Genomic DNA, 228723 nt, shown 5'->3' with positions numbered 1-228723 from the left:
GAGTGGCCCCGGGCGACGTCGGGGACGCGCTCAAGGAAAGCTTCGCCGCGGACGGCCCCAACGTCGTCGTGGTTGAAACCCTCCTGAAGATGTTCGGCCCCACGCACTTGGGCGACTGACACTCCAGACGCTTCACACCCCAGCGCGAGCTGGCAGATAATGACCCGTTTTTCGAAAGATGAGGGCATTACCTGCCAGTTCGCGCTTGGTGTTTAACGCACCTCACACATCATTAGTTTCCCAAAGCAATCATTTTGGCGTATAGTTGCTTTAGGCAAACAAAAGTGAGGTGTCTTCCATGGCTGTCGCATCCAGCACAGCAACCGAACTCGTCCATCAGATTTTCGATCTGCAGCGGGTACTGCGTTGCATCGTGACCGCGAACATCGCAAAGGATGCCGACGTCGGATTCGCCCTGCAGGGCGTCATGCGCTTCATCGGCGAAGGGGAGTCCCGGGCCACGAAGCTTGCCTCCCGCCTCGGGGTCAGCCCCCCGGTCCTCAGCAGGCACATCGCCGAACTGGAGGAACTCGGTCTGGTGGTCCGGCGCCCCGATCCCGCCGATGGGCGGGCACAATTGGTGGCCTTGTCCGAAACCGGGATTGAGAAGGTCCGGGACTTCGAAGAACAGCGCAGCCTCAATTTACGCGCCTACCTCGCGGAGTGGAGCGAGGAAGACGCCCTGGAGGCAGGGCAGGTCCTCGAGAAATTGACCACATCACTCAACCACTCAGTCCGGGCAACGGCGGCCGGCTCCCACCACTCGAACCACACAGCTTAGGAGCAGCAGCAATGGCAACCCGAATACAAGAACGTTCGACGGCGGTGCCGGCGTCATCCGCGCCCATGACGCACCGCCAGATCATGGAGGCCTTGACGGGCCTCCTCGCGGCATTCTTCACCGCTATCCTGAGCAGCACCATCGTGGCCAACGCCCTGCCGACCATCATGTCCGATCTCCACGGCACCCAAACAGACTTCGCGTGGGTCATCACGGCCGCGCTTCTGGCCAACGCCGCCACCACGCCCATCTGGGGCAAGCTCGCCGACCTCTTCGACAAGAAGCTCCTGGTCCAGCTGAGCATCGTGATTTTCGTGGCCGGCTCGGTCATGGCCGGCTTCTCCATGAGCATTCCCTTCCTGCTGACCGCCCGCGTCATCCAGGGCATCGCCTTGGGCGGCCTCACCGCTCTGGCCCAAGCGATCATCGGCACCATGATTCCGCCGCGGGACCGTGGCAAGTACTCGGGCTACATGGGCGCAGTCATGGCGGTCGGTACAGCAGGCGGCCCGCTCCTCGGCGGCTTCATCGTTGACAGCCCGCTCGGCTGGCGCTGGACGTTCTTCGTCTGCGTGCCGCTCGCCGTCGTCGCGCTCATCCTGCTCCAGGTGACCCTCAAGATCCAGCACATCAAGCGCCCGGCCAAGATCGACTGGCTCGGCTCCATCCTGCTGACCTCGGGCGTAAGCCTGCTCCTTATCTGGGTTTCCTTCGCCGGCAACCCGGACTACTACGACTGGATCTCCTGGCAGTCCGCCCTCATGGTCGGCGGCGGCGTACTTCTGCTGGCCCTGCTGGTCCTGGTCGAATCCAAAGTGGCCCAGCCCATCATCCCGCTGAAGATCATCTCGCAGCGCACCACCGCTTTGGCGATCCTGGCCTCCGTGGCCGTGGGTATCGCGATGTTCAGCTCCTCCACCTTCCTGGGCCAGTACTTCCAGGTAGCCCGTGGCGCCACGCCCACCGAGGCAGGCCTTCTGACGCTGCCCATGATTGCGGGCAACCTTTTGGGCTCGGTGGCTTCCGGCCAGCTCATCAGCCGCTTCGGCAAGTGGAAGCGCTTCCTCCTGGCGGGTACTGTGCTGCTGGCTGGCGGCCTTGCCTTCACCGGCACCATCGACCACACCACGGCGCTGTGGATCACCTGCTGCTACACCGCCATCTTCGGCCTGGGCCTTGGCTTGCTGATGCAGAACCTGGTCCTCGCGGTCCAGAACACCGTCCGCGCCCAGGACATCGGCACGGCCAGCGCGTCCGTGGCGTTCTTCCGCTCCGTCGGCGGTGCGATCGGCGTTTCGGTGCTCGGTGCCATCATGGCCACGCACGTCAAGGACCTTGCCACCCAGGGCCTCGCGGCTGCCCACATCCCGGTAAGCGGCGGTTCCAGCAACGCGAGCATGGACCTGACGGACTTGCCGGCCCCGATCCGCGACATCATGCGTGCCGCCTATGGCGACGCGACCGCCCAGATCTTCCTGATCTCCGCAGTCATTGCCCTGGTCGCGTTCATCGCCGTGCTGTTCATCAAGGAAGTCCCGCTGCGGAAGACCGTGGATGCATCGCCGGAGAAGGAGCTGTTGGCGAACGCATCCGGCGAGGCCGGCATGACTCTGGACACCTCCGCGCTTCCGGTTGTCGAATCCGCTGAGTTCGCCCAAGCAGCCGACGACGGCGGCACCCCCTTGGGCGCAAGCCGCGCCCGTGCGGCAGCCGAGAAAGAGCACGATGACCTGGACCTGGAGTTTGCCCGGATCCTGACGCAGGAACGTCCTGATCCTGCCGCCGGCCTGCGCGAGGTCCAGGACCAGCTTGCCCGCACCCAACGCTTGCTGGCCGAGCAACAGCTTCAGCTAAGCAGGGCCCAGCGCGAGCTCCAGGTCCGCGTCCACGAACAGCAAGCCACCGCCGTCGAGCAGTCCCGGATCGCCGAGGAGTTGGCCGCGCTGCGCAGGGAACTCAAGCGTGAACGCCGCCGCCAGGAAAGGGCTGCGTTGCTGCTCCTCGCCGGCGACGCCTCGAGGGCAGGGGAAACCGGCCGGCACGCGGGCTAAACGCCCAGCTACGCCGCAAGGATGATATTCGGCTATCGATATTTCGCTGAGGCAACGGATTTCGTAGAGTTGAGGGACTAATACTGTCAGCGCCTGCTGCTATCAATGTATTAATTCATTCGCGCACACTCTCATTAAGGATCCGTGGGCATGCTTGTCACCCTGATACGGCGCTACTCCAAGCCGTATTTGCCGCAGATACTGGCCGTTATCATCTTCCAGTTGGCGTCTACCATTGCCACCCTTTACCTTCCAAGCCTCAACGCAAAAATCATCGATGAAGGGGTATCCCGGGGGGATACCAACTACATCTGGCAAACCGGAGCCCTGATGCTCGCGGTCGCGCTCGGCCAGGTCATTGCGGCCATCGCAGGGGTTTATTTCGGATCCCGCGTGGCCATGGCCATGGGCCGCGACTTGCGCAGGGACGTCTTCCGCAAGGTCAGCAGCTTCTCGGCCAAGGACGTCAACAGCTTCGGCGCACCGACGCTGATCACCCGCGGCACCAATGACGTCCAGCAAGTCCAGATGCTCATGCTGATGGGCCTGAACTTCATGGTGTCCACGCCCATCATGTGCGTTGGCGGCATCATCATGGCCTTGCGCGAGGACCTCAGCCTCTCGTGGCTCGTCTGGGTCTCGGTGCCCGTCCTGGTGGCCGTGGTTGGTTACCTCGTGGTCAGGCTCATGCCGCTCTTCCGCTCCATGCAGAAGAAGATCGACGTCATCAACGGCGTCCTTCGCGAACAGATCATCGGTATTCGCGTGGTCCGTGCCTTCGTTCGTGAACCGTACGAGGCCAAGCGCTTCGGCGACGCCAACAAGGACCTCACCTTGGTTTCGGTCAAGATCGGCAACCTGTTTGTCTTGATGTTCCCGGCCATCGGAATGATTCTGCACCTTTCCACGGCGGCAGTGCTGTGGTTCGGCGGTCAAAGGGTGGACGCGGGCAACATGCAGGTGGGTTCCTTGACTGCCTTCCTGCAATACCTCCTGCAGATCCTCATGGCCGTCATGATGGGTACCTTCATGGCCATGATGATCCCACGCGCCTCCGTGTGTGCGGACCGCATCGGCGAGGTCCTCGACGTCGAACCCTCCATCCACGATCCGAAGGCGCCCGTAGCGCCCGCGGAAAAGAAGGGTCGCGTTGAATTCCGCGATGTCACTTTCAAATACCCTGGCGCTGAAGCTCCCGTGTTGAGCAACATTTCCTTCACCGCGGAGCCGGGCCAGACCCTCGCCATCATCGGCTCCACCGGCGCAGGCAAGACCACCTTGGTGTCGCTCCTGCCGCGCCTGTACGACGTCGCGTCAGGCGATGTATTGCTCGACGGCGTCCCGGTCACCAGCCTGGACCGCGACGAAATCACCAGTCGCGTGGCCACCGTGCCGCAGAAGCCGTATTTGTTCTCCGGAACTATCGAGCACAACCTGCGCTTCGGCAAGACCGACGCGACGGACCAGGAACTCTGGGATGCGCTGGAAACTGCCCAGGCCAAGGACTTCGTCATGGAAAAGTCCTCCGGCCTGAACCGCCGGGTGGCCCAGGGCGGCACCAACGTCTCCGGCGGCCAGAGACAGCGCCTCTGCATCGCCCGGGCCTTGGTGACGCAGCCCACGGTCTACCTCTTTGACGACTCGTTCTCGGCCTTGGATGTGGCCACGGACGCCCGCCTTCGGAGGGCGTTGAAGGAAAAGACGCAGGATGCCACGGTCATCATCGTGGCCCAGCGCGTCTCGACCATTGCGGACGCGGACCAGATCCTGGTCCTGGACAACGGCAGAATCGTTGACCGCGGCACCCATGAAGAACTCTTGGAAACATCACCCACGTACCAGGAGATCGTCGAATCCCAGCTGAGCGCGGAGGAAGTGGCATGAGCGAACAGAATCAGCAAAAGCGCGGCTGGGCCGCGAAAGCCGACGCAGCGAAGGCTGCCCGCGAAGCTGCGGAAGCAAAAGATGCAGCCGCAGCCGGTGCCGTAACAGCCGTGGAAGATGACGACATCGAGGAAACCGAATACACGCCAGGCGAAGCCGACGGCGGCATGTTCGGCAACCTGCCGGCCAAGAAGGCCAAGGCTTTCGGACCGTCGGCCAAGCGGCTCCTCGGGCTGCTCAAGCCGGAGGCTGCCGGGGTGGTCTTCGTCATCGGCCTCGTGGTGGTCTCCGTCGTCCTGAACGTCATCGCCCCGAAGATCCTCGGCAGCGCCATGGACGTCATCTTCGGCGGCGTCATGGGCAAGCAATTGCCTCCCGGAGTGAGCCAAGCGGCCTTCGCCGAAGGACTCCGCCAGGCCGGCCAGAACAACTTCGCGGACATGGTCTCCAAGATGGAGCTCACCAACGGGATCAACTTCTCCAAGCTCACGTTCCTGATCTCGATCGTGCTTGTGATGTACTTCGTGGCCAACATCTTCCTGTGGGCCCAGGGCTACATCCTGAACAAGATCGTCATGAAGGTCATCAACCGGCTCCGCAACGACGTCCAGGCCAAGCTCAACCGCTTGCCCCTGAACTACTTCGACACCCGCCAGCGCGGTGACATCCTCTCCCGCGTGACCAACGACGTCGACAACGTCCAGCAAGGGCTGCAGCAGGCGTTCGCGCAGCTGGTCAGCTCGGTGCTGACGGTCTTCGGCATCACCATCATGATGTTCATCGTTTCCTGGCAACTCGCCCTGATCGCGCTGGTGGCCTTGCCGCTCTCCGGTGTCCTTGCCGGCGTGATCGGCTCGCGCAGCCAGAAGCTCTTCGCCGCCCAGTGGAAGAACACCGGCTCGCTCAACGGCCAGATCGAGGAATCGTTCTCCGGCCACGAGCTCGTCAAGGTCTTCGGGCGTGACGCGGACATGCTGGAGCGTTTCGACGAACGCAACGAAGCCCTCTACAAGGCCTCGTTCGGGGCACAGTTCGTTTCCGGGATCATTTTCCCGGCCATGAACTTCGTCTCCTACCTCAGCTACGTGGGCATCGCCGTCGTCGGTGGTTTGCGTGTGGCTTCCGGTTCCATGAGCCTTGGCGACGCCACGGCGTTCATCCAGTACTCGCGTGAATTCACCCAGCCCCTCGGCCAGATCGCCGGCATGGCCAACATGCTCCAGTCCGGTGTGGCTTCCGCTGAGCGCGTTTTCGAGTTCCTGGATGCCGATGAGGAAATGCCGGAGAACGCGGCCCGTCACCTGCCCCCGCGCACGGACGGCCACGTCGAGTTCGAGAACGTGTCCTTCAGCTATGTTGCCGACAAGGCGCTCATCGAGAGCCTTTCCCTCAGCGCGGAGCCTGGACACACCGTGGCGATTGTCGGACCCACAGGTGCGGGCAAGACCACCCTGGTCAACCTCATCATGCGGTTCTACGAGCTCAATTCGGGGCGTATCACCCTGGACGGGGTGGACATCAAGGAGCTGAGCCGTTCCGAGCTTCGCTCCAAGGTGGGAATGGTGCTTCAGGACGCTTGGCTGTTCGGCGGCACCATTTACGACAACATCAAGTACGGCAACCTCGACGCCACCGAGGAACAGATCATGGAGGCGGCCAAGGCCACGTACGTGGACCGCTTCGTGCGCGCCTTGCCGGATGGGTACCAGACCATCATCGACGAGGAAGGCAACAACGTCAGTGCGGGCGAAAAGCAGCTCATCACCATCGCGCGGGCCTTCGTTTCCGATCCCTCGCTGTTGATCCTGGACGAGGCCACAAGCTCCGTCGACACCCGCACCGAGCTGCTGTTGCAGAAGGCCATGGCTGCCCTCCGCACGGATCGCACCAGCTTTGTCATCGCCCACCGCTTGTCCACCATCCGCGACGCCGACACCATCCTGGTGATGGAAAACGGCAGCATCGTGGAGCAGGGCAACCACAACCAACTGCTCGCATCGCAGGGCGCGTACTACCGCCTCTACATGTCGCAGTTTGCTGGTGAGGATGCCGGGGAAGCCGTTGTGGATGACTCGACGGTGGTGCACAGCTGAGCGCGGATACCGGAATAGCGGCCGGGGAGGATCCGAACGCTACGGAAACTCCGGAGACAGCCCCCGCCCAGCGCATCACGGTGCTGGTGCCAATGCGTTGGGGAGACATGGACGCTTACGGGCACATCAACAACGTCCAGATCGTGCGCATGCTCGAGGAGGCTCGCATCGCAGCCTTCGGTCCGCCCCGCGGTGCCGGACTGCCCGGGGTGGAACCGCCGGTCTCCGTTTTCGACTCCGTTGAAGACGGGGTCATGACCCTTGTGGTGGAGCACAAGGTCCGGTACGTCCGGACCTTGGAATACCGGAACATTCCGGCAGTGGTTGAGATCTGGGTGGGCGCCGTGAAGGGGGCAAGTTTTGACCTCCATTACGTGATCAAGGATCCCGTGACCGGCCAGGACTGCGTCAACGCCAGTACCCATCTGGCATTCGTCGACGAGTCCACGGGCCGCGTCCGCAGGCTCACTCCCGAGCAGAAGGAACAGTTGGCGCCCTATCGGCCCTAGCTCCGGTCCGCTCCTGTCCGCTCGAGATCGTGGGTGCGGGCCGTGGACTGCGTTCCCGAACGCAGCTCGCGGGCCACACCCACGATCTCGGCACTCCCAGTGGCCGTAGAGTTTCCCCATGAAACTCGAGATCGTCGCCGTCGGTGCCCAGGGCGCTGCCGTTGCCGCCGAAGAGGGCGCGGACCGGATTGAACTTTGCAGCGCCTTGGAGCTCGGGGGACTGACCCCGAGCCAAGGGCTGATGGAAGCCGCACAGGAAGCTGCCGACGGACGGCTGGAGATCCACCCATTGATCCGTAGTCGGCCGGGAGATTTCCTGTACTCCGACGCCGATGTGGACACCATGGATCGCGAGATACGGTTCCTCCTCGCCCAAGGGGCTCATGGAGTGGTGATCGGAGTCCTCACGGCCTCCGGTGCTATCGACGTCCGGGTCACTCGGAGGCTCGCAGACACGGCCTTGGAGACCAACCCCGACGCCCAACTGACATTCCACCGGGCCATCGACCAAACCCCGGACCCGGCGGCCGCCGTCGAGCAGCTCGTGGAACTTGGATTCACCCGGGTGCTCAGCTCCGGGGGCGCCGCCACGGTGGGGGCGGGAATCGCGACCCTCGAGCGCATGGTCCAGCGTGCGGCGGGGCGGCTTGAAGTCATGGCAGGCGGCGGACTCGCCCTGGACGATATCCCGGCACTGCACGCGGCAGGACTGAGCGCGGTCCATTTGTCAGCCAAGGCCACGGTTTCCACGCGGAAGAACCGGGCCAATGCCCTCGATTCGCCGGATGCTTCAGACCCGACGGCGTACATGGTCACCAACCGGGATCTTGTCAGGGCCGCGCGCGCCGCCACCCGGTGACATCCCAACTAACTGGCACTTAATGTCGTTATCAGCCCTCATAACGACATTAAGTGCGAGCTAGTTGGGTGGTTCCCTTTACACAGGGGTGACTTGGGTCAAAGATGGGTGAAGCATTGCGATCGAAAATAGCCTCCAGGAGTCATAAAGATGCAAAACCTGAGCCTCTCCACCATCACCCTGAACATGGCGGAGTTGGGCCCCAATAGCCCGTTGCCAGTCGTCACGGCAGAACTGGACCAGCCATACAGAATCGGCGACGGCGTCCCGGAGGAACTGCAGGCTGCGGCCCGCTACGGGCAAGTGCCGAACATGTTCCCGTACTTGATGCAGGATGGTTACTCGCGCGAGCGGACCGCCCACGACGTGCCCGCCGTCGTACTTGAAAACAGCAAACTGCGTGCCGTTGTGCTCCCCACGTTGGGCGGCCGGCTGTGGGAGCTCTTCGACAAGGCGTCGGGAAAGCAACTCCTCCACACCCACGGGACCCTGCAGTTCGCCAACATCGCTCTGCGCAAGGCATGGTTCGCCGGCGGGCTCGAATGGAACATCGGCACCCGCGGGCACTCGCCCACGACTTGCGATCCGGTGCACACAGCCATCGTCAAGACACCCGAGGGCCACGACGTCCTGCGCATGTGGGAGTTCGAACGCCTCCGCGAGGTGGTTTTCCAAGTAGACATGTGGCTTCCGGAGGACTCGGACGTCCTCCTCACGGCGGTCCGGATCCGGAACCCCCATGACCACGAGGTCCCCATTTACTGGTGGAGCAACGCCGCCGTTCCCGAGACGGCGGAAACGCGCGTGATCGCACCCGCCGCGGAGGCTTTCGGCAGCGATTACACCACCGACATCGCCCGCGTCCGGCCCACGGAACACCAAGGCACCGATGCCACATGGCTGGTCAACAGCCCGCACGCGGCGGATTTCTTCTTCGACATCCAGCCTGGGCACCGGCATTGGATCGCTGCGGTAGACCACGACGGCGACGGCCTGGCCATGCTGTCCACCAGCCTCCTGCGCGGGAAGAAGCTGTTCGTCTGGGGCCAGGGCGACGGCGGGAAGCGCTGGCAGGAATGGCTCAGTCCTGGGGCCGGCCCCTACGCGGAGATCCAGGCCGGTCTGGCGCAAACCCAGTTCGAGCACCTGGCCATGCCTGCCGGCGCGGAGTGGAGCTGGGTGGAGGCCTACGGCAACGCGAAGCTGGATCCCGCAACCTCCCACGGCGAGGATTGGGACGCGGCCGTGACCCACGCCAGCGCCCGGCTCGAAGACCTCGTCCCGGACGCGGAGCTCGAAGTCGCCCTCGCCGAAGCCGCGCGGAACTATGCGCTGCCTCCGGACGAGATGCTGGTGCGCGGCAGTTCTTGGGGTGCTTTGGAGAGTGCCCGACGGCGACACTCAGGCCGCGGGTGGCTGGACGAAAGCGGCACTCCCTTCGCCGATGACGCAACCCCTGACGCGATCGAGGAAACAGGCCCCTGGCACAGCCTGCTGGATGGAGCGAGCTTCCTGGGCGCCGGGAGCTTCGTGGCTGGAGCCGATTGGGAAGAGCTGCTGGCAAAGGATGGCGGAGCGGAAGCGCAGTTCCACCTGGCCACGATGAAGCACGCCCGCCAGGACCTCGCCGGTGCGATCGCCGGATACGACGCCGCCTTGATGGCCAACGCCCTCTCGCCACGTTCCAGGGTCCTCGCCCACCGGGGCCGGGCCCTTGCGCTGCTTGCCACCAACAAGGCCGACGAAGGCTTGGCTGGACTTGCCGCAGCGAGCCGGTTGGAGCCCTCCAACCTCCCCTTGCTCAGCGAAGCCATGACCCTCAGCATCCGGCACGGGAACTCCGCCCAAGCACTCGCCTTGGCGAGCGAGGCACCTGCCGGAATGTCCGACGTCGGGCGCGTCCGCTTCCTGACGGCGCTCGCCTTCGCGGGGGTCGGCAGAGGCGAGGAGGCCGCACGGATGTTGCGGGACGGCGTCGAAATACCGGACATCCGGGAAGGTGAGGACGGGATCGCCGCCTTGTGGCAGGAAGTGTGCCCCGGGGAGCCGGTGCCTGCCAGCTACCGCTTCGGAATGCACTGACTTCCGGGGGTTCACCGGCGCGGGGCACATGCGGCGGGAGGCAAGTTGTGGGACGCATGTGGCAGAACGCGTGAGGCGGGACGCATGTGGCGGGGGTGCCGGCTTAGCTGATGCCGGCACCAAGACAAACCATGTAAGTTGGCATGGTGACTCCCTCCACCAAAACCCCACTGACTCGTGCCCCCGGTATCTCCAAGGAGATCGAAGATGCGGCGTGGTTCGTGCTGGGCCCGGGGCTGCAAGGCAAGGCTTCGGCGCTCGACGCCAGTACCCGCACTTGGACGGTGGACGCCGCCGGCGAGCTCCTGGAGCGCCTGGAACGCGGCGTCGGAGACGCCAAGGCGCCCATGATGACCAACCTGCGCCAAAACCTGGAAGGGGCCTCGCGCGAGGCCAAGTTGCTCGCCGTCGAACTCCTCTTCCTGCAGTCCCTGCCCCTGGCACATGAGGTTAAATCGCTCAAAGTGAAGCGCGCCCGCGTTGCCGAAGCCGCGTCCTGGCTTGATCCCGAGCTCGAGCTCCCCAAGGAGCTGTACCAGGGGATGACCGATCACGGCGTCATCCGTGACCGGACCGCGGAATTCAACTGGACCATCTGGGACCACCTGACCTGGTTGTGCCGGTTCGTGGCGCACGTCGACGGCCAGTCCAACGCGAGCATCAACAAGGCCCTCAAAGACCCGCTGAAATTCCACGAACTCGCGGCGGCAACACCCGAGGACCAGCCGGCCATCCGGCGCAGCATCGAATACTTGGCGTGGCCCAGCTACTTCGAGCCCGTGGTCGCCGACGTTGAGCGGCGCGAAATCCGGGACGCTTTCGCTTCGCTCGTTGGCGGCGCCCACGGCGAAACGGAAACCGACATCACCGCGGACGTCCACCGCATCCGGCTGTACTTGGACGAACAGGCCGGCCAGCGCATCGATTGGTACGACCGCCAGCTCGTCAGCCAGTGGCGCAAAGTGGGAGATCCCGGCCGCCGTGCGTGGCTGCTGCGCACGCACCAGGACTCCGCTGAGCTCCTCGCCGCGTGGCGGGACGAGGAAAAGGCAACGCTCGACGTCGAACACCTCCGCGAACTCACCCCCGGCGTGACGGCAGGCCTCGTCCAGCATGCCGTGGACGAGGACTACAAGCACCTCGGCTACGTGGAGCGGGAGGATACCAAAACCGCTGTTTTCGCGTTCCTGACCGTGATGAAGCCCGGCGACCTCGCATTGTTCCAGAACTCGGGAGCCATCAGGATCGGCGTGGTCCTGGGCGAACCGGAACACAACGAGGACAACCGCCGGCTCCGCCGCAAAGTGCGTTGGTTCGATGAGACCCACCCGATTGCCGAGGCGCCGCGGCACGTCCAGCGCCAGCTCTCCACTTCGGGGATCGTCGTGGACGTCACCAGGGTCATCCAGTCGCTGCAGTCCCTCCTGCCCGCCGAAGCCGAATCCGACGGCGAGGAAACCGCCGCCCCGGACGCCGTCGTCGAGCCCGTGATTGAAGGGTTCCGCCCCCTCACTGAAGAGTTCGCCGCTTCCCTCCACATGGAGCTCGAGCCCCTCACCGAGATTGCCGAGCTCCTGGAAGAGAACCGCCAACTGGTGCTCTACGGCCCTCCGGGCACGGGAAAAACCTACCTCGCCAAGCACTTGGCCGCCGAGCTCGCCGGCGACAGCACCGATGAACGCGTCAAGCTGGTGCAGTTCCACCCGTCCTACGCGTACGAGGACTTCTTCGAGGGATACCGGCCGGACAAGACCGACGACGGCCAGGTGTCGTTCAAGCTCGTGGCCGGACCGCTGCGTCGCCTCGCGGAAGAAGCCGCGAAGCCCGGGAACTCCGACAAGCCGTACTTCCTCATCATCGACGAGATGAACCGGGCCAACCTGGCGAAAGTGTTCGGTGAGCTGTACTTCCTGCTGGAATACCGCGACGACCGCATCTACCTCCAGTACAGCCCCAATGAACCGTTCAGCCTGCCGGACAACCTTTACATCATCGGCACCATGAACACGGCGGACCGCTCTATCGCCATGATGGATGCGGCCATCCGCCGCCGCTTTGCGTTCGTGGAACTGCACCCGAAGGTGGAACCGATCCGCGGTTCGCTCCGGCGCTTCCTCACGGCCCGCGGCCTGGACACCCTCAACGCGGACCTGCTTGACGCCCTGAACGACTCCATCGACGACTGGGACCGGGACCTGATGATCGGCCCCTCCTACTTTATGAAGAACGCGGCCCAGAACCCCGACGGGCTGCGCCGGATCTGGAAGTACGAACTCATGCCGCTCCTCGAGGAGCACTACCACGGTCAGTTGAACCGGGCCCAGCTGGAGGAGCGCTTCGGTCTGGACCAGTTGTTGGGTCGACTTGCGGTCCGCTAAGACCGCGCCACCGCGGCCGGCCCGCGCCCCGGGTATCGGCAAGCCTGCAGTCCGCGCTTCCACGAAGGCTCCGGCTGTGCGGCACATCGTCATGGACGAGCTCTCCGGTGGCATCGTGGACAAGCTTGATCCGGACGCCGCGGCCCTCCTCAACTCGAGCGGGCTCGCGAAGGCCTCGCCCATGGGGATGAGCCTCTACCGCATCGAGCCTGTGGGCAAGGTCGGGTCCGTCCGGACGCCGACGGTTCAGTTCGAGGTACGGCCCAAGGACCGCCTGGGCCTGAACCGGCTCCTGTTCCTCCTTAGCTACGCCGGGGACCAGGGATTCCGCGAGGAATCCGTGGCCGCCGTCGAGCACAAGGATTTGTGGAGCGCCTTGGCCGAGTCCCTCGCCCAGTTGTCGGAGCGGGCCCTCAGCAGGGGTCCGCTGCAGGGGTATCTCACCGTGGACGAGTCCCTCCGGACGGTCAAGGGCCGCATCCGGATCTCGGACCAGATCTCACGCCGCCCCGGGATGCTGGTTCCGCTGGAAGTCTCTTATGACGAATTCACCGAGGACATTGCCGAAAACCGTATCCTGCGTGCTGCGCTCGAGCGGATGGGCAAGGTTCCCGGCGTCCGGCAGAACGTCCTGAGCCGCTTGCGGCAGCTCAAGGGAAAGCTCGACGCCGTCACGCGGTTGCAGTCCGGGGCGCCGCTCCCGCGGTGGCAAGCAAATCGGATGAACCTCCGGTACCATCCCGTCCTCCGCTTGGCGGAGCTCATCCTGCGGAATGCTTCTGCCGAAGCGGGAGAGGGTAAGCAGCAGACCGCCTCGTTCGTAGTGGACATGTCCACTGTGTTTGAGGAATTCGTGGGTGTGGCTTTGCGGGCAGCCATGAGGGCACATCCGGGTGAAATGCGGCTCCAATATGGGGCCACCCTCAACGAAGCTGTCCGGGATTCGGACCGGCTCACCGTGCGCCCCGACGCAGTGCATTTCCTGGGTGGCAGGCCCGTCGTAGTGTACGACTCCAAATACGCCGCAGCCACGGATTCCGGGGCATCGCTCAACGCGGACCATTACCAACTCCTGGCGTACTGCACCGCGCTGCAAGTTCCCACGGCATGGCTGGTCTACGCGGGCAAGGGAGAGATGAAGCTGCGTCGGATCCTCAACACGGACATCGATATTGTGGAGTACCCCCTGGACTTGTCTCGGCCACCGATGGAGATCCTTGCCGCAGTCACGGATCTGGCCCAGCAATCCTGGGGAGAAGTGGTACGGCAAGCGCGACTGTGACGCTCCGCAGCAGGGGTCCCTGGCCGAGCGCAGCGAGGTTAGGGAGGCGGTGGCGACCGGTTCCGTCCGGGCGGCAGGCAGACTAGCCTGAGAGAGCAAGTCACCGCAGATGGAGGCATCATGCACGGCAAGAAAAAGAAGAAGTCCTGGAAGGACATGACCCCTGGGCAACGGGTGGGCATGCTCGTGGTGGGTGCGGGACAGTTGGCGCTGCTGGTCGCGGCACAACGCAACATCTCCAAGACCCCCGCGGCCCAGATCAGGGGAAACAAAGCCGTATGGCGGGCCGCGTGCTTCATCAATTTCTTTGGGCCGCTGAGCTACTTCCTGTTCGGCCGCCGTCGAGGAACTGCGTGAGCTGATTCTCCAAAGCCGAACGGTCGCGCAGTTCGCATTCCCACACGGTGAGAACCTCCCAACCTGAGGCTCTCAGCAGTTCGCCCTGTCCGGCGTCGCGCTCCCGAGTGCGATTGCGCTTGGCCGCCCAGAAATCCGCGTTGCCGCTCGGTGCGTGCTGGCCTGTCTTGCAATCGTGGAAGTGCCAGAAGCATCCGTTCACGAAGATCACCTTGCGCCGGCCGGCAAACACGAGATCCGGGCTGCCGGGCAACTTCCCTCCCGCGGCCCGGCCGTGGAGCCGGTACCGGTAGCCCTTGGCATGCAGGAGCCGACGGACCAAGAGCTCGGGCTTGGTGTTCTTGCCCCGGATCTTGGACATGTTCAGGCTGCGTTGCTCAGGCGTCAGCAGGTCCCGGCTCTCGCCCATATCCTCAGTCTACGCAGCGCACCCTTCAACGCTCGCTCACTTATATGGGCCTTTCCCCCGACGCTCGCTCACGTATGGCGCCCAAAACCAAAACCCTCGATCACATGATGTGAGCGGGGTTGGCCGGGGGTGGCTTGTTTGTGAGCGGGGGTTGGCCGGGGGTGGCTTGTTTGTGAGCGGGGGTCAGGCCGGAACGCGGAACGTGAAGGTTGTTCCTTCGCCCGGAACACTCTCGAGGCCAATGGTCCCGCCGTGGGCATCGACGATTGCCTTGCAAATGGAAAGCCCCAAACCGACGCCTTGAATGGCCGTATTGCGGACGTTTCCGGCCCTGAAGTACCGGGTGAAGGCGTCTGCTTGGTCCTGCTTGTCCATGCCCATGCCGGTGTCCTTGACGCGGCACACTACGGTGTTTTCCTCCCGTAGCAGCGTGACGCGGACGTCGCCGCCGTCGGGAGAGTATTTGATGGCGTTGGAGATGAGGTTGTCCAGTACCTGGGAGATACGGTTGGCATCCACATGCGCCTCCAGGCGTTCCGGGGCATCGACGTGAAGCCGCACTCCGCCGTCGTTCGCTTTCGGCTCGGCCGAGGCAACGCTCGACTTGACCAGCTCGGATACGTCCACCGCGTGTGGCTGAACGATCATGTGGCCCGAACGGACTGCCAAGAGGTCGGAGACGAGGGAGAGGAGCCGGTCCGCGTTTCGTTGCACGATCTCAAGTTGCTGCACCACCCAGGTCGGGAGGTTTTCGGCCTCTTCCAGCACAAGGTCCACGTACCCTGCGATGGAGGTCAGCGGGGTGCGGAACTCATGGGAGACGTTCGAGACGAAATCGTCCTTCGCGGCGAGCGCGTCCACGAGGGCCGTGACATCGCCGAAAACGATCACTGAACCCAGGTAGCTGCCGTCGCAGTCCTTCATGGACCGAGCGCTGGTGGTGAAGGCGCGCTGCTCCCTGCCCGTCCCGACCCAGACGAGGTAGTCCGTGAACTCCTGCCTCAACGCAGCACGGCGCATCGGCTGGCGATCCGACGCTGTGGGGGTCACGCGGTCCGCGTCGAAAACCAAAAGCTGTGGCTCGCCGTGGCGATCGGTGTCTCCAGAAGCCTCGAGCACTTGGTTCTCCCGCTGCTTGCGGTTTGCCATCATTTCGCGGCCGTCGGCATCAATAGCCACGACGCCAAGGTGGACGGTTTCAAGAACTGTGTTGAGCAATCGTTCCTTCTGCTGGCTGTCCTCCAAGGCGCGAAGCAGCGCGGCGTCCCTTTCCTCAAGGCGCTTTTGCTGCACGACCATGCTCTGGGTCATCACGCTGATGGAGACGCCGATGCCGAGCATCATGATGGGCAGCAGCAATCCGCGCAGCAGATCCTGCGGCGTGTGCGTTCCATGGAGGAATTGCGGCGTCCAAATCATGGCGAGCGGCCCTAGGAAGGAAACAGCCATGGCAGAGCGTCGATACAACCCCGAGGCGCAGAGCCAAATGACGGGAAAGACGGTCAGGAGGCTGATTCCGATGGGACTGTCTTGTCCTCCCTCACGGCCCAGCCCGATGGACACCATGTCCAGGAGCGGGATGGCCAGGAATGTCGGAGAGGGGAGTCTGTCCCACGGAACGGTGTAGCAGAGGAGCCAGGCAGCAGCTTGGGTAGCCAGGAAGATGACAAAAAGCGGATTGCCGAGGGTTGCGGGGAAATAGAGGGCAACCAGGACCGCGGCGAGGCACACTGTCACGGTCAGCGGCAATTGGCTGAGTGCAACCCGATCCTTGAGTGAGTACTCATGGAAGGCGTGTTGAAAGAACATCATCCGGCCGCTTTTGGCATCCCATTCAAGCGGACGTTTCATAAGGCCAAAATTCGCATTTGTTCAAGGTCACGTCGCATTTCAGAAAGGATACCGGCAGCCCGATATACTTCCACTCGTAGCGGGCTGGGAGGGCTGCAAATGACTGAATTACGGGTTGGGCTTGTCATAGAAGACGATCACGACATCCGGGAATTGGTCCGCGTTGTCCTCAGCCAGGCCGGCTTCGAGGTTCATATGGCGACGAGCGGGGCAGCCGGTATCCGGGCAGCGCGTGATTTGCGGCCACATGTCATCACCTTGGACTTGGGCTTGCCGGATATTGATGGCTTCGAGGTGGCACGCCAGGTCCGGAACTTTTCCGATGCGTATATCGTCATGTTGACGGCCAGGGCCGACGAGCTGGATACCCTCTTGGGCTTGGAATCCGGCGCCGATGACTATTTGACCAAGCCTTTCCGGCCCCGAGAGCTTCGCGCAAGGGTGGCCGCGATGATGCGGCGCCCGCGCTCAGGAGCCACGGCAATCCATCCAAGTGAGGCTCCGTCTTCCCAGCGCACTTTCCGGCACAACGGGCTCGCGTTCAATTACGCCACCCGGACCGTTTCCATCGACGGCCAGGACGTACGGCTGACCCCCACGGAGTTCGACCTGCTGTACACCCTGCTTGAGGCAGGCCGCACGGTCTTGAGCAAAGCGGACCTTGTGCGCCGCCTCCGGAACGAACCTTACGACGTCGGGAACTACACGAGCGACGCCGACGAACGGTCCGTCGAAGTCCACATTGGCAACCTTCGCCGGAAGCTCGGCGACGACGCGCAGAACCCGCGCTGGCTGCAAACAGTGCGCGGGGTCGGCTATCGGTTGGCGCCCGCAAGAACATGAACGCGTTCGGGAATTTGCTGTCAGATGTGAGCGAGCGTTCGGGAATTTGCTGTCAGATGTGAGCGAGCGTTCGGGAATTTGCTGTCAGACGTGAGCGAGCGTTCGGGAATTTGGGGTGCACCGACTTCCTCAAAGCTCGACGCTGACCCTCCGCGGCGCCTGGAAGGACAACAGGCGGAGCCACTCGGGGATCGGCTCTGCCAAACGGATGCCCTGCAGCGCTGCCGCTGTTTCCTGCACGACGACGGCGGCCTCCAGTTCCGCGAGCTTCGCACCAAGGCAACGGTGGATCCCTGAGCCGAAGGCCAGCCCGTACGCCGTGGGACCCTGCTCCGACAACGAGTGGTTCCCTGTGAGCTCCAAGAGGATTTCGGCGCCGGCGGGGATGTGCTCGCCGTCGAGCACCGTGTCCTGCGCGGCAACCCGGCGCCACGTCGGAACGGAAGATTCCGCGGCCAAAACGTGCCGGATGAGATCCCGGGCCGTGGAGCCGGAGGCTGCGTCCTTCCAGGCGAAGGCTGTGGATCCCTCGGCAAGCCGGAATAGTGCCGTGCTGATGAGCTGGGTAGTGGTTTCCTGTCCCGCGATGAGCAGGAAGTAGCCGAGGGAACAGATCTCGGGAGTGCTAAGACCGTGTTCCGCCAAGGAGCTGAAGAGATTCCGCCCGGGCGAGGCCACGGCCTCGAGGACGAGTTCCCGCAGCCAGCCGTAGAACTCTGCCGCGCTGTGTGCCAGTTCCAGTTGCCGCTCGGGATCCGGCCAGCCCCAGAAGAGTTCCAGGGAGTCCAGGCTCCAGGCTTTCAGCTCCGGAAGGTCGCGCACGGGGAGACCCAGAAGCTCCAACATCACGATCGCCGGCGGGTAGGCGGCCACGGCCTGGACCAGATCCACCTGCCCTTCCGCCTTCAGTAGCCCGGCCGCGGTCGCTGCCGCATCCCGCGCGATGCCGCGGATACGTGGCTCGAAAGCACCTACTGTTGCGGGGGTAAAGAACCCTGCCACCACCTTGCGGATGCCCGCATGGGAATCGCTGTGGTTGCTGGCCAGCACGGGCGGCAGGGCGAAGCGGGCACGCTGCAGGACCCGCAAGGACGGTCCGGACATCGGTGTCACAGCGATGAGGGCGTTCGCCGGGCTGAAGTCTTCCGGCCGGTGCAGGACCTCCCGCACTGCACCGGGCTCCCGCAGCACGATGTACGGGCACGTCTGGGCGCTGGTAGAAGCGCCACTCATGACCAGGCCCCGTTCAAGCAGTCCAAACCGCTCAGCCAGTGCACACTCGCCGCCTGGAACGTCACCGGTGGGAGCTCCGCGGCGCGCTCGGGGAGCACTCCAAGGAGCGGCCGCAACGCGCCGAGCGTCGCCCGGTTGCCGTGTTCCAGCACGCCCGGGTCGTCCGGCCAGGTTCCTAGAATCACGCCATGGATGGCCAGGTCCCTGCGTTCCAGGGCCTCGAGTGTCAGCGCCGTGTGGTTCAGGGTTCCCAGTGCGGGGCGGGCGACCACCACAAAGGTGGCATCACTCCCAAGGTGACTGCCCAGATCTGCCAGCGTACCGCCGTCGGGGTCCAACTCCACAAGGAGACCGCCGGAACCCTCCACCAGGACATGGTCATGCGTGCTGGCCAGTTCGCGGACGCGTGCGGCATGCGCCGCCAGCGGCGGCAAGGTGACTCCGTCCAGCGCGGCTGCGGGCACCGGGGCGAGGGGTTCTTGAAGCACGACGCCGGCCTCGGCCGTGAGTGGTCCGGCCAAGCGGGTGATTTCGGTGCAGTCGGAGTCGCCCGCCGCATCGCCGCTCTGGCAAGGCTTGTACACGGCCACCGAGCGGCCCTCAGCCTGCAGCGCGGACGCGAGCGCCGCCGTCGCGACGGTCTTGCCGACGCCGGTGTCCGTTCCGGTGACCAGCACTATGTGTGGCAGTTTCATGGTGTTTCCTCCAGGATGCGGCGCAACGTCGCGCATGCGTAGTCGATGTCGAGGGGCGTCAGGGTGGCGCGGGCCGTCAGCCGCAGGCGCGAGACGCCGTCGGGAACTGATGGCGGGCGGAAGCAGCCGACGCGGATACCCGCCCGGTGTGCCGCCTGACTCGCCGCAAGTGCCGCGGCGGCTGAGGTCATGGGGACGGATTGCACGGCGCCAGCCGTCTGAAACGGCGCGACGACGGGCCCGCCGGCGGCGCCGTGCCGCCGTAGTGTTGGCGCGTGTAGCGCGGGCGCCAGTCCGGCCGTGAGGCTGGCAGCGTTCCGATGGACGGCCGCCGCGCGCCACGGTTCCGCCCGGATGATTCCGACGGCGGCCAGCGCTGCCGCAGCCGAGGACGGCGCGAGCCCGGTGTCGAAAATGAAACTGCGGGCCCTGTTGACGAGGTGTTCGCGGAGCAGGGCACTGCCAAGCACGGCACCACCCTGGCTGCCGAGTGATTTGGAAAGCGTTGCGGTCAACACCACGTTGGGGTGGGCCGCGAGGTCCGTTCCAGCCACCGAGCCGTGACCCTCAACCGCGCCGACGCCCGCAACACCGAGGCTGTGGGCCTCGTCCACGAGGAGCATCGCGTCGTGCTCTTCGGCCAATGCCAGCAGCTGGGGGAGCGGGGCGGCATCGCCGAAGACGCTGTAGATGGACTCGACCGCGATCAAGGCCCGGGGTTCCGCGCGGGTGCGCAGCTGGTGCTCGGTTGCGCCGAGATCGTTGTGCGGGACCGTTTCCACCCTCGAACGGCTCAGCCGGAAACCGTCAATCAGCGAAGCATGGCAATGCTCGTCGGCCACGATGAGGGTTCCGGGGCCGCCGAGCGCCGTCGTGACGCCCAGATTAGCCAAGTATCCGGAAGAGAACACCAACCCGGATTCCATGCCGGTGAGGTCCGCGAGCTCGGATTCGAGCTCCAGGTGAAGCGCCGTGGTTCCGGCAACCAGTCGCGAGGACGTGGCGCCGGTCCCCCAACGGCCGATGGCCTCCCGGGCAGCCTCTGCCAGCCTCGGGTCCGTCGCGAGGCCAAGATAGTCGTTGCTCGCGAGATCCACCTCGGGGTCCCCACCGAGCCGCGTCATGGGCGCGCGGACGAGGCCCCGGCGCTCGCGGACCGCGGCCTGCTGTTCCAACCACACGGTCATGGACCTGCTCATGGGCCGTGTACCTCGGCCACGGCCGCCACCATGCCTTCGGCCATCCGCCGGACCTCCTCGGCGGAACTGATGTAGGCCGGCATCGCGTAAACAAGGTTCCGGAACGGCCGCAGCCAAACGCCGTGCCCGACGGCGGCACTCGTCACTGCGGCGACGTCCACTTCCGTGTTCAACTCGATGACGCCCACGGCACCGATCGTGCGGACCTCTTTGACGGCGTCGAACGCGTTGGCGGCTTCGAGGCCGGCCGCGAGGCCGGAGCCGATCCGGGCCACATCGCTGCGCCAGGCACCGTCGTCGAGAATGCCCAAGCTCGCATTGGCCACTGAACACGCAAGCGGATTGCCCATGAACGTGGGGCCGTGCAGCAAGGCACCCGCACCGCCGCTCGAAACGCGGGCCGCCACATCGCCCGTGCAGAGCATCGCGGCGAGCGTAAGGTAACCGCCGGTGAGGGCTTTGCCGACGCACATGATGTCCGCAACCACGCCGGCATGTTGCGCGGCGAACAACTCACCAGTGCGGCCGAAGCCCGTGGCGATCTCGTCCAGGATCAAAAGGATCCCGTGCCGATCGGCGATGTCGCGGAGGATGCGCAGGCATTCGGCGGCGTAGATGAACATGCCGCCGGCGCCTTGAAGCACGGGCTCCACGATGATCGCGGCCAGTTCATTCGCGTGCTCCGCAGCAAGGTCCTCGACGTGGGCCTGCCACTCCGCGATTTCCCCGGGTGGCGCGCCCACGGCGGGCGGTCTCGCGGCGAACACATTGGCAGCCAGCAGGCCGGGGAACGCCGAATGCATGCCGTCCACGGGGTCGCAGACGCCCATCGCCGCGAAGGTGTCGCCATGGTATCCGCCGCGGATGCTGAGGAAGCGTTGCCTCCTGGGGAACCCCGAAGCTGTTTGGAACTGCACCGCCAGCTTGAGCGCCACCTCCACGGACACCGACCCCGAATCCGCCAGGAAAACCCGCTCCAGCCGTGGCCGATCTGCCGCGGAAGGGGCCACGGCAACCAGGCGTTCGGCCAGTTCGACCGCGGGTTCGTGGGTGAGGCCGCCGAACATCACATGGCTGAATGTGTCTAGTTGGCGCTTCGCCGCGGCGTCCAGGACCGGGTTCCGGTAGCCGTGAATGACCGCCCACCAGGAGGACATGGCGTCGAGCACCTCATGGCGTCGGCCGGTTTCGTCGCGGAGCCGCAACGTCACGCCGTCGGCGTCTTCGACTTCCCACAACGGCAGCGAACCCGACGCCGGAGCGTACGGATGCCAGAGGCTCGCCCGGTCGCGCTGGATGACGCTCATGTTGTCAGCCTTCCGTGGCGAGAGCATTCCGCGGTCCAGCCGAGCGGCGTGACCTGGACTTTCATGCGGCGCCGACAAACAGCGCAATAGCGGGGAGGTTCCATCGCGAGGCGCTGCTGGCAGCTCGGGTGAGCGTCCGACGTCGGGCGCCCGCCGCACAGACCGCAGTAACTATCCGTGACCTTGCTGCTCACAGCGACTTCTGGAGTTCCTTGATGGGCATGTTCAGCTCCACGAGGAGGTTGAGGTCCGCGTCGGCGGGTCGGCCGAGTGTGGTGAGGTAGTTGCCCACGATCACGGCGTTGATGCCGCCCATGAGGCCTTCGCGCGTGCCGAGGTCGCCCAAGGTCAGTTCCCGTCCGCCGGCGTAACGAAGCACGGTCCGCGGCATGGCGAGGCGGAACGCCGCGATAGCGCGGAGGGCGTCCTTGCCGTCCATGATTCCTTGGTTTTCGAGGGGCGTCCCGGGGCGCGGATTGAGGAAGTTCAGCGGGACTTCGTGGGGTTCGAGCGCCGCGAGCTGGCTGGCGAGTTCGGCTCGTTGGGCGGTGGTTTCGCCCATGCCGATCAGGGCTCCGCAGCAAAGTTCCATGCCGGCTGCCTTGACCATGTTGCAGGTGTCGAGGCGTTCCTCGTAGGTGTGGGTGGTGACGACTTCGGGGAAGTAGCTGCGCGCGGTTTCGAGGTTGTGGTTGTAGCGGTGGACGCCCCACTCGGCGAGTTGGTCCACTTGGCGCTGGGTGAGCATGCCCAAGGAACACGCGATGTTGATGTCCACTTCTGCGTTGATGCGGTCGATCGCGAACTTGATCTGGTTCATGAGTTTGATGTCCGGGCCGCGGACGGCCGCGACGATGCAGAACTCCGTGGCCCCGGTGGCAGCGGTTTCCTTGGCGGCCTTCACGAGCTCGGGGATGTCGAGCCAGACGCCCCGGACCGGGCTGTCAAACAGGCCCGATTGGCTGCAGAAGTGGCAGTCCTCAGGGCATCCTCCGGTCTTGATGGAGATGATTCCCTCTACTTCCACGTCCTCGCCGCAATGCTCGAGGCGGACTTCGTGGGCAAGCTGGAGGGCTTCGGGGAGGGCCTCGTCCGGAAGCTCCAGGATCTCAAGCAGCTGGGATTCGCTGAGGCCTTCGCCTTTCGCGAGGACTTGCTCGCGGGCTGTTTCCAGAATCGGATAGGTGGACGTACGCCTTGGGTTTGGCTGGGTGGTCATGATGCTCCTCGGCCGTTACTTGCGGTGATAGTGCGTTCCTTCATGACGGTAGTGGGCTTGTGGGACGGTGATTTTGTTGGACGTCCACAAACCCGAAGCTGCAATCTTGGCGGCAGGCTCGCTGGATAAGTTACAGCCCGGAAACACCGTGGAGACTCCGTGGTTTCATCCCGCCGATAGCGTCAAGGCCATGTTCAGAGGGGAAACATGTCCAGACAAAGAAGGTTGCGGGGATGACTGACGATTCGAAGACAACGCAAGTGCTTGAACCCCCGACGGCGGGCCGCTCACCACAGGCGGTCGCCGTCGTCGAACCTTCCGAGGCGCTAGCCGCCGGGAGCCGCACGGCGGGCAATGCCGATGCGATGAGTGCAGCAAAGGAGAGCCTGGAGGACTACACCCTCAGGTTCGCTCCACGGTCTTACCGCAAGTGGGGTGCGGGTGTAGTGGCGACGAGTGCGCTCGGTGGAATCGCCTATTTGGCTGATTTCTCCATCGGCGCGAATATCGGTATTTCTTATGGCACCGTGAACGCCATTTTTGGAATTGTGGTGGCGGCCGTGGTCATTTTCGCCACCGGATTTCCCTTGGCCTACTACGCGGCCCGCTTCAACATTGACCTTGACCTCATCACCAGGGGCTCCGGATTCGGCTATTACGGCTCGGTGGTCACGAACGTCATTTTCGCGACGTTCACGTTCATCTTCTTCGCGCTCGAGGGTTCCATCATGGCGCAGGGCCTGGAACTCGGGCTGGGGATTCCGCAGTGGCTCGGTTATGCGGCGTCCACCCTTATTGTCATTCCGCTGGTGATTTACGGGATGAAAGCCTTGTCCAAGCTGCAGGTGTGGACCACGCCTTTGTGGCTCCTGCTCATGGTGGTTCCCGTGGGGTATTTGGTGATTTCACACCCGGACAGCATTGGGGAATTCTTCGCGTTCACGGGCAAATCCGGGGCCGAAGGCACCAACATGGCCTCCGTGATGCTCGCCGCAGGTGTCTGTCTTTCACTTATGGCGCAGATCGCGGAACAGATTGATTACTTGCGCTTCATGCCGCCCAAGACCGCCGAAAACAAGGCCGCGTGGTGGCGAGCCGTGATCCTGGCCGGACCGGGCTGGGTGATCTTCGGCGCGATCAAACAGATCGTAGGCATGTTCATTGCCATCTATCTGATCGCGACGCTGGATCCGGCCGCCTCCGTCCACGCCAACGAGCCTGTGCACCAATTCCTTGGCGTCTACCAGGAAATGATGCCTGCGTGGCTGGCGATGACCTTGGCCGTGGTGCTCGTGGTCATTTCGCAAATCAAGATCAACGTGACCAACGCCTACTCCGGCTCGCTCGCGTGGACCAACAGCTTCACACGAATCACCAAGAGCTACCCGGGCCGGATGGTGTTTGTGGTTGTGAACCTGGTGATTGCGCTAGTGCTGATGGAAGCCAACATGTTCGAATTCCTCAATAGCATCCTTGGTTTCTACGCAAATTGCGCCATGGCGTGGGTTGTCACCGTTGCGTCCGATATTGCCATCAACAAATACTTGCTCAAGATTTCGCCGAAGGTTCCCGAGTTCCGCGGGGGCATGCTTTACGCAGTCAACCCGGTCGGCTTCATCTCGATGCTGGTTTCGGCCGTTGCCTCGATTGCGGTGTTCTTCGGCGCTTTCGGTTCGGCTGTCCAGCCATACTCGCCGATCTTCGCCGTCGGGCTGGCGCTTGTGCTGCCGCCGGCGCTGGCCATGTTGACCCGCGGGAAGTACTACCTGCGCCGCTCCGACGACGGAATCGATCTGCCCATGTTCGACGCCGACGGCAACCCGAGCGACGCCAAGCTTATGTGCCACGTGACGGGCCTTGAGTTCGAGCGTCCGGACATGGTCCGCTCGGCCCAGGACGGGCCCGACGGCGAGCCGCAGTTCATCTCTTCGCTCGCCTTGTCGACTGATAAGACGGGGGAGTTGGTCCTGCCGGCTCAACAGTAGGCGGGAGTTCAAAGGCCCCATGGGCCTCGACGACGGATGGGCGGCCTGGCCGCGGTCCCGTCGTCGAGGCCTTTGGTTTGTTCTTGTTGTACTGCGCTGCGCATGTTGTGCTGCGCCGCAGGGTAGTGAAGCGGAGCCTGTGGATAACTTTCCCGCCAAGATGGGGAAGTAAGCTACCATTTTTGGAAACGTTTAGTCTTGAAAACTATTTGGGGATAGCAAACCATGACTCCACGCACCTCGGTTTCAGCTCGCAACCGCCTCTTCGTCATTGTCAGCCTCGCAACGGCGTTGACGCTGACCGCCTGCGAGAACAGTACCCAGCCGCAGGCCGAACAATCTGCCACGCCTACGGGTTCTGCAACTGCCACTGTTACCCCCTCTCCGAGCCCTGCTTACAAACCCGCCGACGCCAAGGGGAAAGCGGAGAACGTGCCCGTTCCGGTTCTACCGGAGGCCGCGAAGGCGAACAGCAAGGAAGGCGTGGAGGCGTTTGCTAGGTACTGGTTCCAAGCGCTTTCATACGCTTATGAGACTGGTGACGCCTCAATAGTCGACCAAATCTCGGGCCCAAATTGTGTTTTGTGTAGGGGATTGAAAGACACCATCAAGCTTGCCTGGGCTGACGGGAAGTGGATCGCCGGCGGGACTCTCCAGACGCCGTCCGTCAGCGCGAAGTTCTCCCCCGGGGCGGAATCGCAGCAGGCCACAGTTCAAGTAATCCACCTGCCTGTCACCATATACAAGATTGATGGGACTCTCTATCAAGAACCCACAAAGGGTTCAAACAGAGCCAGCCAAATGGTTACAAAATTCGACGCAAACGGTTGGACGGCTATAGACCTCGGACTGATTCGCTAATGAAGCGAAGGTTGAGCATCCTTTCGGCTGGACTTTTGGTGTTCTCAGCGACGCTGACTTGCCCGGTTCCGGCGATGGCAAAGGTCGCGGAGAGCCCGATTATCGCCGACTTCGAGGAACACGGCGTGAACGTGGGTTCTGAGAATTGGATCCGTGACCCCCAAACCGGCGAAATCGTCCCCGCCCCTCCAAACTATGTCAGCGACGACCCCAACCAATACAAGGCAGATCTCCAGTGTCAGGTCGACGACAATGCCTTGGATAAGAAGTGCCTACCGGGGCAGGTGCAATGCCCGCCCCGCGAGCCTGGTGGGAAATCTGGAACGCCAGTTATCTGGAAGGTCGCGCCTAAGGCGATTCCGAATCCCACGTGGATTGACTGGAAATCGGGCAACAATGGTCCGTCCTGCCTGTACGACCAAAAGCCAGAGGACGTCCTGCCCAGGATTGCGGCGAGAATTGAGAGCGACTTCCGCAACCTTCCGATCAAGCCCGCAGACCTGACCGCGCAGCCAAGCCCGCACACGCTCAAGGGCGCTGAAACCAACATCTTCGCGGACGCCGTTGAGCAGCAATTCGATGTGACGCTCCTCGGCCAGCGAGTCCACATCGTCGCAACCCCCGTGGAGTACAGCTACGCCTACGGTGATGGCAACAGTCTCGGGCCGACCCCCTTTGCCGGCGGGCCGCTTCCGGAGGCGGAATGGGGCCAAAAGACGAGAACAAGCCACGTGTATCAACAGACTGGTGACTTTCGGGTGTCAGTGACCACCACCTTCCGCGGCACCTACTCCGTGAACGGTGGCCCGAACATGCCGATTCCCGGCACAGGACAGTTCGTGTCGCCGTCACTGAAGGTGAGCGTCTGGAGGTCGATCACGCGCAACTATGCCGACAACTGCATCGTGAATCCGCGGGGCGAGGGCTGCCCGGGCGTCCCCTAGGACAGCTGGGAAGAAATGCGTCGTCCTGTGATCCCCGTCTCAACAGGAATAGTTGCAGGCGCGCGGCAGTTGCCGCCAGTGGACCTGTTCCCGTTTGAAAGGCACTGCCCATGTTGTTTTCCCCTTTGACTCTCGGCGAGATTGAACTGCCCAACCGCTTGGTCATGGCGCCGCTGACCCGTGTCCGATCAGGGGCTGAAGGCATTCCCGGCCCGCTGGTTGTGGAACACTACCGGCAGCGTGCCTCCCTCGGGCTGATCGTCAGCGAGGGCACCTACCCGACGCCGGCAGGCAAGTCCTACCCCGGGCAGCCCGGACTCGTCACGGAGGAACAGATCGCGGGCTGGAAGAAGGTGACCGACGCCGTCCATGCTGAAGGCGGCCGGATGTTCGCCCAGGTCATGCACGGTGGGCGCGTCTCCCACGCGGACATCACCGGCGGGCATGAGATCGTGGCACCCAGTGCCGTGGCCATCGACGGCGAAGTCCGCACACCGAACGGCAAGAAGCCGTACCCGGTGCCCCGCGAACTGAGCACCGATGAACTTCCCTCGGTGATTCAGGAAATCGTCACGGCTTCCAGGAACGCGGTCGAGGCAGGATTCGACGGCGTAGAACTCCACTCGGCGAATGGTTACCTGCTGCACGAATTCCTGGCTCCCAACACCAACGTCCGCACTGACAGCTACGGCGGCTCCCCGGAAAACCGTGCGCGCCTCGTGATCGAGACCGTCAACGCGGTGGTTGAAGCCTTGGGTGCCAACCGGGTCGGCATCCGGATTTCCCCGGAGCACTCGGTCCAGGGGATCGCCGAGACCGACCCCGCCGATGTCCGCGCCACCTATGAAGTCCTGGTGGACACCATCGCCTCGCTCAACCTCGCCTACCTCAGCATTCTTCACCATGATCCCAAGGGTGAGCTTGTCCAGGACCTGCGCGAGCGTTTCAACGGCACGTTCCTGGTGAACACCGGCTTCGGTGAAGTGACCACACTGGATGAAGCCGTGGCACTTGTGGCCGACGGTCACGCCGACGCCGTCGTGGTCGGCCGACCCGCCATCGCCAACCCGGACCTCGCGCGTAGGTGGCGTGAGGGCCTCCCGCTCAACGAGCCGGATCCGTCCACGTTCTACGGTGAAGGCGCCAAGGGGTACACCGACTACCCGTTCTACGCCAACTAGAACCCCCGAACCCCGACGGCGGCACCTGAGAAAGGTGCCGCCGTCGCGGTTTAACCCTCTCGCGGCCACCGTCCTGCCGGATTTCCGTGCCGTGGCGACGGATTCTGCTGGATCATTCGAGGTGGCAGGTTCCGGAGACCCCGGAATCACGGGGAATTTTCCTCGTGTGCAGGGAATGATCCAGCAGAATCCGACGCGCCGACCGTGCGCGAGAGGCTTCAGGGATCCCACAAAGCGTGCCAAGCCGCCACGAAGTGAGCATTCCTATAGGATTTGTCTATGAAACTCGCTTCCTCACGGGACCGCGCCCCCGGCCGACCCGTCAGCCGCCAGGTTCTCGCCGACCACGTCTACGAGGAACTTCTCGCGTGGCTCATGGACGGCCGGCTCGAACCAGGAGCCGCGGTCAGCATCGACGGCACGGCGCGGGAATTGGACGTGTCCCCGACCCCCGTGCGCGAGGCGCTGGCGAGGCTGGAGCACACAGGCATGGTCCGCCGAGTTGCCCTTAAGGGTTACAGGGTGGCCCCGGTTTTCACGCGCGAAGATTTTGCGGAGCTCATGGAAGCCCGGCTAGCGATTGAGCCAGTGAATGCCCGCCTGGCGTGCAGCCGGATCACTCCGGAGGGTTTGGCGGATTTGCGAGGGGCCGTGAAGGACCTGGAGACGGCTCCCCGGGGCCCCTCTTTCATGGAATTCCGGGACTATCTCGATGCCGATGAGCGCTTCCATAAGCTGATCGCCGAGCAGTCCGGCAACCAGTTCATGCTTGCCGCCTACACCGCGCTGGGGGGCCAGGTCCAGCGGTTCCGGCTGTTCGGGGGAGTGGGCATTACCGACGCAGAACAGGCCATCGCGGAACACCAAGCCGTGCTCGAAGCGCTGGCGGGCGGTGACCCGGAACAGGCCGCAGCCGCCATGGCCGACCATGTGCACAAGGTCCGGGCCCGGGCCATTGCCGACGCGCCCGCCGACTGAGCTCCCGTCTGGCACGCGGCGCCCCGGGAGAAACAAAGTTGTCGCCCCTGGGTGGTTCCCGGCGCAGCGTCCGGGTTTAGGGTTTTAGTGAAGTAACAATCCCGAAGCGGTCCCCGGGCCGGGAAGGGGTGGTTGTCATGGCAACAAAGACCCAAATCGTCAGGGGCAAACGCCAGGCCCGCATGGAGCGCGCGATTGCCAGCCCGCACTACAAGTGGACGGTCTTGATCAACGCCACGCTGGGTGTGCTGATGGCGACCATCAATTCCTCCATCATGCTGATTGCCCTGCCTGACATTTTCCGTGGCATCCACGTCGATCCGCTGGCTCCCGGCAACACCAGCATGCTGTTGTGGCTGGTCATGGGCTACATGGTGGTCACGGCGGTGTTGGTGGTTACCTTTGGCCGGCTCGGCGATATGTACGGCAGGGTGAAAATGTACAACGCCGGCTTCGCCATCTTCACCGTGTTCTCCGTGCTGCTGTCCCTCACGTGGCTTTCCGGCACCTCGGGCGTCCTTTGGCTGATCATCATGCGGGTCCTGCAGGGCGTCGGCGGCGCCATGCTGATGGCCAATTCCACGGCCATTATTACCGATGTCTTCGAGGTCGACCAGCGCGGCCTGGCATTGGGCCTGAACCAGGTGGCCGGCATCGCAGGGTCCTTCCTCGGCCTCATCATCGGCGGGCTGCTGGGTCCGCTGGACTGGCGGTTGGTGTTCCTTGTTTCCGTGCCGGTGGGGCTTGCGGGCACCGTCTGGGCGTACCTGAGCCTGCATGACACCGGGATCAAGCAGCCCGCCAAACTGGACTGGTGGGGCAACGCAACCTTCGCGGTGGGTCTGGTCGCAGTGCTGGTAGGCATCACCTATGGGATCCAACCGTACGGCGGCAACACCATGGGCTGGACCAACCCATGGGTGCTCGCCGCGCTGATAGGAGGCGTCGCGGTGCTGGGGGTGTTCTGCTGGGTGGAGATGAGGATAGACGAGCCCATGTTCCATCTGGCGCTGTTCCGTATCCGTGCCTTCACCGCCGGAAACCTGGCCTCCCTGATGTCCGGCATCGGCCGGGGCGGCCTGATGTTCATTCTGATCATCTGGCTGCAAGGGATCTGGCTACCTCAGCACGGTTACAGCTTTGAGACCACTCCGCTCTGGGCCGGGATCTACATGCTGCCCCTTACTGCGGGGTTCTTGATCGCCGGCCCGGTCTCCGGCTGGCTATCCGACCGCCATGGGGCCAGATTGCTGGCCACCTTGGGCATGGTGGTGGCAGCGGCCAGCTTCCTGTGGCTGCTGGTGCTGCCTGTGAACTTCAGCTACGTGCCCTTCTCGCTGGCATTGTTGGTCAACGGCCTAGGCATGGGGTTGTTCGCCGCGCCCAACCGGGCCGGCATCATGAACGCGTTGCCGCCCAACCGCCGCGGTGTGGGCGCAGGCATGAGCACGACGTTCCAAAACTCGGCCATGGTGCTCTCCATCGGTATCTTCTTTTCGCTCATGATCACCGGGCTGGCCAGGACGCTGCCGCAGACACTGACCTCGGGCCTGACGGCGCACGGGGTGGCTGCCGCGGATGCCGCAAAGGTCGCCCAATTGCCCCCGGTGTCTGTGCTGTTCTCCTCCCTACTGGGCTACAACCCCGTGCAGACACTGCTCGGAGCGAAAGTGCTGAGCGCCCTCCCGGCCAAGGACGCGGCGTTCCTGACCGGCCGCTCCTTCTTCCCGAGCCTGATTTCCGGCCCGTTCGCCGACGGGCTGGCCGTGGCGTTCGCCTTTGCCATTGCCGCGTGCTTGGTGGCCGCCTTTGCCTCGGCCCTGCGCGGCGGCAAGTCTCTTTCCTAGGCCACTCAAACTTGCGCTGGAGCGCTGACCCTCTTCACAAACATATGTAAGACATATAGGATCTTCGATGACGCAGGGCAGGGGTGCGGGAAAGTCGGGGCCGGCCAGCGGAAGTCCGAATAAATATGTTGACAGTTTTGCTTAGATAGTAAATCCTATAGGAAACAGGATTCCACGAAGGAGTGAAAACTATGGCCTACACCGCCGAAACCTGGCCCATCACCGCGGCCCTGCTCCAGTTCCCCGGCACTGACGCCACGGGACAGCACATCAACGACGCCGATGCTTCGGCTTGGGCCGAGGTCCTGCAGGAAGTCAAGGACGCAGGATTTGCCAACGCAGACCTCACCGACAGCTGGGTCCGCCCGGGCGACCTCAGCAAGGAACGCCTCACCGAGTTCAAACAGACCGCAGAGCACGTTGGCATTGGCATCCCGGTCATCTCGGCCATCCGCCGCAGCATCATCCACACCCGCGACTGGGCCGAGAACCTGGCGTACAGCCACCGAACCATCGACGCCGCAGCCGAATTGGGCTGCGAGGTTGTCTCCTTCGGACTCCACCAGGCCATCACCGCCGAGCAGCAAAAGCAGCTGTGGTTCTGGACGGTGGAAGGCTACAAGGATCCGGTCGGGGACAAGGAAGCCTGGAGCAACGCGGTCGCACGCTTGCGGGAACTCGGTGAGCACGCCGCGGAAGCCGGCATCCTCCTGTCCCTGGAACTGTACGAGGACACCTACCTCGGCACCGCCGATTCCTCGGTCCAGCTGGTGCAGGACATCGGGCTGGACAACGTTGGCCTCAACCCGGACCTTGGCAATCTCATCCGCCTCCACCGTCCCATCGAGGACTGGCGCGAGATGGTGGCCAAGACCCTGCCGTACTCCAACTACTGGCACATGAAGAACTACATCCGCGACGAAGACGTCGCCCGTGATAGCTACATCACCATGCCCGCGCCGATGGAGAGCGGCCTCATCAACTACCGCGAAGCCTTCAAACTCGCGCTCTCGGTGGGCTTCCAGGGCATCTTGTGCACCGAGCACTACGGCGGCGACGGGCTCAGCGTCACGGCGAGCAACCAGGAATACCTCCGGCGACAGGTCCTTCCGAAGACAGAGAACTACGTCCTCGGCCAGAGCCAGGTCGCCCAGGGCCGGCAGCAGCCCTCCGGCTCCATCCAGCCAGCATCCTCCCAACTGGCTGGCGTCTAGAACCATGACAAGGATTTTCGACAACCCCGCAGATTTCGCGGACGATGCCCTGGACGGATTCGTCGCCGCCAACCGCGGCTACGTTGCCCGGGTGGACGGCGGCGTGGTCCGGTCCACCGAAGTCCCCACCGGGCAGGTCGCCCTGGTGGTGGGCGGCGGCTCGGGACACTACCCTGCTTTCGCTGGACTGGTCGGACCGGGCCTCGCAACGGCCTCGGCGTGCGGCAACATGTTCGCCTCCCCGGCGGCGGGCCAGGTGTACCGGGTGGCCAAGGCAGCCAACGCCGGTGGCGGTGTCCTGCTCAGCTATGGCAACTACGCCGGCGACGTGCTGCACTTCGGCCAGGCACAGTTGCGGCTCAACGCCGAAGGCATCGAGACCCGTACCGTGACTGTTACCGACGACATCGCCAGCGCGCCGTTGGACCAGATCGAAAAGCGGCGGGGGATCGCGGGCGACCTCACGGTCTTCAAGATCGCCGGTGCCGCGGCCGAAGCGGGACTGGACCTCGACGCCGTCGAGCGGTTGGCCATCAAGACGAACTACCGCACACGCTCGCTGGGGGTGGCCTTCGACGGTTGCACCCTTCCGGGCGCCGCGGATCCGCTGTTCCACGTTCCGGCGGGCCAGATGTCCCTCGGCCTGGGCATCCACGGTGAGCCTGGCATCTCCGAACACAAAATGCCCACCGCCTCCGAGCTCGCCGAGCTGCTTGTCTCCAAGCTCCTCAAGGACAAACCGGACGACGCCGGAAACCGAGTGGTGGCCATCGTCAACGGCCTCGGCACCGTCAAATACGACGAACTCTTCCTGCTCTTCGGCAAGATCGAGAAGCTCCTCAGCAAAGCAGGACTCACGGTGGTCGAGCCCGAGTGCGGCGAGCTCGTGACAAGCCTGGACATGTCCGGACTCTCGCTGACACTGCTGTGGCTGGACGAGGAGCTCGAACAGTATTGGGCAGCACCCGCGGACACCCCGGCTTTCCGCAAGGGCAACCTCGCGCCCCGCCCGCTCCGCAAGCAAGGGAGCGTCACCGCGGTGGACGAGTCCGACGTCGAGCAGCCCACCGCGGCTGCTGCCGGACTCGGCCGGCAGGCCGTGGCCGTGCTCGCCCAGGTGCGGGACGTCGTCGTCGAGCATGAAGAAGAACTCGGCAAGCTGGACGCGATTGCCGGCGACGGCGACCACGGCATCGGCATGCGACGCGGCGTGGACGCGGCTTTCACTGCAGCCGAAACGGCAATCGGAGCCTCGGTCGGTCGGATCCTGACGGCGGCGGGGGAGGCCTGGAGCGAACGTGCTGGCGGCACCTCCGGCGCTCTGTGGGGCTCGGCGATCATTGCGGCCGGGCAGGCGCTCGGCAATAAAACGGGCTACTCGGGCGAGGACGCGGCGGCCGCCGTCACTGCGTTCGTTTCGGCGATCACGGAGCTCGGCAAAGCCGAACCCGGCGATAAGACCATGGTGGACGCGCTGCTGCCGTTCCGGGACGCGTTCCTCACAGAGTTCGACGCCGGAGCCCCGGTTGACCGGGCCCTTGCGGTAGCTGCTGCGGCGGCCGAGTCCGCGGCAGCTGAGACGGCGCGTTTGCGTCCGCTCAAGGGCCGGGCCCGTCCGCTCGCGGAGAAGAGCTTGGGCCACCCTGATCCTGGCGCGGTCTCCTTCGGGCTCATCACGGCGAGGATCTCACAACATATCGATTCACAGCTGGCGCCCCCGGCAGGAAACGGAGTTCAATCATGACCACATCAGCGGGCTGGCGGATTGTCGTCGGCAATGACGAAGCGGGCGTCGAATACAAGCAGGCACTCATGGCGCTGCTTGAGGCCGATCCCCGGGTGGCGTCGGTGCAGGACGTGGGCGTCGGCGCCAACGACTCCACCGCCTACCCGCACGTTGCCGTGGACGCGGCGCGCAAAGTTGCCGAGGGCGAAGCAGACCGTACCCTCTTGATCTGCGGCACGGGCCTGGGCGTGGCCATCGCGGCCAACAAAGTCCCCGGAATCCGGGCCGTCACCGCGCACGACAGCTACTCCGTGGAGCGCTCGGTCCTGAGCAACAACGCCCAGGTCCTGACCATGGGACAGCGGGTGATTGGCTTGGAACTGGCCAAGAAACTGGTGGGCGAATGGCTGGGCCACCACTTCGACGAAACATCACCTTCCGCCGCCAAGGTGGACGCCATTTGCTCCTACGAGCCCGATTACACAAAGGCAGTGTGACATGACTGAAACCCGGAAAACCCCCGCGGGCACGACGTCCGCCCGGAAGATCGCCGTCGTCGGCTCCGGTTACATGGGCGGCGGGATCGCGCAGGTCCTGGCCCTCGGCGGGGCACGCGTGGCGTTGGCGGATGTGTCCGCCGAAATCGCGCAGAAGAACTACGACCGCCTGCTGGTGGAGTCGGACGAATTCGTGGCCGCTGGACTCTTTCCTGAAGGTTCCACGGCAATCCTGAAGGCCAATCTGTGGGCCGCCAAGGATATCGAAGAGGCCGTGGCGGACGCCGACTTCATCGAAGAAGCCGTCCCAGAGGTCCTCGACATCAAGCACCAGACCCTGGCCCGCATCAGCGCCGCCGCCCGTCCGGACGCGCTGATCGGCTCCAACACCTCCACGATCTCCATTGCCGCTCTCGCCGAGGCCGTCGCAGCTCCCGAGCGATTCCTGGGCGTCCACTTCTCCAACCCGTCGCCGTTCATTCCCGGCGTCGAGATCATTCCCCACGCCGGCACCACGCCGGAGACTGTGGCTGCTTCCCGCGAACTGGTCCACGCGGCCGGAAAGCAAACCGCCGTCGTCAAGGACGTCACCGGTTTCGTGCTCAACCGGCTGCAGTACGCGCTCTTCCACGAGGCTGCGCAGCTGGTGGAGCAGGGGATCGCAACAGCCGACGACGTCGACACCCTGGTCCGTACGACGTTCGGCTTCCGTTTGCCGTTCTTTGGTCCATTCGCGATCGCGGACATGGCCGGACTGGACGTCTACGACTTCTGCTATAAGTCCCTGCAGACCGGATTCCCGGAACGCTTCGCCACCCCGAAGATCCTGAGCGACCTCGTGGAGGCGGGGAAGCTCGGGACCAAGACCGGGGCAGGCTTCCTCAACGTCCCTGCGGAACGCACGCCCGAACTCATCGCTTACCGGAACAAGGCCTACGTGGCCATGCAGAAGCTCCTCGACGAGCTCGGCCCGGCACCCATCAACTAGTCCCGACATTCACAGGAGAATACCCATGAACACCTTCCCCGCAGAACGCACCGCGATCGTCACCGGCGCCGTCTCCGAGCGCGGCATCGGCCGGGCAACCGTCAACTACCTTGCAGCGCAGGGCTGGAACATCGGCATCATCGACCTCGACGACGCCCTCTGCAAGAGCACCGCCAAGGAAATCGCCGCCGAATATGGCGTGCAGGCCTATGGCGTGGGCGCCAACGTGGCCGATGAAGCATCCGTGCGCTCGGCGATCGACACGCTCGAGGCCGAGTTGCCGCAGATCGTAGCCCTGGCCAACGTTGCCGGCGTCAGTTCACCGATTCCGTACCTGGAACTCGAGCCGGCCGAGTGGAACCGTGTCCTGAGCATCAACCTCAACGGCGTCCACTACGCCACCCGCCGCGTGGCCGAGTCAATGGTCAAGAACCGCATCGGACGCATCGTGAACATCTCCTCGGTTTCCGCGCAGCGCGGCGGCGGGACGTTCTCGAAGACCCCGTACTCGGTGGCCAAGGCCGGCGTCATCGGGCTGACCCGCGCCACCGCCCGCGAACTGGGCGAGTACGACATCACCGTCAACGCCATATCTCCCGGCCCGATCGACACCGACATCATGGGCGGCACCCTCAGCGAGGAACGCAAGGACGAACTCACCAAGGACCTCGTGGTGAACCGCGTGGGCTCCACCCGGGATATCGCCGCCGCCATCGCCTTCCTCATCAGCGAAGACTCCGGCTACATCTCGGGCCAGACGCTGAATGTCGACGGCGGCTTGTACATGCACTAATCCGGAATGCCTGAAACCTGACTACCCAACACTGATTACTCAACTGTCATTACTCAACGAGGAGTTTCGATGTCCCTTGCCACTTCATCCACGAAGGAGATGCTGGATTCGCCGGTCCTGAAATCGGCGATCCGCAAGGCTGCCACCCGGCTCATGCCGATGCTGGTCATCCTCTATGTGGTCTCCTTCCTCGACCGCACCAACGTCGGTTTCGCCGAAGCTGCGCTCGGCGCTGACAAAGGCGTCTCGGCCGGGGCGTTCGCGCTCGGTGCCGGTATTTTCTTCATCGGTTACGCGATCTTTGAAATCCCCAGCAACCTGCTGCTCAAGAAGGTCGGTGCGAAGATCTGGCTTGCCCGTATTGCCATCACCTGGGGCATCGTCTCGGCCTGCTTTGCGTTCGTGCAGGGTGAGACGTCCTTCGTGATCCTGCGGTTCCTGCTCGGCGTGACCGAGGCGGGCCTGTTCCCTGGCGTCATCATGTACCTGGCCGAGTGGTTCCCGAACAAGGTGCGCGTGCAGATGTTCGCGGTCTTCTACCTCGCCCAGCCGTTCTCCCAGATGATCGGCAACCCCCTCTCGGGCTGGCTCATCAATATCGGCGACCAGCTTCCGGGCGTCCGCGGCTGGCAGGTCATGTTCTTCACCGAGGGCATCCTGGCCGTGCTCGCCGGCATTGCGGCGTTCTTCTTCCTGATCAACGGCCCGGAGAAGGCCAAGTTCCTTAACGTCGACGAGAAGTTCGCGCTCAAGGAGATCATGACTCAGGAGGACACTGTCAAGGATGAAACCGGGCCGCGGGGCGTGTTTGCGGCGATGCGCAACGGTCGCGTCTGGTACTTCACCCTCATCTATTTCTGCCTGCAGATCGCCGTTTACGGCGTCACCTTCTTCCTCCCGCAGCAGGTTTCTTCGCTGACGGGCCAAAAGGTGGGGCTCGCTGTCGGCCTGCTGATCGCGGTTCCGTGGTTCTTCGGTATCTTCGCCTGCTACCTGATCGGTCGGGCAGCCAACACCGTCGCCAAGCGCCGCATGTTCGGCACGGTGCTGTTCGTATCGACAGGTCTGTGCATCCTGGGTTCGGCTTGGGCCGGGACCAACCACCAACCGGTGCTGGGGATGGTCTTCATCACCCTCGCGGTATGCAGCTTCCTCGCCGTCGGGCCGGTCGTCTGGGCCTACCCCACGGCATTCCTTGCCGGGTCCGCAGCCGCGGCCGGCATCGGCCTGATCAACTCGCTGGGCAACCTGGGCGGTTTCGTGGCTCCGATCCTGCGGACCGCGGTCAACAGCGCCACGGCAGACCCCACCGGATCGGCCGGGGTTTACGCGCTCGGAATTCTGCCCTTCCTGGCGGCCGCCATGATGTATGGCACCCGGGCATTCAGGAACAAGGCCGACGATCTCCTGGGCAAGTAGCCCGTTGTACATCGGGGTCAGCACCAAGATGTACATGGGCTACCGCCACAGCCTGTCTTGGCTGGAGCAACTGCGAAGTGAAGTGGACGCCCGTCCGGCCCTTGTGGCCGGGCGGGTGGTCCCGTTTGTGATCCCGTCGTTCCCCATATTGCCCGACGCGGTCCGGATTCTGGAAGGTTCTTCGCTTCTCCTGGGCGCGCAGAACTGTGGCTGGGCTGAGGGTCCGTGGACGGGTGAAGTGTCACCGTCCCTGCTGGCCGAGTTGGGTGTGCGGCTCGTGGAGATCGGACACGCGGAACGACGCCGGCACTTCGCCGAGGACGACGCCGTGGTCGCATTGAAGGTCCGGGCCGCGTTGGATGCAGGGTTGACCCCGCTGTTGTGTGTCGGCGAGGAGGCCGTTGCCGATCCGGCGGTGTCGGCGTCGTTCGTGTTCCGGCAGATCTCTGTCGCCGTCCGGGACGACTGGGCGACGGCGGCTCGTTTGGTTATCGCGTACGAACCGGTTTGGGCCATCGGTGCTACCGAGCCAGCCGGCGCGGCTTACGTGTCCGACGTCGTCGCCCGTCTCCGGGACTTGCTCGCCGAACATGGCCTCGCCGGGCTGCCGATCATTTACGGTGGCTCGGCCAAGCCGGGGCTCCTGCCTGAACTGCGGGGTGTGTCCGGACTTTTCCTAGGCCGCTTCGCCCACGACGCAGCGAACTTCGGTGCCGTACTGGATGAAGCGCTGGGGTTGCCCAACTAGCTCGCAGTTGTTGTCGTTTTGGAGCCGCATAACGACAACTAATGCGAGTCAGTTGGGTTGCCACGCTGGCACAGTCCCACAAAACCGCCCAGGTGCTCCAGCCCTTCCGGTTGGGTGGGCAGGTAGTTGGTCAGCTCCGGTGAGCGTACGACGACGGCGCGCCACTGACCGCGCGACACCGCCACATTGATTCGGTTGCGCGAGAGCAGGAACTCCATGCCGCGCGGTACCTCGGCGGCAGCGGACGCAGCCATGGAGACGATCACCACGGGAGCTTCCTGGCCCTGGAACTTGTCCACGGTCCCCACCCGCACGCCGCGAAGTCCAGCCGCTCTCAGTTCGTGCTGGATGAGCTGCACCTGGGCGTTATAGGCAGCCACTACGAGGATGTCCTTTTCAAGCAGCGGCCGCTCCTCGGGTGATTCGCGAGGGTCCAGCCAAGCCGGGCCAAGGTGTGCCCTGACTTGGCGGACTACCTCCGCAGCTTCTTCCGGAGACTGGGTGGAATTTCCGCTGTGCGGGACGTAAACGCACTCGACGCCGGCCCGAACTCCGGAGAGCCGCCGCCCGGAGGCAGCCGGTGCCGAATGCAGCCGACCATCGTAAGACAGTTCAGACACCGCAGCGCACAAATCCGGGTGCATGCGCCACGACGTCGCCAGGAAGTAGCCGAGCTCCGCGGGCAGCGTGTGCAGACCGTGGGCCAGCCAGCCGAGTGCAGACTCATCGACCGGTTCGGGGTGCTTGCCTTGGGTGACTTGGGGAAGTTGCTGGGGGTCGCCGAGGAGCAGGAGTCTCTTTGTTGCCCGGCTCACGGCGAGGGTGTTGGCGAGGGAGAACTGACCGGCTTCGTCGATGACGAGCAAGTCCAGGGATCCGGCGGGCACGGAGCTTCCCGTCATAACCCAGGCAGTGCCGCCGATGAGGCAACCGCCTGGTGCGGCGAGGAGGCGGGCGACGTCCTTGTCCTTGCGCCGGCTCCACGGCACGTCGCCATCGTGCTTCATATCCTTGGCGACAACGTCGGGATTCACCCCGGCCTCAATTGCCGTGCAAAGCATGTTCTCAATCATGGCGTTCGATTGGCCCACTACCCCGACCTTCCAACCTTTCGCCACCAATCGGGCCACGACGCGTGAGCCGACATAGGTCTTCCCCGTGCCGGGAGGGCCTTGGACTGCGACGTAGGAATGGTCGAGGTTGTTGACAGCGGCTGTCACGGCATTGACATACCCATCGTCTCCGGGCTCGACCACGGGCAGGGCCCCAAGGCTTTTCAGCCGGGGCGGGATGCGACGCAGCAGGTCCAAAGCCGGGTCCTTCGGCCATGACGGCAGACTGGAGCGTACCTCGATGGCCAGTTCCGAGAGGGCCGCGCGCTGACCTTTTGTGTTGACGGGAGCATCCGGCGTGAGTGCCATGGGCAGCTGCTGGAAAGGGGACGTTTTGCTGGGCAGGATCTCCCGGACCAGAACTGTATCGCCGGCTTCCTTGGCAGCTTGGTCCTCTCCGGCTCCGTCAGCAGGGCCGTAACCGCCGACCTCCAGGATTTCGGTTCCCCCTGCTCCTGACCTGCCCTGGGCACTAAATGCCTTGCCGTCGAACGCCTCCGGCACGGGTGGACCGTACATCCGGAAGTACGTCTTACCGGATCCGAAGCCTGATCCTTCGGCTGCGCGGCCGAAGAACAGCACATCCCTTGAGGGGTTCCGCTTTCCAGGCAGTATGCCCCAGTCACGCACCACTTCGCCGCCTTCCACGATGAAGCAGTCCCTCGTGTCTTCCCATTCGGAGACGGGCCGGTCCAGGCGGTCGAAGTGTCCCCACCAGAATTGCTTGTCCTCACGCCGGTGAAAGCCGACCGCGGCCGCCACCATGGCCACCGCCCGGTTGTCGTCGGAGCGGAGGGAATCGTCCGGCAAGTCCGCAAGGTAGTCGAGGAGGGCTGTTTCCTCCGGCGCGGCCTCGTACTTGTCCGGCTCAGTCTCCGCGGGTAGCTCGGGTCCCGAAGGAACCGGAAAACCGGGTTCAATGGAGCGTTCCGCTGCCAGGCCCAGCAGCCAATTCCGCAGTTCGAGAGTGGAGAGGCAGTCGTATTCGTTGTAGTCGGAAATACCCGCCAGGATCGTTGCCGCTTCATCCTCGCGGTTCGCGTCCCGGGCCGTGCAGTAGTTGGCGTAGGCAACCACGGAGGCTCCGGCGTCGGTCACTTCGCCCGAACGCAAATGCTTGCCCATATACAGGGGCTCGAGTTTCTTGATGCTGTACGAGTCCTCAGAGATGCGGATGCTGTGCCGCACGGTGTCGTAGAGGTCCACCAGCACGCCTTCGCGGAGGAGGTTGTCCACGGCGGCTTCGCCCACAGTGTGGATGACCGACAGGTTCCGCAGCGCGGTTTTCTCGTAGGCAGCGTAGTGGTAGATCCGCATATCCGGATACTTCATGCGGCGTTCTTCCACGTACTCGAGGAACTCGACGAACGCCTGCCGTTCCTGAGCCCGGGAATGTGCCCAGAACGGTTTGAACACCGGAGATTCGCCCGGCTCGGTCGGATTTTCGATAACCCCGAACAAGTACTCCAGTCCCCAGCGGCCGGTTACGGGGTCTTGCCACAGGGGGTCTCCTTCGAAGTCAAAGAAGATGTCTCCCGCGTCGGGCCGGGGGAGCCGGGCCAGGGAGTTGGACTCCAGAACGGAATAGCTGATGCTCTTCGCTGTGCCCGTCTTGTCGGTGTAATTGACTGTGCCATCGGGTGTGGCTGTTCCGGTTTGCAGTCGGGCTTGTTCCTGCAGACGACGTGTGGCGGAATCCGCGGCGTCGGGCATCTCAGCAAGGGCGTCGATGGTGAAGATACCGTTTTCCATGAGCTTCTTGCGCCGGCTGATTCTCATCCCCGCCACCATCAGCAGATCCCGGTGGAGGCGCACTTGTTCTTTGCAGTAGTCGCAGCGACCGCACGCCGTGACTCCGGGCGCGCCCCATTGGATAGCCTCCAAGCGCGATCGGTGCGCGTCCGTCAATGCGAGGAATCGGTCCCGGCGTTCACGGAACACCGGCAGGACATCGGCGAGCCGGTGGTCGCTGTGCACATAGTCGAAGCCGCCACGGCCGTCCGATCCAGCAAGGTCCCGCTGGATGGTAGCCCCGAGGACAAGGGTCAGATCCGGGGCCGGAGTGATTCCCGCCTTGAGCAGCTGTTCGCCGTAGGCAGCCAGTTGCAACAGCGCAGTGACCTTGGCGTGGCGGGCGAGCTTGGTGTCGTAGACCGCGTAGCTGCCGTCCGGCTGTTTGACGAGGAAATCGGACCGTCCGTGAAACTGACCGTCGAAGAATGCCGCCTGGAAGACCACATCCGCGCCGGATCGCAACGCCTCGATGGATTCCGCATGCTTGGCTTGCAGGGTGGCGCGGTCCATCGCTTTGGCGGGAACGACGTCGAACACGCCAGTGCGCGCCAGCGGATCCCAGGTGCCGAACTCGGCCACGAAACGGTCCAGCACCCCGTGCTCGTGAACGTCGCCCAGCGCGGCGGTCCGTTCCAGCATTTCGTCGACGTCGAAGGCCGGCTTCTGCGAGCGGCCCAGCTTCTCGTCCAACTTGCGCAGCAACTGGTACTCGCACGTGGAGGCCGTCACGAGGTCGCTGGCGGAAAACACCAAATCCTGCGGTTGCCTTGCATCTACTGAATCGAGAAAAAACACCGTGCCCCCAGACCGTTGAGCTGATGAAGCCAAGCTATCAGTGCGCTCCGACAGTAAGGCAGCCTGGCAGAGGGACTCAGCCGCCGAGACGGAGAGTGATCACCAGGCCGATCAGCGCGACCACGCCGGCCAGGAGCATCGCTGCCCTTGGATTGCCGAAGTTGAGGGTCCATCCCAGACCGAAGCGGCGCGGAACCATCAGCGCGTGGTCTTCGCGGTTGACGTAGAACAAGCCGCTCCGCCAGTATTGGTCGTCCTCCCGGTGGGTCAGTCCGGTGTCCTCCTCGCCCTCGTCCCGTGCGCGGTTGTTCCTGGCGAAGACAACGACTGCTACCGCGACGGCGGCCAGGATCGGGAGCGCGACCACGAGCGGCGCCCACGGCGTGACCGTTCCCGTCCACATCAGCAACGATGATCCCAGCATCGCCAGGTCGATCATCGCGAGCAATCCGAGGAGTGCTTTGGCACCCAGCAACATATAGCGGCGGTGCCAGTGCGCGGAGCCTGCCGGGTGCGCCGGGTCGATGTCGGGCCGGCTGCGGAAGAGGATCGCCGCCGCGATACCCACGAGCAGTGCGGTCACGCCGATTTGCACGAATACCAGCGAAAAGGCGGTGCCGATCGATTTGGCGGCCAATCGGTTGGGCATGCCTTTCGCACCGTAGTGCACCGCGAGCACATCGGGCATGGACGGGTAGCTGATCACGCCGATCACAACAGTGGCGATAGTGATGATCAACGCCGGCGCCAGCCAGAGCCAGGGAAAACGCGGTGGATCGGTCCGCAATTCGGTGTCCACCGCGATGACTTGGTGCACGCCCTCATACCAACCTCCGGCGGCCTTGGCGGCCCGGATTTCGTGGTTGGCCAGGAAGAAGCAGCCGTACCAGAAGCCGACGAGCACCAGCACCGAGAGCGGCAGTAGCAACGTTTCGCCTGTCATTCCGTAAATGGCAAGGCAGACCCCGATGGCGACGATCCCGCTCAGGAGAACCCTCCAACGATAGATGCGGGTCTGCCTGACAACGGTCGGGTCGTCGGCACGCTGGGCCGGTACGCGGACCCCGAAGGGAACCGTCGGGCTGTTGATCGCGGGCAGGACCAGCGCGATGGCGAGCACCAGTGCCGCCAACGCGGAGCTCAGGACAATGGCAACGGTCATGGTGTTTCCTCTGGCTGCGTGGTTCCAAATGAATCGAGTATCGACCGGCAGGACTTGAGAACTTCGTCGGCCGATAGTCCCCTCGCGACGGCTTCGGCCAGCAGGGTCCGTGCCCTCCCGGCCCATTCCGCGCCGAACGGCGGGTCCGCGACCATCGGGGTCACCACCGCGCCGGTCTTTCGGTTGAGCTGGATCAGGCCTTGCTGGCGCAACAGGTCATAGGCTTTGTTCACGGTGTGGAAATTGATCCCGAAGTCCGCGGCGAGCGTCCTGGTGGCCGGCAACGAGCTGCCCTCGGCCAGCACGCCGTCGGCGATCGCCTCCACGATCTGGTCCCGCAGCTGCTGGTAGATCGGCACGTCGCTGGCTAGGTCTATGTTGAGGATCATCCCTCACACCTCCGTCTTTATTATATAAGTTATAGAACAAGTAGCGGAAGATCCCCACTACCCGGAAAGCAGGCTCCGAATGACCCCGTCAGACGCCCCAACCTCCCAAGACCCCGCCTTCGAAGCCGCGTACCAGGCAGCCCAAAAGGGCCTTCGCGAAGGCGGCATTCCCATCGGCGCAGCACTCGCGCGTGGTGGCGTGGTGATCGCGAGCGGGCACAACGAACGCGTCCAAAACGGCGATCCCATCGCGCACGGAGAAATGTCGGCTCTCCGCGCAGCGGGCCGGCAGAAGAGCTACCGGGACACAACCCTCTATACGACCCTCGCGCCGTGTGCCATGTGCACGGGCACCATCATCCAGTTCAAAATCCCGCGTGTGGTGGTGGGGGAGGCCCGCACCTTCGACGGCGAATTCGAGCTGCTGCGGTCCAGGGGCGTGGAGGTGGTGGTCCTCGATGACCAGCGGTGCGTGGACATGATGCGCACGTTCCAGGAAGAGAATCCGGAACTGTGGGCCGAGGACATCGCCGAGTAAATCCGGCGGGAGCAAACAGCATCTGGCCACAGCCAAAGCCCAAGCGTAGGCTGACAGCATCGGCGTCGGTGCCGGGGGTCCGCGTCGATACCCAATCGATCAAGGAGGACTCATGAGTGTTGTGCGCGAATTCATGTCCACCAATGCCCAGTGCGTCAAGGAAGAGCAGTCGCTGCGTGACGCGGCTGTCCTGATGCGCGATCTGGACGTCGGTTCGCTGCCGATCTGCGGCAACGATGGAAAACTCAAAGGATTCATCACTGACCGCGACATTGTGGTCAAGTGCGTTGCTGAGGGACTGGATGCTGACCGGCTGACCGCGGCAGATCTCGCCCAGGGCACGCCGATCTGGATCGATGCAGATGCCAGCGTCGATGCCGCCATCGACCTGATGGAAAAGCACCAGATCCGGCGCCTTCCGGTCATCACCGACCACAAGTTGGTGGGCATCATCAGCCAGGGCGACATCGCCCGCAACTACACCGAGGAGCGCGTAGGTGAATTGGTGGAGCACATCTCCGCCAGGACCCCCATGGCGCAACTGGGCTAACCGCAACTTTCGCACCCATCAAGCGTCACGGCCCGCCGGCCGTGGCGCTTCCATATGTGGGTATTCCGCGCCGTCTTTAGCCACGGCGAACCCGTAAGGCAAAATGTCATGGTGACCCATCTTCCCCAAAACCAGTCAGCACAGCACCAGTCAGCAGACGCCGCCATCCATGCACTGATCGCCGAAGAGCTCGGTGTGAAGTCCTGGCAGGTCAAGGCCGCGGTTGACTTGCTCGACGCCGGATCCACCGTCCCGTTTATCGCCCGGTACCGCAAGGAAGTCACCGGGACGCTCGATGACACCCAGCTGCGCGAGCTCGAGGAACGGCTCCGGTACCTGCGCGACCTGGAGGACCGCCGTCGAACGGTCCTTGAGGCGATTGCCGCGCAAGGCAAGCTGACTCCGGAACTGGAGGCCGCCGTCGTCGGGGCCGATACCAAGTCCCGGCTCGAAGACATCTATCTGCCCTTCAAATCAAAGCGTCGCACCAAAGCGCAGATCGCCCGCGAGGCCGGCCTCGAGCCGCTCGCCGATGCGCTTCTCGCGAACCCGCAGCTCGAACCCGAGGGTGAGGCCGCCAAGTACCTGAACGCCGAGCACTCCATCGACGACGCCTCCGCGGCGCTCGCCGGCGCCCGCTCGATCCTCGTGGAGCGGGTATCCCAGGACCCCGATCTCGCCGAAACGCTGCGCGAGCGGTTGTGGACGCAAGGGCGGATGGTTTCGCGCGTGAAAAAGGGCCAGGAAACCGAGGGGCAGAAGTTCAAGGACTACTTCGAGTTCTCCCAGGTGCCTTCCGGCATGCCCGGCCACCGCGTGCTCGCGCTCTTGCGCGGCGAGAACGACGGCGTCCTTGAGCTTGATCTCGCCGAGGCAGAACCAGCCGACGACGACGCCCTGGCCGCCGCGCGCGGCCGGTACGAGAACGCCGTGGCCAAGTGCCTCGGGGTCGCCGAGCGTGGCCGACCCGCCGATTCGTGGCTTGTGCAGACCGCCCAGATCGCCTGGCGCTCGCGCATCCTTGACCGTTTGAGCAATGATCTGCGCGGCCGCATGTTCGCGCAGGCCGAGGATGAAGCCGTCCGGGTGTTCGCCGCCAACCTCCGCGACGTGCTCCTCGCCGCTCCCGCCGGAAACCGCGCCACGCTGGGCCTGGACCCGGGACTGCGCACGGGTGTGAAGGTGGCTGTCGTCGATGGCACCGGCAAGGTCGTGGCCACCGATACCGTCTATCCCCACGCCCCGGCAAAGAAGTGGGACGAGGCCTTGGTGACGCTGGAGCGCCTGGCGCGGCAGCACGGCGTCGAGCTCGTGGCGATCGGCAACGGCACGGCGTCGCGCGAAACGGACAAGCTCGCCGTGCAGCTCATCAAGTCGCTGGCAGCATCCGGCGGGCCGACGCTGCAGAAACTCGTGGTCTCCGAGGCAGGTGCGTCCGTGTACTCGGCGTCTGCGCTCGCGGCCGCGGAACTGCCCGGCATGGACGTGTCCTTGCGCGGGGCAGTTTCGATCGCCCGACGCTTGCAGGATCCGCTGGCTGAATTGGTGAAGATCGAACCGAAGTCGATCGGCGTGGGGCAGTACCAGCACGATGTCACGGCTGCCAAGCTCGACCGTTCGCTGGACGCCGTCGTCGAGGACTGCGTGAACGCGGTGGGCGTGGACGTGAACACGGCGTCGCCCGCGCTGCTGGCCCGGGTGGCCGGCGTCGGGCCGCTCCTGAGCGAAAACATTGTGGCGTACCGCAACGAGAACGGCCCCTTCGCTAAGCGGGCCGACCTCAAGAAGGTGCCGCGGCTGGGTGCCAAGGCTTTTGAGCAGTGCGCGGGCTTCCTGCGGATCACCGGGGGAGCCGAACCGCTCGACGCGTCCAGCGTCCACCCGGAGGCGTATTCGGTGGCTCGGAAGATCGTGGCTGCTGCCCGTGGAGCTGCCATGTCCTCCCTGGATCCGCAAGCGTTCGTGGATGGGACGTTCGGCCTGCCCACCGTGCGCGACATCATGTCCGAGCTCGAAAAGCCGGGCCGTGACCCCCGTCCGGCATTCGCCGCGGCAACGTTCTCCGAAGGCATCGAGAAGATCTCCGACCTCAAGCCCGGCATGATCCTGGAAGGCACTGTCACCAATGTGGCGGCGTTCGGGGCTTTCGTGGATGTCGGAGTGCACCAGGACGGCCTGGTCCACGTGTCCGCGCTGGCCAACAAGTTCGTGTCCGATCCCCGCGAGATCGTGAAATCCGGACAGGTCGTGCGGGTGAAGGTCCTCGAGGCGGATCCGGAGCGGAAGCGGATTTCGCTCACCCTCAGGCTCGACGACGAACCCGGCACCGCGGGCGGGTCCGGTTCGCGAGGCGGCGGGCGTGAGCGAGGCCCGGCAGCGCCGGCTGGACAGCGCGCGAAGGCGGTTCCTGCTAAGGGTGCGCCCGCTCGCAATGCGGTTCCTGCGAAGGCGGTTCCCGCGAAGGCGGCTCCCCAGGCGCCGGTCAACACGGCCATGGCGGAAGCCCTCCGGAGGGCCGGGCTGGGGAAGTAATCGCGCCACTTTTTAGGCATTACGTGGGTGCAGGCCGACAGCTGAGTTCTGGAACGCAGCGAAGGGCCTGCACCCACGATTTCGAGCAAAGCGCTTTGAATAGCACCATGTAGAAGATCAGCAGCGTTAGCTTGTGCCAGGGGGAGCATGGTTCGAATGCGCACGCCGAGCCGTCTTCACCAAAGGGCCTAACCGCCATCTTCGATGAAACTACTCATTCGCCCCAAGCAAGAACACTCATTTTGCCGCCAGACAACACTCAATTCGGCGCTATCAGCACCTAGTCGCAACTTTCGTCTAACAAATGCAACTTACGATTGTCACTCACTCGCTACAACTCAAAGGGGAGAGAAATGGGCATTGGGAAGAAAATACGAAGCGTGCGCCGCCTACGTGTCCTTTTCTCGGCAGGAGGGGTGATCATTTCCTGTGGATAAGGTGAAAACCACGCCTTGGTTGGCCATCATCACGACCCAGTTGGTTGCAGCGCTTGGGCTGCTGGCGTTGCTCGTTCGATTCGACGCCCGCTGGTATGACTACATTTGGGTCGTCGCCTTGGTGGCCTACGAGATCTTGGTTATTCGGGCGCTCGTCCGTCGGCAGAACAAGTAGCCGGAAACGGTTAAACGACGGCGGCACCCGGGTTCCTTTCCTTAGGAACCGGAGCGCCGCCGTCGTTCGCGTCTAGCTCGAGCCGTTACGGTGCCGGGATCGGGAAGAAAGCCCGCGGATCCTGCAACAAGGCCGGGTAGTCGAAGTCCGTGCGGTCGACGATCTTGGTGACCTCGAAGTTGCGACCGAAACGGCCGTCTTCCAGGGTGATCGGCCGGCCGAGGATCTTGCCCAGGGCAAACTTGGCGCCGCCCTCGACGGGGACGAGGACAGGAGTGTTGCCGGGGAGCGTCCGGAACGCCTCGTCCTGGCGCTGGCGGTTGCGCGTGGGCTTCTTCACCAGCTGCTTCGGGGCCTTGCGGGCGGTCTTGCCCGGACGGCGGGATTTCTCTGACTCGTAGACGAACTGGTAGCCGTCGCCGTCGCTGTTGGCGGCCTTGGCCTTGCCTGCTGCCGGCATCCCCACTTTGTCGATCTTCTCAGGTTCAACGTCGCCCACCGGGGCGCGAAGCACCCAGATGAAGTCGTCGTAGGGGTCTTCAGGAATGAACTCGTGGCTTGGCTCAGGCCAGAGGTACTCCAAGTCATTCGGAGTGTCAGGGAAGAGCTCGGCGTAGAAGCGCGGCTCCTTCTGGAGCAGCTTGGAGCGGTGGCTTAGGTGGAAATCGGCGTCGCCCAGCCATGGCGGCATCGGAATCCTGGAAACATAGTCCGGGTGGGCTGCCTGGGGTGCGAACTCGGTGATGCTGGCGCGGGTGTTGTCCGGGTTGCCGCGGGCCACCCATTCGTCCACCATGGCCAGGCCGTAGAGAGTAAGGGCGGGGACGTAGCCCATCCACATGCGGATAGCGGGGTGGGAGGGCCGGCCGAACTCGGGGATCACTAGTGCGCGAAGGATCTGCAGTGCTTCGACACGCTGCTTGCCAAGCCTTGCGGTGTCCAAGACGGCAGCACTTTGCTTGAAATCGGGGAACGGGAGGAAGGTCTGCATCCTTTCAGTTTGGCGGTCGAAGGGCGCAGAACCAAGTTGGGGATGTGTGGTCTTCCCCTCGCTCGTGTTATCGGGGGCCTGATGATCGCCGTTGGACGTCCGGCCCGTTGAGTATTCGTCCTACTCTTGTCGGGTGGAAACTTTTGGCGAATCGACGACGACGGCGGCACCTCCGGTTGCCGAACTGCACCTGCACATCGAGGGGACGCTTCAGCCCGAGCTGATTTTCGCGCTCGCGGAACGGAACGCGATTGAGCTTCCGTACGCGGATTTGGACGAGCTGCGCGCACGGTACGAGTTCACGGATCTGCAGTCATTCCTGGATCTGTACTACGCCAACATGGCCGTGTTGCGCACCGAGCAGGATTTTGCGGACATGACTAGGGCCTATTTGGCACGCGCGGCGGCGGGTGGCGTGCGGCACGTCGAGGTCATGATGGATCCGCAGGCGCACATCTCACGCGGGGTGGCACTGGAGACGTGCGTGAACGGCGTTGCATCTGCGCTCGCGACGTCGGTGGGCGAGTTCGGTGTCTCGACCCTCCTTATTGCCGCGTTCCTGAGGGACATGTCCGAGGAATCTGCGCTGGAGGTTTTGGACCAGCTTCTCGCGATGAAGGCGCCGATTGCGGGCATCGGCCTGGACTCGGCCGAGGTGGGCAATCCGCCGTCGAAGTTCGAACGGCTGTACCGCCGCGCGGCGGAGGCCGGACTGCGACGGATCGCGCACGCCGGCGAGGAAGGCCCCGCTTCGTATGTGTACGAGGCTCTCGATCTGCTCGGTGCCGAGAGGATCGACCACGGCATCCGGTGCATGGAAGATCCGGCCCTCGTGGAGCGGTTGGTGGCCGAGCAGGTTCCCCTCACAGTGTGCCCCCTGTCCAATGTCCGGCTGCGCGCCGTGGACACCTTGGCCGATCACCCTTTGCCTGCGATGTTGGCAGCCGGCCTGAATGTCAGTGTGAACTCGGACGATCCCGCGTATTTTGGCGGCTACGTGGACGACAACTTCGAGCAGCTTGTCGCCGTGCACGGGTTGTCTGTTGGCGACCGGGCACGCCTGGCTGCGAACTCGGTGCGTTCATCGTTCGCGGACGAGGCACGGAAGGCCGAACTGTTGGCCGAGGTTTCGGAGTGGGAGAACGTTTCAGGGGAGTAGGGGGACAAGACAGTACCCCAACCGCGAGCTACCGACCGGTATCCGAGACCCATCCATCACTTGTCGCCGTTTGGCCGTAATAGTGGGACACGACACACGGTGTTTACCAAGAATAGTCGCCAGAATTTACAGAACATTGGCAGACTGCTGAAGGAATGTTCGCCGTTGAAGGAGACCCAGTGGCCAAGTCCACCGTCGAAAAAAGCAGTGCCCGCCTCAAGACCGTCCTGGACGTCTTGGCTGAGGGAACGTGGTCCGAGAAGTCGTTGAATGCCGGCGAGATCCTGGCAGAGGCGATTGTCCGTGTCCCGCTGGATGAGCGCGAGAGTGAGCTGCTCAGTGGAGGCATTCCACGCGGCCACAAGAGCCTGACGACTGAGACCGCCAAGCTCGTCAAGGCCGGCTGGCTGGTCAAGGGCCGTTCGGGCTGGACCATCACCGACGACGGCCTTCGTGCCACGGTCGCTTTCGCCAAGCCGGACGAGTTCGCCAGTGCCTTGGCTGAGGGTACCCCTGTCCCTGCAGATACCCCACTTCCCACGGCCCCCGCCAAGAAGGCCGTTGCCAGGAAGCCCGCGGCCAAGAAGGCTCCCGCTGCGGAAAAGGCACCGGCAGCTAAAGCAGCCGCGGAAAAGGCTCCCGCCGCCAAGGCGGCGCCTAAGAAAGCTGCAGCACCCAAAGCGACTGCCGCCGTCGAGAAACTCGAGCAGCCGTCCGCCGTCGCGATCGCTGGTGACTTCAACACGATTCTCGGCGCGCCGGAGGACTGGGCTCCGCAGTACGACGAGGTGCAGATGAAGTTCAATTCCCGCCGTAAGGTGTGGACCCTCGCGGCCACGCTGCCTGCCGGTTTCTACACCTACAAGATCGCGCTGAACCGCTCGTGGGACGAGAACTACGGTGCGTTCGGCGCTCGTGATGGCGCCAACCACGAGCTGAACCACGACGGCGGCAAGATCACCTTCACGTACGACCACGCCACGCGCGACATCGTCACGGCTTAGCCCTAATTCCCAGGTTTTCTCCAAGTTCAAATCCGGGCTTGGAGAAAACCTGGGAACAAAGCGCCCGGGCTCCGAGGTTAGTGTAGGTCAACAGGACTTAACCGAGGAGCCAGCGATGACCGATGCCACCTTCCGCCACAACGTTGACCGCGAACGCTTTGAAGTGCTCGCTGATGGCCACGTGATCGGTAAGGCCGCGTACAAAGCGTACGACGACGGCGGGTCCCCGCAGCGGATTTTCTACCACACCGTGATCAACGAGGAGTTCGGCGGCCAAGGGCTGGCGGGCAGGCTCGCCGAAGTTGCCTTGGACGAGACTGTGAGCGAGGGACTCGGGATCGTGCCGGTGTGCCCTTTCATCAAGAAGTTCCTCACCAAGCACTCGGAATACGCTGCGAATGTGACTGCCCCGACGCTGGCGCATTTGGAGTACCTCAACGCGGCCCTCGTTCCGGCTTCCAGGGCCTAAAAGCGGCGGGTCGCGCCGCCGTCGAGCCTCACGAATACATCAATGAACCCGGAGTCGTGAGAACCTCGCCGGTCTCCAGCCAGGTCTTGAGGCCGGAGAGGATCATCGGCCAACCGCCGTAGATCTGGTCGTTGCCGCCTTCGCGCAGGTCACTGTGGGTGACGGTCAGGTGGCAGGAGTCGCCTACGGGTTCGATCTCCCAAGTGACGCGTGACGTGCCCTCGGCCTTTACGTCCTCGCCCCAGAGCGCGCGCATGGTCTGGACGAGCCGGCGCGGGGGATCGACCTCCACGTTTTCGCCTTCGCCGAGGACCATTCCGTTGGCCTTGGGATTGTGCATCTCGTAGTGCCCCCCCGGCGTCCAGTCCGCAGTGTGGGTGTTGCCGAACTGGTACTTGCTGCGGGTGTCGCTGTCCGTGATGGCTTCCCAAAGCCGCTCCGGAGTGGTCTTGATGTAGATTTCGAAGATCTTTTCCACGGGAGTTTCCAATCTCGTCTTGAGGTCGCTCAACGCAGCGGCCCACGGTTCTGCATATTTGCTCACCCAACGGTCGTGGACGAGCCTGATGGGTACCGGATTCAGGTAATGGAGCTTTTCGCGACCACGACGGCGGGTCACAACCAGCCCGGCTTCCTCAAGGATCTTGAGGTGCTTCATGATCCCGAAACGGGTCATGTCGAACCGTGCTTCAAGCGCGCTGAGCGTCTGCCCGTCCTCGCGGAAGAGCTCGTCGAGCAGATCCCTGCGGGTGGGGTCGGAGAGTGCCTTGAAGACGGCGTCCATGCATTCAGAATAGGTGACCGTTTGGTCACATGTCAATGGATTCGGGTGGACTTCAACTGGGCAGGCTCATGTCCGGGTGGGTCTGAAGTGGTGGTTGCGTCGGGGTGTTTGGCGGGGGTCGACGTGGGGCGGTGGTTTGAACCATGGCACCCCTGTTTCCATGGTGATGGTCCAGTGTTCTTTGTGGATGACGTGGTGGTGGTGGCTGCATTATGCCGATGTCCGGATTATGCCGACGTTTGCTGTTGTGGCCTGATTTGGCGGGCTTGTCTGGGATTCTTATCGGCATAATCAGAGGGCTTCGAGGAACGCGAGGAGCTTGTCGCCGGGAGCGTAGCGGCCCGGCGGCGTGTTCGTTGGGCGGATCCTTTCGAGGGCTTTCTCTTTCAGCGCGAGGTCGGCGTGGACGTAAATCTGTGTTGTCTCGGCGCTTTCATGTCCGAGCCAGAGCGCGATCACTGAGGTCTCGATACCGGCATGCAGCATCCTCATGGCAGTGGAGTGGCGCAGCACGTGGGGCGTGATGTTCTTTCCGCTCAATGATGGCTCGGTATTCGCTGCGGTGACGGCATGGAGGCTCACTCGCTGGGCAACTGCGTCGGTGCTCATCCGGGCTCCGGTGCGGGTGGGGAACACGGGGTCGTGTTCGGAGGGTCTCTGCTCCAGTCGCAAGGTCGTGAGCGTTTTCACGTTCTCCGGGCTGAGCGGGGTTGCTCGGTTCTTTCGCCCCTTGCCCTGGCAGATGACGTGCGCTCCGGGACCGAGGTGGATGTGTTCCCAGGTCAGTCCGGTCAGCTCTGTGACGCGTAGCCCGGTCGTGATCGCGGTAAGGATAAGAGCGTGATCGCGTCGCCCGGTGCGGGTAGCCCGGTCGGGTGCGGCCAGTAGTGCTTTGATCTGGTCCTCGGTGAGCCAGTCGATATCGCTGCGATCAACTCGTTTTTGCGGGATGGCTAGGACCCGGGCGATCAGCTCGGCGTGCTCTGGGTGCTGGTAGGCGGCGTAGGCGAAGAAGGAGCGGACGGCGGCCAGTCTCGCGTTCCGGGTCCGGGTGCTGTTGCCGCGTTCGTGCTCGAGATGTTTGATGAAGCTGGTGATCCGGGCGCTGTGAAGCATCGTCAGCTCGATTTTGTCCGGGCTGATCGCGGTGGATTCGTGGACGTGGGCCAGCAGCAGCCGCCAGGTGTCGCGGTAAGCGGCGATGGTGTGGGTGCTGGCGCCGAGAGCGCGCATCAGGTGCTCGGCGAAGTACTTCTCCAGCGTCGGCGCGAGCAAAGTCATGATTGCTCCTCCGCCTGAAGCGGGCCCAAGCGTCGTCCGGCCTCGGCGAGAAGCTCGGGGACCGCTTCCAGATACCAGTAAGTGCTTCCCGGGCTCGCATGCCCCAGATAGGTGGAGAGCACGGGAAGTACCTCGGCCGGGACGGCTCCGTCCCGGTAGGCGCCGATCATCGTGGTGACGGCGAAGCTATGCCGCAGATCATGGATCCTCGGCCGGCACTGCTGCGATTTCGGCGTGATGCCGGCCCGGGCGACAAGACGATGGAAAACCCTGTGCACATTCTTGTAAATCAGCCGCGTTCCCGCGCTGGATACCAGCAACGCCTCCGTGGAGACCGGCCCGAGCAGCCGGTGACGGGTGAGCGCATAATCGGCGAGCACCTCCAGGACGCTGGAGTGCAACGGGACCAGCCGGGACTTGCCGAACTTCGTGTCGGCAACGCTCAACACGCCTGCGTCCAGGTCCGAACGATTTGCGTTGATCGCCTCGCTCACCCGCATCCCGGTGCAGGCCAACAGGCCGATCAGCGTGCGGTAAGTGGCCGCGACCATCGGGGAGCGCAACAGCCGGGCCTGTTCCAGCAGCGCCAGGACCTGCTCATCCGAGTAGATGAACGGGACGGCCCGCGGCGAGCGAGCGGGCAGAAGCTGCCGCGGCGGGACCTCGATACTCGAATCGAAGGCGTGCGCCCAGCGAGCGAAGGAACGCGCCACGGAGAGCCTGGCGCCGTGATAGCTGGCAGCGCCGCCCGGAGTTCTCGCCCAGCCAAGAATATTCTCCGTCGTCACCGTTTCCTGGCCGCTTCGCTCGAGGTATCGGAGGTATTCGGTGAGGTAACGCTCGTGGGTCGCGAGCTTGAAACCCAGTCCGCGGCGCAGCCGCAGGTAATCCCCCACCAGCGACTCAAGCGCGCTCATCGGAGCTCACCGCCCGCCTGACCTGCTCCGAGACCCGGCCAGGGCCGGGCCAGACCGGCCAACCGGGTGAGGTCGACCTTCGCGTAGATCGTCGTCGAGGCCAGATGGCGATGCCGCAGCAGCTGGGCCACCTCTTCCAAGGACGCGCCGGCATTGATCGTCGCCGTCCCGGCAGCATGCCGCAACCGGTGAGCACCCACCGGCCCGAGTCCGGCCCGTGCGCCGGCGCACCGGACCACGGCTTTGACGGCTGCGCTGGAGAGCCGACGATACGGAGCCGAGGACGTGAAGAACAACGCCCTGCCCGTCGCGGCAGGATGACGTTCGACCGACAGATGCGCAGCTAACCCCGCACCAACATCGGCGGCCAGCGGCAGCAGATCGCTCTGCCCGCCCTTACCGGGAACTCGCAGCGTTCCCGCCCGCCAATCGACATCGTCCAGGCTCAACGCAGCGACCTCCCCGGCCCGCAACCCGAGCCGGGCAAGTACAAGCACGATCGCGAGATCACGCTTTCCCGTGCGGGATGCCGGATCGACCGCGGCGATCAACGCCTTCACCCGCTCGGGAGTCAGACCTCGTGGCAGGCCGGAATCCCGATACCCCGCCCGGGCCGGCACCACCTGATCCAGCCGATCGCCGATGTGGCCGGCGGCGAACAGGAAACGCAGCAGCGACCGCAGCGCCGTCACTGTCAGCTTCGCCGACCCCACGGGCATTCCCGGAATCTGCGACATGACGAACCCGCTCACCGCCCGAGCATCCAGACCCTCCAGATCCAGCGCCTGGCCGCCTAACCGCGACAGCAGAAACGGACGCGCCAACTCTCGGTAGTACCGGATCGTCGATGTCCTCAGACCACGATCGTCGGCCAGGAACCGGCCCCACCGCTCCAGAACAAGATCCACCGGACCCGGCTCCGGCACGGTCTCGGGTTCCTCCCCTGGAATCACCTCGATCGATCGCAGATACGCGACCAGAGGTGCCAGGCTCCCCGCCGAGGACATGTCCGTGTGCGTCACCCGGCGGCCCACCAGGAACCGTTCGAGTGCGGCAGCATCGCACGCCGCCGGTGAGACCGCTTCCTCGACGAGCCACCGGCTCAGATGCCGCATCAGATTCAACCGCAAACCGATCGAGGTCGGCGCATACCCCAGCCGGCCAAGATACTCAGCGAACCCGACTCCGAAACCGCCCAACGGCCCAGAAACCACGACGTTCAAACCACTATCCATCACGCTCTCCCTTTCCAAAACGAGGAAAGGCAAGCGTGCACCCGTCACCTGATTATGCCGATAAGAATCCCAGACAAGCCCGCCAAATCAGGCCACAACAGCAAACGTCGGCATAATCCGGACATCGGCATAATGCAGCTTATGCCGATGTCGGCATAAGCTGCATAAGAGGGTGCCGTTGTCGGTTCCTGTGGTGCCGCCGTTGGACCAGTAGGTGATGTGGTGGGCTTCGCACCAGGGTGCGGGGATGGTGCAGTCGGGGAAGGCGCAGCCTTGGTCGCGGGCGATGATGGCTTTGCGGATGTGGGTCGGGAAGACCCGGGTGGTGCGGCCGATGTCCAGCACGCGGCTGTCGCTGCCGAGCAGGACGGGGATGATGTCCGCGTCGCAGGCGATCTTGCGGATGACCGAGGGGTGGAGCGGGCCCTGGAACGTGGAGGCGCCGCTGCTGAGGCGGGGGCCGGTGGGCGTTTCGCGGGCGTGGTGTTCGAGGCGCTCGAGCAGGTCTTGGTAGTCGATGGTCACCATCACCTGCGGCCGGAGGCCGCCGTTGGCCGGCAGTTCGCCGGTGGACAGGGCCACTGCGCAGGCGCCGATGAGCCCGTCGAGCAGTTTCTGCGCCCGGGAGCGGCGGTCCAGGTCGGTGCCGGTGCCGCTGCCGGCGGCGTTGCCGGTGCCGGTGCCGGCGGCGTTGGGCTGGAGGCGCGGGTTGGTGGCGGTGTTCATGACGGTGGCGAGGGTTTCGAATTGTTCTGCGGTGGCGAAGATTTCCAGGTGGTGCAGGCCGCGGCGGGGTTTGCGGATGAACGCTCCCTGGCGGTGGCGGAGTTCTTCCTCGCCGGGTTCGGTTCCGTCCTGGTCGATGGCATCGACCCAGCGTTTGGCCATCCGGGAGACGAAGTCGGGATCGCTCTGCACGGCGGTGTGGGTGAGTGATTGCTCCATCTGGTGGGCGGTTTCCGCGTCGGCGAGGTGCCGTACCTGGTCCAGGGCCGTGCTGATCACCGTGGCCGAGCGGGACGGCACGGCTGCCGAGGACAGGGCCGCGGCGAGGACCCCGTGCCGTGCGGGGAGGTCCTGCCCGGCGATCCCGGTCTGCGGGAGCACCCCGGAGGCCAGTGCGAGCCGGCGCCTCGCTTCGCCGATGCTGATCCGCAGCCTGGCGCGCAGGAATTCGGCGGCGTTCCGGTACCCGTCGTCGAGCGCTTCGGCTGCTGCCGTGAGGCCGGCGGCAGAGCCTTCCGGGCCGGCCGCGGCTGCGGTATCGGCTTCAGTTCCCGCGACCGGTGCGGCTGCGGTATCGGCTGCGGTGGGTTCGGTCCAGCCGGTCCTCCATCCCTGTGCCGGGGATGACTGCCGTGCCGCCTGGGCTTCGTGCCGGGTCCGCTCCACGGCCCCGGCTGCGACGAGCTGCAAGAACTCGACCGTCCGGGAGATTTCCTCGATCTTGCCGGCGAAATCCGCGGCGTCGGGGAAAGCCAACACGCCGGCGTCGGAGAGAGCGGTTGAGCGCAGCGCGTCCATCGCCGCAAGTGCCTGATCAAGGTCAGGTGCGGGCGACGGCACGGCGGCCGGGCTTTGCTGCCCGGCATGCCGGGCAGGAACGGGCTTCAGGCGGCGGGACAGACGTCCCAACGACGCGAGCCCGACCTCGGGCGGGGCTGCCCGAGGTGCCACGAGTTGACCGATGCCTTCCATGAATAAACCCTGTCACGGGGGTCTGACATTTTTAGCCCCCGCGCTGCCAATCGACGTCGCGAAAAGCGAAACAAGGAAAACAGGTCTCAAAAATCAGGTGCTGAGGTCCCAATGAACCCGGATCGCCTCAGCGATCGGGCCGGTGATGTCGATCTGGAAGGCAACGGGTGCGGTTCCCGTCTCTTCAATGACGGTGTCGTGGTAAACGCGGCCGCATGACGGACACAAGGTGTAGAGGTCCTCATCGTCGGGCCACGGGGCCAGCCCGGCGGGGACCGGCTCGTTTGCTCCGCTGTACACCGGGACGCCTTGTGAATTGGCCTGAATCAATCCCTCTTTGCTGACGGTGTTTCCGCACAGGCAAGTGATCGTCGTGACATCATGACCGATGACATCAGCGAATTCAGTGTCCATTTGAGCTCCCCGGCGTCGGAAGAGACGTTCTGCTTGTAGTTTATGCCTGCCGATCCGCCGGATGTTTGACCCCGGCGACTTTGCTAACGGTTACCGGTTGTTCCCCGACCTCCGGGGCGGGAAGATGTTCCCATGCTGCCTGAGGAGCGTTTTAACGCGCTGGTCGATGCATTCAGGACCAGCCCTGGTGTGAGCGTGCCGGGAGAGCCGGGGGAGCGCGGATTCGGTTCGAACGCGCTGAAGGTACACGGCTCGATTTTTGCGATGATTTCCGGGGGCAGGCTTGTTGTGAAGCTGCCACACCAGCGGGTCGAGACGCTGATCGGAACCGGAGTTGGAGCGCCGTTTGACGCCGGAAAGGGTCGTGCGATGAGGGAGTGGCTCAAGGTCACTGCCGAAGATGAGGAGTCATGGCTTGCCCTGGCACGTGAGGCCTGGGACTTCGTGAGGTCTCAGCGAAGAACTCAGTGAAGGGACGCGATGAAATCCAACGAACTGCTCCTGGATGCCTTTGGCCGGATCCGTGACATAGTGGCCGCCACTCTTGCGGGGGTCGACGAGGAGTCTTTGGTTCGTCGGCCGGCCGGGAGGGGCAACTCGATTGCGTGGTTGATCTGGCACCTCAGCCGAGTGGAGGACCTGCAGCTCGCCTCCGCCGCCGGCGTCGAGCAGGTGTGGACTTCGCAGGAGTTTGCCGGCCGCTTCAAGCTGCCGCTGCCCGAACGCGACACCGGCTACGGCCACTCGAGCGATAAAGTCGACGCGGTTCAGGCCCCGCCGGAGCTGTTGCTCGAATACTACGACGCCGTCCACAGGCAGACGGTAGCGTTCCTGAAAACTCTCGGCGACGAGGACCTTGATCGCATCGTCGATACTCGCTGGGACCCGCCCGTCACTCTCGGGGTGCGCTTGGTCAGCACTATTGCCGATTGCCTTCAGCACGTGGGGCAGGCCGCCTACGCCAAGGGCTTAGGCGGCCTGTGAGCGCAGCGGTCATACAGTCTTCCGGGGTTTGAAGACCAACCCCAGGACGGCTGCCAGCGCGAGTGCGGAGAGGATGGTTGCCGACCAGAACCCGGCCCGTCCGCCGGTCAGGAAATCGCCGGGGATAGCGAAGGCCGCGTAGATCGAAGCCACGATGGCCAGTCCGACGGCGCCGCCCAGCTGCTGCATTGTCTGGAAAAGTCCGGAGGCGGATCCGGCGTGCTCGGGCTCGACGTTGCGTAGCGCGAGCGTCGTGAGCGGCATGAACGTCATCCCGGCCGAGATTCCAGTGCCCAGAAGTGCAAGCAAAACAACGACGAACGGGGTGTCCGTGTTCAGTTGCGTCAGCGGCAAGAAGGCGACGACGCGAAGGGCGGTGCCGAAGATGACCAGCCGGACGGCCCCGAAGCGCTCGAGTAGCCGCGGGACGATCCGCGACATCGCGAAGATGCTCAGCGGCATCGGCAGGAACGCCAGTCCGGTCACCATTGGCGTGAGGTGCAGATCGTCTTCGAGGTACTGGACCATGAGGAAGAACATCGCCAGCATCCCGCCGTAGGTGGCCGCCATCGCTGCCAGCGCGGCCACTCGGCTTGGGCTGCGCAGCAGTTGCGGGCGGAGCAATGGGTGGGCCACCCTCCGCTCGGTGACGGCGAGTACTGCGATGAGCGCGGCACCGATAACCAGGCCGCCGATCGTGCGCGGGCTGGACCAGCCGACGTCGCCCGCTTGGATGAGACCCCACACGATGGCGACGGCGCCGCCCGTGGCGGTCACCGCTCCGAGGATGTCGAAGCGACCGGGACGCCGGGGAGTTTCCGCGACGAGGCGCGGCACCGCAATGAGGACCACGACGCCGATCGGCACGTTGATGAACAAGGTCCACCGCCAGCTGGTGGTGTCGGTGAGGAGCCCGCCGAGGATGAGCCCAAGCGCGCCACCCATTGAGGCAATGGCGGAGAACAGGGCGAGCGCCCGGTTCCGCGCGCCGTCGTCCTTTGCGCTGGTGGTGATCAGCGCGAGCACGCTCGGGGCGGCGAATGCGGCGCCGAGGCCCTGGAGTGCGCGTGCGATAACGAGGAGGAGGGGCGAGGTGGCCAGGCCGCCAAGCAGTGAGAAGAGCGTGAAGGCCGCGACGCCCACAAGGAAGGTGCGACGGCGGCCGACGACGTCTCCGATCCGTCCGCCGAGCAGCAGGAGGCCGCCGAAGGCGACGGCGTAGCCGTTCAGGACCCAGCTGAGCTCGGCCCGGTCGAAGTGGAGGTCGGTGGCGATGTGGGGGAGCGCGACGTTCACGACGGTCGCGTCGAGGACAAGCATGAGTTGGGCCAGCATGACCAGCCAGAGGCCAATGCTGCCGGCGCGGCTGCCGGATCTTGCGATCCCGGCCGGTGCGCGAGTGGCGATTGTGGGTGTCATGGGAGGTGTCCTGTTCTAGCCGAAGGGGCTGACGTACACTAAGAGGAGAGTTACTCCGCTTAGAACTATACGGAGACACTCTCCGTTTGGCAATGGTGAATCGAAAGGTGTTTCTGTGCGCGCTGACGCTCAACGCAACCGCGATCGGATCGTGGAGGTTGCACGTGCGCTCTTCCGTGTCAAAGGCTTCGAAGCCGTTTCGATGGACGAAGTCGCCAAGGCGGCCGAGGTGGGACCAGGCACGCTCTACCGGCACTTCCCGACCAAAGAGTCGCTGTACGACGCGGTCCTCGAGGCGTGGGCAGAGAAGGTCAACACCGCCGTCGACCGGGCCCTCACCCTCGACGCCCCTGCGCGGGAGCGGTTGCTGAATTGGCTGACCGACTATGCGTCGATGCTGACCGAACACAAGGGTGCGGCTGCGCGGATTACCGCAGCGCTGGGCGACCCGGGTTCACCATTTGCAGCAAAGTGCCAGACCTACCTCGGCGCCAATCGGCGCGTCATCGAAGCGTTGGACTCCGCCTTGCGGCCTGGAGTCGATGCAATGCAGATCAGCCGGCTCGTCGGCGGCGTGGCTGCAGTTGTAGATAACAGTGAACTTCCCGCCGATGCGGCAGCATCGATGCTCGCGGTCGTCGCTGACGGACTTATCGCTTCCTGACGAAGGTTTAGAGAGTGCAGGCATAGGGCGGGTTGCAGAGCGGCCGTCGGCGGGGACCGAATCGGCGGATTACCCATCCTCGGGCGGGCCGATTGTGGGTACGGTTGGCTCATGCAGAAAATCTCGATCGAAGCCTTGGCTCGCCAGCAGCTGGCCGCGGCCGTTGCATCCAGCAATGGCAGGGCCGCTGACACTGTGTACGGAGGGCATGAGAAAGTGCTCCGGCAGACTGTCATGGCGCTCAAGGCCGGCACACGCTTGAGTGATCATCAGAACCCGGGCGACGCCACCGTCTTTGTCCTGCAAGGTAGCCTCCGCCTGCGGTCCGGCGAGAACTCGTGGGAAGGCAATCCAGGAGATCTGCTGATCGTTCCGGACGGCCTGCATAGTCTGGAAGCGGAAGAAGATTCGACATTCCTGTTCACCGTGGCGAAATCCAACAAGAGCCCGAGGCGTGAGACGCCTTGACCGCCTCGGCGGGTAACTTCCGCCGTGGCGCCATCCTCCCTGAACTTTTTTCTTGCCTAGCGCGGCGCTGAGTACTCCAGCATCTGGGCTGTACTCCAAGTGCAATACGCCACTTACTCGCAAAGTCGTTAACCAAGTCCAGTAGGGATCACTCAAGGCTGCCCAGAAGCCCGTCCGTAGGATCCGTAGTGAGCCGAAGATGGCTCACTGCCATTGCTTTTGGGATGCAATGTGCGGCAGTACCAACCCCCGGCAGGGCCCTGAACCATGCCAAGGACGCACATCATGAAAACTGCAAAAATCATGGCCGTCGCTTGCCTTTTGCTTGCTTGGACAGCCACACCAACCTCCCCGGCGAACGCCGCACCCATGGAGGCTTCGGGCATTGTCCTGGGCAGCGACATTTCCTGGCCCCAATGCGGTGGCGGACTTCCTTCCGGCCAAGCGTTCGCGGTCGTCGGCGTGAACGGCGGCCGTCCGGGCACCCCGAATCCCTGTTTCGCCGAGCAGCTGGGCTGGGCCAGCGGCTCGGCGGGCGGGACAAGCCAACCCGCAGCCGCCGTGTACGTCAACACCGCCAATCCCGCGGGGTATGGCGGGTGGTGGCCCGGATCCGATGCGGAGGTGGGCCTGAGCGGTCGCAACCCTTATGGTAGCTGCGACGGGTCAGCTTCGGCGGCGTGCGCCTACCTCTATGGTTACGGAATGGCCTTCGACGCCGTCACCCGGTACGGGGTGCCCGATCCCGCCAAGCGCCTGTGGTGGCTGGACGTGGAGACCGGGAATGCGTGGTCTTCGGACACTGTGGCCAATGCCGCCGACATTGAGGGAATGGCCGCATTTCTTCAAAGCATCGGCGCCCCGGTTGGCATTTATTCAACGTCGTACCAGTTCGGACTCATCGCCGGTCAGCTTCATCCCGACAGCAATCTGAACGGGCTTAAGAGTTGGCTTGCCGGAGCAACGTCACCGGAGACCGCAGTGGAACTCTGCTCGGCCCCGCCACTGACCGCGGGCGGTGTGGTTGTACTCACCCAATTCACCACGGACTTCGACTACAACTACTCCTGCCTTCCGCCCGCACCGCCACCACCGCCGGCACCTGCTCCGGTAGTGGCCCCACCGAAGCCCCCGGTCCCGACGCTGACTACCGACGCCACCGGGAAGCGGAAGCCGGTGCTGTCGATACCGCAGAACTGACGGGCTCATCGCTGAGGTTCCCGGGCTTCAGGGGAGCAAGTTCAAGGAAAAGTCGATAATCTTTGGCTTCATCGGGTTCTTTTTCCTAGGCATCGTCTTCGGCCCCCTGGCGATTTCCAATGCAAGGAAGGCCGAAGCCCTGCACCATTCGGCAACCTTGGGGAAGGTCCTTGGCTGGGTCGACACGATCGCTTCCGCATTGGGGCTTCTTGTCTTCCTTCTCCTTGTCCTTCCGGCGGCGTTCGGCGGCGGGCACTAACGCGGCGGCCCTGACGGGTCCCCACCGAGGTTCGTGACGCGTCGTTTCGTGACCTCAGGCAACGATGGACCAGACTTAGGGACGTGACCAACAAACCCCGCCCCGGCCTAGCGATCGCTGCACTGAGTCTCGGGACGGCGCTGAACCCGCTGAACTCGTCGATGATCGCGGTCGCGCTCGTGGTTCTGCGCCAGGACTTTGCGCTCGACGTCGCCACGGTCACCTGGGTGATCACATCGTTTTACCTCGCCTCGGCGGCCGGCCAGCCGCTCATGGGCCGACTGGCGGACCGCTTCGGTCCGCGGAGATTGTTCACCTTCGGTATGGCGGTTGTTGCCATTTCCTGCGTTCTGGCGCCGTTCTCGCCGAACTTCGCACTGGTCTGCGTGGCCCGCGCGCTCATGGCGGTGGGGACCGCGACGGCGTACCCGTGCGCCGTCGTCATGGTCTCGACGCTCAGCCGGCAGGCCAACATCAGCTCCACCCGACCCCTGGGGCGGATACAGATGGCGAACACCTCGGCCGCTGCCGTGGGGCCCGTTGTCGGCGGCCTTCTGGTGAGCCTGGTCGGCTGGCAAGCGCTGTTTGCGATCAACGTGCCGATCTCGCTCCTGGCCCTGATTGTGGTGCAGCGGGTGGCACCGCCCGACGTCGGACGCGAAAGCGGCAAGCTCTCAGCCCTCCTGCGCGATTCCGACATTCCGGGCATCCTGGCGTTCATCGCTTCGCTGACGCTGGCGATGATGGCGCTGCTCAACGTCATGCCGGCCTACCGCTGGTGGTTCATCGCCGTCGCTGTTGTCCTGGCGGGGCTGTTCGCATGGCGCGAGTTCCGGTTCAGTCCGCCGTTCCTGGACTTGCGGCTGCTCGGCCGGAACCGGCCGCTGCTGCTGTTGTACTTGGGTTTCGCGGTGTTCAGCGCGGTCTATTATTTTGCCTTCTTTGGGCTTCCGCAGTTGCTGCAGCAGGCGGGAAAGTACGACGCCGGCGTGGTCGGCTTGCTGATGCTTCCCCTTGCTGCCATGTCGGTTTTCATGACGCCGGTGACGGTGCGGTTCATTGAGCGGTTCGGCGTGCGGTCCGTGATGATCGCCGGCGTCGTGCTTTTGGCGCTGGCTTCCGGCGCGCTTGGGGCGCTGACGTTGTCCTTCTGGCCGCCGCCCGTGCTGGTGCTGACGGCGCTGATGGGTGTCCCGTATGGCGTGGTCAGTACCGCATCGAACCAGGGCTTGTACGTGTCAGCGCGGCCGGAAGACAGGGGAGTGGCCGCCGGGATTTTTCAGACGTGCAGATACCTCGGGGCCATCACGGCGACGGTGCTCATTGGTGTGCTGTACGGTCCCGGGGTCAACCAAGTGAACTGGGGGCTCATGGTGTTGGTGATGCTGGGGCTGAGCGCGGTGGTATTTGTGCTGGCGCTGGCTTGGCGGAAGCCGGGTGTCGTGGCTTAGGTCCGCCTTCACCACTCATTTTCAGTGCAATTCCCACTCAATGATCATTCTTGGCCGTAGCGTCGGATGTGTTGTCAGGCTAGCGCTTCGGGGCGCTCTCCTCAGATTTGGATGGCCGCTAGGCTCACGCTTCAAAGCCTGGGTGTCTGCGTTAGGAGTTCGGAAGTGTTCGAATCAGCCGCGGTCGTTGACATTGTCCAGACGCGGACTCAGCGGCCGCTGGTGGTGACGATGAACGGTGCATCACTGTACTCAGGGGCTTCCGCGTTCACGCCTGCCCGATGGCCGGAGGCAACGATACGACTCAGTCCCTTCACTACGATCAGATCAACAAACTCCTGGCTCACACGCTCGGGTCGCCGCCGGACGTGGATTTGACCACCGCCGTGCTCATGAAATCCGGAGGCGGTGCCGTCCGTGACCGCGACCACCAACTGCTGAAGATTCTCCTGGACCAATACGAAGCAAATCACCCCCAGGGCCTGACCGCCACATCTCCAGGGCCCTTGGCAAGACCGGAACCACCACGCGCCAGTCCCTTTATGAGCACGCTCGGAACTCCCAAACAATTGACGGATAATTGGACGCCGCCACGGTGAGTGAGTGGTGAATACTCGAAATTGAGTATGCAAAGACCTCAAATTGAGTGGTGCCAAAGTCGGAATTGAGTAGTATCGAAGCCTGCACGAATGCATCAATCAATTCTGGTTTCGACCTTAACATTAGAATCTTTCGCCAGCTATTGATCTTTATATTGATTGCAAATATTGTTGACGAACAAGTTTCGGCTTACCTTTCGCGGATCCGTTATCGTGCTGGCACCTTCAATGCCGATCGCTGGTCGCCCTGGGTTTACCTTCCTGATTCCGTACATCCTCCGAAGTAGAGGTCGCTCCGTGCTATGAGAAATAGAGCCACAAACGGCGGTCAGCTTCTACTTCCTGTCCAAGACGGAAGCTTGGTCGAAGTGCGAGGTCGCCTGTTCACGGGAGCCGACGGACATGCTTATATACGGCCGAGAATGCACCCTGATGAACCGCGGATCGGTTTGCACGAGCAAGCTCAAATGGATACAACGACAAGCCGAATCAGGGTCACAGGCCCTGAAACTGGTGCGCCGCGGCTTGGCGACCTAGAGGGTTCCTGGCACACAATTCGTGGCACTTTATGGGGGATGAGCATCGAAGTTGACGCTGTGCTCGATGCCCCGGCTCAATGGCTTGACTCGTGGGAGGAAGCGGACCCAAGATACCCAGAGGCGAATCCTGATGCTCCGTCAGAGTGGTTCCTTAGTCCCGACCCCCAGGCGCTTCTGGAAGAAATCTTTGCCAGCTTTGAAGAGCACAAGGACTTCTATCCTCATATTTCGTCCGGACTCAACGGCACTTACGAAGGTACCTTCCGCGTCAGCCTGTACATGCTGGCGGTCAACGAAAGTTTCGCATCGTGGGCAGGGAACTACAGTTCCGACGATCTCCTTGTTCGATCGTTCGTGAGGGCGCTGTAGCTTTGGGGGTTGTTATGCGTTGGAGAAGCACTTTCGGCGTAGCCTCTGCGATGCTGCTCTCCGGAGCGGCGTTGACTGCCTGCGACGGAGGCGTCCAACATTATGCCGGCCCGGTAAGAGTTACCGATCCGGTCCAGATTACCGAAGCGGCACCGCAAGACGGGGCGCTGTCGTCAGCGGCAAGCCTTATCACCAAAGAGTTGAGCGGCGACCCCAACTTCGGGTCAGTCGCCCTTGAACAGGGGAAGCTCGTCATCATGTGGCACGGCCCGGAGAATGACCGCATCGCACGCTTGCGCGACCAACTCCCCGGCGTTGACATCTCGATCCGTTCAGCAGCGTGCGTTCCGGGAACTGTCATGGCCCGGGCGAGAACCCTTTTGAAGGAAGATGCAAGAGTCCGGGTAGTCGGGATGTCCAATGACGGATCCCATGTCGTGGTCACGGTTTCAGAGGGAGCAGACAACAGTGCCCTGGCTGCGGCCTACGAAGCGAGGCTCGGCTGCCCGGTCCGCCTCGAAACGGGGGGCGTGGTCCCGGCCACGGGGAAGTGACGAGCGCGGACGTATGCCAGCCCTGACCCGCGGCTTTATTGAGCAGCTGGATGCCCCGAAGTGCTTTTTGGGAGGCTCGCCTTTTAGTTTGGCAGAGCTTGTTGACACCCTCATGAGGCCGGAATATCGTCGGCCGTATCGAGGTTCGTGGTCTCGTTCCAAGTGATTTCGGCGCTGCCTTTGGGGGGAGCTCCGCTAGTCGATTGTGCTAGCGAGGAGAGTCCTCAATGTCTTGGGAAATGTCATGAAAGCCATGCGTGCCACAGCGTTCAGGATGGATCCACGCGAGGCCGGCTTGGTTGCGGTTCTGCTCGTCCTCGCGGCCGTGAGCTGGATCGTTTCTGCGGTGCAAACGTCCGGGATGGATATGGGGCGTTGGACGGATCCGGGACCGCTCGGCTTCTTCCTCACTACTTGGGTAGTGATGCTGGCGGCGATGATGTTTCCGTCCGTGGCGCCCATGGTGGTTGCTTACGCCAGGATCACCCACCACCGTCGGGAGACAGGACGTTATGCCCCGCCGGGTTCGACGGCAGTGTTCGTTGCCGGCTACCTGATCTCGTGGACGATCTTCGGCCTCGCTGCCTATGCGCTCTACGCAACAGTCGCGTCCCTCATCCCCGGTGTGTTTTCCTCCGATCCGGGCGGTCGTTACTTAGCAGCTGGAGTGATTTTTGTGGCGGCCGTATACCAGCTCACGCCGGCCAAGAACGTCTCCCTCATGAAATGCCGGACGCCCATGGACTTCATCCTGCGGCGCATCCGCTACGGACGTTTTGGCGCGCTGCGCCTTGGACTCGAGCACGGCGCATGGTGCGTTGCCTGCTGCTGGGCGCTGATGGTGGCACTCTTCGCGCTCGGCGTGATGAGTGTCGGCTGGATGGCTGTGGTGGGGGCGTTCATCGCCCTGGAGAAGATGCTCCCGTGGAGACGGCTCGCTAAGCGATCGGTGGCAGTCGCACTGGCCCTGATCGCAGTGGCCATCGCCTTTGCGCCCGGGATGACGCCTGGAGTCGGGATGTAGGTGCGGGGGAAATGGAACGGTCTCACTCATAAAGGAGTCGGAAATGACTGATGGCACTGGACTGATCGGGCGTTTTTACAAAGAAATCATCGAGGGTGGAAATCTCGATCTCATTGACGAACTGGCGACGGACGACCTGGTCGATCACGAAGAGGCTCTCCCCGGGCAACCGCCTGGGAAGGAAGGCGTTCGGTTCTTCGTCACCGCCATCCGGGCGGCGTTCCCGGACATCAAGGTCAAGACGATGGAGCCGTGGCTGACTGACGGAAACTTGGAGGCGTGCCACGTGATTCTGACTGGGACGCACCGCGGGGACATGGCGGGCGTTCCGGCGTCGGGCAACAGCGTCGAATTCGGAGGGACTGACATCATCCGCGTCGAGGACGGCAAGGTGGCTGAGCACTGGGGATCCACTGACACAATGAGCCTCATGCAGCAGATCGGTGCGATTCCGCAATAGCGTCTCCCGCCCGCGCTCCTAGCTGCGGGCGGGAGGCATTCGCAGGTGAGCCGGGAAGTCTGGTCGGCAGGTCGATAAGTCTGTCCTAGAACCGGAGATCCCCGTGAAAATTCCGAGCGGAGCGTCCACTGGAGGTGGACTGGGAAGAGGCTTGCGCTCCCGCACCGCTCTGTTGCTGGCGTTTGCCTTCGCGGTCATGGCCGACCCTGTCTCCTCCGTCGCGTACGCGATTGAAGCGGCTCTGCGCGCCCTGAACGGGGATTTGGCTTTGCTGGTCCCGACGATGGTCTTGGTGGTGGCCATCGTCGCGCTGGTCATCGTGAACTACCGCCAACTCGTAGCGCGCTACCCGAGGGGCGGCGGGGCGCCCGCCGCGGTGGGTGAAGCCTTCGGAGACGGCTGGTCTTTCATCCCGATCGGCGCTCTGGTGGTGGATTTCGTGCTCACGATCGCGATCAGTGTCTCGGCGGGGTCCTCGGCGGTGATCGCTTATTTCCCCGCTCTTGCTCCCTGGCGTTTGCTGCTCGGGCTGGGCTTGGTGGTCCTTGTCGGTGCCGCGACCTGGTTCGGACACCTGGGCCGGCTGGTCTTCGCGGCGATGACCGTGGCCTTCATCGTTGTTTCCATCGTCGTCCTTCTCTACGGTCTGGGCGCGGCACCTAAACCGCTCGGCACGATCACGGGCGCTCCACTGCATCCACCGGTCCTTGCCGTGGTGCTTGCTTTCCCCGTCGCCGTGGCCATGGCCACCGGCGTGGAAGCGGCGACCTCGGCGGTTGCCCAGCTCGGTCAGCTCGACAATGACGGGAAGCGCCGTTTCGGGCAGCTCACCCTCTGGCTGACTCTCGCCATCGTCGGCACCATCACGCTGGGCCTCGCCCTGGAGGCCGCACAGCTGCACGTCGGCATCCCTCCGGAAGACAGCACGCAGATCGCCGAGCTCGCCCGTCTCGCTGCCCCGGCGCCCGTGTTCGCCGCGTTCCAGCTTGTGACTGCCCTGCTGCTGCTCTCGGCGGCTTCCTCGGGCTTCCAGGCTGGGCCGGGCCTGCTCAAGGCCCTGGCACGCCACATCAACCGCAACGGTGAGACCGTCGGCATCCTTCCTCCCGCCCTTGACCGGACCAACCGCCACCACACCCCCTATTGGGGCGTTGCCGTGTTCATCGTCCTGGCCGGAGGCGTGACCGCCATCGCCGGCGGCAACGACCAGGAGCTTGTCCTGTTTTACGCCGTCGCGGTCTTCCTCAGTTTCCTCGGCGGTCTGGTCTCCATGGCACTCTTGGCCCGCAAGGAACGCCAACCGGGGTTCCTCGTCCTCAACACCGCCGGAGCCCTCGTTGTGGCCTTCACTCTCGTTGCCAACCTCTCCCGCGGGTTCCCCATCGTCAGCCTCGCCGCCGCCCTCGCCATCGCAGGCCTCCTCTACCGGGCTTGGACCAAAGCAGGACGCCCCCGCGGCATCCGCAATGCAGCCGCGGAAGCAGAAATCGTATGACGCGCGCACCGCGCTAGGTGGCGGCCTCGCTCGTGCCGTCCACGACGTCGAACGCCTTGAGTACCGCCGCCGCCTCCGCGAGAAGGGGTTCGCGATCGGCCGGCTGGGCCACGAGCCGGGCCACGTCGCTCATGAGGATCTCGACGTACTGCCGCACGACGGCGTGGTGGGCCGCGTCGCCGAACCACACGAGATTACGGCACGCGCGCAGCAAGGCCCTGACGACGCGAGGTTCGTTCGCGCCGTACCGCCGCACCTGTCCGAGGGCCAGATCCATGAGATAGGCGAAATCGCGGGCCGGTACGTGCAGTCTTATCGTGCCCTGCGCGTCCGCGACGGCCTGCGGTCCGTGCTGCCGGAGTGAGAGGGCCGCGAGGATCGAGCTGAGATGGTCCACCGCCTGGTTCGCGGTGTAGGGGTCGTTGATGGCAGGCGAGAGAGCCTTTGACGCGACGTCGGCGAGTTGCCGGATCCCGAAGGCGACGTCCTGCTCAAGGGTCCGCTCGTAACCGATCCGCACGCTCTGTGCGAGCGCCCGGCGTAGTTCAGTGCCGCCGTCGGGCACAAGAGGACGTGCGGCCGCGCCGCTGGTGTCCCACACCCAGGCGAGCGGGGACCCCGCGACGACGTGTCGGCCGATCATGGGCACCATCCGGGCAGTGAGGCCCCGGCTCGCGAGCACCGCGACGAACGCCTCGACATGGAAGGCTTGAATATATCCCGACTGCGGAACCAGCAAAGCGGTGGCGCCGGGAGGCGGGTTTGGCATGCGAATTCCGGGATTACCCGGGACGAAGGACCGCTCGATCACCTTGAGCGTGGCCTTCTCGACGCCCTTCATGACTTGGTCCACCTGGATCGAATGGGACAGATGGTGGGCGAAGAAGACGAGCATGACCATGCTCACGAAGAGCAGCAGGAGTGCGCCGCTCACAGCGAGGCGAGGGTATTCCTGGGTGCGCTGTCCGGCGGCGATGCCGACGGTGTAGAGGCCCGCCGTGCTGTATGCGAACGTGGCCACGAAGGCGCTGAGCGTTACCTGGTTGGGGATGTCGCGGAGGAAGTTCCGGAGCAGCCGCGGGCTGAACTGCGTCGACGCGAGCTGCAGTGCCACGACGGTGAGTCCGAGGACGACGGCGATGACCGTGACCATCGTGCTGGCGATCCCGATGAGCAGGTTCCGCGCGTCGTCGGATGTCCCTTGGAAGAGGAGGACGGCGAGGGGAGACGCGGCGTCGAGCTGCACTGCGGAGAGCCCCGCACCCGCGATGATTGCGAGGACGACGGCGCACGTCGGCATCGCCCACAGGGCACTCGCCAGATACTCCCGAACGGCATCACGCCTCACAAGTGTCACTCTCGACTGACGGTGCTCGCCAGTCAAGTCCCTGTGGTCCCGGCTGGAGTCCTTGACTTCATGTTCCGGCTCAACAAGGGTGGAAGGGATCGATCCAAGCGAAGTTCTTTCGAAACAGGAGATCCACAATGACTCTTCCCACAGGTTTGACTCCAGGCACCTGGTTGCTGGACATGTCCCACAGCGAGATCGGCTTCAGCGTCCGGCACGCCGGAATCAGCAAGATCCGCGGCCGTTTCACCGAGGCGAGTGCCGAGGCCCGCGTGCGCGAGTCCCTGGCCGACGCTTCCCTCCATGCAACCGTCAAGACCGCGAGCTTCGACTCCGGCGATGCCAACCGTGACGGCCACGTCCGCGGCGCCGACTTTTTCGACGTCGAGAAGTTCCCGGAGATGACCTTCCGCGCCACGAGCGTAGAGGGCGACGGCGAGGACTACACTCTCACGGGCGACCTGACCATCCGGGGGATCACCAAGCCGGTGGAGCTGGAAGTTGAGTTCACCGGCGTCGCTGTTGATCCTTTCGGCGCGACCCGCGCCGGGTTCTCCGCCGAAACCGAGATCAGCCGAAAGGACTTCGGACTGACGTGGAACGCAGCTTTGGAGACGGGCGGTTTCCTGGTGAGCGACAAGGTGAAGATCAACCTCGAGGCTGCCTTGGTGAAGCAGGGCGAGCCCGCGGCCGAGTAGTTAAGACGAAGCCCGGCCGCTCCCGACTCAACTCACGGTGTAGGAGTTGAGCGGGCGGCCGGTGCTGCCATACGTAAGATCCAGTACGAGAAGACCCTTGCGCTCCAGAACGCTGAGGTAGCGTTGGGCCGTCGGGCGGCTGACACCGAGCTGTCCGGCGATCTCAGCAGCGCTGATGGGACCCCCGGCGGCGCGGACGGCGTCGAGCGCTTTCTGCATAGTGGGCTGCAGACGCGGTGCCGGGGCGGCGGTCCTGACCCCGGCCGAGCGCGCGTTGTAGAGGTTGTCAATGGTTGCCTGGTCGGCAGTTGAAGCGGAATCCAGCTCCTGCCGCCAGATCCGGTACGCCTCCAACTGCGTGCGGAGCCGGTCAAAGCTGAAAGGCTTGACGAGGTAGTAGACCGCGCCGCTCGTCATCGCTGACTTGACCGTTTCCAGGTCCTGGGCCGCGGTGATGATGATGCAATCAACCTGGGTTCCTGCCGCATGCAGGGACCGCAGCATCGAGATCCCGTCTTCGTCCGGAAGATGTACATCCAGCAAGAGCAAGTCCGGGTTGAGGCGCTCGATCGCCTCCCGAGCGGCTGCGGCGCTGTAGACCTGACCGACGCATTCGAAACCGTCAACCCTCGCCACGCGGGCAGCGTGGATTCCGGCGACCCGGAAATCGTCGTCAACCACCAATGTCTTAATCAACGTCTGCTCTCCTGTCCTTGTCCGCGACGCTGCGGGCATTTGCCCAGTTGTTGAAACGACGGCAGAAAACGCACAAAACGTGCACTTTTGCGGCTAAGGCGCACAACTTACTGAAGACTTCTGGCCCGGATGATCCCTTCCTAAGCTTTACATAGTTTCAGTGATCCACATCACGAATTCGTCGGACTCCCAAGGAAGGGATCCGGGTGACAGCGCAAGCTGCCGCTGGATAAACGAACTCATCCGACCGTCTCGATTCCCTGACACACCCCAACGCGGTGTCTCGTAATCGGCGGTCACAAGAACGGAAAGACAGAGAGGTCTTAGCGTTATGAATGCTAACCACCCCAACCGGCCGCCCGGGGCCCCCGAGAGGGCTGAGGACGCCGCGGGCATCGACATCGTCGGGTTGACCAAGCGTTACCTCACTCCCAAGAACGAGACATTCACTGCCATCCGCGATGTGACGCTCAGGGTCGAACCCGGCCAGTTCTGCGCAATCGTCGGACCGACGGGCTGCGGCAAGTCCACCACCCTGGCCCAGGTTTCCGGCCTGGAGCGGCCAAGTGCCGGCTCGGTGAGGGTCCACGACCAGCTCGTTGACGGCATCACCAACGGCGTCAGCTACATGTTCCAAGCGGACGCGCTCTTCCCGTGGAAGACCGTTCTCGGAAACGTCTTGATCGGCCCGGTCCTGCTCGGGACGCCCAAGAAGGAAGCGACCTTGCTCGCAAGGGACTGGCTGCGCCGCGTGGGCCTGGCAGGCTTCGAGGACCGCTATCCGCACCAGTTGTCCGGCGGCATGCGCAAGCGCGTCGCCATGGCGGCGGCGCTGATCAACAACCCGCGGATCCTCTTGATGGATGAGCCGTTCGGCGCCCTCGACGTGCAGACCAAGGCCATCATGCAGAACGAGTTGCTGCAGCTCTGGGAGGAACTGCGCCCCTCTGTCCTGTTCATCACGCACGACCTCGACGAGGCAGTGGCGCTCGCCGACAAGGTGGTCATCATGACCAGCAGCCCGGGCACGATCAAGGATGTCTTCGACATCGATCTGCCCAGGCCGCGTGGAGATGTCCAGAAGATCCGGCACGAGGAGCGATTCCTGGAGCTGCAGGGCCAGATCTGGGAGTCCCTCAAGGACGAAGTCACCCGCGCCTACAAGCAATCAGCGGGTGCAGCAGCATGACAACCACAATCAGTAGAGGTGCTCCCGTGCAAGAGCAAGAGAAAGCGCAAGCGAGTGAGCTTAAGGTTTCCGCCCGGCGTGCCATGAACCGCCGCACCACGTGGGTTTGGGCCGGCCGTGCCATCCTCGCGGTCATCGTGATCGGTGGCTGGCAGTGGTTCACGACGGAGGGCTGGGTCGACAAGTTCTTCTTCGGCCAGCCGACCGAAATCTGGAACAGCCTGGTCGATCTCTTCACCAAGGGCACGGCATTCGGCACCATCTGGGAGAACCTCTGGGTCACGATGCAGGAAGCGATCTACGGCTTCATGCTCGGAACGCTCGTCGGCGTCGTGCTCGGAATCCTTCTTGGCTCGAACAAGTACCTGTCGGAAGTGGTCGGCCCGTACATCCGGATCGTGAACTCCATCCCCAGAATCGTCCTCGGGTCCATCTTCATCGTGGCGTTCGGCCTCGGCGTCTTCCCGAAGGTGCTGCTCGCAGCGGTCCTGGTCTTCTTCGTAGTCTTCTTCAACGCCTTCCAGGGCGTCCGTGAAGTGGATCAGAACCTGGTTGGAAACGTACGCGTCCTGGGAGCATCGCCGCTTCAGGTAGCGATCCACGTGACAATTCCCTCGGCAATGACCTGGATCATCGCAAGCCTCCACACGGCGTTCGGTTTCGCGATCATCGGTGCGCTTGTTGCTGAAGTGCTCGGCGCCCAGCAGGGAATCGGCCTCATCATCAGCCAGGCACAGGGGACCTTCGATCCCAACACGGTCTTCGCCTGCATGGTGATCATCGCAGTCATCACGCTTGGCGCGGAATACCTCATCGCCTTGCTAGAGCACACGCTGCTCAAGTGGCGGCCACCAAACCGTTCCGAAGCCCAGGCGATCTGACGCTCGCCGTCTCCCATTTCCACTTACCCAACGCTCTAATCCTCAAAGTAGAAGGAAAAGCACAACCATGATGAAGAACAAGATCTACGCCGTCGGCGCTGCCGGAGTGATCGCACTGAGCCTTGCTGCCTGCGGCACCAGCACCGCAAGCAGCAACGGCACGGCAAGCGGCGGTGCTTCCGCGGACACCGCCTCGATGCCCACCGTGAAGATGATGGTCGGCGGCATCGACAAGCAGATCTACCTGCCGTACCAGCTCGCAGAGCAGCTTGGCTTCTACCAGAAGTACGGCGTCAAGGTGGAACTTTCCACCGAGTCCCAGGGTGGCGTTGGCGCCGAAGACGCGATGGCATCCGGGCAGGTGGACATGGCCGGTGCGTGGTACGTCCACACCGTTGACTTCCAGTCCAAGGGCAAGAACGTCATCAACCTCGTGCAGCTCTCGAGCGCCCCGGGCGAACGTATCATGTGCAGCCCCAAGGCGAACGTGAAGACGGGCGCAGACCTCAAGGGCAAGACCGTCGGCGTCACCGACCTCGGCTCGGGAACCGATGAGCTCACCCAGTTCATCGCTGCGAAGGCTGGCCTCGCGAAGAGCGATTACCACACGATCGCCGTCGGCGCCGGAGCAACCGCAATCGCGGCGATCCAGCGCGGGTCCGCTGACTGCGTCATGACCACCCAGCCGACCGTTGGCGCCCTCGAGAACAAGAACCTCGCGGTTTCTGCGATCGACCTCGCCACCTCCGACGGAGCCAAGGCAGCGCTTGGCGGCACCCTGCCGTCGGCCGGTCTTCTTGCCCAAGCCGACTGGGTCAAGACCCACGAGGACGCAGCCCAGAAGGTCGTCAACGCCCTTGTGGACACGATGCACTGGATCAGCACCCACTCCGCGCAGGACATCGCCGATAAGCTGCCCCAGACCTTCGTCCAGAACAGCACCATCTCCAAGGATCAGTACGTCGCCGCGCTGAACCAGGACAAGGGTCAGTTCCTCCCGGACGGCATCATGCCTGCAGGTGGCCCCAAGACGATCTTCGACGAGGAGAAGACCATCGGCGTTGACACCTCCAAGGTCAACATCGCCGACACGTTCACCCAGAAGTACGCCCAGGCCGCTCTCAAGCTCGAGGGCTACACCGCCACTAGCACCCCCGCCGGCAACGACGGCTAATCTCATCCTTGTCTAGCTAGCCCCCTGACAATCGGCCTGCGTGGTAATCCACGCAGGCCGATTGTTTGTTTCTGGTGACAGGCGATCATCATCTCGGTTGGGTACCGCGCTTGAATCGTGTTCTGTTGACCGTCCAGACAGTGATCCAGAGCAGAATGACGACGATCAACGTCTCAGTCCCGTTGGGTGCAACACCGAACAGGACCGAGACAACGTATGGAACGACGAACACAAGTAAGCCCGTTGCTACTGCGGCAAATACAACAGCACGAGCAGTCATCTTGCAGACCTCCCTAAGAGCCCTCGATGCTTCCACGCAGGCCGATTGTTTTTGATTCCGGTACTTGTGGAGCCGTGGAGTTAGAGCTGCCGAGTACTGCTTCGATCCCTCTTTTGCCATTCTTCGGACCTGAAGAACTTTTCTAGCTCCGATCCTGCATTCTCCGAAATAAGTGGGTCGTCATCCGTCACGTCAAACAGGGGAAGGTAGCCTTTTTGTTCCGCTATTTCATTCGCTATCACCAAGACCGACTTTTCTTCTGCGGACACTGACTCGCCGCTGATCACTCGCTCCGCAATGTGCTCGCACCCGGAAACTTGCATGATGACCATGAGGTCGAAGTTTCTTAGCTCATGCCCATGCCAGATGCTCTGTAGTTGAAGAGGCCCGAAGGTGGTCCTGTCCCCGGCTCTGCTTTCATGGCTTGTCATGGGACCACGGCTAGAAACAGAATCAATTTCCTTACGAGGCGCATCTTCATCTCCATCGGGAAGGTGGGCATTCAAAAACCGGACGAACGGTCTGTTTAAACTAGGCCACGACGCTTTGGAGGGTCAACCCTTCGCGGGGACTGTTGGACCTAGGTGTCGATGCTGGCCATGTTGGGGTAGCGCGCTCCGGCGGTAGACCCTGCCGGGGCCAGTTCGTCCAGGCGCTTCAGGTCTTCTTCGGAGAGTTCGACGGCGGTGGCCCCCAGGTTCTCTGCCAGGCGTTCGCGCTTCTTTGTGCCCGGGATCGGTACGATGTGCTCTCCCTGTGCCAGCAGCCACGCGAGAGCCAGCTGCCCAGGTGTGCATTGCTTCTGGTCTGCGAGTTCCTTCACCCGGTCCACCAGCTCCAGGTTGCGCTTGAAGTTCTCGCCTTGGAAGCGAGGTGAGTGGCGGCGGAAGTCGTTCTCGGCGAAGTCGGCCTCGCTGCGGATCTGCCCGGTCAGGAAGCCGCGGCCGAGGGGACTGTAGGGAACGAATCCGATGCCCAGCTCTGCCAGGACGGGAAAGACCTTTGTTTCGGGCTCCCGTTCCCAGAGGGAGTACTCGGTCTGCAATGCGGTGATGGGATGTACCGCGTGGGCGCGGCGAATGGTGTCGGGCGCGGCCTCGGACAGTCCAAGGTGCCTGACCTTCCCGGCCTGGACCAGTTCGGCCATGGCGCCCACCGTTTCTTCGATGGGGACTGTCTTGTCCACCCGGTGCTGGTAGTACAGGTCTATATAGTCCACGCCGAGGCGCTGCAGGCTCGCATCGCAGGCGAAGCGGACGTATTCGGGCTTGCCGTTGACACCCACGAACGAGCCGTCGTCGCGCCGTTCGTTCCCGAACTTCGTGGCCAGAACGACGTCGTCACGGCGGCCGGCTATGGCCTTGCCCACGAGCTTCTCGTTGGTGAAAGGCCCATACATATCGGCGGTGTCCAGGAGGCTGCCGCCGGCGTCGAGGAATGCGTTGATGGTCGCGAGGGATTCGCGGTCGTCCCCTTCGCCGTAGAACTCACTCATGCCCATGCAGCCGAGGCCGAGGGCGGAAACGGTCAATGAACCAAGCGTGCGGTTTTCCATGGGGTTCTCTCCTTGTAGGTGGCAGAACGTGCTGGACGGCAGGACGGTGCTCAGAGAGGGGTGCGATGAATGCCACTATAGGCACGTTGGTGGAGGAGGGACAACGGGGGATGGTGGGCGGAGGTCCCGCGTGTGGAGTGCGGCGGGTAGGCCAGGATGATGAGCTCTTTGTCTAGAGTCGAGCCCGTTCTCTTCGTCGCGATCTACAATGGGCGACTCCAAGCTCACAGTCGTAATAAATGCTCCGATCAGCCGGGCGGCCGCCCAAATTAGCGCATTCCCGGTCCGCAGGAATGCGCCTCTGTGCCGACCCCTGGCCGCAGTGCGCACGCCCGATCTCGCCTAAATTCCCCAAAAAGTACGCGCAAAAGTCGTCGATGAAGGACTTGTGGCTGCCTCCATCGACGTTATGGGTACATCAGCGACTTGGGTATGGTGAGGGGTTGGCCGGTTTCGAGCCGGGTCTTCGGACCGGAGAGGATCATCGCCAAGTGCCGCAGAACTGGTCGTTGGCCTGATCACGGAGGTGATCGTGCGAGATCGTGAGGTGGCGGGAATCGCTCACCAGTTTCGATCTCCCACTCGCTCTCAAACTACTCGCAGTGTCAGCTGCCGAGATGCCACGAATAGCTGGCAGCATTCCAGTTGACGGTCGCCGAGAAACGGTAGCCAGAAGATGATCCGTCAGAATTCGTCTTGTTCACTGCTATGCACTCGAACGTACCTGTGATGGAGGTGAGATCGTCCGTTGATCCGCCCCCGAGCGGGGTGCAAGAGGCCAGAGTGATGGGTCCTGTGAGGACCCCTGTGGTCGCCCGCTCCTGCGCGTCTTTAAGCACGGAGTCCTCCAGCGCTTTGACGATGACTTTGCGCTGTGTCCGCGTTGAGTCGTCCGCAGCTTGCTTGGCTTTGGCAGCGGACGCCGATGCTTTTGCCGCTTCAGATTCCCGTGTCTTTGTGGCCTCAGCGGACGCCGCCGCTTCAGATTCCCGTATCTTTGTGGCCTCAGCGGCCGACTCCTGCTCCATGTTCACCTGATTAGTGTGCTGGATATTGACAGCCAGGGCTATGCCGCCGGTCGCTAGGACAAATGCGGCGACAGAGATGAGGATAACCTTCTTGCTAACCTTGATGGGATACCGGGTAGCTTCATAGGCCGCACCGCAATTCGGGCAAAAATTTCCGGCAGCCGAATTCTGCACACTACATTGAGGGCAGACTCTCAATACTGGTAGGGGTTTGTCCCCCGTTTGCGCGCTAGCTCCAGCACCCTGTATATCAGATTCCGGAGGATGAGTGGGTTGCTGGGGCTGCCCTTCGCTTGCTACTCGAGTTCCCTGCTCTGCAAAGCGCTCAGCCTGTGATCGGACGTCATCGTCGGGAATGTTCACGTTAGCTACTCCTTGAAAAGCATCGGTTGCAGGCAGGCGATGTCGGCGGGGACGGTTGGACTGAGTTCCATAGCGTGAAATCCAGAGACGCACCTTGATCAGAAGCTAACTCTCAGTTGGTGATAGTTGAGAGTATGTGATGCAAAACTTGGCTATTGACGAAATATTGCTGCCGCATTTTCACCCGATGTCTAGTTCCCGGGATTCATTCAGGCCTATGCATCCTCGGATAATTGTTGGGGGAGATGCGGACGATTTGCAGGGATCGGACATAGTCGACTACGGCTCCAACAGTGAAACTTTCCTCCAGGGCTTATTGCGCGGTACAGGATTTCAAACAGCGCGCTTTGATATTGTCTCCGAATAAATTCAGTTCCGATGGACGGAGCAGATTTGGTCCGCAGGCAAGCATTGGCGGCCTGTCCAAACAGTTCCGCCCGGCACCCGAAACGGCTGGTACCGGGCGAACAAGCCAGCGCGCCCCATACCAGCCTCGACCGGATTTACTTCTTCCAGGTGTCTCCCGAGCAGAGCGCGTGGGCACCCGCGCCGCTGCCAGTGTTCCTCCCGGCGCTCTTCCCATCGATCAGGATCTCGCAGCTGACTGCAGAGGTCTTGTCGCTGTAACTGCCGCTCACAGTGAGGCTTGTGATGTTGAATTCCTTCGACGTGATGGACTTCTTCCAGTCCGCGGTAACGTCTTCCTGCGACGTCCCCCCAGGGGTCCAGTAGGAGACGGTGGCCGGACCGGAAGTCGTGACGATATATTCCACCGTGTGCTCGGCGTTGATACTTTGGTCGACGGCTTTTGCGGCAACGCCAAGGGCGGCGGTCATCATCCCGGCGACAATGAGGCTGACGATGCCGAGGATGACTCCCGTGATTGCCATGCCCTTCTTCCGGTTCTTAAGGAAGACTGCGATGAGACCGAGGATGATGGCGATCGGGCCAAGGAAGAAGGCGACCATTCCCACCAGAGGGATAAGGCTAAATACTGCTGCGACGATGCCCACGACGAGAGAGGCCACACCGAGTCCGTTTTTGCGCTTTTCCCCGACGACCAGCACGTGGTGAACCTGAGGTTGTTCTCGGGATGCCGCCGGCTCAGTTCCACTCTTAATATCGGACATGTTTTCCCCTATTTTCACTAGTTCGGTGAGCTCCGTGCGGGATGCTAAATCAGTGATTACATGATTTATTGAGTCTGTTTGAAATGATCGGACATCAGTTGCGTTCCGTGGTTCAAGCTGGAGTATATATGAATGCTTCGAACAAAATCTCAAAAAGCCGCAAGAATTCTGTGCGGTCGAAAATCTTCTGGAAAACGGCCCAGAGGCCCATCGATCGGAATCGTCAAATTTGCAGTGCGGGAACCGTGTCCCAAGTGGTCTCGTTCAAATAAATCTCGCTGAAACCGTCCAGCTAATTTTCACTGTGTTAGCCCCGATGTTTCACGAGGCGGGGTTCGGGAGGGTCAGAGTCTACTGGCTGCATGAGGCGTTCAATTTTCGCGTCCACATGGCGTCTCGCCCATGCTATTTGGCGCAGCGGACTTTCTGAGGATGTCGATGAATCGGGCATTCGGTCGCGCGGCCGGCAGCACCCGCCTCAGATCCTCAAGTGCCTCCACGGCAGCGACTCCAGCTACCCGAGCCCCATAAAGAGCAGCCACCGTCGGCGTCCGGGACTCCGCCCGAACACAATGCAGCAGCACCGTTTTGCCCTCAGCCCTGAAAAGTTCGACGGCGGCGGCGGCCTCCCCCAGCACGAAGTCCGGCTGGGCGTTGTCGCCGATGTCAGAAGAATCAACCACCCAGAACGTTGCGTGATCAAAGGCAGGGACATCCGGCACGTCCTCCACACCAAGCCTGCACAGCGACACCACGGCGTCGATTCCGAGCTCGGCAACCCGCGCAAGGGATCCGACCCCGCCCAGCCACACGCCGTCGTCGTGCGGTGCTGGACCAGCACATCGGTGCGGCCCCACATGCTGTAGTCCTGATGCGCGGCGCGCGGCCAGGACGGCTGGCGGCGGCCCTCGCCGCGGGCGAGCTCCATGCCGAGGGTCATGAGGTCGCGGGCGTGCAACCCTGGCCAGCCGTGCAGGTTCCGCCGCCATTCGAAGGGCACCGCGGTGTAACCGTGCGCAGCTCCCAAAAGGCCGCCGGCGATTGCGGCCACGGTGTCCGTGTCGCGCCCGCCACGGACGACCTCTTCGAGGGCTGCTCGCAGGTGCGCCGGACCGGACGCCGACAGGCCAGCAAAGTGGATGGCGCTCCAAACTCCCTGGAGTGCTTCCACCACCCAGCCGTTGTGTTCGAAGTCCCGCGGCCTCGAACGCTCAGCCGTTTCGATCCGCTTAAGCCAGAGCGCCACCCGCTCGGGAGGCAGAAGAGGCAGACCAGCGCGGGAATCGAGCTCGCCGGTCAAGACGGCTTTCCGGATGGCGACGCACCAGAGCCCGCAGGCCTCCTGCGCGTCCGGATCAGCGTGGGTCAGGGCACTGAGCACTGCCGCCTCAGCCATCAAGGAAGCCGGGTCCCGGTCCAGGTAAGCGAGGGCCAGCGGTGCGGTTCGCATGAGGGATCCGTTGCCCGCGCTGCGGCCGGTACGGGAGTGGAAGTCCGCGGCCGCGGCAGTGAAATCGGCGGCGTGGACCTTGCTCCGGCCCGCCGCTGAAGCCAGCCGGCGTGCTGCCGCGATGACCGAGCTGGTCTGTGCGCCCACGTCCTTGGCCTCGGAGGCCCAAGCAGTCCAAGCCCTCACGATCATGGTCAGGGCGGCCGGTGAACTCGAACCGGCAGTGGAAGAAGACTCGAGCAGTGCCTGCGCGATCGGGATGGCCATGGACGTGTCGTCGGTCCACTCCGACGGCGCGAAGCCGAACGGGCCACCGCCCTTCATGGTGACCTCGGCGCCGTCGGGCAGCGGGGCACCGAATTCGTAGCCTGCGCCGAGCGCGTCTCCCGCGGCCATTGCGACGAGGACGCCGGCGGCGCGGTCATTCTGCAGTGGGTTCAGTTTCATGCGATCTCCATCAGGGGGTGCTTAGTGTTCCATCCGGTCAGGTGTGCCAGTTCGGGCTGGCGGTCGGGGAGCGCGACGGCGATACCAGCGCCTTGCAGCGCTCCGGTCCGCCCGCCGACGTTGCGGCTGCGCAGGGAGCCGTGCTGCCGGATCTCGACGGCGGCCAGGCCGTCGTCGAACGTTCCGAAGTTCATGGCCTGCACCGCCGCTGCGAAGTCTCGAGCGCGCTGACCCGGCATGGCCCCGGCGACCAGAAGGTTCAGGGGCAGCAGTTCAACGTCCAAGAGGGCGGATTCGACGAGCTGGCGGTAGTGCCGGCGGAACAGGGTGTGCGTGCCTGCTCCGAGGACGACGTCGCGGGCGCAGGTCCGGTGCTGCTGGCCGCCTTCGAGCAGCTCACCTTCCAGGAGTAGTGCGGGCCTGGGGCCGTTGTTGGTGACAGTCAGCTTGCCCACTTGGGCTCCGCTGGCGAGTTCTGTCACTGCGATGTCGGCATGGGTGCCGGTGCTGACGCCGAGCTGGCCGGGGCCTGCCGTCCAGACGGGAAGGATGGTCAGCGGGCCGAGCGTGCTGCCGACGCCGACGTGAAGCCGTTGAACCCTCATTGGAACCTCCTGATGGTTTATCGCAAATCTGCGCTAAATGAAATCAGTATGCGCCGCTTGTTTCTTTTGCGCAACCCTGCGATAAAGAATCTTGTGAAGGATTCCAAGAACAGCTCCGGACTCTCCCTGCTCGACTACCCCCGGCCGTCGGTTGCGGTGGACGCTGCGGTGCTGACCGTGGCGGACGGCAGTGTTTGTGTGCTCCTTGTCCGGCGCGATCAGGGTCACCGGGTAGGGGAGTGGGCGCTGCCGGGCACCTTCCTTCGCGAGCGCGAGCGGCTGGCCGATGCCGTGCTGCGGTGCCTCCGCGAGAAGGCTGGCATCTCGGGCCGGGTGCCGCGGCAGCTGCACGTCTTCGACGATCCCGCTCGGGATGACCGTGGTTGGGTGCTCTCCGTGGCGCACGTTGATGTGGTTCCTTTGGCGGAGCTGGGGGAGGCGCTAGAGTCCGACGGCGTCAGGCTGGCTTCGGTGACTGGTGAACCTGGGGTCGTGGCCGAGTTGCCGTACGGTCACGCTGACATCGTGGCGAAGGCCGTGGAATGGATGCGGGCCGCTTATGCGGAGATGCCGGATCCGGGTGCATTGTTGGATGAGCCGTTCACGCTGCGTGACTTGCGAACGCTGCATGAAGCGGTGGCGGGGGAGACGTTGATGCGAGACACGTTCCGGCGGTTCATGGAGCCGAAGCTTGTTGGGACCGGGCAGATGTCGGACGGGACGCGGGGAAGGCCTTCGCGGTTGTGGGTGCGGGGTGGGCAGAGGATCTTGACTTCATAGTTCTGACATGGCTCCGCCCTCGGTCGCCAAGCGACGCCAAGCGGCAGATTCGAGCCTCGGAGACGAGTGTCGTAGTCAGGGCGATTGTGCATGAACCGTATTCTGATGAAATGCTCAACGAAACACGCGCACTCCAGTGGTCTGATGACGAACTTGACGCACTTATCGACAGTTACGTAATGATGCTGAAGCTCGAGATTGCGGGTGCAAACTACAACAAGCGGCAAACCAACCTGAAGCTCCAGGAAATCGTAAAGAGGTCGCATGCCTCCATCGAATTCAAGCTGTGTAACTTGAGTGCCGTTCTGGATGGGATGGGTCGGAGGTACATTTTTGGGTACAAACCGCGTCCCCACTTTCAGGCTGCCTTGCAGGACCGCGTTCTTCAGAGGCTGGGCGAATTTCCGCTCCCAGATGGTTCGCATTCCGATGGGGACGCGGCGCTTCCCGAAATTGCAAGGCGCGGTGGCGCAACTCCCCCTGCCACTCTGAAATCTATGACGGTGTCAGGTGATACCTTTGAGCCACGCATTGAAGGGGAGTTCGTGAACGCTGAAGAGAGCGCCTACTGGGATACGCTGGGAGAGTTGTGGGATAGGACAACCGGCGGAAGCGACGTAGCGGCAAAGCCGACGAGCGACGGACTGAGTCTTCTGCCCACGGCGCCTCGGCCCGCGGGAGTTGAGGAGGCTTGCGCGTGGTTCAAGAGCGGTCTAACCAGCGGCGCTCTTCCTCGCTTCCTTTTCCTCGTTGGAGGGCCGGGAGCGGGAAAATCCCACGCCACGGCTGAGATCGTTGCGGGGTTAGATCCGATCGAGGCTCCCCAAGATGGATTGGCTCACCGGAGCTATCGATACAAAGCCGGAAACAGGGAACTTCTACTCATCAACGATGCCACTATCGGTAGTAGCGAACACCGTCGGAACCCGCTTACGAAAGACGTAGATGCGTCCGCGCACTCAGGCAGGCACCTCGTGGCCTGCGTCAATCGAGGGATCCTCGTTGAGGAAGCAGCTTCCACCAATTCCACGCCGGCGTCGCAATACTCCGCAGGTCAGGCCATTGTGCGCTGGCTGGCCGGGGAAGTACCAGGCGAATCAAACTGGAACGTCGAAACCGACTGCGATGAACCGTACCTTCGCGCCGGTCACCTTCTGGATGGGCCCAACATCGTAGCCGGTGTGCTTGTGGTGTTCGTCGACGTCTGCTCCCTGCTCGAACGGCGTCCGGAGGTACATATCACCTCTAGCGACGCTCGTGGCACCGTTTTCGATGCTGAACCGTATCGAATCGTCGACTTTGCGAAGCGGACAGCCATGGACTTCGTCACGCCTGCGGGCGCCTTGTTCAGCAAAGTCATCGACTTCGTATCGACCGGCGCCTCATATGAGGATGTCCAACCCTTAGTCGATCCGATCAGAGCGAATATCGAGTCTCTTCGCTCGAGTCGAATCCGTGCTGGAATCATGACCGTGGTACGCGGAGCCGAGCTTAGTTCCGGGCAGCGTATGACCTTCCGCGAGATATGGGGAGCAATCACCCGTTGCGTCCTCGGTGACGCGCCGGATCGGATTGGTAGGGATGAGCTCTCTGCTCTCGTGACGCGTCTTCAACCAAGCGACGCCGACGCCGTTTTGCGATTCAAGGACCTCCAGTTGCTCGCCGGCCTGCGTTTCTCCCAGGCGATTTTCGGCGGTCGGAATCCGGGGTCGGAGAACTTCGATCCGCTTGGCAACCCGATTACAAAGCTCACCCACTTCGTGGATCCAATGAGGGACGCGATTCCGGGGCGCTACGATCGCAGCTGGGATTCGGGATGGGCGACACCTCTGGCCGATGCTTTCGCCGGCCCCGTAACAAACGGCTCACCGCTCGAAAGTCTAGAGGACGACCTCGATTCTCAGGATCCGTTCTCAGAGGTCCTGACTGACTTTGATAGAACGGTAGACCGGGCATTTGTCAAAGCAATGCACAGCCCGAAGATAGGAGATAAGGATCGCTACGCCTTCATCTCCTGGTACGGGGGATATCTCGGGCGCTTGTACGCCCTTGCCAATGGAATCCCGGCCTTCAGGCCACAGGTCGCCGCATGGACGCAAGCCTGGTATCTAAGTCCTAACCTTCCCGACGAGCTGGGATTTGGGCTTCGCACCCTACTTCGACCGAAACGCAGGCCAGGGGATGTCGAATCTGCTTCGCTGATCCCCATTCTGGCGAGCCGTACTGATCCGATCGTTGGTGTGCAATCCGAGCCGAAGCTTGCACTCAAGACTGGCGACGTCGAAATGAAGACACACAGGGATTCCGAGACACTGTTCCTCATACTGAGCGAACAAGGCAAGGAGATCTCCCGCATGCCATTGGACTTTCCTTTGGTAAGAGAAGCTCTGGCCTGCGGTCATGAGCACGCGGGGGTGACGGAAATGACAGATGTGACGTCCCCCCGTTTGGAGAGGTTTCGAGCTGCCCGTCTAATTCCCGAGCAACTGAATCAGGCCAACTACCGCATCGTGGTGGGTAACTCGGACTTCAGCATGACCGTAACTGGAGGCTATTAATGGTCGCTGCGACCCACATCATTCTTCCTTTGAATCGGCCCCAATACGTGTCGGTGCCGGAAGCTTTCATCTCTTCGCTGGCATGGAAGGTTCACGACCATCGTGCAAAAGAAGTATCCGAAAACGGTATTCCAGTAGGGTACATGTTCAAGTCCGAGACCTCCGGCACGGCGACGCTGAAAGTGAGGTCAACGGCGCCGGAGGGTCCGAAGCTCGTGGCTTACGGAAACCAGCTGGTTGTGCAGGGACTTGCTACGAACGCAAAATACGAGGTCGACCTTGCCTCAGCAGTGCTAAACAGCGTCGCGGGGGTGCAGGCTGAGAAAAGCAAGAGCCAAGCTGCCAGCCCTGTTACGCCCGCGTTTGCATTGCTACAGGATATGCGCGGTTTTCAACGGACGAAAAACCCCCCGGACCTGGGGGGAATCCTTGAAGCCCTGTTCCGGTTGGGCCTCAAAGAGGGCGATGAACCAACTACAGCTGCACGGCTCTGGCTCAATGCTGCTAACAAACGTTGTGAGATAGATCCGCTTTTGTCTGCAATTAATAATGCAACAAAGGCGGTGCTCCTTGACGCGGGATATCCCGAACATCTCCAAGACAATGACTTGGTCAGCGCGCGCGCGCCGCAATATGAACAGGGTGGGTTGTATCTGGGCACGCCGTTCGCTTGGTTTGCCAAGGCCTGGCAAAAGTTGACTGGCGATGACTGGGTTAAAGCCCTGCCTGCGAGGGTTTGGGTTGACTGGGCAACCACCGTACTTCGCCTCGCTCTCGGACAAGGCTTCCTTTGGGAAGCTGCCTGGTACGAGACCGTGGCTCGTCGGATACTGAGCGGCAAACCGGGCAGCTGGAGTGAGATCAGGGAACAGGTGCCGGAAATCCTTCCTTGGAAGTCGAGTCGCTCTTCTGTCGCGGTGAGGGATGTTGCCCCTCTGCTGTCCTGGCGGGTGCATCGTGGCTCAAAGCTCCGGAAGATTTTGGAAGATTGGCTGGAGTCACACCAGGCAGCTCACAAGGACCTTGCTGCTGTTCTAGGTGCAATGTCAGAAGATGGGGAGCTTAGGGGATCCCTCACCTTGGCCTTGGGCAGCGGCGAACGGTCGGCCGCAAATACATGGGAAGCAGTTAAATACGCATTGCTAACGCGTGACGCTAGTGGCCCATTCGCCGACTACTACGGACTTCTCCGGTCCAACGGGCGCTTTCTCACAGTCGAACCCGGGACAGAGTGGATGGCGGTTGTGGCAAGCCTTGCATGTGACGGACCCGGAAAGACCTCAGATGTGGCCACCCTAATGCTGAGTCTCGAGGAGCTCGGCTTGCGGCCAGAGGCTGGCGACCTGATTCAGCTACTCGAAAAGGCAGGACTGGCGCGGGGCAGTGCCGATGCCGATCGCGGCGTCATCATCGAAAGCGCTTTCTAGGAGACATTGTGGAGTTGGAATTGTTTGGTTCAGTACTGGGGCGTTGCCTGTCGTCCCTGGACACGCTGACTGCGGCGTACCTGCCTGAAGGTATAGATGATGCGACCGCGGCGGCCATTGTCCGGCGAGCGAATCAGCTTCGGCCGGCGGCTCCTCCCTACGCGATTCTTGTGTCAGCCGGATGGGAGAGCGACGAAGATCACCTCTGCATAAGGGTCTCCGCGCAAAACGCCATCAAATATCGTCAGGACGACCGACTCGCTGTGGTCGTCGGAAAGCATCCCGATCTAGCCTCTTTCGTTCAGGCCTTCCGCGAAGTTCTCGGTCAGAATTTTCCTGAGGGCGCTGCTCAAGAGGTTTCGCTACAAACTGTCGCGGAAGCTGCTGTCGCCGAGGTAGCCGACGTCACCGAAATCGACGCCACGATCGGTTGGGATCCGAATGCTGCGAGCACCAGACTCGCAGAGTGCCTTTCCCTTTTGGCCGCCGTGCATAAGGAACTACGTCAGGGAACGGAAAGCTGGAACACATACTGGTTTAGGCACGTAGGCGTCGGCCTTACCCGACTCGTCGAGAAGATTCGCGCCACGAAATTGGTGGCGCCGGAATTGTCTATTGACGATGTCTTCGAGCGGTATACCTATGCCGCATTCCGGCTGCCCCATCCGCTTGGAGCCGGTCCAACCAAGTACTCCCCTAAAGAGTTTGTGGACGCCCTGCACTCGTACTGGGCCGACGAGACCACCATCAACGCAACTGCGAGAGCCTTGGGCCAGCTTGCCGGCAGCGAGTCAGGCCACCATGCATTGGAAGACGTTGATTGGTCGGGGATCGACAGTCAAATGGCCGCCGACGACAATCAGGCAGTCGCCCTTGCAAATTATTCACCAGCGGGGTCTGATGTTACCGAGGCGCTCAGTTCCCTGTCGGATCGTGATTTCGTCGAGCCTCTGGGCGAGGACCTAACAAAGGCTAAATTCCAGATCACGGATGCAATGGGTAGGCCTCTCACCGCGGTGGGGCGGAGTGATTCCAGCTCAGTCGCTGTCGCGAGCACTGAAGCCGACGAACAGTCAGCTGGGATTTTGTCCGAAGAAGTCCGTGTCAGGATTCCAATAACGGGCGGACCTTCGGCAGGGGACCTTGAATCCACGGGCCTCACTTTCACGACCAAGTCAACAAAGACATACTGGTCCGGCCGCCTGCAGCTGGACGACTCCGGTGCTCTCTGGGCCGTCGGTCACATTCGCCGAGAGGACGGCAAAGCTCCGTCGCGACCTATGCATTTCGAGCTCAAAGTGCCAGCCGGGGACGTTCTTACCGGCCGAGTGAACACCGCCCTGTCATTTGACGTGTTTCTTGCGCCGTTCGACACTGCGGGATTGCTTTACCTGCCCCTGAAGGTAAAAGGCGCGGCGGGGAAGCCCAAATACGTAGGCTCCGATCCCGACGGAGGGACTTTTGGGGCCACGCTCGACGGAAGTGCCTCCCAGTATCGGTATATCGTCTGTACACCCGGTGACGGGGCTGTGCCCCTCTACGAAGGAACAGAGATGCAGCCGCTGAACGGGCGACCTCGCGTCTTCGCGGTCGATGCGAGCCCCGTGAGCTTGGCGAATATTGTTGTCGGCGACAAGACGTTCGAGATACGGGCCGCGGAAAGTCGAGAGGCCCCTCAATCGCCTATCGTTGCAGCGGTGAGTAGGGACAGGGTAACCAAGGATCGGCCGGACTTGGCAGTCCTACAGTCAATTCGAGGGCTGTACGAATCGTTGCTTACCGAAGATTTGCTCGGCAGCGAGTGGAACGCGTGCATGGGGCACGTGGTCATGCCCTCAGATAGGACGTTCCCGCTTGAAGATCTGGAGGCCCGTGCCGGCCTCCTGATGAACGCCGATATGGCCGCAACCTGGACCAGCATCAGCGACTTCCAGGTACCTGATCACATATTATATTCGGCTGAAGCAGAAGAATTCCGAGCTGCGTTTAAAGAGTTGGACCTCCTACGCGCTATGCAAACTCTGGATGCCGACGGTGCGAAGTACGTCGAATGGCCCTCGAAAACTTCCTGGCGCCACCTTTGGGAAAACCGAGGTGGCGAATTAGAACGGTACCTGACGGCTTATGCAGACCTCGTTGAAAAGGCCCGTTGGATCGGCGATCCAGCTGGAGTTTTCTGGGCCGCTTACCCTTTCAGTATTAGCGTGTGGGAGACGGAACCTGCTGCGAAATGCTCAGCAGTCCTCCTCAGTCCCCTGCATCCTGTGCGACTGTCATGGCTGGCGGGTGTTGAATCGGTCCTGTGGGAATCCGATTGGGCGGGACACCTAGCGGGAACAGTCGAGGGGTGGAATTTCCCCCTTCTCGGCCCGAAAGAAATGTCGAGTGGCCGGATGCTCGCGGTTCCAATGGAAACTGGGGACGATCAGTTGTTCCTCGGATGGTCAATGCTGGTACGTGCGTCGATCGAGGGATCGGAGCCTCTGAAAGCGCCTGACAGAATTGGCGATCGGCCTGCGCCTGGAAGCGCAGCAAGCGGGCTGAACGCGACGGCTGTTGCAGCCGCACTGCGCAGTTATCGTCAGATGAATCCCCATGTTTCAACGCTGACGGTTGACTTGTCTGCGTCTTCAGAGTCAACTCGTCTTCACGAGGTCGACGAGGCTGTATTGAAGGAGATCGAGGCTTGGACTAGGAGGCCCGACGTTCCATTGATCGGTGGGGCCAGGATCTGGGACTCGAATCGCCGATCGGGCGAGCCGCCCCGGGAAAAGATGGCGCGTTTGGTGCGCTCCGCTAAGGGGGTTCCGCTGACTTGGTCGAGATATGCTCCCGACAGCGCGAATATGAAGAGGTGCAACATCCGCATCCTCCAAGACGCCGGCGTTCACCTTGAAGTTCAGTCAGGCCAAGGCCGAAATCTGGGAGTATTGGGTGATGCGCCGCTGCGTCGATTCGAGTCTGTGGCTGGCAACGGCGGATCAAAGTCGTCATCAACTTCGCATCCTACCTTTCGCCCTGAAACAGGTTGGGAGCCACTTTCGAGGGCACTTAGACTTGTCGAAGGCGCTGCAAGCAGCCCCCAGATCATCTCAAAGCTGTTTAAGGCAAATTTGGTTAACGATTCTGCGGACTGGACAGTCTCGGGCGAAGCATTGATGAATCCCAGTGCGATGGCAGAGATCGTTCAGCACTCGAGCGGCGGTAGCCAGATGTTGTGGGAGTGGCGACCGCCATTCCTTGACGCGTCGGCCGATGTTCCTCTCTTGGAACGCCGCCCTTTCGTCTCGGTGGCGAGGGTTCCCGGGAGCTTTCGCGCACAGATTAAGAAGCTGCTCGCAAAGGCTCAAGGCGGAATTGTGACCGACGAGGCGCTGGACGACTTACTTGGCCAGCTAGGGGCCCGCGGCGTGGGTCTGTCCTCGCTGTTGTCAATGGGTGGAACGCACGCGTCAGGCGCTCTTGGCTTTTACTTGGCCTTCGCTCTAATGAACCGCCTCAGTGAGGAGTCCGACAATACCTACGTATTGCCCATCGATGCTTGCGATAACTTTCTGAGAGCTCTCGCTCGCGGTACGAACCATGCCGCACAGATGCGCCGTGCTGACCTTTTGATCGTCCGGATGAATGACGAAGGAGTCACTCTTTCGCCAGTGGAAATTAAGTTCTACGGGCTCGGGTCGGAGGACACTAACGGCAACCTGCCCGGGCCGAGTGATGCGGCCATGAATGAGCCGCTGGAGCAGGTGCTTGCAACGGAAGAATTGTTGATTAGCGTAGCGGAAAGCTCGCGTCACATTGCAGCTAGCGGTTCGTGGGCGGATAAAGCCTTGTGGGCCAACGGGCTTGCGGCGCTCCTTGAAGCCGCAATTCGTTTGCGGCCGGGCGGTAGCGCTGAGCCGGAAGTTTTGGCGAGGCACCTTGAAGACCTGGTCAACGGAAACCTCGAAGTCCGAACTGGTCAGCCGTTGGTGTGCTATTTCAAGCATGATGCATTTACCTCGGAGGGCGAAAACTTTCGAGCGGTGCATTCATTGGAGGTCGATGCCGCATCGCCCGGCTCAGGCTTTGGCCTTCTCGCAGCCAATGCAGGCCACGCCTTCGAGGCAGTCGCGGATCCGGAAAGCAAGTTGGTCAAGGAATGGAATAATCTCGTTCAGTGGGCGCTGCGCAACCCAATCGAGCTTCCCGCCGCGATCCGTTCTGACGAAGACCCGCACGACGATGATGAACCGAAACCGAAACCGAAACCGAAGCCGGAGCCGTTGCGGTCACAGGAGCCCGACGTCGTCGAAGGGAGGCATGAGCCCCAACCTGACAATGAGGAGTGTGCGTTAGAAACGGAGGCGTTCCCGGCGGAAGGGCCGACCATAGAGGATCCCGTGCTTTCTAGCCTGCCGAGCGACCCCCGAAAAGGGGTCCACGACGAGTTGGCTGGCGACGCTTCTTTCGCCGGCGGTATTCGTGGTGCCGGTGTTCGATTCAACGTAGGTCGAGTCCTCGGGACGCTCGGAGCCGCCACGGCAGAATACTGGCCAAGCAACACCGAACTTAACCAGATGAACATCGGCGTCGTCGGTGACCTTGGGACCGGGAAGACCCAACTCCTGAAAGCCCTTGTCTATCAACTCAGGGAGGGAAGCAGAACTAATCAGGAGACACCGCTGTCGATGCTCATTTTCGACTACAAGCGGGACTTCCAATCCTCAGATTTCTTGGAGGCCGTAGACGGTAAAGTCCTGAAACCGTACCGCATCCCGATAAATATCTTCTCCCTCCGCCAGGGATATTCTCCTCTCGCGGCCTACCAGCGCGCCCAGCAGTTCGCCGATGTACTGGACAAGATTTATGGCAATATCGGTCCAGTTCAGACGGATCGGCTTGTCACCTGCATCGTCAACCTCTACAAGGAGAAGCAGGGCGCTCCGCCAACGTTGGCCGAGGTCCTGACATCGTATAGCGACGGTCAAAAACCGGACGCAGTGACATCTATCCTTAAGCCGTTCATTCTCGGCGAAATTTTCAGCGACGATCCTGAGGAGATGATTTCATTCGAAGAAATGATGGAAGACAAAGTTGTCATTGTTGCTCTGAACGACTTCGGCACGGACGACAACGGGAAGAACGCTCTCGTAGTTTTGTTTCTCAACTTGTATTACGACTACATGCTCAACTCCACAAAGTGGCCATTCGTCGGGAGCTCCCCGCAGCTGAGGAGACTAAACTCCTTCTTACTTGTGGATGAGGCGGTGAACATCATGAAGTACAACTTCCCCGTGCTTATGAACCTGATGTTGCAAGGCAGGGAATTCGGCTTCGGCGTTATTCTTGCTTCGCAATACCTCGACCATTTCAAAAAGGACGGCCGAAACTATGGGCAGCCCTTGTTGACCTGGTTCCTCCACAAGGTTCCTTCGGTGACGTTGAAGGAACTTCAGCAACTGGGGTTGCCCCATGTCACGGCAGATATCGCTGGCAAGATTTCGAGCCAGAAGGTGCATCATGCCTTGTACAGCTCGTTGAACTTTTCGGGAAAGTTCATCGAGGAGGTGCCATTCTTCAAGTTGATTGAGCAGGCGCCCCAGATTAGTGACTAATTGGACAGACCCCATGCTCCCGGAGTGCTGCGCTAGGCATCAAATCTCGCTTCGCGACGCGCTCCGATGCGCGGGCAGGATGTCGAAGGCATGGTGTTAGGTGGGGGAGAATAGGAACCTTATGAAATACGTTGACCTGTTTTCCGGCTGCGGGGGCCTCTCCCTGGGCATCGATCGAGCCGGCGGCGAGCTGGTGCTAGCTGTCGAGAAGTCTGATATGGCGGCCCGGACGTTCTACCACAACTTCATTGATGATGCCTCCGATGCCGAGCAATGGGCGAGGTACGTCGCGTCACAGGAAGATAATCAGATCTCGTCGCGCCTTCTTGTGCGCGAACTAAGCTTCCTGCTCGAGAACACTGCGGCAATCGAGAGGCTCCGCTCGAATGCGCTCGACCTCGTGGTTGGTGGACCGCCGTGTCAAGGATTCTCCTTGGCTGGACGGCGCAATCCCGCGGATGTCCGGAACGAGCTTCCATGGCAATATCTGAAATTTGTCGGAGTCACTAGCCCCCGGGCGGTAGTGATTGAAAACGTAGTCGGGATGGATCGAAGCTTTTCGCAAGGGGAGGAATCCTCCTTCCGTCAGCTGCAACAAGCCCTGGCCGAGGCTGGCAATGGATATGTCGTTCAAGGTGTTCACGTTAACGCCGTTCACTACGGCGCCCCGCAGCACCGTCCGCGGCTGATGATCATCGCCCTTAGGGCGGACGTAGCGGCCGATCGCGGCGTAACTGCGACACATGAAACCTGGCGTTCCGATTTCGTCGACCAAATTGGCGGCGACATTCCATCATTGGCGCCACGCCCCACCAAATTGAAATCCGGGATGGAGTCCGTGGGCAATGCTGTAGGTGACCTTATGGCGCGAGGAACCGCAATCACCGACGACTACTCTGCGGCCTATGTGCAATCGTTATCGAAAGATTTTTGGCCGGGACGTAACCCGGTTTCTGCTGAGGTCCCAAACCATGTCCGTCGCAGGCATGGCGAGCGCACGACACAGCGGTTCCGCTTCTATCAGTACCTTTCGCAGAACGGCCTAGACCAGCGACTCTTCAGCCACGCCGCAAGGCTTCCAGAGGATGATGCGAAGCTTCTGTTGAAGCACCGGCTACTCCACGCACCTCTGCCGGCGAAATCGCCGGACGGTGTTCGCCTTGCCGACTCCCTGGACGATCTCGTCGAACTCGCCTACGTGCTTGCTACTAAGAAACACTCCCAAAAGGTGCTCGGCTGGAGGGAACCTGCCAGAACAGTAGTAACGCTCCCTGACGATTATGTCCATCCCATCGAACCGCGGATTTTCACCGTTCGAGAAATGGCCCGCTTCCAGGGATTTCCGGACCACTTCGAATTCCTAGGCAAAGAAACCACGGGCTCCGAACGGCGCCGCTTTGAGGTTCCGCAGTACTCGCAGGTTGGGAATGCTGTCTCGCCCTGGCTGGCGCTCGCGGTGGGAAGAAAGATGAAGGCTCTCCTGACTGACTAGATGGTCGGAAATTCGGGTCGGCGTTCGGCATCGAATTCGGGGTGAGACTGCGGCTCTCGTGTCCTTTTGAGGAGTCGGGCCGGTAAAATTGTTCCATGGCGGACTTCATGACCGCAGCGCAGCGCAGCGCGCACATGGCCAAGATTCGCTCGAAGAACACCAAACCGGAGTTGCAGCTTCGGCGTGTTCTGCATGCGGCCGGATTTCGTTATCGTCTACATGACCCAGCTCTCCCCGGGCGGCCCGACCTAGTGTTCGCCGGTCGGAGAAAAGTCATCTTCGTAAACGGATGCTTCTGGCATGGGCACGACTGTCCCGTGGGTAGGCGCTTGCCCAAATCGAACACCGACTTCTGGGCGGATAAACGGCGGCGAAATCAGGCTCGAGACACCGCCCAGAGGTTACGGCTGACTGAAATGGGGTGGACTTACCTCGATGTTTGGGAGTGTGAAGTGGCTGAAAACGCAAATCTGGTGGTCGATGTTGCAGAATTCCTGGAATGCAAGGCCGTCGAACGGTGATTGGCCTGCGAACTCCAGATCAGTCGATGTAGTCCCGAAGGACGTGGGACCGCGCGGGGTGACTCAGCTTGGACATCGCCTTGGACTCGATCTGGCGGATCCGTTCACGTGTGACGCCGTAGACCTTACCGATTTCCTCCAAGGTCTGCGGCTGTCCGTTGGTCAGACCGAAGCGCAAAGCTACTACGCCGGCTTCGCGAGCGGATAGCGTGTCCAGCATCGAGTGGAGGATTTCCTTTAAGAGCGTGAAGCTCACGGCATCAATGTTCGAGACGGCATCGGAGTCTTCGATCAGGTGCCCAAGAGGTTGCAGGTGCCCGTTCCCATCTGGTACCTCGAGATCGAGCGAGATGGGCTCGCGGCCGTACTTCTGGACTTCAACAACCTTCTCGGGGGTCATGTCCAATTCGAGGGCCAGTTCCTCAGGCGTGGGTTCGCGCCCGAGGTCCTGCAGCATTTGGCGCTGGACGTGTGCCAGCTTGTTGATGACTTCCACCATGTGCACCGGGATGCGGATGGTCCGGGCCTGGTCAGCCATGGCGCGGGTGATGGCCTGGCGGATCCACCAGGTGGCGTAGGTGGAGAACTTGAAGCCCTTCGTGTAGTCGAACTTCTCCACTGCACGGATCAAGCCCAGGTTGCCTTCCTGGATGAGGTCCAGGAACAGCATGCCGCGGCCGGTGTAGCGCTTGGCCAGGGAGACCACGAGGCGCAGGTTGGCCTCGAGGAGGTGGTTCTTGGCCCTCTTACCGTCGTGGATGATGAACTCGAGCTCACGCTTGAGCTTCGGGTCCATGGAACCGTCGTCGGCGTTGATCTTCTCTTCGGCGAAGAGGCCGGCTTCAATGCGGAGTGCAAGGTCGACTTCCTGCTCCGCATTCAGCAGGGCAACCTTGCCGATCTGCTTCAGATAGTCCTTGACGGGGTCGGCCGTGGCGCCGGCAGACAGCGCCAGCTTGGCCGGGGCCTCGTATTCCTCCGCGCCGGAGTACACGAAGCCGGAGCCGGTGGAGGCGGCGCCCGTCTTGCTAGCGGATTCTTCTTCCCTCAGCCAGGACGGATCTGGAGCCAAGTCGTCAAGGTCTCTGTCCAGCTCAACGTCAATGTCATCGGACGGCCGGGGCTTGTCAGCGGCTTCTGCTGCGGCACTGGCACCAGGCTTGGGCCGGCGCTTCATGGGTTCAGGATTGGCGGCTAGAGATGCCGTAGACGCGTCTTCGACAGCTTTCTCGGCCCCAACAATGGAGGGGCCCTTGTCGCTCGTCTCCGCCGGTTTGTCACCTCCGCCTGAACGGTTCCTTTTAGGCAAACTGTGGATGGCACGGGAGGGGGCGGATGGGTGGTCAAGGAACTCCTCCAGACGGTCGATGTCGGTTCCGAAGTCGAAGTAAGCCACTCGTCGTGCATGCTGGAGAAGGCGACCTAGGGACTCGTCCACAGCCAAGCTAGGGTCCTCAATTGTGCCTTTGGCGTACAAAACGGCGAGCCGTCGGTGGCGACCGTCGACTTTCTTTCGGGTCAGGAGCCCGAGTCGCTGAACCACTTGTTTGTGACTGCGGCCCGCCGACAAGAGGATGCTCAGATCTACCCCTAGTACGTCGGTGCCCTCCTCGACGCGTCCAAGAACAGGAAAGACTTGTGTCGCCCCGGTTCGAAGACTGCTTGAATTCTGCAGCAGACGGCCCTCTCCTTGCTCACCAAATGAAGCATCAGCCTGGTCTTGGACACCGCGCAATGCACTCTGTTCCGCTAGTGCAGATTCCTGAGCCTGCGTGAATGCAGGCGCTTCAGAGGATTCAGTGATCATGCAGTTGAGAAAGGTGAGGGCCTCATGCTTGGTATTTATCTGGGTGAGCAGTGCAAGGCGGGATGAGATCGAGTTCATATATTTGCGGGCAAGAACCGTCACCGGTCGTGATTCCGTTTCAGCGGCCAGAGAGGCCACTCGAGCCATGAACGCAGAAGAAGGTTCACCTGGCACATCGGCGTAGCGCTCAAGGTAACGAGCGACCTCCAGCATGTCGTCTGAAAGCTTGTTGTATCGCTGCGTCTCCGAGACTGCTAGGTCCACTCCCACAAGGGCAACGTCGAACGGAGCAATGACGCCGTCTTTCAAAGCCCGGTCGTACAAGAGCGAATACACGACGCCGCCGCAGAAACGCTCCAGCTGCTGCTGATAGGGAGCTTCCGACCGCTCAAACACAGCCGTTAGGCCGAGACGCCAATTACGTTCTCCGGCCTGTACTGCCGTCGCCCACGCTGATTCAGCGTAGGTGTCGCATTCGTCGGCGATAATCAAGCCCACTTGCTGACCCGTCACGAACTTTCGCACGATACTCGAGTGCGCAGTAGCCACAAGCACATCGAGGCTATCGAGCGACTCGAGACCACCTGTCCTCACGTTCGGCAAATGCACGTTCAAATCCTCGAGCCATCGAGTTTGAAGGTGGGAGCTAGGAATCAGAACTAGGACTTTGAGGCCCTGTCGAACTGCTTCTGCGGTGGCCATTATTCCGAGTCCGACCTTGTCTGCCCCTGAGACTATTTCCACAATTCCACGGCGTCCATGCTGGTGCCATGCGTCCAGTGCTTCTTGTTGCCAGGCATAAGAGGCGGCGGATTCAAGCGCTTGCGCGGTGCCATTCCATAGCGCGGCGACTGGTCCCGATCCATCCCGATTGGAGACCGTGGTCGGGCGGAGTGGCTCTGGAACGGTAGGGCCTGGCCCCTTGGGAATTACGAAATATTGGGTCGGCTCGACTTGGAAGTGTTGCTCAATCGTGCTGGTAGGAGCTTCGTTGCTAAGCCGGTGTGCGATCTCGGCCACCGCGGCGATTTCTGCGTGGTTCCGCTCCTGCCGGGCAATCTGGTCCGAAGCACGCATCAAAGGGGCGCTCGGATGATTGGAAGCGTCTGCAATGAGCGTGTCAGTATTGGCGACGGTTGGCGATGACGTCGCCAAATCAACCGGGCTGGCCTGCTCGTCGGCATCGACCCGTCGACCCAGTTTAAGCCGGGATATGGCCCGGCTTATGAAATTTTGCCCCATTGCAATCCTCAAAGTGCGCTTTGTGTCTTTCCTCGTGAGCCTAGCTTCCGGGAGCGACTATTAGGCTCACCGAATGGCGGTGCCTGAAGTGTCCCGCAAACGGAAGTCGCTTCGCCGTTCGGCGCGGGCGTTTACAACGTTGAGTTTCCGCTTGATGTGTCTCAGTATCCGCAAACGCTCTTGCGAGGGTGCAGAAGTCGGCGGATTTAGTACTCGAGGCCAGTGAAGCGCTCCACACGGCGAGCATCTGGCTGCCGTCTTCAAGACGATCCGTTGGGAGGCGCGGGTTCACTGGATTGCCTCATCGCTTTCTGGCGCCGCACTGCATCACGGCTTATGAGAGGACCTTGACGAGGTTCGGCGGCGTCTATTTTGGCGCTGACTCCGCCAGCAAGAGTGGGGGGGCCGAAGACCGGCCCGCACCCTCCACCGCCGTTCTATCCGATCTTTGTCCAAGCGGTGCAGCTGGTCGATTCGAACACCTCGCCATTTGCGAGGGTTACAGTGGCCGCACCCTTGACGATGTTGTTGTCTTTAATGCTGGCGTCGCTGCCAGTGCCCGTTTTCCACGCGTAGTAGCAGCCGACTGAGTTGGTTCCGTCCGGTCCTGTCGTTGTGTACGTGCCTGGCTGCACGTCCCCGCCAACAACATGAAGACCGCTCTTGATCTGGCTGGCGGCCACCTGCTTCTGCGCATCGCTGAGCTTCTGTTCACGGGAGGCCAAGTTTGCTTCTTTGCCAGCTAAGGTCTTCTCCTTGTCGGCCAACTGTTGCTGTAGAGTCTTCACGCCGTCGGCTGCTGCCTGCAGAGTACTGATCTGGGCGTCCTTGTCCGACGCCGCGGCGCGAAGCTTGCTGATGGTTTCGTCTCCGCTCGTGATTTTGGCGGTCAGCTCGTCGTTCAGTGCCGCGTATTCTTTCGTCGAGCTGACGGCCGGCCGGACGGCGAAACCGAGTGCTGCTCCTCCGATTAGACCGGCGATTAGGGTTGCGGGCACCACGATGCGGGCCCACAGAGGAATCTGTTTGAACCCTCCCGGAGAGAAAACCCTTTCGCGACCGGCCGGCGTCGTGTGCTCTGATGGGGTGCCGACCTGCGGCGGCCGCGTCGGCATTTCCGGTGCCACGGCTGGTTCAGGTTCTTCGGGACCAGGGCCCGGTTCAGATGTTGTGTTCATGATCATTCATCCCCATTCATGATTCGTTGAATCAGTGCAAAATACGGAGATCCGGCGCTTCCTGACGCCAGCCAGACGAAGCGCCGGATCCCGCGTTGGAGCTGCTCCTACTTGGAGCTGCTGCCGGTGCAGCTCGCCATGGCAGTGGTTCCAGAGCCGCTGTTCTTTGACACGCTCTGACCGTCGACCAGGATTTCGCAGGTGACATTGGTCGGGCTCGTGTAATCACCGGTGACGATCAAAGAGCTCAGGTTGAAGCCCTTGGCGGTGACATCCTTCTTCCAGTTCGCCGTAATGTCTTCGTTGGAGGTGCCTCCATCGGTCCAGTAGGAGACATGAGCCTTGCCGCTAACTGTGACGACGTACTCGATCTTGTGTTCCTTGTTCACCGAGTCGCTGACGCTCTGAGCCGCAGCGCCGATGATGGCAGTGACGATGATTGCGACGATCACGGACAGAACGCCCAAAATAAGTCCGGCAGCAGAGGTTCCCTTCTTGGAGAACTTACGGGTCAACCCAATGACACCGAAGATGATGGCAAGTGGGCCGAGCAGAAAGGCAACGAAGCCGACGATCGGGATGATCGAGAAGACGATGGCAAGAATACCCAGCACGAGGGCGGCGGTGCCGAAGCCGCTGCCCTTCGAGGGCGCGGGGGCGGCCGGTGCCGGCTGGGCGTACGGTCCGAGTGGTTCGGTCATGATAGGTCCTTCGGGTTGAGCGATTCGGAGACAATGCAGGGCCGCGAGTGCGAAAGCGTTGAAATTACCCCTGCTCTTACTCTCGGCAGCCTGCTGTATTCACGTTAGGATCGGGGTCGGACATTTCAGGCGAGATCCCTGAAAACGCCAGTCAACTCCCTGTTTGCCCACCGAGACGAGCTTTCTCGAACGGAAATACTCAAGCCGTCATTGGGCAAATCTCGAGAGCCTATGGGGCGGTCAGGATTTCGATGAGAGCCAGATCCCAGCGATCAGTGGTGGGGGAGGTGTCGTAGAAGGTCACTACGGTGCCGCTGGTGGTTGTTGGGCCGATTTGGCGCTGCAGCCAATAGGTATCGCCGGCCGGGGGAAGTATTGGTCAACCAGGGTCTGGGCCGCCCCGACGGTTCGGGCCAGCGGAGCGTTCCAGTCAGTTCCAACTCCGCAAACCCATGAGCCAGCGCAGGTGGTGGCGAGGCTGGCGCTTGGCGCTCCGGTGGCGGCGCAGCCTCCGGCTGTGGCACCTTGGGCGGTGTCGGCGTTGTTGAACGCCACCACGGTCATGGCTGACTGCCACGAGCCCGAGTTTTGAGTTGCCGTAATGGTGGCGTTGGTGAGCGGGCCAGGTGCCACTGCCTGCCATATTTCGGCTGTGCCGGCCTGGGTATTAGTGCGCTGGCGGAGCGTCCAGGACAGGCCGGCGCCGCTGACTGATCGTATGGATGCGCTCCCTCCGCTGCCGGGACCGTCAGAGCTGATGAAGGCAAGTATCAGCTGGTTGCTTCCGGTGGTGTGAGACCGGAAACGCTGACTGTGGCGTACCTTCTGGGTGCGGGCGTAGCTTTCGATCGGCAGCGATAGAAACGCGCCATTCGAGCGGTGACGATGCTAGCTGCAGCGGGATGGGAAGCCGTCTACGTGTTTCGGTCTTGAACACGTAGACGCTCCTTTTGTGACACGTAGATGGCGCCTTTATTACACGTAGATTGGCCGTTTTTGCACGTATTTTTCGCTGTCTCACCACTTAGATGGCAAATCCAGCCATAGCCTTTTTACGGCGAACTGGGCGGCCCTTGTGCCACCCAATTGCTGAAATGAAGTGATTGGGACGAGCTGAAGACCAAGACCCGTAACCGGGTGAATCAGGCTATCCTCCATCAGCAGTGGGTCTGCCATGCCTTAGGAAAGTTCATGATCTTCTTCGAGCCGCCACCCAACAATACCTGGGATCTGGAGGGTTGGCGCCGAGTTGTGACCAACCCGGTCGACTTCATCAGGTACCGGTGCAATTGGTAGTACGGAAGTAAGGACGAAATGAGTAACCGAACAGCCCCCATCATCATTGGTGCGCTTGGTCTTGTAGTCTTTTCCGTCGTATCCGTGATGTGGACAGTGCGGACATTTGAGATTGACGCTGCCAATCTGACAGAGGCCACCCCACCACTGCAGGAGGCCATCTGGCTGGGGAGCATCCTGGTGGTTGCCGGATCCATTACTTGGCTCATTGTGCTCAGAAGACGGGCACCTTAGGAGTAGCAGCCACTCGATCATTTCATGAACGAGCGCGGGTTCGCGGCTTTCGATCGCGGCGGCGGCAATGAAGGCGTCGAGCTCGCGCCTCATGCGCTGGCCGAACCCGGGCTCGCCAACGGAGGCAGCTGCAGGGTAAGGCTGGTTGACGAGTTCGGCAGGGAGCTCGCGGTGTCCGGCCCCTTCCACGACAAGGACGCCGTGGCCCGTGGGATCTACAAACTCCGGGAAATTGCAGCGAGCGGGCTCATCGAGGTCCACACGTCCACATTCTGAACGGTTCCAGGATTACAGCGACGAGCCAACGCACTCGCGGGTTTCCTCGGATGGCCCGTGGCCAGCGGTCCCGTTCGCCCGCGATGCCCGGCGCTGGCTGGCTGACAGCACCCCGAGCGAAACGATGGTCAAAGACGCGATCGCCGCTCCGACTGCCGGTGGCCCGGTTTCGCCTGCCGCGGAGCTGAGGGCGAGGCCTGCCGCCCACGAGCCGGCGGCAATGCCGAAGTTGAACGAGGCCGTGGTCAGCGCGGACGCAAGCGTCGGGGCCTTGCCGGCGAACTTGACCGCAAGCGCGAACGCCACGGGATTCACCACGAACCCCGCAAAGCCTGCCAGGGTGATCAGGATGACGACAGGCAGGGCCTGCTCGGAAAACACGCACAATGCGAGCAGGAAAAGCGTGGCCGCGACGGCAGCCGTGATGGTGGTGGCGTACGGCCGGTGGTCTCCGAGCCTGCCTCCCGTGTAGTTGCCGAGGAGCGCGCCCACGCCGAAGCAGCACAGCACCCACGGCAGCATCGCAGCCGGGACGCCGGCACGGTCCGTCAACAAGGGCGCGATATAGCTGTACGTTGCCAGGACGCCTCCCATGATCAAGGCACAGGAGGCCAGGGCCAGCCACAATCGTCCGGACCGGAGCGCCGCGAACTCCGAGCTCAGGGACGGCGTCGCCCCGGTGGGCTCTTCGTGCGGGACGAAGCGGACGATAAACACCGCGGCGGCTGCCGCGAGGATGGCCAAGGCCCAGAAAGGAGCCCGCCAGCCGGCGATCTGCCCCGCGAACGCCCCGAGCGGGACGCCAACCACTGTCGCCAGGCTTCCTCCACCCATGACGACGCCGAGCGCGCGCGATCCGGCCGCGGGGCCCGCCGCGCGGGTCGCCACCACGACGGCGACGGACCAGAAGGCGCCGGTGGCACAGGCTGTGACAAAACGGGCCGCGAAGATGACTTCGAAGCTCGGGCTGACGGCGACCAGGACATGACCGACCGCGAACAGCAGAAGCGAGAGCATCAGGGTGAGCCGGCGCTGGAGGCGCAGGGTCAGGATGATCATCGCCGGCGATCCGATGATCATCCCGACGGCGAAGATGGTGATGAGGAGGCCCGCGTGGGGAACGCTGACCCGGAGGTCGCTGGCGAGTTCGGGTAGCAGACCGGCGATGAAGAACTCGGTTGTCTGCATCAGGAATGTTCCGGCGGTGAGAACGAACACCACCGGCGGCAGTCCGCCGCGTGAGCGCCCGGCGCTTTTCAACCCGGCCGCTTTGAGATCCGTTGATGACATGCTTTGAGGCACCACTTTCTTGGGGACACAGAAGGCAACGCCTTAGGCGTGCTGGGGATGTGGGAGGGTCAAATTCACGGTATCGGAGTAGAAGCGAACACTGAGAGGCCCCCTTAGAACCCCTCACCCGGGTCCAAAAGGGGCCCCGGCAGGGCCTCCCACTGTTGCCGGTCCACGCCCTACCGTGGAAGGTATGAGTTCGAAAGATGAAGTGCGGGCGTTTCTGATGTCCCGCCGCGCCAACATCACCCCGTCCCAGACCGATCTGCAGGACTTCGGCGGGCAGCGCCGCGTACCCGGCCTCCGACGCTCAGAAGTGGCCATGCTTGCAGGGGTTAGCCTCGACTACTACACCCGCCTCGAGCGGGGGAACCTCCGCGGGGCGTCAGAGCATGTACTGAACGCCCTCGCCAATGCCCTGCAACTCAACGAGCTCGAACGGGAATACCTCTTCGGACTCGCCCGCACCGCCACGGCGCCGACAGCCGCCGCTAGGACCGGGCAGAAGAAGCCGGTAGTGCGCGAATCGGTGCAACGGGTTTTGGACAGCATGAGTGTTCCTGCCGTGGTGTGGAACCGTCAACATGACCTCGTCGCCTCGAACCTCATGGGGCGGGCGCTGTACTCGCCGCAGTTTGAATCCGACAGTCCCAACCTCGCGAGGTTTATCTTCCTGGACCCGCGGGCGAAGGACTATTACGTGGACTGGCCGCTGGCCAGGCAGATGACAGCAGCAATGCTTCGCATGGAAGCAGGACGCGATCCGCTGAACGCCGAGCTGACCGCCTTGATCGGGGAGCTTTCCACCCGCAGCCCGGAGTTCCGTTCGAACTGGGCTGAGCGAGACGTGCACGAGCACCGCACCGGCCGGAAGCTGTTCAAGCACCCGGTGGTGGGGGTCGTTGACGTTACCTACGACGTGTTTGAGATGCCGGGGGAGAAGGGGTTGTGGATCGGGATCTATAGCGTCGAGGAGGGTAGCGAATCCGCGGAGAAGTTCGCACTCCTCGCCAGCTGGGCCGCCACCAACGACCAGCTCGCCGCGCGAAGGCTCGCGCCGCCGCCGTCCGGTCACCCCGCCCAGAACCAAACACTCACAGCTAAATCGTCACGAAGCACTGGAGAGCAATGAAGGTCATCGTCATCGGCGGCAGCGGTCACATCGGATCTTTCCTCGTCCCCCGGCTGGTGCGCGCCGGCCATGAAGTCATCAACATCAGCCGTGGCACCCACAAAAGCTATGGCGACGCGCCCGAGTGGCAGCAGGTGCGCCGGGTCATCGCCGACCGGCAGCAAGAAGACCGGGACGGCACGTTCGGTGACAGGGTCGCGGCACTGCAGGCCGACGTCGTCGTCGATCTGGTCTGTTTCACGTTCGAATCGGCGAGCTCGCTCGTCAACCGGCTCCGCGGGGAGGCCGGGCACCTGCTGCATTGCGGCTCGGTGTGGCGGTACGGCCAGAGCCTCAAGCTACCGATCGCCGAGGGTTCCGAATCGGCGGCAGCCCCGTTCGGCGAGTACGGCATCCAGAAGGACCGGATCGCGCGGATGCTGAAAGACGAGACCGACGACGGCGGACTCGTCACCACGTCCGTGCACCCTGGCCACATCGTCGGGCCCGGTTGGCACCCGATCGGTCCGCTCGGGAACCTCGACCCCGCCGTCTGGTACGCCCTCTCTGCCGGCCAGCCGCTGCAAGTTCCTGGAAGCGGCGCCGAACTGATGCACCATGTGCACGCGGACGACGTCGCGCAGGCGTTCGAGAAAGCCATCCAGAACCGCGACGCGGCAGCCGGCGAGGACTTCAACATCGTCGCCCCCACCGCGCTCACCGTCCGCGGATATGCCGACATCGCCCCCGGCTGGTTCGGCCAGTCCGCAACGTTGGAGACGGTCACGTGGGAACACTTCCGCGAATCGACCACACCGGAGTACGCCGAATCGAGCTGGGGCCACCTCTACCGCAGCCATTGCTTCACGATCGAGAAGGCCAAGTCCCTGCTGGGTTACGCTCCCCGGTACCAGCCCGAACAAGCTGTGCTGGAATCCATCACCTGGTTGATCGAACGCGGGCAGCTCCGCGTCGCCAATCCGCTGAGGGTCCTGGCGGGCTGATCGGTCACGTGGACAGTTGTTGATCTCGCTTGCATTTGACCTTGAGCCCCGGCACCAACTCTTCTCACAGGGAGTGGAGGGAGGCCTCGGCGACTTGGTGGAGGATATTCTCGGAACGGGTGCTGCTCCGCGTGTTTGTTCCTGGGCGGAAATAAGGGAATCCCTGGTTGAGGCTGAGGACGAAGATTAGGAACATCACGAGGCTCGCGGCTGTCGCCTGGATTCCAGCCCGGCCGGCCGGACAAACAGGCCGCGAAACTTCTGGAAGAACCCCGCCCGAAGGCCGTGCGGACTCACCATGCCTAAGCGCGTAGCCAACTAACGACTCTGGAGTTGCGCTACCCGCAACCCCTAAAGGGCGCGGCCCTGACCGGCTTTTCTTAACCGGTAACGGTGAATCGCCGGGACACCAAGGAAGATGTACCCAAACGCTATCGCCGGATACCCGGTCCAAAGCGGCCCAAGCAACTCGCGAAGGGGGCTGATGAAAATCATAGCCACGCCCAAGAGTGCTATTGCGAGAGTCAGCAAGCCGCTCCAACCGTGAAGCATCACGTAGCGGGCTTGTTCTGCGGTGATCATTTCACGGCTCCTCATGCCACGGGTTACCTGCACTTTGATCCTGGATTGTTGATACAACCTCTTCGGGATGGGCGGTTGAGACGATCCATCGGCGGGTCTTCGTTTCCAAAGCGACCGCAGGCCCTCCCGCCAACAATCCTCGGGTGCCCTGGCCCATGACCCGGAAACCATATCCGTCAGACAGGGACGTATCCTCGGCCGTCGCTACGGCCAAAACGTCTGAGATCGACACTTCGGTTGAATAGAACGGCGCGCAGCGCAGGACGATTTTCTCCCCAGCTATGGCGATGGAGACGGTCATCCGAACAATCGCCCAGGTGAAAGCCACGATGCCGGCGGCCATGAGGAGCCCGGGCAAAAAGATGCCCGAGACCAGAGCTGACACGACCAACACGATGACTGAAGCGCTGACAATTACCCAGATCAAGACTCTGGAACGTCTTGCCAGCCGGACCTCTGATATCACCATGTCTTCTCCAGTTCCGCGTCTAACTTAGACCTGCCTCTCCAGGATCTTCTGGACGGTCTTCAGACCTCCTGTGCCGCGCTTGTGAGTAGATAATCCACGCAACTGAGCCTGCAAACGGCACCGCAAAGATCCCGACGACAATCGCTACTTTGACTGGAGCGGGAATCCATTTTGACGCCATCAGCGACGCAAGCGCGACGATTACCAACACCAAATAGACGATGCCAAAAACAGGCGTAGCCCAGGCGCCGCTGACGACTGGGTTATCCGGATCAGTTGGGCTCAACACGACCGACCTGCTTTGCTTGCTTCTTATAGACAAACCATGTCGCGAGATTTGCCCCCGATGCGGCTACCGACAGGATCCCCATGATGATCTGTTTGTTAAAGAACGCGATGGTAGCAACGATCAAGAGCATTACGGCCGCGGAGAGGGTCAGGAGCTTCATGACGCAATCATCCAAATCCCCAGGCAAGACAGGCCGCTAAGTTGGTGCCAGTTCATAATCCCCCCAAAGGGTTAGGTCGACATCGTTTGGTTAGGAAAGTGCGGTCAGTTGTTGAGCTGCTGGCGGCCCCGTCCTGAGAGAAAGATAAACCTGCGAAACCCCGTCTCCGTGTGGATTGGTCGAATCTCCGTGCGTTTTGGGCGAATCTCAGTGTGAATTTCGCCAAATTCAGTGGAGACGAGCGGGCGTCTACGTGTTTGGTACCCCTGCCCGCGACGCAGCGCGCCGCCTAGTCCTCAGACTCCGGCCGCTGCTGCGTCCCGGATCCGGGTTCCTTCCTACGGGAGTCACCGTCCGGGCCGAGCTCATCGGAGTAGGGGGCGTGACCTTGCGGGAATTTGTTGATGAGTTCGTTGGCGGCCATGGCCAGGAGGTCACGTTGTAAGACGGGCAGGGAGAGGAGGCCTTGGAGATAGGCTTCCACCTCGTATTCGCCAACTTCGCCGCCCAGGCTGAAGTACTTGAGCCAGAGTTCGCCGACGTTGACTTGTGCTGACTTCATGGCAGCGGCCAGCATGCGCTGCTGTTGTGGTTCATGCGGATCGAAGCCCACGGGCCGGCCTTAGTCCAGGGCCGCCGGAATCCCGGCGACGAGATCGACACTGATCTGACCCAGTGTGCTGTTCTGCCGCCGGGCCCGGCACATCAGTTCGGCAAGGGCCAAGTCAACGGTCAAAGCATGGCGCTGCATCAATATGCCGCAGGCCCGGTTGACGAGGTCGCGGCTATGGAGGGACTCAGCCAAGGCTTCGCTGATGCGATGGGGCGCTTCGCTGGCCTGGATATTCGCAAGCAGCGTTGCAGCCGGGGCGGCAAACAGTTCCAACACTCGGGCCGCGTCCTCGCCGAAACCCCCGGCGACGTCCGAGTAGATCTTCAAAGCGCCGATACATTCTTGCTCGGCGATCAAAGGGGTGCTGACCACCGAAAGGATAGGCATGCCTTTCACAGCACCAGACCATTCGCTCCAGCGCGGATCCGTTGCGACGTCCTGGACGATCACCGTTTCCTCCATGGCCCAGGCTGTCAGACACGGTCCCTGGCCCAATTCATACTGGAGGGCATCCGCAAGGGTGACCACTTCGTCCGTCGAGGCGCTGCTGGTTCGCCTGCCCCTAGAATCCAGAAGAGAGACCCCCGCGCCGGTGGCTCCGGACACTGAATCCTTGATGGCACGGGCAAGCAACCGCACGGCGCGGTCCACCTTCTCTTCCGTCAGCAGCAGGCCCTGGATTCGCGCGATAACGGTCGACAGTTCATCCAGCGGTAGTTTCCGCGCCATAGTCCTCATTCATCTAGGTCGAGTGCATCGAGCCGCAGCCTTCCTGTGAAAGAGAATCCAGTACGGCAGTTGGTGCGCTGTTCCTAGCTTAGTCCGGACCATTCCCCACGCTTTGGCTATTCGTCGAAGTAGGCCTCTGGGTCCGTCTCGCCCGAAACGGAGGCAATGACATTAGCGGCTATGTCCCGGAGTTTGACGTTCCGGCTATTCGAAGCCCGGGTCAAAACCTTGAAGGCGGTGTCGCGTCCGCATCGGCTTTGCGCCATGACAATGCCGACGGCGGTGTCGATGGTCGAGCGGGACTGCATGGCTGCAGTGAGATCGTCCCGGGCGTTACGCAACTGGGAGATCGTCAAAGCCAGACGCAAGGACTTCGCTGCACTCTCGGCGAATTCTTCCGCGGCTGTAATGTCCGGTCCGGAAAACCCGTGCGGGGTGGTCGAATAGAGGCTCATCACGGCCTCGGCTTCACCGGCCAGATCAAGCGGGACCGCCAGGATGGATCCGATGCCGTTCCGCCAAACTGCCTCCATGTAGTCACCCCAACGGCATTCATGGCGGGTATCGAGGACAAGGATCACTGAATTGTGCCGAAGTGCTGTGAGGCAAGGGCCGTCGCCGAAATCAATCTGCAGCTCATCGAGAGCGCGCACTCTCTCATCGCTGCTGGCTGTGGTGATGCCCTTTTTCTTCGTCACAACGGTGACACCGCACGAGACGTCGGTGTAGGCAGTTGTGAGAGCGGCCGCTGCCAGGTTGGCTAAAGCACCAAGGAATTCGGCGACGTCGGCGCTCGCCAAGACAAGATCCTGGAAGGCGATGCCAAGATCCTGATCCGGGTGAGCAGCCAATCCGGCCAACGCAGTGCGGGTTGGCCTCCGCTCCGTACTAGTCATGGTCGGCGCTGGGTGAAGTCCAATCCTGGGGGACTGATTTGTTCAGGATGTCGGCGGCGATGTCATGAAGACGCCGGTTGTTGTTCCGCGCAGCGAGCTGAAGGAGCTCCATGGCGCCGTCCCGTCCACAGCGGTTCTCGACCATGATCAAGGACAGCGCAGCGTCCACTGCGGCGCGCGATTGCAGGGCGGAGCGCAAGTGTTCAGGGTACGGCTCCGGGATATGAAGCCTCAGCGCCAACCTCAGTGTCTTCGAAATTGTTTGGGCATGCTCCAGTACGCGGGAAACGGTGGCCTCGTTGAAGATTCCGGTGGTATAGGCATAGCAGTTCAGGGCTGCGCGTGACGACGAGCCTGTCTGGATAGGCACTGCGAGGACCGAGCGAATACCTTCGCCTTCCACCTGGTGTGCGTACTGTGCCCAGCGGGCATCGGCTTGCAGATCATCAATCAGCACGCGATGTTGGTGACGCAAGGCCGTAAGGCAAGGGCCGTCGTCGAACGCGTATTGCTTTTCGTCCATGCGCTGCGCCGCAGCGGAACTGCTGGCCACCGTTGAGGGGCCGGCATCCCGCTCGACAGTGATAGCGCACAGCAAAGGTTCCCGACCGTCCAACAACGATGCTGAGATGGTGGCCAAACCCAGGAGAAATTCGGTGAAGCCCGGACTTTCAAGCAGGAGGTCCTGCAATTGCTCTGTATTGGTAACTGCGTTATTGCTGGCCATGCGGCCTCGATTCCAAGGGGTGCCCAGGATCCCCAACCCGGACCTGTAGCCGTGCCCGCTCGCGCGCTGCACAGCCCTAATATTCAATCCCCGGACCCGAACGACCATCCCGAAATCTACTAATTCGACACTACGCCCTCGTGGGAACTTTAGACACGAGAGCCCGAACGCCCGCGTTTACCGGTCTGGTTTCTATTGGAAGCAAGCCGAAATTGGTTGATATGACGTGGGTCACTTATGCTGGTAGAGGTCAAGCAGCTGGCTTTCTCGATTTAGTACGAGGAGGCCAGTCATGGCATCTATTCAACCCAGTCAGCCCCACCTCACCTCCAATGGATCTTGGCGGGGCCACCTACCCAGGCATAGCGCGGTTCACCAACTGTTTCGGCGATGGCCATCCGTGCCCTCGCGCGAATTGGAACGCATCCGTCTCGTGCTTCTTCACTGCGGCGAAATAGCCCACACGGCCGCAACCCACCGACTCTCCGAGCCAGCCCAGGCGTTGCTGGATCTCGTTACGAGCGAGCTGAAACGGCGACGCGAATCGGGAAATCATCAACCGCTCAGCGACAGCCCGACTAGCAGGCGTCCCGGGATGCCCAAGCTTGCTTCCGGACGCCGTCGGGGAGAACTTCTCTGATGGCGGGACACTTTGAAGTGTTCACTGACAACGGGGGCAGCTGCAGGGTGAGGCTGGTTGACGAGTTCGGGAAAGAGCTTGCCGTCTCCGTCCCTTTCCATGACAAGGACGCCGCAGCCCGGGGGATCTACGCCTTCCGTGAGATCGCGGCAAGCGGACTGATTGAAGACCACACTTCCCGATTCTGAGCTGCCCCGCTTTGTGCGTGCGGCTGGCGTCGCCGCCGCCGCAGTTACTTCTTCGACGAACGCGGTTTCGCCGCTTTCGGTGGAAGAGTTGCAACGTACTCGAAAGCCTTCTCGACCCATTCCGCGGTTTGTTCTTCGTTGTCGCTCCACGCCTCGGGCAGGCCGACGTAGCCGCCCATCGCACGACCCTCCGGGCCAAATGGAAGTGTTTGGTGGCCGGCCTCCAGCGCCGCGCGGTCGGCGTCGGACAGCTTGACACCTATCATCGGGCCGAACAGGCCTGCGAACATGTTGCCGTTCACGAAGGCACCCAGGTTGCCGAACATCGGCTTGACAACGACATCAGGGTTCTCCGGCACCACCGCGCGGAAGCGGTCCTTGTCGGCGTCGGACGGTTTGGGAATCTGCATGTGCCTGCTCCGGGGTAGGGGATTGAAAGCCTGGGCCTGCCTGAAGCATACGACGGCGGGATGCGGGCTGCCAGCGTCCGGGCACCGTTCTCCTTGTCAAACGAGGACAGTAGGATGGGCCAATGTCGAGTTCACCGGAAAACGAGCCTGCAGGCCAGTTCCAAGGCATTTTGGAACTTCAGTCTGTTCTAGTGGGCGCAGGGAATGCATCTGAATTCCTGACCGGGCTCTCTAGGCTCGCTGCGGCCTCGATTTCTGAGGCTTCCGGCGACGAGATCGAGTGCGCAGTCACCGTCAAAGTCAGGCGCCGGCCCCTCACTGCAGCCGGCAGCAGCGCACGCGCCGTGGAGCTTGACCGGCTTGAGCAGGCTATCGGTGACGGCCCCTGCATCAAGGCACTCCGGGAGATGTCCCCTGTGATCATCGACGACGGTTCGACCGATCTGCGCTGGCCGGAGGTCACCAAAAAATTCGCCGGGATGGGCATTCATAGCTCGTTGGGGATTCCCATGGAAATCAGCGACGACGCCAGCGCCGCGCTGAACTTTTTCGCATCCAAGCCAGGCGCGTTCACCCCGGATGTCTTCGACAAGGCCGTGGGCTTTGCCGCCGCCGCTCGCAACGTACTCCACCTGTCTGTGCGTATCGACTCCGCCCACAACCGGGCGAAAGACCTGGAATCAGCCATGCAAAGCAGGACCGCCATCGACATGGCCTGCGGTGTCATCATGGCGCAAAACCGATGCTCGCAGGCTCAAGCGATGGAAATCCTTACCAAGGTCTCCAGCAACCGCAACCGCAAACTACGGGACGTAGCCACCGAACTGATCGAACAGCTCTCAGGGAGCGGGATCGAAACTCACTTCGAGGGGTAGGAACGGGCTCAGCCGGAGTGCCGTGGCAGTTTGGATGGCCTCGGTAGGACCGCTACTTGTGGATGGGCTTGGTCACCGCGAGGCTGATTGTCTGGCCGGGGGCGAGCTCCCCGGTGGGTAGGTCGGCGAAGGCGTACCAGACGCGGCTGGTGCCGGTGAGCGGTCGGTTCGCCCACTCCAGATCAGGCATTCCGAAACGGAAGGAGATCTGGCGTTCGGTGTCCCCGGGGGCGGTGGTGTACGTGAGTGGGATCCCGTCGGCGTCGGCGGTGGAGGTGCCTTGGGCGCCGTCGATCTTGAGCTCTCCGGGTATGAGGCTCACCTTGGTCCCCGCGGGGATGGGTCGGTCCACGGTCAGGGACGGGTTGTACTGCAGCAACTGCTCGGTGGTGCACCGGAATTTGTAGCCGATGCTGTCGAATGAGTCGCCGTCGACGGTGGTGTAGAAGATGGTCTGCCCGGATGAATTGTTGACGGTTTTTCCTTGACCGGATCTGCTGTCGACGGAAGGCGCCGTAGTCAGTGTTTCCGGGAGGAATAGTCATTACCTTGAGCACTGACAAGGGAATCGTGGAATTGACCGCCACGCCCTCAAGTCTGAACCTGTTCGCTTAGAGATGCTTGGGTTATGGTCCTCAGGGCCCGCCTGCGTCGCAAGAGTAAGTGAGCCTATTGGGGCGCCGGCACTTGGCTTCCCAACCCGAACTGTGCACGGTGAGGGATCCTTCTCGGTCACGTGGCGAAGAGTGCTCACCTGCTGGGCTGCAGGGCTGCTGTGACCGTGCGATACATCAATCCGGAATTCTCGCTGGCGCGGCTGAACCCGAGGCACTGCAATGCCTGTACCTGTACATCTGTGGTCGTAAACACTATCGATGCCCAACCAGGGCTGAGATCCGGTACTAGGGTCCGCAGCGCGGCTTCGAGCTCGTCGGCGGTGGCTTCCGGGTCGTGGACCAGGGCGCTAACGATCCACAGCTGCCTGACTCGATGGCTCCTTTTCCACCTCCGGGCATTCAGCCTGAGACCACGCGAACGGTGGAACCTGAGAGACGGCAAGATGGACGCCATCCAGCCGATGATGATCAACTCGAATGCCACCATCACCCCAAAGCTGTACGAGGCGGGAACGGTCGTGGTCACGAGGGTTCCGAGTGCAATGCCGATGGCTGCCGCGAGCAGAGCCCTGAACACGGCCAACCCGCGGTACTCGCGCTCGGTCCCTGCTTTTGCCGCGACTGGGCCGCGGCCGACAACCATGCCGGCGAGGGAAGCCAGTGTCAGGGAGACGGTGGCGGAAACCACGGTGCTGGCCCTCTGCACACCGCTCCGATCTCCCAACGCCGCATAGCGTCGAGCGGCCTTCCACGCCTGCGTCGGTCCGAGCTCGCCCCATTCGGTGTCTGTTGAATTCGCGCCCATGCCTGCCCCCTGTTAGCGCCTACATTTTGTGATCATTCTCCAAGGACTCGATGAGCCCCCTGAAGTGTATATCTCACGTTGGGTTCCATCGATCTCGGCGCACGGCGGCTCGAAAATCCTGCACTGCCCATGGGGTCGGTGAGCCGGATCCGATGAGGGTTCGGGTTTCGGGGAGTTCTCAGCCCTCGACGACGGACATCGGCAGGGCCGCCCCGTCCACGTTAGGGGCGATGCTGTCGAGCCTGCCGTCCCCAGATGACCGGAACGTCAGTTAGGGTCGCGATGCATTACTCGAAGGAAACTCGACGAATGCAGCCTCCTGCGCACGCTGAGTGCGTGACGCTTGAGGATTCAGGTCGGCGCACCATGCGGGATAGACGCGGAAACCGCGCTTGCCGGGATGAAAGTCGGAGCTGACGTATCCGAGCGAGATCAGGTGCGCCTTGGTGAATTGAAAGACCCCGAACCGTTCCTGCTCCTCTACGAAGACGAGCAGTCCAGACATCGACTCGTCAGCAGTGAAGGGCCTGGTCGATCCGCCTTCGCCGCGCTTCCAGACCGCGACGAAGGCTCCCGGCTTCGTCGACGTGATCCGGGCGGTGCGGATTCGCCACTGCTCCTTCCCGATGCGGGCGACCCCAGATTCGTAGTCGTTGTTCTGTTCTTCAACTTGGATGACAGGCTGTGCATCGGCAGGAGCAGGCGCAAGGTCGATAAAGCGCTTGAACGCGTGGAAATTCACCCTCAAACTGTATTCGCTCAAGAATCCGGCCTGAAACCTGTCCGGTTGACGATCGCTTACCGGGCGCAGCGGGAAAGTAGACCGACGACGTTGTTCGACCGTGTTGGTAAGTCGAACCCGATGCTTGGCGGGCTCTTGGGCACTCAAATGGAGGTTCTATTTCCGTGAGATCGACGCGTTCCGGTCCGCTGGACCCGTGCCGTTGCTGAAGTTCATGGGCGGCAGCTGACGGCGGGGACGTCGGCGGGAGCTACGGGGCGTGAGATCAGGTAGCCCTGGGCCGTGTCGCAGGCCATGCCGCGCAGTGCAGTGAGTTGCGTGGTCCGCTCGACGCCCTCGGCTGTTGTCTTGACTCCTGCGGCTTGCAGGACGTGGATGAGTCCGTTGACGATGGCCGCGGCACGTGCGTCTGTGTCGATGTCGTCGATGAAGGACTTGGCGATTTTGACGGTCGTCAGGGGAAGGGCCCGAAGTAGCGCGAGGGTGGAGTAGGCGGTCCCGTAGTCATCCAGGGCGACCCCGTCACCTGCGTCGATCAGTTGCTGCAGTTGCACCGCCGCCCCGGGCATGTCGGTGATTGCGGTGCCTTCGGTGATTTCGATTTCCAGGAGCCCGGCCGGAACGTCGTGTTTGTCCAGTGCGCCCAGGACGTCGGCGACGAGCGTGCCGGATGCCAGTTGCAGGGGTGAAACGTTGACGGCGACCCTCAGTGGGGTTCCGGCGTCGGACCACAGCCTTGCCTGCGAGCAGGCGCGGTCGATGACCCAGGCGCCGATCCTGAGAATCTCCCCGGTGTGTTCCGCGACGGGAATGAACTCGGCCGGCGGGACCTGGCCCAGTTCAGGATCCATCCAGCGCACGAGCGCCTCGACACCGTGGTCTTCTCCGGTGGCCAGGTCCCGGAGCGGCTCGTATTGCAGGCTCAACGTGCCGTCCGGAAGAGCGCCGGGAAGCCGGCGGCGGATGAGCGCTTCGCGGGCGATCCCTGCCGCATTCACCGCCGTGGAGATTCGACCGACGCGGCGTTTGCCGGCGTGTTTGGCGTTGAGCATCGCATCGTCGGCGTGCCGGAGGACTGCCTCGAGCCGGCTCAAGGCACCTTCGTCGGTGACATCACTCGCCATGGCCAGGCCGAGCGTGGCGGTAACGTCCAGGTGCTGCCCGTCAACGACGAAGTGCTCGTCCATGCATTCCAGCACACGGTCGGCGACGGCTCCGGCTTCGGCTTCGTCCACGCCGACCAGCAGCACAGCGAATTCATCCCCGCCGAGCCGGACCACGGTGTCCCCGTCCCGGACGCACCCTGTGAGGCGTTGGGCAAATTCGGCGAGCACGATGTCCCCGGCCCGGTGCCCGTAGGTGTCGTTGACGCCCTTGAAATCGTCCAGATCGATAAAGAGGATCCCTATCCGTGAGCGGTGGGTGTCCCGGGTCAGGGCCGGTGCTTCCAGCTCGAGCATGCGCCTGTTCGGCAGGCCCGTGAGCGGATCATGCAGGGAGGCATGCCGGAAAACGGCCGACAACCCTTCGAAGACTTCCGAGACCGGCACGATCCGCGGTGTGCCCTCGCCGACAACAAGGAGATCCTGGTAACGGATCGCTTCGGGCCTCTCGAGGATGACCGCGACCGCTTCGGACATCCCGAGCCCGTCCGAAACCGTGAAGTGGGATGCGCCCAGCATGTCCGCAGCCGTCGCCCGGGCATGCAGCGCACGGCCGAACCCCAGACGGCCCGACATCTTGTATTCCAGCTGATCCCGGCTCAACAACGCCGGGCCGGCCGGGGAATCGACCACCACCCCGCGCAGGCTGCTGTCAGCCCTGAAGAGTTCGTCAACTTGTTAGGCGTCGCGTTATTTGACGATGTGGCCGTCACGATCCGTGGCGACGGGCGGGCATGGAAGCGCCCCGCCGGATCGTGACCGGCGGGGCGTTCGTCGTCGTCGTGACGTGGTGATGGTCATCGGTGACGGCGGTTTTTCTTACTCGCTGTTCTCGGTGATCGCGGACTGGGCCGCGGAGACGTCCACGATGGCTTTGTTGCTGGCGTAGGTCGCGATCAGGGCGGAAACGGCGAGGTTGTTCACCGCTCTTGGGTAGCCGCGTGATGCCTGGTGGATCTCGGCGATGGCGTCGTCGGAAAAGAGGGTGTCGGATCTACCGGCGAATTTGAGGTGGTGGCGGATGTAGTCCGCGGTCTCGGGCAGGTCCATTCCGGTGATCGCGAACCTGGTGGAGATCCGTTGGTCCAGTGCGGCCAGGACGGCGAGTTTGAGCCGGCGGCGAAGGGTGGGCTGGCCGACCAGCAGCAGCGCGAAGTGCGAGCCGGTGTCCATCCCGGTGTTTGTGAGCATGCGGAGGGATTCCAGCTCGGTGTTGCCGAGCAGGTGTGCCTCGTCGATTACGACCACGGGCAGGCGGGCGCGTTCGTCCAGTTCCCCGGCGAGCAGGGATGCGGTCTGGTGCGCGAGGACTCCGGAGTAGAACGCCGGGGAGCCGCCCAGGGCGGTCACGATCGCGGTGTGGATCCCGCGCATGCCGATTGTGGGGTCCGAGATGTAGACGACCTGGTGGCGGGATGCTTCGAGCTGGGCCAAGGCTGCCCTGACGGCGACGGTCTTGCCGGCGCCGACTTCCCCGGTGATCACCCCGGTCTGGCGCTGGGCGACGCACCATTGGATGCGGGCGACCGCCTCGCGGTGTCCGGGGTGCGGGTGCAGGGCTTGGACCGGGATGGAGCGGCCGAAGGGCATGGTTGTGAAGCCGTAGTGGGATTGCAGGTTTGAGATGCTCATCGGGGTCCTCCAGTGGTTCCGGTCGCGCCGGCGCCGGCGGCCATTTTTTCGAAGCTGATCGGGGCGCCGGTCATCGCGGTTTTGTGGCGGGTTTCGACCAGGCGCAGGTAGTCGATGCCCGAGGCGGCGTTCTTCGCTCCGGTGTCGGCGTCTTTGGCGGCGTTGACGGCTTTGGGGTGGACGTGCCGGCGGATCTGAAGCAGGACTGCTTTCCCGGCCGGGACGCCGCCGGCGGCGGTCACGGCGACCGGGGCGGTGAGATCGAACGGGTCATAGATGAGCTCGATGCGGGCCCCGGCCAGGGCCGGGTCGACCTGGTAGGTGTTGCCCTGCAGGGACACGGTCCCTGTTTTGGTGACCTTCCGTGTCACGGACCAGCGGAACGCTTCGGCGATCACGTCCGGGTCCTTCCGGTCCGGGCGCCGTTTTTCCCAGCCTGCGTCCCAGCGGGCCAACGGCGTCATCGACGTGGTGGAATGCACGGTGCGGTGATAGACCATCTGGACCCAGGAGGTGAACAAGGCGTTGAGCTCTTGAATCGAGGTGACCGCGGTCCCGGCAGGATCCTCCCCGGTGCCCGGAACAATCGTCTGGACCGGGGCGTCGAGCACGGTGACTTCGGAGAGGAACTGGGAGGTCACGGTGTTGAAGAAACGCTCGATCTTGCCCCTGCCCTGGGGCCTGTAAGGCCTGGAATGGATCAGTTTCATGCCCAGCCGAGCGCAGATCCTGGCCAGGGACGAATCGACAAAAGCACTGCCGTTGTCCACGTAGACGGCGTCGGGGATTCCGTGGGTCTGCAGGGCCGGGCGCAGCGCGGCCGAGAGCCTGACGGCGTCTTCGGCGAACGCCCAGCGGGCCGCAGTGACGAGGCGGGAATGGTCATCCAGGAACGCGAAGAGGTAGGTCTTCCGGCCGCCGATCCGGGGCCCGTGGAGCCCGTCGCCGACCCAGATCTCGTTCGGGCGGCCCGCTTCGAACCGGCCGGTCGCCGCCGCCGCGGTGCCGGTGGGGATCTCCAGGGTGCGGAAGTGGCGCAGCAGTGTCGACTCGGACGGGGCGTCGCCGAGGGTCTCGGTCATGATCCTGCGCACCTGGGCCGCGGTGCGCTGCGGGCGCTCGAGCTTCAGGGTCGCTGCCAGGGACAGTACAGTCTCCGGGGTCGCCGGGCCCGCGGCCCTTTCCCGCGGCTTGAGCCCGTCGAACCCGTCACGATGCCAGGCACTTATCCACCGGTCCAGGGTTTCGCGCGAGTAGCGCACGGGCTGCCCGTCCGGGCCGGTATGCTCGGCGGCGGCAAGTGCCCGGACCATGGGCCCGCGCTGGCGGCCAGTCAGGGTTTTGTCTGCGGCGCCGCGGATCAATTGGTAGCGGAACAGGGCGGTCTTCTCCGCCCGGTCCTTACGGGCCAGGGGCCCGCGCTGCGGTTTGGCGTCTGTCATGGGGACGCAGTCCTTTCAAAAGGCTCACGAAGGGATGGCCCCGGCGGGTTCAGCCGGTGCTTCCTTCACCCTTGCCGCCCCGGATCTCCGGGGTAAGAGCCAATTCGTGTTGCACCCCTCCATGCCACCGTCCGGTGCTGAAGAAGAAAGGACCGGCCGCGGCAAGGCCAGCGCTGTGCCACGGCAGCGCGGCGACGGCGAACCGTTCCGCGAGCACGGACGCGTAGGCGGTGACCGCGGCCAGCGCCCGCCCGGCCGGCGTTGGTTCCGGGGCAGGCCAGAGTCCGGCCGCGTCCGCCCCGTCACGGTGGGCAAGGGCGGTGAACACTTCGGCGATCGGGACGGCGGAAGCCGCGAATGCGCGCAGCCAGCCGCGCACCGTGGACGCAGGCCGGCCCAGCCAGGACGCGATCCTCCGGTGCCCGTGGCCCGCTGCGGTTTTGGCTTCAACGGCCGCGGCGATCACCGCAGCCGTATCGGCCCGGCGCGCAGCCAACCCCGCTTCAAGCAGCACATGGGTAGCAGCGCATCCGGCGCAGCGTCCGCGGCGCGGACGGTGGCGCAACAGGAACCGTCCTGCCCCGGTTCCGTGGCGGATCAGCCGTTCCCGCGCCCAGCCCCACGGACGCAGCCTGCCCCTGCACCCCGGGCACTCCAAGAGACCCCCGGCCAGATCCGACTCGACAGAGACACCATCATGATTTACCGTGAGCATCGGCGCGCCCTTTACGCGTCAGAGCGGCCCGGCGTGAACCTTCGAAACCTCACGCCGGGCCGTTCGTTGTATCCGGTCATCGTCAGCCTGACGCCGCCAACGGCACTAAATCAAGACATCACGCGAAAAACCTGCATCGTCACCGGCAAAGACGCCCCCACCGTCAAACACTGCGACGCGCAACACAACTTCGAGGGCCCGGGTGGAACCTGGCAGAACAATCGCCTCAAACCCAAGCGCTCCCAGCATCAGGGCATTCTGCTGGCTGTACGGCGTCGCAATGCTTTCAGTGTCCCTCACCGACTGTTGATATCACGCCAAGACTCCGAACGGACACCGGTTTCACCGCTTTGGGTTGAACAATGCGTTGCATTCCGGCAACCTGAAACCCGCGGAACAACTTCAGAGGAACTGCCTCCTGTGCCAGGAACGGACCGGTCGTTAGTCCTCAGGCTGGCCGGAGATCCCACAGGCGCCTAACAGCTGGAGAATGTTTCTATGAAGATCGAATTGCTTCATATCAGTGATTGCCCCAACACGGATGAAGCAGACCGGCGCCTGGGTGCGGCTCTGACCGCCTTGGGTCACGGAGGCGCCGCAATCCACATGTGGCTGATGGAATCGTCGGAGGACATGATCGGGACCGCCTTCGCAGGATCACCAACGATCACTGTCGACGGAACCGACATCTTCCCCGGTGGAGCAGCAGCCAACGACCTTACATGCCGGATCTGCCGGACCCCGCGCGGATTGGCGGGGGTGCCGACCATTGATCAAATCAAGGAAGCCCTCACGAACCGCGGGCTCTGAGCGGCAAGCACGAACGCCCGTGCAGCCCGCGCGCGCTCGTCTCCTAGTGGGGCTGCCTTCCGGCCAATTCGGAAGAGAAGCCGCCGGAGAGCCGGATGTCGGTGGCCACCTTCGTGAGGCGTTTCTTGGCGGCGTGTTCAACCAGGACTGGAACATAATCCCGGATCCGCCCACTGCTCAAGCTCGAGTGTTCTTCGGCAACCGCATTTTCGATGACCGAACGTGGTATGTCAGGGAACCGCTCGGTCAAGTGGTTGATGACAGCCGCAAGGGCCCGTGCTTCGTCGTCCCTCGTCATAGGCTCAGTGTCCAATGCTGCTGTGGGGACGTCAACATGACCACAGGTCAGTGCGGGCCTGCCCGGTGAGTTGCAACGGGTGTGCTTGTGATTTGCAGCGATAAGTGGCGGACTTTTCGCAGCGCTAAATGTCACTTGGTGACCGTTAGCCGATCCGGGCCGGTTGATCAGGACGTTTCCCCAGCCGTCACCGGCCCGCCGGAACGTCATTGTCGATCCCGGCCGGGCGTTGGACGCCGAGCTGTCCGGAAAATGGGCGGATTGTCGCCTACCCTCGGATTCCAAACAACGTGAAGATCTGTGGGGATTCCATCGGACGCCATCGGACGAAATTCCAACGGGAGAGAGCAGGACAACAAGCGGTGCCCGCACGCAAAACGGTCGGCCTAAAGAACACGTCGCAGGTCCGGAAGCCGTGAGGTCGGGCGGCGGGGGCGATTTGTTTTTACCCTGACGGCACCTGTACTGGCTTGAACCGCACCGGCCCGCCGCATTCGGGGCCGTCAGGGTGCTCCCCGGTCGGCTCTGTTTCTAGCGGCAGCACGCGCGCAGCACGGACACCTGAAGAGTCGACCGCGTCCACAATGACAGAGGTGACACTGACGGGCGGCATCAGGTACGGCGCGGACTGCGGCACCAGCCACCCGCCGTCCGGGTTCCCGGTTGCCGGGGCCGGAGTACAGCCCTCCCCGAAGCATGCCGCAACCGACGTTGGCTCGTGTGCAAACACCAACTCCACATCGCCTGTGTAGGCGTGCCCGACCGCGGGGCAGATAGTGCTGACACCCCCACGGCTAAACACAGCCAGGGCCAGGACAACGGCCTGCACCCCAAGCACGATCAGAAGTAACCCCCGGAACTTCATTCCGCGAGCCTAACCCGGAAGCCCGGATTCCGGACAGCAATTCCCAAAGTCTCCGACGCACGCTGCCGAGTCTCACAAACTCTAAGTGATGGCTCATTGCGTTCCACTTGGCTTACACGAGCCCGCGTGCAGCATGCACGTTGAGGGATCCCTCAACGCACACCAAGAATTCAAAGCATGCGGCCCCGAGCGAAGTCCATGGCTCGAGGGCAGGATGGAGAACATGGAAGTCATTGGGAGCCGGATCCTGCTTCATCCGTCCGAACTTGAGCGGAGCCACCGGTTTTATCGGGACACGTTGGGCTTGGCGATCTACCGAGAGTTCGGGAGTCGTGAAGTGCCGGGCCTCGTGTTCTTCCTGGGAAACGGTTTTCTCGAGGTCAGTGGACGGTCGTCGACTGATCCGCAGGGGAGCGCCTTGGCGATCTGGATGCAGGTTCGCGACGTGCAGCTCGAGCACGATCGACTCCTGGCGGCCGGGGTACCGGTGATCCGCAAGCCGCAGCAGGAGCCGTGGGGGCTGGTTGAGATGTGGATCGAGGACCCCGACGGAGTGCGCATAGTGCTCGTTGAGGTTCCGGAGGACCACCCCCTGCGGCGCGACCACCGGTGATCATTTCTTCTCTCGCGGCCGCCCTCCCGACGGCATCCTTTGCAGTGGAACGGATGTTCGAAGGCCCAAGCCGTAGCATTGGGCGGATGAAGGTTGGTAAGGTCCACGGACGCTCAGAGCGGAAACTGCAATGACCGGCGACAGGGATCGGGATGCTTCAAGACGCCCGCGGCAGGCCCGGCCACGAGACGCTCTTGGACGGCCGCTGCCATACGGAAGCGCTGGCGTGGAGCCGGTCTCCGAGGAGCCGCTGCCGCCGGCGGAGACGTTGGTCTCGGCCCGGAGCCTGGTGGAAGCGGGCCGGCCCTTCGCCGCGCATGAGGTACTTGAGGCCCGATGGAAAGCCGGGCCAGCCCACGAACGCAACCTTTGGCAAGGTCTCGCCCAGATCTGCGTCGGGCTCACCCACGCCGCCCGGGGGAACAGCGTTGGCGCGCTCCGGCTCATCGAGCGCGGTGCGGCCCGACTTGAGGAGTACCGTTCAGGCGAAGGGCCGACCTACGGGCTCGATTTGTCCGCCGTTGTGAGTTGCGCGCGTGATCGGATGGGCACCGGCGGCTGAGCTCGCGACCAGCATCCTCGCTGCAGGCGCCCGGAGGCACTATATCCGGGAGACTGCTGAGAGTTTGCTTGACTATTAACTTGTCTCATAAGGGGAACGTTGAGCGGGCTCTTTGCAGGCGGGGCCCGGTGGGCCATTCTCGTTGCGGAATGCTGCACGGCCTCCCTGGTTATGAGACGCCACCTTTTTTGAAGAGGTCCGTCCACCGTTTCCTCCGCGGGCCCGTGTGGGCACGCGTCAGTTCACGCATCGCCTCGTAACGGGGTTGGTCCATGAATACGCCGAACCAGCTCCATTGAACCCCGGACACGATGACGTCGCCACTCATCACGGACCCGTCGCGGTATTCCCCCGCCGGAGGCCGGGGAATGCCCTTGGCGATCACCTCGCCGGTGTCCGCGCTGAACGCTGAGGCTTTCTGCGCTGTGAGGACACTAAACAGTTCCGGCCGTATCCTGGCCGGTCCCTGCCTGAAAGGATTGGGAACTTCACTGTCGGTAAACAGGGGCGGCGCGGTGGCCATGAACTCTCGCGTCGGCAGCTCCCCTGCGTCCTCCCATAGCAGCAGTTCCACTACCGGGTTTTCGGTGCCTTTTGGCCAGCCGGGTTTATGCCCTACCACCACCACGATCGCGCGCTTACCGCCCGGAGACCGCAGCAGCACAGCATCACCGACGTCAAACGCCACACCGTGCGGCACCGGACGCTTCAAACGCTTCGGTGCCGGCTGCGGTCCGGCCAGCTTCATCCGTAGCCTCTCCAGCACTTGCTGCCGCTGTTTCGCCAGGCCAGGGTCCTCCTCTTCCCAGCGGGCAGCGTCGCCTCCGCGGTCAAGGACGTCCAGTGCCGTGTCCCGCACGTCGGGACGGAGTCGACCGGTCTCATGCTGGGCCGCGGCCAGGGCAAGCCAAAACACGACACCGTCGTCCGGGTCGTCCGCCTGCGCCGCATAAGAATTGATGAGCTTTGCCGTCAGTTCCTCGGAAGGGACTCTGTCGAGGATCCCTTCCCGCCAGTCCGCACGCACATCAGCGGCCACGTCATCGGAAAAAATCGCAGTACCCCAGCTACCCATAAAGACAGCATAAACACGACCACGCAACCATCACCGACCTCAGCGGATACAGAACCAGAGCTCAGATCCCGACGACTTTCACAGTCGGCCCGTCCAGCGCAGAGCGCCGGCTCGTCGGACCCCCACCGGCGTTCGAAGTCGGGTATAACTCCGTCCTCATATGTAAGGGCAAGATAGAAGGCGTCGGCCCGCAGGCTAGCTAGGGCCACATAAGACGAGCCTTGCGCCTGCGCCCACGACTCGACTTCGTTCATCAAGGACTGTCCCACGCCTTGCCGTCGTGCTCGCTTGGTCACCATGTGGCACGGCCCGTCCGTTAGGGCATCGGCTTACGGGCCCATCTTCTTCAAGACGAGGTTGGATCAACTGGCCCAAGATGGTGGGTCTCGTCGGTTCTCGGAGGCTTGTTGCCCGTGGCTAGTTGCCGCCGGGTGGGCATTCCACTTCGGATTCATCTTGGGGCAACCTTAATCGCGACGAAAAATCGACCTTCCAACTATCGAGTTCAAAAAGATCTTCTTCCCGGTCGACGTACAACGCCAGCGCGACCGGCATACCGTCAGTGTCTTTGAACCATCCTTCAGCGATGGTTCGACCGTAGCGAGGATGCCTCTTGCCCGAAGCGAAACGAAGGCTACCCATTCCGCCGTCGTCCATGTCAGATACTTTCAGTGCCCTCAGATCAACGGACCCACGATTCCATTCGGTTGCCCGGTTCAAAAGCACCGACAGTATTAACACCTCTCCGTCTTCAAGCGGTCGCTCCTTCATTCGATGATCCTAAGGCTCGGAGCTTTGGATACCCCTGTCATTACCCCTGGGAGCCGGTCGGGTTGTCAGTTTTCGAAGTCGGCTGAACAGGTGTCCGAAGCTCTCCGCACAACGTGTCCGTTAGAGGGTCGCCATTCAAGCACGGCTACCAAGCCTCTCAACAGAGCGAGCTAACGACTTTTGAACGATTTGCGCCATGATTGTGCCCATGACGTCGGATTTTGATTGGGCGCACTTCCGTAGGGCTTTCGGGGAGGACCCCGGCGTGCTCCCTGATGGCGAGGTACTCGGTAGTACAGAACACGATTGGGATGCTGTGTTTGCGATGCTGCACCGCAGCGGCTGGAAACTTACAACTAGTGATGGCCATTCACCGCTGCCGCACAATAGACGCGGTCTCGCTGAACTTGAGAGTTTTGCTGTTTGGCCCGTCGACGGAGTGCGCGTCAACTTCTTCCCCGTCCCGGACGCCGTGTTTTTCGACGTCGACCTCCGGGAACTCGTCAACCAGACCACAGTGGACGGCTTAGCCCACTTGATGAGAAAGCTCGGCACCACGCTTCGTCGAGATGTCGTGATTCGAGAGGAAGGTGCGGGTGGCGCGCCGGTCCTTCGCTACACCGTTGCAACGGACCAGTTTTCACTAAGTTGAATGGGAGACGGCTCCCCTTATGAAGCCTGGCGCCCAGAGCAGACCTCGGCGTCCGGTAAGGGATCCCTTAACGTGCTTCCGAACAGCTTCGAACTTAGTCACCTGACGTCACGCCGGCTTGAACCGCGAGGCTACCGACTCCCGCGTCCTCGCCACATCAACCTCGCCGGCTGTCTGCTCTAAAAGCACTTTGGCTAACCGTTTCGGCCAGAGCACATGAACGCCTTGAGTCGAGAACGCGCCCCCGATCAGGGGCCAATCTGCTTCGATGAAGCACAATGCCCCGGTGACCGGAACATCCCCAACGAGGTCCCGCACGACGTCGACCTGTTTGAGCACCCCATCGACCAGTTTCGTGCAGTCACGCCGGCCTACGAGGAGCTTCTCGACCCGGGGGCGAAGGATGCCACCCTCGATCTTCAACTCAGGCCGTCCCTTGTACCGCTTGGCATCAATCACCCAGATTCCAGCAGGAGTGATAGCGATATGGTCGATGTTGGCCTTCGAGCCGGGGATACGTCGATCATGGAGGACAGCCAGGCCATCGGCGGCCAGGGCATTCAGCCGAGCGCCGAGGCGTTCTTCACCGATCGCCCCTCGATCCCAAGACTTTGTGTGCTGCCGCTCGTCAGAGAGAGCGACTGCGAGGCCACCGAAGCGACCCCACTTGGCGCGGAGCTCTTCTTCGTCCTTCGCCTTGCGGCGCTCATATTCGCGTCGGGCGGACGAACCGGCTACTCCGGGCTCAGTGGACAACGATTCATCACAGGGTGGTTCCAGGTCGGGGGACGTGGTTTCCGTAGTCTCGGTGGCACATCCCAAGCAGCGGATGGTCTTCGTCTCGCTCTCGTAGATCGCTTCTGTCCCTGCCGGAAGAGAGGCGCCGCACAGCCGACACGATCCGGTGTACCGGAGCCTCATCTGCTTCATGAGGATGCACTTTGGATCACAGGCACGGACCCAGTCTGCTTGTAGATCACGGCGGCGGTTAGGCCGCGGATGCGCTTTACCATGGCTCAATCCTCACTCACGGCAGGAAACTTTTTCTGGGTGTGCCGCGCGTAGCCGCATCCAACGACCGATTGAACTCGCCATCCCCTAGGGGACGACGTGTGCAACGGCCATGCGGTCATCTGGATTGTCTCTTTTGAAGTGCTCGTTCACGTTTTTGTCGCATCTTCTCGGCTAAAGCGTATGCACGGGGGGCTGGGTCCGGGGTGTAACCGGGACGCGGGGGGATTCCTTCTTCCAGCATGAAGTTGTCGAAGTCGCGTGTGGACCGAAGTGCCGGCTTCGCTACCCGCTTCCGACGGGAGTAATCGGACAGGTTGATGTGTTCGGCCGCTTCGCGGGCGCCTCGGAGCTCCCAGTAGTAGTACCCGATGGGTGAGACCACGAGCCCTAAAATGACTCCCACCAGGAAGCTGGTCCAGAGGATTGGCAAACCGCCCGGCCCCATTTGCTTGGTGACGAAAATGCCGAGGAGGGCGAGGGCAACGCCCGTTGGAGCTAGTTTCAGAAAGAGGTTTGCTCTGCTTAGGCTTGCCACCGCAGTGGAACCCACTCGAAAAGCCCACTCGCTGTCACTAGAACTCTTCACGCTGATTCCCTCTCAATGGGCTTCGGAGGCTACACGGCATTGTTGCCTGGTCCGCACGTTACCGTCTCTCGGGGTACGCCGCGAGACCTTGTCCCGCCCAGCCGAAGTGATGCGATCCACTCAAAGATACGGATCGGTACCCGTAAGTGGCGCCCAGAAGAAGAAGCCAGCGATTCAAGCGGTTAGCGCAGTGAAAGGCGCAAGGTCGCAGAGGCCTGCATATACCGTGACCGGGCCATGAGGAGATAGGTACACCCAACACCCCAGTCGCGTACTCATCTGGCCTCCAGACTCCGCCCGTTAGCCGGTCCCTCTCTGGACCTCTCCACCGGTTATAGCAATGAGCACGGTGAGGGATGGTCTTCCGCGCCTATGGAGCGTATATCGGGTCTTTCGGCGAAAGCGAGATCTTCATTCGAGGCCTTGCGGCCGGTCCGGCTGATACCGTGAGCGGCATGATTGGACGGCTTGAGCTGTTGCGGATGCTTGAGGCGGCATCGTCTTCTATGAGTGGGATCGCCGAGGTGACGCATGCATGCGGTCGCAGCGATGAAGACAGATAACCTCTGATTGAATTATGTCCCAGCCGCAGAGTTGCTGGCCGTGTATCAGCGGCGCAGGGCAAGGTTGCCGGACGCGCATCCGACATCGACGGCTGTCGACTGGTTACTCAATGCGCTTCCTTCCCACGTCGGCACCGACGTGGGAGTTGTGACGTTGGAGGATGCGGGCCGAGTAATGTTCATCTGGCTCACGGAGCAGGGTGACGCAGTACTCGCGACTCTAGTGGGGGACGACAACCGGGAAGTCGCTCCGTAGCCCCCATCGCGCCCCCAGACGACCGGCGAGGGACCGGCTTGCGGGGCAATTGCACCGCAGAACCAAACACCGAAGCAGCCACCGCCCTCGCCCCGATGAAATGCCCAAGGCTGACCCTGATTGTTCAGAGCCTCGAGAGCGTCCGGTAAAGGATCCCTCACTGGACGGGAAGAAATCATCCTTTTGGGCGCTTGCGGACGCACGTCAAGAATCGAACTCTGGCATTCACGCCATGGCGCGCAACTCGAACTCGTTGGGTGCATATGCCCTGCCAAGGGTTGCCCGGCCCGCGCCGGGTTGGTTGATCAGGACATTGCCGTGGCCATCACCGGCGAGCCAGAAGGTTATCGTCGTTCCGGGTTGACCATTCGTGAATCCGGGTAGCGTGTTGGTGGGCCCTGAAAGGACGAATGTGCGTTCCTTGCCGTCGGTGTCCAGCGCCCATAACCGGGCGCTTACCCCGCCCCGGTAGAAGGTCCGTGAGATGAATCGGGCCGTTACGGCCCGCCACGGCTGGCTGCCACCGGCCTTACGAGCCCGACGGAAACGCGTACCTGTGACGACGAGGTACACGCAAGCCCAGAGGATGGGCTGGACTAGCAGAGTAGCGGGCATGCCGATGTCGCCCCACAATGGATCGTCATAGCCGATGATGCGGACCGCACTCGGGTCCCAGGGGTCCGTGCTGACCGTGACAGTTGCCCCGAGAGGTGGCAGTTGGCTGCAGGGTGCGTAACCGGAGAACATGACGGTGCGCGGCTCGGGTGCCGAGGCGACACTCAGGTAGACCTCGCAGTGCTTCCCCTTTGCGTTGAACTCGTGGGTGCGGACCACAGTTGCCCCGGTCCGCGGCCAGTCCTCATGAAACGGCCTTGTCATGACCCAGAAACCCGCTCCCCAAAGTAAGACCGCCGCAGCCACCAGCGCGCCGGCCACCCAAAGGCGTCTTAAGAACCGACGACGCAGCCCCGATTCAACCCAGGCCGTCCCGTTCCCGGACGGACGGCCATCGGAAAGAAGGCGCAGGTCCTTCGTCAGCGGCAAAATCTCAGGTTCGCCGGCCATGCCCGCATCCACGCCGCCCACGGTTTCAGTCCCCATTGGTAGAAGCGTAGAGGATCAAGGCAGGGCCCGATGCAGCCCGCAGCATTAACCGCGCCGGCCACAGTGCCCGGTGAAGGATCCTCCACCGGGACGGGGGACTGATTGTTTCGGTGACGGCGCCGCGGCAAGGGACGAGCGCCGGCGTCGGAGCATGGGTTTTAGGGGACGTGTCTTCGTCTCCGTACCGGATGCACTCCTTGAAGAGCCGCCTCTCTGCACATGGCATTGGGCGCCGGCCGAAGGATCCCCGCAAAATCCCGGGGTCAGGGATGTCCTGCCCCGTGGATGACCACATTCACGGCGCCTTCGTCGTATCCCGGAATAGCCCACGGGAGGCTCGCAGACTCTTCCATGTGGTCGTTCGCGTCCTGCAGCGACGACCTGAGGCGGTCGCCTTTCCCGTCGATGGCGACAATGAATGGGATTGCCTGGGTACGCCAGCGATCGGTGATGTTCGGAAGGATTGAAACGAATGAGTCCCCCACATCAGATGGAGTGGCCAGTCCGCGGGCAATCACGAGGTGGCCGTTGGTGTTTCCGAACCATTCAAGATCTGAGATGAGTGAAATTGCGGCGTCAAGTCCGGCTGTCCTGAAGGGGTACATGAACTCCTGAGCGAGGTAGTCCGCAAGAGCTGTCCTATCTGGCAGGCCTGTCAGGTCAAGTCGAAAGATCATCATTCCACGCATGAGGGCGTCATCTTCGAAGCGTTCGAACTGTGGCTCGTTCACGCCGAGGTGAATGGTGAACGGCTGCGAGAGGTCTATCGCGCTCATTGGTCCGATCCGAACAAGTGGGTTGACGTGGTCCCAGCAGTCTATGGCGTCCGGCCGGGCGGCCGCGCGAACCACTCGCAGCATGCACGTTTAGGGATCCCTCAACGAGAACCCGTGGTAAGACTGTGTTCGCACGATGGCTGAAGGCGGGCACGTCCCCTCGACCACAGAATGCCGCCACGAAGCGATCAAATCCACAAGTCAATACTGTTTCAGCACGGATTCCCTATCCGGTACCCTCTGCGGACGGACTTTCGGCCAAGCTAAGGCGGGTGTTGTCATCTTGCGAGGCCGTTCAACAAATCGTCCGTCATTTTGTCAGAGGCCGCCGGCTCCATCCCTCGCCACGGTGCCGCTTCATCAGCCAACGTCGCCAGCATGAACTCGCACCACGCTCGCGCCGACGTTGCCGCCAAATGGGCATGACGAGCGTGAAGACCGACACGCACCTCCGCTCGACCGTGGCCCGTGCCATAGCCGACGTTCCGGAGCTCGCTAAGCCCGTTTGCCGCTTGTGCGACGCCACTCAGGATCTTCCTGGAGGATTGCTCGCCGTCGGCGCCGGGCACCACGACGGACGAATGGACGCCGAGCGCGATCTGGCTCTTCTTGATCAACACTGGGAGCTCATCTTTAGCGGCGTCGAACGCCACTCCGCGAGCCTTCAAGACGATCTTCGCCGTGCTCTCGACTAGCTCCTTCGCCGAACCAATAACAAGCGCCGGGTCCTCCCCTGACGCGGCGGTCTCTATGCGGCCTATGTGGTCGAGAAGGACATGTGGGTCTTCGATCCCCCGTAGGAGCTCCTCTCTAAGTCCCATATTGAAAGGCCCTCCCGACGGATTGCCATCGGCGTCGAAGGAATAGCCCTGGCGCTCAAGCATCGCGATCCCTTCACCGTCATAGTCCTCCACGATGTGGCAAGCCGTCGCCCAGAAAACCCGCAACGCTCGCCGAACCTGGCCCATATCGGTCCAGTTCACGGCGTCAAGGTACTGCCTATACCTCCAGCGCCTTTCGCTCGTGTCGAGACTGAACTTATCCTCTGGGCCGGGTTCAAAGCCTTCATCCGTCCAGAGACCGTCTATATCTCGCAACGTGATTTGCGTCGCCCAGCCCTCGAAGTGGCGTCTAACGGCACGCGAGACAAGCTCACGACTTCCCATATTCCCTGCGGTCATGAAACGACCCTACTAGCCTCTGGAAGATCGCCGTCCGGACATAGCCCAGTCCCCGTTGGCCGGGAAAACGACGGCCCCTCCGGACCGCTGCTTTGGTTGGCGAGCTAGTCAGTGATCGACCTGAATCAGTTTGTCGACCTCCCGGGCCGCCATATAGATAGCCCAGGCGAATTCATGGACGGCCCGTTCCGCCATATCAATGCTGAAAGTGTAGGGGCCGGAAGTCACGGTGCCTGCGTCTGGATCGAAGCCGAAGCGCGAGAAGTCGCGGGCAATATCTCGTGGCAGGTCTCCTGCTTGGCGCCGCTTCGCTTGTGGTCCGTGCCCCATGCCGCGGGACCAATCCTCGAAGTGCATCAGGCCATCGCGCATGTCCTTGATCCCTGGTAGGGCATTTTCGAAATGCTTCCGGGCCTGTGTAAGTAAGTCTTGGACTGACTGCTCGATACCGAGCTCCTTGAGTGCGAACTGTTCGAGCTTCTCGGCGGAGAGGAGCTGCCGTAGGGCGAAGACAAGCTGCCTGGCGTCGATCTGCTGGGAGCTGAACCCCCGGAAACCGGAATCGTCATTAGTGCGCATACGCTGTATGGCCAGGCGAGCCGATTCCTTCCACCGCTGCGCCTCCGAAACGGCGATCGCATATGGATTGTCGGCCGGCGACCAGTCATCAGGATCCATGCGGACGATCCTACCGCCCGGCATCTTCGCGCGGCTCACGACCCGGCTGACCAGGTGTATCGATCTCCCTCCCGACTTAGACGTCCGTTAGCCGATCCTTGATCGGGGCGGCCGAATTCGCAGTCTTGGCCTGTTCCAAAGCTTTGCAAGGGTTTAAGCTCGGCACATGGCAGAGGATGACCTGCCCAAGAGGTTGCAACCAAGGATGACCCGAGGCGGCTTTCGCACTCAGTTTGTCCTGTGGTCGATCATGGCCGTGCTGCAATTGGCGAGACTGGTAGGGAGTCTAGTTGTGAGGACCGCCTGGGATCTGGGGGATTACCTATCGCTCGCCATGTTGATCCTGGCTGCTGGGTATCTTGTGTACCTTCTACACGTTCGTCGTCATGACGGCCGCTTCTGGGAAGAGGAAGAGGCCCGCAGGGAAGAATGGGACCGCCGGGGAAGGGCGCTGTAGCCAACCTAATCGGTGCACGCTCGGGGATCCCTGAGTGGGCGCCCGCAGCGTCTTTTCAACCCTCGACTAGCAGTGGTGTGTAGGAGCGCCGGCGCAGGTCAGGGAAGGGTCACCACAAACTGAATGCCCTGTTGGCCTTTGGGTAGCCAAGTTCCTCCAAGCAGGCCAGCACCGTGGCGGGCTGGCGAGTCACGAACCCCCAAGGACGACCGGCGGTGGGTACGACTTTGATCCCTTCATAGGGAGCAAGCACTCCTCGCACATGTTGGATCTCGACCACGTCTTCCCGCTTGAGGATCCAGGGCCCAAAGAACCGCCCCAGGCCGTACCCGAGACTGAATTCCAACGCTTCCGTAGTTGGACTTAGCACCAGCATCCGAAACTGCGGAGAGACCGAAAAGACTACCGGTTGGCCTCCCCACATTTTGGATAGCGCTTCAGCTTTCACGGGTATGGTTCCGCCGCCTTCGAAGTGTTCTTCCTCTAGAAAGACTTCCGGTGGTGCCGGTTCTTTCCTCAGATTCGTTATGGTCATGGCGACTGCGACGAGCGCGACGATGACTCCGGAGATCGCGAACTGGACAGGGGTGGGCGTGACGGCGGCGGAAACGACAGCGGAGAGGAGGAAAAAGAGCTCGAGCACCGTGATCCTGATTCGTGGGATCCGTCTAGATCGATGTTCCTTCGCATTCATCGAAGCCCCTGGTTGTTGGAGGAACCGGCAAAGCAACCTGGTTACTCACGAGCTCATGATGGCACGACGCGGCGAAACGTGTGCTTAACCAAAGGTTCAAGAAGCAGGAGCCTGAACATCCCATTGGTCTGCTCAGACCTACAGAACCCGTCCCTTAGTCGATGTTCGCAAGCCGATCCTGCACCGGGCACCCTTTTCCTTAGGTTGCGTCTAGGTGTCAACGCCACCGACCAGGATAGAACCGCACTCTGCCTTCCCTGATGTATGGTTCCTCCCATGAAGGTTCGTCCATCGTGGCTGATCACAATTGTGGTTGCCAGCATCGCGGTCTTTGTAGCCGCTGGGAATATCCCCGTCACGAGCGCGAATAACTATTTGTGCGGGAGCCCGTGGAACCACACAGCAATCCAAGGGATATTCTCGTCGTGCGTTGCTGCACGTACCCCGTCCGTGATTCTTATGGTGATTTCCGCAGCTGTAGGACTAGTCGCACTAATCATGCTCGGCATCGCTTTTAGCCAAGGCAGCGGGGCTCAGCAAGAATCTGGGCAGCAGAGCACACGGGGTGGTGGGGCAGCGCCACCGGCAGGGTGGCATGTTGACCCGCATGATCCACGTCTCTTGCGCTGGTGGGACGGAGAGAGGTACACGGACGCAGCGAAGCCGCGAAATTGAGACGCTGCACTCGATCGAAACACGGGAGGGACTAATCTTGATTGATTCTCATTGGCTCTCAGAACTCGGAAGCCGAATCCGCGCGGCTGCACGCCAGGGGCCCTATCCTGACATGAACGCGATCACCGACGAAACCATGTTTCAGTATCACGATCCGCGACCCAGCCTCTGGGATGGAAAGTGCATGTGTGGCCAAGATTGGCCGTGCCAAGGCATTCGCGGTCTCGCATCTAAGTACGGCGTCGAAGTCCCGAACTAATCGAAGATCGGTCTCTGGTGAGGGTTGTCGGCCGGGTGGCTATGGGCAGCCTTTGAGGGCGGGGCCGGGGTCAGCGGGGGAGTTAGTCCCAAGCCTCAAAAGTTGCTACCTCGACCTGCAGCCCCCGGGTGTGCGTACTCGGCCATCCGCGGATCGGAGTCTACGCCGAGCACGGAGCAACCGGCCGCTTGGAACTGCCGTGCCACGATGCCGGTGCCGCAGCCGACGAGCACCCCAGGTCCCGGGCTCCCGACGACTATACGGGCCACCAGAGCATCCGGGTAGCCCGGTCTCGCCTGGTCGTAGCGCCGGGCGTCCAGACCGAACGACTCAGCCATCTGTCGAGCCTGATGCAGCGGCTCTCGTTCTGGTTGCTCCCGCGGCAGGATGGACATGCGCTCACTCTAGTGGGCAGGTTCCGGCAAAGCCGTCAATGACAGTGCGTGAACGGGAACACCCCCGATGAGCGCGCGCATACCGGGCACCTGCGCTGACAAGTAGAACCAGCGGGGCTCGGCCCAGGCTAACTACTCAGGGGAAAAACGAGTACGGACCACTCGCGACCGCAAATGTCCGCACCGCTAAGTTCAGCGAGTATCCATGACATGACGGATGAGCCGATTGCCGCGCCTGAGCCCTCGCTGTCAACCGGGCAAGTGCGAGGCAGCCCGTCAACTACCAGGAACGTAGGAGAAGACCATGAAAACGATACAGCTGATTCTCGGACCCAGTATTCTGCTCGCGGGTCTGCTGACCGGATCCGCTGCGGCACAAGCCGACACCCTTCCGCCAACCCTCGCCGGGGAAACATTCGTCGCTGACACGCCATTCCCAAGCGGCGACTCTACGGGCTGCACGAACGGTGACGGCACAGGGACCTTCACATACCACTTCCAAGGAACCGCAAGCGGGCCATACCCGGGGACATTCGTCGAAGATGTCTCCGTCACGGCCGGCGCCCCCGTTCTCCCTGACACCTTCACCCGACTGACTGCCTTCCACGCCACGTTCACCATCACTAGCGTGACAGGGGGGGTGACCGGCACCAAGGATTTAGCACCCGGCGCGAGCGGATTGGCTTACTGCTCACTCGGGCGTCACCACCGGGCTACTTTCGCTGCCCCCTCCCTGACCTATTCGGCAGCGATTTCATCGGGAGGCCACACTAACACCGATGAGGGTACCGCATCAGCGACGCTCCAATACGCCCATCCCTTCTCTGAGAGCTTCCTGACCTCCGAAGGACTCTCGCCCACCACCAAGGACCAATGCAAGAAGGATGGCTGGATGGACTATCCGCAGTTCAAAAACCAAGGCCAGTGCGTCGCCTATGTGAATCATCAACAGTAGGTTCTTGACAACTTGGCAGAGGAGCCGCCTGTGCTCGCACTGCGTGGAAGCCCCGCCCCGGCCGGTGGGTTATGACAGCCGGCGGCAGGGGCGGGGTGGTCTCTGTCATGTAATCGGTGAACCCGTGAAAGACGAGGGCCTGATCAAAGGCATCTTCAAGCGCGCCCCGGATTTGGCCTGAGTCCATGTGCCCACAATACTTGGCTGGCCCCTGGCCCCTGGCCCCTGGCTCCTGGCTCCTGGCTCCGTCGGGCCCCGGGCAACGGTCCGTTGGTCGGTCGCTCTTCGGGTGCCCTGCCGTCCGGTCAAGGATCCGTTCCCGGACACGATTAGGCTTGCAGCGACGCATGCCGCCGGCCGGCTCCGGCCGCCATTCGTGGAAAGGTGTGGGGCACGGGCCTGGTCCCGGGTGGATTAGGCCTTCCTGGAAGGTGGGCTCTGATCTGCGGTCGCCGATCGGTGGTCACGGCCTAACGTGGCCCGGTCGTTTGTGTCGCGTCGCGGAGGTAGATCTCCGCCCCGCCTCCGGCGTAAACCGAGATTGAGACCAGGTGGTCGCCGGGCGCAAGGTACGCGCCGAATTGGCCGGAGAACATCGCCGCCTGTCCCGGCTCGAGCGAGACGGTCGGGTAGGGCTCCCAGCGGATAGTTGCGGTCTTGCCCGTGGAGCCGAAGTCGCCCGTTCGGTTGACGATTTCAAGGCCCTGGGACCCCGCCACCGTTTGGCATCGAGGCGTTGGTATGTCGGGGTTGATGACCACGACTGCGACGGGCCCGACGGCACGCTCGCAGACCCCCGCGGTGACCGTGCTGCTGACAGCTGGGATCAGGCCATGGGTGTTGAGCTGCACGGTGATGGTGGCGCTCTCCGATGGCAGCGGCGGATACACGATCGATGCGGACGGCGGCGCCGAGCTCGGGCTGGGTCCCGGAGCCGGCGGGTTCGGCGGGCTAGCGCAGGCCGCGAGGGTGACAGCGCACGCGGCAGCAAAGGCCGCTGGCCTCGAGGATGAGACTGACGACACGATGCACCTCCGAGAGACCCGATTATCGTCGCCGCCCGCCCGCCGCCGCAAGAGCCCTGGCCGCTGCCGTGCAGCGCCCCCCCATGCAGGCCCTTTGCCTGTCGCGAATGCGTTCTGGCCAAGGCGACCTGATGGGCCACCGGTCACTGTGCCACGCGCCATTGTTCGGTGAAGGATCCTCATGCGCGCCAACCTTGGCAGCAGCGAAACTGTCCCACTCAGCGTTCCTGTACCGGACCGGGGTCAGGCTCTACCAGCACCTTCACTGGTTTCCGCCGGATGGCTACAGTGCCCTTCCCCGGCGGTCCCATTCTTCCCTGCGGGCCTCTTCCTCTTCCCAGAAGTGGCCGTCATGACGACGAACGTGCGAAAGGTACGGAAGATACGCTACTGCCAGGATCAACATGGCGAGCGATAGGTAATCACCCAGATCCCAAACGGTCCCCATAACTAGATTTCCTATTAGTCTCGCCAATGGCAGCACGGCCATGATCGACCACAGGACAAACTGAGCGCGAAAGACGCCCCGGGTCATCCTTGGCTGCAACCTCTTGGGCACGTCATCCTCTGCCATGTGCAGAGCGTAAACCTTTGCAAAGCCTTGGAACAGGCCAAGGTGACTATGGCTTCGACCGCCCCGCTCAAGGTTCGGCCAACGGGACGGCAGAACCGCCATTTAAGGCTGCGATTTTAGCCGCCATCGTCAACTAACAGTCACAGGCTAACGGGCGTTGTTAGTCGGTCGGCCGGGACGATCCTTCGCCCCTTAGGGGAACGCTCTGCGGACGTTTTCCCAAGACCCCCGGTCCTCCGACGACTCGGTTGGATCTTCGGTTCGCACCGAGCGGTCAGACGGTCGGGCTGCTACGGAACACTTCCTGTTCCAACCTCGCCAATGCCGAAGGTTCAGCGGCGATTTCCACGGTTCCGCGGGCCAGGGCAAGTGTAATGACGCCCAGCCCCGGCGGAAGGTGGTTGGCCCGTCCGCTGGCGTCGGGCCTAAGATGTCCGGCGGCGGTGACAATGTCGAGTTTTGTGGGCTTTCCCAAGGAGAGTAGGTGGTGCCGGCACTACTCCGAATCGGGTTGTTACGGCGATTTGGTTTTGGGTGGAAAGCGTGTGATCCTCCATTTCTCGATCTTCCCCCATGAACGTCCAAGAGCCGCCCGTAAGCCGGTCGATCACCGTTCCGCGGTACCCGCCGGCCCAGCCCGCGGAATTGCTGAGCACGGCCACGTACGTAAGACCCGCACGATCAAATGCACGATGACGGGGGATTACTGCAACCATCCCTCATGACTGGATGCAGCCCGCAACATATTCCGCGTCCACGCCCACCCCGCCGACTATCGACGAGTAGTGCCCCGTCAACCACGGGAGCCCGACCACGTACAGCCCCGGTTGCTCGGTGACGCCGCGGACATGTCGCGGGTAGCTCCACGCGTCCAAAACAGGAATGTCCACGAAACCAAGGTCGAGCTTGTAGCCAGTGGCCCAAAGTACCGTGGTGATGTTCTCGGCGGCCAGGTTCAGCAGAGCAGGCGAAGAAACTGGAAGCCAGTCGTCCGCGGGCGCCGGCTGCTGTTCGGGCGCGTCGATTCCCGCGGCGGCGATATAGGCGTCGAGCGCTCGCCCCATGCGCTGGCCGAACCCGGCCTCGACTGTTGCCAGGCGTTCGGGGAGATCGTCCGTGAAGTTGAGTTCGCCGTCGGCGGCTGCTTCGAGGTGCCCGTGCAGCCGGATGCCCTTACGGCCGAGCTCACGGAGATGGATGTCGTGGCCGCCGTCGGTACCGGAGAGCAGGGGGTTGCAAGCGAACCGTGCCGCGGGGGAGGGCAGCTGCCCGACCGTCAGGGCGTTGACCCCGTACTCGGGTCCGTGGATTCCGGCTTGCAGGATCCAATAGATAATGTCGTGCCCGCGATACCGGCGCGGCGCCTCCGGACACGCCGCCACCGCCAAATGCACCTCACGTCCGGCCGCGAGCAGGTCTTCCGCGATCTGCCCGCCTGACTGCCCGGTCCCGACAATCAGCACGGCGCCGTCGGGCAATTGCTCCGGATTGCGATAGTCGTGCGTGTGAAGCTGCAGGATATTCCCGGGAAGTCCTGCGGCCAGCGCCGGGATCTTCGGTATTTGATACGCGCCGGTCGCCAGAACCACATTGCGTGCCAGCCAGCCGCCGTCGGACGTTTCGACGCTGAAGCCGCCATCCGACGTCGAGATCCGCGTGACATCCGTGCCGGTCCGGACCGGGGCGCCGATCCTCCGCGCGTAGTCGCGGAAATAGTCCACGGCGTCGTCACGCGCCATGAACGCCTCCGGCTGCGGCCCCGTGTACGGCATGCCCGGCAGGTCGAGTGAGAAGTTCGGGGTGTTCAGCACGAACGCATCCCAGCGATCCTGCCACGCACCGCCCAGCGCGGCCCGCCGTTCAAGGACCAAGTGCTCGACGCCGGCCCGGCTGAGGAAGTAGCTCGTGGCCAGTCCCGCTTGGCCTCCACCGACGACGAGCGTGTCGATTTCGAGGGGGCGGTTCTGTTGTGCGGCTCTGTTCTGTTGTACGGCTCTGGGCGGGGCAGTCTCCATGAGCGATCCTTCCGGTCCCTTGGCAGAACTTTACGCCCAGTGATTCGGGTGCGGGAGCTCGAAGCATGGCACCGAGACGACATTGCAAGGTTTTGTCGAAGAATTGCCCAAGATTCGTCAATCGACCTTTCAGCCGGGGCGGCTTATGGGAGCATCGACGTCGGGGCCTTTCCCGATGGATGTTGGGGGTAGCGATGTTCGTTCCGAATTCCGGTGATCAGTTCCGAGAGGATGATCTTCCAGCCCAGATTCGTGCACTGCGGATGCCGCGTTGGGCTGGTGCGGTCCTCGGCGCGGGCCTCGTGGCGATCGCAGTGGCAGCGGTCGCCGGCTCGATCCTCGTCAACGAGAGCGACGGCACGATCATCCCGTTTTGGGTCGAGGCGCTCATCCTGGCGGGAGCAGTAATTTCGGCGATCTCGGGCGCCGTCCTGCTCTGGCATGCGGGGGAGTGGGTCACGCTCACGCGGGACGAGGCGATCGTGACGAGGGCATTCGTTGTCCAGGTCCGGGTCGGGCGCATGCAGCTTGAAGACTTCCATGCCTACCTACACTAGTACCCCGCTCGCGGGGGAGTTCAGTACCGCATGGTGCCGACCTTCACCACCAAGGACCCGTACGACCGGCTCCGGGACCTGCCGCTACCGTTCCTGTCTTACTGGAATCCGGTCGGAGGCGCGGAAGCGCCCCTGCCGCCGCGCGCGGCGTACATTGAGGCCTGGACCCGCGCGGGGAGTAGCCCTTACTCGAGAACCATGCCCGCCGGCGTCGTACCCTACACACTCTCGATGCACCGGCAGGCCGTGCGCACGGGCCTGCGGCGCCGTGCGCACATGTGGGCGATCCTCCTCCCGGTCGTCTCGATCGGGCTGGGTCTGAGCCTCGGCGTCGGACTCGGACCTGTCGCCAAAGCCCTGGGCCATAGCCGCAGCAGCCTCGACAACCGCAGCTTCGACAACCGCAGCGTTGACGCCCAAACGAACCGCACCGGCATCCGCGACCTCGACGACGCGCTCACTCCCGCCGTCACCGCCTTCCAGTGGCGTGCGATGGTGTATCCGGCCACCGGCACGAGGGATTTCACCTTCTTCCCGACCATACGGTCCCTGCCGTCAGCCCCGTACACGGTTCGATACTTCATCCGTGACCCTGCGCTGCACGGAACGGACCTCAGTGTTCCGGAGCAGAAGTACGGTCGAATCGTCTCGCAAGGGACAATTTCCGTAAAGAACCCCACGATCCAGTTCACGCTCGACCACGACGACAGCACCTTCACGTTCGAGGTCTACGTCACCGACGACCACGGGCACACCACGCTCGACTCGGATCTCTACAGGAACCTCGCCGCGCTTCCGGCATCGACCCCCACGCCGATGCCTACGCGCTGAAAAGCGCTCGCGATTCGGGGGCTGGAGGTGGACAGCCCTGTCAGCCGCGTGGTTGCGTGGAACTGTCGCCATGGCCGCCAACGGAAGGAACGACAGTGAGCAAGCTAGCACTTATCACGGGCGCCAGCTCCGGAATCGGCTGGGCATTCGCCGAGCGCCTGGCCGCCGACGGTTACGATCTGGTGGTCGTGGGCCGACGACAGGAACGGTTGGAACAATTCGCCGCGTCGCACCCTCAGACCACGGTCCGGACCGTCGTCGCCGACCTCGCCACGACTGCGGGTATCGGCTCGGTCGCCGAGATCTGCGCCACTGAGCCGGTGACCTTGCTCGTGAACAATGCCGGCGTCGCGCACTACATGCCCTTCGCCGAGCTTCCCGCCGACAAAGCCGCGGAACTCGTCAACGTCAAGGTCCTCGCCCCCACCATGCTCAGCCGTGCAGCAATCTCGGGCATGCAGGAACGTGGCGAGGGCACGATCATCAACGTGGCCGGCATGATCGCTTTCGGCGGCCCGGCCCCGCACTCCCAGATGCCCCGCCGCGTCGTCTACGGCGGGACCCTGGCTTATCTCGTCGCGATCTCCCAAACCTTGAGTGCTGAGCTGGAGGGGACTGGAATCACGGTGCAAGTGGTGTGCCCGGGCGTGGTGGCCACCGAATTCCACGAACGCCAAGGCATGGACTTGACCATGATGCCGCGGATGAGCGCAGCCGACGTCGTCACCGCAAGCTTGTGCGGCCTGGAACTGGGCGAAACCGTCTGCGCCCCGGGGGTCGAGGACGCCGGGCTCCTCGACGCGGTCTTCCACGCAGACCTCGCCGCTTTCGGAGCGCAGAGCCCGGAGCTTGCCACGCGGTACCGATAGTTCCCGCTAATTCCGGCGGTCGAATGTGATGCGATCCTCCTGAAACGGTCCTAGAGTGTTGGCCATGGCTATCGCACGCTTCCCCGTCGTCGTACTCGACTGCCCTGACCCCAAGACCCTGGCTGAGTTTTACAGCGCCCTTCTTGAGTGGAAAATCGAGCGGAACGACGACGACTGGTGGTCCGTCCGCGCCGAGTACGGTGATTCGCTGGCCTTCCAGAAAGTCGAGTCCTACAGGGCGCCACAATGGCCCGGCCAGGACGTTCCGCAGCAGATGCACCTCGACGTCGTGGTCGATGACCTCGACACGGCTGAGGCAGCTGTGCTCGAGCTCGGCGCGACCAAGCACGAAAACCAGCCGGGAACGACGTTCCGGGTGTTCCTTGATCCCGCCGGTCATCCTTTGTGTCTCTGCCTGGACTAATTGGTCACAGTTGTCGATCTTTGCTTCTGGTGCGCGTCGTATGAGTAAGGGCCCGAATGGAAGGGTCTACCGGAGTGCGACGAAAGGAACAGACCAATGTCGAAGAACGAGCCCACAGACGCTCAGTCCGAGGCGACCGACGAGATCCGCAGCCTCTTCGGCGAGATCTACGCTGCATGGGCAGACAATGATGCGGATGCTTTCGTGGCATCGTATCGGGACGACGCCACGGTGGTTATGCCGCGAGCGTATCACCGCGACAAGGGGGAAATCCGCAGTTCCATGGCTGCTGGCTTCCAGGGTCCGCTCAAAGGTTCCCGGGCGGTCGATGAACCTCTGAGCATCCGCTTTATCGGAGACCACACAGCGATCGTAGTCAGCAAGGCCGGCATTCTCATGGCGGGAGAGGCCCAATTCCCGGTCGACCGCGAAGTCATTGCCACGTGGGTATTGGTTCGAGAGGATGGGCGCTGGCTTGTCGCCTCGTATGCCAACGCGCCGGCCCACTGAAAATCGTGTCGAAGAGCCGAATCCGCAAGGTGTTCGGTGTTGATGGAGCGAAAACTCACGCCAGAGTTCAGACGAAGGGACTGTGAAATGTCAAAGTATTTGGTCCTGATCTTCCAGGATGAAGTGGCTACGAAAGAAGCCGCGGGCGAGACAGTCAGCGCCGACTACCAAGCGTTCATGCAGCGCCGCGGGCGGTCGCTGCTCGGCGGGGCCGCACTCGAGCCGGCCGAGACGGCGACGTCCATCCGGCGCGACGGGTCCGGCGGATTCTCGGTGACGGACGGCCCCTTCGCCGAGTCGAAGGAGACGCTTGGGGGCTACTTCATGATCGAGGCAGCCGACCTCGATGAGGCGCTGGAGATTGCCAAGGAGGTGCCCGCCGGGGTCGGAGTCGAGGTTCGGCCCGTGCGAGTGGCAAGCTGATGCCGGCCGCCAGCTCCGAGGTCGCTGCTGCGGTTGCGGAGGCGCACCGTCGGGAGTGGGCGTTCGTGTTGGCGGCCACCGTGCGTATTGCCGGTGATATCGACACAGCGGAAGAAGCCGTGCAAGATGCGTACGCCAGCGCATTGTCGACGTGGGGTACGCGTGGCATCCCGGAGAACCCTGGAGCGTGGCTCACCGTGACCGCGCGGCGACGAGCAGTGGACATGCACCGACGCGCCGCGACCGCACAGCGGGCGCTCCCCAAACTTCTCGACCCGGAGGTCCAGTCGCTCGACGACCCGGGCCGCGAGACGGAAGACATCACCGATGACCGGCTGCGGTTGATATTCACGTGCTGCCACCCCGCCCTCGCGCCTGACGCTCAGGTCGCCCTGACGCTACGCCTTTTGTGCGGGCTGTCCACGGCCGATGTCGCGCGGGCGTTTCTGCTTCCGGAGGCGACGATGGCTGCGCGGATCACTCGCGCGAAAAAGAAGATCGGGGCCGCGCACATACCGTACCGCGTGCCGGCGGCGCCCGAGCTGCGCGAGCGTGTCGACGGCGTGCTGTCCGTTGTTTACCTGGTGTACACGACCGGGCACACCGCCCCATCAGGAGGGGACCTGATGCGCAGAGATCTCGCCGAACGCGGCCATGAGCTGGCGAGAATGCTGCACGTCCTGCTGCCCGGCGACCGCGACGTTACCGGGCTTCTCGCCCTCGTGCTACTGACCGACGCCCGGAGGGGCGCGCGGCTCGATGAGCACCGTGAACTCGTGCTGATGGAGAACCAGGACCGATCAAAATGGGACCGACCGGCCATTGATGAAGGGGTAGCGCTCCTGGGCGAGGTTTTGAAGCTAGGGCCACCGGGCCGCTTCGCCCTCATGGCAGCGATCGCGGCCGTCCATGACGAGAGCAAGTCGTGGTCCGACACTGACTGGCAGGAGATCCTGGGTCTCTACGACCTGCTCATGGAGACGTGGTCCACTCCGGTCGTCAAACTTAATCGGGCCATCGCTCTCGGCTTCGCGGTCGGCTACGCGGAAGGTTTGGCCGAGCTGGATGCGCTCGGAGCCGAACCGCGACTCGCCCGATACCCGTATCTTCCCGCTGCACGCGCCGACTTCCTGACCCGGCTGGGCCGTTTCGACGAGGCCCGGGTCGCCTTTGAAGAGGCTCTAATACTCTCTGATAACGACACCGAACGAAGCTACCTCCGGTCTCGTCTGTGTGAACTGATGGAATAACTCCTGCGCGGGTCAGGCACGGTCGTGGAGGGTGATTTGGTATCCGTCGGGGTCGGCGAAGGTAAAGGTGCGCCCGAATGGGCCGTCGAACGGTTCGACCACGATTTCGGTACCGACGGCCGCTAATTTGTCATGGATCGTTTGCGTGTCCGTGGCGTGCAACCACAATCCGATGCCGAGGCCGGGCTGTGGCGTGGAGGCAAGGCTGACGCCCGGCGCAAGGTCCCGGACGGCGAACGCGACCGGTCTGGTGTCAAATACCACTGCGTGCGGCAGCCCCGCTGGAGAACGGGTCAGCCCGAGGTGCTGCTGGTAGAAAGCGGCAGACGCTTCAAGGTCGCGCACTTGGATTGAAATGAAGTCGGGTCCGGTGACCGGCATGAGGAGCTCCTTAGTGTCAGTTAGTTGACACTTAGAGTATGTCAGAATATTGACATGAGTCAAGACGTAACAGGAGTCAGCCTCGATACATCGCTCGGATATCTCCTTAAGGAAGCGGCCAGTGCGCTTCGCACGGCAATGGAGAGTGTGTTGCGGCCGCTGGGCATGAGCATCACCCATTACGCATGCCTGGAGCTCCTTGCTCAGCGGCCGGGGCTGTCCAACTCCGAGCTCGCGAGAGGTGCCTTCGTGTCTCGACAGTCGATGAACGTTCTATTGCAGGCGCTAGAGCGTGAGGGCCTTGTTTCTCGGGCGACCGAGGCTTCGGTCGGCCGAATACTGCCGACTGAACTGACAGCGCATGGCCGCCAGCAGCTCGAAGCCGCCAGTACTGCAGTCAAGGCGGTGGAAGACACCATGCGCTCGGGCCTCACTGAGGACGAACAGAAACAGCTTCGAGACATGTTGAGGACGTGCGTCGCTTCCCTGTAAACGGCCATCCAATAGAAGGGATGTCGCAACTTGGAAGTGAACAGGTGACCGATAAAAGCTCGGCGCCCAGGTGCGGAACACATCGGTCAGGATTGGAGAAGCGGTCAGTGGGGCCTCGGCATAAAGTCGAAATCACGAAGCAACCCACTCACTTAAGGACCTGTCATGACCGCCATCGAATCAGTCACCCTCGAAGTTCCTGACCCCGCGGCCGCCACCGCTTTCTACGACGCCGCCTTCGGATTGGGCCCGCGAGTGCGTGTGCGGGCCTCGGATGCTCCTACTGACGGCTTCCGAGGGTTCACGCTGTCGCTCGTCGTTTCGCAGCCGTCCACCGTCAGCAGCCTCATCGATTCCGCTGTGGAAGCGGGTGCCACGACGCTGAAGCCAGTGACGAAGTCCTTGTGGGGCTTCGGCGGCGTCGTTCAGGCTCCGGATGGCGCGATTTGGAAGGTCGCGACATCGGCCAAGAAGGACACTGGTCCCGCCACCCGGGAGGTCGACAAGATCGTGCTCCTGGTGGCGGTCGCGGACGTTTCCGCGAGCAAACGGTTCTACGGCGAGCGGGGTCTCTCCGTTGGGAAGAGCTTCGGAAAGTACGTCGAGTTCGCCATGCCGTCGAGTCCCGTCCAGCTTGGGCTTTACGCGCGCCGTGCCCTCGCCAAGGACGCTGGTGTCTCTCCCGACGGCACCGGATCGCACCGACTCGCGATCGGCAGCGTAGCCGGCCCGTTCACCGACCCGGACGGATTCGCGTGGGAGCCTGCGTCAGCGTGAGGCGGGCTCGATGTCTCGGCTCGTCCAAGGTCCTTGGGGCTGGTAAGTGATAGCTTAGTCACACCTAAACCGCGAAGGAGGGGCCGTGTTTTTTCTCTCAACTGCTAACGACGTTCTCGCTCCAACCGGGTATGAAGTCATAGCGACGGTGCTTGCTTTCGCCACAGTTGTCGTCTTTGTCTGGGCCCTGATTGTGCTCGCGCGCAGCGCCAGGAGTCTGACTAAACGGGAACTCGTGCTCTGGCTCTTGTTGGTCCTGTTCATTCCGCTCATCGGCCCGGTGGCTTGGATCGCAACCAGCGTGAAGCATCGGAAGCGACCTTCGATTTCCTAAGTTGGCCTACCGCGATTCCCATCGGAACCAGCGGATTCCGATGAACGCGAACACGACGACGTATCCCACGCAGGCCAAGAGCGAATAGGTGTCCTGACCGCCCCAGGCAGACTGGTTCAAGACATCCGAGAAGAGTGCCAGGAGGGCTCCGACGGGGGACCAGCCCGAGATGGTTTGCATCGCGTCCCCGAGGATGCCGCTTCCTCCGAGGAGGCCGAGGAGCAGCAGGAAGATCATGAGCAACCGGCCGATCGCGCTGACGGCGTTGGTGGACTGAACCAAGCCGACCAGGGCTTGTCCGATGGCCAGGAACATTGCCGCTCCGAGGACCGCAATGGTGATGACCAAGAGGTATTGGCCGATGTTGAGCGTGAGCCCGTGAACGATAGAGCCGACGATGACGACAATGATGGACGCGAGCAGGTTCGTGGCTATTTGGACGACAAGGCGGCTGGTCATGATCATCCAGTTGGGCGCCGGGGTGACACGGAGCCTTTGCAGCACACCGATCTCCCGGTCGTGGGCCAGGGCCAAGGTGAATCCGAGCAGGCATGAGGTGAGTAGTCCAAGGGTCAACGCCAAGCCGATGAGGAGGTTTGACCCGCCGAGCCGTGATTGTGCTTTGCCAAAGCTTGTGACCACAAGGATGACGACCGGCAGCAGGGCGCTCAAGACAAGTGAAGTCTTACTGTTGAGCATCACAATGGAGTCCGCGCGAAGCAACGAGCCCATGGCGAGGCCGCGCGGTGGGCGGACAGTGGCGACGCTGGTGTTAGTCACGGATCTCACTTCCTGTCAGTCCGATGAACACGTCTTCCAAGGTCGGTGCGCCGTGGGCGACCGAAAGCACCCGCGGATCGTCCCTGTGTTTGTCGATCAGCTCCGACGGCTTGCCGATGGTGAGCAGTACCCCATGGTCGATGATCGCGACGCGGTCACACACCGCCTGAGCCTCCTCCATCGAGTGCGTGGTCAGAAGAATGCTGTTGCCTTCTCTACGGAGTTCCTCGATGCGACGCCATAGTCCGCGGCGTGACTGGGGGTCCAGCCCGGCGGTCGGTTCGTCCAGTAAGAGCAAGAGGGGGTTGTGAATCGTCGCAATGAACAATGCAAGCCGCTGCTGCTGCCCACCTGACAACTGTTTGAATCTTTTGCCCAGTTCTTCTTCAAGCCCTATGGAACGCATGCTTGTCCCGATTTGCGCACGCGAGAGTTTCACTCCATAGAGGCCGCCGTAGAGTCTTGCGATCTGCTGAATAGTCAGTTCGGCCTGGAAACTGGAGGACTGCAATTGCACCCCGAGCCGCGCTTTCGCGTCCAGCGGCTCTTCTTGGACGTCGATTCCGTCCACCAGCAGCCGTCCGGATTTCCGCGTAACCAACCCTTCGATGGCGCTGAGTGTGCTCGTCTTCCCTGCACCGTTCGGGCCCAGCAGGCCGAAGATCTCACCGCGGTGAACCTGAAAACTCACACCGTCGACGACGGTCCGCGCACCATACGCGACGCGCAAGTCGCTGATGTCCAAGACCGGCGGTTGTGCCGGCACATTCACTTCACTCATCGAGCCGCATCCCTCTCAGGGTGGCCAAGCGGCCCCATGGCAGGGCGCCGTTGCGATGAGTCTATATCCGGGAACCTGATGTTTTGGTGAGAGAAGACAGATGCCTTGCAAATTTGCAGCGGCCGAGATTTCGGACGATCCTCGGTACTTCCTAGCCGCTGCGATCTTCATATAGAGCCTCAAGCTATCTGGCGAGCCGTGCTGAAGGCGGGCAGCCTCTAACTGTCCGGGTGCGACCCCCGAACACTCACACGCCCCGCCGAGTGAGTTCACAGACTGCCCCCAATTGACACTCAAATTGGGCTCTTCGAGTACTCAATTAGTGTCTTTTCACCACACACGCGCCAGTTCCGGCGCTAGTCTTCCTTGCACTGATAGTGGGGATTACGAGACTGGTGGGCACCAGATGGAAGTGTTGGTTCGGCCGCTGATTCTAAGCCCGTCATCACAAATCGATGAGAGAGAGAAGCATGAAAACGTCCTTAAGAAGAAGCCTTTTTGCAATCGGATTTACGGCAACACTTTTAGTGTGCGGTATCGCTCCATCACCTGCACTTCCGCCTCAATCGGAGGACGGTGCGATTTCAGTCGCTCCGGAACTAAAAAATCACGCCGCCCTCCCGGAACGGGTGGTCTCAGTCAGAAATGGCGTCGAGTATGTCTCGGCGGGAGGAAATGAGATTTCGTTCCCGACTACGGGCGATGGATTTGTGGAATTGAAGAGTGACGCCACAAAGATCAAGGTTTGACTGCCTGCTTCGTCGGATTCACAAGGCATTCGAGGCTCGGTTGGTGTCACGTACCCTCATGGCAGGGATGCAACGGCCGTTATACCTAAGACGGACGGTTCAGTTCAGATTGCTACGACAATATCAGGACCCGAGTCGCCGACGGAGTTTGCATACCCTGTCGAGCTGCCGTCGGCGGCGAAATTGGAAGTGACGGACGCCGGATTCGTGGTTGCAACCGATCAGGCAGGCGAGTTCCTAGGTGGCTTCTCTGCCCCATGGGCGAAGGACTCAGCAGGAAAGGCGATACCGACTCGCTACGAAGTGCACGGCACTAAACTGATACAGAAAGTAGAGCATCGTAGGGCTGGCGTCCAATACCCCGTTGTGTCGGATCCATGGCTTGGTGTGGACCTTTATCATCGGCCCTGGTGGAACAGCAGGAATGGCGGTTGGACCGTGAATGTTACGCCGACCGCCTGGGGAGTAACGTTTTCGAACGCTACGACTTGGTGGGCGCACCGCGACGAGGTCCGATCCAAGATGGGGGCCGATTCATGGCGCTGGACCGATTCAATTGAGCAGCAGTTCTATTGCCATATCGCCGGCCTGCCACTTTCACTACCCGAGTACAATCTCGAGTCATGGCGGCCTGCTTGGAATTGGTTAAGAATGGCACGATACAATTGTAATTACCCGGAAGGTGGTTGGGGATCCATTTGGCGTTAGGACGAAATGATATTTACTCGGCGACTATGAGAGGGGGGAAGCCTTCGTGACGGCATCCAAGATGAAAACTGCTTTAAAGATTTCAATCACAATCGCGATTATAGGCGCCGCCGTTTCAGCCGTTAGCCTCTTGACGTACTTCGTACGATACTCGCAGCATGACGCAAAGATCGGCCTGATTCCTTACGACGACTATCTTGAACTTACGAGAATGACGCTGATCGAGAAGTACTTCTTGGCGGCTGGCTCAATCTCGTGCTTGATAGCGGGAGTCGTCGCGATAATTATCCTCGTTCGAATTCGCAGTCGCCGACAGTAAATTTGCGGTCGATCGAGACTAAGCGATCAGCACTTACGGCAGACGAAAGGGCTACTTTCCAGGCGAGAGGACGGTGACGCCGGCGTCAACAGCAGCGGCGAGGAGCTCGGCGTCGTAGGCCACCAGCAGATCAGTTTGGAGCCTGATCGCGGTTGCCAGATGGATCGCATCCGCGCTCCGCAGCCGGCCGGGAAGTGCGGCGGCATACATCAGATCGGAACGGACGATGTCCACCAGGTTGATGCCGCTCAGGACGGTATTGACTGGTTCTGAGCCCAGTCTCCGCCGCCGCGCCACGCAATGAAGCTCGGTGTAGAGAAGCATCGACGCGACGAGGCGGTTTCCGCTTGAGGCCGCAGTCGAAAGATACTCAGCGACGGCGGGGGATTCCGGTTCGTCGACCACCAGCTTGAGGATCGCGGAAGTGTCCACATAAGTGATCACCGATCGCCACGCAGATCGGCGAGCATGCCCGAGCTGCTCATCGCACTCTTGATGCGCGGCACAAGCCTAAAATCCACGGGGCTCTCGCCAGCAGGGCGGACGCCGCCCGACTGCAACAGCCGCTCGAACGGCGAAGCGGAAGGCGGAATGAGGGTGGCCGCAATTTCCCCGTTGTTGGTCACGTCGATGATTTCGCCGTTTTTGACGCGCTCCAGAATCTTGCTGCTGTTGTTGCGGAGTTCGCGGTGCGGGATCGTGGTCATCATTTGCCTCCGTAGCAATCGTAGCACTGCCCTGGAGGCGGGATTTCGTTTAGACAGGCCCAGCAGCAATCCGTTCCAGCGCCCAGTCCCAACGGATCAGCTCCTGTTCCAGGCGGACGCCGTTTCCGTAGCGGTTGTTTCCCAGCGACTCGTAGACCTCCGCCTCCCCCGGGGTGAGCCTCGCCAATTGGGCCCGTGACGGTGACACTTCCACACTCCACGCCTCGCGATGGGCGAGCAGTGTCGCCTCATCCATGAGAACGCTGGACACGTGTGGGTGAACAGCGCGGAGCTGATCCAGGATCCGGAAGCCATGTGTGTCCAGATCTCCCCAGTACAGGACCTCACAATCCCGCATCCACTCCACGTCCCTCAGCGACGAAAATCCATAGCCGGCGCCAAACAACGCCAAGGACCGTGGCCGATGCGGAAGGGCAAGGAAGTTCACCAGATTTTCGGTGACGAGGACAGAGGTGACCGGTAGCCGGAGCGTACTGAAAGCCTCTGCCGTGACCATAACGTCGCGAGCATCGCCCAACAGCGGAATTTCGGGGTCCAGCAGCCGGAAGCGCACAAGTTCTGGCGGATGCAGGAAACCATGACGCTCAGCGAAGCGGGCTGCCGGTGTGCGCGCAATCGGGTTGAGCAGCAGGCCCCCAGCACCGTCCGAAGCAGCACCGTCCGAAGCAGCGTTGTCCGCGGCCGCGCTTTGGCCCGGCTGATCGTCCTCTGGCGGCGTGTGTTGCAGCACGGCCAGCATTTCATCAATGACCCGCCGATGAGTCTCGATGAACTTCGTGTGGACTCCGGGGAGGCTCAGTTGTCTTAGATAGATCCCCGGTCCGGGATTCGCCCTCAGCCACAGCGCCACCCGGGCAGCGCTCAGGGCGGCATCACCCAGAGCCAACAGTTGAAGGGGGCGTTTCATTGCCCAGGCACTTAGTGCCGGCTCCAAGCCGGCCAGCCGTCCGGCCAGCGAACGGAACCGCCCCAGCTCCCGGGTCTTGCCCACGAAGGCAACCTCGTCCGCCACTCCCGCGAACACTGCCGCGGCCGGGAGGAGGTTGGAACCGATGGTGGTGCGGCCGACGTCGACGGTTTCCAAAGTGTAGGTCCCCACCGAGGCGAACAGCTCAGCTGCCCACTCCCGCGCGGCCGCATAGTCGTCTCGCAGCTCTGCCGCCGAAGGCCGCTTAAGCGAACGACGGCGGGGGTACGCTTCCGTTGGTTCCAGCGCCTCGCGTAACAGTTGCCCGCGCTCCCACGTCGCAGCAGAGAGCGAACGCAGCCCCGCCAGCGTGGTCCAGGTCCGGGACGCACCCGTGTTTTTAGCCGGCACGGCGATCCCGTTCCTCGCGGTATTCCGTGATGGTCATGTTGCGGAGCTGGGAGTCGTTGCCGTTGGTGTTCGCTACGAAGCCCACGTGTGCTACAAAAGGCTCGATCACGTGGATCTTTTGTAGCGGCGTGACGATCAGTAGCTGCAGCTTCATGCGCCGGAAGAGTTCCAGGCCGTACCGGGCGGACTCGTCCGAGCCGCGGCCGAACGCCTCGTCAATGACCACAAAGCGGAAGCTGCGTCCTTTCGCCGCACCCTTCGCCACGCCTTTTCCTGATGCGAGCCCGAACTGGAACGCCAACGCCGCCGCGAGGATTGTGTAGGCCAGTTTTTCCTTCTGGCCGCCCGACTTTCCGCCTGAGTCGGTGAAATGCTCGAATTCCTCACCGGTCTCCGTCCACTTTTCCGAGGCTGAGAAAGTAAACCAGTTCCGCACGTCCGTTACTTTGGCTGTCCAACGTTCATCGAGTGCCGTGTAGCCCTCCCGTCCACGGAAGCGTTCGATCAGCCTCTCCACCTGCAGGTACTTCTGCTCCGAGTACTGGTCTTCGTCGCCGATGGTCCCCTCCGAGCAGGCCCGCAGGTCGATCCCGAACTGGCGCACGTCCAAGTCGGTTGAGCTCTGATGCTCCAGCTGGATATGTCTGCCCGGGTTGTATTCGATCCCCGCCAAGGACACGTTGATTTCACCGATCCGATTCACGATGTCCTGGCGCCGGCTGTCCAGGAAGGCGTTGAATGCCACCACCTCGTGGATGGTGTTCTGGGTCAGCGACTCCTTGAAGCGCGCCTCGAAACGCGGCAGATCGTCCTTCTCCAGCTGCTCAAGCAACCGGTTGAACTCTGGGGCTGCTTCCAGCGAGGCGTCGATGTCGGTGGTCTCGTTGGGGTACTTGCCGCGGAACTCCGTCATCAAGCGAACGGTAGATGCGGCCGCCGTCGCGATGCGTTTCGTGAGCGCATCGATCGACGCTGTCAGCCCCGATCGGACGGAGCTCTCGGCGGTGCCCGTGTTCTTGTAGGTGAGTGTTTTCTCGCCGAGCACCTCGGCGGCGAGCCGAGCGACGGCGGCCAGCACGGCGTCGTCGTCGGTCAGCGGATGCCCCAGCAGCGCCAGGCGGCATTCCTCGATCGCCGCAGCGATATCTTTGGCGTCCTTCTCATTGGCACCGAGCCGCTGCTGGATTTTGTTGGACTTCTCCTCGAAGCGCCCGAGCTTCCCGGTCACCTCGGTTTCTTTGGCCGTCAGCTGCTGCAGCACGCTGCTGGCCGACTGGAGTTCGTTCCTTTCCGCCTTGAGATCCTCGATCCGCCGCGCGGTCAGTTGCCAGCCGATCTCGGCGAAATCGGCCACAGAGCGGATTGTTCCGAGCTGCTGGTTTTGGCGCACGAGAGAGCCGAGGGACACGTCCACTTTGTGCAGCTGGGTTTCGACCACGCTGACCTTGCCGTCCACCTCGTCCCGCTCGGCGAGGAAACGGGTGATCTTGTCATGGTTATCCCAACCGAGGACGTAATTGCGCCGGTCCGCGAGATCCCGGCGATCATCCTTCTCATGCCTGCCCCTGCCGCCCTTGAGCTGGCCGTTGACCGTCAGGGATTTGGGGTAGCGGCGGAAATCCTCCATGGTCTCGCAGCAGACATAGTCGAACCGGGTGCTGAGTTCGTCCAGCAGGAAAGTGCGGAAGGGGGTACCTTGCTTGATGGCGATTTTCGCCGCCAGTGTCCCTGCTTCGGTGGGCCGCGCCGCGTTCGAATCTCCGACCTTCAGGTAGACCAACCTGGCTCGGAGGTTATTGGAATCCACCCAACTGCTGACCGCCGGGTAGTGCTCTGCGGAGACCAGCAGGGACAACGCGAAACCACGCAATGTTCTTTCCGCTGCGCCCTCCCATTCCGACTCGCCGTCGCGCACCCGCAGCAGTTCGCCGGCATAAGGCAGGACGGTTTCCGCGACGCCGATTCCCTCACACAGCCGACGGCGGAGCTCGAGTTGGGCGAGCGGCAGCAGGGTCTGGCGGGACTGCAGGCTAGCCAGTTCGGCGTCGATGTCTGCCTTGCGGCTGCTGAGTTCAGACCGCTCCAAAGTCAATCCGGTGCGGCGTTCCTGCAGCACACTGGATTCGGCAACAAGCTCCTGTTCCACCTCGCCAAAACGCGCCCGGTTCGCGTCGAAGAGCACACGGTCTTCCGGCATCCTCAGACCCAGTTCGACGGCGGCAGCTGAGTATCGCTCGAAGCGCTTGCGTTGGGAGCGGGACTCGTCCTCAAGCCGTGCGATCTCGGCGTCGATCGCGGCGAGCCGACCCCCACCGTTGGTGCGGATGTCCTCCTGGACCACTGAAAGTTCATGGCGCAGCCGCGAAATGTCCGCGCCGAGCTGGGTGCTGTCCTCCAGCAGTTTGACCCCGGTGTTTTCCAGCTCCCGCTGGTGTTCCAGGCTCAGCGTCAGCTGCTGATCCGTGAACCACGGATGCAACTGATCGCGCTGCTGGCGGGCGAGGGCGTCTTCGCCGCTCAGCTGCTCATGCACTGCGGCACCGTCACGGATCGGCTTCAGCAAGCCGATCTGGTCCTTCGCCCTCAGCACGGCCTCGTGGGCCTTCTTGAGGTCGTCGAAGTGGTGGATGAGGTTGTCGATGCGCGACTTCACGTCATCGTCCTCGAGCATGTTGGTCCGCACGAAGTGGGTGATGTTCTCCACCTGTTTCATGGAGACAGTGCGGTGGAACAGATCCATGGCTTGGTTGCCGCTGATGCCGAAATGACGCTTGAAAGCCGCGGCGTAGGGGTCGAAGGTGTCATGGACGGCCGCGCCCGCGGCACGAAGCTTCTTTTTCAGCTTGGCCGGATCCTGCCCGAAGTTGGCGAAGTCTTCCGCAATGGACTGCTCAGTTTCGGCCAACGAGTAGAAACGGCTGGGCTGGCCCGCTTCTTGCATGGTCCAGAGGGTGATGGCAAGCGTGACGGACTTATTGAGGACCGCGTTGTGGAAGACGCCGAGGACTACGGTGAGGGCTCCCGGTGCCCGGAGCGCCACGGGTTTGGAGTATTCGCCGCCGGTGCTGCGCGTGCTCTTGTGGAAGCCGCGAACGTACGACATGAGCGTGCGTTCGCGCTTCTGGGCGCCGGCGGCTTTGTTGTAGTCGATCCTATTGGCAGGGAGCAGCAGCGTGGTGATCGCATCAACTACTGTGGACTTCCCCGAACCGATGTCCCCGGTCAGAAGGCTATTGGCACCATCCAAACGGAAGGTGCGGACCCCGCCGTGGAATGTTCCCCAGTTGAGCAGCTCCAGGCGGTGCAGCCGAAAGCCCGGGAGGGCGCCGTCGTCGTCCTTTTGCCCCGACGGGAGCTCGTCCAAGCTGAAGAGGCCGTCCTGCAGCTCGGTGGTCATGCGTCGTCCGTTTCCGTTGAAACTGCGGGCTTTTGCCCCGTGAGTGAGCGGCGGTAGTCAGCCAGCCGGGCGTCGAACTCTTCCAGCCACTGGGCATCCACGTACGCCTTGAGGATGCGCGCCACCTCGTAGGTGCCGGTTTCTCCTCGCAATTTCCGCAGGAAACCGAGCTCTACGACCTTCTTGATGTTGGCACCCAGCTTGTCCAGGATCCGGGCTTCATTGCTGGACTCGGGCAGGAACACCGAAACCATGTCGGCAATTTCCTGCTCCGTCATGATGAGGCGGGTCTCGCTGCTATTCGTGTCGAACTCGAGCATCCGGGCACGCAGGAGGGCCAGGAGCAGGCTGACATCGAAGGTCAGTTGGCGTCGGGGGATAAGCCGGGGGAGCGTGACATCCGGGTCCTCGCGCGATTTGAGGAAGGCGTACCCTTCGGATTCGTCCAGGATCAGGTCCAGTCCGAGGACCGCAACATAGTCGCGGACCTGGGAGGCCAAGGCCAGAAGCGACTGCCAGATCTTCTCGTCGGTTTCGGAATAGACCACGCCTTTGAAGAGCCTCGTGACGACGCCGGGCAGTTCCTCGGGAGTGCGGGTGTCCAGTTCCATGATGGTGTTCATGCAGGCCTCACAAAGATGATTTGATCGATTGTCGCTTCGCGGATGCTTCCGTCCGGCAGGGACCAGGACAGTTGCTGGGTCGCCTCCGGGTTGATGTTCGCCCATTCCGACTCGGCAGCCAATTGGTAATAGGCAACCAGCTCCGCCAGGCCCTGCGACAGGGGATAGGCGGCGGTAATGTTAGCCAACGTGGCCTGGTCCGCGTCTTCCAGGACCGCATCGATGTGGGACTTGAGGTGCTCTTTGTCCACATAGAACTGGCTGAACAGGGCGCCAGCGTCAACATCGGCGTCGTCGGCGATGACGACGTCGTCCATCACCAGGACCCTGCTGCCCGGCTCGTAGAGGGGACGCTCAAACGGCAGCGCGACATCCACCGACGGCGCGGCGATCTCCATGAAAATGCCCGACGGCGGTTGGGCGCGGGTGGTGAGGGCGGTCGACTCGACGCTTCGGATCAGTTGCATGATCCGCTTGTTCTCCAGGAAGACCTTGTCGTCCAGGAGCCTGCGCATTTGCTGGGACAGCTGCCGGACAGTGGCTTGTGTCTGCTCGACGGCGGGCAGCCAGTCCTGGTGGAGGTTCGCCACGGCATGGAGATTGTCCATGCGGGACAGGGCTTCGATCTGCGTGGCGCGCTGAAGAAGGTCCCGTAGCTCCGTCCGGAGTTGTGGGGACATGAGGTAGTCCCAGAATCCCTGGAAGGTACGCCCCTGCAGGGAGCTGCCAATATCCTGCTGGTTGGCAAAAATGGAGTCGAGGAGCTCCCCTTGGCTGCCATCCCACGTGGCGATCTGCTCGCGCACCTGGCGGTCCAGCCGCCGGAAGTTTTGTTCGACTTCACGGAAGTCGGAGAGCAAGTCTTTGGCCAAAGTGGTCAGCTGCTGGAAGTGGTCCAGTGCTTCCGGAGCGCTCATGACCTTGATGTTGCCCTCGCGTAGGCGCTGCATTTCGGCGTCGATCCCGTCACGCTGGCGCTGGAGTTCGGCCAATCGCACTTCCGGGTCTGTCTCGGATTGCTGAACGAGCGTCTTGAGTACTGCGAAGATGCTGGTCAGGCGGGACTGAGTGGCCACGAAATCCCTCCCGCGCAGGTTCTCGACCCACCGCACCACGTCTTCCGCGGCGGCGGTGAGATCGTAGTGGGGTTCGTCCTCGCCGGGAACGTAGTATTTCCGCAGCCAGGCCCGCTCCGGATCGGCCCAATCGTCGAGGTATTCCGACGCTTGACGGGGAAATTTGCCTTCACCGAAGGACTCGCGGACGCCGAACAGCACATCCTCCAGAATGTCGATGAGTTGCTGCCGGCCGATGTTCCGTTGGTTGGGGCCGGTAAACGCGGCCATGAAGAAGTGCACAGCCAGCGGAGCGTTCTGGGCGCGAAGCAAGGCCCATCCTGCATGGTTTTCACGCAGTGAATTTATTGCGTAGTAATCCATATGATCCTCTGGTTCCAGCGATACCGGCCGCGTTCATGCAAGGTCCACTTCAACGGCTGCATCCCGTGGTTCTAGGCTAAGCGAGGTCCCGGACATTATTGGGGTCAGCCCGTGTGCAGCCGTCCAGTTTACGGCGCGCGTTACGGCGCGCGGCAGATGAAGGTTTTTGACAAATAGTAGCCATCCGCCCAAAGGCCTGTATGCTTGTAGCTGTTGTTGTGTTTGGCATTTGGTAGTTCAGGCAGTTCCCGCGGTTCATCAACCGCGACCTTCTGAAGTAACGGTGGAGAACACCCCACACCGGAGGCCCGACAGTCGGGACAACCTCCACCTTCAGTAAGGAAACTGAAAAAATGGCTACAGGTATCGTCAAGTGGTTCAACTCTGAAAAGGGCTTCGGCTTCATCTCCCCGGAAGATGGCAGCCAGGACGTTTTCGCTCACTACTCTGCAATCAACTCGGGCGGCTACCGCTCCCTCGAAGAGAACCAGAAGGTTTCCTTCGATGTCGAGCAGGGCCCCAAGGGTCCCCAGGCAGTAAACATCCAGGCTCTCTAAGCTTCGGATTTCAAAAAGCAGGGCCGGTCAATGACCGGCCCTGCTTTTTTGTGCCTATTTCCGGGGTGAGTGACTACTTCGCGACGCGCAAATTACCCGGGGATGCGCTAGATCCCTGGTGACACCTGAATCCAGGTGTCACCAGGGATTTGGCGTGTCGCCCAGCTTTTGCTGTAGCGCTCGGCCCTGGGCTTGGTCATGTCCGTCCGGGGATCGTCTTCGCCCGGGATGTGGGATTCTGCTCAATCATTCGAATGGGCAAATTCCGGGCCCGCGGAATCACGGGACCGGCAACTTCGACGGAGAGAATGATCCAGCAGAATCCGACGGTGTCCCTAGGTTGTCCTGTGTAACCCCTATTCGCAGGCTATGCCGTCGTTATCCCTGTCCAGCGCAGGCCGGTAACCTGGCTGACCCCGATAGATAGGTGCGGCGCCGGCGGCCCGGGCGGCCGTGCAGTTCGCATAGTAAACGGACGACGGCGCGACCGGCTGTACCTGCCTGGCCTGGGCTTGGTCTTGTTGTGCCTTCACTGCGGCAGCATCGGCGTCAGCCTTTGCCTGGGCCGCTGCCTGAGCTGCCGCTGCCTGAGCTGCCGCTGCGGCATCGGCCGCGGCCTTGTCAGATGCAGCCTTGTCTGCCGCCGCCTTCGCCGCCGCTGCGGTTGCTGCCGCACGCGCATCCGTCACTCGCTTGGACTCTGAGCTTTCCATCCAGAGCAGGACTCCCGTGTCCGACTTGGTGCAAATGAACTGCTTGGGTGGATAGCTCTCTGTTGCGCTCTCCGTCACGCAGGACACTGAGTTTGGCGCGGTCGGCGTCGGCGTCGGCGTCGGTGTTGGGGTGGGAGTCGCTGAAGCCGAAGCCGATTGCGTAGCGACGGCGTGCGAAATTGTCGGGCTAGCTCCGCCGCACGCGGCAAGGGAGAGTGCTGCGGCTGTTGACGTGACGATGGCAAAGACCTTGAAGCCGGCTTTGCGATATTTCAAGAAGTCGTGTGACGCGTGCTTTATTTCCCCGTTGTTTTTAGGCGCGCGAGTATTCATTAATTGCCCCCAATGATTCAGTTTTTGACGCGAATGTGAGCAGATCCTAGCATCTGAAATGCGAGAAAAGAAGAAGTTGTCCACATAGATGAGATGGCCTCTTGACGGCGCCCTCAAAAGCACGGCACCGGGTCCGTATTAGAAAATATGTTCGATCTGGAAAAAGAAGATTCGAATAAATATCCACATGTGCGAGGTTCGATCTAGAGGCGGCCACGAAACCCCCGTACCGTCGAAAGCAAGAGACCACCACCAGGAGAGCCATGGAGAAACCACCGCCAAACCTCATCTCATCGGACGCCGGGGGAACACTGAGATTTCGCCGGCGCACACGGAGATGCGGAACAAAACCCCACGTCGGCACACGTAGACGCCCCCCTGCGCACACTGAGTTTCGCCAAAACCACACTTAGATGGCGGTTTCGGACTTTACGGTTGCCCTTGGAACGAGGTTCGTCAGCGCACCCGGGGGGATTCCGCGGGAGTGCTTGGGAGTCCGCCTGCCCAACGCCCGGCTTTGGGCAGGAAACAGTTGAATAGTCTGGACCTCGCACCACCTAGGGCCCGGAGAGTGCTGGATCAGCGCATCAGAGAAAGTTGGATCGCGAGTGTTCGATCAGGAAGTTCGGCGAACGCTGGACTACGTTGCTCGCGGAATGATGGTTCGAATTGTCGGCGCGCCTGGCAGCGGCCGCACGAGTGTCGCGCAAAAGGCTATCGCCGATCTGGAAAATACCGGAGCGACGGTTTACTCCATTTCGGGACTCCGCTCACATCGCGGAATACCATTTGGTGGAATACATAGCCTGAGCCTGGATATTCGAATAGGCCAATTGGGAGTTCTAGGTGTGGCTGACACCCTGGCAAGCCGACTCTCCAGGCCAGGGGAGCGCGTGCTTGTAGTCGATGACCTCGAGTTCGTCGACGCGGAGACTGTAGCGGTTCTGGACGCCGTCCGGCGTCGGACAAAACGGCCCATGATCGTCACCATGAACGAGTCTTCCATCTACTCGATGGCACAGCCTGCGGTGCTCAGCCCCGGCCCGGAAGCCAGGGTTCACTTGAATCCGCTTCGCTACGAGCAGGTGAACGAGCTCCTCACCGACATTCTGGGAGCTCCTGCGGACGCCGACACCACTGCCCGGATCCTGACGAAATCGGCGGGGAACCCCCGGCTTGTGGTTCGCATCGCGGAAACTGCTTCCCTCAGTGGCTTGATTGTCCTCCGCCATGGTCAATGGCACATGACAGGCGACACCCTGTGGAACGAGCACCTCCATGGCACGGTGGAATCCCTCCTCGAAGGACTTGAACCCGACGAACTCACTGGCCTCCAAGCCATGGCCATCGCCGGGACGACGCCCCTCGATGTACTGCAACAGGTAGTCCATTCCGACGTTCTCGACAGGCTCGAACAGCGCGGCCTCATTTCCGTCACGGAAGATCTCCACAACACTGTCTGCGCTTCGATCACCCCGCCGGTCCTGGCCGACTATTTCCGCGGTCAAAGGGTGCTCACAAGCAGGCGGGTCCTGAAGAGCCGAATAACACGAGCCCTCAGTGGTTTGCCGCAGGAATCCCGCATTGACCTCAACTCGGCCGATTCGCTGATGAGGGTCCTGGCCGCGCTGCGCCTTGAACGGAACTCCGACGATGCGGCCACGGCGCGCCATTTTCATGAGCAAATCTCCGTCCTGGAGCGCCAGCGCTACGAGCGGTGGGATGCCGACAGATCGGTGTCGAATGCGGTCGCACTCCTGAGCGTCTACTGGGGATCGCCCATTGACGCATCGAGAATTGAGCGCGTGATCGCGCAGACGTTGACCTCTGAGGGAGAATCGTGCGATCTCCTGTTCCTGGCATTTACCAAAGCGCTTTGGGCGATCCATAAAGGCAAAGGACTGGATTCTGCTGCCGGCGTCCTCAGGAGCTTCGGGAAGGAACGTCCCGAATGGTCCGCAGAAGCCGAAGCCGCGGAACTTTTCCTCGTGGCATCCTACGATCGAATGCCGGAGAACCTCGACGAAATCTTCGCGCGGCTAGACGATCGTCACCCTGAAAGCGGTGTCATATCCAGCATCCGGGGCATCCTGGAACTCTACCGATTCAACCCTTCCGCCGCGCTCCAAGCCATCCAGCCTCCAGGCGGATTAAGAGGCATCCCGGGAATCGAACCGTTCATCCGCGGAATGGCATTGTTCAGCTCGGGGCGGATTGAGGAGTCAATTGTCTTTGCGCTTGACCAGCGTGCAGAAGCCCGGCGCAACCTGGACCAATTCGGGATGGTTTCCAACACCTATGTGGCTGCCCAAGCCCTGACCTACCGCGGCTATTTCGACGATGCCGAATACCTCATGGGCAGTATCTTTGCCATGGGGCGGCCGGGGTTCCTGGTGGCTTCCCTCCACGACGCCATGCTTAGGCTCGCTGGACTGAGGACGGCGACGTCCGCGATCTTGCCTGCAGCGACCCTTGCCACCCAGGCGAGGCGCGAAGCTGAAGACATCGGCCCACTCCCCGGAACCGCGAGAGGAGTCTACGAACTCGTCGCCGCGCGGCCCCTTATCCCAGCTGTATTCGACGGGAAGGCCGCGAAACTCATTCAACGGCAGCTCGAACGTGGCTATATCCTCGAGGCGATCTATTCCGCACTGTTCTTCACGTGCCTGCTCCCCGGCCGTAAGGTTCTCGAACTCCTTCGGCAGACCTTGAAAGAGCATCCCTCCTCCACTTCACATGATCAGCTTTTGGCAATTGCTGCCGCGGTAGTGGAGGACGACCACGTAATGCTAGGCGTGCTGCTTGAGCATTACGAGCCCGACGTCGACTTCTACCAGGTACGGATGCTGCTTCGCGGTGCTTTCAAGCGGTATGCGTTCGTGGACGACACCATCGGCGCGGCAGCGATGGACCGGGCGTACTCCATGTTCGCGACACGATTTCCCTCGGAGGATGAACCCGTCGCGTTTAGCTCCGGAAGCTACTCGCCCCTGACGGTCCGGGAAATCGAGATCGCAGCCCTGGCCGGTCATCGCTCCAACCCCGAGATCGCCGAGCATCTGGGAATCAGTATCAGGACCGTTGAAAGCCACGTCTCCAACGCGCTGCGCAAGACCGGAAGCCCTTCCCGCACCGCCCTCTTTGACCTCGTCCGGGATTCGTCTCCGTTCCGCGAGAAGCGGCTTTCGGAGTGAGCCGCGCGTGGGCTTCGGTCTACAACGATCCTCCTTCCTGCTTGAAGACGAAGGAATGTCTAACGGCCAGTTGCTCCGGAACTGTGTGGGAGATGAGGACAACTACTTTGTGCTGTGCCCATTCGCCGAGCTCGTCGATCAGGGCCTCGATTCCCCGAACGTCCATACCGTTGAAAGGCTCATCGATGGCGACCACAGGGGTATCGGCGACAGTGCACATGAGCAGCCAGAGCTTCCGGATATTGCCCGTCGACAGCATGGAGACGGGCTGTTCCGCCCAGTCCTCCAATCCGTATCTGGCCAGCCGGGCGAGCCCGGCCTCCGGGCCGACCTGACGGCTGCGGGCCGCAAGAGCCAGATGGTCGTGAACGGTCATGGAGGGGTAGAGCGCCGGCGTCGTACGGCAGACGCTCCGCACATGGCGCGCGTCGGGAGAGCCGGCGTCGATGCCGCAAAGACGAACGCTTCCGGCCCAAGGTTCGAGGAAACCGCTGATGAGCTCCAAGAGAGTCGATTTCCCGCTGCCATTGCTGCCGGCCACCCGGTAGAGCCCCGGCTCGTTCATGCCGAGACTGAGTCCGTCCAGGACGGGTGAGCCTTGCCGGTAGCCGGCGGTTACAGAATCAATTTCGATCGAAGCCTCAAAAGACGTTGGTGCAGGCATACGGCGGCTCCCAGGATCAAAAGGATGGAATAGCCCAGCAACAGCACGGTGCTGAACTCAGGGCTGACAACGAGGATGAGCGAGCAAGGAGAAATCAGGAGGAGTGTGAAGAGGCCGTCCATCACGTCGTTGGATTTGGTGCCGTCAGTGGTGGTTGGCGGACGGGAGAGCGATTCCGCGACCACTCCGGACGCTGCGACGATCAGGCCCGCGAGGACAGCACCGGGAGCCGGAATGTCCAAGGCGAGAAGTGCCCCCAGGAAGACAAACCCACCGATGGCCGCCCCCGCCATAACGTAGATCCCGACGAGCCGGACAACGATCGCAGTGGCGGAGACGCCGTTCTCCCACGCAAAGCGGTAGTGGTACAGCTTCGCTGTGGGCCCGATCCGATAGAGCATCGGTTCCGTGACGCCCAAGCTCAGGAGCACGGCAATACCAATCAAGGATTTGTGCAGTTCCCCGACGCCGAGAGCTGAGTGAAGGGGGAGGATGCCCCTCGCTCCCAGGAGGATGCCAACGACGGCGATCCAGGCGAGGACGATGGTGGTGATCACCGAGCCCTGTTTGCTGCTCAACAGATCAGTGACAACGAAAAGCCCGAAGTTTGTCACCGGTCGCTGACAGCCGCCCCGTGCGGCGCTGAAGGAAATCTTGCGGTAGCTGAGGCGGCGCCACGCGCGGATGCTGAGGAGGATCAATACCCCGGATGCAACAGCCGCTAGCAAGCACAACGCCGGAAGGAATCGCGAGGGGTCCTCGGCGAGGCCGTCCAGCCGGGAGAGCTGAGGCACGAGGAAGCCGGTGGCCAACCCAAGCAACACTCCGGGGACGAGAGCCAAGAGGCAGTACCTCCAATGGAGGCCTATCCGTCGTGCAGGCGTCGAAGCGAAATGGAGAACACAATAGACGCAAGCACAGGACGCGAGAGTCAGGACGGAGATGGATGCCGCCACGACGTCGATGTAGCTCGACGATTCCTCGAAGAAGACCAGAAGGAATACCGCGGCTGAATACCAAAGGATGCCTGTGCGGCGGAACGCCGGGACCAGACCGTATCTCACCACAACCTGCGGGAGGGGAAGTTCCATCGCCCGGAAGAGCTCCAAGTGCGGAGTGCCAGAGACTGCCAGCCGTCGGCTCGAAACTACCTCGGTGAGCACTGTCGCGACAGCGGAGTAGAGGATCGCGAGGAATCCCCAATTGAGCACAGCGGCCGCGTCATGGCGGAGCGGGCCGTCGCGGAGAACGGACATCGTGGACGCGAACGCCGTTGTTCCGAGCAGGACCAAGGCTATCGATCCGAAGATAGCGAGGGCCCTGAAGCCATCCAACGTGAGCGGCAAACGCATCGCATTGACGATTTCGAACGCCCGGAAGTCCCGCAGGATTCGGTAGTCGGACCGCCGGACCGACGCGGCTGTGACTCTGGCGCTCGAAACCTGGCCTGCGACGTCGGCGGGAGAGACTTTGGCCGTCATCAGCGCTTAGAACTTGCTCCGCGGACTCTTCTTCTGGACTGAGTCCATGAAGGCCACAACGGTGAGGACCGTAAGCCCGAGCGCACAGACGACGGCGACGGCCGACGTCGTTCCCTGGAACGGGACAACTATTACCGGACTGAGGGTCGCCGCGTTGGCAAAACCGGCGACGGCGAAAACGGCCGCCTTGAGCGGCAGCCATTTCCCGGCCGGGCTGAATGCCGCAATCAGGGGTGCTGCCACTCCGAAGACGAGAAGTACGGTGACCGTTGTGTTCTTCAGGGCGAGCGGATCAATATTGTTGAGGCCTTCCGGGGCAGGAGAAGCCCAAATGAGGCCGAGGGAAATGCCGGAGAATGCAGCGACCATGAGGCCCACGATTCGTAGAAGAAGGCTGTAGAGCTGAGTAGTCATTGAGAATTTCTGTCCGTGGGTGGTGGTTGAAGAAGGTCAGCCGATGGCAACTATTGTTGACAGAGCTATGGCTGAAAGCACAACGAGGATCTTCCTGCCTGTGGAAAACCCGCGCCAATGTCGGTAGAAGATCGCCAGGGCGAGAACGGCCATCGAGGGGAAATAGGCCCAATATCCGGGGACATCCCGCGGTTGGAGGACGCCGAACACCACGCTGAAGAGATTCACGGGGATCGTGGCGAGAATGGCGATCACAAAGAAGGCTCCGATATTGAAGCGGCCCGCGAGTAGCCATTTTCCCGGGATCACTCTTTTGTCCAGGAACGCGGCGAGGGAAAAGTACAAAGCGATGATTACCGCGTAGAGAAGAAAGAACAAAACGGTGCCCACCGTCATGGAGAGATTCAGCAGGCGATCGTCCCCGATTTCCGACCGCACTTCCGCCGGAACGTTCGCGCTGAGATACTTCCTGGTCAGGGGAAGCCGCAGGGCCACCAAGGCCATCAGCAGAATGTAGCCCGCGATCCACAGAGCGCGGGACGTGGGGACCCATTCCCTGGCCGCGGTTGGCTCGGGCTGCAACTTTCCGACCTTAGCGACGCTGATGACGGTTTCGGACTCTCGGCCGTCTTCCGTGCTGGTCATGAAGTCCTCCTCAGGTCTTTAGCTGGATCACGATGGCCTCGATGGCGGCACCGAGGACTATCAAGGCGATGGCAATGAGCAAGGTGCCGAGGGAACGGGCCATGTCGTCGATGAACGAGCGCACAGTTGCGGGCTCGTTCTTCATCAGCAGCCTGCGAGTGAGGCCCGCGGCGGGCTGGAATCCGGCGGTCGCCGCCATCACCAGGCCGAAGAATTCGAACGGGACATACCAAATCACGTCGGCAACCAGGCCGGTCCCGCCGACGGAATGCACCCCGAGGGATACCGTCGCCCCGACATACAGCGCCAGGATTCCGGCTCCGAGAAGCGTAGTGAGCCCAAGGGTCGCGACCCCCGAATAGAGCAACAAGGCCGCGCCGACGTTCCGGCCGAGGATCTGGAGAAAGTCTTTGCTGTAGAGGGGACTCCCACCCATGTCCTTCGCGTCCCGGATCCAGGACAGGTCCACGGCCGAGTAACCGAAGACGGCTATGGCTGCCATGGCCAGACCCGTGCTTGGGAGCAACCATCCAGGGATGCCCCCAAGCACGCGTGCTGTCTTAGCAAGCATCGATTTACGCGACTGCTTGCGCCCGGCCGATGCGGAAGAGGATTCCTCGAGCCGTTGCGATCAAGGCGCCAGTGATTCCTGCCCCGAATATAGTGCCGATGACAACGAGAGCCCAGCCTCCGACCTCGATGGCGTTCACAATCTGGGACGCCGCCGCGGCAGAGATGCCGAGGGACCCCGCGATCCATGAAACGGCCATGCTCGCGCCGAAGATGCCGACCACAGCCAGCGCGGCCGCGGCCGCGGCCTGAAGGCCGGTCCTTTTCGTCATTGTTGATTCCACTACAACCCCATTTCTCGAGTAGAACGGCCAACGGTATTGCTGGCCTTGAAACGTGGTGCCCCTCCTCAAGGAAGGCCATCCACGATTCAGATTCTCTCGGTGAAATTGGCGTCTACGTGTAAAAAACGGAAAAATCCGTGTGCCAAAGGCCGTTTCTCAGTGTGAACAAGCCGGATCTCCGTGTGCCTGCGGGCCCGTCTACGTGTTCACAGGGCAAAAACACTGAGACCCGCTGGCGGCCCTCATCACGGCCGCGGCCAAGCAAAGCTACCGTCTCGTCGACGGCGCCTTGGCCGGCGAACCGACAATGAACGGCCGCGTGTTGAGCGGTTTGACAGGAACGACGGGAGGTTTGACTTGAGCCATCGGCTCCGAAGGCGCAGCGTGAGAGCCGGTTCCGAGCCCGCGAACCGTCCAGCCTTGCGCCCGCCATACTCCAGCGTCCAGGACGTTCCGCGCGTCCAGCACCATCCGGCGTCGTACGAGCGAACCGACAGCGGCGGGGGAGAGGGCTCGGTATTCGTCCCATTCGGTCAGCAGCAGCACCAACTCAGCGTCTTCGAGCGCGCGCGTGGTGGACGCTTCGAAGCGGAGTTGAGGGTGGCGCATCCAAGCATTGTTGATGGCCTTGGGATCGGTCACGGTAACGTGGGCGCCGGCCGCGGCCAACTGGAGGGCGACGTCAAGGGCGGGGGAGTCACGGATGTCGTCAGTGTCCGGCTTGAAGGCCGCGCCGAGCACGGTGACGGTGCGGCCGGACAGGAAGCCTTTGCACATTTCACGGGCGACGTCCACGGCGCGGGCGCGCTGGCCCAGGTTGATGGAATCGACCACACCCATCCACTCATCGAGGGAAGGCACGGACAGCGCCTGTGCCTGTGCGCGGAACGAGCGGACGTCCTTCGGCAAGCAGCCGCCGCCGAAACCCAGGCCTGCGTGCAGGTACCGGTTGCCGATGCGCGGGTCCAGGCCCATCGCCTCACTGAGCTCAGTAACGTCGGCCCCTGAGGCGTCGCAAAGTTCGGCTATCGCGTTGATGAAGCTGAGCTTCGTGGCGAGGTACGCATTGGATGCGGACTTGATGAGCTCGGCCGTCGCGAAGTTGCAGACCAGCCGTGGGATCCCGGCGGAAATCAGCGGTTCGTAGACGGCGTCGAGGGCAGCCGTGACCGGGGCGCCGGCGGCAGAGTCCTTGCCGCCCGGCACGCCGTAGACCAGACGATCCGGTACCAACGAATCCTTCACTGCCGTGCCCTGACGCAGGAATTCGGGGTTCCAGCCGAGCAGCACATCCGGCCTGCGGGCAAGGATGCCGCGGAGCATGTCCACTGTTCCCACCGGAACGGTGGATTTGCCGACGACGGCGGCGCCCCTCGCCAGGTGCGGGAGGAGGCTCTTCGTGGCTGCGATCACGTAGGAGAGGTCCGCGGTATCTGACGTTTTGGACTGAGGGGTACCCACGCAAAGGAAGTGCGTCTGGGCGTCGGCGGCATCGGCGAAGTCGGTGGAGAACGTGAGCCGCTTGGTGGCGAAGCCGTCCCGGAGAAGTTCATCAAGGCCGGGTTCGTGGAAGGGAGCGAAGCCCTTGTTCAGGTGGGCCACCTTCTGGGCGTCGACGTCGATGCCCACCACGGTGTGGCCCATCGACGCGAGCGTGGCGGCGTGTACCGCACCGAGATAGCCGCAGCCTACAACGGAGATTTTCATGCTGGGAGTCCTTTGCTGGAAGTCACGGAAATGGTGGCAGGCTCGGCCGGCTGAAACGCGGTTGCCTGAAGTTCGGCAGCCTGAAGTTCGGCAGCCTGAAGTTCGGCCGCCTGAAGCGGGTGGCTGGGTGCAGCGGTCGGCTCAACAAGCGCTTCGCCGGCGATCACCGCCTTGTAATGCTCGACGAGTTGGGCACTCAGGACCGGCCAGGTCCGTCCTTGGACCGAAGCGAGTGCCGCCGTTCCGAAAGCACGGCGCTTGGCGTCGTCGCCCACCAGGTCCTGCACGTAGCCCCGCAACTGCGCGAGGTCTCCCGGTTCGTAAAGCCAGCCGGTCCGCGAGTTTTCCACGAGATCGAGGGGACCGCCGCGGCCGGTGGCTACGACGGGGACGCCGGAGGCCATGGCTTCCTGGATGGTCTGGCAAAACGTTTCGAACTCGCCAGGATGAACGAAGAGGTCAAGGCCCGCCACGACTTGGGCCAATTCGTCGCCGCCGAGGAACCCGGTGAAGAAGGCGTTTGGCAGTGCTGCTTCGAGTGCGGCGCGTTGCGGACCGTCGCCCACAATGACAAGCCTGGTTCCCGGCAGGTCCGCCAGCACAGCAAGGTCCTCCACTTGCTTCTCCACCGCGAGGCGGCCGACATAGCCGATGATGCGCTCGCCGTGGGGCGCTACGGAGGCGCGCCACGCCGTCGAGCGCTTGGTGGGGGAGAACCTCGCGGTATCCACACCGCGCCGCCACATGCCCACCCTGAGGATCCCGCGGCCGCGCAACTGGTTGAGCGCGAACGTGGACGGGACCAGCGTCCGGTCTGCCCGAAGATGGATGTTGTCCACCCGGTTCCATGCCCAGTTCTCCAGGATGGGGACGCCATACCGGGCGGCGTAGCTGGGGACCTCGGTTTGATAGATGGCAACCGTGGGGATGCCGAGCTGGTGCGCAGCCTGCACAGCCCGCCATCCGAGGACGAAAGGGGATGCGAGGTGGACGACGTCCGGTGCGTAGTCGGCGAGGATTCTCTTGACCCGGCTCACACCGCCCAACGCCACCCGCACATTTGTGTACCCGGCCAAGGGCACGGAGGGGAGGCGGTGGACAAAAGCGCCATTCACGACGTCCGAGACAGCAGTGTCCGACGTCGACGGCGCAATCACCATTACTTCGTCGCCGCGCTCTTGCAGATGCTCCAGCACCCGCAGGATGGAGTGCGTAACCCCGTTCATGAGCGGCAGGAATGATTCGGCAACGATAGCGATCCTCACCCCTCCACGGTGTGCGCGGAGGTTGGCGAAGCGGGGGAATGGGCGTGACCGCAAGGGGAAGGTTTGGTTAACAAATTGATGTTGATTCCCGAGTGGAGAATCCTGAGCGGCGGAAAATGCGTCGATCTAGGTATTTACGGAGCTGAAAGACGGGTAGAAGTTACTCTTATTCCCCAATATCCGCGCGATTTACGGTGACAACGGTAATGAACCTCGTGGCCATGACTGGGGCTTGTCCCGGGCACCGGGGTATTTCGGCAAGAGGGCGCTGACTGGGCGCCGCGCCCTCGGATGCTGAACAGCGCAGGGTGAATCACCCCGCGCCGCCCGTATGTCCGGCCAGGCCGTTGTCTAGAATCGAGCCAGACCCTATGAAACTCTTCAACCGTACTGACCAGGTTGACCAGCACCGGACGTTCAAAGGGACGATCCCCGGCAAATGGTTCACATGGTTCTCCACCGTTGTGGTGGTACTTGCTTTCGCCGGTGTCACGGCCGGCATCACCGCACCCGCAGCCCAAGCTGCCAATCCCACCGTCGTGACCCTGACTTTTGACGACGCAAATGCCGACCAACTCAACGCTGCGCAGACCATGCAGAGCCTGGGCCTGGTGGGCACTTTCTTCACGCCGTCCGGATTCATTAACAACCCGAATTACATGACGACCAGCGACATGCAGGGCCTTGTGGCGAACGGCAATGAGATTGCAGGCCACACCGTTACGCACCCGGACCTGACCACCGTGACGTCGGATGAGGCAACTCGCCAAATTTGCAACGACAGGGTGAACCTCAGCAACCTTGGATTCACGATCACTGACTTCGCGTATCCATTCGCTGCCGAGAATGCATCCCTCGAAACCATCGTCAAGAACTGCGGCTTCAACAGTGCCCGCAATCTTGGTGACATCAAGACGCGGTTCAGCTGCGCCGGGTGCCCGCTCGCGGAGACCATCCCTCCTGCCAACCCGTACAACACGGCCGCCCCGGATGAAGTGGACAACACTTGGACCCTGGCAGACCTGCAACAGTCAGTCACCCAGGCGGAGCCCGCAGGCGGGTGGGTCCAGCTCACCTTCCACCACATTTCAGCTACCAGCACGGATCCGCTGAACATCACCCCGACCCTGTTCAACCAGTTCGCCACGTGGCTCAAGTCCCGGCCAGCAACCACCACGGTCAAGACGGTGGCCCAGGTGATCGGCGGAACAGTCAAGCCGCTCGTCGCGGGACCGCCGGCACCGCCGGAGGGTACTGGCAACCTGGTCAAGAACCCAAGCCTTGAGACCTTGGTCAACGGGGCTCCGCAATGCTGGGCCGCAGCAGGTTATGGCACCAACACCGCGGCTTTCTCCACCGTCAGGCCGGGACACACAGGGAACGTCGCTGAAAAGCTCGTGGTGAGTGGATATGTCGACGGCGATGCGAAGTTGCTGCCCACCCTTGACCTAGGAGGGTGCTCACCCACAGCCACACCCGGGAACTCCTATTCCTTAGGTGCCTGGTATAAATCGACCACAAGCACCCAGTTCGAGCTCTACTACCGGATCGGCGTAGGCTCCTGGAAGTATTGGACATCAAGCCCCTGGTTCCCAGCGGCCACGACCTTTCAAAAGGCCACATGGACAACGCCTCCACTGCCTGCCGGCGCGAGCGGCATCAGCTTCGGGTTGAACCTGTTCAGCAACGGCACGCTCACCACCGACGACTACGAGATGTTCGACGTCGGCACGCCGCCACCGCCTCCGCCGCCACCACCAGCCGGCGGCAACCTGGTACAAAACCCCAGCCTTGAAACGGCCGGCACGGGCCCGTTCCCGCAGTGCTGGCAGGCCGGTGGATACGGCACCAACACCGCCGTGTTCAGCACGGTCGCTACCGCACACACTGGTACCAAAGCAGAGAAACTCACCATCACGGGATACTCCAGCGGTGACGCGAAACTGCTTCCCACAATGGACACCAGTACCTGCCCACCTGCGGGCGTCGCAGGACACACCTACTCGGTGCGAGTTTGGTACACCGCCACAGCCGTCACACAGTTCGTTTTGTATTACCGTGACGCCTCAAACAACTGGGTGTATTGGACCTCCGGACCGTGGCTGAATACCGCCACCACCTATACCCAGGCAAGCTTCACGACGCCGGCACTTCCTGCCGGGGCCACTGCCATCAGTTTCGGGTTGAGCTTGTTCAGCAACGGATCGGTCACCACTGACGACTACGCGATGTACGACAGTGTGGGAGCTCCGCCGCTGGGCTGAGCAATCCATCAGTGACAACCGGGCTGAGGGCGGCGAACTAGCCGCCCTCAGCTTTTTGTCGGGCTGCTCTTATCGCGCAGCCTTCAGAACCTCCGGCAGTTCGTCAACGAATACTGTCCCGGGCGGCTCGTAGTAGATGACAAGCACCTCATCACCCACGTTGAAAACACTGCTCTTATCGAAGGGATGCGCGTGGAAGGCGCTTGTGCCGCCGTGGAACGGCAGCATCACTTCCCCCACGGTGCCTGGCCCAATACGACCCGTGACCCTACCGATTTTGCCCGTCAGGCTCCGATCAACCTCTTTGTGCATCGGCTTCCCTATGCATCAGGGGTTTTGGTGGGCCGCTTGGGCGGCTCCTTGCCGTTCTTGAGCGCTGCTGTGATCGAGGGCAGGTAGTTGCCCACCTGGGACAGGATCCCACCCACCATGCTGTTGAGGCCATCGCCACCGTTGAGGACCGTCAGGTTACCCACGTGGGCAAAGGGTTCGGCCGCGGCTGCCACGATCGCGGGCATGTTCTCCGCAAGCTGCTGGGAGATCACGGCCTCTTGGTTGGTTCCGAGCGCCTCGGCACGGGCTTTGATGCCGTCCGCTTCCGCCAGGGACTTGGCCTTGATGGCGGAGGCTGCAGCGTCGCCGCGGGCCCTGGTGGCTGCCGCTTCGGCTTCACCGGTGATCTTTGTAGCTCCCGCGATGGCTGCCGCCGCCGTGGCGTTGGCCTGCGCTTCGACTTCCACCCTGCGGGCGTTCGCCTGGGCCTCGAGTTCCGTTCGCCGTGCCCGCGCCTCGGACGCGCTGATGTCGGCGGCCTTTTGGGCTTCCGCCTCGGTCCGCTGGGCGTATGCCTTTGCATCGGCAGGCTTCCGGATGGACGTCTGGAGCTTCTGCTCCTCGCGGTCCGCTTCCAGCTTGGCCACCTCGGTTTCCTGGACCACCACTTGCTGGCGCGCCGTGGCATCAGCCAACGGTCCTGCCTGGGCGGCGTTGGCCCTGGCCGTTTCGGCATTGGCTTGTGCCGCTGATTGCTTGATCGCCGAGATGCTTTGGGCGTCCGCGATCTGGGCAGCTGCCTCGGCCTCCCTCTCCGCGGCCTCGCGGTTCCTAGTGGCTTCAGCGATGCGGGCCTCCATTTTGACCTGCGCAATGTGCGGTTTGGCCAGGTTTTGGATGTAACCCGTGGGGTCCTGGAGATCCTTGATCTGCAGGGAATCAACCACTAGGCCAAGCTTTTCCATTTCTATGCCGCTGGCGCTGCGGACCAACGACGCAAGTTTGTCGCGCTCACGGATGATCTCTTCCATGGTCATGCTGCCAATGATCGAGCGCAAATGCCCCTCAAAAACGTTGTAAACCTGGCTTTGCATTTTGGGCTGCTGGCCGAGAAACCTCCTCGCGGCATTCGCAATGAAAGGTGCGGCGTCACCGATTTTGTAAATAACCACGCCCTCCACGATCACCTGGATACCTTGCGAGGTCACGCAGTTGACCTGGAGTTCTGTTTCATTCAGCGTGAGGGACAAGGTCCTTACGGTTTGGAGCCCGGGGACCACCAAGGCGCCTTTCCCGGTGACGATTTTGAAATCCATTCCGTCCCTGGTGTCCAAACTTCCACGGGTCAGGCCGGAAATGATCAATGCCTCGTTTGGTTCAGCCACCTTCCACATCAATTTAATGAGCAGCCGAATAACGGCAATGGCGACAACTACCCCCAATACGGTGACAAGAATAGGGAGATAAACAACGAGGTCGAACATGACTGTCCTTTCAACGGCAAGCACCCAAGCGGCTCGTGTAGTCAGTCTGCGGTGGTCTGCTCCAGGAGTCCAGTAATTTGTTTACTTACAATTGACACAACGGATGCTGCTAGGCGTGCGTTCCCGCCAACGCTTCGGTCCTCGCAGTGCCTTCCGCCGGAACCACGGGGACGCCGTCGCCCTCTTGGCCGTACAGCCAGTCGTTGTACTGGAAGTCGCCGTCCTTGCGGCTCTTGAACAGCAGGTTCCGCAAGATGCGCGCAACGCCGGACACGTGCCACGACTCTCCCCAGACACGCGCCGTGCGCTGGACGCGGGCAGTGCGCGCTGCGCGGGCTGAGTTGAAATCGCTGATGGCGCGGTCCCAAGCAGCGGTGTCCACGCCGTCGTCGGTGAACACGGTGCCGACAGTGGAGTCTTGGAGGACCGCCGCGTCTTCAAGCGCCTGGCAGGCTCCCTGTGCCAAGTACTGGAGCATAGGGTGTGCGGCATCGCCCATCAGAACCAGGCGGCCGTCGATCCAGTTCTCGATGGGATCGCGATCGTACATGGGCCAGCGGATGCCGGTCGCAAGGTTCCGCAACGCTAGCTGGACTGCCGGAATGCAGTCCTTGTAAGCGGCCTCGAGTTCGTCGACGCCGCCGTATTGCTCCTCCCCGCGCTCGAACGAGGGCGACTTGAAGACCGCCACCGTGTTGAGCAGTTCGCCTTTGCGCAGGGGGTACTGCACGAGGTGGCAGTCCGGACCGAGGTAGACGACGACGTCTTCGAGATCGGTCGCCGGGGTCTCAGGCGTGATGGGGACCGTTCCGCGGTAGGCGACGTACGACGACGACACCGGTCCGTCCTGCGCGACGGCGGCGCGGAGCGTGGACTTGAGGCCGTCCGCGCCGAGCACGACGTCGGCCTCGTAAACGTCGCCGTTCGCGGTGTGTGCCACTCCGCGGCCGTTCACGGTCCCGACTTTCTCGACGACGACGTCGTTCACCAAGCGGACGCCGGCGTCCTGGCAGGCCTCCAACAGGATCCGGTGCAGGTCGCTGCGGTGGATCACCACGTACGGAGCGCCGTAGCGCTCTTCGAACTCGCCACCGAGGGTCTGCCGCGTGAGTTCCTCACCGGTCAGGGCGTCGCGGAACACCAAGTGCTTGGGCCGGACGCCGATCTCGAGCGCCTTCCCGAGGAGGCCCCAGCGCTTCAGGACGCGGGAGGCGTTGGGAGCCATCTGCAGTCCCGCGCCGACCTCGCCGAATTCGGGGGCCTGCTCAACCAACGTCACCTCGGCGCCGTTTGCGCGGAGGGCCAGGGCGCCGGCAAGGCCAGCCATCCCTCCGCCGACGACGAGGACTTCAGTGGACGGTTTGCGGTTAGACATTGCTAACTCCTACAGAGGTGGTGTTTTTGGATTGGGTATTGGCGGTTTTGATCTTCGCGCCGATGGCGCCGAGCAGGATGGCCGCGGCGGCGGCGGCCCCGGCAAATGCCAGGAAATTCGAGTTGACGCCGAGCCCGGCCGCGAGCAGCAGTCCGCCTACCTGGGGTGCGGCGACCGCTCCAATGCGGCCGACGCCGAGCGCCCAGCCGAGCGCTGTGCCGCGCAAGTGCGCCGGGTAATGGCTGGCGACCGCCGCGATGATGAGGCACTGGGTTCCGTGGGTGCCGACCCCGGCCAGCACCAACATGACGTAGACAAGTCCTACGGGCGGACCCGCTACCAGTACGGCCAGCGCGACGGCGGCGACGGCGGCTGCCGCGATCGCCGTCGGGATGGGACCGAAGCGGGTTCCCGCCCAAGCGGTAGCCACCGAGCCGACGACGGCACCGAGGTTGAGCGCCAGCGCGAACGTCAGGGCTGATCCGAGGTTGTAGCCTGCCAGTTGCATCAAGTTCGGCAGCCAGGTGCCCAGGCCGTACCAGGCAAAGAGCGTCACGAGGGTGGAGATCGCGAACAGGAGACTCATGCCGAGGTAGGGAGCCCGGAGCAGGGACTTGAAGCCCACTGTTTGCTTCGCATTCTTTGAGGCCAGGAGGGTCTGCGGGAGTGTTTCCGGGAGGAAGCGCATGCCCAGCGGAACCACCACGAGCAGGGCCACGGCGGCCACCAGGAACATGACCGGCCAGCCGAAAGCGGGAATCAGCGGAATGCCTGCCAACGCGGCAATCGAGCCGCCGATCGGCACTCCGGACATCATCAGCGTGGCGATCGTGGACCGCCATTTGGCGGGGACCAGTTCCGCGACCAAGGCATTTGCCGAGGGAACAAGTCCGCCCAGACCGATGCCGGCCAGCAAGCGCAAGCCCCCGAAGACAAATGCGTTCGGGGAGAACGCACACAGAATGGTGAAGATCGAAAACAGTGCGGCGCAGGCGATGATGGTCCGTCGGCGGCCCCAACTGTCCGACATCCTGCCCGCGAAGATGGCTCCGATCATCATGCCCAGGAAGGCCATCGAACCGACCGTGCCGGCCGTGGCTTTCGTGAGCCCCCAGCCTGTGTCGGTGATGAGGGACGACTGCACGGTGCCGTAGACGATGAGGTCATAGCCATCGAAAACCACCAGTAACCAGCAGACCAGCACAGCGGCGGCGGAACGCTTGGAGAACCGGGTGGAGGCCCTGGGGAGGTGGGGAACGCCTTGTTGTTGGGTCCGCTCCGGCGCTGCAGCGGATGGTGTGTGATTCATCCCACCACTGTGTGGCCGATGCTCGCCGGTACCAATAGAATTCTGTCGTGCAGAATCTTCCAGCCCGCAAGAAACCGGCCTACTCCATTGAGGCCGTGGACAATGCCTTGCAACTCCTTCAGCTCTTGCGCGACGGCGGCAGCCTGCGGCTCAAGGACGCCGCCACGGAGTTGGGTGTTGCTCCGTCCACCGCCCACCGGCTGTTGGCCATGCTGGTCTACCGGGGGTTCGCGGTCCAGGACGAGACCCGCCGCTACGTGCCGGGGCCGGCGATGGGGGTTGGACCGGCAGGACTCAGTTGGAGCCGTTTGCTGCGCACGGTGGCGCAGCCGCACATGGAACTCCTGAGTGGTCGCATCAACGAGACCGTCAATCTCATGGTGCGCGTGGGAACCAAGGTGAGGTTCCTTGCAACGGTGGAAGGGACCAACGCCCTGCGGGTAGGCGACCGGCAGGGAACCGTATTGCCCGCCAACAAGGCCTCGGGCGGCAAGGCACTGTTGGCCGAGCTGGAGCCAGCCATGATTGAGCAGTTGTTCCGCAGCCACAATGCGGAGATCGGCGGGGACAACATTCCCGACGCCGAATACCCGGCTTTCCTCCGCGAGCTGGAGACGATCCGGAAAAACGGATTCGCCGCGAATTTCGAGGGCACCGAGGAAGGGATCAGCGCTTTGGGGGTGGCCCTCCACAACGGGCGGGGCGATGCCGTGGGTGCGCTGAGCGTCGCGACTCCCGTGGCAAGGTTCCGCAGGCTCTTCGACAGTGGACTCGTGGGCATCCTGCGGGAAACCCAGCGCCAATTGGAGATCGACATTGCGGCAAATCCGGCCGAGTCCCAGCCGTCACCCACCCAACTGACTCGCAGTTGATGTCGTTTTGAGCGCCCATAACGACACCTACTGCGAGTCAGTTGGGCCAACGCCGCCAGGGTTCCCTGGCCGAGCTTGCGAGGCGAGGGTGGCGGTGGGGATCAGTTGGGCCAACGGATTCTGGCTAGCAGAATTTTCTGGAGATCACTTGAGGGCTTCCCTATGGTCTGGAGTACGCCAAAACTGTCCCGTACCCCTTGAGGAGGCCCCTGTGTCTATCAGCGCCGATAGCACCACACACGAATCTGTTGCCGCCGCGCTCGCGGTGCCGGAACCGACTCCCGAGGAAGCTGCCCAGCTCGAGCAGTTGTACCGTGACTTCGAGACCGGGAACCTGATCCCGCTCTGGACCGAGATCGCGGACCTGATGCCGATGGTGCCGTCCCCGAAAGCCGTACCGCATGTGTGGCGCTGGAACGATCTGTATCCGCTGGCTGCCCGCGCCGGGGACCTCGTGCCTGTGGGCCGTGGCGGGGAACGCCGTGCCATCGCGTTGGCCAACCCGGGCCTGGCCGGCACGCCGTATGCGACGCCGACGTTGTGGGCGGCCATCCAGTATCTGGGCGCGCACGAAACAGCCCCGGAGCACCGCCACTCGCAGAACGCGTTCCGGTTCGTCGTCGAAGGTGAAGGCGTCTGGACCGTTGTCAACGGGGACCCGGTGGCGATGCGCCGCGGTGACTTCCTGCTGACGCCGGGCTGGAACTTCCACGGCCACCACAACGACACCGATCAGCCGATGGCGTGGATCGACGGACTGGACATCCCGTTCGTGCACTACGCGGACGCCGGGTTCTTCGAATTCGGCACCGAACGGGTTACGGATGAGGCCACCCCGGACGTTTCGCGCTCCGAGCGCCTCTGGGCCCACCCGGGCCTGCGCCCGCTGTCCGGGCTCGATGACACCACCAACTCACCGATCGCGGCCTACCGCTGGGAGCACACCGACGCCGCCCTGCGCGAACAGTTGCTTCTCGAGGATGAAGGCCACCCCGCCACGGTGTCCCAGGGCCACGCCGCTGTGCGCTACACAAACCCGACCACCGGCGGGGACGTGATGCCCACCATCCGCGCCGAGTTCCACAGGCTGCGGGCCGGGGCTTCCACCGAGGCTGTGCGCGAAGTCGGTTCCAGCGTCTGGCAGGTCTTCGATGGCCGCGGCACCGTGGTGCTGAACGGGGAGTCCAAGGTCCTGGAGAAGGGCGACCTGTTCGTGGTCCCGTCCTGGGCCTTGTGGTCCCTCGAGGCCGAGAGCGAGTTCGACCTCTTCCGCTTCAGCGATGCCCCCATTTTCGAACGACTGAATTTCAACCGCACGTACATCGAAGGACGCAACAAATGAGACTCCTCACCCTCCGCACCGCTGCAGGTACCGTGGCCGTCCGCCAGGACGGCGACACCCTGACAGAGATTGACGGCTTCTCCGACGTCGGCGCCCTCCTGCATGAACCCGGCTGGGCGGGGATCGCGGAGGCGGCCAACGGCGCAACGCACGCGTACGACGGCGCCGACCTCGCCGCCGTCGTGCCCTCACCGGGGAAGATCATCTGCGTCGGGCACAACTACCGCAACCACATCAAGGAGATGGGCAGGGAAATCCCCGAGTACCCCACCTTGTTCGCGAAGTACCAGGAATCGCTGATCGGCCCCAACGACGATCTGGCGTTGCCGCAGGAATCGGACACGGTTGACTGGGAGGCCGAGCTCGCCGTCGTGATCGGCAAGAAGGGGCGCCGCATCAGCGAAGCCGACGCGGCCGATCACATCGCGGGCTATTCGGTGCTGAACGACATCAGCATGCGCGACTACCAGTTCCGCACCGTCCAGTGGCTGCAGGGCAAGACCTGGGAGAAGTCCACGCCGTTCGGTCCGGCCCTGGTCACCAAGGACGAGTTCACGGCCGGGCCGCTGATGACCTCAGCGGTGGACGGCGAGATCCAGCAGCAGACCCCCACCGGGGACCTCGTGTTCACCCCGGAATTCCTCGTGTCCTACATCTCCACCATCATCACGCTGAACCCGGGCGACGTCATCGCGACCGGCACGCCCGGCGGTGTGGGCCACGCCCAGAACCCGAAGCGCTACCTCCAGGAAGGCCAGCTCCTGGTCACCACCATCGAGGGTCTGGGGCAGCTGAACAATCGCGTGGTCAAGGAAGCCTGATGGTCGCCCGCCACGACCTCACCACCGATCCGGGCCTGCAGGAACAGCTGCTGCAGGCCCGGCGCGGGACCGCGTTCTTCGCCCGCAAGCTCAATGAACTCTCCGATGCCGAGCTCGACGGCGATTCGCGGCTTGCCGGCTGGAGCCGCCGCCACGTTGTAGCACACATCGGCTACAACGCCCGGGCCATCGCCCGGCTGGTGGAGTGGGCATCGACCGGCGTGGAGACTCCCATGTATCCCTCTGTTGCGGTGCGGGATGAGGAGATTTCCTTCGGTGCGACCCTGTCTCCCATCGCGTTGAGGAACCTCTTTGACCATTCCGCCGTGCACCTGAGCGTGGAATGGCGGGACCTGCCGGAGGACGCCTGGCACCACACGGTCCGGACCATCCAGGGCAGGGAAGTGCCGGCGTCGGAAACGGTCTGGATGCGCACCCGCGAAGTCTGGGTGCATACCGTGGACCTCGACAACGGGGCAACCTTTGCGGACATTCCTGCCCCGGTACTGGAACGGCTGCTGCGCGACATCACGTCCGCTTGGTCCACCCGCGGCACCGACAAGGGCCTCCTCGTCAAGGTCAGCGGCACGGACCTCATGTTCGGCGATCCGAACGCCGCCGTGGTGGTCGCCGGGCCTCTCGCCGGCGTCGTGCAATGGGCCACCGGGCGCGGGACCGGCGGGGTCGCCGGGGGTGCTGGGCCGGTGCCGGCGGCACCCAAGTGGATCTGACGGCGTCGGGCACAAAGAAGGTTGGCACAGCCCCCGGCTTCTTCACCGCAGGAACTGCACCAACCGCTTGTATGACTATTCAGATTTAGCTGTAGACCCTACCATTGGCGGCTCCTGTAATCCCGGGCTAACCTAATCCGGGCTTTGAATGGGCTATTTTGCGTCGTCAGCCAGATGCCGTGAAAACATCCAGCCCGCGGCGACCATCAGGATGCCCACGACGATGAACGTCCAGTTGTCGAGCGTGTTCAGCGACAGGAAGTTGGCCGCCGAATCAACCCCGACACTCAGTCCGTACACACTGAGCACGATGTACAGGGCACCGAAGCTCATCAGGATATTGCGTGCGCTATGGCCGCCCGAGCGGGACATCGCCCAGCCGGTTCCGCCGATGAGCAGCTGCACAATGTTGAGCAGCAGCGACACTTGGAACACACCCAGGAGCATTGCGTGCGAATTTGGCCCGAAGAACTGCAATTCCCCGTACCGCATGGTGATGCCCGGAATGAATCCGAGAAGGCCCACCAGCGCCATCAGAATACCTACACCCATGCCGATGTTCTGGATGTCCGTCCGTCCAAAGTGAACACCATGTGCATGTGGGGTTGCGGTAGTCATTATGCCCTCCATCCACCTCTTGCGAACAATCCAATTTTACGTCTGGCATATGCAAAAAGCGCTGGGACGGCGGCGCCCGGCGTCCCGGCGCGGCCCGCCGGCGCCCCGGTGTGCCCCCAGACGCTCGCTCACATATGGGGCATTTTTCCCCGACGCTCGCTCACTTAAACGACGGCGGCGCGGCCGATGTGCAGGAGCGTTTGGCGTTCGCGCCCCAAAGGTGAGCGAGCGTTGGCCGGGAGGGGGTTATAGGTGAGCGGGTGTTGGAGGATTGGCGGGCCGCGCGGGCGCCTGCCGGGGGAGCGGGGCACGCCGTGGCACGATAGAACACGATGAAACTGCGCGCTGATCAGACCGGTAACCATGGCCTGCCTATGCCTTTGTGGCTGCAGGGTGCCCTTGAGTCGGCCCAGGCCGCCATCATCTCGGCGCTCGTGGTGGTCCTACCGCTGATCGGCGTCTGGGCAACCGACGGATTCCAGAACCACGCCATCGATTTCCTGGCACGCTTGGCTGGCCAAACCTGGCTCCTCGTCCACGGCGTGCCGCTGCAGCTTGCCACCGTCAACCTGGGAACCGCAGGCCTACTGGGTTCCGGGATGCTGTCCCTCATCCCGCTCGGGCTGACTCTGGTCCCCTTCCTCCTGGCGTGGCGCGCGGGCCGCCGACTGGCCAGGGCTTCCTACACGGACCAGCTGTGGCAGGCCTTCTTCGGAGCGTTGCTTGTCTACGGGGCGTTCGGCGCGGCGACCGGATTCGTTTGCCGCACACAAGACGTCGTGATCAACATATGGTTCGCTGCATTACTTCCGCTTATCCCGTTCGGCCTTGGCATGGTGGTGGGTGCCCGGCGTGAGTCTGGCTCCTGGAGCAGGCTCATTGGCGTCGACGCAGTCGATTGGCTCGCACGCACAAGCCAACATTCCCGTTGGGCCGGTTCCTACTTCGGCTCCGCCATCAAGGCCGGATTCGTGGCGATCATGGCGGCCATGACACTCTCCGCCATGCTGCTCGCCGTCGACCTTGTCATGCACTGGACGGACATCATCGCCGTCTACGAAGGCCTGAAAGCCGGGGCCCTCGGCGGTGGCGTCCTGACCATAGCCCAGCTCGGCTACCTGCCCAATCTGGCGGTTTTCACTTTGGCTTGGTCCTCTGGCGCCGGGTTCTCCCTCGGTGTCGGCTCACACGTCGGACCGCTGGGCACCGCCGTCGGGCCCCTGCCTGCGATTCCTGTCTTCGGCGCGCTGCCCACCGGGCAACTCGACTTCGGTGCCGCGGCCCTTGCCCTTCCGGTGATCGCCGGTCTGTTGGCGGGCTGGTGGTTCCTGCGTGCGGGGGAGAACCACTTCGACGAATGGCTCTCCATCAAGATCAAGGCGCGCTGGTTCACCGCTCCTGTTTCCACGCTGATCCTCGGCGCCCTCATCGGGGCCGTGGCCGGGGCTTTGGCGGGAGGCCTCGCCTGGCTGGCACGCGGTTCCGCCGGAATCGGGCGCCTCACCGAGATCGGCCCGGACCCGCGGTGGACGGCAGTCTGGATCGCCGCGGAGGTGGGGATCGGCGTCGTGATCGGTTACTGGGTGGGTCCCTGGCTCGAAAGGCGGCAGAAGCTCCGCGAAGCGGATCTCGATGATTCCGTGTACGACGGCGACCGCGGCTAAGGTGCCCGCCTCACCTGGCTTGCGCCCCGGCTAGCGCAATCCGGAGGGAATGGACTTCTGGAAATCCACCTGGCACGAGTTTTGGGCGTGGAGCGTCAGGGCGCCTCGTGCGCAGTTCTCCAAGGTGGTGATCTGTTGGAAGAAGACGACGGCGGTGATCACCAGCAGGCACATGATGGCCGTGACCACGAGCCCGGAAATGGTGCCAAACAGAACGATGCGCGGCTGCTTGAACCGGATGGTCCGCACGAGGACCACCACTCCAAGCACCCCCGCGATGACGGTGAGGATAGCACTGAGCCAGACGTAGCTGATGTTCAGGATGTAGACGAAGATGGCGCCAAGCACTGTCAGCAGGAATGTCCTGAACAGCGCTTGGGTAACGGCAAGCGCTGATTTGGCAGCCTCGCTCTGTGGCTGATGCTGCGGGGTGGGTCCAACGCCGGAATTCATGTTTTCCAGCCTACGCGAGCCAGCCATAAGCTAGTGCAATGCGCATTGTTGTCCTCGTCTCCGGAACCGGTTCCAACCTCCAAGCAGTAATCGACGCAGTGAAGGCGGGCGAGCTGGACGTTGAGATCGCAGCCGTGGGAGCCGACCGGCCGGGTACCTACGGCGTGGAACGCTCCGCCGAGGCCGGACTGGACACCTTCGTGGTGGACTTCAAGGACTACGCAGACCGGGCCGATTGGAACGCCGCGCTGACCAAAGCCGTTGCCTCGTACGATCCGGACGTAGTGGTTTCCTCCGGGTTCATGCGGATTGTCAGCCCGGAATTCATCGACGCCTTCGGCGGCAAGTACCTCAACACGCACCCCGCATTGCTGCCCGCTTTCCCGGGTGCCCACGGAGTCCGCGATGCCATGGCCTATGGCGTGAAAGTGACTGGCTGCACCGTCCACTGGGCCGACGCCGGCGTCGACACCGGGCCCATCATCGCCCAGGAAGCCGTCGAAATCGCCCCGGACGACACCGAAGACACCCTGCACGAACGCATCAAGGTGGTGGAGCGCAGGCTCCTGGTCCAGACCCTCGCAGAGCTCGCGGCGGGAAAACACGCCTGAGTCCTCCTTCCGGCCCAACTGACTCGCATTAGGTGTCGTATTCAGGCCTGAAAACGACGTCTAATGCGAGCTAGTTGGGCACCCCTGAGGGACATGCCCACTGTCGGCCCCGAAGGATGGACATATGCAGGGCACCCCTGAGGGACATGCGCACCGTTGGCCGCCAAGAATGGACATATTGCTGTTATGTCGATTCGTAGCCTCGGACAGGGGGCATGCTCAGTCGAGGTCGAGCTGCTTGGTCTCCGGCGCAAACAACGCCATCCACAGCACGGACAGCACAATGAGCCCGCCAGCCAAGGCGAAGGACGTGGCCAATCCAAACTCGGGCCAGAAATACGAGGCGAACACGAGCGGCCCGATCCCGGCACCAACCCGTGAGAACGTGGACGCCCAGCCGAAGCCGGAACCCCGGAGCTCGGTGGGGTAGAGCTCCGACACGTAGGTGTAAAGCACGGGGATGGCCACCTGGATAACGAAGCCGAACGCCAGGAGCCAGAACACCGCCGCGTCAGGAATGTCCACCACCAATGACACGATCACCAGGGTCAACGCGGACAGTGGCCCGGTGATGACCAGGATCCACTTGCGGCCCACCCGCTCCACCAGCACTGCCGCGACCGCCACGCCCAGGAGCCCGACGCCGGCCATCCCGGCTGTCGTCACGAAGGCCTTGTACTCCTCGAATCCTGCGCCAATCAGAATCTGCGGCATCCACGTCAAGCTCAAGTAGTAGACCAGAAGGATGCTGAAAAACAGGGCCCATGCCGCCGTCGTGATCTTCCAGTTGAACTGCCAGACGCGTCGCAGCTGCCGCCACGCGCTGCCAGCGGAGAGGCGCGGCGCGTCTTGCGGCACGGGAAGACTGTAGGCGCGCGGCTCGGCTCCTGTGGCCAGGACGAGACTGTCGATGACGTCGGCGGCCTCTTGGCGCCGGCCCTTGCGGATGAGGAAGAGCGGGGATTCGGGCACGCTCCGCCTGACCCAGAACACCAGCAGGGCAGGCAACACCATGACGAGCATGGTCAGGCGCCAATCGGCAAAGGCCGCAACAAGTCCTGCTGAAATGAAGCCGCACAGGGCTGCGCCCACGGGCCACCAACCATCCATGGCGGTAAGCACCTTGCCGCGTTGCTTCCTTGGCGTGAATTCACCTACCAGGGCGTAGTCCACCGGAATACAGCCGCCCAGCCCGAAGCCGGCCATGAACCGGAAGATGCAAAACCAGACCAAGTCCGGGGCGAAAGCACCTAGCACCGTGAAGATCGAGAAGATCAGCAGAGTGGCGGTGAATGCCCGCTTCCGGCCGATCGTGTCCGCGATGGTGCCCCAGGCGAAGGCGCCCAAGGCCATGCCGATCAGGTTGGCAGTGCCGATCCATCCGGCGTCGGCGGGCTGGAGGGACCAATGCTTGGAAAGCAGCGGAATGAGGATGCCGTTGAGGGTGACGTCCCAGGCATCGAACATGAAGCCGAGGCCGCCGATCAGGAAGATCCGGCCCTGGACCTTCCACCGCCACGGCAGCTCCTGCACAACCTGCTCGCCGCTCGGGACGGTTGTGTAAGTATTCATTTCCCCTCCTGGGGAAAACTCTATCCGTGCTTCTCAATCGCCTTTCGCAGGAAGCCGCCGGCCTCATCCAAAGCAGTCTTCGCCTGCGCGGGATCGATGCCCGTCAGCACCACCATGATGGCCGCCTTGACCGATCCACCCACGGAATCCAGAGCGCGAATCGCCGTCTCCGCGTCCACTCCCGTGGCGTGTTGGATAGTCCGCTGGGACCTCGCAAGGAGTTTGTTGTTGGTGGCTCGCAGATCGACCATCAGGTTTCCATAGGTCTTCCCGAGCTTGACCATGGCGAGCGTGCTGATCATGTTGAGGACGAGCTTTTGCGCCGTGCCGGCCTTGAGCCGCGTGGAACCGGCAACGAATTCCGGACCGACCACTACGTCGATCGCCACGTCCGCCAGTTTGCTGATGGGTGAGTCGTGGTTGCAGGCGAGCGAGGCGGTGAAAGCCCCGCGGCTGCGGGCCTCCTCAAGGGCGCCGATCACGTACGGCGTGCGTCCCGAAGCCGAGATTCCGACGACGGCGTCCGCCTCGGTCACGCTGATGTCGTGCAGGTCCCGGGCTCCGGCCGTGGCATTGTCCTCGGCGTACTCCACCGGTTTCTGGATGGCCTGGGTGCCGCCCGCGATGATCCCGACGACGAGGCTCGGGGGAGTGCCGAAGGTTGGCGGGCATTCGCTCGCGTCCAAAACTCCGAGCCGTCCGGCAGTTCCGGCGCCGACGTAGAGCAGCCGGCCGCCGCGGGCGAGGCGTTCCGCAACGGCGTCGACCACTGCGGCGATCTGCTCGCTCGCTAGTTCGACGGCGGCCGGGACGCCGCGGTTCTGCTCGTTCATGGCGTCGACGAGCTCGGCCGTGCCCATGGTGTCCAACTCACTGAGTGCGGGCGATGCCGCTTCTGTTTGCAGGCCCGCGAGCTCGGAGCGGAGTTCCTTGAGCCCATCCCCACTGAGCGGACCCGGGGAAGCTGCTGCGTCAGGCTGTTCCGTCACGGTGAATGTACCTTTCCTGGAGGAGCCCGCGGCGGTTCGCTGCGAGGGCGGCCCCGTCCATGCCATCGCCGAGTGCCGCAACCACCTCAATCCCAGCCGAAGCGAGGGCGTTGTGCAAGAGCCCATCGAAGAACTCCGATTTCACTACGCCGCCAAGGAGCGCCACTTGCTTCGTGTCGCCGGAGGCAAGGTTCACGGTGTTCACAAGGAGACTGCACGCCTCGTCCAAAATGCCGCGTGCGATGGCGTCTCCCGCCTCCGCTTCTTTCAGCACCACGGGGGCGAAACGCGCCATCGTCCGGGCCGGGTTGTCGGATTCGGCGAGCCACGCCGGAAGCTGCGCGGGTGAGTCAAGCAGCGCGGTAGCCGCGCCGAGCAACGAAGTGGCCGGTCCGCCGTCGTGCGCTTGAAGTGCGGCCTGAAGACCCTGCTGGCCGATCCACCGGCCGCTTCCGCGATCGCCCAACAGCGGTCCCCAACCGTCGGCACGGTGGAGGGTCCCCGCGTCGTCGAAGCGGAAGGCAACGGCCCCCGTGCCCACAATCAGCACAGTTCCGGGCGCGCCGTCCAGGGCGCCGAGCTGGGCCGCGGTGGCGTCCGAGAGAACCGCGGCCGGGACCTTGAAGCGTTCGGAAAGCAGGACGGCGAGGCGGTGGGAGTTCGCCGCGGAGGCCTCAACCCCGGCCACGGCGGCGCCGATTCCCCGCAACGAGGCCGGAAGCCCGTGCGGCAGCATGGCTGCAGTGTCCGCGAGGAGCTCGAAGGCGAGCCGGGCGCCGTTGTCCATGCCCAGGCCGGGGAAGCCCTGCTGGTCCGCCGAGCCCAACACCTCATCGCCCTGCCTGAGTTCTACCCTGCATCGGCTCTTGCCGACGTCGGCTACCAAAATCGCATCCGCGGAATCCATGGCCCAACCATATGTTGCGGGCGCCGCCAGGTCTCGAAAAACGAACAAGAGCCACAACACGATAAACTTGCCCGTATCCCCAGCAACCGCGGAATCCCGCGATATAAGACGGAGACTTTTGTGAGCTTGACGCAGCTTGACCGTGTTCCCATCCGCCGTGCACTGATCTCGGTTTACGACAAGACGGGGCTGGAGGAGCTCGCGAAGGGCCTGCATGCAGCAGGAGTCGCCATCGTCTCCACCGGCTCCACCGCGAAGAGGATTGCCGCAGCCGGTATTCCGGTCAAGGAAGTCGAAGAAGTCACGGGTTCCCCGGAGATGCTCGATGGCCGGGTCAAGACCCTGCACCCGCGCGTGCACGGCGGCATCCTGGCCGACCGCCGCGTTCCTGCCCACATGGAAACGCTGGCCAAGATGGAGATCGAGCCCTTCGACCTCGTGGTGGTCAACCTCTACCCGTTCGTGGAGACCGTCCGCTCCGGCGCTGAGCAGGACGACGTCGTCGAGCAGATCGACATCGGAGGCCCCGCGATGGTGCGTTCGGCCGCCAAGAACCATGCCGCCGTCGCGATCGTTGTTGACCCGAACTTCTACGGCGCCGTGGTGGAAGCCGCCGCTGCTGGTGGCTTTGACCTGAAAACGCGCCGCCGCCTGGCCGCCAAGGCTTTCGCCCACACCGCAACGTACGACACCGCCGTTGCCACCTGGACCGCCAGCCAGTTCCTCGATGAAGACGGCGACGGCATTATCGACTGGCCCGCTTATGCCGGCCTCGCCCTCGAGCGCTCCGAGGTGCTGCGCTACGGCGAAAACCCGCACCAGCAGGCCGCCCTTTATGTGGACAAGGCTGCGCCCGCCGGCATTGCCCAGGCAGACCAGTTGCACGGCAAGGCCATGAGCTACAACAACTTCGTCGACGCCGACGCCGCCCTCCGCGCCGCGTTCGACTTCTCCGAGCCTGCGGTCGCCATCATCAAACACGCCAACCCCTGCGGCGTTGCCGTTGGTTCCGCCGATGCCGCCGACCCCATCGCCGACGCCCACGCCAAGGCCCACGCTTGCGATCCGGTGTCCGCTTTCGGCGGCGTCATCGCGGCCAACAGCATTGTCACGGCGGGTATGGCCAGAACCGTGGCCGGGATCTTCACCGAGGTTGTCATCGCCCCGGGCTTCGAGCCGGAAGCCGTTGAAATCCTGTCCAAGAAGAAGAACATCCGCCTCCTGGCGCTCCCGGACGGTTACGGCCGCTACCCGACGGAGATCCGCCAGGTCTCGGGCGGCGTCCTCGTACAGCAAGCCGACAAGGTGGACGCCGACGGCGACAACCCCGCCAACTGGACCCTCGCCGCCGGCGAAGCCGCCGACGATGCCACGCTGGCTGACCTCGCGTTCGCCTGGACCGCTTGCCGCGCCGCCAAGTCCAACGCGATCCTCCTCGCCAACAACGGCGCCGCAGTCGGCATCGGCATGGGCCAGGTCAACCGCCTGGACTCCTGCAAACTGGCCGTTGAGCGCGCCAACACCTTGGGCGTTCAGGTGGAGTCCGACGTCGAAGGTGCCGGCGGTGCGTCCAATTCGAACGCGAGCGGCGCTCCCGAGCGCGCCCGCGGTGCCGTGGCTGCTTCCGACGCGTTCTTCCCGTTCGCCGATGGCCTGCAGATCCTGATCGACGCCGGTGTCCGCGCCGTCGTCCAGCCTGGCGGTTCAGTGCGCGACGAGGAAGTCATTGCCGCGGCCAACGCAGCCGGCATCACGATGTACTTCACCGGAGCAAGGCACTTCTTCCACTAAGTCCGGGCTTCCACTAAAACCACTCGCTCCACCAAGTCCACTCGCTCCACCAAAAAATGGACATGTCCTCCCTTTCCGGGAGGACATGTCCATTTTTGGTGGTCAGGACTGGGCATATTCGCAATATGTCCAGTCCTGGGAGCGAACAGGGGGCATGTCCGGCGAGAGAGGGATGCTACGGGGCTATGGACGCGGTCTGGCCCTCGTCACAGTTGCCCTATTTCCGAGTGGACGGAGGACCTAGGACGTGGACGCCGAATCGTAGGCTTCCTGGATGACTGAGCCCCAATAAGGCCCGTAGATCACGGCCGGGCCGCCGGGGTAGCCGTAGCTCGTAATGGAGTTTTGGTAGGAATCCCGGCCGGAGTCGACCATCCAGGGTCCGCCCGATGATCCGCCGGTCATATCGCAGGGAATGCCCTGCGCCTTGAACTGTGGATTGATGGGGTCCTTGGTGGCGTCACCCGAACAGCTCTTCAGCGATTGTCCGTCGAACGGCGGGGCGGCAGGGTAGCCGAACGCTTGGTAGCTGAGCCCCCGATCCTGGTTGAACTCTACGCCGGACGCGCCGACGACGTCGGCCAAGTGCTTGCCGTTCACCGTGGCAGTGACTGCGAAGCCTGTGTCATAGCGAATGTCGCCCGCGGTGCGCCACTGGGGTGTGGTGTAAAGGGCTTTGGCAGGCCAGATGCCGAAAGGAGCCTTGCCGTTGAGATAAGCCGGAACGAAAACGAAGTTCCGGACGAACGCCCCGGGACCCTCATTGACGCAGTGGCCCGCGGTCGCGACAGTGCTGTCGTTGTCCGACACGACGACGTTGCCGGAGCAGACGTAGGCGAAGGCGCCCATGGTGAAGAAGACCTTGCCGACGTGGTCAATGGGGTCTTCGTCTTGGTGCAGGCTCCCGCTGCCGCCCTTGGCGCTGGCGATTTTCACTGGCGGGCCGGTTTCGACCGTGCCGCTGGCGGTGCTGGGGGCGCCACCTCGTGCGAGGGCTTTAACTGCGAGGACATCCCCAGGGATCGCTGCTTGCATCCGTTCGGGAGTCCAGTACCCCGTGGGGTCGGTGTTTGTTGTCGCCAAGCTGACGAGCTGCTGCGTCCCAGGCGCTGCGAAGCTCGAAACCGCGGTGTAAGGCGTTGCGGCTGCCGCCCCTCCAGCGGCACAGAGGGTCAAAACGGCGGAGGTAAGGAGGCTCAGGAGACCAGTGATGGGGAGTGATTTCTTTGTCATGATTGTCCTGCCAATCGTTTGGCGGCCACGTGTCGTCGGCCACAGTTTGACCCCATGAACCTACTCCGATTTGGCGCGCAGGTACATAAGGTCCGGCGGGGTATGACGTTGCACAGCTCGCTCGGAGCCGTCCCAGTACGCCCCAATCCGGCACCCTCAGGTAAGTTAGAGATGTTGAAATCTGCAGACTTTCAGGGAGATGCCCCACCAATGGCAAAGATTATCTATACCCACACTGACGAAGCGCCGATGCTGGCGACGTACTCATTCCTGCCGATTGTGGAAGCTTTCGCCTCGACGGCGGGCGTGGAGGTCGAGACCCGCGACATTTCGCTGGCCGGCCGAATTATCGCCGTCTTCGGTGACTACCTGACTGAAGAGCAGGGGATCAGTGACGCGCTGGCCGAACTGGGTGAACTGGCAAAGAAACCCGAAGCCAACATCATCAAGCTCCCCAACATCAGCGCATCCGTCCCGCAGCTGAAGGCAGTCATTGCCGAACTGCAGGGGCAGGGCTACGCGCTTCCGGACTACCCGGACAACCCCTCCTCTGACGAAGAGACGGACATTAGGTCGCGCTACGACAAGATCAAGGGCTCGGCCGTGAACCCGGTCCTGCGTGAAGGCAACTCCGACCGCCGCGCACCCCTGTCGGTGAAAAACTACGCCCGCCAGAATCCGCACTCCATGGGTGCCTGGAGCGCCGACTCCAAGACCAACGTTGCGCACATGACGGCGGACGACTTCCGCTCCAACGAGAAGTCCGTGGTCATTCCCGCAGATGACACCATCAAGATCCAGATTGTCCGCGAAGACGGCACCGTCAAGGTCCTCAAGCCGGCCTTCCCCGTCCTCGCCGGTGAAGTAGTGGACGGCACCGTCCTGCGCGCCGCCGCATTGGACGAGTTCCTGGCTGCCCAGGTGGTCCGCGCCAAGGAAGAAGGCGTGCTGTTCTCGGCACACCTGAAGGCCACCATGATGAAGATCTCCGACCCGGTCATCTTCGGCCACGTCGTCAAGGCGTACTTCTCCGAACTCTTCGACACCTACGGCAAGCAGATCGCTGCTGCCGGCCTGAGCGCCAACAACGGCCTCGCTTCCATCCTCAAAGGCCTCGATGAACTCCCGGAGGACGTCCGCGAAGGCATCAAGGCGGCCATCAAGAAGGGCCTGGCAGACGGCCCGGCACTGGCCATGGTCGACTCTGACAAGGGCATTACCAACCTCCACGTTCCCAGCGACATCATTGTCGACGCTTCGATGCCGGCAATGATCCGCAGCTCCGGCCACATGTGGGGACCGGACGGCAAGGAAGCCGATACCCTCGCGGTCATCCCGGACAGCTGCTACGCAGATGTGTACCAAGTGGTCATCGATGACTGCCGTGCCCACGGCGCCTTCGATCCCACCACCATGGGTACGGTTCCGAACGTCGGCCTGATGGCACAAGCGGCTGAGGAATACGGCAGCCACAACAAGACCTTCGAGGTTGAGTACGCCGGAACCATGCAGGTTGTGGATTCCTCCGGAACCGTGCTGATCGAACACCAGGTCTCCCCGGGCGACATCTGGCGCGCCTGCCAGACCAAGGACGTGCCGATCCGCGACTGGGTCAAACTGGCCGTTACCCGTGCCCGCGCCTCCAAGATGCCGGCCGTCTTCTGGCTCGACGAAACCCGTGCCCACGACGCCCAGCTGATCGCCAAGGTCAAGGAATACCTGAAGGACCACGACACCGAGGGCCTGCAGATCGAAATCATGTCCCCGGAGAAGGCCACCGCGTTCACGCTGGAGCGGATCCGCAAGGGCGAAGACACCATCTCGGTGACCGGAAACGTGTTGCGTGACTACCTCACCGACCTGTTCCCGATCCTCGAACTTGGCACGAGCGCCAAGATGCTCTCCGTGGTCCCGCTGATCAACGGCGGCGGCCTCTTCGAGACCGGTGCCGGCGGTTCGGCCCCGAAGCACGTCCAGCAGCTCCTGCAGGAAAACCACTTGCGCTGGGACAGCCTGGGCGAGTTCCTTGCTCTGGCGGTTAGCTTCGAGCACCTCGCCACCACCACGGGCAACGCCCGGGCCCAGGTCCTCGCCGACACGCTGGACCGTGCCACGGGCACGTTCCTCCTGGACAACAAGTCCCCGAAGCGCCGGGTGGGCGAACTCGACAACCGAGGCAGCCACTACTACCTCGCCAAGTACTGGGCACAGGAACTGGCCCAACAGACCGACGACGCCGAGCTCGCCGCGGCGTTCTCCGCCGTTGCCGGAGCCCTGACGTCCAACGAGGAAACCATCATCGCCGAGCTGCTCGCAGTCCAGGGTTCGCCTGCCGACATCGGCGGCTACTACCGCCCCGACGCCGCAAAGGCGGAGGCCGTGATGCGTCCTTCCGCGAAGCTCAACGAGGTTGTCGCCACGCTGAACTAAGCGCCCCGCCTCACCCAACTAGCTCGCAGTTGTTGTCGTTTTGAGGGTTCATAACGACAACAACTGCGAGTCAGTTGCGTTTAAGCGCGGAGTAGCGGCGCGGCGCGTCGATCCCGTCGACAAGATCGGCAAGTACGCGGCCGATAGCCGGGGTGAACTTGAATCCGTGCCCGGAGAACCCGGCCCCGACCACCAGCGGTTCGTTGGCCGTGCTCGTGTAAGTGCAGTTGCTCCTGGGTGACCACCAAACGGGGGAGGTGCACCTGCGCCCCGACAAGCTTGCTGGTCCAGGCGCCCGCCGTGATGACAACCCGGCGCGGTGATCTCCAGCGAATCAGTCACGACGACGGCCCGATCGTCGCCGAGGACGCGGATGTCGCGAACAGGGATCGAATACTCGAAACGGGCACCGTGTGCCTCGGCCGATGCGCGCAGCGCCCTGAGGGCCTCGGCCGCCCGGACCCGGCCCGATTCCGGCACGAAGAGAACATCGCTTCGGAACGCCACGCCTGCCCAACGCTCCCTGAGTGCGAGCTGCCGCGCCGCAGCTGATCCCATTGCGCCTCCGCCGACTACGACGACGTCAACATCCACCCCGGATTCACCATCCTGTCCTGCGGCCTCCCATCGAGGTCCACTGCAGTTTCCATTCCACGTGCACGGAGCGGCTGTTTTGAGCTGCACCGTCGGCATGGAAGATTGGATAGGGTGAAATTCCTCCTTCCCTCGCAGACCTCGTCCTCGCGTGGCGTCGCATTTCTGAGGATCGTGTTCGGCGGCCTTTTGCTGCTGCATGGAGTCCAGAAGCTGCTCGCGGGACAGCCTGCGTTCGAGGCAACCATCGCTGCCATGGGTGTTCAAAAAGCGGAGCTGATGTCCTGGCTCGTTATCTGGGGCGAAACCGGGTTGGGCGCACTTTTGGTGCTCGGCGCCCTGACCAGGGTGGCTGGCTTCCTGGCAGCCCTCATGTACGCAGGGATCTGGTTTGTCACCGAATCAGGCAAGCCGCTGTTGAGCGATAGTCCCGGAATCAACGCTGAGCTGCTCATTCTGTATATCGCACTGGCGTTGGCGTTTGCCTTCATTGGTTCCGGGGCGGTTTCGCTGGACCGGAAACTGTTTGCCGGGAAGCCAGCCCGGAAGTCACGGCGCCAGGCGCCCTAGCGCCGACCGGCCTGGAGACCCGCGCGGGCCATGGCGTCCGCGTAGGAGCGGCCCATTTCGATCAGCCATTCGGTCTGGCGTTCCTTGGAACCGGCGAAGGCGCGCCCGTGCAGCGAACGGGCCTTGTAGACCTTCAAGCCGCGGCGCCAGATCAGCTGGTTGTCAGTCTTGAGGAGCATCTGCGCCAGGCGGTTGGCTTCCGTTCCGTGGGCGACGATCGCCGAGGCGCGTGGAACGAGTTTGAGGAAAGCGAGGAGCGGCTTCAGGCCGGCGGCGACCTGCTCGGGAGTCAGCTTTCCGTTCGCCTCGCCCGGAGTGAACCACGGGTGGGTGTTCCACGGCATCATCCATTCCGGGCGCAGGCCGAGCTGGAACTGCAGGCCCAGTAGCCGGGTGGCGGCGGCGTCGTCGCCCGCCCAGACAACGCCCCGCGAGGAGGCCTCGCTGTTGTTGGAAAACAGGGTGACAATCCGGCACTCCTCCACCGAGTGCATCGGATCCACATAGGGGACTTCGAAGCCGGGGCGGAGCTTGCGGAGGAACTCCACATGCTGGTTCACCGGTGCGATGTGCGGGGCGAAGAAGGGGCTGACCGGTACCGGTGGAGTCACGGCTTCTTCGGCGGAAGCCTCTGCGGAGGCTGCCGGTTCGACGACGGTCGGTTCGACGACGGCCCTTTCGACGGCGGCCCTTTCGACGGCGGCCGGTTCGACGGCGGTCGGTTCGACGACGGCGGGAGCGGCCGCAGGTACCACCGTGCGGGTAATGACCGGGCTGGCCTTGGGCATCGAATTTGAGGAAGCCTTCTTCGGCGTGGCCGTCTTTACGGCGGCGGCCTTCGGAGTGTCTTTCCTGGCCGGAGCCTTCTTTTCGGCCTTGGCCGGGGCGTCCAAGTCATCCTCGTCGTCGAACAAACCATCGAAGAGCTTGTCGAGTTCGTCGTAGCCGCTGCCGTAGTCGTCGTCGAGCTCGGGGCCGCGCCCGAAACCTTCCTCGTACCGCGAGTCCAGTTCGCTGCGGTAATCCTCGTCGTGTACCTCGAAAAAGTCCGGTTCGGCCAATGCGGTCATGAGAGCAGGGGTCTCCTGGGGTCGGGCAGGGGCCGGTGCCGGGGCGCGTGGGAGCACGTCCGTTCCGGGCCAGTTGATGGGGGGCTCTCCGGGGGGCCGGTTGAGCCTTTAGATCTTAGCAAGCCACAGGTGGTCTGCTGTCCTTCCGCCGTTCACCTGACGCGGGATGTCGCGCAGCCCCGGGGCATGAAGGAACCACGATGCGTCGAACATCACCCGTATGCGCCGGCGAAGGCGGAAGCAGAGACGCGAAAGGGCGGTGGAATGAACGAAAAGTCCATTCCACCGCCCTTGTTCGGCGTCAGTTGTTCGGCGTCAGCGCTCAGACATGAATGACGAATTGCGCAAGTGCTGCGGCAGCTATGAAACTCGCGGAGAACGTGATTGTCGCCACAATCACCGTGCGCCAGTTCAGGGTCTTCAGCGCGTTGATGTCGCGCCCCACGTTCATGCCGAGCAGGGCGATCGAGCCAAGGCCCACGTAGAGCGGGTCGAGGTTGTGGGTGAAGGAGACGATCATGCCACCGAAAGGCAGGATCGGAGCCGTTGCCAAGGTGGCGAGTGCAAGGACCCATACGCTTGACGGCACGGCGGGCACGTACTTGGCGAGTACGAATGCCAGCGCGGTGAGGAGGCCAAGGATCACCACGCCAATGACATCGTTGACACTGATGGACTTGGTGCCCAAGGCGTTGAGGACCACGCCCGCGGCGATGCTTGCAACGAAAGCGATGATCCAGGTTGAAGGCTTCGTGCGCACCTCCGGGTCCTGGAGCACAGCCGAAACGTCCACCTTGGTTCGGTCCTGTGGCCGGCGCAGGTTCCCGACAACGGCGTTCCCGTTGCGGTCAAGGCGCTTGCCCTCGTCATCGCGGCGGAAGAGGCGCGACCAGAACTTGTAAAGCCGCAAGGACATCGGCAGCGAAAGGAAGGCCCTGGCGTAGAAGCCGACAAGGTTCGTCACCAGATTCGACAAGGCCGCCAGCGCCATGATCTCCGGCGCCTGCTCCGGATGCATGATTGACAGGGCGGCTACGCCACCAAGCATCATGGATCCCGAGCCGAGGCCCAGGCCCAGCGCCAGGGCACGCGGGTCGAAGATGCCCATCCCGCCGAGCAGGCCTGCCAGCACGGAAATGAAGACTGCGCCGAAGACGCTGCCCAGAAGCCACACGGAGAACACGCCGCGGTAGACCGGGGATTTCACGCCGAAACGCTGCAATGCGTAGGCCAAGTAGGATTCGCGGTCGATTGCCCAGGTGGCACCGATGGCCGTGCGGCCCATGCCCAGCGCGACGCCGACCGGCAGCGCGATGATGACCGTTCCGAAGATGTGGCCTACTTCCTGGAGCAGGATGGCCGGGCCGAGGGTGGTCAGTTTGGAGAAAGAGGGCCCCACCTGGGTGCCGAGGGCCCCTAGGAACATGACGATGCTGACGTTGAGCAACACCGAGGCCACGGCGCGGCTTTGGCCGGACATGGGGCGTACCTTCTGGACGCCGATGACAGCGCCAATCAGCACGGCCCACAACACGGGCATGAGCACGATAGCGGCGTTGCCCAGGGGAATCTTGTGCGTTCCGGCCAGGATGGCGACGGCGCAGACGGCTGTGGACAGCAGGATCATCGATCCCCATTGCCGCGCGGTCGGGGTGAAGAGGCGGGCCGGTCCGTGATCGACATTGACTACGGGCGTATCCACCTCCGGAGTGGTTGTGGATTGGTTCTTCATTGTTGGCACCCTTCGTGTGCTGCAGCGGCGAAGGACGGATATGTCCACGCCATTTGGTATACCAAAGGTGGTAAGGTGGATCACATTGCAATGCAAGACATGTCACAAAAGCTGCTCAAAGTCCTGAAGGTGAAGGCGTCCTCGCGCCCGGCCAACTTCGAACTTGATCTGTGGCTATTTGCCCTGGGATACCAAACTTGGAGGGTTTATGATTACTCAGCTTTCTTCCCGGTACGTCCTTGGCTATGACGGGACCAGGCATGTGATGCACACGGATGGGCACGTCGTGATGCGGGATGACGAGATCATCTACGTCGGTACCGACTACACGGGTCCCGTGGACGAACGCCGGGACTTTGGCCAGAGCCTCATCGCACCTGGCCTCATCGATCTCGACGCCTTGACAGACATTGATCACATGATCTTCGACTCCTGGCCCACAGACGAGACCGCCGCGGGCCTGCAATGGTCTGAGGACTACTTCCGCAACCGCCGGCGCGATGTCTTCACCGCGGCGCAGCGCCAGAGCGTGCGAAAGTTCGCACTGGCGCAGCTGGCCTTGCACGGCGTGACCACCTACATGCCGATTGCCTCGGAGATCCACAGTTCATGGGCCGAAACCTTCGAAGAACTCAAAGGAATGGCACAGTCCAGCATCGAGCTCGGCCTGCGCGGCTTCCTGGGCCCCGCGTACCGCTCGGGGATCAACGTCACCGACGACGACGGCCAACGCGTGGTCCTCTTCGACGAGGAGGAGGGACGCAAAGGATTCGCCGACGCCGCACGGTTCCTCGATTACGCCGCCGAGCTAGGACACCCGTTGCTTACCGGTGTTCTCCTGCCGTGCCGCATCGAGACCCTTTCGGACGAGCTGATGCGCCGGACTGCCGAGCTGGCCACCGAACGGAATGCACTGGTCCGCCTCCATTGCCTCCAGCAACCCAATGAAGACGGGTTCCTCGTCAAGCTCACGGGACGCACCGTCCTGGAGCAGCTTGCGGATTCCGGCCTGCTGGATACCCGGCTCCTTATCCCGCACGGGGTTGTCATCGACGGCACCGACCCGTCCTCGAGTGCAGAGGGCGGGCCGTTGGATTTGCTTGCCCGGCATGACGTCAGCATCATCCACTGCCCACTGACGTCGTTCCACTACTCAGGCATGCTCAAGTCCTTTGATGCCTTCGCAGCCGCCGGGGTCAACATGTGCCTGGGAACGGATTCATTTCCGCCGGACCTGATCAAGGGCATCGACGTCGGCACCCACTTGGCGCGCATCGCAGAGGGCCGCCGGGACGCCGGCACGGTGTCGGCGTTCTTCGACGCTGCCACTTTGGGTGGCGCCAGGGCATTGGGCCGCGACGACCTGGGACGCCTGTGTCCGGGCGCGCAAGCGGACATCATGGTCGCTTCCCTGGGTGCCTTCCGTGACGGGGTCGTGGAAGATCCATTGCGCACGCTGATCCTCAACGGCTCGGCACGCAATGTCACCGACACGTACGTTGCGGGCCGCCCCGTGGTTGTTGGCGGCTCGCTCCCAGGCATCGAACTGGATGAACTGCGCGCTGAGGGTCAGCGGCTTTTTGGACAGATGGTAGAAGCCTACGGCGAACGCGACTACAGGCGGCGCGATGCTTCCGAGCTGTTTCCCCCGGTGTACGCCCCGGCTGCGGTCCGGATCCAGTGACCCGACGGCCAACGCACCGTAGGAGTCGGAATTCCCCCGGTGGTTCCACGCATGAGCTCCTCCGCGGGGCTGTTGGCCCTGCGGAGGAGCCGGGAACAGGCTACATCCAGTGCGCTGGAGTAGCCCGAGCCAGTGATTATGCGGGAATTGTTTCCCGGATCTTCCGGCTACCCACCATCACGATGAGTCCAAGCAGCAGCAGAGCTGCCGCGAACAGCAACCACAGACCATTTACTCCAGTGCTTGCGAGAACGGCCGTTCCAGCCCCGACAGCAACCTCTGCAGTAACTGAGGCCGCATTGGCTTGTGCTGCAGTTCCGGATGCGATGGCCGACGGCGACTCAACCGAAGGAGCGGCTGCAGCCGGATCGACAAAGCCCTGAGAACCGACCTGCTGGTTCGCGGCCGGCTGGTTCACGACGGGCGGGGTGACCGTCGACAGGTTCACGACGCCGGAAGGCAGACCCAAACCTACCGATGCGGTGCCGACAGTGATCGGCAGACCCAAGGGTGCGGTGAGTCCCGTACCCGAGAGGATGCCGGTAGCTGCCGTTGGCGTGGTGCCGAGCAGGTTCAAGGGTGGGGTGAGTCCCGTACCCGAGAGGATGCCGGTACCTGCGGGCGTGGTGCCGAGCAGGTTGAGGGAGGTGTCACCGACGGTGACAGGAGCGGTTACCGGTGCCGTGACGCCGGTGCTTCCGGTGGTTCCCGTCGGCGTGGTGCCGAGCAGGTTCAAGGGTGCGGTGAGTCCCGTACCCGAGAGGATGCCGGTAGCTGCCGTTGGCGTGGTGCCGAGCAGGTTGACTGAGGTGTCACCGACGGTGACAGGAGCGGTTACAGGCGCCGTAACGCTGGTGCCTCCGGTGGTTCCCGTCGGCGTGGTGCCGAGCAGGTTGAGGGAGGTGTCACCGACGGTGACAGGAGCGGTTACCGGTGGCGTGACGCCGGTGCCTCCGTTGGTGCCGCCTGCGGGCGTGGTGCCGAGCAGGTTGACCGAGGTGTCACCCACGGTTGCCAGTCCGGTTACCGGAGCCGTGACGCCGGTGCCTCCGGTGGTGCCGCCTGCGGTCGTGGTGCCGAGCAGGTTGAGGGAGGTGTCACCTACGGTGACAGGAGCGGTTACCGGTGCCGTAACGCTGGTGCCTCCGGTGGTGCCGCCTGCGGTCGTGGTGCTGAGTACGTTGACCGAGGTGTCACCGACGGTGACTGGCGCGCTGACGGGAGCCGTCGCCTGGGTGCCAGAGGCTGTTCCAGTGGCGGAATTGCTCAGAACTGCCAGTGAGGTGGCTCCGATATTAACAGGGACCGATATCGGAGCCACCACCTGGGTTCCGGACGGGACGGCTGCTCCGCCGGAATTGCTCGCCGGGGCCGGAGCCGGGGCGGGTGCAGGGGTGGTGGTCGTGGCGCCCGAGTTCCCAAGTATTGAGAGCGACGTCGACCCGAGAGTCACCGGAATGGACACCGGTGCAGCGACTTGAGTGCCTGAGGCATTGCCTAGCGCACTTGTAGTGGTGTCTGCCGCGTTCGCGGCAGTTGCGCCGAGGGCTATCAACCCACCGGCAAAGAGGGTGCCAAGCAGCCCCTTGCGAATCATGCTGTGCATTGTGTTTTCTCCTGAACGAGTAGTTCCCTAAGGCGTCCGCAGGAGCCTGCGTGTCCGCCCGGATTGGCCATCTGCCGCCGTCCAGAATTGGCTTCTGGGAAGCGGCGGGGCTCGGAACTAGTCGGGGGAAGAACCCGGGTCAAACGACACCGGGGCCGGAACTCTGCCGGCAGCAGCTGTGGACACGAGGGTCCCAGTCAAGGGGCAAAACAGGTTAGTGCCTTGGAGCCAGGCAGTAGCAGCCCCCGAAGGATTGCTGGAAAGGACTGCGGATCCGCTTACGGTGTCGCTGCCGCCTGGTGTACCGGGCGGGAATGTCCCGCCGGACGGGGGCGCTGAAGGATCGTTGGAACCGCTAGCCCGGACTGTCGCCTTCAAAGGTGCCCCATGCAGGCCCGGCGGGCCACTAGGGACAGCGAGGCTGAGCATCGGGGCCGCGACATCCTGAGCCAGCGTTGAGGGGACTCCGGCAACGGGCTCAACAACAGCGGGTCCCCCTGCAAGAGCGACGCCATCGGGGATTTGGATGGAAGGGACAGTGATCTCTGGGGTGGCGACCGGAAGGCTGCCAACCAACGAACCAACGCTTGACCCAACCCCGTCAACCGCGCTCGCTGCCGGCGACACAACGTTTGTAGTCACCGCACCAACGGTCCCCTCAGGGAGGACTGCTCCGACCACGGGAGTGCTGGCCACAAGTTGGTCGACGCTCCGAGTCAGCTGGGGAAGTTCGCTCACAGTCGGCACTTGGACCACGGTCACCGAAACGGTATTGCCGGGGATCCCGGAGAGCCCCTTTGCAGCGTTGTGCACGACGTTTGACACTGCGGAGACCGCGCCGCCCAAAAGCGTGTGGTTGTTCGTGCTGCCGGAATCAGCGTTGGCTGCAGTGGAAGAGAGGGCGATCCAAACAACGGCCCCGGCGCCAGCGAGCATGACGGAGCGGAGAACATGAAGAACGCGCGACTTACTTTGCTCAGCTTCCATCTCGACACCCCCCAGCGTCAGCTTGGATCGACAATCGCTCCCATCCTAGGCCTCACTAGTTAACTAGTCCAGACGTTGGACGACGGATTCGTCATTCAGTTCAGCGGGCGTCGTTGGCGTATCGGACTCCGAGCTGGGACCGCACCCCGTCGAAGAGGCGCATCGTGTTCAGCGAATCGTCCAAGGGCATCACGGGACTTTCGGTCAGTCCTTGTTGGACACAGCGTGTCACCTCACGAAGTTCGTAGGTGTAGCCGATCCCTACCGCGTCAAAGCGTTCGGTCCGTGGTTCATCCCAGCCGGTTCGGATCAGTAGCTCGCGCGGATTGTTGATGGATCCCTGCGTCTGGAGGAAGCCCTTGGAGCCTGCAACGGACGCCGAGCGCGGCCCATGGGCCAGCAACGAAGAGGTCAGCTGGGCGATGGCACCGCCGTCGTAAGCCAGCGTGAGCGCATTCTGCGAGTCGACGCCGTCGTCCGTTAAGGTTCCCACTGCGCTGACCGACTGCGGGAAACCGAGGGTGCCCAAAGGCCAGAGCAGGGCGTATACGGTGAGGTCCAAAAGTGCCCCGCCGCCGTCCGCCGGGGCCCAGATCCGGGCCGAGGGGTCATAGGGGGCGGGGAAACCAAGGTCGGCGCTGACCCACTTGATGTCGCCCAGTTCGCCTGACGCGGCAATGGCGAATGCCCTCTGCATGCTGGGCAGGAACCGACTCCATACGGCTTCCATGACGAACAATTTCCGTTCCCGGGCCAAAGCGACGAGCTCTGCCGCTTCACGGCCGTTGATGGTCAAGGATTTCTCGCACAGGACGTGCTTGCCCGCGTTGAGGGCGTCCCTGACGATCTCGAAGTGCTGGGCGTGCGGGGTGGCCACATAGACAACGTCGATGGCGTCATCGGCGAGCAGCCGCTGGTAGCCGGGCACACCGCCGTCGTCCCCGTAGGACTTCGTGACCCCATGCGCGGCAGCAAAGGCGTCCGCGGATTCCTGGCGCCGGGAACTCACTGCGTAGAGGTTTGCGTCCTCGAGCTGGGCGAGGTCGCCGCTCACGGTTTTAGCGATCCCTCCTGTGGCGATAATGCCCCAGTTCAGAGCCTTGCCGGTGGCTGCGCGGGGATCCTGGTTCGGCTGGCTGAACAACCATGGCTTGGCGATATGCAGACTCATGCGGCCTATCCTCTCATTCCGCCGCAAGCGTTATACAGCACACGCTCAAGTCACGAGCCATCTGAACTTCGTCGGAGCCATCGCCTAAGCTGATGGTCATCATCCCTCGCAGAGAGGTTCTGTGGGGAGTTACCGAATGGAGTAGGGATGGGTGTTTTTCGACGCGTCATTTTGCCTGTGGCGTGGCTGCTGGTTTTTGCAGTGATCGCCGTGGCCTTGGTGAAGATCGCCTTTGTGGATGGGCTGAAGCCGCAGGGTGCCGAGCCGGCCCCGATGGCCAGGGTGGAGACGCCTGTTGTGCCGGCGGCGCGCGCAACGGTCACCAATACCGTGCAGATCAAAGCCACCGTTCAGAGCGACCCCGTTGTCGGTGTCCGCAGCACGGCGGCGGGAACGGTTGTCCACCTCTATGTGGAGCCGGGCGTTGCCGTGGCCAAGGGGGACCAGCTCTTCCAAGTCAAGTCCGAGCGGACCAAGCCTGCCAGCACTGGCACAACGCCCGGGGAGAAGACCACGTCGGAACCCGTGTACGTGTACACCGACGTGCTCGCCCCTGCCGCCGGCAAGCTCAATGAACTGACTGCCCTCCTTGACCAGCAGTTAAGCGTGGGCGAAGTTGTGGGCAAGGTCGATCCCGGGACCTTCACGGTGTCCGGCGCGGTCAACGCCGCCCAACAGTATCGGCTTCTTGCTAAGCCGGGCTCAGCGCAGATCTCCCTGGTGGGCGGGCCGGCTCCGTTCGCCTGCCCTGCAGTGACGCTGAAGAACAACGCCAACGACGCCGGAGCCACTGCCGGCGCGAACGGAACCGGCGGTGTGGGGATGGCCGCGCCGGCTGGCGCACTGGCGCTGGCCGCGGTGCCCGCGCCAGGCGGGGAAACGCAGAATGGCGGCGTGAGCACCGGGACCCTTAGTTGCCCTGTCGCGGCCGGAGCGGAAGTCTTCGCCGGCTTGGGAGCAACCATGACGGTGAGTGCGGGCGAAGCCAAAGACGTGGTCACCGTTCCACTGACCTCGGTGAAGGGCAGCGTCAAAGAAGGCATTGTCTGGATGGCCAGTGTGGCGGCCGAGGGTAAAGCGCCTGAACAACGGACCGTGAAGCTGGGCCTGAACGACGGCTCCAAAGTAGAAGTGGTCTCTGGCCTGGCCGAAGGCGAACGGGTGCTTGAATTCGTTCCCGGCGCCCCGGCCGTCCCCTCCCAGCAAGGTTACGGGCCAGGCGGGGCACCCTATGGTCCGGCGGGAGGCTAGGCATGGAAAGCCTCGTGAGTTTGCGCGGTGTCACGCGCACGGTGGTGCTGCCTGACGATCAGAAGCTTCATATCCTCCGCGGGATCGACCTTGAGATTTCCGCCGGCGACCACACCGCGATCATCGGCCGCTCAGGCTGCGGGAAGTCAACGTTGCTGAACCTCCTGGGTCTGCTGGACGTGCCCACGTCCGGCGAAATCCAGTTTCTTGGCACACCTGTGCTACAACTCGGTGGCAACGCGCGTGCACGGCTTCGAGGCTCCACAGTTGGCTTCGTGTTCCAGCAATTCAACCTGCTCCCCGGCCGTAGCGCACTGGACAATGTCATCACGCCGCTCCTCTACGCCCGCGGCCGCGATTTCCTGCGACGCCGTGAACTGGCCATGGACATGCTGGACCGCGTGGGACTTGCCGGCCGCGCCCAGACCATGCCGAACATGCTCTCGGGTGGTGAGCAGCAGAGGGTTGCCATCGCGCGGGCCTTGGTCCGGCGCCCCCGTCTGATCCTTGCCGACGAACCCACAGGCGCGCTCGATGTAGAGACCGGGCAATCGGTCATGGCACTTCTGGACCAGGTGGCCACGGAGTCCGCCGCGGCACTTGTGACCATCACCCACGACAGCAATGTGGCCGCACTGGCACGGTCCCGCTTCCGTCTGGACTCAGGCGTTCTCCATCCCCTTGAGGGCGAGTCGAACTCGGGGACCGCTTTGTCGGAACCGGCCTCGTCGGCACCGGCTTCGCCGGGTCCAGCGCTGTTGGGGCCCACATCGTCGGAGGTCGGTCGATGATCGGTTTCATGTCAGCCATGGTGGAAGCCTGGCAGGAACTGCGGATCAACAAAGTCCGGATCCTGTTGGCTTTGCTGGGCGTAGCCTTGTCCGTAGCGGCGCTCACGTCCGTGGTAGGCGTCGGCAATCTTGCACGCGAAGGATTCAAAGCTTCGTCCGAGCGCACAGGGGGGCGCTCAGCAACGCTCGCACTAGGGGTCAATGGTCCAACCCAGCCGGATCCAGCGCGCCTGGATGCGGCGTATCAGTCCATCGTTGACCGTTACGGTATTGCTTTCTCCTCGCACGAGGGCCACGCCGAGCAGCCGTTCCAGTTCCCTCGCGGTGTCCAGTCTGTTCAATTGATGGTGGTGGACCCCGGACACGGGGTCATTCACCGTCTGGAGTTGCGGAAAGGGTCCTGGTTTGCCAGCGACGACGAACAGCGGCTGGCGCCCGCCGTCGTCGTCACTGAAGCGTTCTACAACGCGGCTGGCAGGCCGGACCTCGCCTTGCAACCCGGCATCAAGACCGCAGGCGAGCAGGAATCGAATGCAGTGATCATCGGCGTCGTGCCGGACACTTGGCCGGATGCACCCCCGGCGGCGTACATACTGTCGGGCGCCGCCAAGCAAATGGGAGTCAACCAGCTCGGTGGGCAGTTCAAAGTATGGGTGCAGGACGGGCAAGCAGAAATGCTCTCGGCAGCCATCCAGGCCGATTTGGCGCAACAGTTCCCCGACACGAACATCATGGCGCAGCGGATCGACTTTGCGGCACACGGAGATCCCCTGGCCCCGGTGCAGCTGGTGGTAGGCGGTATTGCCGGCCTGGTCCTCTTGCTGGGCGCGGTGGGGATGTTGAACATCTCGATGGTCACGGTCCGCTACCGGGTGCGGGAAATCGGTATCAGAAGGAGCTTCGGAGCGACCTCGGGGCGGATCTTCCTGGGCGTGATGATGGAGTCCGTCGTGGCCACCGCAGTGGCCGGGTTGGCCGGCGTCATGTTGGCAGTGGCGGTGGTCAAACACCCCTGGATCCAGTCAAAGGTTGCCCCAGCCCTCAGCCAGTACCCTCCGTTCCCCATCGAAGCGGCCATGCTCGGTTTCGGAGCAGCTGTGCTGGTAGGAGCATTGGCCGGAGCAATCCCGGCACTTGTGGCGGTGCGCGTCAAGGTTATCGACGCGATTCGCTTCTAAGGAGCCGAGCCCGGCCGCCCGGGCCGCCCGGAAAGAGGGCCAGGAACCTCGCGGTTCCCGGCTCTCTTTCCGTTGTTTGGAAAACGTGATCAGGCCCCGGCAGCGACCCTCGGACGCACCGTTTCCTCGCTCAGTTTTCCCTGCTGCAGCCTGAAGCGCCGTTCGGTTTTCTGCGCCAAGCTGCGGTCGTGCGTTACCACCAGAATGGTGGTGTTGTGGTCCCGGCTCAAGGAACTGAGCAGTTCGATGATGTGCTCACCGGTCTGCTCATCCAGGTTGCCGGTGGGCTCGTCGGCCAGGATGAGCTTGGGCTCGTTGGCCAGCGCCCTGGCAATGGCAACCCGCTGCTGCTCGCCGCCCGAGAGCTTGTTGACGCGCCGGGACTGTTTCTCCGGATCCAGCTGCACCTGCTCCAAGAGGGACCGCGCCCGCTCCAAGCGGGCAGCCTTCCGCATTCCCGCGAACTCCATGGGCAGCATCACGTTGTCCACTGCCGAGAGGTTGGGGATGAGGTTGAACTGCTGGAAAACGAAGCCGATGTCCCGGCGTCGGTATTCGGTGAGTTTGCCGGCGGGCAGCCCGGCCAGGCTGACCCCGTCCACCACGACGTCCCCGCTGGTGGGCTTGTCCAAGGCGCCGAGCAGGGAGAGCAGGGTGCTCTTTCCGCTGCCGCTCTTCCCCACGATCGAGGCGAGGGTGCCCTTTTCGAGCTCGAAACTCACGCCGTTGACGGGCTTGATGGTGCGGTCGCCGGACTTGAATTGGCGGACCAGGTCTTTGACTTCAATCATGGCTATTCTCCTCGGAGGACTTCGATGGGGCGGATGCGGGCTGTGAGCAGCGCTGGTACCAGGGCGCCCACGACGGCGACGCCGAAGACCGCGGCAACGCCGGCGGCAATGACGCCGGGGGAGGCGCTCGCCGTGACTGAGGTGAGCAGCTGGGAGGCTCCGCCGAAGGGGTTTCCACCAGGTCCGCCGAAGCCTCCGCCGCCGGGGCCGCGCTGGCTCGTGGCCGCCGTCGAGCTGTTGGAACTGATCAGTGCCGAGGCGATGCCGCCGCTGGCGAACGAGGCAATGGCAGCGCCAACGACGCTGCCGAGCGCCACGAGGACGAGGGCTTCGAGCACGAACTGCAAGCCGATGGTCCGGTTGCGGGCGCCGATGGCCTTCAGGACCCCGATCTCACGGCGGCGCTCCCGGACCAGCATGACCATGATGAGCAGGATGATCAGGCCAGCCGTGCCGAGGGCTGCGATGAATGCGACGAGTGAAATGTTCTTGACGCTGTCCAGGGAACTGACAGCGGTTTCGAGGTTCCGCTGGCCCTGCGTCACGTCGGCCTTGCCCGAGCCCAGGGCAGTCTGCAGTGCCGTCTTGGCGGCATCCACGTTCGCCATGCTGTTGACCGTCACCACCATGCTGGAGAGCTCGCCCGGGGTTGCGGCGAGGGCCTGGGCCTCGGCGAGTGTCGTGTACACGGCGTTGTTGCCGAAAGTGGTGCCGGCGTCGAAGATGCCCGCTACCGTGAAGGTCTTGTCGGCGATAGTGAACGTTGAGCCGGCCTTGAGATTGTTCTTTGTCGCGAGAGTGGTTCCGACGAGGGCCTTGGTGCTCGCTACGGTGTAGTCGCCCAGGCCCGTGCCGCTGGTGATGTTCAAAGCCTTGCCGGCGGTGTCCACCTCGGCGCCTATACCTGTAGCCGTGATGGGCAGCGAGAACGTCGGCGCGGTTCCGGTGCTTCCCGTGCCGGTGCTGCCCGTGCCGGTGCTGCCGCTGGTGTTGTTGCGATTGCCGAGCGTGCCGGCGTCGATGGCTGCCTGAAGGTTTGTGGTGACGCTCGTGCCGCCGCCGGGACCGCCACCCGGTCCGGCTTGCTGCGTCGTGGTGCCGGTCGAGGCCGCCGTTGCGGTCTCCAGCCGCAGCGCCTTGGTGCCCACCACGGAGACGACGTTCGGTACGGCTGCCGCCGTCGCGGTCTGGGCCGTGGTGAGCGGCTCGCCGCCGCCGTCGAAGCCCTGTGCCCCGGCGGGGTTCACGGTCAGGACCGTGCCCACGGAGGCGTTGAGCTCCTGGACTTTGCCGCCAACGGCTTGGTTGGCCACGAGCATGGCCAGCGCCAGCCCGATCGCGACGGCCAGCACTGCCACTACAGCCGCGGTTCTTATTTTGTTGCGGAAGGCATTGCCTACACTCCGGGCGAGGACGCTCACGATTCTCCTTCTGGACCTGGCCCGCCCCAGCGGCGCGCCTCCTCACCTAACAGTGCTCACCGCGGCTGTGCGGTTGTGCTGCTGTTGCTATGCGGGGCCTGTGAAGAGTTGCGCGACGGCGGATGGAACCGGACACAGCGACGGCGGCCACCCCCTTGAGTGGGGATGGCCGCCGTCGTTGGTGCCTAGATGAGAACTGTTACTTGGTGATCGGTCCGAGGATCGGATCGTCCACGTAGGCCGTCTTCACGTTGGCGAGGGTCACGATGACCGGAGGCAGCAGGTATGCCGGAACGGTCTTGACGCCGTTGTTGTAGGACTTGGTGTCGTTGATTTCCGGGGTCTTGCCGGACTGGACGTCCTGGACCATGGTGATGGCGTGCTCAACGAGCTTGCGGGTGTCCTTGTTGATGGTGGAGTACTGCTCACCGGCAAGGATGGACTTGACCGACTCAACTTCGGAGTCCTGGCCGGTCACGACCGGAAGCGGCTTGCCCGCCGCCTTGACCGAGGTCAGGATGGCGCGGGCCAGGGTGTCGTTCGGGGACAGCACGCCGTCCAGTGAAGCGCTGGTGTAGGTACCCGCGAGGAGGGTGTCCATGCGCTTCTGGGCGTTCTCTGCCTTCCAGCCCTGGGTGACGGCCTGCTCGAAGGACTTCTGGCCGGAAACCACCTTGAGGGTTCCGTCATCGATCTTCGGCTGCAGGATGCTCATGGCGCCGTCGAAGAAGACCTTCGCGTTGGCGTCATCCGGGGAGCCTGCAAACAGCTCAATGTTGTACGGGCCGCTCGGCTTCTTGGCCTTGAGTCCGTCCAGCAGGGCCTGTCCCTGCAGCACGCCGACCTTGAAGTTGTCGTAGGCCACGTAGTAGTCCACGTTGGAGGTGTTCAGAAGCAGGCGGTCGTATGCAATGACCGTAGCGCCGGCGTCCTTGGCCTGCTTGAGCTGCGTGCCCAGCTGAGCGCCGTCAATGGCGCCGACGATGATGAGCTTGTCGCCCTTGGTGATCATCGCGCTGATCTGGTTCTGCTGCTCCGAAACGCCACCGTTGGCGAACTGCACATCCGGCTTGAAACCTGCGCTCGTGAGCCCGTCGTTGAAGAGCTTCTCTGCCAGGACCCAGTTCTCACTGGTCTTCTGGGGGAGCGCGACGCCGATCGAGGAACCCTTGGGGAATGCCTCGCTGCCGCTTGATGAACCACCGGTGCTGCCGCTGTCCGTACGGCCGCAGGCCGTCAGCGCCAGAGCCGCGATCGCAGCTACTGCTGCTGCCTTTCCTGCTTTACCAAACATTCGCATATCTTGGTTCGCTTTCTTTGTTGTGGATGGAACAAGTCGTCTTGAAGCCGATCAGGCTTCCTTGGAGATGACTTCCTTGGTTGAGGTTGTCTCGTCCGGGGCGTTTTCGCTGCTCCGGCCGAAGTTCTTCATCATCATTCCGATGATCGATTTCTTGCCCTGCGTCTTGTTGTAGACGTCGAAGGCAACTGCTGCCAGCAGCACGAGGCCCTTGATGATCTGGGTGAGGTCCGCGCCGACGCCGAGCAGCTGGAGGCCGTTGTTGAGGACGGCCATGACCAGGCCACCAACGATGGAGCCGATCACGGTACCCACGCCGCCGGTGACCGCTGCGCCACCGATGAAGACCGCAGCGATCGCATCCAGCTCCCAGCCGACGCCGTCGAACGGACCTGAAGCGGTGGAGCGGCCCACGAAGATCATGCCGGCGAGGCCGGCAAGGATGGACATGTTCATCATGACCATGAAATTGACCTTCTTGGACTGAACGCCGGAGAGCTCAGCCGCGTGGCGGTTGCCGCCGACTGCGTAGATGTGGCGGCCGATGACCGTCTTGGCGGAAATGAAACCGTAGATCAGGACCAGCACGGCCAGGATGAGGCCCGGGATGGGGAACGAGGTGCCGGGGCGGCCAGTCGCGAACAGGTAGGTGGCGTAGAGGATGGCTGCATTGACAAGCACAAGCTTGGTGACCATCACCCAGCCTTCTTGTACTTCGGCGCCCAATGCCTGGGCGGTGCGGCGGGAACGAATCGCACTGAAAATCACGAATGCGACGGCGATAAGGCCCAGCAGGATTGTCAGGTTGTTATATCCCGTTTTCGGCCCTATCTCGGGCAGGTACCCGGAGCCCAGGTACTGGAAGTCTTCCGGGACCGGAACGGTGTTGGACTTGCCGACGAACTGGTTGAAACCGCGGAACAGCAGCATGCCCGCAAGGGTCACGATGAATGCCGGAATCCCGACGTATGCCGTCCAGAATCCTTGCCAGGCCCCGATCAGGGCGCCGAGCAGGAGCCCGAACAGGACTGCTACGTACCAGGGCAAGTGCCAATCCCTGATGGCCAAGGCCACCGAGATACCGACGAAGGCCGCTACCGAACCTACGGAAAGGTCGATGTGGCCGGCGATGATGACCAGGACCATGCCAATGGCCAGGATCAGGATGTACGAGTTGCCGTTGAAGAGGTTGATGACGTTGCCCGGGGTGAGAGTGCGGCCCGAGGTGAAGATCTGGAAGAAGATGACGAGTGCAACCAGGGCGAAGATCATGCCGAATTGGCGGGTGTTGCCACCGAATAGCTTCTTGAGCGCGTTCATTGTTTTGGGTCCTTGTGTCCGTGTGGTTCTGGAGATGACCGGGGTCAGGCAGCTTTGCGGCTGGATGTCATGAGCTTCATGAGGCTTTCCTGGCTGGCTTCGTCCTTGTTGAGTACGCCAGTGATGGAGCCCTCGAAGATGGTGTAGATACGGTCGGAGAGGCCCAGCAGCTCGGGAAGCTCGGAGGAAATCACAATCACGCCTTTCCCCTGGTTGGCGAGCTCCTGGATGATTCCGTAGATCTCGTACTTGGCACCGACGTCGATTCCGCGGGTGGGTTCATCCAGGATGAGAAGGTCCGGATCGGTGAACATCCATTTGGCGAGAACAACCTTTTGCTGGTTTCCGCCGGAGAGCTTCGATACGCCTTCCTCGACCGACGGCGTCTTGGTGCGCAGCGATTTCCGGTATTGCTCGGCCACCATGAATTCCTTGTTGGTGTCCACAACGATTCCCCGGCTGATCTTCTTCAAGTTGGCAGACACCGTGGTGGTCTTGATGTCGTCCAGGAGGTTCAGTCCCAGGCTCTTGCGGTCCTCCGTGACGTAGCCGAGACCGGCGTCGATCGCCTGGCGGACGCTGCGCATCGTGATCGGCTTGCCGTCCTTGTACACCTGCCCCGAGATGAACCGACCATAGGAGTGGCCGAAGACGGAGCGGGCAAGCTCGGTGCGGCCGGCGCCCATCAGGCCCGCAAATCCGACGATTTCACCGCGGCGCACATGGAAGCTGGAGTTCTTGCACACCAGGCGGTCCTGGATCTGGGGATGACCGACGGTCCAATCCTTGACCTCGAAGAACACCTCGCCGATCTTCGGCGTGTGGTCGGGGAAGCGGGACTCGAGCGTCCGCCCGACCATGCCCTTGATGATCCGGTCCTCGTCGACGCCGTCTTCCACGACGTTGAGCGTCTCGATGGACTTGCCATCGCGGATGATGGTGATCTCGTCCGCGATCTGCTCGATCTCATTGAGCTTGTGGGAAATGATGATGGACGTGATGCCCCGGCCCTTGAGCCCAAGGATCAGATCCAGCAAATGCTGGGAGTCCGATTCGTTGAGGGCTGCTGTGGGCTCGTCGAGGATGAGCAGCTTGACGGACTTGTTCAGGGCCTTGGCAATTTCCACCAATTGCTGTTTGCCGACGCCGATTTCCTTGATGGGGGTATCCGGGTCCTCGCGCAAGCCAACCCGTGCGAGCAGTTCGATTGACCGCTTGCGTGCCTCGGCCCAATCGATGATGCCACGACGGACGGGTTCGTTGCCGAGGAAGATGTTTTCCATGATGGACAGCTCGGGGATCAGCGCCAGTTCCTGGTGGATGATCACGATTCCCGCATGTTCGCTGGCCCGGATGTCCTTGAACTGCTGGACTTCCGCCTGGTACACGATGTCGCCGTCGTAGCTCCCGTAGGGGTAAACGCCGGAGAGCACCTTCATCAACGTGGACTTTCCTGCACCGTTTTCGCCGCAGATCGCGTGGATTTCGCCCACCTTGACCCGGAGGCTAACGTCCGAGAGCGCCTTCACGCCGGGGAATTCCTTGGTGATGGACCGCATCTCGAGGAGAACCGGATCCTGGTGCGTTATGGGGGTCGACATACCCTTGCGCCTCCAATGTTTGACGTCGTTGTCGGCTCGGGGATGGCGAGCCTATCTGATGAGAAAGTAAACTGGATCACACCGCTTGTCGTCAAGACTTTAACGCAAGACGGCGATAACAGCGTGGTAACGAATTGTTCAGCCCTGCTTGATTCCGGCGTGCTGGAACACCAAGGCGGCCGCCCCGAGGGCCTCCGCCCGGGCGCCGAGCGAAGACATCGCCAGATGCGTTGTCTCGCCGATCACGGGCACTGCATGGCGGACGAGGCCGCGCCTGATCGGGTCCAGGAGGATGTCGCCGAGGCCGGCCAAGGGGCCGCCCACCACGATGACTTCCGGGTTTATGAGATTCGCCACATTGCCCAACGCCCGCCCCACCGCGAGCCCCGCGTCGTCCACCACGCGAAGGGTCGCCGGATCCCTCGCCAGGGCGTTGCGGACAATGTCCTCGGGCTCGAGGTGCAGCCCCGAGCCCTTCCCGAGCAGCTCGATCATGGTGGTGGTGGAAGCCATCGTTTCCAGGCAGCCCCGGTTGCCGCAGCGGCAGATTGCGCCGTATTCGTGGATGGTTGCATGGCCGATTTCTCCCGTGATTCCCACCGCCCCGTAGTAGGGCGCGCCATTGATGATGAGTCCCGCTCCAATGCCGGAACCGATCTTCAGGAACATGAGGTTGCTGACCCCGCTGTGGGGTCCCCAAGTCACCTCCGAGAGGGCGCCCAGATTGGCGTCGTTGTCAACGTATACGGGAAGATCGAGGGCTTCTTCCAGTCGTTCGAGAATCTGGATCCCCACCCATTCGGGCAGGATGGCACCCTGTGCCACGGTGCCGGAACGGCGGTCGATGGGGCCGGCTATGCCGGCGCCCGCGCCAACTACCGCGCTTCGGTCAACCCCGCTTTCGAGCAAGAGTTTGTTGAGGAGCGCGACGGCGGCGCTGATGCCCTGTTCGGCGTGGTGGCCAAGGGGTAGCGTGACGGTTTCCTCGACGATGATGTGATAGCCCAGCGAGGCCAGGACCACCCGCAGGTGGCGCCGGCCAAAATCGATCCCGACGGCGACAGCACCGTTGCTGTTCAGCCTGACGTTCAGTGCCCGGCGTCCGGAGCTGGTGATCGGTTCGGTGGAGACGAGCCCTGCGTCCTGCATGATCTTGACGATGTTTGACACCGTTGCCGTGGAAAGGCCGGTCTGCCTGGCGAGTTCGGCCTGGGTGGATGGGCCGCTCAGCAGGCATTCGATGATCCGCTGCTGGTTCAGGTGGCGCAGTGCTGATTGCGAGCCAGGGTTTTTGCGGTGGCTCTTCGTCGAGCTGGATGTTGCAGGCATGACATGAAGCGTGCCTCAAATCACAGTTGCAGTCAAGAAGTTAACGCAATGGAGTAAAGTTGCATCTCCGTCATGAACTGTGCCGCAGATTTGTACGATCCATCCCCGGCGGGCTGTCCGCAGGTCCATTTGTCCTGTGGGACCGGCCCGCGGCTGGCTAGGCTGGAATCACGAGTAATCCCGGGCGTGTCTCCCATGAACGCCCGACGGGGATGCAAGGTGCTATCGAGGTGGTAATGATGCTGCTGTCCGTTCTGCAGGCCAATGCTGTTGTCCTGGACATCGACGCCAATCTGAAGACGGTCGATGCGGCGGCACAGCGTGCTGCCGCGGCCCGGGCCTCCTTGTTGCTGACGCCCGAACTCTTCCCGGTGGGGTACGCGCCGCTGAGGCTCCATGCGGAGCTGGACCCTGCAGTTCTCCCAAGCATTCGCGGGCGTCTGGCGGACATCGCGCGCACGCGCGGAATCGGACTGGTCTACAGCCTTCCCGCACCGGCCGCCGATGGCGGCTGGCATATCTCCGCCACTCTTCTGGACGCGCACGGAACCGTGCTCCTGGACTACGACAAAGTGCACCTCTTCGGCGAGGAGGAGCGAAAGGCGTTCTCAGCCGCCCAAGCGGCTCCCGGCGTCGTGGACTTCGACGGGATCAAAACGTCGCTGCTGATTTGCTACGACGTCGAGTTTCCCGAAAGCGTCCGCGCTGCGGCCATCCGGGGCGCTGAGCTTCTGCTGGTTCCCACCGCCCTGTCCGCGGGCTTCGAGGCCGTGCCGCAGGTCCTGATCCGGGCCCGGGCGCTGGAGAGCCAGCTCAACGTGGCCTACGCGAACCACAGCGGCCACGAGGACGGGTGTGACTTCCTTGGCGGAAGCGTGGTCGCCGGTCCGGACGGTTCATTGCTCGCGGCTGCCGGGGATGGTGCGGCATTGCTGTTCGCCGAGATCTCCACGGAAAGCGTCAAAGCGGCCCGGGAACAGGTGCCCTACCTGAAGGAACGCCACCCGGAGCTGTACCGCGAGTGGGAAGACTAGGCTCCACAGGGTTGAGGGTCCGAATGCATGGGGTGGCGGCACTTGTCCACGGCAACGCAGGAGCCCTGGACCTGGTGATGGAGTTGTCGTCATTTTCATCGCGGATCCATAACAAAAGTGATAGTTGTATATCGATTGCCTCTGATCGCAGGTAGCGTAGGAGGGTGCGGACCATGAAAAATTCGCTCAAACAGGAACGACGCATTTTGTTCGCTGTATGGGCTGTCGCTGTTGTCGCGGGAGTGGCCGGAGGCCCTTTTCTTGCTACGGTAACGGGCCAGCCCTGGGTATTTTTCGGTCTGCTGGTCCTGGCGGTCCTGCTGGGCTTTTGGCATAGCAGTTTCCGCCGGCGCTCGCAGAGACCCTGATCAGCAGTTGTTCCCGGGCGCTCGTACGCCAACCGTCCGAGCCCACACACGGATTCCGAGAATGAGGCTGCGTCCATCGCCAAAAAACGGCAGAAGGAAGACTGCATGCAACAGGAACCAATACTGCAGCAGGGAGCCGGGCGCGAGTAGGGCAACCAGCGCCCCGACCAAGCAGGATGCACTCGGGCCCAGTATTGCCACGACTGCGATCTGCCACCCGTAGAGACGCCCGACCGGAATGACGGAAAAGCGAAGGACTCCGGCAGATATCACGATGTCTGAAACCCCGCGAAACAGCCTCATGCCCGCAACATGGGACCACTCATGCACCAGAAAACCGCCCAGCAGGAAAAGTGCATGCACAAGGAGCCACAGGCCGGCCTGGAAAAGGATTGGGTCAGTCGTCACCGCGGCCAGGAAGGTGGACGCAGTGAAGCTGAGAACGACGGCGGCAAATGGCCATCTGCATGACCATATGAGTTGCTTGGCTATCAGGCCGACGGTCGCATCCGTGAGGGTGATCGTGCGAACGGTCAACCCTGGTCTGCTCGTAGGAGTCGCTTCTTGCGGAGCTTCAGTCGTTCCAGGACTGCAGCAACGGCAACATAAAAAACCAAGCATGCCGCGAAGACCAAAGCGATGGGCGCGCCGTTCGACACCCCGATTTCCAATGCGGTCGCTCCGTCGGCCTGTTCATGAGGTTCGAAGAAGAGCGCGCCGAACAGGCCAAATTTCCTGACTCCTATTTCTGACGCCGAGAACATCGTGGTGATGAAACTCGTGACAACGACGATCATGGTGACAACAAAAGAGACTGTCAGCCCAGCGATGAATCTAAGCAACCACTTCATGGCGCGCAATCCTCTCCATTCTTCGCATACCCAGGATGCTGTAAAAGACGACGAGTAAGTTAAGGGCAGCGAAAATTGCCGCACTGATAATTGGATCAAAGTTAAAGACGTTCAAACCAAGCGCCACAATCATGACGACTATCATCGTTAGCAGGACTCCGATGATGACAGTGAATGGGTTTCCCTTCTCGGGAGGGAAAGCGATGCCAACCAGGGTTGATATGAGTATGTTGCTCAAGCAGAATCCGAGCACAGGCAGGCAGGCTTCAAACGAAACTCCCTGGGCCACGGAAATCGTGATGACGGGAATGCCTACTACCATCAGGAGGACGCCTTGCGAGCCCACGAGGCGCAAGTAGTTCGCAACAGTGCGACCCGGATAGGTGACCATGCGTCGGAGAGGTTCCGAGTTTGAAAATGCATAGACTCCCTGAAACGTTATGAGAGCAAGGGCGTAGGGTGGCAACACCAGATGCTCGAGCCAGGCGAAGACCGAATAGATGATGATAAAAGAGACAGCCACCATTGTTTCGAAACTTCGAAACAAGACCAGAAGGTAAACACCGAACTTACGTCCTGCCAAGCATGAAGGCAGAAAGACGAAGAAACGACGCATCGGAACGTAATTCCTGGGCGCGATAGCCACTATTGCTGGAATTAGTGCTGCTGATGTCGCAAGCAGCACTAAAATGGAAAACCAGAGACCGACGTCTTCCTGCAGCTTCGCGTAGAGCAACACCGGTGCATTGTAGTCGCGCCCGAATACGTAGCTTTCGGCGATCTGGCTGCTCTGCTCGTTGGTTTGAGGAAAGGCCACGGCCAGCCCGAGAGCCAGCACCATCGGGACTACCAAGCCGCGGAGTCGGGCAATCCTGAGGGCCTGTAGACCACGTTCAAGGAGATAGTAGCCGAGGCTCAGAAGTAGGTACGTTGAAATAGCGGGAAACCAGATGGACGCCAGAACCCTCGGAATGTAATCAGTTCCCTCGATCAGCACGGTTGAAATGGAGAATGCACCGAAAACGAACACGGTCACAAGGAGAACGAGGGACGACTCAAAGAGCGCAAATGCCATTGTCCTTTCCTTGTTGGTCACTGGCAGATTAAAGGAGAGCTTCAGAAGCTCATCTGCCTTCATGAACAGCACCCGGATCAGTGTGTACGCGATAAGCACCCAGAATCCGACCGATGCGTTGGCGACTTGAAGAACAGGCTCAAGCAGGCCGGTTCCACCGAGATACTGGCGGATGACCACATAGCTCAACACGTTGAATCCGGCGAACACGGCAACGAGCAGGAATATGGCTGAAAGCCGGGCAGCCGGGCTTGCCAACAGGCCTCGTCCGAAGACGCGTCTCACGATGAAGAGCCAGAACAATCGAAACAGAAGAACTACGCTCTTGAGGCGCATTTATGACGGTTCCATCGCTTGGATGAATTCGTTGGCAAGGTCAGCTATCGTGCCGTGATCTTGGATGATTTTCCGGACCGGAGCCTGAACCACGAGGGCCCCTTGGACGAGAAGTGCCAGCTCGTCAGCGACGTGCTCCAACATGGTGAAGTCATGGCTGCACAGCAGAACTGAGCGGCCTTCTTTGGCAAGATTCCGGATATCGCGCTCGAAGAGGTTGATCGCATCGATGTCGACGCCATTGAGGGTCTCATCGATTACGGTAAACCTTCGCCTGAGCATGAACGCGGCGATGAGTTGCAACTTCTTCCTCATGCCGTGTGAGTAGTCTTCGATCAAGTCGCGCTGTCTTTCGCGCATCGAGTACCTGGCGAATTGCGTCCTCAGTGCCTCGTGATCCATGGGTTCTCCATAGAGCCCGTGCATGAAACGCACGTATTCTTCCCCTGTGAGGAACTCAGGGAGGTAATCATTGCTCGACAAGTAGATCGAGGACATCTTGGCGCTGCGGCTCTGACTACTGTCAGACCCAATGTGGACGCGGCCGCTTTGAAGTTGGAGCAGATCCAGGATGACCTTTATCAGGGTGGACTTTCCAGACCCGTTGGGACCAATGAGGCCCATGACCTGGTCCTCGGCGATCGTGAACGAGACATCATGAAGCACTTGGGTCCTGGAATTGTAGGCGTAGTTGACGTTGGCAACACTGAGAGTCATGGCGCGTGATTCCGATGCTCTGGTCGTCGTGGCACGTTGTCTGTGCCACCACGACGGCTGGCTTGCTGGGAGTTACCTGCATTCAACCCACACAGAGACACCCCATTGGCTCCAACTCCAGTTGCCGGTAAAGCGGCCTCGGCCCTGCGTCAGGCACCAGACGGCCATCGCTGCGAGCAATGCAAAAGCAAGCACCATCAGGACGGCCAGAATCACCAGAAACCAGCCGTCGTAGCGAACAATCATTTCGTCAATCTTGGTTCGTGCCGTTGCCATCGTGCTGCTTGCGTTCAATGCGGTCGTCGCGAGCATTTCGTTCCTCCACTTCGATTTGAGCTACTGGCGGATCCCGTGTAGCCGGCATCCGAATGGTAGGCCGCGAAAACCGCGTCTCAGTGGTCGATCGGCGAAATTAAGTGGTGGAACCGGGAAAAATACGTGCAAAATCGACGTTTCTCCGTGTGGCTGCGGCACCGTCTACGTGTTTTATGCAGCACGACACGTAGATAGTGCCGCAGCCAGGAAGCGCCGAGTCGACAGCCAGGAAGCGCCGAAAGCTAGGCGTCCCCTCCGCCCACCAAGCTGTCCGTGTTCTGAAGCGCGATCCAAAGCTCCGCGCGGTAAATCCTTCCCGTTCCCCGTGTACGAAGTCGACGGCAAAACACTCATAGGGGAATTCGTGATCGGCCCGACCAATGGGCATTTGGGCGGGTGATTAGTATCAAATCAATGTCACGCCGACAAGTTGGGGGAACCAACATCATGAATCGAGGGATTGAAACGCGGTGGGCTTATCGCGACGAGGTGAAGACTAAGCTAGGTGGCAACGCATGGCGGTGGACTAACTGCCGAAGTACAATATGGAATCCTGGCGGCCAACTGTCAATGGCTCGATTCCTTGGTTCGGTACCGCTGTAATCCCTATGACGGTTATTAGTCGTAACCGGGCGGCTGATTCTTGGCAGGACCTCGCTAATCGAGGAAGACGCAAGTTCTATGAACCATCACAGGAGCGAAAGTAGAGGCAAGCGATGACTCGAGCGAGAGCGTTCATTTTTGCTGGCGGTTTTGGGGCCGGTGCGGGTTTCTTGATTGCCCTCACGCTCTGGATCTCCTCCTTTTCGCGCTATATGTACGTAGAGGATCTGGATCCAGCCGTACCGCCGGAAGTCTTCCGTAAATTGGTTGCATTTGCGCCGGCCGAACGGGCATTGCTGTACGTGAGCCTGGCTTGCGTCGCCCTGGGTCTCCTCCTGATGCTGATTGGAGGGGCGCGCCGGAAGCGAGGATCGTAGCGGCACAGCAACCCACACCAACCCCTAACCCTTACGTCAATCCCATAGAAAGTCGGCGTGAAGTGCGCTACTGTCCGTATCCATCCGGCGGGAACGCCGCCGGTTGATTCTGTCGCTGAGGAAGAAGAGGGGCTAGGCGTCCCCTCCGCCGACCAAACCGTCCGTGTACTGAAGCGCGATCCAAAGCTCCGCCCGCACTTGGGCCTGGTTCAGGTCGGTGTCGAGGAGTTCGGCGAGCAGTCCGATCTGGCGGCGCACGCTGTTGCGGTGCAGCCCCAGCAGCTTGGCGGAGCCGTCCCAGCTGCCGTTTTCGCTTAGCCAGCCCCTGAGCACTGCCAAGAGCGGATCGCGCCGATCAGCTTCCAAAGCGAGTATCGGTTCAAGAAGCCTCGCGGCCAGCATGGACCCGGCCTCGCGTCCCAGGAGCCCGGTGACGGACCACGTCACCTCGTCGACGCGGGCGCTCCGGCCGCTGGACTGGACCCGTGAACGGAGCGACGTCACCCGCTGATGTGCTGTGGCGAGGCTTGTCAGTTCGGCCGGGTCTCCGATGACGAGCCGCCAGCCGAGCTTTTCGACGTCCGCCAGGAGCACGTCGTCCACCTTCAAACGAGTGATCGCAGCGAATCCGTAATCGGTGATTTCCACCAGTTTGGTGTCGAAGAGGCGCCGCCACTGCAACAGCTCACGCACCGGGCTGTCGCCGGCGGGCCACTCGGGCGAGTCCACCTTGATGCCCTGGACCACGCGCAGGGGAGCGGATCGCGTAGAGGACAAGCTCTGGGCGAGGAGATCCTTGAGTCCGTTGACGTGCCGGGTCCCGCCGGTGGCAAGGCTTTCAGGGTGGAGCAACAACGCCGTCGCCAATTGGCTCGGCGCGAGCGAGCCGCTGGTCCGTTGGCGGACGAGCAGCTCCAGCAGCCCCACGACGGACTGCACCACGCTGTTCTGGGCGGGAGTCAGCGCAGCGTCCGAGCCCAGGATCAGGGCGCCCAGATTGGCGTCCTTGGTACTCCGCAGCGGGTGGCCGAAAACCATCGCCGATCCCGGCTGCTCAAAGCCGTCCACCTCAACCCGCGGTCCGCTGCCCGAAAGGAGCCGTTCCAGCATCGGCTCCAGGAGTGAATGCTCGACGCCGGTGCTGCCGCCAGCTGCGTGGGCGCGCGCACGGACCCGCCCGTCCGCTCCGACGAGGAGGGCCCAGACGGGCACCTTCTGGACCAAAGCGGCGAGCAGCTCGTGTTCAGGCCTTGGGGAGAGGACTGCCCGCATGAGTTGCCTGTTGGTGTCCGCGAGCTGGCGGAACACCTTCGCGTTATCCGATTCCAGGAGCTGGGAGAACTCAAGCCCGATCGCGGCGAACGGTATCGATTCCGGGATCTCGATCAAGGTGAGCTGGTGCCGGCGGCACGCCTTGACCAGCTCGGCCGGGACGGCGTCGAAATACGGCCTGATCCCGAACCCCAGCGCCGCCACCTTGGCTCCCACCAGCCGCTTCACGTACGCATCGACGTTCTCCTTGGACCCGCCGTCCCCCAGGAAGGGGAGTCCCGCGGTCAGCAGGAACTCCCCGTCCGGCAGGTAGGGGGTGGGATCGTCCAGTTCGCTGGGTTCAACCCAGCGCAGCAGCTCCCCGCCGCTGCCGCCGTCGTGGAGTATCTCCAACTCGGGCGGCAGCTGCTTCAGGAACTGTTCAAGCGTGACGAAACTCAGGCGGCCGGGACTCGGCTCAGGCGACATCGCTCGGGGCCTCCTGGTAATCGGGGCACTCGTAGGCACTGGACTCATACACGCGCGGGAGTCGTGGTGCGATCCGGTTGATGATCTCGTCACCATGGCTTCCGATGGCGGCGCCCCAATCGTCGGCGCTCGCAGCCCCTCCGGCCGGATCGCCGAACAGGACCGCCGTGTCACCGACCCCGATCCCGGAAGCATCCGGACCGAGGTCCACCATGAACTGATCCATGCACACCTTGCCGATCACGGAGACTTTCCGCCCGGCGATCTGGACCAGGCTCCGGCCGCTGATGCCCTTGGGGATCCCGTCGGCGTAACCCAGGGGAATGAGTCCGAGATAGCGCGGCTCGTGCGTGATGGCCTGGTGTTCGTAGCTGACCCCGGTCCCGGCCGGGACCTTCTTGATCATGACGAGTGGTGCGGTGACGCTCAAGGCGGGGCGAAGTCCGAAGTCGGCGGGATCCAGGTGGTCCGCCGGGGCCAATCCGTAGATGGCCAGTCCGGCGCGGACCATGTCGAAGTGGAATTCGGGCCGGTCCAGGATGTTTGCCGAGCTCGACACGTGCCGCAGCTGCGGATCAAGGCCGGCAGCGCGGGCCTCGCGAACGGCGTCCTCGAACTCTGCCACGGCTGCAGCGTTGCCAGGGTGGGCGGGAACATCGGCCCAGGCCAGGTGGGTCCAGATGCCGCGGACCAGAACCGTGCCGTCCTGCTCGGCCTTGCGAGCCTGGGCCACGAGTCCGAGCCAGTCCTCCTTGCGCGCACCGCCGCGGCTGAGGCCGCTGTCCAGCTCCAGGTGCACGACGGCGGGGCGGCCCAATTGCCCCGCGATCCCGGCCAGGACCTCAAGTTGACCGACGCTCCCAAGCGAAACGTCGACGTCGTACTCGAGTGCCTCACGGATGGTCGCGCTGGCCTGGGATGCCAGATACAGCCACGAAAGGACCGGCACCGTGATGCCCGCCTGGCGCAAGGTGATGGCTTCGCTCAACTGGGCGGTCCCTAGCCAATCGGCTCCTGCCGCAACGGCCGTGCGGGCAACATCCACGAGGCCGTGACCGTAGCCGTTCCCCTTGACGACGGCCATGAAATGCGGCGCGGCGGTGCGCTTTTTGACGGCTTTGATGTTGTCTGAAATTGCGGACAGATCAACGCTGACCTGCCCGGAAAGCGCCGCTTCCGGCGTCGTTTCTGATTGTGCAATACGTCTCATGGTTGATCACTATAGGTCATTTTGCACCGCCGTGAGAGCTGGCTCACAGGCTTAGGGTGGTCAGGGGAAACCGCCAACTACTCTGAAGGGACGTCAACGGTGACTGTGCCTACCTCCACCCAGACCAAGCCAACGCACGCCACGAATACGGATGCCGGCAACGCCGCCCGCCGCCCGGGGCTCGGTTCGCAGCTGCTGCGCCGCAAGCCGATCGGGCAGATGGTCAGCGAAGCCGGAAGCAGCGAAAGCGGTACGCCGCTGGTCCGCAGCTTCGGCGTCCTCCAACTGACCATGATCAGTGTCGGCGCCACCCTCGGCACGGGCATCCTGGTGATCCTGGGTGAATCCGTGCCGCTGGCCGGACCAGCGGTCTGGATTTCCTTCGTCGTGGCGGGCCTTGCTGCGCTGTTCTCGGCTGTGTCCTACGCCGAAATGGCGGGCCTCGTACCCGTTGCCGGTTCCAGCTACTCCTACTCCTACGCCACGATGGGCGAAGGCATGGCCTGGATCTGTGGTTGGTGCCTCGTCCTCGAATACGCGGTCTCCGTGGCTGCCGTGGCCGTCGGCGCAGGGCAATACGTGAACGAAACCCTCGCCGCGTTCGGCCAGTTCCTGCCGGACGCGATGTCCCAGCCGCCGGGGAGCGGCGGCGTGGTCAACATCCCGGCCATGCTGATTGTGGTCCTCGCGATGGTCCTGCTGGTGCGAGGCGCCAAGGAGAGCGCCTGGATCAACACCGTGATCGTGACCATCAAGATCGTCATCCTGCTCTTCTTCTGCGCCGTCGCTTTCACCGCGTTCAACGCCGGCAACTTCGAACCGCTCATGCCCATGGGCGCCGCGGGTGTTTCGGCCGCCGCATCCAGGGTGTTCTTCTCCTACATCGGCTTCGATGCCGCTTCCACTGCCGGCGAAGAGGCCCGCAACCCTAAGCGCGACCTGCCGCGCGCCATCTTGCTCTCCATGGTGATCGTGACCAGCATCTACGTCCTGGTTGCCGTAGCCGCCATCGGCGCCCGCCCCTGGGAATGGTTCGGCGGCACCGAAGCGGCCCTCGTCCAGATCCTCGAGGAAACCACCCACCAGCCCTGGATCGCGCTCGTCTTCTCCATCGGAGCCGTGCTGGCCATCGCCAGCATCGTGCTGACGGTCCTCTATGGCCAGACCCGCATCCTGCTCTCCATGTCCCGCGACGGACTGGTCCCGGAGGTCTTCGGCCGTATCTCTCCACGAACCGGCACCCCGGTGGCCGGAACGCTCATCGTGGGCACCGCCGTCGCACTCACCGCGGGGCTCGTCCCGCTCGGCGCGCTGGCCGACGCCACCAGCATCGGCACCCTCTTCGCGTTCGCGCTGGTGAACGTCGCCGTCATCTACCTGCGGCGCAACCGCCCGGAGCTCAAGCGCAGCTTCCGCGTACCGCTCTACCCGATCACTCCTGTTCTCGGCACGCTGATGTGCGCCTACCTCATGGCCAACCTGGGTGCTGACACCTGGGTGGTATTCGGCGGCTGGATGCTTGTGGGGATCGCGCTCTACTTCGGCTACGGACGCCGGAACTCCAAGGTAGCGGCCCTGACCGATCAGGAATACCGTGAACTATCCGCAAGGGTCGCTGACCCGGAAATTGTGAAGGCAGAACTTTCATGACCATCGCCACCGAATTGCCCACGGAACCCACACCCCGCACAGGTGGCACCGGGACTTCCCAAGCGACGCCGGGCGACGCTCCCATCACCATGCTGAACCCGGACTTCCCCTTCAGCTACGACCACTACTTGGCCCACTCCGACGGCCTGGCGGTTGTTCCGCCGGAACTGTACGGCGCGGAGGTGGCGGTGATCGGCGCCGGCCTCTCGGGACTCGTCACGGCCTACGAGCTCATGAAGCTCGGGCTGCGCCCCGTGGTCTACGAGGCCGACCAGATCGGCGGGCGGCTGCGCACCGCGGGCTTCCCCTCCGCTCCCGGAGTGGTGGCAGACCTTGGCGGCATGCGCTTCCCCGTGTCAGGCAAGGCGTTCTACCACTACGTGGACCTCCTCGGCCTGGACACCCAGGAATTCCCCAACCCGCTCGCGCCCGCAACTTCAAGCACGGTGATCGAGCTGGCCGGGCAGAAGCACTACGCCGCCACCTCGGCGGACCTGCCGGAGTTCTTCCACGAAGTTGCCGCAGCCTGGAAGGCCGCAGTGAATGACGGCGCCGCGTTCCAGGAAATGCAGGAGGCCATCCGGGCCCGCGACACCAAGCGCATCAAGGAGCTATGGAACGAACTGCTCCCGCTCCTGGACGAGCAGACCTTCTACGGCTTCATCGCCGCAAGCAAGTCCTTCAAGGAGGCCGGATTCGCACACCGCGAGGCCTTCGGGCAGGTAGGGTTCGGCACCGGCGGCTGGGACACCGACTTCCCCAACTCCATCCTCGAAATCCTGCGCGTCGTCTACACCGACGCCGATGACCAGCACCGGCTCATCACCGGGGGAGCGCAACGGCTCCCCGAGGCACTCTGGCACCACGCGCCGTCGGGCATGGCTCACTGGCCCGACGGCACCTCGCTCGCATCGTTGCATTCCGGTTCCCCGCGCGGAGCCGTGGACCGCATCGAACGCGGAGCGAACGGCGACCTCATGGTGCGCGAACGTTGGGGCCGCGAAACCGGCTACCCCGCCGTCGTGACCACGTGCCAGTCATGGTTGCTGTCCACGCGGATCCACACCCAGGAATCGTTGTTCCCCTCGGAACTCTGGACCGCGATCGAGCGCTCGCACTACATGCAGTCGTCCAAGACCTTCGTGATGGTGGACCGGCCGTTCTGGAAGGACATCGACCCCGAAACGGGCCGCGAAGTGCTGTCCATGACGCTGACCGACCGGCTCAACCGGGCAACGTACCTGCTCGACGACGGTCCGGACAAGCCTGCCGTCATCCTGCTTTCCTACACGTGGAACGACGACGCCCTGAAGTGGCTCTCGCTCAATGCCGAGGAACGAGTCAAGCTCATGCTGCACTCGCTCGAGCAGATCTACCCGGGCGTGGACATTGCGAGCCACATCGTGGGCCAGCCGATTACCGTTTCCTGGGAGGCCGACCCCAACTTCATGGGTGCCTTCAAGGCCAACCTGCCCGGGCACTACCGCTACCAGCAGCGACTGTTCACCCACTTCAAGCAGGACAAGCTGCCGGAGAGCCAGCGGGGCATCTTCCTGGCCGGCGACGACGTCTCGTTCACCGCAGGCTGGGCCGAAGGCGCCGTCACCACAGGCCTCAACGCCGTGTGGGGTGTGGTGAACCACCTCGGTGGTTCGTCCGTGGCAGGCAACCCCGGTCCCGGTGACGTATTGGACGAGCTGGGTCCGATCAGCCTGGACTAGCCCTGCGCGTGCATCTCGCGGTGCGCCGCGGCCAGCTCCCGGTAGTGCGCCGCGTTGCGCTTCACGCCGTCGAGCTCTTCCTCGCTCAGTTCGCGACGCACCTTGGCGGGCACGCCGGCAACCAAGGATCGCGGCGGGATGACAGTTCCCTCAAGCACGACCGCGCCGGCGGCAACGAGCGAACCGGTACCGATGACGGCGCCGTTCAGGATGGTGGCGCTCATGCCGATGAGGCAGTCGTCCTCCACGGTGCATCCGTGGACGACGGCGCTGTGGCCGACGCTGACGCGTTCGCCGACGGTGCACGGGAAACCGGGGTCGGCGTGCAGGACCACATTGTCCTGCAGGTTCGAGCCGGCACCGACGCTGATTGCGGCGGTGTCGGCACGGACTGACACACCATAGAAGGCGCTGGAGTCCGCGCCGAGGGTGGCCTTGCCGATGATGGAAGCCGTGGGTGCCACAAAGGCGGTGTCATGGATGGCCGGGGTATCCCCGGCGAAGGTGTAAATGGGAGCCATGGGGCAAGCCTAGAACACGCCGGCCCCAACCCAACGAGTCCCCACCGCCACCCTCGCCTCGCAAGTCCCCGCCGGCTCCCAGGCTTCGCAAGCTCAGCCAGGGACCCTCGCCGGTGGGGCCCCACGGCCAGGGAACCCCGGCGGCGTGGGCCCAAGCAGTAGGTGTCGCTTTGACGCCCCATAACGACACCTACTGCGAGTCAGTTGGGTCGGAAGGTGTCCGGAGGACCAGGAACTGGTAGTGCTGGGTCCAATTGCCCGCACCGGGTCCGGACTCGACGCCCGTTCCCTCGGGCCAGGTTTCAAAGTGTTCCACCGTGCCGTAGGCACCCAAGATGCGGCGCAGGGTGTCGTCGCTCCGCCGGCTGAAGAACCGCCGCGGCTCGTCTTGGTCCTCGGGGTTGAGGACTTCTTCATCGTCACCGGACCAGAGCCCGACGGCGATCGGCGCACCGGCCGCGCTGACCCGCACGAGTTCAGCGACGACGTCGTGGATCGTGCTGTTGGGGACATGCAAGAGGGTGCTCATGGTCCACACGGCCGGGAACGTGGCGTCGGCGAACGGCAGGGACCGTCCGCTCGCCACGCTGGCGTCCAAGCCCTTGGCACGGGCGACGTGGATGCTCTCTTCGGAAAGATCGACGCCCGTGTAGTGCAGTCCCGCTCGGACGAATTCCAAACCTTCGACGCCGGTGCCGCAGCCTAGTTCGAACAGCGAGTGCCTGTGTTCGTCCTTAAGCAGGCGAATGAACCAATCGCGGCATTCCGTCCGATGCGGGGTCATGGCGCGGGTGTGCAGGAGAGGGGCCTGCCGGTCATAGAACGCGGCGAGGTCCGCTTCGTGGTCGGCGTCCGGGAAGCCCTGCATGGACCCAGCGTAGAACACCCAACTGACTCGCAATAGGTGTCGTTATGAGGCGTCAAAACGACAACTAATGCGAGCTAGTTGGGTGGGGGAGCGCTAGTTGAACACCACCGTGCGGGTGCCGTCGAGCAGGACGCGGTGCTCGGCGTGCCACTGCACAGCCTGCGCCAGCGTGCGGCCCTCGACGTCGCGGCCCATCTGCACGAATTGCTCGGCTGTGCGGGCGTGGTCCACCCGGATGACTTCCTGCTCGATGATCGGGCCCTCGTCGAGGTCCGCCGTGACGTAGTGGGCGGTGGCACCGATGATCTTCACGCCCCGGGCATGCGCCTGGTGGTAAGGCTTGGCGCCCTTGAAGGACGGCAGGAAGGAGTGATGGATGTTGATGGCCTTGCCGTTGAGTTCGGTGCAGAGCTCGTTGGAGAGGACCTGCATGTAGCGCGCCAGGACGGTCAGCTCGATGCCGTGCTCACGGATGAGCTCGAGCAGCTTCGCCTCGGCCTGGGGCTTGGTGTCCGGAGTGACAGGGATGTGGTGGAAGGGGATCCCGTAGAACTCCGCCAGACCTTCGAGGTCCCGGTGGTTGGATACTATGGCCGGCACCTCGATGGGGAGGGTGCCAGTGCGTTGCTGGAAGAGCAGATCGTTGAGGCAGTGTGCGTCCTTTGAGCCCAGGATCAGGGTACGGACCTTCTGGCCCACCGGGTTGATCTGCCACTTCATGCCGAATTCTTCGGCCACCGGGGCCAGTGCCGAACTCAGTTCAGCCTGGGTCGAGGACGTCGTGGCTTCCACCCGCATGAAGAAGTTTCCCGTGCTGGGGCTGCCGTACTGCTGGGAATCGGCGATGTTGCAGCCAGCCTCCAACAAAGCGCCTGCAACGGCGTGCACAATTCCGGGCCGGTCCGGGCAGGACAGGGTTACAACAAAAGACGTAGGCAGGGTGGAGTCAGTCACACGATCAAGCCTACCGTTGCGCACCTGTTGTACTGTTTAAGTCGTCGCGACTGGCGTTGGGTGGTGTACCACCAGGGAGCGGCATTGATGAAGACCACGGATCGTACGCCTGGGCCGAGGGTCACGTTTTACTGTCGCTGTGCCATGCCCCGTAATCAAAGGCATGGAAAAAACCCAGCCGGTAGCCTGACCTGTAGAAATACCCGTTGCCTATCCAGGAGATCTTCGTGACCACCACCACCATCACCTCCGCGACCATCAGCAACCAGCCGCTTTCCGAGCTCGACCCCGAGATCGCAGCAGTTCTGGAACAGGAACTCGGCCGCCAGCGCGGCACCCTGGAAATGATCGCTTCCGAGAACTTTGCCCCCCGCGCCGTCATGGAGGCCCAGGGCTCGGTCCTGACCAACAAGTACGCCGAAGGCTACCCGGGCCGCCGCTACTACGGCGGCTGCGAATACGTGGACATCGCCGAGCAACTGGCCATCGACCGCGTGAAGGCGCTCTTCGACGCTGAGTACGCCAACGTACAGCCGCACTCGGGTGCGCAGGCCAACGCCGCAGCCCTGTCCGCCATGATCACTCCTGGTGACAAGATCCTCGGCCTTTCCCTGGCCCACGGTGGCCACCTGACCCATGGCATGAAGCTCAACTTCTCCGGCAAGCTCTACAACGTAGCTGCCTACCAGGTTGAAGAAGACAACTTCCGCGTGGACATGGACAAGCTCCGCGAACAGGCCATTGCCGAGAAGCCGCAGGTCATCATCGCCGGCTGGTCCGCTTACCCGCGCCACCTCGACTTTGCAGCCTTCCGTTCCATCGCCGACGAGGTTGGCGCGCTCCTTTGGACGGACATGGCCCACTTCGCTGGCCTCGTCGCAGCAGGCCTGCACCCAAGCCCGGTGCCGCACTCCGACGTCGTTACCTCCACGGTGCACAAGACGCTGGCCGGCCCCCGTTCCGGCGTGATCCTCGCCAAGCAGGAATGGGCGAAGAAACTCAACTCCAACGTGTTCCCGGGACAGCAGGGCGGCCCGCTCATGCACGTGATCGCCGCCAAGGCCGTTGCGTTCAAGATCGCTGCCGGCGAGGAGTTCAAGGAGCGCCAGGAGCGCGTCCTTGAAGGCGCCAAGATCATCGCCGATCGCCTCAACCAGGCCGATGTCGCCGACGCCGGTGTTTCCGTTTTGACCGGCGGCACCGACGTCCACTTGGTCCTCGTGGACCTGCGCAACTCGCAGCTGGACGGCCAGCAGGCAGAAGACCTCCTGCATTCGGTGGGCATCACCGTCAACCGCAACGCCGTTCCTTTCGACCCCCGCCCGCCGATGGTCACCTCCGGCCTGCGCATCGGTACCCCGGCCCTCGCCACCCGCGGCTTCGGTGCCACGGAATTCACCGAGGTTGCCGAGATCATCGCTTCGGCGCTCAAGTCCGGCTCCGCTACCGACGTTGAAGCCTTGCAGGCCCGGGTCGACAAGCTCGCTGCAGACTTCCCGCTGTACCCGCAGCACGAGCAGTGGTGAACCCGTCCATGGCGCAGACCGCGAAGATCCTTGACGGCAAGGCCGCCGCCGCCGCCATCAAGTCTGAGCTGACTGAGCGTGTCGCTGCCCTGAAGGCCCGCGGCGTAACTCCGGGCATTGCCACTGTGCTCGTAGGTGCGGACCCTGCCTCGCAGCTTTACGTGTCCATGAAGCACAAGCAGTCTGTGGAGATCGGGATGAACTCGATCCAGCGTGAGCTTCCGGCGGACGCCACCCAGGCCCAGGTTGAGGCCCTCATCGACGAACTCAATGCGGACCCCGCCTGCCACGGTTACATCGTGCAGCTGCCGCTGCCCAAGCACCTGGACACCGACGCCATCCTCGAGCGGATCGACCCCGCCAAGGATGCCGACGGCCTGCACCCGACCAACCTGGGCCGGCTGGTGCTCAACGTCAACGGAGAGATCACCTCGCCGCTGCCGTGCACACCCCGCGGCGTCATCGAGCTCCTGGAGCGCAACGGCTACAGCCTCGCCGGAAAGCACGTTGTGGTGGTCGGCCGCGGCGTCACGATCGGCCGCTCGATCGGCCTGCTGCTCACCCGGCGGGCCGTGAACGCCACCGTGACGCTGACGCACACCGGCACCAGGAACCTCTCGGAGCTGCTGCGGCAGGCGGACGTGATTGTAGGCGCGGCGGGTGCCAAGCACATCGTCAAGCCTGCGGACGTAAAGCCGGGCGCGGCCGTGCTCGACGTCGGTGTCACCCGTGAAACCGACCCCGAGACGGGCAAGAGCAAGGTCCACGGCGACATCGATCCCGGCGTTGCCGATGTAGCCGGCTGGATTTCGCCGAACCCCGGCGGCGTGGGTCCCATGACCGTGGCGCTGCTCATGACCAACGTGGTCGAAGCAGCGGAACGCCAATTGGCAGCGGGAAGCGTCTCCGGCGTCGCCTGATTTTGCTCCCCACCACCGTGTAGGGCGCCTACTCCCGCGGGAGTAGGTGCCCTACATCGTTAACCCGACGACGCCGGCGCCCTCCGCGGCTAGGCTCGGAGCATGCAGCGGCGTTTCCAGGGTCCTCCCACGAGTTTCATCGTGATCGCGGTCGCCCTGATCCAGGTCCTGGGGACCGTCTTTTCGGCGAGCCATCAGGCCGCCCTGCGCCCCTTGGACCCGCTCGCCTTTATGCTGCTGTTGGCCGGCCCCGCGGCCTTGGCTTTCCGGACCCGCAGGCCCGCAATCATGCTGCCAATCACTATCGCGGCCACGTCCATCTACCTGCTCCTCGGTTACGCCTGGGGTCCGATTGTGCTCTCCTTGGCTCTCTCGATCATCCTGACCGCTGCCGCGGGGCTCCGCTGGCAGGCCTGGCTTGGGGCCGGGATTTGCGCCGCCGCCCTCGTTCTGATGGCCGTCCTCGCCGGGGATGAGACAGGGCTTGTCCGGGCCTCTGCCGGGGTTGCCTGGGCGGCGATCCTTGTCCTGATCGGTGAAGGCTTCCGACGGCGGGGCGAACGGATGGCCGAATACCGGCGACGGCGGGAGGCTGCGAAACAGGCCGAACGAGACGAATACCGCCTCACGCTCGCCCGGGACATCCACGATGTTGTGGCCCACTCCCTGTCGATGATCAACGTCCAGGCTTCCGTGGCGCTCCATCTGGGAACGAACGATCCCGAGAAGCTCCGCCCGGCGCTGGAAGCCATCAAGGCAGCGAGCAAGGAATCCCTGGCCGAAGTCCGTCAGCTCCTGGGTGTCTTGCGCGACGACGCCCCGCTGAGTCCCGCGGCGCCGCCAAGTCTGGGGCGGATCCCGGAACTCGTGGAGGACGCGCGGCGCGGCGGCCTGCAGCTGCGGTTCGAGAACTCCGTAGACCCTGGACGGGTGGACCCGGAACACCTTGGCCCGGAACACCTTGGCCCAGCGCAGCAGGAAGCCGCCTACCGGATCGTCCAGGAAGCGCTGAGCAACGTCCGCAGGCACTCAGGCGCGGCGTCCGCCGTCGTACTTCTCGAATTGTCGGGGAACGCGCTGAGGGTGAGGATCGACGACGACGGCGGAGGCCTCCGGGGAGCGCCCGCAGGGAATGGACTGAGGGGCATGCGGGAGCGCGTTGAGGCCCTGGGCGGCACGCTTGGCCTGATGCCGCTGGAGCCGGGGCTGCGCGTGGAAGCGAACCTCCCGCTGAACCCCGAGCAAGGAGGACACGCGCGATGATCCGCTTGCTGTTAGCCGACGACCAGAACCTTATCCGGGCTGGATTCCGGGCACTCCTGGACGCTGAACCGGATATGGAAGTGGTAGCGGAAGCGGGTACGGGCCGCGATGCCGTCAGGCTGGCCGAGCGTGAGGCACCCGACGTCGTGCTCATGGACATTCGCATGCCGGATGGCGACGGACTGGCCGCAACACGGCAAATCCTGGCCAACCCCCGCCTCGCGCACACCCGCATCATCATCCTCACCACGTTTGAGCTGGACGAATACATCGCCGAGGCCGTGCGCGCGGGTGCCGCCGGCTTCCTCGTCAAGGACACCGAACCGGAGGAACTGATCCGCGCCGTGCGGGTAGTCCACGACGGCGACGCGCTCCTTTCGCCGTCCGTGACACGCCGCATCATGGCCCAGCTCGCCCTGCACAGCAAGGCGGCGTCGAAGACAGTACCCCTGGACCACATCACCGAGCGCGAACGGGAAGTCCTGGCGCTGGTAGGCGAGGGGCTGAACAACGCAGAGATCGCCGAGCGGCTGTTCATCACCCCGCTGACAGCGAAGACGCACGTTTCGCGGATCATGACCAAACTGTTGGTCCGGGACCGTGCGCAATTGGTGGTGCTGGCGTACGAATCCGGCTTGGTCCGGCCGGGCTGGAGCAGCTAGCCCCTACTCGCTGTCTCCCGGGGGAGTAGGCGGAAGTCCGCAAGTGACTCCCGGTGGCCGACGCGTTTCGATGGGCCAAAAACCAGACTGGAACCAGAGCCGAGATACGGCCTGTTGAGAGTTTGGACTGGACATGTTGACATCACTGAGCACCACCATCGGCGCGGCGGCCGCGCAGCTTCCCGCCGACGTCGTCCATGGACCGGGGGACGGATTCGTCTTCTGGCCGTTTTTCCTCCTGATCCCGCTGTTTTGGTTCCTGGTCATCGGATTCTTCATCTTCTTCGGCCGGCGGATGTGGCGCCGGAACCACTACTGGGC

212 protein-coding genes, 3 pseudogenes and 1 riboswitch (2 of these 216 running past the window's edge) are annotated in these 228723 nt (G+C 62.8%); of the genes and pseudogenes, 102 read left to right on the top strand and 113 right to left on the bottom strand.

Annotated features, from left to right (window positions below):
• The 11 genes from ABD742_RS17705 to ABD742_RS17655 all read left to right on the top strand — a co-directional run.
• A protein-coding gene (locus ABD742_RS17705) for a thiamine pyrophosphate-binding protein (protein WP_234753239.1) crosses the window boundary here: on the top strand, nt 1–119 show its end. 1546 nt of this gene lie to the left of the window's left edge; 119 of the gene's 1665 nt are visible here — the last part of the coding sequence; its start codon lies beyond the left edge, outside the window; the stop codon is at nt 117–119.
• 179 nt (nt 120–298) lie between these two features.
• Nucleotides 299–781: a MarR family winged helix-turn-helix transcriptional regulator gene (locus ABD742_RS17700; protein WP_234753240.1), complete on the top strand. Its 483-nt coding sequence runs from the start codon at nt 299–301 to the stop codon at nt 779–781.
• 11 nt (nt 782–792) lie between these two features.
• Nucleotides 793–2832, top strand: coding sequence for an MFS transporter (locus ABD742_RS17695; protein ID WP_234753241.1), 2040 nt, complete (start codon nt 793–795; stop codon nt 2830–2832).
• A gap of 150 nt (nt 2833–2982) precedes the next feature.
• Nucleotides 2983–4716 (top strand): ABC transporter ATP-binding protein, encoded by a 1734-nt coding sequence (locus ABD742_RS17690; RefSeq protein ID WP_234753242.1) that lies wholly within the window; start codon nt 2983–2985, stop codon nt 4714–4716.
• A complete protein-coding gene (locus ABD742_RS17685; RefSeq protein WP_308193878.1) occupies nt 4713–6809 on the top strand; it encodes an ABC transporter ATP-binding protein in 2097 nt (698 codons plus the stop codon). Before ABD742_RS17690 ends, ABD742_RS17685 begins: the two co-directional genes overlap by 4 nt.
• A gap of 92 nt (nt 6810–6901) precedes the next feature.
• Complete coding sequence (locus ABD742_RS17680) at nt 6902–7318, top strand: acyl-CoA thioesterase (RefSeq protein WP_234753243.1); 417 nt, start codon at nt 6902–6904, stop codon at nt 7316–7318.
• 118 nt (nt 7319–7436) lie between these two features.
• Entirely contained in the window at nt 7437–8177 is a 741-nt protein-coding gene (locus ABD742_RS17675; RefSeq protein ID WP_234753244.1) for a copper homeostasis protein CutC, read from the top strand.
• A 150-nt stretch (nt 8178–8327) separates the two neighbouring features.
• Nucleotides 8328–10259 (top strand): DUF5107 domain-containing protein, encoded by a 1932-nt coding sequence (locus ABD742_RS17670; RefSeq protein WP_234753245.1) that lies wholly within the window; start codon nt 8328–8330, stop codon nt 10257–10259.
• A gap of 143 nt (nt 10260–10402) precedes the next feature.
• The gene (locus ABD742_RS17665; protein ID WP_234753246.1) at nt 10403–12637 is read left to right on the top strand and encodes an McrB family protein; all 2235 of its coding nucleotides are present in this window, start codon (nt 10403–10405) and stop codon (nt 12635–12637) included.
• Between the two features lie 91 nt (nt 12638–12728).
• On the top strand, nt 12729–13919 hold the full coding sequence (locus tag ABD742_RS17660; RefSeq protein WP_234753284.1) for an McrC family protein: 1191 nt from the start codon (nt 12729–12731) through the stop codon (nt 13917–13919).
• A gap of 120 nt (nt 13920–14039) precedes the next feature.
• The gene (locus ABD742_RS17655) at nt 14040–14276 is read left to right on the top strand and encodes a PLDc N-terminal domain-containing protein (RefSeq protein ID WP_234753247.1); all 237 of its coding nucleotides are present in this window, start codon (nt 14040–14042) and stop codon (nt 14274–14276) included.
• On the opposite strand, the gene ABD742_RS17650 is transcribed toward ABD742_RS17655, so the two are convergent.
• Both ABD742_RS17650 and ABD742_RS17645 read right to left on the bottom strand, forming a co-directional pair.
• Complete coding sequence (locus ABD742_RS17650; RefSeq protein ID WP_234753248.1) at nt 14218–14685, bottom strand: very short patch repair endonuclease; 468 nt, start codon at nt 14683–14685, stop codon at nt 14218–14220. The genes ABD742_RS17655 and ABD742_RS17650 overlap by 59 nt on opposite strands.
• 183 nt (nt 14686–14868) lie before the next feature.
• Complete coding sequence (locus tag ABD742_RS17645) at nt 14869–16494, bottom strand: sensor histidine kinase (RefSeq protein WP_344789345.1); 1626 nt, start codon at nt 16492–16494, stop codon at nt 14869–14871.
• A 141-nt stretch (nt 16495–16635) separates the two neighbouring features.
• On the opposite strand from ABD742_RS17645, the gene ABD742_RS17640 reads away from it, so the two are divergent.
• A complete protein-coding gene (locus ABD742_RS17640; RefSeq protein ID WP_234753250.1) occupies nt 16636–17379 on the top strand; it encodes a response regulator transcription factor in 744 nt (247 codons plus the stop codon).
• Nucleotides 17380–17508: 129 nt separating this feature from the next.
• Here ABD742_RS17640 and ABD742_RS17635 read toward each other — a convergent pair whose 3' ends face one another.
• From ABD742_RS17635 to bioB, 6 genes are read right to left on the bottom strand one after another with little or no spacing between them, the layout of a single operon-like run.
• Nucleotides 17509–18612 carry a cytochrome P450 gene (locus ABD742_RS17635; RefSeq protein ID WP_234753251.1) on the bottom strand — a complete coding sequence of 368 codons (1104 nt, stop codon included), beginning with the start codon at nt 18610–18612 and terminating at the stop codon, nt 17509–17511.
• The gene (gene bioD / locus ABD742_RS17630; protein ID WP_234753252.1) at nt 18609–19307 is read right to left on the bottom strand and encodes a dethiobiotin synthase; all 699 of its coding nucleotides are present in this window, start codon (nt 19305–19307) and stop codon (nt 18609–18611) included. The genes ABD742_RS17635 and bioD overlap by 4 nt, the downstream gene beginning before the upstream one ends.
• Nucleotides 19304–20494, bottom strand: coding sequence for an 8-amino-7-oxononanoate synthase (locus ABD742_RS17625; protein WP_372460971.1), 1191 nt, complete (start codon nt 20492–20494; stop codon nt 19304–19306). Before ABD742_RS17625 ends, bioD begins: the two co-directional genes overlap by 4 nt.
• Nucleotides 20495–20502: 8 nt before the next feature.
• The gene (locus ABD742_RS17620; RefSeq protein ID WP_234753254.1) at nt 20503–21813 is read right to left on the bottom strand and encodes an adenosylmethionine--8-amino-7-oxononanoate transaminase; all 1311 of its coding nucleotides are present in this window, start codon (nt 21811–21813) and stop codon (nt 20503–20505) included.
• Nucleotides 21810–22007 (bottom strand): biotin synthase auxiliary protein BsaP, encoded by a 198-nt coding sequence (bsaP, locus tag ABD742_RS24460; protein ID WP_443627167.1) that lies wholly within the window; start codon nt 22005–22007, stop codon nt 21810–21812. Before bsaP ends, ABD742_RS17620 begins: the two co-directional genes overlap by 4 nt.
• Entirely contained in the window at nt 22004–23032 is a 1029-nt protein-coding gene (gene bioB, locus ABD742_RS17615; protein ID WP_234753255.1) for a biotin synthase BioB, read from the bottom strand. Before bioB ends, bsaP begins: the two co-directional genes overlap by 4 nt.
• Nucleotides 23033–23265: 233 nt before the next feature.
• Here bioB and ABD742_RS17610 point away from each other — a divergent pair, with 233 nt between their 5' ends.
• From ABD742_RS17610 to ABD742_RS17550, 13 genes are all read left to right on the top strand, one after another.
• Nucleotides 23266–25017: a purine-cytosine permease family protein gene (locus ABD742_RS17610; RefSeq protein WP_234753256.1), complete on the top strand. Its 1752-nt coding sequence runs from the start codon at nt 23266–23268 to the stop codon at nt 25015–25017.
• Between the two features lie 225 nt (nt 25018–25242).
• Nucleotides 25243–25878, top strand: coding sequence for a DUF6318 family protein (locus ABD742_RS17605; RefSeq protein WP_234753257.1), 636 nt, complete (start codon nt 25243–25245; stop codon nt 25876–25878).
• A gap of 11 nt (nt 25879–25889) precedes the next feature.
• On the top strand, nt 25890–26822 hold the full coding sequence (locus ABD742_RS17600) for a hypothetical protein (RefSeq protein ID WP_234753258.1): 933 nt from the start codon (nt 25890–25892) through the stop codon (nt 26820–26822).
• A 110-nt stretch (nt 26823–26932) separates the two neighbouring features.
• On the top strand, nt 26933–28003 hold the full coding sequence (locus ABD742_RS17595) for an alkene reductase (protein ID WP_234753259.1): 1071 nt from the start codon (nt 26933–26935) through the stop codon (nt 28001–28003).
• Between the two features lie 279 nt (nt 28004–28282).
• Nucleotides 28283–28981 (top strand): GntR family transcriptional regulator, encoded by a 699-nt coding sequence (locus ABD742_RS17590; RefSeq protein ID WP_234753260.1) that lies wholly within the window; start codon nt 28283–28285, stop codon nt 28979–28981.
• 137 nt (nt 28982–29118) lie between these two features.
• A complete protein-coding gene (locus ABD742_RS17585; RefSeq protein ID WP_234753261.1) occupies nt 29119–30828 on the top strand; it encodes an MFS transporter in 1710 nt (569 codons plus the stop codon).
• Nucleotides 30829–31019: 191 nt separating this feature from the next.
• Nucleotides 31020–32042: a sugar phosphate isomerase/epimerase family protein gene (locus tag ABD742_RS17580; RefSeq protein ID WP_234753262.1), complete on the top strand. Its 1023-nt coding sequence runs from the start codon at nt 31020–31022 to the stop codon at nt 32040–32042.
• A gap of 4 nt (nt 32043–32046) precedes the next feature.
• Nucleotides 32047–33786 carry a dihydroxyacetone kinase subunit DhaL gene (gene dhaL, locus ABD742_RS17575; protein WP_234753263.1) on the top strand — a complete coding sequence of 580 codons (1740 nt, stop codon included), beginning with the start codon at nt 32047–32049 and terminating at the stop codon, nt 33784–33786.
• Complete coding sequence (locus ABD742_RS17570) at nt 33783–34265, top strand: ribose-5-phosphate isomerase (protein ID WP_344788654.1); 483 nt, start codon at nt 33783–33785, stop codon at nt 34263–34265. Before dhaL ends, ABD742_RS17570 begins: the two co-directional genes overlap by 4 nt.
• A gap of 1 nt (nt 34266) precedes the next feature.
• Nucleotides 34267–35253: a 3-hydroxyacyl-CoA dehydrogenase family protein gene (locus ABD742_RS17565; protein ID WP_234753265.1), complete on the top strand. Its 987-nt coding sequence runs from the start codon at nt 34267–34269 to the stop codon at nt 35251–35253.
• A 25-nt stretch (nt 35254–35278) separates the two neighbouring features.
• Nucleotides 35279–36046 (top strand): SDR family NAD(P)-dependent oxidoreductase, encoded by a 768-nt coding sequence (locus ABD742_RS17560; RefSeq protein WP_234753266.1) that lies wholly within the window; start codon nt 35279–35281, stop codon nt 36044–36046.
• A 69-nt stretch (nt 36047–36115) separates the two neighbouring features.
• Nucleotides 36116–37465 carry an MFS transporter gene (locus ABD742_RS17555; protein ID WP_234753267.1) on the top strand — a complete coding sequence of 450 codons (1350 nt, stop codon included), beginning with the start codon at nt 36116–36118 and terminating at the stop codon, nt 37463–37465.
• Entirely contained in the window at nt 37416–38213 is a 798-nt protein-coding gene (locus ABD742_RS17550; protein WP_234753268.1) for a triose-phosphate isomerase family protein, read from the top strand. The genes ABD742_RS17555 and ABD742_RS17550 overlap by 50 nt, the downstream gene beginning before the upstream one ends.
• A gap of 38 nt (nt 38214–38251) precedes the next feature.
• Here ABD742_RS17550 and ABD742_RS17545 read toward each other — a convergent pair whose 3' ends face one another.
• The 3 genes from ABD742_RS17545 to ABD742_RS17535 form a co-directional block, all read right to left on the bottom strand.
• Nucleotides 38252–41914 carry a TM0106 family RecB-like putative nuclease gene (locus ABD742_RS17545; protein ID WP_234753269.1) on the bottom strand — a complete coding sequence of 1221 codons (3663 nt, stop codon included), beginning with the start codon at nt 41912–41914 and terminating at the stop codon, nt 38252–38254.
• 76 nt (nt 41915–41990) lie between these two features.
• Nucleotides 41991–43076: a DUF1648 domain-containing protein gene (locus ABD742_RS17540; protein ID WP_234753270.1), complete on the bottom strand. Its 1086-nt coding sequence runs from the start codon at nt 43074–43076 to the stop codon at nt 41991–41993.
• On the bottom strand, nt 43073–43465 hold the full coding sequence (locus tag ABD742_RS17535) for a GntR family transcriptional regulator (protein ID WP_234753271.1): 393 nt from the start codon (nt 43463–43465) through the stop codon (nt 43073–43075). The genes ABD742_RS17540 and ABD742_RS17535 overlap by 4 nt, the downstream gene beginning before the upstream one ends.
• 79 nt (nt 43466–43544) lie before the next feature.
• Between ABD742_RS17535 and ABD742_RS17530 the strand changes: the two genes are divergently transcribed.
• The 4 genes from ABD742_RS17530 to ABD742_RS17515 all read left to right on the top strand — a co-directional run bounded on the left by ABD742_RS17530 (nt 43545) and on the right by ABD742_RS17515 (nt 47697).
• Entirely contained in the window at nt 43545–44003 is a 459-nt protein-coding gene (locus ABD742_RS17530; protein WP_234753272.1) for a nucleoside deaminase, read from the top strand.
• Between the two features lie 112 nt (nt 44004–44115).
• Nucleotides 44116–44553 carry a CBS domain-containing protein gene (locus ABD742_RS17525; RefSeq protein ID WP_234753273.1) on the top strand — a complete coding sequence of 146 codons (438 nt, stop codon included), beginning with the start codon at nt 44116–44118 and terminating at the stop codon, nt 44551–44553.
• 108 nt (nt 44554–44661) lie between these two features.
• The gene (locus ABD742_RS17520) at nt 44662–47085 is read left to right on the top strand and encodes a Tex family protein (RefSeq protein WP_234753274.1); all 2424 of its coding nucleotides are present in this window, start codon (nt 44662–44664) and stop codon (nt 47083–47085) included.
• 438 nt (nt 47086–47523) lie between these two features.
• Complete coding sequence (locus ABD742_RS17515; protein ID WP_234753275.1) at nt 47524–47697, top strand: hypothetical protein; 174 nt, start codon at nt 47524–47526, stop codon at nt 47695–47697.
• An 85-nt stretch (nt 47698–47782) separates the two neighbouring features.
• Here ABD742_RS17515 and ABD742_RS17510 read toward each other — a convergent pair whose 3' ends face one another.
• Nucleotides 47783–48688: an MSMEG_6728 family protein gene (locus ABD742_RS17510; RefSeq protein ID WP_234753276.1), complete on the bottom strand. Its 906-nt coding sequence runs from the start codon at nt 48686–48688 to the stop codon at nt 47783–47785.
• A gap of 133 nt (nt 48689–48821) precedes the next feature.
• Between ABD742_RS17510 and ABD742_RS17505 the strand changes: the two genes are divergently transcribed.
• The 3 genes from ABD742_RS17505 (at nt 48822) to ABD742_RS17495 (ending at nt 51320) form a co-directional block, all read left to right on the top strand.
• Nucleotides 48822–49847: an adenosine deaminase gene (locus tag ABD742_RS17505; protein WP_234753277.1), complete on the top strand. Its 1026-nt coding sequence runs from the start codon at nt 48822–48824 to the stop codon at nt 49845–49847.
• 179 nt (nt 49848–50026) lie between these two features.
• Nucleotides 50027–50851, top strand: coding sequence for a pullulanase X25 domain-containing protein (locus tag ABD742_RS17500; protein ID WP_234753278.1), 825 nt, complete (start codon nt 50027–50029; stop codon nt 50849–50851).
• Nucleotides 50852–50966: 115 nt separating this feature from the next.
• Nucleotides 50967–51320, top strand: a complete 354-nt coding sequence (locus ABD742_RS17495) for a GNAT family N-acetyltransferase (RefSeq protein ID WP_234753279.1) — start codon at nt 50967–50969, stop codon at nt 51318–51320.
• A 28-nt stretch (nt 51321–51348) separates the two neighbouring features.
• Here the strand turns inward: ABD742_RS17495 and ABD742_RS17490 are convergent, their stop codons facing one another.
• From ABD742_RS17490 to ABD742_RS17465, 7 genes and pseudogenes are all read right to left on the bottom strand, one after another.
• Complete coding sequence (locus ABD742_RS17490) at nt 51349–52104, bottom strand: ArsR/SmtB family transcription factor (RefSeq protein WP_234753280.1); 756 nt, start codon at nt 52102–52104, stop codon at nt 51349–51351.
• A gap of 66 nt (nt 52105–52170) precedes the next feature.
• Nucleotides 52171–52314 (bottom strand): annotated as a pseudogene (locus ABD742_RS24405) (DUF222 domain-containing protein); the annotation flags it as partial.
• A gap of 81 nt (nt 52315–52395) precedes the next feature.
• Nucleotides 52396–53385: a tyrosine-type recombinase/integrase gene (locus tag ABD742_RS17485; protein ID WP_234754948.1), complete on the bottom strand. Its 990-nt coding sequence runs from the start codon at nt 53383–53385 to the stop codon at nt 52396–52398.
• Nucleotides 53382–54302, bottom strand: a complete 921-nt coding sequence (locus tag ABD742_RS17480) for a tyrosine-type recombinase/integrase (RefSeq protein ID WP_234754950.1) — start codon at nt 54300–54302, stop codon at nt 53382–53384. Before ABD742_RS17480 ends, ABD742_RS17485 begins: the two co-directional genes overlap by 4 nt.
• Nucleotides 54299–55537, bottom strand: a complete 1239-nt coding sequence (locus ABD742_RS17475; RefSeq protein ID WP_234754951.1) for a tyrosine-type recombinase/integrase — start codon at nt 55535–55537, stop codon at nt 54299–54301. The genes ABD742_RS17480 and ABD742_RS17475 overlap by 4 nt, the downstream gene beginning before the upstream one ends.
• An 87-nt stretch (nt 55538–55624) precedes the next feature.
• Complete coding sequence (locus tag ABD742_RS17470) at nt 55625–57235, bottom strand: HNH endonuclease signature motif containing protein (protein ID WP_234751069.1); 1611 nt, start codon at nt 57233–57235, stop codon at nt 55625–55627.
• A gap of 93 nt (nt 57236–57328) precedes the next feature.
• Nucleotides 57329–57649, bottom strand: coding sequence for a hypothetical protein (locus ABD742_RS17465; protein WP_234751070.1), 321 nt, complete (start codon nt 57647–57649; stop codon nt 57329–57331).
• Between the two features lie 132 nt (nt 57650–57781).
• On the opposite strand from ABD742_RS17465, the gene ABD742_RS17460 reads away from it, so the two are divergent.
• Together ABD742_RS17460 and ABD742_RS17455 are read left to right on the top strand one after the other, a co-directional pair.
• Nucleotides 57782–58120: a TfoX/Sxy family protein gene (locus tag ABD742_RS17460; RefSeq protein ID WP_234751071.1), complete on the top strand. Its 339-nt coding sequence runs from the start codon at nt 57782–57784 to the stop codon at nt 58118–58120.
• A gap of 9 nt (nt 58121–58129) precedes the next feature.
• Nucleotides 58130–58633 (top strand): mycothiol transferase, encoded by a 504-nt coding sequence (locus ABD742_RS17455; RefSeq protein WP_234751072.1) that lies wholly within the window; start codon nt 58130–58132, stop codon nt 58631–58633.
• 9 nt (nt 58634–58642) lie between these two features.
• Here the strand turns inward: ABD742_RS17455 and ABD742_RS17450 are convergent, their stop codons facing one another.
• The gene (locus ABD742_RS17450) at nt 58643–60052 is read right to left on the bottom strand and encodes an MFS transporter (RefSeq protein ID WP_234751073.1); all 1410 of its coding nucleotides are present in this window, start codon (nt 60050–60052) and stop codon (nt 58643–58645) included.
• Nucleotides 60053–60167: 115 nt separating this feature from the next.
• Between ABD742_RS17450 and ABD742_RS17445 the strand changes: the two genes are divergently transcribed.
• The 4 genes from ABD742_RS17445 to ABD742_RS17430 all read left to right on the top strand — a co-directional run bounded on the left by ABD742_RS17445 (nt 60168) and on the right by ABD742_RS17430 (nt 64094).
• The gene (locus tag ABD742_RS17445; protein WP_234751074.1) at nt 60168–60716 is read left to right on the top strand and encodes a TetR/AcrR family transcriptional regulator; all 549 of its coding nucleotides are present in this window, start codon (nt 60168–60170) and stop codon (nt 60714–60716) included.
• A 111-nt stretch (nt 60717–60827) separates the two neighbouring features.
• Nucleotides 60828–61184, top strand: a complete 357-nt coding sequence (locus tag ABD742_RS17440; protein ID WP_234751075.1) for a cupin domain-containing protein — start codon at nt 60828–60830, stop codon at nt 61182–61184.
• Nucleotides 61185–61469: 285 nt separating this feature from the next.
• On the top strand, nt 61470–62384 hold the full coding sequence (locus ABD742_RS17435) for a glycoside hydrolase family 25 domain-containing protein (protein WP_234751076.1): 915 nt from the start codon (nt 61470–61472) through the stop codon (nt 62382–62384).
• A 342-nt stretch (nt 62385–62726) separates the two neighbouring features.
• Nucleotides 62727–64094: an MFS transporter gene (locus ABD742_RS17430; protein ID WP_234751077.1), complete on the top strand. Its 1368-nt coding sequence runs from the start codon at nt 62727–62729 to the stop codon at nt 64092–64094.
• A 209-nt stretch (nt 64095–64303) separates the two neighbouring features.
• Here the strand turns inward: ABD742_RS17430 and ABD742_RS17425 are convergent, their stop codons facing one another.
• On the bottom strand, nt 64304–64567 hold the full coding sequence (locus ABD742_RS17425) for a hypothetical protein (protein WP_234751078.1): 264 nt from the start codon (nt 64565–64567) through the stop codon (nt 64304–64306).
• Nucleotides 64568–65268: 701 nt separating this feature from the next.
• On the opposite strand from ABD742_RS17425, the gene ABD742_RS17420 reads away from it, so the two are divergent.
• From ABD742_RS17420 to ABD742_RS17400, 5 genes are all read left to right on the top strand, one after another.
• Nucleotides 65269–65601: a hypothetical protein gene (locus tag ABD742_RS17420; protein ID WP_234751079.1), complete on the top strand. Its 333-nt coding sequence runs from the start codon at nt 65269–65271 to the stop codon at nt 65599–65601.
• Nucleotides 65602–65615: 14 nt separating this feature from the next.
• Nucleotides 65616–66155 carry a hypothetical protein gene (locus ABD742_RS17415; protein WP_234751080.1) on the top strand — a complete coding sequence of 180 codons (540 nt, stop codon included), beginning with the start codon at nt 65616–65618 and terminating at the stop codon, nt 66153–66155.
• A gap of 244 nt (nt 66156–66399) precedes the next feature.
• On the top strand, nt 66400–67179 hold the full coding sequence (locus ABD742_RS17410) for a DUF2182 domain-containing protein (protein WP_234751081.1): 780 nt from the start codon (nt 66400–66402) through the stop codon (nt 67177–67179).
• Nucleotides 67180–67222: 43 nt separating this feature from the next.
• The gene (locus tag ABD742_RS17405) at nt 67223–67639 is read left to right on the top strand and encodes an ester cyclase (protein WP_234751082.1); all 417 of its coding nucleotides are present in this window, start codon (nt 67223–67225) and stop codon (nt 67637–67639) included.
• Between the two features lie 103 nt (nt 67640–67742).
• The gene (locus ABD742_RS17400) at nt 67743–69134 is read left to right on the top strand and encodes an APC family permease (RefSeq protein ID WP_344788642.1); all 1392 of its coding nucleotides are present in this window, start codon (nt 67743–67745) and stop codon (nt 69132–69134) included.
• 13 nt (nt 69135–69147) lie between these two features.
• Here the strand turns inward: ABD742_RS17400 and ABD742_RS17395 are convergent, their stop codons facing one another.
• A complete protein-coding gene (locus tag ABD742_RS17395) occupies nt 69148–70482 on the bottom strand; it encodes a DUF2254 domain-containing protein (RefSeq protein ID WP_234751084.1) in 1335 nt (444 codons plus the stop codon).
• Between the two features lie 137 nt (nt 70483–70619).
• Here ABD742_RS17395 and ABD742_RS17390 point away from each other — a divergent pair, with 137 nt between their 5' ends.
• Nucleotides 70620–71180 (top strand): YceI family protein, encoded by a 561-nt coding sequence (locus ABD742_RS17390; protein ID WP_234751085.1) that lies wholly within the window; start codon nt 70620–70622, stop codon nt 71178–71180.
• A gap of 27 nt (nt 71181–71207) precedes the next feature.
• On the opposite strand, the gene ABD742_RS17385 is transcribed toward ABD742_RS17390, so the two are convergent.
• On the bottom strand, nt 71208–71876 hold the full coding sequence (locus tag ABD742_RS17385) for a response regulator (protein WP_234751086.1): 669 nt from the start codon (nt 71874–71876) through the stop codon (nt 71208–71210).
• 331 nt (nt 71877–72207) lie between these two features.
• Here ABD742_RS17385 and ABD742_RS17380 point away from each other — a divergent pair, with 331 nt between their 5' ends.
• The 3 genes and pseudogenes from ABD742_RS17380 to ABD742_RS17370 form a co-directional block, all read left to right on the top strand.
• On the top strand, nt 72208–73065 hold the full coding sequence (locus tag ABD742_RS17380) for an ABC transporter ATP-binding protein (protein WP_234751087.1): 858 nt from the start codon (nt 72208–72210) through the stop codon (nt 73063–73065).
• Between the two features lie 26 nt (nt 73066–73091).
• Nucleotides 73092–73946: an ABC transporter permease gene (locus ABD742_RS17375; RefSeq protein WP_234751088.1), complete on the top strand. Its 855-nt coding sequence runs from the start codon at nt 73092–73094 to the stop codon at nt 73944–73946.
• A 67-nt stretch (nt 73947–74013) separates the two neighbouring features.
• Nucleotides 74014–74835 (top strand): annotated as a pseudogene (locus ABD742_RS17370) (ABC transporter substrate-binding protein); the annotation flags it as partial.
• Nucleotides 74836–75980: 1145 nt separating this feature from the next.
• Here ABD742_RS17370 and ABD742_RS17365 read toward each other — a convergent pair.
• The 5 genes from ABD742_RS17365 to ABD742_RS17345 all read right to left on the bottom strand — a co-directional run bounded on the left by ABD742_RS17365 (nt 75981) and on the right by ABD742_RS17345 (nt 81978).
• Nucleotides 75981–76955 (bottom strand): aldo/keto reductase, encoded by a 975-nt coding sequence (locus ABD742_RS17365; RefSeq protein ID WP_234751090.1) that lies wholly within the window; start codon nt 76953–76955, stop codon nt 75981–75983.
• Nucleotides 76956–77560: 605 nt separating this feature from the next.
• The gene (locus ABD742_RS17360) at nt 77561–78346 is read right to left on the bottom strand and encodes a zinc ribbon domain-containing protein (protein WP_234751091.1); all 786 of its coding nucleotides are present in this window, start codon (nt 78344–78346) and stop codon (nt 77561–77563) included.
• 503 nt (nt 78347–78849) lie between these two features.
• Nucleotides 78850–79476 carry a DUF4190 domain-containing protein gene (locus ABD742_RS17355; protein ID WP_234751092.1) on the bottom strand — a complete coding sequence of 209 codons (627 nt, stop codon included), beginning with the start codon at nt 79474–79476 and terminating at the stop codon, nt 78850–78852.
• A gap of 514 nt (nt 79477–79990) precedes the next feature.
• Nucleotides 79991–81373: an ADP-ribosylglycohydrolase family protein gene (locus tag ABD742_RS17350; protein ID WP_234751093.1), complete on the bottom strand. Its 1383-nt coding sequence runs from the start codon at nt 81371–81373 to the stop codon at nt 79991–79993.
• Nucleotides 81370–81978, bottom strand: a complete 609-nt coding sequence (locus ABD742_RS17345) for an ARPP-1 family domain-containing protein (protein ID WP_234751094.1) — start codon at nt 81976–81978, stop codon at nt 81370–81372. The genes ABD742_RS17350 and ABD742_RS17345 overlap by 4 nt, the downstream gene beginning before the upstream one ends.
• A 93-nt stretch (nt 81979–82071) precedes the next feature.
• On the opposite strand from ABD742_RS17345, the gene ABD742_RS17340 reads away from it, so the two are divergent.
• The 6 genes from ABD742_RS17340 to ABD742_RS17315 all read left to right on the top strand — a co-directional run bounded on the left by ABD742_RS17340 (nt 82072) and on the right by ABD742_RS17315 (nt 94353).
• Complete coding sequence (locus ABD742_RS17340; protein ID WP_234751095.1) at nt 82072–82758, top strand: NUDIX hydrolase; 687 nt, start codon at nt 82072–82074, stop codon at nt 82756–82758.
• A gap of 110 nt (nt 82759–82868) precedes the next feature.
• Nucleotides 82869–85316, top strand: a complete 2448-nt coding sequence (locus tag ABD742_RS17335) for a hypothetical protein (protein WP_234751096.1) — start codon at nt 82869–82871, stop codon at nt 85314–85316.
• Nucleotides 85316–86743, top strand: a complete 1428-nt coding sequence (locus ABD742_RS17330) for a hypothetical protein (RefSeq protein ID WP_234751097.1) — start codon at nt 85316–85318, stop codon at nt 86741–86743. Before ABD742_RS17335 ends, ABD742_RS17330 begins: the two co-directional genes overlap by 1 nt.
• An 8-nt stretch (nt 86744–86751) precedes the next feature.
• Nucleotides 86752–92340: an ATP-binding protein gene (locus tag ABD742_RS17325; protein ID WP_234751098.1), complete on the top strand. Its 5589-nt coding sequence runs from the start codon at nt 86752–86754 to the stop codon at nt 92338–92340.
• Between the two features lie 121 nt (nt 92341–92461).
• Nucleotides 92462–93832, top strand: coding sequence for a DNA cytosine methyltransferase (locus tag ABD742_RS17320; protein ID WP_234751099.1), 1371 nt, complete (start codon nt 92462–92464; stop codon nt 93830–93832).
• Nucleotides 93833–93927: 95 nt separating this feature from the next.
• Nucleotides 93928–94353 (top strand): very short patch repair endonuclease, encoded by a 426-nt coding sequence (locus ABD742_RS17315; RefSeq protein ID WP_234751100.1) that lies wholly within the window; start codon nt 93928–93930, stop codon nt 94351–94353.
• A gap of 19 nt (nt 94354–94372) precedes the next feature.
• Here the strand turns inward: ABD742_RS17315 and ABD742_RS17310 are convergent, their stop codons facing one another.
• The 5 genes and pseudogenes from ABD742_RS17310 to ABD742_RS17290 all read right to left on the bottom strand — a co-directional run bounded on the left by ABD742_RS17310 (nt 94373) and on the right by ABD742_RS17290 (nt 99914).
• Nucleotides 94373–95596 (bottom strand): RNA polymerase sigma factor, encoded by a 1224-nt coding sequence (locus ABD742_RS17310; RefSeq protein WP_234751331.1) that lies wholly within the window; start codon nt 95594–95596, stop codon nt 94373–94375.
• 960 nt (nt 95597–96556) lie between these two features.
• Nucleotides 96557–97237: pseudogene (locus ABD742_RS17305) on the bottom strand (DEAD/DEAH box helicase); the annotation flags it as partial.
• Nucleotides 97238–97839: 602 nt separating this feature from the next.
• A complete protein-coding gene (locus tag ABD742_RS17300; protein ID WP_234751101.1) occupies nt 97840–98580 on the bottom strand; it encodes an Rv1352/Rv1906c domain-containing protein in 741 nt (246 codons plus the stop codon).
• 107 nt (nt 98581–98687) lie between these two features.
• Complete coding sequence (locus ABD742_RS17295; RefSeq protein ID WP_234751102.1) at nt 98688–99281, bottom strand: hypothetical protein; 594 nt, start codon at nt 99279–99281, stop codon at nt 98688–98690.
• Nucleotides 99282–99584: 303 nt separating this feature from the next.
• The gene (locus ABD742_RS17290; protein WP_234751103.1) at nt 99585–99914 is read right to left on the bottom strand and encodes a hypothetical protein; all 330 of its coding nucleotides are present in this window, start codon (nt 99912–99914) and stop codon (nt 99585–99587) included.
• 480 nt (nt 99915–100394) lie between these two features.
• Between ABD742_RS17290 and ABD742_RS24400 the strand changes: the two genes are divergently transcribed.
• Genes ABD742_RS24400 through ABD742_RS17280 form a run of 3 tightly spaced genes read left to right on the top strand, consistent with a single transcriptional unit; the run spans nt 100395 to nt 101087 of the window.
• Nucleotides 100395–100577, top strand: a complete 183-nt coding sequence (locus ABD742_RS24400; protein ID WP_372460931.1) for a DUF2599 domain-containing protein — start codon at nt 100395–100397, stop codon at nt 100575–100577.
• 18 nt (nt 100578–100595) lie between these two features.
• On the top strand, nt 100596–100811 hold the full coding sequence (locus ABD742_RS17285; protein ID WP_234751104.1) for a hypothetical protein: 216 nt from the start codon (nt 100596–100598) through the stop codon (nt 100809–100811).
• A gap of 24 nt (nt 100812–100835) precedes the next feature.
• Complete coding sequence (locus ABD742_RS17280; protein WP_234751105.1) at nt 100836–101087, top strand: YegP family protein; 252 nt, start codon at nt 100836–100838, stop codon at nt 101085–101087.
• 12 nt (nt 101088–101099) lie between these two features.
• On the opposite strand, the gene ABD742_RS17275 is transcribed toward ABD742_RS17280, so the two are convergent.
• Entirely contained in the window at nt 101100–102377 is a 1278-nt protein-coding gene (locus ABD742_RS17275) for an MFS transporter (protein WP_234751106.1), read from the bottom strand.
• Between the two features lie 193 nt (nt 102378–102570).
• On the opposite strand from ABD742_RS17275, the gene ABD742_RS17270 reads away from it, so the two are divergent.
• Both ABD742_RS17270 and ABD742_RS17265 read left to right on the top strand, forming a co-directional pair.
• Entirely contained in the window at nt 102571–103509 is a 939-nt protein-coding gene (locus tag ABD742_RS17270; RefSeq protein WP_234751107.1) for a helix-turn-helix transcriptional regulator, read from the top strand.
• On the top strand, nt 103506–104492 hold the full coding sequence (locus tag ABD742_RS17265; protein WP_234751108.1) for an NAD-dependent epimerase/dehydratase family protein: 987 nt from the start codon (nt 103506–103508) through the stop codon (nt 104490–104492). Before ABD742_RS17270 ends, ABD742_RS17265 begins: the two co-directional genes overlap by 4 nt.
• A gap of 583 nt (nt 104493–105075) precedes the next feature.
• On the opposite strand, the gene ABD742_RS17260 is transcribed toward ABD742_RS17265, so the two are convergent.
• The 6 genes from ABD742_RS17260 to ABD742_RS17235 form a co-directional block, all read right to left on the bottom strand.
• Nucleotides 105076–105543 carry a hypothetical protein gene (locus ABD742_RS17260; protein WP_234751110.1) on the bottom strand — a complete coding sequence of 156 codons (468 nt, stop codon included), beginning with the start codon at nt 105541–105543 and terminating at the stop codon, nt 105076–105078.
• Between the two features lie 272 nt (nt 105544–105815).
• The gene (locus tag ABD742_RS17255; protein ID WP_234751111.1) at nt 105816–105992 is read right to left on the bottom strand and encodes a hypothetical protein; all 177 of its coding nucleotides are present in this window, start codon (nt 105990–105992) and stop codon (nt 105816–105818) included.
• A gap of 289 nt (nt 105993–106281) precedes the next feature.
• The gene (locus ABD742_RS17250) at nt 106282–106605 is read right to left on the bottom strand and encodes a hypothetical protein (protein ID WP_234751112.1); all 324 of its coding nucleotides are present in this window, start codon (nt 106603–106605) and stop codon (nt 106282–106284) included.
• Between the two features lie 9 nt (nt 106606–106614).
• A complete protein-coding gene (locus ABD742_RS17245) occupies nt 106615–107334 on the bottom strand; it encodes a GAF and ANTAR domain-containing protein (protein ID WP_234751113.1) in 720 nt (239 codons plus the stop codon).
• A gap of 116 nt (nt 107335–107450) precedes the next feature.
• The gene (locus ABD742_RS17240) at nt 107451–108230 is read right to left on the bottom strand and encodes a GAF and ANTAR domain-containing protein (protein WP_234751114.1); all 780 of its coding nucleotides are present in this window, start codon (nt 108228–108230) and stop codon (nt 107451–107453) included.
• Complete coding sequence (locus ABD742_RS17235; protein ID WP_234751115.1) at nt 108223–108957, bottom strand: GAF and ANTAR domain-containing protein; 735 nt, start codon at nt 108955–108957, stop codon at nt 108223–108225. Before ABD742_RS17235 ends, ABD742_RS17240 begins: the two co-directional genes overlap by 8 nt.
• A gap of 639 nt (nt 108958–109596) precedes the next feature.
• Here ABD742_RS17235 and ABD742_RS17230 point away from each other — a divergent pair.
• Complete coding sequence (locus tag ABD742_RS17230) at nt 109597–109785, top strand: YegP family protein (protein WP_234751116.1); 189 nt, start codon at nt 109597–109599, stop codon at nt 109783–109785.
• Between the two features lie 44 nt (nt 109786–109829).
• Here ABD742_RS17230 and ABD742_RS17225 read toward each other — a convergent pair whose 3' ends face one another.
• On the bottom strand, nt 109830–110195 hold the full coding sequence (locus ABD742_RS17225) for a TfoX/Sxy family protein (RefSeq protein ID WP_234751117.1): 366 nt from the start codon (nt 110193–110195) through the stop codon (nt 109830–109832).
• A 122-nt stretch (nt 110196–110317) separates the two neighbouring features.
• Between ABD742_RS17225 and ABD742_RS17220 the strand changes: the two genes are divergently transcribed.
• A complete protein-coding gene (locus ABD742_RS17220) occupies nt 110318–111070 on the top strand; it encodes a GAF and ANTAR domain-containing protein (protein ID WP_234751118.1) in 753 nt (250 codons plus the stop codon).
• Between the two features lie 52 nt (nt 111071–111122).
• On the opposite strand, the gene ABD742_RS17215 is transcribed toward ABD742_RS17220, so the two are convergent.
• The 7 genes from ABD742_RS17215 to ABD742_RS17185 form a co-directional block, all read right to left on the bottom strand.
• Nucleotides 111123–111392, bottom strand: coding sequence for a hypothetical protein (locus ABD742_RS17215; RefSeq protein WP_344788628.1), 270 nt, complete (start codon nt 111390–111392; stop codon nt 111123–111125).
• A gap of 428 nt (nt 111393–111820) precedes the next feature.
• A complete protein-coding gene (locus ABD742_RS17210; RefSeq protein ID WP_234751120.1) occupies nt 111821–112492 on the bottom strand; it encodes a hypothetical protein in 672 nt (223 codons plus the stop codon).
• Between the two features lie 271 nt (nt 112493–112763).
• Nucleotides 112764–113255 (bottom strand): MepB family protein, encoded by a 492-nt coding sequence (locus tag ABD742_RS17205; RefSeq protein ID WP_234751121.1) that lies wholly within the window; start codon nt 113253–113255, stop codon nt 112764–112766.
• Between the two features lie 191 nt (nt 113256–113446).
• Nucleotides 113447–115033, bottom strand: coding sequence for a putative bifunctional diguanylate cyclase/phosphodiesterase (locus ABD742_RS17200; protein ID WP_344788624.1), 1587 nt, complete (start codon nt 115031–115033; stop codon nt 113447–113449).
• 183 nt (nt 115034–115216) lie between these two features.
• Nucleotides 115217–116029, bottom strand: coding sequence for an ExeA family protein (locus ABD742_RS17195; RefSeq protein ID WP_234751125.1), 813 nt, complete (start codon nt 116027–116029; stop codon nt 115217–115219).
• Complete coding sequence (locus ABD742_RS17190) at nt 116026–117471, bottom strand: DDE-type integrase/transposase/recombinase (RefSeq protein WP_234751126.1); 1446 nt, start codon at nt 117469–117471, stop codon at nt 116026–116028. Before ABD742_RS17190 ends, ABD742_RS17195 begins: the two co-directional genes overlap by 4 nt.
• 49 nt (nt 117472–117520) lie before the next feature.
• A complete protein-coding gene (locus tag ABD742_RS17185; protein WP_234751127.1) occupies nt 117521–118186 on the bottom strand; it encodes a hypothetical protein in 666 nt (221 codons plus the stop codon).
• A 498-nt stretch (nt 118187–118684) separates the two neighbouring features.
• On the opposite strand from ABD742_RS17185, the gene ABD742_RS17180 reads away from it, so the two are divergent.
• Nucleotides 118685–118996 carry a thioredoxin family protein gene (locus tag ABD742_RS17180; RefSeq protein ID WP_234751129.1) on the top strand — a complete coding sequence of 104 codons (312 nt, stop codon included), beginning with the start codon at nt 118685–118687 and terminating at the stop codon, nt 118994–118996.
• Between the two features lie 43 nt (nt 118997–119039).
• Here ABD742_RS17180 and ABD742_RS17175 read toward each other — a convergent pair whose 3' ends face one another.
• Nucleotides 119040–119294, bottom strand: coding sequence for a three-helix bundle dimerization domain-containing protein (locus ABD742_RS17175; RefSeq protein ID WP_234751130.1), 255 nt, complete (start codon nt 119292–119294; stop codon nt 119040–119042).
• 445 nt (nt 119295–119739) lie between these two features.
• Nucleotides 119740–120159: a hypothetical protein gene (locus tag ABD742_RS17170; protein WP_234751131.1), complete on the bottom strand. Its 420-nt coding sequence runs from the start codon at nt 120157–120159 to the stop codon at nt 119740–119742.
• A 223-nt stretch (nt 120160–120382) separates the two neighbouring features.
• On the opposite strand from ABD742_RS17170, the gene ABD742_RS17165 reads away from it, so the two are divergent.
• Complete coding sequence (locus ABD742_RS17165) at nt 120383–120772, top strand: VOC family protein (protein WP_234751132.1); 390 nt, start codon at nt 120383–120385, stop codon at nt 120770–120772.
• A 226-nt stretch (nt 120773–120998) separates the two neighbouring features.
• A complete protein-coding gene (locus tag ABD742_RS17160; RefSeq protein WP_234751133.1) occupies nt 120999–121334 on the top strand; it encodes a DUF309 domain-containing protein in 336 nt (111 codons plus the stop codon).
• Nucleotides 121335–121503: 169 nt separating this feature from the next.
• Here the strand turns inward: ABD742_RS17160 and ABD742_RS17155 are convergent, their stop codons facing one another.
• The 3 genes from ABD742_RS17155 to ABD742_RS17150 all read right to left on the bottom strand — a co-directional run bounded on the left by ABD742_RS17155 (nt 121504) and on the right by ABD742_RS17150 (nt 123180).
• Nucleotides 121504–122409: a hypothetical protein gene (locus ABD742_RS17155; RefSeq protein ID WP_234751134.1), complete on the bottom strand. Its 906-nt coding sequence runs from the start codon at nt 122407–122409 to the stop codon at nt 121504–121506.
• Nucleotides 122307–122708 carry a GNAT family N-acetyltransferase gene (locus ABD742_RS24395; protein ID WP_372460929.1) on the bottom strand — a complete coding sequence of 134 codons (402 nt, stop codon included), beginning with the start codon at nt 122706–122708 and terminating at the stop codon, nt 122307–122309. The genes ABD742_RS17155 and ABD742_RS24395 overlap by 103 nt, the downstream gene beginning before the upstream one ends.
• 118 nt (nt 122709–122826) lie before the next feature.
• Complete coding sequence (locus ABD742_RS17150) at nt 122827–123180, bottom strand: DUF6984 family protein (RefSeq protein WP_234751135.1); 354 nt, start codon at nt 123178–123180, stop codon at nt 122827–122829.
• A 196-nt stretch (nt 123181–123376) separates the two neighbouring features.
• Here ABD742_RS17150 and ABD742_RS17145 point away from each other — a divergent pair, with 196 nt between their 5' ends.
• Nucleotides 123377–123832, top strand: a complete 456-nt coding sequence (locus tag ABD742_RS17145) for a hypothetical protein (protein ID WP_344788620.1) — start codon at nt 123377–123379, stop codon at nt 123830–123832.
• 108 nt (nt 123833–123940) lie between these two features.
• On the opposite strand, the gene ABD742_RS17140 is transcribed toward ABD742_RS17145, so the two are convergent.
• The 6 genes from ABD742_RS17140 to ABD742_RS17115 all read right to left on the bottom strand — a co-directional run bounded on the left by ABD742_RS17140 (nt 123941) and on the right by ABD742_RS17115 (nt 131141).
• Nucleotides 123941–124588, bottom strand: coding sequence for a nuclease-related domain-containing protein (locus tag ABD742_RS17140; RefSeq protein ID WP_234751137.1), 648 nt, complete (start codon nt 124586–124588; stop codon nt 123941–123943).
• A gap of 1888 nt (nt 124589–126476) precedes the next feature.
• Complete coding sequence (locus tag ABD742_RS17135) at nt 126477–127352, bottom strand: hypothetical protein (protein ID WP_234751138.1); 876 nt, start codon at nt 127350–127352, stop codon at nt 126477–126479.
• A 266-nt stretch (nt 127353–127618) separates the two neighbouring features.
• On the bottom strand, nt 127619–128131 hold the full coding sequence (locus tag ABD742_RS17130) for a hypothetical protein (protein ID WP_234751139.1): 513 nt from the start codon (nt 128129–128131) through the stop codon (nt 127619–127621).
• 278 nt (nt 128132–128409) lie between these two features.
• Complete coding sequence (locus tag ABD742_RS17125) at nt 128410–129312, bottom strand: abortive infection family protein (RefSeq protein WP_234751140.1); 903 nt, start codon at nt 129310–129312, stop codon at nt 128410–128412.
• 108 nt (nt 129313–129420) lie between these two features.
• A complete protein-coding gene (locus tag ABD742_RS17120; protein ID WP_234751141.1) occupies nt 129421–129990 on the bottom strand; it encodes a hypothetical protein in 570 nt (189 codons plus the stop codon).
• 566 nt (nt 129991–130556) lie between these two features.
• Nucleotides 130557–131141 carry a hypothetical protein gene (locus ABD742_RS17115; protein ID WP_234751142.1) on the bottom strand — a complete coding sequence of 195 codons (585 nt, stop codon included), beginning with the start codon at nt 131139–131141 and terminating at the stop codon, nt 130557–130559.
• 264 nt (nt 131142–131405) lie between these two features.
• On the opposite strand from ABD742_RS17115, the gene ABD742_RS24390 reads away from it, so the two are divergent.
• Nucleotides 131406–131816 carry a DUF2510 domain-containing protein gene (locus tag ABD742_RS24390; protein ID WP_425547587.1) on the top strand — a complete coding sequence of 137 codons (411 nt, stop codon included), beginning with the start codon at nt 131406–131408 and terminating at the stop codon, nt 131814–131816.
• Nucleotides 131817–132170: 354 nt separating this feature from the next.
• On the opposite strand, the gene ABD742_RS17110 is transcribed toward ABD742_RS24390, so the two are convergent.
• Nucleotides 132171–132413: a class I SAM-dependent methyltransferase gene (locus tag ABD742_RS17110; protein ID WP_234751143.1), complete on the bottom strand. Its 243-nt coding sequence runs from the start codon at nt 132411–132413 to the stop codon at nt 132171–132173.
• 361 nt (nt 132414–132774) lie between these two features.
• Between ABD742_RS17110 and ABD742_RS17105 the strand changes: the two genes are divergently transcribed.
• Complete coding sequence (locus tag ABD742_RS17105) at nt 132775–133425, top strand: hypothetical protein (protein WP_234751144.1); 651 nt, start codon at nt 132775–132777, stop codon at nt 133423–133425.
• A gap of 470 nt (nt 133426–133895) precedes the next feature.
• On the opposite strand, the gene ABD742_RS17100 is transcribed toward ABD742_RS17105, so the two are convergent.
• From ABD742_RS17100 to ABD742_RS17090, 3 genes are all read right to left on the bottom strand, one after another.
• The gene (locus tag ABD742_RS17100; protein ID WP_234751145.1) at nt 133896–134450 is read right to left on the bottom strand and encodes a hypothetical protein; all 555 of its coding nucleotides are present in this window, start codon (nt 134448–134450) and stop codon (nt 133896–133898) included.
• Between the two features lie 283 nt (nt 134451–134733).
• Nucleotides 134734–134898, bottom strand: a complete 165-nt coding sequence (locus ABD742_RS17095) for a hypothetical protein (protein ID WP_234751146.1) — start codon at nt 134896–134898, stop codon at nt 134734–134736.
• A gap of 845 nt (nt 134899–135743) precedes the next feature.
• On the bottom strand, nt 135744–137039 hold the full coding sequence (locus tag ABD742_RS17090) for a flavin-containing monooxygenase (protein ID WP_234751148.1): 1296 nt from the start codon (nt 137037–137039) through the stop codon (nt 135744–135746).
• Between the two features lie 194 nt (nt 137040–137233).
• On the opposite strand from ABD742_RS17090, the gene ABD742_RS17085 reads away from it, so the two are divergent.
• The 7 genes from ABD742_RS17085 to ABD742_RS17055 all read left to right on the top strand — a co-directional run bounded on the left by ABD742_RS17085 (nt 137234) and on the right by ABD742_RS17055 (nt 141903).
• Nucleotides 137234–137596: a hypothetical protein gene (locus ABD742_RS17085; protein WP_234751149.1), complete on the top strand. Its 363-nt coding sequence runs from the start codon at nt 137234–137236 to the stop codon at nt 137594–137596.
• A 30-nt stretch (nt 137597–137626) separates the two neighbouring features.
• Nucleotides 137627–138427, top strand: a complete 801-nt coding sequence (locus tag ABD742_RS17080) for a hypothetical protein (protein ID WP_234751150.1) — start codon at nt 137627–137629, stop codon at nt 138425–138427.
• 95 nt (nt 138428–138522) lie between these two features.
• A complete protein-coding gene (locus ABD742_RS17075) occupies nt 138523–139296 on the top strand; it encodes an SDR family NAD(P)-dependent oxidoreductase (protein ID WP_234751151.1) in 774 nt (257 codons plus the stop codon).
• A 64-nt stretch (nt 139297–139360) separates the two neighbouring features.
• A complete protein-coding gene (locus tag ABD742_RS17070; RefSeq protein ID WP_234751152.1) occupies nt 139361–139720 on the top strand; it encodes a VOC family protein in 360 nt (119 codons plus the stop codon).
• 96 nt (nt 139721–139816) lie between these two features.
• Nucleotides 139817–140230 (top strand): SgcJ/EcaC family oxidoreductase, encoded by a 414-nt coding sequence (locus ABD742_RS17065; RefSeq protein ID WP_234751153.1) that lies wholly within the window; start codon nt 139817–139819, stop codon nt 140228–140230.
• An 87-nt stretch (nt 140231–140317) separates the two neighbouring features.
• The gene (locus tag ABD742_RS17060) at nt 140318–140653 is read left to right on the top strand and encodes a YciI family protein (protein ID WP_234751154.1); all 336 of its coding nucleotides are present in this window, start codon (nt 140318–140320) and stop codon (nt 140651–140653) included.
• Entirely contained in the window at nt 140653–141903 is a 1251-nt protein-coding gene (locus tag ABD742_RS17055; protein WP_268819143.1) for an RNA polymerase sigma factor, read from the top strand. Before ABD742_RS17060 ends, ABD742_RS17055 begins: the two co-directional genes overlap by 1 nt.
• Nucleotides 141904–141915: 12 nt before the next feature.
• Here ABD742_RS17055 and ABD742_RS17050 read toward each other — a convergent pair whose 3' ends face one another.
• Nucleotides 141916–142284 (bottom strand): VOC family protein, encoded by a 369-nt coding sequence (locus ABD742_RS17050; RefSeq protein WP_234751156.1) that lies wholly within the window; start codon nt 142282–142284, stop codon nt 141916–141918.
• A 54-nt stretch (nt 142285–142338) separates the two neighbouring features.
• Between ABD742_RS17050 and ABD742_RS17045 the strand changes: the two genes are divergently transcribed.
• The 3 genes from ABD742_RS17045 (at nt 142339) to ABD742_RS17035 (ending at nt 143887) form a co-directional block, all read left to right on the top strand.
• Nucleotides 142339–142776: a MarR family winged helix-turn-helix transcriptional regulator gene (locus ABD742_RS17045; protein ID WP_234751157.1), complete on the top strand. Its 438-nt coding sequence runs from the start codon at nt 142339–142341 to the stop codon at nt 142774–142776.
• 165 nt (nt 142777–142941) lie between these two features.
• Nucleotides 142942–143553 carry a VOC family protein gene (locus ABD742_RS17040; RefSeq protein WP_234751158.1) on the top strand — a complete coding sequence of 204 codons (612 nt, stop codon included), beginning with the start codon at nt 142942–142944 and terminating at the stop codon, nt 143551–143553.
• Between the two features lie 85 nt (nt 143554–143638).
• Nucleotides 143639–143887 (top strand): PLDc N-terminal domain-containing protein, encoded by a 249-nt coding sequence (locus tag ABD742_RS17035; RefSeq protein WP_234751159.1) that lies wholly within the window; start codon nt 143639–143641, stop codon nt 143885–143887.
• 6 nt (nt 143888–143893) lie between these two features.
• Here ABD742_RS17035 and ABD742_RS17030 read toward each other — a convergent pair whose 3' ends face one another.
• Complete coding sequence (locus ABD742_RS17030) at nt 143894–144667, bottom strand: ABC transporter permease (RefSeq protein ID WP_234751160.1); 774 nt, start codon at nt 144665–144667, stop codon at nt 143894–143896.
• A complete protein-coding gene (locus ABD742_RS17025) occupies nt 144660–145448 on the bottom strand; it encodes an ABC transporter ATP-binding protein (RefSeq protein WP_234751161.1) in 789 nt (262 codons plus the stop codon). The genes ABD742_RS17030 and ABD742_RS17025 overlap by 8 nt, the downstream gene beginning before the upstream one ends.
• A gap of 938 nt (nt 145449–146386) precedes the next feature.
• Between ABD742_RS17025 and ABD742_RS24385 the strand changes: the two genes are divergently transcribed.
• Nucleotides 146387–146905, top strand: a complete 519-nt coding sequence (locus ABD742_RS24385; RefSeq protein ID WP_425547586.1) for a DUF2599 domain-containing protein — start codon at nt 146387–146389, stop codon at nt 146903–146905.
• Nucleotides 146906–147275: 370 nt separating this feature from the next.
• Here the strand turns inward: ABD742_RS24385 and ABD742_RS17020 are convergent, their stop codons facing one another.
• The 6 genes from ABD742_RS17020 to ABD742_RS16995 are packed head-to-tail and all read right to left on the bottom strand — an operon-like array spanning nt 147276 to nt 154729.
• Complete coding sequence (locus ABD742_RS17020; RefSeq protein ID WP_344788607.1) at nt 147276–147656, bottom strand: type II toxin-antitoxin system VapC family toxin; 381 nt, start codon at nt 147654–147656, stop codon at nt 147276–147278.
• A gap of 8 nt (nt 147657–147664) precedes the next feature.
• Entirely contained in the window at nt 147665–147934 is a 270-nt protein-coding gene (locus ABD742_RS17015) for a type II toxin-antitoxin system Phd/YefM family antitoxin (RefSeq protein ID WP_234751163.1), read from the bottom strand.
• A gap of 46 nt (nt 147935–147980) precedes the next feature.
• The gene (locus ABD742_RS17010) at nt 147981–149270 is read right to left on the bottom strand and encodes a Wadjet anti-phage system protein JetD domain-containing protein (RefSeq protein ID WP_234751164.1); all 1290 of its coding nucleotides are present in this window, start codon (nt 149268–149270) and stop codon (nt 147981–147983) included.
• Nucleotides 149260–152667, bottom strand: a complete 3408-nt coding sequence (locus ABD742_RS17005) for an ATP-binding protein (RefSeq protein ID WP_234751165.1) — start codon at nt 152665–152667, stop codon at nt 149260–149262. Before ABD742_RS17005 ends, ABD742_RS17010 begins: the two co-directional genes overlap by 11 nt.
• Complete coding sequence (locus ABD742_RS17000; RefSeq protein WP_234751166.1) at nt 152664–153290, bottom strand: DUF4194 domain-containing protein; 627 nt, start codon at nt 153288–153290, stop codon at nt 152664–152666. The genes ABD742_RS17005 and ABD742_RS17000 overlap by 4 nt, the downstream gene beginning before the upstream one ends.
• On the bottom strand, nt 153287–154729 hold the full coding sequence (locus ABD742_RS16995) for a DUF3375 domain-containing protein (protein ID WP_234751167.1): 1443 nt from the start codon (nt 154727–154729) through the stop codon (nt 153287–153289). Before ABD742_RS16995 ends, ABD742_RS17000 begins: the two co-directional genes overlap by 4 nt.
• A 353-nt stretch (nt 154730–155082) precedes the next feature.
• On the opposite strand from ABD742_RS16995, the gene cspE reads away from it, so the two are divergent.
• Nucleotides 155083–155286 carry a transcription antiterminator/RNA stability regulator CspE gene (gene cspE, locus ABD742_RS16990; RefSeq protein WP_028266315.1) on the top strand — a complete coding sequence of 68 codons (204 nt, stop codon included), beginning with the start codon at nt 155083–155085 and terminating at the stop codon, nt 155284–155286.
• A gap of 356 nt (nt 155287–155642) precedes the next feature.
• Here the strand turns inward: cspE and ABD742_RS16985 are convergent, their stop codons facing one another.
• On the bottom strand, nt 155643–156275 hold the full coding sequence (locus ABD742_RS16985) for an excalibur calcium-binding domain-containing protein (RefSeq protein ID WP_234751168.1): 633 nt from the start codon (nt 156273–156275) through the stop codon (nt 155643–155645).
• Nucleotides 156276–157180: 905 nt separating this feature from the next.
• Between ABD742_RS16985 and ABD742_RS16980 the strand changes: the two genes are divergently transcribed.
• A complete protein-coding gene (locus ABD742_RS16980; protein WP_234751169.1) occupies nt 157181–159526 on the top strand; it encodes a helix-turn-helix transcriptional regulator in 2346 nt (781 codons plus the stop codon).
• A gap of 19 nt (nt 159527–159545) precedes the next feature.
• Here the strand turns inward: ABD742_RS16980 and ABD742_RS16975 are convergent, their stop codons facing one another.
• The 8 genes from ABD742_RS16975 to ABD742_RS16940 form a co-directional block, all read right to left on the bottom strand.
• Nucleotides 159546–160190 (bottom strand): ABC transporter ATP-binding protein, encoded by a 645-nt coding sequence (locus ABD742_RS16975; protein ID WP_234751170.1) that lies wholly within the window; start codon nt 160188–160190, stop codon nt 159546–159548.
• Nucleotides 160142–161671, bottom strand: coding sequence for a hypothetical protein (locus tag ABD742_RS16970; protein ID WP_234751171.1), 1530 nt, complete (start codon nt 161669–161671; stop codon nt 160142–160144). Before ABD742_RS16970 ends, ABD742_RS16975 begins: the two co-directional genes overlap by 49 nt.
• Nucleotides 161672–161677: 6 nt before the next feature.
• Complete coding sequence (locus ABD742_RS16965; protein ID WP_234751172.1) at nt 161678–162085, bottom strand: hypothetical protein; 408 nt, start codon at nt 162083–162085, stop codon at nt 161678–161680.
• Nucleotides 162086–162121: 36 nt separating this feature from the next.
• On the bottom strand, nt 162122–162730 hold the full coding sequence (locus ABD742_RS16960) for a hypothetical protein (protein WP_234751173.1): 609 nt from the start codon (nt 162728–162730) through the stop codon (nt 162122–162124).
• Nucleotides 162731–162740: 10 nt separating this feature from the next.
• Entirely contained in the window at nt 162741–163232 is a 492-nt protein-coding gene (locus tag ABD742_RS16955) for a stage II sporulation protein M (protein ID WP_234751174.1), read from the bottom strand.
• A 73-nt stretch (nt 163233–163305) separates the two neighbouring features.
• Nucleotides 163306–163572, bottom strand: a complete 267-nt coding sequence (locus tag ABD742_RS16950; RefSeq protein ID WP_234751175.1) for an uberolysin/carnocyclin family circular bacteriocin — start codon at nt 163570–163572, stop codon at nt 163306–163308.
• A gap of 279 nt (nt 163573–163851) precedes the next feature.
• Entirely contained in the window at nt 163852–165291 is a 1440-nt protein-coding gene (locus ABD742_RS16945; protein ID WP_234751176.1) for a UDP-glucose dehydrogenase family protein, read from the bottom strand.
• Complete coding sequence (locus ABD742_RS16940) at nt 165288–166556, bottom strand: glycosyltransferase family 4 protein (protein WP_234751177.1); 1269 nt, start codon at nt 166554–166556, stop codon at nt 165288–165290. Before ABD742_RS16940 ends, ABD742_RS16945 begins: the two co-directional genes overlap by 4 nt.
• A 371-nt stretch (nt 166557–166927) precedes the next feature.
• Between ABD742_RS16940 and ABD742_RS16935 the strand changes: the two genes are divergently transcribed.
• Complete coding sequence (locus ABD742_RS16935) at nt 166928–168820, top strand: polysaccharide deacetylase family protein (protein ID WP_234751178.1); 1893 nt, start codon at nt 166928–166930, stop codon at nt 168818–168820.
• Between the two features lie 69 nt (nt 168821–168889).
• On the opposite strand, the gene ABD742_RS16930 is transcribed toward ABD742_RS16935, so the two are convergent.
• The 4 genes from ABD742_RS16930 to ABD742_RS16915 form a co-directional block, all read right to left on the bottom strand.
• Nucleotides 168890–169132 carry a hypothetical protein gene (locus tag ABD742_RS16930; protein WP_234751179.1) on the bottom strand — a complete coding sequence of 81 codons (243 nt, stop codon included), beginning with the start codon at nt 169130–169132 and terminating at the stop codon, nt 168890–168892.
• 8 nt (nt 169133–169140) lie between these two features.
• Nucleotides 169141–170577: a flotillin family protein gene (locus ABD742_RS16925; protein ID WP_234751180.1), complete on the bottom strand. Its 1437-nt coding sequence runs from the start codon at nt 170575–170577 to the stop codon at nt 169141–169143.
• Nucleotides 170578–170686: 109 nt separating this feature from the next.
• Nucleotides 170687–171952: an FAD-dependent oxidoreductase gene (locus ABD742_RS16920; RefSeq protein ID WP_234751181.1), complete on the bottom strand. Its 1266-nt coding sequence runs from the start codon at nt 171950–171952 to the stop codon at nt 170687–170689.
• Nucleotides 171945–173261 (bottom strand): MFS transporter, encoded by a 1317-nt coding sequence (locus ABD742_RS16915; RefSeq protein WP_234751182.1) that lies wholly within the window; start codon nt 173259–173261, stop codon nt 171945–171947. The genes ABD742_RS16920 and ABD742_RS16915 overlap by 8 nt, the downstream gene beginning before the upstream one ends.
• Nucleotides 173262–173308: 47 nt before the next feature.
• Between ABD742_RS16915 and ABD742_RS16910 the strand changes: the two genes are divergently transcribed.
• The 4 genes from ABD742_RS16910 to ABD742_RS16895 all read left to right on the top strand — a co-directional run bounded on the left by ABD742_RS16910 (nt 173309) and on the right by ABD742_RS16895 (nt 177027).
• Nucleotides 173309–174133 (top strand): IclR family transcriptional regulator, encoded by an 825-nt coding sequence (locus ABD742_RS16910; protein WP_234751183.1) that lies wholly within the window; start codon nt 173309–173311, stop codon nt 174131–174133.
• 211 nt (nt 174134–174344) lie between these two features.
• A complete protein-coding gene (locus tag ABD742_RS16905; RefSeq protein ID WP_234751184.1) occupies nt 174345–175475 on the top strand; it encodes a cupin domain-containing protein in 1131 nt (376 codons plus the stop codon).
• Nucleotides 175472–176296: a fumarylacetoacetate hydrolase family protein gene (locus ABD742_RS16900; protein WP_234751185.1), complete on the top strand. Its 825-nt coding sequence runs from the start codon at nt 175472–175474 to the stop codon at nt 176294–176296. Before ABD742_RS16905 ends, ABD742_RS16900 begins: the two co-directional genes overlap by 4 nt.
• Nucleotides 176296–177027, top strand: coding sequence for a maleylpyruvate isomerase family mycothiol-dependent enzyme (locus tag ABD742_RS16895; RefSeq protein WP_234751186.1), 732 nt, complete (start codon nt 176296–176298; stop codon nt 177025–177027). Before ABD742_RS16900 ends, ABD742_RS16895 begins: the two co-directional genes overlap by 1 nt.
• Before the next feature lie 153 nt (nt 177028–177180).
• Here the strand turns inward: ABD742_RS16895 and ABD742_RS16890 are convergent, their stop codons facing one another.
• The gene (locus tag ABD742_RS16890; RefSeq protein ID WP_234751187.1) at nt 177181–177645 is read right to left on the bottom strand and encodes a DUF4383 domain-containing protein; all 465 of its coding nucleotides are present in this window, start codon (nt 177643–177645) and stop codon (nt 177181–177183) included.
• 332 nt (nt 177646–177977) lie between these two features.
• Between ABD742_RS16890 and ABD742_RS16885 the strand changes: the two genes are divergently transcribed.
• Entirely contained in the window at nt 177978–179309 is a 1332-nt protein-coding gene (locus ABD742_RS16885) for a cell division protein PerM (RefSeq protein ID WP_234751188.1), read from the top strand.
• Between the two features lie 30 nt (nt 179310–179339).
• Here the strand turns inward: ABD742_RS16885 and ABD742_RS16880 are convergent, their stop codons facing one another.
• Nucleotides 179340–179762: a hypothetical protein gene (locus tag ABD742_RS16880; RefSeq protein WP_234751189.1), complete on the bottom strand. Its 423-nt coding sequence runs from the start codon at nt 179760–179762 to the stop codon at nt 179340–179342.
• 38 nt (nt 179763–179800) lie between these two features.
• On the opposite strand from ABD742_RS16880, the gene purN reads away from it, so the two are divergent.
• A complete protein-coding gene (gene purN, locus ABD742_RS16875; protein WP_234751191.1) occupies nt 179801–180373 on the top strand; it encodes a phosphoribosylglycinamide formyltransferase in 573 nt (190 codons plus the stop codon).
• Nucleotides 180374–180592: 219 nt separating this feature from the next.
• On the opposite strand, the gene ABD742_RS16870 is transcribed toward purN, so the two are convergent.
• Genes ABD742_RS16870 through ABD742_RS16860 form a run of 3 tightly spaced genes read right to left on the bottom strand, consistent with a single transcriptional unit; the run spans nt 180593 to nt 183841 of the window.
• The gene (locus ABD742_RS16870; RefSeq protein WP_234751193.1) at nt 180593–181945 is read right to left on the bottom strand and encodes an MFS transporter; all 1353 of its coding nucleotides are present in this window, start codon (nt 181943–181945) and stop codon (nt 180593–180595) included.
• Nucleotides 181946–181965: 20 nt separating this feature from the next.
• Nucleotides 181966–182934 carry an N-acetylmuramic acid 6-phosphate etherase gene (gene murQ, locus ABD742_RS16865; protein WP_308193847.1) on the bottom strand — a complete coding sequence of 323 codons (969 nt, stop codon included), beginning with the start codon at nt 182932–182934 and terminating at the stop codon, nt 181966–181968.
• Complete coding sequence (locus ABD742_RS16860) at nt 182918–183841, bottom strand: N-acetylglucosamine kinase (protein WP_234751194.1); 924 nt, start codon at nt 183839–183841, stop codon at nt 182918–182920. Before ABD742_RS16860 ends, murQ begins: the two co-directional genes overlap by 17 nt.
• A gap of 120 nt (nt 183842–183961) precedes the next feature.
• On the opposite strand from ABD742_RS16860, the gene purH reads away from it, so the two are divergent.
• The gene (purH, locus tag ABD742_RS16855) at nt 183962–185632 is read left to right on the top strand and encodes a bifunctional phosphoribosylaminoimidazolecarboxamide formyltransferase/IMP cyclohydrolase (protein ID WP_234751197.1); all 1671 of its coding nucleotides are present in this window, start codon (nt 183962–183964) and stop codon (nt 185630–185632) included.
• A 240-nt stretch (nt 185633–185872) separates the two neighbouring features.
• Here purH and ABD742_RS16850 read toward each other — a convergent pair whose 3' ends face one another.
• On the bottom strand, nt 185873–186865 hold the full coding sequence (locus ABD742_RS16850; RefSeq protein ID WP_234751199.1) for a trypsin-like serine peptidase: 993 nt from the start codon (nt 186863–186865) through the stop codon (nt 185873–185875).
• Between the two features lie 210 nt (nt 186866–187075).
• On the opposite strand from ABD742_RS16850, the gene ABD742_RS16845 reads away from it, so the two are divergent.
• Nucleotides 187076–189295, top strand: coding sequence for an NADP-dependent isocitrate dehydrogenase (locus tag ABD742_RS16845; protein WP_234751201.1), 2220 nt, complete (start codon nt 187076–187078; stop codon nt 189293–189295).
• Nucleotides 189296–189365: 70 nt separating this feature from the next.
• Here ABD742_RS16845 and ABD742_RS16840 read toward each other — a convergent pair whose 3' ends face one another.
• Nucleotides 189366–189488, bottom strand: a complete 123-nt coding sequence (locus ABD742_RS16840; RefSeq protein ID WP_268819144.1) for a hypothetical protein — start codon at nt 189486–189488, stop codon at nt 189366–189368.
• A gap of 107 nt (nt 189489–189595) precedes the next feature.
• Between ABD742_RS16840 and ABD742_RS16835 the strand changes: the two genes are divergently transcribed.
• Nucleotides 189596–189847 carry a hypothetical protein gene (locus ABD742_RS16835; protein ID WP_234751203.1) on the top strand — a complete coding sequence of 84 codons (252 nt, stop codon included), beginning with the start codon at nt 189596–189598 and terminating at the stop codon, nt 189845–189847.
• 156 nt (nt 189848–190003) lie between these two features.
• A complete protein-coding gene (locus ABD742_RS16830) occupies nt 190004–190459 on the top strand; it encodes a DoxX family protein (protein ID WP_234751205.1) in 456 nt (151 codons plus the stop codon).
• On the opposite strand, the gene ABD742_RS16825 is transcribed toward ABD742_RS16830, so the two are convergent.
• Both ABD742_RS16825 and ABD742_RS16820 read right to left on the bottom strand, forming a co-directional pair.
• Nucleotides 190456–191070: a uracil-DNA glycosylase family protein gene (locus ABD742_RS16825; protein WP_372460935.1), complete on the bottom strand. Its 615-nt coding sequence runs from the start codon at nt 191068–191070 to the stop codon at nt 190456–190458. The two genes, ABD742_RS16830 and ABD742_RS16825, sit on opposite strands and share 4 nt — an antisense overlap.
• A gap of 781 nt (nt 191071–191851) precedes the next feature.
• Nucleotides 191852–193261 (bottom strand): DUF3100 domain-containing protein, encoded by a 1410-nt coding sequence (locus ABD742_RS16820; protein WP_234751207.1) that lies wholly within the window; start codon nt 193259–193261, stop codon nt 191852–191854.
• Between the two features lie 208 nt (nt 193262–193469).
• On the opposite strand from ABD742_RS16820, the gene ABD742_RS16815 reads away from it, so the two are divergent.
• Nucleotides 193470–194945 carry a chlorohydrolase family protein gene (locus tag ABD742_RS16815; protein WP_234751209.1) on the top strand — a complete coding sequence of 492 codons (1476 nt, stop codon included), beginning with the start codon at nt 193470–193472 and terminating at the stop codon, nt 194943–194945.
• Nucleotides 194946–195081: 136 nt separating this feature from the next.
• On the opposite strand, the gene ABD742_RS16810 is transcribed toward ABD742_RS16815, so the two are convergent.
• From ABD742_RS16810 to ABD742_RS16800, 3 genes are all read right to left on the bottom strand, one after another.
• On the bottom strand, nt 195082–196551 hold the full coding sequence (locus ABD742_RS16810) for a hypothetical protein (protein ID WP_234751211.1): 1470 nt from the start codon (nt 196549–196551) through the stop codon (nt 195082–195084).
• A gap of 117 nt (nt 196552–196668) precedes the next feature.
• Nucleotides 196669–197538 carry a hypothetical protein gene (locus ABD742_RS16805; protein WP_234751213.1) on the bottom strand — a complete coding sequence of 290 codons (870 nt, stop codon included), beginning with the start codon at nt 197536–197538 and terminating at the stop codon, nt 196669–196671.
• Between the two features lie 100 nt (nt 197539–197638).
• Nucleotides 197639–198709 carry a Gfo/Idh/MocA family protein gene (locus tag ABD742_RS16800; RefSeq protein WP_234751215.1) on the bottom strand — a complete coding sequence of 357 codons (1071 nt, stop codon included), beginning with the start codon at nt 198707–198709 and terminating at the stop codon, nt 197639–197641.
• 147 nt (nt 198710–198856) lie between these two features.
• Here ABD742_RS16800 and ABD742_RS16795 point away from each other — a divergent pair, with 147 nt between their 5' ends.
• From ABD742_RS16795 to ABD742_RS16785, 3 genes are read left to right on the top strand one after another with little or no spacing between them, the layout of a single operon-like run.
• Nucleotides 198857–199960, top strand: a complete 1104-nt coding sequence (locus tag ABD742_RS16795; RefSeq protein WP_234751217.1) for an efflux RND transporter periplasmic adaptor subunit — start codon at nt 198857–198859, stop codon at nt 199958–199960.
• Nucleotides 199961–199962: 2 nt separating this feature from the next.
• Nucleotides 199963–200751: an ABC transporter ATP-binding protein gene (locus ABD742_RS16790; RefSeq protein ID WP_234751219.1), complete on the top strand. Its 789-nt coding sequence runs from the start codon at nt 199963–199965 to the stop codon at nt 200749–200751.
• A gap of 8 nt (nt 200752–200759) precedes the next feature.
• Nucleotides 200760–201929: an ABC transporter permease gene (locus ABD742_RS16785; protein WP_234751221.1), complete on the top strand. Its 1170-nt coding sequence runs from the start codon at nt 200760–200762 to the stop codon at nt 201927–201929.
• An 89-nt stretch (nt 201930–202018) separates the two neighbouring features.
• On the opposite strand, the gene ABD742_RS16780 is transcribed toward ABD742_RS16785, so the two are convergent.
• The 6 genes from ABD742_RS16780 to ABD742_RS16755 all read right to left on the bottom strand — a co-directional run bounded on the left by ABD742_RS16780 (nt 202019) and on the right by ABD742_RS16755 (nt 209691).
• Nucleotides 202019–202720, bottom strand: a complete 702-nt coding sequence (locus tag ABD742_RS16780; RefSeq protein WP_234751223.1) for an ABC transporter ATP-binding protein — start codon at nt 202718–202720, stop codon at nt 202019–202021.
• Nucleotides 202721–202722: 2 nt separating this feature from the next.
• Entirely contained in the window at nt 202723–204141 is a 1419-nt protein-coding gene (locus ABD742_RS16775) for an ABC transporter permease (protein WP_234751225.1), read from the bottom strand.
• A 199-nt stretch (nt 204142–204340) separates the two neighbouring features.
• Nucleotides 204341–205441 (bottom strand): substrate-binding domain-containing protein, encoded by a 1101-nt coding sequence (locus tag ABD742_RS16770; RefSeq protein WP_234751227.1) that lies wholly within the window; start codon nt 205439–205441, stop codon nt 204341–204343.
• Between the two features lie 51 nt (nt 205442–205492).
• Nucleotides 205493–206761 (bottom strand): multiple monosaccharide ABC transporter permease, encoded by a 1269-nt coding sequence (mmsB, locus tag ABD742_RS16765; RefSeq protein ID WP_234751229.1) that lies wholly within the window; start codon nt 206759–206761, stop codon nt 205493–205495.
• 44 nt (nt 206762–206805) lie between these two features.
• The gene (gene mmsA / locus ABD742_RS16760; RefSeq protein ID WP_234751231.1) at nt 206806–208362 is read right to left on the bottom strand and encodes a multiple monosaccharide ABC transporter ATP-binding protein; all 1557 of its coding nucleotides are present in this window, start codon (nt 208360–208362) and stop codon (nt 206806–206808) included.
• Nucleotides 208363–208500: 138 nt separating this feature from the next.
• On the bottom strand, nt 208501–209691 hold the full coding sequence (locus tag ABD742_RS16755; RefSeq protein ID WP_234751232.1) for an ROK family transcriptional regulator: 1191 nt from the start codon (nt 209689–209691) through the stop codon (nt 208501–208503).
• A gap of 236 nt (nt 209692–209927) precedes the next feature.
• On the opposite strand from ABD742_RS16755, the gene ABD742_RS16750 reads away from it, so the two are divergent.
• Entirely contained in the window at nt 209928–210725 is a 798-nt protein-coding gene (locus ABD742_RS16750) for a carbon-nitrogen hydrolase family protein (protein ID WP_234751234.1), read from the top strand.
• A 368-nt stretch (nt 210726–211093) separates the two neighbouring features.
• On the opposite strand, the gene ABD742_RS16745 is transcribed toward ABD742_RS16750, so the two are convergent.
• The 7 genes from ABD742_RS16745 to alr all read right to left on the bottom strand — a co-directional run bounded on the left by ABD742_RS16745 (nt 211094) and on the right by alr (nt 218317).
• The gene (locus tag ABD742_RS16745) at nt 211094–211630 is read right to left on the bottom strand and encodes a hypothetical protein (RefSeq protein WP_234751236.1); all 537 of its coding nucleotides are present in this window, start codon (nt 211628–211630) and stop codon (nt 211094–211096) included.
• Nucleotides 211627–211944, bottom strand: coding sequence for a hypothetical protein (locus ABD742_RS16740; RefSeq protein WP_234751238.1), 318 nt, complete (start codon nt 211942–211944; stop codon nt 211627–211629). Before ABD742_RS16740 ends, ABD742_RS16745 begins: the two co-directional genes overlap by 4 nt.
• Nucleotides 211928–213355: a hypothetical protein gene (locus ABD742_RS16735; protein ID WP_234751239.1), complete on the bottom strand. Its 1428-nt coding sequence runs from the start codon at nt 213353–213355 to the stop codon at nt 211928–211930. Before ABD742_RS16735 ends, ABD742_RS16740 begins: the two co-directional genes overlap by 17 nt.
• Entirely contained in the window at nt 213356–214072 is a 717-nt protein-coding gene (locus ABD742_RS16730) for an ATP-binding cassette domain-containing protein (RefSeq protein ID WP_234751241.1), read from the bottom strand.
• 72 nt (nt 214073–214144) lie between these two features.
• Nucleotides 214145–214384 carry a hypothetical protein gene (locus tag ABD742_RS16725; RefSeq protein ID WP_234751242.1) on the bottom strand — a complete coding sequence of 80 codons (240 nt, stop codon included), beginning with the start codon at nt 214382–214384 and terminating at the stop codon, nt 214145–214147.
• A gap of 1115 nt (nt 214385–215499) precedes the next feature.
• Entirely contained in the window at nt 215500–217107 is a 1608-nt protein-coding gene (locus tag ABD742_RS16720) for a PucR family transcriptional regulator (RefSeq protein ID WP_234751244.1), read from the bottom strand.
• Nucleotides 217097–218317 (bottom strand): alanine racemase, encoded by a 1221-nt coding sequence (gene alr, locus ABD742_RS16715; RefSeq protein ID WP_234751245.1) that lies wholly within the window; start codon nt 218315–218317, stop codon nt 217097–217099. Before alr ends, ABD742_RS16720 begins: the two co-directional genes overlap by 11 nt.
• Before the next feature lie 219 nt (nt 218318–218536).
• Between alr and ABD742_RS16710 the strand changes: the two genes are divergently transcribed.
• Both ABD742_RS16710 and ABD742_RS16705 read left to right on the top strand, forming a co-directional pair.
• Nucleotides 218537–219967 carry an amino acid permease gene (locus ABD742_RS16710; RefSeq protein WP_234751338.1) on the top strand — a complete coding sequence of 477 codons (1431 nt, stop codon included), beginning with the start codon at nt 218537–218539 and terminating at the stop codon, nt 219965–219967.
• Nucleotides 219964–221688 (top strand): flavin monoamine oxidase family protein, encoded by a 1725-nt coding sequence (locus tag ABD742_RS16705; protein ID WP_234751248.1) that lies wholly within the window; start codon nt 219964–219966, stop codon nt 221686–221688. The genes ABD742_RS16710 and ABD742_RS16705 overlap by 4 nt, the downstream gene beginning before the upstream one ends.
• Here ABD742_RS16705 and ABD742_RS16700 read toward each other — a convergent pair.
• The 3 genes from ABD742_RS16700 to purU all read right to left on the bottom strand — a co-directional run bounded on the left by ABD742_RS16700 (nt 221685) and on the right by purU (nt 224031).
• Nucleotides 221685–222209 (bottom strand): gamma carbonic anhydrase family protein, encoded by a 525-nt coding sequence (locus ABD742_RS16700; protein WP_234751250.1) that lies wholly within the window; start codon nt 222207–222209, stop codon nt 221685–221687. The genes ABD742_RS16705 and ABD742_RS16700 overlap by 4 nt on opposite strands.
• A 190-nt stretch (nt 222210–222399) precedes the next feature.
• A complete protein-coding gene (locus ABD742_RS16695; protein ID WP_234751251.1) occupies nt 222400–223077 on the bottom strand; it encodes a class I SAM-dependent methyltransferase in 678 nt (225 codons plus the stop codon).
• Between the two features lie 93 nt (nt 223078–223170).
• On the bottom strand, nt 223171–224031 hold the full coding sequence (purU, locus tag ABD742_RS16690) for a formyltetrahydrofolate deformylase (protein ID WP_234751253.1): 861 nt from the start codon (nt 224029–224031) through the stop codon (nt 223171–223173).
• Nucleotides 224032–224067: 36 nt separating this feature from the next.
• Nucleotides 224068–224153, top strand: a riboswitch (ZMP/ZTP riboswitch).
• A gap of 105 nt (nt 224154–224258) precedes the next feature.
• Here purU and glyA point away from each other — a divergent pair.
• The 5 genes from glyA to ABD742_RS16665 all read left to right on the top strand — a co-directional run.
• The gene (glyA, locus tag ABD742_RS16685; protein ID WP_234751339.1) at nt 224259–225557 is read left to right on the top strand and encodes a serine hydroxymethyltransferase; all 1299 of its coding nucleotides are present in this window, start codon (nt 224259–224261) and stop codon (nt 225555–225557) included.
• 8 nt (nt 225558–225565) lie between these two features.
• On the top strand, nt 225566–226477 hold the full coding sequence (locus ABD742_RS16680; RefSeq protein ID WP_234751254.1) for a bifunctional methylenetetrahydrofolate dehydrogenase/methenyltetrahydrofolate cyclohydrolase: 912 nt from the start codon (nt 225566–225568) through the stop codon (nt 226475–226477).
• 102 nt (nt 226478–226579) lie between these two features.
• Nucleotides 226580–227740, top strand: a complete 1161-nt coding sequence (locus ABD742_RS16675) for a sensor histidine kinase (protein WP_234751255.1) — start codon at nt 226580–226582, stop codon at nt 227738–227740.
• Complete coding sequence (locus tag ABD742_RS16670; RefSeq protein WP_234751256.1) at nt 227737–228402, top strand: response regulator transcription factor; 666 nt, start codon at nt 227737–227739, stop codon at nt 228400–228402. The genes ABD742_RS16675 and ABD742_RS16670 overlap by 4 nt, the downstream gene beginning before the upstream one ends.
• Before the next feature lie 133 nt (nt 228403–228535).
• On the top strand, nt 228536–228723 hold the 5' portion of the coding sequence (locus tag ABD742_RS16665; RefSeq protein WP_059388001.1) for an SHOCT domain-containing protein. 112 nt of this gene lie beyond the right edge of the window; the window shows 188 of its 300 coding nt (coding positions 1–188); the start codon lies at nt 228536–228538; its stop codon lies off the right edge, out of view.

The sequence above is a fragment of the Arthrobacter ramosus genome (assembly GCF_039535095.1).
GTDB lineage: Bacteria > Actinomycetota > Actinomycetes > Actinomycetales > Micrococcaceae > Arthrobacter > Arthrobacter ramosus.
The sequence above is the reverse complement of the archived record's forward strand: the minus strand, read 5'-3'. Positions and strand labels throughout refer to the sequence as shown.

Bases quoted from the DNA above. Each gene is read 5' to 3' on its own strand.
- ABD742_RS17225 (WP_234751117.1), bottom strand. From the start codon at position 110,195: ATGCAGATTCCCAAACCGTCCGACGCCGACAAGGACCGCTTCCGCGCG.
- ABD742_RS16805 (WP_234751213.1), bottom strand. From the start codon at position 197,538: ATGGAAGCTGAGCAAAGTAAGTCGCGCGTTCTTCATGTTCTCCGCTCC.
- ABD742_RS17640 (WP_234753250.1), top strand. From the start codon at position 16,636: ATGACTGAATTACGGGTTGGGCTTGTCATAGAAGACGATCACGACATC.
- ABD742_RS17300 (WP_234751101.1), bottom strand. From the start codon at position 98,580: ATGAACACAACATCTGAACCGGGCCCTGGTCCCGAAGAACCTGAACCA.
- ABD742_RS17465 (WP_234751070.1), bottom strand. From the start codon at position 57,649: ATGGACACTGAATTCGCTGATGTCATCGGTCATGATGTCACGACGATC.
- ABD742_RS16770 (WP_234751227.1), bottom strand. From the start codon at position 205,441: ATGCGAATGTTTGGTAAAGCAGGAAAGGCAGCAGCAGTAGCTGCGATC.
- ABD742_RS17130 (WP_234751139.1), bottom strand. From the start codon at position 128,131: ATGAGCGCGATAGACCTCTCGCAGCCGTTCACCATTCACCTCGGCGTG.
- ABD742_RS17110 (WP_234751143.1), bottom strand. From the start codon at position 132,413: ATGGCTGAGTCGTTCGGTCTGGACGCCCGGCGCTACGACCAGGCGAGA.
- ABD742_RS17415 (WP_234751080.1), top strand. From the start codon at position 65,616: ATGCGTTGGAGAAGCACTTTCGGCGTAGCCTCTGCGATGCTGCTCTCC.
- ABD742_RS17055 (WP_268819143.1), top strand. From the start codon at position 140,653: ATGCCGGCCGCCAGCTCCGAGGTCGCTGCTGCGGTTGCGGAGGCGCAC.
- ABD742_RS17145 (WP_344788620.1), top strand. From the start codon at position 123,377: ATGATTGTGCCCATGACGTCGGATTTTGATTGGGCGCACTTCCGTAGG.
- ABD742_RS17470 (WP_234751069.1), bottom strand. From the start codon at position 57,235: ATGGAAGGCATCGGTCAACTCGTGGCACCTCGGGCAGCCCCGCCCGAG.
- ABD742_RS16845 (WP_234751201.1), top strand. From the start codon at position 187,076: ATGGCAAAGATTATCTATACCCACACTGACGAAGCGCCGATGCTGGCG.
- ABD742_RS16680 (WP_234751254.1), top strand. From the start codon at position 225,566: ATGGCGCAGACCGCGAAGATCCTTGACGGCAAGGCCGCCGCCGCCGCC.
- ABD742_RS17280 (WP_234751105.1), top strand. From the start codon at position 100,836: ATGAACGAGCGCGGGTTCGCGGCTTTCGATCGCGGCGGCGGCAATGAA.
- ABD742_RS16870 (WP_234751193.1), bottom strand. From the start codon at position 181,945: ATGAATACTTACACAACCGTCCCGAGCGGCGAGCAGGTTGTGCAGGAG.
- ABD742_RS24395 (WP_372460929.1), bottom strand. From the start codon at position 122,708: ATGGTGACCAAGCGAGCACGACGGCAAGGCGTGGGACAGTCCTTGATG.
- ABD742_RS17095 (WP_234751146.1), bottom strand. From the start codon at position 134,898: ATGGGGACCGTTTGGGATCTGGGTGATTACCTATCGCTCGCCATGTTG.
- ABD742_RS17105 (WP_234751144.1), top strand. From the start codon at position 132,775: ATGAAAACGATACAGCTGATTCTCGGACCCAGTATTCTGCTCGCGGGT.
- ABD742_RS17270 (WP_234751107.1), top strand. From the start codon at position 102,571: ATGAGTTCGAAAGATGAAGTGCGGGCGTTTCTGATGTCCCGCCGCGCC.
- ABD742_RS17690 (WP_234753242.1), top strand. From the start codon at position 2,983: ATGCTTGTCACCCTGATACGGCGCTACTCCAAGCCGTATTTGCCGCAG.
- ABD742_RS16735 (WP_234751239.1), bottom strand. From the start codon at position 213,355: ATGCGCCTCAAGAGCGTAGTTCTTCTGTTTCGATTGTTCTGGCTCTTC.
- ABD742_RS17320 (WP_234751099.1), top strand. From the start codon at position 92,462: ATGAAATACGTTGACCTGTTTTCCGGCTGCGGGGGCCTCTCCCTGGGC.
- ABD742_RS17625 (WP_372460971.1), bottom strand. From the start codon at position 20,494: ATGACCGTGTGGTTGGAACAGCAGGCCGCGGTCCGCGAGCGCCGGGGC.
- ABD742_RS17510 (WP_234753276.1), bottom strand. From the start codon at position 48,688: ATGCAGACCTTCCTCCCGTTCCCCGATTTCAAGCAAAGTGCTGCCGTC.
- ABD742_RS17345 (WP_234751094.1), bottom strand. From the start codon at position 81,978: ATGAGGGTTCAACGGCTTCACGTCGGCGTCGGCAGCACGCTCGGCCCG.
- ABD742_RS16850 (WP_234751199.1), bottom strand. From the start codon at position 186,865: ATGACAAAGAAATCACTCCCCATCACTGGTCTCCTGAGCCTCCTTACC.
- ABD742_RS16785 (WP_234751221.1), top strand. From the start codon at position 200,760: ATGTCAGCCATGGTGGAAGCCTGGCAGGAACTGCGGATCAACAAAGTC.
- ABD742_RS17240 (WP_234751114.1), bottom strand. From the start codon at position 108,230: ATGACTAGTACGGAGCGGAGGCCAACCCGCACTGCGTTGGCCGGATTG.
- mmsA (WP_234751231.1), bottom strand. From the start codon at position 208,362: ATGTCGACCCCCATAACGCACCAGGATCCGGTTCTCCTCGAGATGCGG.
- ABD742_RS17440 (WP_234751075.1), top strand. From the start codon at position 60,828: ATGCAGAAAATCTCGATCGAAGCCTTGGCTCGCCAGCAGCTGGCCGCG.
- ABD742_RS17595 (WP_234753259.1), top strand. From the start codon at position 26,933: ATGTTGTTTTCCCCTTTGACTCTCGGCGAGATTGAACTGCCCAACCGC.
- ABD742_RS17455 (WP_234751072.1), top strand. From the start codon at position 58,130: ATGAAATCCAACGAACTGCTCCTGGATGCCTTTGGCCGGATCCGTGAC.
- ABD742_RS16895 (WP_234751186.1), top strand. From the start codon at position 176,296: ATGGTCGCCCGCCACGACCTCACCACCGATCCGGGCCTGCAGGAACAG.
- ABD742_RS17235 (WP_234751115.1), bottom strand. From the start codon at position 108,957: ATGGCCAGCAATAACGCAGTTACCAATACAGAGCAATTGCAGGACCTC.
- ABD742_RS17660 (WP_234753284.1), top strand. From the start codon at position 12,729: ATGGACGAGCTCTCCGGTGGCATCGTGGACAAGCTTGATCCGGACGCC.
- ABD742_RS17050 (WP_234751156.1), bottom strand. From the start codon at position 142,284: ATGCCGGTCACCGGACCCGACTTCATTTCAATCCAAGTGCGCGACCTT.
- ABD742_RS17655 (WP_234753247.1), top strand. From the start codon at position 14,040: ATGCACGGCAAGAAAAAGAAGAAGTCCTGGAAGGACATGACCCCTGGG.
- ABD742_RS17610 (WP_234753256.1), top strand. From the start codon at position 23,266: ATGACTGACGATTCGAAGACAACGCAAGTGCTTGAACCCCCGACGGCG.
- ABD742_RS17605 (WP_234753257.1), top strand. From the start codon at position 25,243: ATGACTCCACGCACCTCGGTTTCAGCTCGCAACCGCCTCTTCGTCATT.
- ABD742_RS17070 (WP_234751152.1), top strand. From the start codon at position 139,361: ATGGCTATCGCACGCTTCCCCGTCGTCGTACTCGACTGCCCTGACCCC.
- ABD742_RS17480 (WP_234754950.1), bottom strand. From the start codon at position 54,302: ATGAGCGCGCTTGAGTCGCTGGTGGGGGATTACCTGCGGCTGCGCCGC.
- ABD742_RS16720 (WP_234751244.1), bottom strand. From the start codon at position 217,107: ATGTCGCCTGAGCCGAGTCCCGGCCGCCTGAGTTTCGTCACGCTTGAA.
- ABD742_RS17520 (WP_234753274.1), top strand. From the start codon at position 44,662: ATGGTGACCCATCTTCCCCAAAACCAGTCAGCACAGCACCAGTCAGCA.
- ABD742_RS17390 (WP_234751085.1), top strand. From the start codon at position 70,620: ATGACTCTTCCCACAGGTTTGACTCCAGGCACCTGGTTGCTGGACATG.
- ABD742_RS16970 (WP_234751171.1), bottom strand. From the start codon at position 161,671: ATGACGGCCAAAGTCTCTCCCGCCGACGTCGCAGGCCAGGTTTCGAGC.
- ABD742_RS16995 (WP_234751167.1), bottom strand. From the start codon at position 154,729: ATGGATTACTACGCAATAAATTCACTGCGTGAAAACCATGCAGGATGG.
- ABD742_RS17590 (WP_234753260.1), top strand. From the start codon at position 28,283: ATGAAACTCGCTTCCTCACGGGACCGCGCCCCCGGCCGACCCGTCAGC.
- ABD742_RS17495 (WP_234753279.1), top strand. From the start codon at position 50,967: ATGACCGATGCCACCTTCCGCCACAACGTTGACCGCGAACGCTTTGAA.
- ABD742_RS16935 (WP_234751178.1), top strand. From the start codon at position 166,928: ATGAAACTCTTCAACCGTACTGACCAGGTTGACCAGCACCGGACGTTC.
- ABD742_RS16820 (WP_234751207.1), bottom strand. From the start codon at position 193,261: ATGAAGAACCAATCCACAACCACTCCGGAGGTGGATACGCCCGTAGTC.
- dhaL (WP_234753263.1), top strand. From the start codon at position 32,047: ATGACAAGGATTTTCGACAACCCCGCAGATTTCGCGGACGATGCCCTG.
- ABD742_RS17485 (WP_234754948.1), bottom strand. From the start codon at position 53,385: ATGACTTTGCTCGCGCCGACGCTGGAGAAGTACTTCGCCGAGCACCTG.
- ABD742_RS17125 (WP_234751140.1), bottom strand. From the start codon at position 129,312: ATGACCGCAGGGAATATGGGAAGTCGTGAGCTTGTCTCGCGTGCCGTT.
- ABD742_RS17550 (WP_234753268.1), top strand. From the start codon at position 37,416: ATGGCACCCGGGCATTCAGGAACAAGGCCGACGATCTCCTGGGCAAGT.
- ABD742_RS16670 (WP_234751256.1), top strand. From the start codon at position 227,737: ATGATCCGCTTGCTGTTAGCCGACGACCAGAACCTTATCCGGGCTGGA.
- ABD742_RS16880 (WP_234751189.1), bottom strand. From the start codon at position 179,762: ATGAATTCCGGCGTTGGACCCACCCCGCAGCATCAGCCACAGAGCGAG.
- ABD742_RS17135 (WP_234751138.1), bottom strand. From the start codon at position 127,352: ATGGGGACTGAAACCGTGGGCGGCGTGGATGCGGGCATGGCCGGCGAA.
- ABD742_RS17175 (WP_234751130.1), bottom strand. From the start codon at position 119,294: ATGACGAGGGACGACGAAGCACGGGCCCTTGCGGCTGTCATCAACCAC.
- ABD742_RS16750 (WP_234751234.1), top strand. From the start codon at position 209,928: ATGATGCTGCTGTCCGTTCTGCAGGCCAATGCTGTTGTCCTGGACATC.
- ABD742_RS16695 (WP_234751251.1), bottom strand. From the start codon at position 223,077: ATGCAGGGCTTCCCGGACGCCGACCACGAAGCGGACCTCGCCGCGTTC.
- ABD742_RS16945 (WP_234751176.1), bottom strand. From the start codon at position 165,291: ATGAAAATCTCCGTTGTAGGCTGCGGCTATCTCGGTGCGGTACACGCC.
- ABD742_RS17475 (WP_234754951.1), bottom strand. From the start codon at position 55,537: ATGGATAGTGGTTTGAACGTCGTGGTTTCTGGGCCGTTGGGCGGTTTC.
- ABD742_RS16800 (WP_234751215.1), bottom strand. From the start codon at position 198,709: ATGAGTCTGCATATCGCCAAGCCATGGTTGTTCAGCCAGCCGAACCAG.
- ABD742_RS16700 (WP_234751250.1), bottom strand. From the start codon at position 222,209: ATGGCTCCCATTTACACCTTCGCCGGGGATACCCCGGCCATCCATGAC.
- ABD742_RS16950 (WP_234751175.1), bottom strand. From the start codon at position 163,572: ATGACGAAAAGGACCGGCCTTCAGGCCGCGGCCGCGGCCGCGCTGGCT.
- ABD742_RS17185 (WP_234751127.1), bottom strand. From the start codon at position 118,186: ATGCTCACGGTAAATCATGATGGTGTCTCTGTCGAGTCGGATCTGGCC.
- ABD742_RS16815 (WP_234751209.1), top strand. From the start codon at position 193,470: ATGATTACTCAGCTTTCTTCCCGGTACGTCCTTGGCTATGACGGGACC.
- ABD742_RS17120 (WP_234751141.1), bottom strand. From the start codon at position 129,990: ATGGATCCTGATGACTGGTCGCCGGCCGACAATCCATATGCGATCGCC.
- ABD742_RS17295 (WP_234751102.1), bottom strand. From the start codon at position 99,281: ATGACCGAACCACTCGGACCGTACGCCCAGCCGGCACCGGCCGCCCCC.
- ABD742_RS17335 (WP_234751096.1), top strand. From the start codon at position 82,869: ATGCTCAACGAAACACGCGCACTCCAGTGGTCTGATGACGAACTTGAC.
- ABD742_RS16890 (WP_234751187.1), bottom strand. From the start codon at position 177,645: ATGACTACCGCAACCCCACATGCACATGGTGTTCACTTTGGACGGACG.
- purN (WP_234751191.1), top strand. From the start codon at position 179,801: ATGCGCATTGTTGTCCTCGTCTCCGGAACCGGTTCCAACCTCCAAGCA.
- ABD742_RS16960 (WP_234751173.1), bottom strand. From the start codon at position 162,730: ATGACCAGCACGGAAGACGGCCGAGAGTCCGAAACCGTCATCAGCGTC.
- ABD742_RS17620 (WP_234753254.1), bottom strand. From the start codon at position 21,813: ATGAGCGTCATCCAGCGCGACCGGGCGAGCCTCTGGCATCCGTACGCT.
- bioD (WP_234753252.1), bottom strand. From the start codon at position 19,307: ATGAAACTGCCACACATAGTGCTGGTCACCGGAACGGACACCGGCGTC.
- ABD742_RS17065 (WP_234751153.1), top strand. From the start codon at position 139,817: ATGTCGAAGAACGAGCCCACAGACGCTCAGTCCGAGGCGACCGACGAG.
- ABD742_RS17685 (WP_308193878.1), top strand. From the start codon at position 4,713: ATGAGCGAACAGAATCAGCAAAAGCGCGGCTGGGCCGCGAAAGCCGAC.
- alr (WP_234751245.1), bottom strand. From the start codon at position 218,317: ATGAGACGTATTGCACAATCAGAAACGACGCCGGAAGCGGCGCTTTCC.
- ABD742_RS17560 (WP_234753266.1), top strand. From the start codon at position 35,279: ATGAACACCTTCCCCGCAGAACGCACCGCGATCGTCACCGGCGCCGTC.
- ABD742_RS17315 (WP_234751100.1), top strand. From the start codon at position 93,928: ATGGCGGACTTCATGACCGCAGCGCAGCGCAGCGCGCACATGGCCAAG.
- ABD742_RS17670 (WP_234753245.1), top strand. From the start codon at position 8,328: ATGCAAAACCTGAGCCTCTCCACCATCACCCTGAACATGGCGGAGTTG.
- ABD742_RS16930 (WP_234751179.1), bottom strand. From the start codon at position 169,132: ATGCACAAAGAGGTTGATCGGAGCCTGACGGGCAAAATCGGTAGGGTC.
- ABD742_RS17170 (WP_234751131.1), bottom strand. From the start codon at position 120,159: ATGAAGTTCCGGGGGTTACTTCTGATCGTGCTTGGGGTGCAGGCCGTT.
- ABD742_RS17665 (WP_234753246.1), top strand. From the start codon at position 10,403: ATGGTGACTCCCTCCACCAAAACCCCACTGACTCGTGCCCCCGGTATC.
- ABD742_RS17635 (WP_234753251.1), bottom strand. From the start codon at position 18,612: ATGAGTGGCGCTTCTACCAGCGCCCAGACGTGCCCGTACATCGTGCTG.
- ABD742_RS17650 (WP_234753248.1), bottom strand. From the start codon at position 14,685: ATGGGCGAGAGCCGGGACCTGCTGACGCCTGAGCAACGCAGCCTGAAC.
- ABD742_RS16920 (WP_234751181.1), bottom strand. From the start codon at position 171,952: ATGTCTAACCGCAAACCGTCCACTGAAGTCCTCGTCGTCGGCGGAGGG.
- ABD742_RS16705 (WP_234751248.1), top strand. From the start codon at position 219,964: ATGACCATCGCCACCGAATTGCCCACGGAACCCACACCCCGCACAGGT.
- ABD742_RS17165 (WP_234751132.1), top strand. From the start codon at position 120,383: ATGGAAGTCATTGGGAGCCGGATCCTGCTTCATCCGTCCGAACTTGAG.
- ABD742_RS17080 (WP_234751150.1), top strand. From the start codon at position 137,627: ATGGTGCCGACCTTCACCACCAAGGACCCGTACGACCGGCTCCGGGAC.
- ABD742_RS17405 (WP_234751082.1), top strand. From the start codon at position 67,223: ATGACTGATGGCACTGGACTGATCGGGCGTTTTTACAAAGAAATCATC.
- ABD742_RS17680 (WP_234753243.1), top strand. From the start codon at position 6,902: ATGCGTTGGGGAGACATGGACGCTTACGGGCACATCAACAACGTCCAG.
- ABD742_RS17115 (WP_234751142.1), bottom strand. From the start codon at position 131,141: ATGAATGCGAAGGAACATCGATCTAGACGGATCCCACGAATCAGGATC.
- ABD742_RS17490 (WP_234753280.1), bottom strand. From the start codon at position 52,104: ATGGACGCCGTCTTCAAGGCACTCTCCGACCCCACCCGCAGGGATCTG.
- ABD742_RS17090 (WP_234751148.1), bottom strand. From the start codon at position 137,039: ATGGAGACTGCCCCGCCCAGAGCCGTACAACAGAACAGAGCCGCACAA.
- ABD742_RS17420 (WP_234751079.1), top strand. From the start codon at position 65,269: ATGAGCATCGAAGTTGACGCTGTGCTCGATGCCCCGGCTCAATGGCTT.
- ABD742_RS16810 (WP_234751211.1), bottom strand. From the start codon at position 196,551: ATGCACAGCATGATTCGCAAGGGGCTGCTTGGCACCCTCTTTGCCGGT.
- ABD742_RS17695 (WP_234753241.1), top strand. From the start codon at position 793: ATGGCAACCCGAATACAAGAACGTTCGACGGCGGTGCCGGCGTCATCC.
- bioB (WP_234753255.1), bottom strand. From the start codon at position 23,032: ATGACCACCCAGCCAAACCCAAGGCGTACGTCCACCTATCCGATTCTG.
- ABD742_RS17195 (WP_234751125.1), bottom strand. From the start codon at position 116,029: ATGAGCATCTCAAACCTGCAATCCCACTACGGCTTCACAACCATGCCC.
- ABD742_RS17565 (WP_234753265.1), top strand. From the start codon at position 34,267: ATGACTGAAACCCGGAAAACCCCCGCGGGCACGACGTCCGCCCGGAAG.
- ABD742_RS16730 (WP_234751241.1), bottom strand. From the start codon at position 214,072: ATGACTCTCAGTGTTGCCAACGTCAACTACGCCTACAATTCCAGGACC.
- ABD742_RS16710 (WP_234751338.1), top strand. From the start codon at position 218,537: ATGGTCAGCGAAGCCGGAAGCAGCGAAAGCGGTACGCCGCTGGTCCGC.
- ABD742_RS17210 (WP_234751120.1), bottom strand. From the start codon at position 112,492: ATGGGCGCGAATTCAACAGACACCGAATGGGGCGAGCTCGGACCGACG.
- ABD742_RS16725 (WP_234751242.1), bottom strand. From the start codon at position 214,384: ATGCTCGCGACGACCGCATTGAACGCAAGCAGCACGATGGCAACGGCA.
- ABD742_RS17645 (WP_344789345.1), bottom strand. From the start codon at position 16,494: ATGTTCTTTCAACACGCCTTCCATGAGTACTCACTCAAGGATCGGGTT.
- ABD742_RS17355 (WP_234751092.1), bottom strand. From the start codon at position 79,476: ATGTCCGATATTAAGAGTGGAACTGAGCCGGCGGCATCCCGAGAACAA.
- ABD742_RS17245 (WP_234751113.1), bottom strand. From the start codon at position 107,334: ATGGCGCGGAAACTACCGCTGGATGAACTGTCGACCGTTATCGCGCGA.
- ABD742_RS16795 (WP_234751217.1), top strand. From the start codon at position 198,857: ATGGGTGTTTTTCGACGCGTCATTTTGCCTGTGGCGTGGCTGCTGGTT.
- ABD742_RS17285 (WP_234751104.1), top strand. From the start codon at position 100,596: ATGAGTAACCGAACAGCCCCCATCATCATTGGTGCGCTTGGTCTTGTA.
- ABD742_RS17530 (WP_234753272.1), top strand. From the start codon at position 43,545: ATGACCCCGTCAGACGCCCCAACCTCCCAAGACCCCGCCTTCGAAGCC.
- ABD742_RS17525 (WP_234753273.1), top strand. From the start codon at position 44,116: ATGAGTGTTGTGCGCGAATTCATGTCCACCAATGCCCAGTGCGTCAAG.
- ABD742_RS17435 (WP_234751076.1), top strand. From the start codon at position 61,470: ATGAAAACTGCAAAAATCATGGCCGTCGCTTGCCTTTTGCTTGCTTGG.
- ABD742_RS16965 (WP_234751172.1), bottom strand. From the start codon at position 162,085: ATGACTACTCAGCTCTACAGCCTTCTTCTACGAATCGTGGGCCTCATG.
- ABD742_RS17220 (WP_234751118.1), top strand. From the start codon at position 110,318: ATGTCGAGTTCACCGGAAAACGAGCCTGCAGGCCAGTTCCAAGGCATT.
- ABD742_RS17580 (WP_234753262.1), top strand. From the start codon at position 31,020: ATGGCCTACACCGCCGAAACCTGGCCCATCACCGCGGCCCTGCTCCAG.
- ABD742_RS16740 (WP_234751238.1), bottom strand. From the start codon at position 211,944: ATGAAGTGGTTGCTTAGATTCATCGCTGGGCTGACAGTCTCTTTTGTT.
- ABD742_RS17045 (WP_234751157.1), top strand. From the start codon at position 142,339: ATGAGTCAAGACGTAACAGGAGTCAGCCTCGATACATCGCTCGGATAT.
- ABD742_RS17060 (WP_234751154.1), top strand. From the start codon at position 140,318: ATGTCAAAGTATTTGGTCCTGATCTTCCAGGATGAAGTGGCTACGAAA.
- ABD742_RS16925 (WP_234751180.1), bottom strand. From the start codon at position 170,577: ATGTTCGACCTCGTTGTTTATCTCCCTATTCTTGTCACCGTATTGGGG.
- ABD742_RS17535 (WP_234753271.1), bottom strand. From the start codon at position 43,465: ATGATCCTCAACATAGACCTAGCCAGCGACGTGCCGATCTACCAGCAG.
- ABD742_RS17350 (WP_234751093.1), bottom strand. From the start codon at position 81,373: ATGAAACTGAACCCACTGCAGAATGACCGCGCCGCCGGCGTCCTCGTC.
- ABD742_RS17005 (WP_234751165.1), bottom strand. From the start codon at position 152,667: ATGACCACCGAGCTGCAGGACGGCCTCTTCAGCTTGGACGAGCTCCCG.
- ABD742_RS17570 (WP_344788654.1), top strand. From the start codon at position 33,783: ATGACCACATCAGCGGGCTGGCGGATTGTCGTCGGCAATGACGAAGCG.
- ABD742_RS17155 (WP_234751134.1), bottom strand. From the start codon at position 122,409: ATGGGTAGCTGGGGTACTGCGATTTTTTCCGATGACGTGGCCGCTGAT.
- ABD742_RS17410 (WP_234751081.1), top strand. From the start codon at position 66,400: ATGAAAGCCATGCGTGCCACAGCGTTCAGGATGGATCCACGCGAGGCC.
- ABD742_RS17450 (WP_234751073.1), bottom strand. From the start codon at position 60,052: ATGACACCCACAATCGCCACTCGCGCACCGGCCGGGATCGCAAGATCC.
- ABD742_RS24390 (WP_425547587.1), top strand. From the start codon at position 131,406: ATGGTTCCTCCCATGAAGGTTCGTCCATCGTGGCTGATCACAATTGTG.
- ABD742_RS16975 (WP_234751170.1), bottom strand. From the start codon at position 160,190: ATGCCTGCACCAACGTCTTTTGAGGCTTCGATCGAAATTGATTCTGTA.
- ABD742_RS16790 (WP_234751219.1), top strand. From the start codon at position 199,963: ATGGAAAGCCTCGTGAGTTTGCGCGGTGTCACGCGCACGGTGGTGCTG.
- mmsB (WP_234751229.1), bottom strand. From the start codon at position 206,761: ATGAACGCGCTCAAGAAGCTATTCGGTGGCAACACCCGCCAATTCGGC.
- ABD742_RS17230 (WP_234751116.1), top strand. From the start codon at position 109,597: ATGGCGGGACACTTTGAAGTGTTCACTGACAACGGGGGCAGCTGCAGG.
- ABD742_RS16675 (WP_234751255.1), top strand. From the start codon at position 226,580: ATGCAGCGGCGTTTCCAGGGTCCTCCCACGAGTTTCATCGTGATCGCG.
- ABD742_RS17265 (WP_234751108.1), top strand. From the start codon at position 103,506: ATGAAGGTCATCGTCATCGGCGGCAGCGGTCACATCGGATCTTTCCTC.
- ABD742_RS17085 (WP_234751149.1), top strand. From the start codon at position 137,234: ATGTTCGTTCCGAATTCCGGTGATCAGTTCCGAGAGGATGATCTTCCA.
- ABD742_RS17540 (WP_234753270.1), bottom strand. From the start codon at position 43,076: ATGACCGTTGCCATTGTCCTGAGCTCCGCGTTGGCGGCACTGGTGCTC.
- ABD742_RS17380 (WP_234751087.1), top strand. From the start codon at position 72,208: ATGAATGCTAACCACCCCAACCGGCCGCCCGGGGCCCCCGAGAGGGCT.
- ABD742_RS17700 (WP_234753240.1), top strand. From the start codon at position 299: ATGGCTGTCGCATCCAGCACAGCAACCGAACTCGTCCATCAGATTTTC.
- ABD742_RS16900 (WP_234751185.1), top strand. From the start codon at position 175,472: ATGAGACTCCTCACCCTCCGCACCGCTGCAGGTACCGTGGCCGTCCGC.
- ABD742_RS17330 (WP_234751097.1), top strand. From the start codon at position 85,316: ATGGTCGCTGCGACCCACATCATTCTTCCTTTGAATCGGCCCCAATAC.
- ABD742_RS17190 (WP_234751126.1), bottom strand. From the start codon at position 117,471: ATGACAGACGCCAAACCGCAGCGCGGGCCCCTGGCCCGTAAGGACCGG.
- ABD742_RS17585 (WP_234753261.1), top strand. From the start codon at position 29,119: ATGGCAACAAAGACCCAAATCGTCAGGGGCAAACGCCAGGCCCGCATG.
- ABD742_RS17365 (WP_234751090.1), bottom strand. From the start codon at position 76,955: ATGGAAAACCGCACGCTTGGTTCATTGACCGTTTCCGCCCTCGGCCTC.
- ABD742_RS17150 (WP_234751135.1), bottom strand. From the start codon at position 123,180: ATGAAGGAGCGACCGCTTGAAGACGGAGAGGTGTTAATACTGTCGGTG.
- ABD742_RS17555 (WP_234753267.1), top strand. From the start codon at position 36,116: ATGTCCCTTGCCACTTCATCCACGAAGGAGATGCTGGATTCGCCGGTC.
- cspE (WP_028266315.1), top strand. From the start codon at position 155,083: ATGGCTACAGGTATCGTCAAGTGGTTCAACTCTGAAAAGGGCTTCGGC.
- ABD742_RS17460 (WP_234751071.1), top strand. From the start codon at position 57,782: ATGCTGCCTGAGGAGCGTTTTAACGCGCTGGTCGATGCATTCAGGACC.
- ABD742_RS16915 (WP_234751182.1), bottom strand. From the start codon at position 173,261: ATGAATCACACACCATCCGCTGCAGCGCCGGAGCGGACCCAACAACAA.
- ABD742_RS17000 (WP_234751166.1), bottom strand. From the start codon at position 153,290: ATGAACACCATCATGGAACTGGACACCCGCACTCCCGAGGAACTGCCC.
- ABD742_RS16885 (WP_234751188.1), top strand. From the start codon at position 177,978: ATGAAACTGCGCGCTGATCAGACCGGTAACCATGGCCTGCCTATGCCT.
- ABD742_RS16780 (WP_234751223.1), bottom strand. From the start codon at position 202,720: ATGATTGAAGTCAAAGACCTGGTCCGCCAATTCAAGTCCGGCGACCGC.
- ABD742_RS17255 (WP_234751111.1), bottom strand. From the start codon at position 105,992: ATGAAGCTCCTGACCCTCTCCGCGGCCGTAATGCTCTTGATCGTTGCT.
- ABD742_RS17180 (WP_234751129.1), top strand. From the start codon at position 118,685: ATGAAGATCGAATTGCTTCATATCAGTGATTGCCCCAACACGGATGAA.
- ABD742_RS16755 (WP_234751232.1), bottom strand. From the start codon at position 209,691: ATGCCTGCAACATCCAGCTCGACGAAGAGCCACCGCAAAAACCCTGGC.
- ABD742_RS17025 (WP_234751161.1), bottom strand. From the start codon at position 145,448: ATGAGTGAAGTGAATGTGCCGGCACAACCGCCGGTCTTGGACATCAGC.
- ABD742_RS16860 (WP_234751194.1), bottom strand. From the start codon at position 183,841: ATGGATTCCGCGGATGCGATTTTGGTAGCCGACGTCGGCAAGAGCCGA.
- ABD742_RS17275 (WP_234751106.1), bottom strand. From the start codon at position 102,377: ATGTCATCAACGGATCTCAAAGCGGCCGGGTTGAAAAGCGCCGGGCGC.
- ABD742_RS16955 (WP_234751174.1), bottom strand. From the start codon at position 163,232: ATGGCAGCCATAGCCGTCTTCGGTTACTCGGCCGTGGACCTGTCCTGG.
- ABD742_RS17015 (WP_234751163.1), bottom strand. From the start codon at position 147,934: ATGATGACCACGATCCCGCACCGCGAACTCCGCAACAACAGCAGCAAG.
- ABD742_RS17675 (WP_234753244.1), top strand. From the start codon at position 7,437: ATGAAACTCGAGATCGTCGCCGTCGGTGCCCAGGGCGCTGCCGTTGCC.
- ABD742_RS17040 (WP_234751158.1), top strand. From the start codon at position 142,942: ATGACCGCCATCGAATCAGTCACCCTCGAAGTTCCTGACCCCGCGGCC.
- ABD742_RS17260 (WP_234751110.1), bottom strand. From the start codon at position 105,543: ATGGTGATATCAGAGGTCCGGCTGGCAAGACGTTCCAGAGTCTTGATC.